The following is a 230686-nucleotide window of genomic DNA, read 5'->3' on the forward strand; positions in this document are numbered from 1 at the left end:
CACCGGCAGCGCCGCCTTGCGGCTGGCCGAAGTATAGGAGCCGAAAACGGTCGGCACGCGATCCTGGATAACGAGTTTCGACGCCTTCTCGTTGTATGTCTTCGGATCCGACGCGCCATCTTCGGCGATCGCCGCGATCTTCATGCCCTTGACGCCGCCCGCAGCGTTGATCTCGCTGATCGCCATCATGGTGGCGTCGTGCAGCGATTTCTCCACGATCGACAACCCGCCGGTCAGCGAGAACAGCACACCGACCTTGATCTCGCCCGCAGCATGAGCGCCCGTCGAAAACACCCAGGGGGATGTGATCAACGCGCCGCTCGCCAAAGCGCCGCTCTTCAGAAATTTACGTCTATCAACTGCCATTGCACACTCCCCGTTAGCTCCAGACACAGATCTCCGATCGCACCGAAGTACGCTGCTTCCATCAGACAATCGCCAAGACTCAAGCGGGCGTCGTCAACACGAAGGTGGCGACAACACCACGCGCCCCAAGAAACAAAAAAAAAGCCCGACGGACCCTCGCGGGTCCTTCGGGCTGCTCAGCCAGGGCCGAACCAGCATCATCGATGGTTCGGCAAAGTCGCGAAAGATTTTCTCTTCACGACGGTCGAAAGCTAATCACCTTTGGCGCGATATTGCAACAGCTCGTTTGCGTGAATGATCGCGGAGGCCATGTCGTCCATCGACAAGCGCTTCGACATCGCTTGTCGCCGGATGCTTTCATAAGCATCAGCCTCGCTCAATCCCTGGCCATCCATCAGGATTGCCTTGGCTTTCTGGATACGTTGAATGCCTGCGAGCTTGCGTTCGAGCTTGCGTACACGCTTGTCAGCTTCGCGACGCTCCAACCACAGGCTGCGCGCAATGGTGATGTTGGTCAACAAGCCGAACGGCCGGATCGGACGCTCGATGACTGCGACGGCGCCGAACTCGAGCACAAGTTGCAGCGTCGACGGATCCTCGTAGGACACGACGGCGATCAGGGTCGGCCGGCGATTGACATCGGATTTCAACAGGCGCTGCATCTCGGTCCGCATGTCGTGCTCGATCGCGAGCAGCACGATGTCGGCCCCTTCCTGCCAGCATTCCGGCACGGGCCATTGCATCTCCACCATGCAGCCGATGCGACGCAGATGCTCGACCAGCTTGGTCCGCTCCGAATCCGGAGGATGCACGACATGAACCCGCAGACCACGCAGATCGCGAAGAATTTGAATGGCCACGCCCGGTTCTCCGTCCGACTAGGCAACCACGGGGATCATGGACGAATTAGTTGCTGGTCATCGACGGACCAATCGTCGAGGCTCTGCACGACACAATAGGGATCCGGTTTCACGCGCACACCTGGATTCCACACGATCTGGAATCGGCCGTTTCGATCAAGCCGCGCGATCCGCGGCCAAAGATAGGTGTGGTTGTTTTCGGGATCGACACGCACCCTTCCCTGCGGCGCATCGAACTCGAAATCCCTGAGATTGCCAAGCACCTGTTCCGGATCGTCGGAGCCGCACTTTCCGACTGCACGCATCGCCAGATGCACCTGGAAATAGGACGCTTCGGCGCCGGCCGTCACGGGCGCATCGTCTCCGTATTTTTGCTTGAAGCTCGATACGAAACGCCGCGCAGCCGCCGAGGACAGAGTCTCGAAGAACGGTGCCGCGGTGATGTGTCCCTCGGCAGCCTCCGCGCCCATTTCGGCAACCTCCGCCTCATTGGTGGCGAGACTTGCTATCGGCATGCGTGCGGGGTCGAACCCTGCCGCCCGATAGGCACGGTAGAACGCCGCAGTGCCGGCTCCAACCACGGTGGAGAAGATCACCTCCGGCGAGGTCTTCTTGATCCGCGCGATGACCTTGTCGAAATCCCCCTGGCTGGCTTGCAGCGGCACATAGATCTCGTCGAGCACCTTGCCTTTGCTCTGCACGACGAAGTCCGCCATCAACCGGTTCGATTCATAGGGATAGACGTAATTGGAACCGACGAGCAGAAAGCGGTTGCCGTAAGTGGAAAGCAGGAAACGTGCAAGCTGGATCGAGTTCTGGTTGGGCGCCGCGCCGGTGTAGATACAATTGCGCGAATACTCGAACCCCTCGTATTGCGTCGGATAGAACAGCAGTCCGCGGTGGCCCTCGACGACCGGAAGGACAGCCTTGCGCGTGCTGGACATGTAGCAGCCGAACAGGATCCTGATGCGATCGAACTGGAACAGCCGCTCGGCAAAGGCGCGGAATTTCTTCGGATCTGAAGCGGGATCGTAGATCACGGGTTCGACCGGCCGGCCGAGGACTCCGCCATTGGCATTGATCTCTTCGATCGCGAGCAAGGTCGCATTCAGCTGCGTGCGCTCGATGGCCGACGTCACGCCGGTCTGCGAGAACAGTACGCCAACCCGCCAACTGCCCGAATGGTCTTTGGCTGACACTATCAAATCACGATCGTTAGCTGCATCCGTCAACGCCGCCCCTCTTCTCGCGGTGCCATGTCGCGCCTTTGCGACATCTCCCGTCTATGATGAATAATGGGGATGACGTCAACGGCCGGTTCAACGCCCGGAACGGCCTTGGGCACGACGCGTTTCGTTCGGATATCAAGTCCAGGGTGTTGTCTCGCTCCCAATCGAGGATGTCGGCTTCATAGATCTCGCTCAGGACCTCCGCCACCGCGCCTGGACGATTTTATCTTCCAGCGCAAGGATACCGAGAGGCCGCTGACCGCCGTCAGCCTTTGGGATGCAGTTCCGGCGAACCAGCAACGGCCGATAGCGACCGCCATGGACCGTGTCGCTAGATCGCGAAATCCGACCTGCTTTTCTGGATCGATCTGAACGCTTCCACCTTCGGTCATGTGTACTCGGTACTGCCTGACCCAGAGCGCCCCCTGCTCAACGAACGCATGCCTGATCCGGCTCGCCTGCCCTTGAATTTCAACAGCTCGTCGCGCTCGCCGCAGGCATCACTGCATGGCGCGCGATGGCGGCAGCGATCAGCCTGTAGACGTACAAGGTGATGCGGCCATAGAGGGCGCCTGCCCCGGGGCCCGAAGATGCGAAACGATAGGAGGTGCAAAGACCGCGAGCGATCTCGAACAACCCCATGAGTTCGTGCTGCGTCGTCGCCGAGTGGATGCCGAGCAGCTGCAGTAACAGAGCCGCAAGACCGCCGCTGCTCATGACGGCCTCGCCTCGGGGCGCGGCAGCGGCCGGAATTGAGCAAGATGCGCGCTCCGCCATTGATAAGGCGTATCGCCCACGAAGCGTTTGAACACCGTCGTGAAGTGAGCCTGGGTCTGAAACCCGACGGTCAAGGCGATATCGACGAGCGAGACGTCGGTCTGCCGTAGCAATTCCTGGGCGCGCTCGATCCGGCGCTTCAACAAATATTCGTGCGGCCTGAGGCCGACGGCCGCCCGGAACTGCGCGGCGAAATGCATCCGGCTCAGCCCGGCAACGACGGCCAGATTCTGCAAGGTGACCTTCGCGGCCAGATTGTCGTCGATATATTGCATGACGCGCTTGAGGCGCCATTTCTGCAACGACCGGACCGCCCGGCCAGCCTGGCCTTCATGGTCGCAGGCCGGCTCGGGCTGCTCTCGTCCGCCCGTTGTCCCGCCGCTGGCCTTGCGGGTCAGAATGGCCAGACGCAACGCATCGACAAGGATGGCGCAATCCGGATGTTGCATGGCTCTGGTGGCCGCGAGTGCATCCGAGAGACGCCGCATCACCGGATCGGTCGATCCCTCCGTCGCCGTCTCCCGATCCGACTCTGCCGATGCGCGCGCAAGACGTTTCGCGCAGACCATGAAGCTCGGCGCATTGTCGGCAGGGCCGCGCACGTCCAACGCAGGCGGCTGGATCGCCAGCGCAACGTCCAGATGAACGAGAGAGAGCGTCATGCCCTCCTCGCCGGACCGGCGTGTACGTCTAGACGGCCCCAGCCGCGCGCCGTCGATTGACGAAACGTCGATTGCGGCGGCGACATGATCCTTGGCGTTTTGCGGGTGTGACATCTGCAGCGACATCGTCGAACCTCCTTGTCCCAGTCCGCACCGGCAAAGCCTGATCGACTTGGCCGATTGCGATGGGGTCAGAGTAGTCCGGCGATCCGCGCGTTCCATTCTACGCGCGGGTGCATGGATAAGGTCTCGGGTTACCCGCGTCATACCTAGGTATGATCGCAGCGCATCTAGCCGGGCGAGAGCGCGAGCGGTACACCATCCGCGCCAGCGGACGCGGGTGCACGGCGCCCCCTGCGCGCCCTGCGGTAGTTTGACGCGCCGCGATTGGGGGGATCGCCGCAGAGCCTTGTTCCGCCGCCGGAAATCTACCCGCCGGACCCGGGGCCGGATACGACTTCCCACGGAGACTTCCAGGAGAGCACGAAAATAACCCGTCCGGATATTGTGGAGGCGCTGAAATCGCGGCATCAACACCGCTGCAATGAGACGATATACCGCTTGCGACGATGACGAATCTTGATCGGCCCACGGGTTCATCCATGAGCCGTGCCGGCTTGCGGTTCTCCTCCGCGGTCCTTGCCTTCGCGGTCTTCATGATCGACGTGCTGACGCCGCTCGAGGGCGCGGTCGCGGTCCTCTATGTCGTCGCTATCCTGCTTGCGGCGAGGACGAACCGGCGCAGCGACATCATCGTCGCCGCGACCGGCTGCGTCGTCCTGACCATCACCGCCTATCTGCTGTCGCACTATCTGGAGGCGATCACCTCGCCAGCCCTTCGCGCGCTGGTGAGCCTCGCCGCGATCGGGATCACGACCTTGCTGGTGCTGCAGAATCAGGCGGCGACGACGCGCCTTGCGGCGCAGGCACGCCTGCTCAATCTCTCGCATGATATGATCTTCGTCAGGGATCGCAGCGGCGTGATCACGTTCTGGAATAAGACCGCGGAGCAGACCTACGGCTGGGCGGCCGACGAGGCGCTCGGGCAACTCGCCGACAAGCTGCTGCGAACGAACTATCCCGGCCGGCGGGAAGCCATCGAGGCCGGCCTGCTCGATACCGGACGATGGGAAGGCAGGGTGGAGCAACGGACCAAGGCCGGCGCCGTGCTCACCGTCGATGCCCGATGGGCCCTCCAGCATGACCATCTCGGCACACCCGTCGGGGTGCTCGAAACCCATACCGACGTCACCGACCGCGTGGCGGCGCACAGCGCCCTGGTGCAGAGCGAGCAGCGATACCGGCGGATGTTCGATGCAAGCCGGATCGGCGTCGTCGAGGAGGACTGGAGCGGACTGCGGACGGCGCTGGATTCGCTACGGACCGAAGGGGTGGACCTTGGCGATCATCTGGCACGAAATCCCGATTTCGTCGCTCATGCCCGCGGCCTCGCCAGGATTATCGACGTTAATCCGGCCATGCAGGCGATGGCAGGGGCGAGCAGCTCTACCGCCTTCATCGAGAACGTGGACAAGCTGCTGGGCGAGAACGATCGCAGTTTCCTCGACGCGCTGGTCGCATTTGCCGAAGGACAACGGTTCCACGAAGGAGAAACCCAGCTCGTGCGTATCGACGGGGCCAAGGTGCCCGTGCTGTTCACGATCACGTTTCCGCCAGGATCGGACGGGGATCAAAGCGTGCTCGTCTTCGTGGTCGATATCACCGAGCGCAAGCAGGCTCAGGATGCGCTGCTCGCGGCGCAAGCCGAGCTGGCCCATGCCGCGCGCGTCGCGACCCTCGGCGAACTCAGCGCGTCCATTGCGCACGAGGTGAACCAGCCGCTGGCGGCGATCGTCACCAGCGGCGAAGCCGGCTTGCGGTGGCTGCGGCGGGACGTCCCCGATCTCAAGGAGGTGGCGACGACGATTGGCCATGTCGTCGCCCAGGGCCGCCGCGCCAGCGAGATCGTGACCCGCATCCGGACCTTCCTGAAGAAGGCTTCACCCCAGCAGGATTTGCTGCAGATCGGGGAGGTCATCGAGGAGGCGACGGCCCTCGTCGCGCGCGAGCTCGCGAAGGACGATGTCGTCCTCATCGTCGAGGCGAGGCACGGCCTGCCGCCGGTTCGCGGCGATCGGATCCAGCTGCAGCAGGTCCTGGTCAATCTTCTCGTCAATGCCGGCCAGGCCATGTCGGGCCAGTCCGGTTCCCGAACCATCACGCTGCGCGCCGGCATCGTGGATAGCGAGGCCCTCGCCATCACGGTCCAGGATAACGGCCCGGGAATTCATCCTGATGACCTGCCGCGCCTGTTCGATCCGTTCTTCACGACGAAGGAGGGTGGGATGGGCATGGGGCTTGCCATCTGCCGGACGACGGTGGAAGCTCACGGCGGCCGGTTGTCGGTGGCCAGCCCCACGGGTTCGGGAGCGACATTCCAACTGACATTGCCATATAGCCAAGTCCACTATTCGCCATGACACGACCAAACCAGGCTTCGCCGCCCGCGCACCCCTCCAGCGCGACTGTCATCATTGTCGACGACGATGCCGGCATCCGCGCCTCGCTCGACAGCCTGTTCCGATCCGTGGGCCTCGAGACGCGCCTGTTCGGCTCGCCGGCGGAACTGCTCGGCGGCTCGCTGCCCGACGGCCCAGGCTGCATCGTGCTCGACGTCCGCCTCCCCGGCGGGAGCGGGCTCGATCTCCAGAACCAGCTCGTCCGACAGGGCATCAGCCATCCGATCATCTTCATGACGGGCCATGGGGACATTCCGATGTCAGTGCGCGCCATGAAGGCCGGCGCTGTCGATTTCCTCTCCAAGCCGTTTCGCGATCAGGACATGCTCGATGCCGTGTCGGCCGCGCTCGAACGCGATGCGCAGCACCGCGCCGAAGCTGCAACCAAGGAGGACATCCGCGTCCAGTACGAGACCTTGACGGCGCGCGAGCGCGAGGTGATGAGCCATGTCACCGCCGGCTTGATGAACAAGCAGGTCGCCGCCCTGATCGGCCTCAGCGAGATCACGGTCAAGATCCACCGCGGGAACGTCATGCGCAAGATGGGGGTCCGGTCACTGGCCGATCTCGTCCGCAAGGCGGAGGCGCTCAGGGCATCCCAAACCCGCAAGACTACGGATCACACCTGAGTATAATTCCGGCGGCACCGCTCCCGGTGCATAAGGCGCCATCGGCCGCGCAAAGGGAGCTGCCCTCCTTGCGGAACACCGCGGTCAGGATTGTCTGCCAATGGCCAAAACCCCGGTGATCGCGATCGTGGATGACGACGAAGGCGTTCGCGCATCGCTTGCGAGCCTGGTGCGTTCGCTCGGCTACGATGCCGAGGCCTATGAGTCCGGCGTGGACTTTCTGCGGAAGGCACCGGAAGATGATCCGGCCTGCATGATCGCCGACGTCCAGATGCCAGTCATCACCGGCGATGAGCTTCAGGCACAGCTGATCGCTTCCGGCAGGCGCTTTCCCATCATCTTCATGACGGCATTTCCGAGCGAATCCGTGCGTCAGCGCGTGATGGCGGCGGGCGCGCATTGCTATCTCGGCAAGCCTTCCAGCGGCGACGAGATCATCCGTTGCCTTGAACAGGCGCTGGCAGGCCAGGCGCCGTAGCCCATACGCCCGTCTTGCGCGCGACGGCCTTCTCTTGCGGCCAATCAGACGTGCATTCCGGAAACCGGGTTGGTGGATCGGAAATATCCCCTTGGTTCAATTCAGCTTTTTCGCGGCATGCGGTCGGACTCTCCGCATTTGCAAAATCTAACACCGCTTAAGCATCCTTAACGAGCCTTGCGGTGATATCGCACCTATCGTTGGGCATCGATCATTTGCATTCCGCAGCCACCACGACGGCGACGGAATCCGGGACACGGGGACGAACGATGCTCACTGATATGCAAGCGGCCGGCGCCCGGTCGATCTATCAACCCAGCTGCCGCGAACCTGCCTCCCCGCAGGAGATTCGCGCCATTCCCCTCGAACGGAGGTGGCGTCAGCCCGGTCAACGGGCCGGCGCCGCGCCCGACGACATCACGATCTCGCGCTGGACCTGTACGCAAACCGGCATAAGGCACGAAGACGCGACGACGCCCGCGGACCAATACTTCGTTGCCATCGCCTTGAAGGCGACGCGCATCAAGCTGAGCAGAGGCCGTCACGCCATCTTCGACGGCGTCATGCCGGCGGGCACGCTGTATGTCGGCGCCCCGTCGAAGCAACTCAGTGCGCAGTTCTGCGCGCCTTGCGATTTCCTCCACTTCCACGTCTCGGCCAGCAGCTATTTTCCGCCTCTGCACCCTGGAGCGGGAGCTAGCTCGGCCGATGGTCTCAACGACCTCATCCTGCTCCGCGATCCCTTCGCCGAGCAGCTTGCGAAAGCGCTGACCCAACGCGGCCACTCGGCCGACCGGGAATTCGCGCACTGCATCGGCCAGACGCTGGCCATGCACCTTGCCCGGCGCGAGCTGCCGCACGCGCGCGTGAATGCCTTGCCGAAATGGCGGCTGCGGCGGGTCAAGGAATATATCGGCACGCACTTCGACCACTGCATCGGCCTGTACGAGCTTGCCAAGGTCGCAGGACTGTCCCGGATGCATTTCGCGGCCCAGTTTCGCGCCGCGACCGGATACCGGCCGCGCGAATATCTGCTGCATCAGCGCATCGAGCGTGCGAAATCGCTGCTGTCGAATTCCGAGACGGCCCTCGCCGAGGTGGCGCTGACCGTCGGCTTCTGCACGCAAGCGCATTTCTCTACGGTCTTCAAGCGGATCACCGGTGACACGCCCGCGCGGTGGCGCTGCGCCAACCGGAACGCATCAGTTGCGCTCAGGCTGTCGGATCCGGTTTCGACATCGAAAACCGTGACTCACGTGCTGCCTGCCGACTTCTCGTGAATCATGCGAAATGAGAAATAGCCGGGATACGTGAAATACTTCTGTTATGAGATCGGCGATGCTGTGCGTATTAGTGACTAAGACCCCCAAGTCACCGCTCGAGCCTCCCTCCTCCCTGGGCATACGAGCATTTCGGGGCCGTCCTCCCCAAAGGACGGCCCCCTTTTTCCGCCGGCGCAGCCTTAGCTAGGCGTTCAGATAACGCGCAAGCCAGGCGCGGACGCCCTGAAGACTCCTGAAATCATCCAACGCGCGCGCCGGAAGCGTGGGCGCGATTTCGGCCGCCATTCTGCTCAGCGCATGACCCGGACCGAGTTCGAGAAAGCCCGTCGCGCCCGCTTCGACGCAGGCTTGCAGGCAATCGGCCCATTGCACCGTGTGCGAGATCTGCGCCGCAAGCTTGTCGAGGCCGCTCTCGGCCGCGAGCACCGGAGCGGCATCAATGCCGCTCAGAATGCGCACACCGGCCCGCGGCGGGAATGTCACCGGCGTCTGGCGCAAGGCCTCACGAAAGACCGACGATGCTTCTGCTAGTCGCCTCGTATGGGAGGCGACCTCGACCGGCAGGACGCCTACCCTTGCGGCGTGCATCGCCCGCGCTTCGCTGGCAACTCCGTTCAGCGCCGCGCGACCACCCCCAATGACAAACCCATCGCCCGGATTGACGATGGCGATCGCTGCGCCATGGCGATCGCAGAGGCGATCGAGCTCCTCTCGCGAAAGACCGCGGACGAAGATCAACCCGTCGTCGGCGCTCGTGGCCGCATCCATGGCCTCGGCGCGGCGCGCCACCAGATCGAGCGTGGCGGTCGCATCGAACAAGCCGCCGACACCCCAGGCCGCGAGTTCGCCGACACTGTAACCGGCAATGATGACGCCCCGTGAAACGGCATCTGCGAGCGCGGCCACCGCCGCGAGCGGCTGCAAGGTGCAGAGAATCTGGCCAGCGCGATTGCGATGCAGAGCCTCAGCACCTTCGGCGTGGACGAATTCGCGCGGATCCCTGCCGAGCAATGCCGCCGCATGTCCAAACAGACGCGCGGCCTCAGGCGCATCGCCCGTCAGGTCGAACATGTTCGGGTGCTGACTGCCTTGCCCCGAACAGAGGATCGCCAGCGTCATGGTCACCGCCTAGTGAGGAAAGAGCGTTGCGATCGCAATCGCCAGGGTCGCGACACTGAATCCCGTGCTGGCGATGACCATTGATCCCACGGTCGCGGAATCCAATCGGTAGTTGACCGCAAACAGAATGCCGAAGAAACCCGACGGCAATGCCGCAAGCAGAATCGCCGTCTTGGCGGCATCAGGACCGAGATGAAAGCCATATGCGATTGCGATTGCGAACAAGGGACGCAGGATGTCCGCAGCTCCCGTCGCCGCAACAACCCGCCAATCGATCCGCAGCGACTGGGCCGACAGCACGAGACCGGTCAGGAACAGCGCAACGCCCGCAGCCGCATTCCCGATCAGGACGAGACAGGCATGGACAAGTGGATCGAGATTCACGTCGGACAACGAGAGCACGATCCCGAGCGCAGGCGCCCATACGACCGGCTTGGCGAACGCGCGCCCGATGGCCGTCGGGACCGGTGATGCCGGCGCATCGGTGCCACGGGCCTTGCTGGCGCTGATCTCGGCGATCACCAGGGTCAGCGTGCTGACGAGGACCGATCCGGTCGCCAGCGCGACCGCGACAGGGACGACCCCGGCCGGCCCCAGCACGGCCGACAGGATCGGCAGACCGACACCGGCAAGATTTGGGAACGCGACCGTCAGGGCCTGCACCGCGGCATCGGACCTTGTCACCGCAAAGAATGTGCGTTCGAACCAGTACCAGGCAATGTAGATGATCAGCATCGTCACGCCGAACACGAGGAAGACTGGAACCTGATCGGTGATCCGGTCGCGCGGAGCCGATGCGGTCGCCGCGAACAGCGAGGCCGGCAGGGCGAAATCCATCACCAGCGCGTTGAGGCCCTCCACGTGACCATTGTCGACGATGCGGGCCTTGCCTGCGACGAACCCGAGCAGCAGGACGAAGAAGACCGGCACCAGCGCCATCAATATGACGTTCGACGTCATGGGCTCAACGCCTCATGGGCGTCGACGAAGAGCGTCATCGCCAACAGATCGGCCGATCCACCCGGGCTGAGACGACGGGTGACGAAGCTCTCGTGGATCGTTTGCGCCCGCGCACGCCAGCCGGGCGCAGAAACGCCGCCGCAAGCGATGAAGCGCCGCGCCTCCTCATGGGCGAAGCGAAGGCCGTCGAGCCCGCCGCGATGCAGGAGGTTGGTGTCTTCAACCGATGCGATCAGCGCAAAGCACGCCTCGATCCGGGCGGCTTCCCTATCCTCCAGCGCGACAGACCTGGCTCTTCGCAGGGCCGGCAGACCGATCCGGTAGACGCTGGGAAAACCCGTCGCGGCCTCAATGCGCGCACCGCCGGCACGAAAGCGGCGGCGCGCGACGCTGCCATGGCTGTGCAGCAACACCGGACCATCGAGGATGCTATCGCTCCACAGACGTGCCACCGTATCGCCGAGCGAAAGCGCCGGATCGACTAAGCCGCCGGCTTTCGCGCCGGCCGCCGCGCACAGCAGGCCAAGCCCGAAGATCGCGCCGCGATGCGTGTTGACGCCTGCAGTCGCGGCGAACATCGCGCGTTCCGCCTCAAGGCCGATGATCCGCAGGCGCCCCATGCCGCAGCCGACCGCGCCCGCATCGGCGAGGCGTTGCAGATGAGGACTGATCGCCGCCGCACTTAGACGGAACGTGCCCGCATCCATGTCATCGTGACTGCCATTGTCGACGTGGCTCACCAGCCCCGGCTTCGGCCAGGTTTCGAGCTCCTTGACGAGGCAGTCGGCGGCGACGGCACCGATGGCGGACACATCGGGCACAATTAATGCACGGCGCAGGATGGGCCGTACCACGCCTCTAGCGCCCATGGTGATCATGATGCCATCGCCCCCGAAACAAATTGATCCCTGCCGAGCAGGACCACGCGCTCGACGCTCTTGACCAGGAGCTCGCTCGCGCCGCCATGAAACTCGCGCCAGTTGACCGCGGCGCCGTCCGCATTCATCAGTTCGCCATCGAGACGCATCGGCGCGTCAGCCTCGATCGCGGCGAGGTCGGCGACGAAGCGATCGATGTCGGTTTCGCGTCGAAACTCGAACAGGACATCGAGGTCGGAACGGGCGGTCACGTAGTCGAGCCCGGTCAGCGACTGCCAGGCCAGGCTGCCGAACACGCGCCCGTCCACCGCATGCCGAATCGCAAGCGCGCCGAGCCGGTCGAGCGTCGGCCACCAATTGCGCGGCGCGTAGGCTCGCACCTGCCGCAGCACTGGCGGCCTCGCGACGTAAGTGACATGCTCGATATCAACCAGAAGAGAGATCCGCTTCTTGCCGGCCGACGGTGGCAAGGGCAGCCCCAACGCGAGGCCGCTTTCCTCGCATGCCAAAGCGCGCCGCCTGACCGTCGGCCATCTCATTTTAGGCCAGCGTGCGAGAAGGCAATCGATCGCGAGATCCCCCCGCTCATCCAGCATCGCGCGCCAACCCGCCGGGCTGACGAAGACGAGGTCATGACGACCGGGTGGACGCTCACCGTGCTTGCAGAGCCAGGTCACGAACACGCTCCCCGATCTCGGCGGCCTTGAGCCGGCCACCACGTTCCTTGCCGAGCATATCCCGTAGGTCCTGCACGGCCGGCATGTCCGCCAGCAAAGCCTCCAGCTGATCCGCCAGTGGCGCGGCATAGTTCCATGTCATTTGAACCGCGCCCATCTGCGCGAGATTGGACAGGCCTGGGGCGAAAACCGGTGTCGAATTCGCCTTCTGCTCCAGCGCTTCCATCGACAGCTTGGTGACCTTCGCCATCGACGGCAGATCCATCACCGCGGGGTCCGCGCCCGGAAGTCCGACCAGCACGCGGGTTGCAAGGCCCGTCGCAAGCAGCGCACCGGCGGCCGAGTGACCGTAGATCAGGCCGATGGTCGGGCGGCCGTTCATGTCCGCATAGATCAGGACCTTCGCCAGGTGCGCAAGGAATTCGTTCAGCCCGAGCAGCTCGTCGCGCTTGCTCATGCGCTGGCTGTCGCTGTCGACCAGCACCAGGATCGGGCCGTCGTCCCGGTCGATCGACCCGAGCACATGGCCGGACAATCGGATCGCCTCGTCGACGCCCACCGCCGTCCGGTCCGCGACCCCGAGGACGAGCATGCATGTGCCGGATCGCCGCGTCGCGGAGCCGAGAAGGACTCCCTTGTCGTTCCTGACCTGATGTCCGTCGGGAAAGAGCGCAGTCAGGATGTTATCTGGCGTCACGGCTGGTCCTCCCGATCCTGTCGGCGAGCGCAATGAACTGATCGGTTGGCAGCTCCGGGATCGTTTCGGCATGCGCGATGCCTGATATCGTCCAGATTTCGACGGCATCCAGGCAGGCACCAAAGCGGCGCAGCCGGTCGGCAAGCCGCTCCTGCTCTGCCTTCAGACCGTCGAGGCCAAAGGGGCCAACCAGACCGATCAGCTCCAACGCGGCTTCGCGGAAATCCTGTACACTGTCGTCGGCAAAGAGGTCGGCCGCGCCGAGCAGGCGGCGGTGCTTGCCGCCCATCGTACGCCAGACCAAAGCGCGATCGCGGGAATCGAACTCCTCGACGCCGCGATTGGTCTCGATGACTTCGGGACCCGACACCGCGATGCGCCCGAACTCCGAAACCGCGAGCGCGGAGCAGCAGCCCGCGATCAAGCCGCCGCCGCCATAGCATCCGGATCTGCCGCCGACCAGGCCGATGACTTTCACGCCCGCGGCGCGCGCTTCCATCACAGCGCGCATGATCTCGGCAATGGCAAGCTCGCCGGCATTGGCTTCCTGCAGCCGCACGCCACCGGTGTCGAACAGGATCAGGACGGGGATCGTGCCGATCTCGCGCGCCGCGCGGAGCAGTCCCGTCAGCTTGGCGCCGTGCACCTCGCCGAAGGCGCCGCCCATGAAGCGGCCCTCCTGCGCAGCGACAAATGCCGGTGAGCCATCGAGGCGTCCGTGACCGACAATGATGCCGTCGTCGAACTGCTCGGGAAGATCGAATATCCTCAGGTGCGGGCTGACCTCACGCTGCTCCGGTCCAATGAACTCAATGAGGCTGCCGGCATCGAGCAGCAGTTCCAGCCGCGTGCGCGCCGACGCCTCGTAGAAGCTGGTGCTCCGCGCCCGTTCGGCCGGGGTCATATCCCTGAGCGGCGCGGTCATTGGCCGTGCTCCGCGATCAAACGCACCGCCTGCGCCAGCCGCAGCGAGACCGTATCGGGACGCGCGCCACCGTCGTTGATCGAAAATCTCAGCCCGCCGGGCGAATAGCGCTCGACGAAATCGCCGATCACCGCACGCCACACGTCACCGAAGCCGACCGCCGCGGTCTTGATCTCGAGGGCACATTCCGCATCCGGCAGGACGCGCTCCACCAGCACCTCCAGATTGCCCGAGGCGACCACGCCCACGATCGCGCTCTTCCTGGCGCCGCCGGCCGGCGCGCGAACATGATGTCGAAAGCTGAGATCTTCCATCGCCAATCCTCACCAGTTCCTGAATTTCGACGGCGGCGCGTAGAGCCCGCCCGACCAGCGCACGAGATCCTTGATCGAGCGCGCCGCCAGCAGGCTGCGATCCGCATCGAGCACATTGATGCCGAGATCCTCCGGGCGGCGGATCACCCCACGCTCGCGCAGTCTCTCGACCATGCCGTGGTCGCGCCGACGGCCGACCTCGGTGTAGCCCGCGACGCCGCGGATGGCCTGCTCGCGCTCCTGCGCGGTACGGCACAGCAGCAGGTTGGCGACGCCCTCCTCGGTGACGATGTGCGTGACGTCGTCGCCATAGATCATGATCGGCGCGAGCTCGAGGTTCAGCTTCTCAGCGAGCTCCATCGCATCGAGGTTCTCGACGAACAGCGGCACGTTCTTGTCCCCGAACGTCTCGCCGATCTGCACGACCAGCTTGCGACCGCGGCGCAGCAGTGCCGCACCATCAGGGTCGGCCTCCGCTCCGGCCTTCAGCCAGGGCACGCTGGGATGACGCCGCCCGCGGGCATCGGCCCCCATGTTCGGGGCGCCGCCGAAGCCGGCGATGCGGGACGTCGTGACGGTCGACGAATTCCCCTGCAGGTCGATCTGCAAGGTGGAGCCGATGAACATGTCGCAGGCATACAGACCTGCAGCCTGGCAGAAGGCGCGGTTGGAACGGAGCGAACCGTCAGGCCCGGTGAAATAGACGTCGGACCGGGCGCGGATGTAGTCATCCATGCCGACCTCCGACCCGAACGAGTGGATCTGCCGCACCCAGCCGGACTCGATCGCGGGAATGAGCGCGGGATGCGGATTCAGCGCGAAGTGAGTTGCGATCCTTCCCTTCAGCCCGAGCCGCTCGCCGAAGGTCGGCAGCAGAAGCTCGATGGCGGCCGTGCTGAAGCCGATGCCATGATTGAGCCGCTGCACGCCATAGGGCGCATAGATGCCCTTGATCGCGAGCATCGCGGTCAGGACCTGTCCTTCGGTGATCGCGGCGGGATCACGCGTGAACAGCGGCTCAACGAAGAAGGGCTGGTCGGCCTTGACGATGAAGTGAACACGGTCGGCCGGGATGTCGACCCGCGGCACCGTCTCCACGATCTCGTTGACCTGGGCGATCACGACGCCGTCCTTGAACGCGGTCGCCTCCACCACGGTCGGCGTGTCCTCGGTGTTGGGGCCGGTGTAGAGATTGCCTTCGCGGTCGGCGCTGACGGCGGCGACCAGCGCCACGTGCGGGGTGAGATCGATGAAGTAGCGGGCGAACAGTTCGAGATAGGTGTGGACTGCGCCGAGCTCGATCTTGCCGCCGAACAGCATGCGGGCGATGCGGGCCGATTGCGGCCCGGAATAGGCATAGTCGAGACGCTTGGCGACACCGCGGTCGAACAGGTCGAGATGCTCGGACAGAACGACGCCGGACTGAACCATGTGGAGATCATTGACCCTGGAGATATCGACCGCCAGCAACGCACGGCTGAGCAGATCCGCCTGCTTCTGGTTGTCACCCTCGAGGCAAACCCGGTCGCCCGGCCGGATCACGGCTTCCAGCAGGCGCGTGGCATCGCGGGCCTGCACGACTTTGCCATGGCCAAATCCGGCCCCAGCCGCGATGCGCTCATCGCGCGCGGCGCGGTTGTTCTGCCAACCCGTCATGATCTCCGCTCCCTGGCGGCCGGCCGGGTCTCGACATTGGTATCAACGAGACAAGGATGGATGCCGTCATAGGCGGTGTCGCCCGCAACGATCAGGTCGAGAGCCGGGACGCGTAGGCTGGATTGGGCCGTATCGGTCCGTCCCACGCCGATGACGCTCCAGTTCAGGACGCCGCTGCTATTCTCGATCGCATTCATGATATTCTCCGGGACGGGCAGTCGGACCGGCGGGAATGCTGTCGCTCCCGCCGGCCTTCCTTCTGCCGGCCGTGCGTCAGGACCGGCAAAGGGCTTCAGCGCGTGGCGAGCTGCTGGATGCTGCGCGCAGCGCGAGCGATGATGGCCGCCACTTCCTTCGGATGCGACTCGTAGACCGAGTGGCTGGCGCCCGGGATCACGGTGGTCTGGCTCTTGGCACGCTCGTAGTACCAGCGCTCGAGATCCGGATTGATGATCTGGTCGCCGCCGGCAACGATGCCCCAGCTCGGCTTGGTCTTCCACGCAGCCGCCGTCAGCGGCGTGCTGAACACCTGCGCCGCGGCAGGAACCTGGGAGCGCGCGACGAACTCGGCGCGCTCGCGCGGCAGATCCGGCGCGAACAGCTTCGGGAATTGCACCGGATCGAGATAGGTGAACTTGTCGGGCGTGACCTTGATGACGCCTTCGGTCTTGCCGAGCACGCTCGGCGTCTTCTTGCCCAGCGTCGATTCGTCCTCGCCGACGTCGGGCGCATGCGCGGCGACGTAGACGAGACCGGCGACGTTTGGGTGAACACCGGCCTCGGTGATGATCGAACCGCCATAGCTGTGACCGACGAGGAGCGTCGGGCCGTCCTGAAGATCGAGAATGCGCTTCGCCGCCGTGACGTCGGCGGCGAACGACGTCTCGGGCTCCTGCACCATCGTCACGCGGAAGCCTTCCTTGGTCAGGATCTCGTAGACGGGCTTCCAGCCCGACGCATCGACCCAGGCACCGTGCACCAGGACGATGTTCTTCAAGGGCTCTGCGCGTGCGGGAGCGGCGGTTGCGAACAGGGAGAGGGCGGTGGCGAAGGCGAAGCCAGCGATGAGGTGTTTCATGTCGGGATCACTCCGGGTTGGAATGACACGACACTAGTTTCGCCGCTCGCCTGCGTATTTCAGCAAGCAACTGTCATTGCCACTTCGCACGCCGGGCATCTTAAGCGGAGGACCGCGTCATGCACACTGAAATCCCTGACATGATCTCCCGCAAGCGTGAACGCCCGGCGTTCATACGTGGAAGACATTCGATGCGCGACCTGTCATTCACGACAACGCTTCTGACGTCGGTTGAAATCCAAGCATGGGATCAAACAATGACATCCATCGCAAAGTGCCGGATGGCCTTCTTCATCCTGTTGTGCGCGACAGTACCTGCGCATGCCGGAACCTGCGCGGATGACATCGCGCACACCCAGGTGCAGCTGGATCTTGCCATCGAGAAGGACGCGGACTCCCATGGTTGGAAGCCGGAGAGCCTCAGCGCGCTGCGCAGCCATCAGCCCACGCCCCGCTCGCTCGCAAAAGCCGAGGGCGACAACGGCATCGGCTTCATGGGCGCGCTCGATTCACTCGACCGCGCCCGCGCCGCCGATCGCAGCGGCGACATCGAGGCCTGCAGCCGGGAGATCGCACGCGCGCGGGCCGTCCTGAGATAGCAGATGCCGTTCAAGGGTCGAAGGCAAGGCGATGCGCGCAACGCGGTCGTGCAGCCGGGATCAGGACGTGCGTTCTGGAAATACCCGTCCGAGCGCAGCTCTCTAATGTCGATGCAATCAGGTGGAGCCTTCTCCATGCATAAACAGCACTCATCGAACAATGGGGCCAAACGCGGGTCGGGATCGCGCCGAACCTTTTTGATGAATCTCGGTGCGATGCTTGCGAGCGGCATGCTGTGGCTGGTCGCGGGCGGTGCCATCGCTCAGACGACAGTGCCTGGCATGCAACCACCTGCCGGTATGCTCGCGACGTCACCGCTCAACCCGCAATCCACGCGGCCCGTGGGCATTCCGCTGGGATCGACCGAGATCGCGACGCCCGGCATCTCTCCGATCAATCCCATGCAGAGCACTACGGGCTGCGTCGGATCGAGCAGTACCGCATCGACGGGAGCGTTGTTCGATGGCGGCGGGCTGTCCGGCGCCCAGTCGACCAATTGCCCGGGCGGCGCCGTAGTGGCCTCGCCCCTGCCCTCGACATCGACCGTTGGCCGCGTCGGAATTCCGCTGGGCTCCACCGAGATAGGCGGCGCTGGAATAAGTCCGTCCGTACCGGTGCCCGGACCCAACTCCACGGTCGGCACGGCTCCAATCGACGGCTCCGGCAATCCCTGAGATCAACAAGGACGACCTCCGTGAAACGGAACCTTATCATTGCACTCGTTGCTGTCGCCGGGCTCCTGATCGGCGGAGGCCTGTCGTTCTTCGGCAGCGACCGGAAACCCGCCGTGGCGGCTGCGCCGGTGGCAGCCGTCGTGCCAGTGGTCGCTGCCACCGTCACCGGCAAGGACGTCCCGATCTATCTCCGCGGTATCGGGACGGTGATCGCCTACAACACCGACGTCGTACGCAGCCAGATTCAAGGGCAGATCATCAAGATCGCTTTCACCGAGGGACAGACGGTGAAGACCGGGGACCTGCTCGCCCAGATCGATCCACGGCCCTACGAGGCCCAGATCGAGCAGCTGACGGCCAATCGCGACAGGGATCAGGCGCAGCTCGCCAATGCCGAGGCAAATCTGTCCCGCTACAATCAACTCGGCGACAAGGGCTATGCGACCCCGCAACTGATCGAAACGCAGTCCGCGCAGGTCGCGCAGCTCAAGGCCGCCGTGAAGGCGGACCAGGCCCAGATCGACGAGGCCAATGTCCAGCTCAGCTATACGCGCCTCACGTCGGCAATTCCCGGTATCACCGGCGTCCGCCAGATCGACGTCGGCAACGTGATTCACCCGACCGACCCGAACGGTCTCGTCGTCGTGACGCAGATCGAGCCGATTTCGCTGCTTTTCACCCTGCCGCAGACGGACCTGCCCGTTATCCAGCAGCACGCCGCAAAGGGCGAGCTGAAGGTCATCGCCTACAGCCAGGATAACAAGATGAAGCTCGACGAGGGCACGCTACTGCTGGTCAACAACGAGATCGCGGGAACAACCGGCACGGTCCAGCTCAAGGCGGTGTTTCCGAACCATGAGCACCGGCTGTGGCCGGGCCAGCTGGTGAACGCGCGCCTGCTGCTTGAGGTTCAGAAGAACGCGCTCACCGTCGCCGGATCGGCCATACAGCAGGGGCCGAACGGTAGCTACGTCTACGTCGTCTCTCCCGAACAGACCGCGGCGCTGCGCCCCGTTCACGTCGCGCAGATCAGCGACGGACAGGCCCTGATCGATCAGGGCCTGAAGCCGGGCGACGTCGTCGTGGTCGACGGTCAGTATCGGCTGACGGAAGGCAGCCGCGTTCGCGAACTGCACGGCAAGGCGGCGCAGGAAGCCGACCTGCAGAGCGCCGTGCAGGATGCGATCCCATGAACCTCTCCGCGCCCTTCATCTTGCGGCCGATCGCGACCGCCTTACTGATGACCGGCCTGCTGCTGTGCGGCCTTGCGGCCTATCCGCTGCTGCCGGTCGGCGCGCTGCCGAACGTCAATTACCCGACCATCCAGATCTCGGCGCAACTGCCCGGCGCCGATCCAGGCACTATCGCGTCGTCGCTCGCGACCCCGCTCGAGCAGCAGCTCAGCCAGATCCCCGGCATCACACAGCTCACCTCGTCCAGTGCGCTCGGCGTCGCCCAGCTCACCGTGCAATTCGAGCTGTCGCGCACGGTGGATAGCGCGGCGGTGGACGTGCTCGCCGCGATCAACGCCGCCAGCCCCTTCCTACCGCCGAATATCCCCTACCCGCCGACAATCAGGAAGGTGAACCCGGCCGAGACGCCGATCATGCTGATCGCGCTGACATCGGCCTCGCTGCCGCTGACAACGGTCGACGCCTATGCGGAAAACATCCTGCTGCCGAAAATTTCGCAGGTCCCCGGCGTCGGCCTCGTCGGCATCGGCGGCCAGCAGAAGCCCGCGATCCGCATCCGCGTCAATCCGCAGGCGCTTGCCGCCCGCAGCATCGGCCTCGAAGACGTCCGCAACGTCATCGCGGGCGCCAATGTCGATCTGCCGAAGGGCACGCTCAACAGCCCACGCGTGACCTATACGCTGAACACCAACGATCAGCTGCTGAAACCCTCGACCTACGAAGACCTCATCATCGCCTATCGCAACGGCTCGCCGGTGCGGATACGCGACATCGGCAACGCGATCGAGGGACCCGAGAACGATCTCCTGGCCGGCTGGTACGGCAAGGAGCCGGCCATCATCCTCGCCATCCAGCGCGTCCCCGGCGCCAACGTCATCGAGACGGTCGATCGCGTCAAGCAGCTGTTGCCGCAGCTCCAGGCTTCCGTTCCGCCGGCGATCAAGGTGACGATCGCCGCCGATCGCACAGCGACCATCCGCGCCGCTGTCTCCGACGTTCAATTCACACTGATGCTGACTGTCGCCCTGGTGGTGATGGTCATCTTCCTGTTCCTGCGGAATTTCTGGGCCACGATCATCCCGGCGATCACGGTCCCCCTGGCGCTGGTCGGCACCTTCGCGGTCCTCTATGTGCTCGGCTACAGCCTGGACAACCTCTCGCTGATGGCGCTCTCGATCGCGGTGGGTTTCGTGGTCGACGATGCCGTCGTCGTCATCGAGAATATCGTGCGCCATCTCGAACAGGGCATGACGCCGATGGAGGCCGCGCTCAAGGGCTCCGCCGAAATCGGCTTCACGATTGTCTCCATCACCCTGTCGCTGATCGCGGTCTTCATTCCGCTGTTCCTGATGGGCGGCTATGTCGGCAAGCTGTTCCAGGAATTCGCCGTCACGATCACGGCCTCGCTGCTGCTGTCGCTGGTCATCTCGCTCACCCTGACGCCGATGATGTGCGCCCGCCTCCTGAAGGACGATTCACGGAGGAAGCACGGCAAGCTCTACCTCGTCTTCGAGCGTGGCTTCGATGCCATGCTCGCGCTCTACGCGCGGGGCCTTCGCGTCGTTCTGCGCCATCGCTTCGCGACGCTGCTGGTGATGCTCTCGACCATCGCGCTGACCGGCTACCTCTACATGATCATCCCAAAGGGATTTTTCCCGCAGCAGGACACCGGTCAGATCGTCGGCATCACCGAGGCCGCCCAGGACATCTCCTTCCCGGCCATGTCCGAACGCCAGCAGGCGATCGTCGACATCCTGTCGAAGGACCCGGCGATCCAGTCGGTGGCGAGCTATATAGGTCCGGGAGGGCCGACGGCAACGCTGAACCAGGGGCGCATCTTCATCGTGCTGAAGCCGAAGCCGGAGCGCAAGGCGAGCGCCGACCAGATCATCGAACGGCTGGGGCCCAGGCTCGCCCACATCCAGGGCATCCGGCTCTACATGCAGGCCGCCCAGGACATCACCATAGGCGCCCGCCTGTCGAAGACCCAGTATCAGTACACGCTGACGGACGCCGATTCCAGCGAGCTCACCCACTGGTCGGCGATTTTCCTGGACAAGCTCCGCGCGCTCGACGTCATCAGCGACGTCGCAAGCGACCAGGCCAATGCCGGTCCGCGGCTGGAGGTCACCGTCAATCGCGAGGTCGCCTCGAGCTTCGGTATCCTGCCCACGACGATCGACAATGCGCTCGACGACGCCTTCGGCCAGCGCATCGTCTCCACCATCTTCACCTCACTGAACCAGTATCACGTCGTGATGGAGGTCGATCCGCGCTTCCAGTACGGGCCCGAAGCGCTCAAGGACATCTACCTGAATTCGGCCTCCGGCCAGCAAGTCCCGCTCAGCACGCTGGTTCACAGCGTGATCAAGCCTGCGCCGATCCTGATCAATCACCAGAGCCTATTTCCGTCCGTGACGATCTCGTTCAACCTGAAGCCCGGCGTCGCGCTGGGTGATGCGGTGACGGCGATCCAGAGGATCGAGAAGGAGACCGGCAAACCCGCCTCGCTGTCGACCTCGTTCCAGGGTAACGCCCAGGCTTTCCAGTCTTCCCTGCGAGGCACACCGCTGTTGATCGGGGCGGCGCTGATCGTGATCTACATCATCCTCGGCGTGCTCTACGAGAGCCTGATCCACCCCATCACGATCCTGTCGACGCTGCCTTCTGCGGGCATCGGCGCGCTATTGCTGCTGCTCGCGGTCCATATGGATCTCAGCGTCATCGCCATCATCGGCATCATCCTCCTGATCGGCATTGTGAAGAAGAATGGCATCATGCTGGTCGACTTCGCCCTCGAGGTGGAGCGCCAGCACGGGCTCGGCCCGGAAGAGGCAATCTACCAGGCCTGCACGTTGCGCTTCCGCCCGATCCTGATGACTACGATGGCGGCGCTATTCGGAGGCGTGCCGCTGATGATCGGCTCGGGTACCGGCGCGGAGCTGCGGCAGCCGCTCGGCTACACGATCGTCGGCGGCCTGATGCTGTCGCAGCTCCTGACGCTCTACACGACCCCCGTCGTCTATCTCTATCTCGACCGGCTCGGCGACTGGCTGACCGGGCGTAAGCCGCGGGCGGCCGCGGCATCCCTCCCATCCGCGACAAAGGCGGATACCGAACTGAGCCATGAATCCGCTTGAGCGACGCTTCGGGATCACGCAACCCGCCACTGAGATGGCCTCGCACAGCAGGCAGCCAGCCTGATCGTGGTTTCGTGCGTTTTGACAAGGCCCCTGCGAAAACGCAAAAGACCTCCCGTCGACGGCGCGGTACACAGTCCGTATGACGCTCGAACGCCTGGATGGCTCTAATCCCGTACAGCCCCAGCGATGGTGGCGCCGTTTGCTGCCGATCCAGACAATACAGGATCGGATTCTGCTCTGGGCTTGGGGTAGCCTTGTTTTGACCCTCCTGTCCTTCGCCTGTTCACTGCTTGGAGATAATTTCACGGCGATCGCTTTCGCCGCTTTTCTGGCCGCTTCGCTGACGCTCGTCGGCGCGATCATGGATATCACGGCCCTGAAGAAGGCCCATGCCGAGCTGGAACGGAGCGAGCTGCGCTACCGCCATCTGTTCAGCCGCATGCCGATCGCATTCCGGCAGCTCGACGCCAGCAAGCTGGTCGCGCTGTTTCGAAAACTGCGCGCCGAGGGGGTGAAGGATCTCGGCCCCTATTTCGACAGTCATCCCGAGTTTCTGCGAACCTGCATGGATGCGCTCTCGTTTCAGGAGGCCAATGAACGGGCCATCCAGATGTTCGGCGGAGGCGTCCAGAGCTATGTCGGACGTTCCATGGCCGAGAGCTGGAAAGAGCGGCCCGATACGTTCCGTCGAGCCATGGAATCCCGCTATCGCGGCGAGACGAATTTCGAAGAAGAGACCAAGATGGTCACGTGGGATGGCCGCGTCGTCGACGTTCTCTTCACGACGGCCCGCGTCGGCCCCATCAACGATCTCGAAATCAGCCTGGTCGGCACCATCGATATTTCACAGCGTGTTCGCGCGCAGCAGAAGCTCCAGCAAGTGCAGGCCGAGTTCGCACATGACGCGCGGGTCTCGATGCTCGGCGAGCTCACCGCCTCGATCGCCCACGAGATCAACCAGCCCCTTGCCGCGATCGCCACCAACGGCGCCGCGGGGCTGCGTTGGCTGAACAGGCCGACTCCCGACATCGTCGAAATTCGCAAAACCATCGAAAACATCGTCGTGGACACCCAGCGCGCCGCGAACATCGTGGCGCGCGTGCACCGCATGGCCTCCCGGAAAGCCCCCGAGCAGGAATTACTCTCGTTTGACGAGATCATTCGCGAAGCGCTTCTGTTCCTGCGGCACGAATTGGAATCTCGCAGCGTAACCATCCTGCACCGTCCCGATCCGGCCGTGCCGCAGGTGCTCGGTGACCGCACTCAACTGCAGCAGGTGATCGTCAATCTCGCCATCAACGCGGTGCAGGCGATGTCGCAAGCCGGACATGACGATCGCAGGATCGTCATCAGCACGGCCACGCAGGACGCTGCCACGTTGTGCTGCTCGGTGGAGGACAACGGTCCCGGCATCGCCGACGAACATGTCGGCCGGCTCTTCGAAAGCTTCTTCACGACCAAGGAGAGCGGCATGGGCATGGGGCTGCCCATCTGCCGGTCGATCATCGAAGCACATGGAGGCCGGATCGGCGCGGAGGCCAGCACCACCAATGGCGGCGCGCGTTTCTGGTTCACTATGCCGATTTCCGCAATGGCGGTCTCGCCGCGGTCCGATCCCCGTCCGGAGGCCTGACTGCAGCTTTTCGAAGTTAGGCCTGCGGCTTCAGGCCGGCCGAACGCACCAGGCGGATCGGTACCCCCTTGTATGACGGCGTGAAGCTGAGAGGGTCGCGGGCATAGAGTGGGACCAGCGGATTGGTTTCCGGATAGTACGCCGCACAGCAGCCGGTCGGGAAGGAATAGGCAACGACGCGGAAGTTGCGCACGATCCGCTCGGCGCCGTCGGTGGAGGCAGTTATGAGATCGACGCGATCGCCATCGGCCAAGCCCCGCTTCTTCAGCTCGTATTCGTTGAGAAACACCACGTCGCGCTGGCCGAACACGCCGCGGTACCGATCCGACATCGAGTAGAGCGTGGTGTTGTACTGGTCGTGGCTGCGTATGGTGGCGAGCCACAGAAAGTCACCATCGCTCTGCGGAGGGTCCTCGCCGCAACCCGGGAAGACCAGGAAGCTGGCCTTGCCCGACGGCGTCGCCCAGATGCGTTCGCGCGCCGTCGAGGTCAGATGAAAGCCGCCGGGCACGCGGATGCGGGCATTGTAGCCCTGGAAGATCGGGAACACCGCCTCGATCGCATCGCGAATGCGGTCGTAATCGGCAACGAAGCCGTCCCAGTCGACCACCGTACGCTCGCCCAGCGTCGCCTTGGCGACACCGGCGATGATCGCGACCTCGCTGAGGAGATGCTCCGACGCCGGCTTGTTGCGGCCGCCGGACGCATGCACCATCGACATCGAATCCTCCACCGTGACCGACTGCGGTCCTGTTTCCTGAACGTCGATCTCGGTGCGCCCGAGGCACGGCAGGATCAGGGCGGCGCGACCATGGATCAAATGGCTGCGGTTGAGCTTGGTCGAGACGTGGACGGTGAGATCGAGCCTGCCGAGCGCCGCCCGGGTCGCCTGCCAGTCCGGAATGGCAGCGGCGAAATTGCCGCCCATCGCGAAGAAGGCCTTCACCTCGCCGCGGATCATGGCTTCCAACGCGGTAACCACATTGTGCCCCGATGCGGCCGGCGGCTTGAAGCCGAAGCGCTGCTCCAGGCGCTCGAGGAAGTCTGCCTTGGGAATCTCCGTGATCCCCACGGTGCGATCGCCCTGCACGTTGGAATGGCCGCGAACCGGGCAGACGCCGGCGCCCTCGCGCCCGACATTGCCGCGCAACAGCGCGAGGTTGGCGATCTGCTGGACGTTGTTCGCGCCGCGCCGGTGCTGGGTGATGCCCATGCCATAAACGAGGATGGCGCGCTCCGCCTTCATATAGGCGCCAGCCGCATATTCCATGTCCTCGCGCGTCAGGCCGGACTGGCGCTCGATGTCGGGCCATTGCGTACGCTTGAGATCGTCGATCAGCGCTTCGACGCCAACGGTGTGACCGCGAATGAAATCCCAGTCGAGGATCTCCGGCTGCTCGGCGGCGCGGGTCGCCTCGTCCGCCTCGACCAGAATCTTCATAATCCCCTTGAGAACGGCGACGTCGCCGCCAACCCGCACCTGGAAGAGTTTCGAGCTGATGGTCGTCGCCGACAGCGTGATCATCTCGACCGGGCTCTGCGGCGCCTGGAAACGCTCCAGCGCCCGCTCGCGGAACGGGTTGAAGGAGATGATGGAGGCGCCGCGGCGCGCGGCATTGCGTAGGCTGGTCATCATCCGCGGGCTGTTGGTGCCGGGATTCTGGCCGAAGATGAAGATGCAATCGGCCTTGTCGAAATCCTCCAGCAGCACGGTGCCCTTGCCGACGCCGAGGGAGTGCGGCAAGCCGACGCTGGTCGCCTCGTGGCACATGTTCGAGCAGTCGGGGAAATTGTTGGTGCCGTATTCACGCACGAAGAGCTGATAGAGGAAAGCTGCCTCGTTCGAGGTCCGGCCGGACGTGTAGAACTCCGCCATGTTCGGATCCGGCAGGGCCTTGAGCTCGCGGCCAATCATATCGAACGCGTCGCTCCACTCCACCGGGAGATAGCGGTCGGATGCGGCATCGTAGGCCATCGGATGCGTGAGCCGACCGACCATTTCGAGATCATAGTCGCTCCAGCCCGTGAGCTCGGTAACGGTATGCTCGGCAAAGAATTCGGGCGTGCAGCGCTTCGAGGTCGCCTCCCAGGCGATCGCCTTGCCGCCATTCTCGCAGAATTCGAACGACGAGGTGTGCTTCGGATCAGGCCAGGCGCAGCCGGGACAATCGAAGCCCTCCGGCTGGTTCATCCGCCGGAGCGTCGCAGCCCCCTTCAGCGGCACCCGCTGCACCAGCAGCGCCTCGCTGAGCGCCTTGAGCGCCCCCCAACCGCCGGCGGGTTCACGGTAGGGACGGACCGATTTCGTGGTCATTTCGATGTCTCTCGTTCTGGCAATTCTGCGGCTAGCTAAGGATCGCGCAAGGGAAGCCGTCTTCCCGAAAGGAAGCCGAATTTCGCAATCGCACACGTTCGAACTCGGCCCGCCTGCCGCAGCAGCCAGTGCATTCCGGCAAAAACAGCGCCGATCCCGGAAGCTGAAACGGCGCCCGGAAACTAGGCTTGGCAGAAGAGCCCGTCGGAACGGAGGGCTTCCGACAATTTTCAGGAGCGAGCCAAGATGTTTTCAAGACGTGATCTGCTGGCCATGTCTGCTGCAGGCGCCGCCATGGTCGGCTCAGGTGCGCAGGCCGCAACCTTCGGCAATCCCGATGAGCCGCCGCAAGGCGCCATCAACGCCAAGAGTCCAGGAAGCCTGACCGACCCCGGTCCGCAGAATCCCGACCTGGCCAGGCAGTTCCCCTCCGCACAAACTCCGCCCGCGACCGATGTCGGCGGCCAGCCGATGGATTGGGCCTCGTTCAACAATGCGCCGCGACGCATCCAGAACGGGGGCTGGGCGCGTCAGGTCACGGTCGAGGATTTCGCCATCTCCAAGGAAATCTCCGGCGTCAACATGCGTTTGTCTGCCGGCGGCATCCGCGAGCTGCATTGGCACCAGGCCGCCGAATGGGCGATCATGACCTATGGCAGCTGCCGCATCACCGTCCTCGACACACAAGGGCGCCCCTATGTCGGCGACCTCAAGGCCGGCGATCTCTGGTACTTCCCGCCGGGCGCGCCGCATTCGCTCCAAGGCCTGGGGCCGGACGGCTGCGAGTTCGTGATCTGCTTTGACGACGGCCACGCCAATGAGTTCAACACGCTGCTGGTCACGGATTGGCTCGCCCATACGCCGCCCGAGGTGCTGGCGAAGAACTTCGGCGTACCGGCCGAGGCCTTCGCAAATATCCCGCTGCACAATCTCTGGATCTTCCAGGGGACGGTGCCCGGCGATCTCGCCGCCGATCGCGCCGCGATCTCCAAGCGTGCGGAGGCGCCGCCCTATCCCTTCATCCATTCGCTCGGGAGCTCGACCCCGGTGAAGGAAAGCTCCGCCGGCAGCATCCGCGTTGCCGACAGCAGCAATTTCAAGGTCGCCACCACCGTCGCTGCCGCGCTGGTGACGATGCCGCCAGGCGCGGTCCGGGAGATGCACTGGCACCCGAACGCGGACGAGTGGCAGTACTACATCAAGGGCAAGGCGCGGATGACGGTATTCGACACCGGCCCCAACGCGCTGACGACGGATTTCTCGGCCGGCGACATCGGCTATGTCCGGCGCAATTTGGGCCATTATGTCGAGAATATCGGCGACACCGAGCTACAGTTCGTCGGCGTGTTCCGCGCACCGCGCTACGAGGAGGTCTCACTGTCCAACTGGCTGGCGCACACACCGCCCAAGCTGGTCGCCCAGCACTTCAACATCGACGAGAAGCTGGTCGGACAATGGCCGGACAACAGCCCTGGCGTCATGCCCAGGTCCTGAACAAGGACAATATACGGTCCCGAATGAGAAAGGCGCCGAAACCGGCGCCTTTCCTTCTGCTTGCGACTCGAGCCCGTCGCAGTCAGGAGTGATTCGGCGCCGCAGTCGAATCACTGGTCGGTTTCCAACTGTGGCCGGAGCGGGCGGTGTCTTCGAGTTCGTCGACGCCGACGAGCATTCGCCGGGCGTCCTTCTCGGCGCGTCGCTTGGGAGCGTCCACCTCGGCATTTATCCCCATCACGGTGCTCAAGTCCTGGGCTCACCAACCGCGCGATGTCAGGGCGAGGAAACCTCCCGACATGCTCAGCAGAGAGGCAACCAGCAGCGATCGTTCCGGAGCGAAGACCTGGGCCCGCGGCCCCGACCAAAGCCTCCGGAGATTCGGCTTGCGTCGTCATGGCCAGAGATCCAAGGCGTCAGCAGCCGGTGCGCGACGCTGCCTCTTCAGGCAGCAGAACGCGGCGCGGATGCGTGAAGACACCATATCCGTCGTCGCGGGCGACAGCGAGCAGCGTGATACCCGCCTCGTCCGCGGTCTGGATGGCGAGCGCGGTCGGTGCTGAAACGGCGACGACGACCGGCGCGCCGATCATCGCCGCCTTTTGCACCATTTCCACGGAGACGCGACTGGTCAGCAGCACGGCGCCATCGCGGGCCGAGCTGCCCTCGCGGACGATGGCACCGGCGAGCTTATCGAGCGCGTTGTGCCGCCCGACATCCTCCCTGACCAGCGTGATGCCGCTACGGGGACGCCAGAACGCCGCCGCGTGAACGGACCGCGTCTGCTGATTCAACGTCTGGAGCGGCGACAAGGCTTGCATGGCGCCCAGCAGGTCCCGTGCCGGAAAGGCAATGCCGCGCCCCTCAACTCGCGACGGCGTGCGACGCGCCTGTTCCAGGCTTTCGATACCGCACAGCCCGCAGCCGATCGGGCCGCTGATTGCGCGGCGGCGGGCGGCCAGGGTTGCCGCGCGATCGCCATCGAGCCACATCCGCACTTCCATGCCGAACTTGTTGGAGATCAGCTCGATGCTCCTGATCTCGCTCGCGCTATCGATGATGGCCTCGGTGAGGCTGAAGCCGACACCGAAATCCTCGAGCTCAGCCGGCGTCCCCATCATCACGGCGTTGGTCGATCCGTTGTAGGTGAGCGCGATGGCGCTCTCCTCGGCGACCAATCGCGATGTCGACGTCGTGCGGCCGGCACGCCAGGCGATCTCACGATGCCGCGAGAATGTCGAGCCCGTTATCATGGCTCACACTGTCGCCGGCTCGGCCGAATGCCGGGAAGCCCGGCTTCTGAGCGCGAGCCCGAACGCAATGAAACCCCACCCCAGGAAGATCAGACCGACGACCAGCATCGCTCCGAGCGACGCCTTCGTGTTCGACATATCCATCATCATCGCCCGCCCCTTGTACGTATGACCGGCCCGCCGGTCATAGATGGGAGCAAGCGTACAGAGACCAGCCCAGGGTTATCTTTCGAGGATGCCGCGGCATTGTCTCATCCGCACGATGCGCCTTTCCGCGAAGAGTTCGTTCCGCCGGCGTCCCCTTGTTCCGACGCGACAGGAGCGCCATCGTCGCGAAGACGCCATCACGTCGCGCCAATGCGTGGAACAGCGCGGCGGTGGCAAGCTCGTCGGCAGTTCGGGCAATTTCGAAATCGTTCGTGCGATTTGAGAAACGCTCGCCGGGCGCGAAAGACTCGTCTTGCAGCTAACCCTATTGCGGGGCTGTTCACGCGAGGCCAGCGATCAATCGGGGCACGATGAACGTGTTGCGATAGCGGGCGCTTCTGCGAAAGCCGGAATGCGATTGGGTATCGAATGAGCAAAGTGATTATCGTCACAGGAGCTGCAAACAGCATCGGACGGAACACCTGCCGGAAGCTGGCCCAGGCCGGCCACAAAGTCTACGTTTCGATGCGGGAAGCGGATGCTCATGACGAGCACGGTGTTGGGGAGGCTGGAACTGAAGGCGACGTGGATCTCCGCAGTTTGGAGTTTGACGTTTCCTCGGAAGCTTCCGTGAGCGAGGCCATCGACACCATCGTTGCCGAGAACAACCGCCTCGATGTGGTCGTGCACAATGCCCGGCAGGTCGTCTACGGACCTGCGGAAGCTTTTACGCCGGAGCAGCTCGCCGAGCTCTACGATACCAACGTGCTGAACGCGCAACGGCTTAACCGATCCGCATTGCCACAATTGCGCAAGCAGGGTCAGGGCCTGCTGATATGGGTCTCGTCAAGCAGCGCGCGTGGCGGCTCGGTTCCTTTCCTGGGCGCGTATGCCTCCTCGAAGGCGGCGCTGGACGCGCTCGCACTCAGTTATGCCGGCGAGCTCGCGCGCTGGGGTATCGAGACGACCATCGTCGTCCCCAGCGCGCTCGGGCCCGGCCACTACATTCGCTCCGGCCGGCCGCAAGACACTGTTCGAGCCGAGGAATACGCCGACGGCCCAACCGCCGATTTGAGCGAAATCGCGCTCTCGGGACTCGCGCAGCTTGCGGCGCAGAATCGAACGTCGCAAGACGTTGCCAATGCAATAGCCGATGTCGTCGCCATGCCGTTCGGACAGCGGCCACTGCGGATCAATTTCGGTCCGGATCACGACGGCGCCGCAGCCGTCGGTGCCGTCGCCGAAAGCGTCCGCGCGGAACTGCTCCGCCGGATCGGACTGGTAGACATCCTTCAGCCCGCGCTCATCGGATAGGACGCTCTCTCCCCAGACGAAAGTGATAGGCCCACCCTTTACCCTGCAACCGCCGGATGTTACCTTTTTGCGGTCGCTACGTTCACGCGTCTTTGGTGTGCTTCCAAGTCATAGAACGTGACGCGACGTGCGCCGGGTTGATATCTCCCAAATGGCCCCCCGCTCGCAAAGCAACAACATGATCGCCGCTGCTGGCTGCTCCGCCGAAGACGAGGCCGTCCGCGAGATCTTCGCCTTCGGGCCGTTTCGGCTCGATTCCTCGCTGAGGCGAATCGAGAGAGACGGGACCACGCTGCAACTGTCGGGCCGCGCGTTCGACCTCCTGCTCGCGTTGGTCCGGCAGGCCGGCAACGTCGTCAGCAAGACGGATCTGATCGCCAAGACATGGCCGGGCGCTGACGTCGACGAAAGCAACCTGCGGGTCCATATCGCCGCACTCCGCAAGGCGCTCGGCGATGGCAACGATGGTGTCAGATATCTGAGCACTGTCTCCGGTCAAGGCTATTGCTTCGTTGCGGCGGTCTCGCGCCCGGAACAGAGGCAAGCTGCACCGGCCGGCCCGGCTTACGCCCACAATTTGCCTCCGCATTCCCGGCGAATGCTGGGGCGCGAGCAAGCCATTGACGACATCTCGGAACGACTGACAGCCCAACGCTTCGTCACGATCGTCGGCCCGGGCGGCATCGGCAAGACCACTGTCGCCGTGTCCGCAGGCTACACCCTGCTCGACGGCTTCGCCGGCCATGTCCAATTCGTCGGTCTCGGCGAGACTGGCAACGCAGCTTCGGTGCCCGCGATGGTCGCATCTTCGCTTGGGCTGCAGGTGCGATCGAATGACCCGACGAGCAGCCTCGCGACATTCCTGCGCGACAGGCGCATGCTGCTCATTCTGGATTGCTGCGAGCCCGTCATCGAAGCAGCTGCTGCCCTGGCCGGACGGCTCTACCACGCCGCGCCTCAGCTGCATATCCTGGCTACAAGCCGGGAATTGCTGCGAGTCGAAGGTGAGTTCATGTACCGTCTCCCGCCGCTGCCGAGCCCGCCGGAGAAGGCCGCTCTGACAGCCGCGGACGCTCTCGCCTATCCTTCCGTACGTCTATTCGTCGAGCGTGCCACCGCGGGAGGCGGCGAGTTCGCGCTGACGGATGCGAACGCCTCTGACGTCGGCAATCTCTGCCGCCGGCTCGACGGCATCCCGCTCGCCATCGAGCTCACCGCCGGTCACGCGAGCACATATGGCGCGCGAGCGATGACAAAACTCCTCGACCAGCACCTCAATCTGCTGTGGGAGGGCAGACGCACCGCATTACCCCGGCACCGCACGCTGCGCGCAACCATCGAATGGAGCTACAATCTACTGTCCGAACCGGAACGAGCGATTCTCGGCCAGCTTTCGGTGTTCGTCGGCAGCATGACCCTAAACGCCGCGCGGTCGATTGCAGCGGGCACGGTGGATGACGACGCGGTCCTGGCGATCATCGACAACCTCGTCGCCAAGTCGATGCTGGCACTCAACACCGGCTCGCAGCCGCCCCGCTACCGCCTTGCCGACTCGACCAGGGCCTACGCGCGAGAGAAGCTTGCCGCCAGTGGCGACGCCGACGCGATCTCGCGACGTCACGCCGGCTATTTTCTCGACCTCCTTGAAAAGGTCGGGGGCGAAGCGCAGCGGGGCCTTGCGGCTGTTATCGACGAGTATGGCAACGTCCGCGCCGCGCTGACGTGGTGCTTCTCGGATCAGGGCGACCGCGGAATCGGCGTGGCGCTCGCTGCAGCATCGATCCCGCTGTTCTTCAAGCTGTCGCTGCTGACGGAATGCGAGTTCTGGGTCACCCGCGCCATCGAAGCACTCGACGAGACCGATGCAAGCGTCAGGCAAGGCCTCGTCCTTCACACGGCGCTGGGAGCTGCCCGCATGCTCACGGGACAGCTGGATGAAGTGGGCGCAAATCACCTCAAACGAGCGCTCGAGCTGAGGGAAAGGATCGGCGACATCCCCGGGCAGATCCGTTTGATCGACCAGTTGCATTTGATGCAAATCTTCGTCGGCAAGTATGATGAAGCATTGGGCACCGCCAAGCACGGTGAGGCCGTCGCCCTTGCCGGCAACGACTCCCTTGCGGCGGCGCGCATGCGTGTGCTGCTCAGCATCTCCTGCCAATATCTCGGCAAATTCGCCGCCTCTCGCTCATACGTTGAGGCGGCATTGCTGCATCCGGGCCTGGATGCAGCGGTCCTTAGCGGCCTCACTTTCGAATATCCCAAACGCGCTCAAATCACCCTGGCACGCGTCCTCTGGCTTCAGGGGTATCCCGACCAGGCGGCGCAAATGGTACGGCGAGCCATCTCGGACGTCATCGCAGCGAACCATCCGATCATGTTCTGTCGAGCACTGCCTTGGGCATTCGGCGTCTTCTTCTGGAATGGCGACCTGGAGGATTGCGAAGACCATATCGACAGATTCATCGTGGAAGGACGAAGGCACAACCTCGCAATCCTCCAGATGGTCGGCGAGGCCATGAAGGGGATCACGTTGCTGGCCCGGAGCAGCGAGAACGGTGGCGGGATCGCTACGCTGAGAGTTGCTATCGAGAAACTGCAGAGCCGGTCTTTCGGTGCCGTAGCGGGGCTTCGCATGCCCCTCGCCGAGGCCCTGGCGGCGGAAGGTCACGGCGACGAAGCCCTGGACACCATCGATCAAGCGATTGCCCAAGCCCGCTGTTGCAGCTTCATGATGGACATGCCCGACATGTTGCGCACCAGAGCGAAGGCGCTGATGCGCAAGCGCCATCCGGATCTTCCCCAAGCGGAGGAGTGCCTCGTGCAGGCGCTCGATGTCGCCCGCGATCAGGGGGCGCTGGGCTACGAGCTTCGCGCGGCAATCGCGCTTGCGAAACTGCGGCAGCGAGCAGGTCGCCGCCAGGAGGCGCACGATATGCTCGCGCCCATCTATTCGCGATTTACCGAGGGCTTCCAGACGCGCAGCCTCACGATCGCAAGAGGCCTGCTTGCCGAGCTGAAGCCTGCGTACCCTTCCGGCCAAATGGCCGTCCCGGCCGTGCAATCGCGATAGAGCGGTGCAGCCTCGAGCGACGCGTGCGGGCAGCCGGTCCATGCTGAGCTTGCAATGAGACGTCGGCGCCGGCAGTTGCCATTGCGGCGCCATGGGTGAATTTGTGGAACGTTCCCGAGCACGGGGATGCGGCGCTCGTCGAGGCCGCACCGACATCCGATCGGTCCAATCGGGTGCCGCTCCCCGGGGCATCACCTACAATACCAGCTTCGCCATCAATGCACGCGCCTCGCGGAAATCCGCGGTCTCGAAACCTTCAGTGAACTTGCCGCACGCGGCGGCGATGATATGGCGCGCCTCGTCGGGATGCCCCTCGCTCATCCGCAATCGTGCGACGCTGATCGCTGCCCTCAGCTCCCAGAATAATGCGCCCTGGCTCCGCGCCACCTCGAACACCCTGTCGAAGGCCTGCGCGGCACCGGCCGGCGAGCGGTGCTCGCCGGGAAGCAGCAGCAACTCACCCTTGATGCGCCAGAGCTCGGCGACATACCACCCCTCGTCCCTCGCCTCGCAGCGAGCGAGCGCCTCCTCGACAGTCGCAAGCCCTTCCGACACCTCACCGGCCTCTCCCAGACATGCGGCGAGTTCGCCGAGGAGAAGCAGAAAGCGAGGCAGGAAGCGCGCTTCGCCCGCGAGCTCGAGCGCCTTGCGCAGAAGCGGCAGTCCAGTCGCGAGGTTACCTCGGCGCGAGATCAGCAAGCTCCTGAAGGCGCGCGCCCATACGTTCCAGAGACGAATCGGGTGGCGCTCGGTGTGTTCGAGCAGCATCGTACAATAGCGCTCAGCCGCGTCGAGATCGCCGGCAAGAAAGGTGATCGGGCAGGCACTCTGGCCGAGGACGCTGCAAAACGTGAGAGCGTGGCCGCTGCTCCGGCCCTCCTCCACGTTCTGGTCGACTACGCTCAAGGCCTGGTCTGCTAGACCGAGCAGCCACAGGATCCGTACCTGGAAATAGCGCGCCGAGACGCGCAGGTCGAAGCGGAAACGGATCACCTGCGGCCTTGCCGACAGGTCCGAAAGGCGAGACAGGGTTCGTCCGATATAATGATAGGCCAGCCGCTGGTCGCCGCGATAATGCAGCGTGGTCGCAAGAAGCCGGTCAGCCATCATGCGGTCGACGGGATTGCCGGAGTCGGCCACGACTTCTGCAAAGCGCTTCGCAAACTCCAGCGCCTTGCGGAATTCGCCGTTGTTGAACTGGTCGATGCAGAGGCCCCATAGCGCGCGCAACAGGTAATCCCTTTCACCGAGCTGCTCGGCAAGCTGAAGGGTCGCCGCCCAGGCGGGACCGGCCTCCCTGGCTCTTCCGACACCGTACATCAGCGACCAGCCGTGCGCGGCCGACAGCTGCATTCGCAGCCGCGGTGCGTTCGCAGCCGTCGGATCGAGGCGCGCCAGCGCAAGTTCGGCGCGCTCACGGCATTCGGCGAGGAGCGACAATTGCACCCAGAGCGGGACCGCAGCCGCCGTCAACGCCGCGCCGACCTGCGCGTCTCCATCGGGAGAGAAGGCCCAATCGAGGCTCGTTCGCACATTATCGATGTGGCGGCCATAGATCGCGAGCCACTCCGCCTGCGGCTTGACTTCGCTGTCGGCTTCGGCGCCGGCGAAGAATCCCGAATAGTACTTCGCCTGGCGGCGGGCGGCGTCGGAATACTCCCCGCCGGCACGCAGCTTCTCCAAAGCATAAGCACGCGTCGTGTCGAGCAGACGATAATGCGGACTTTCGCCGCGAATATCCGCGAGAACGAGCGACTTTGCCACCAGCCTCGCAAGCTGGCCGGTGACGTCGCCGCCTCCATTGCCGGCAACCGCGATCACGGCATCGAGCTGGAACTCGCCGGCGAATATGCCGAGCTGCCGGAGCAGCCACGCTTCGTCCTCCGGCAACAGGTCATAGCTCCAGTCGAACGTTGCCCGCAGCGTTTGCTGCCGCGGCAACGCCGTGCGCCGGCCAGTCGTCAGGAACTCGAACCTGTCATCGAGCAGCGCTGCGATCTTCGGCGGGCTGAGCATGACTGCGCGCGCTGCCGCAAACTCAATCGCGAGCGGAATGCCGTCGAGCCGCCGGCAGATGGCCGCGATGGCGCCGATATTCTGCTCGTCGGGTGCAAAGTTCGACCCCAGTGCCTTCGCCCGGCTCGTGAACAATTCGACGGCGCTGTATGCTGACGCGCCAGCGGGTTCGTGCCATGCTTCCGGCGGCACGCCCAGAGCGGGCACGCGATACACATGCTCGCCCTCGATGCGCAGCGCCTCCCGGCTCGTCGCAACAATGATCGTCCCTGCACAATGGCTGACTAGCTGCTCGGCCACATGTGCGACGGCATCGATCACATGCTCGCAATTGTCGAGAATGAGCAGCAATGGTCGGGAGCCGATCGCTCGCGCGATGGCTTCGGGCAAAATCTCCTCGCCCTCGAGCTTGCTGCCAAGCGCGCTGGCGATGGCCGAGCAGACGAGCCTGGGATCGGACAGCGAGGCCAATTCGACCAGCAGCCTGTCCGACTGGAAACCGGGCGGTGGCGTTCTGGCCGCTTCAAGCGCCAGGGCCGTCTTTCCGATGCCACCAGGGCCGATCAGACTCACAACGCGGTAAGCCGACAGCAGCCGCCACAGATGCGCGATCGCCGTGGTCCGGCCGATCAGATCGAATGACGCGCTGGGAATGTTGGCTGACGGCGTCAATTCGCTTACGGCGGGTTGCAGCGGGCTGTCCATATCGCGGACAGCCCACGCGCCTAGCAGACGATAACCGCGGCCAACGGTGGTTGAAAGCATGTCGCGGTCCGAACCAAGGGCCTTTCGGATCGCCGCGATATGGACGCGGAGCGCGCTCTCCTCGACAAACACGCCTCGCCAAATCCGCTTCGTCAGGTCGTTCTTGGTGACGAGCTGACCCTGTGCCTGAGCCAATTCCGCAAGAATCTCAAAGGCGCGTCCACCCAAAGGAACGAGCTCTCCGCCCCGGCGCAGTTCGCGTCTGGCCAGATCGATTTCCCATTCCACGCAGGTGTAGACGGGACGCTGGCCTGGTTCAGCCATCATGGGATAGCCCCAAGCGGTCTAGTCATCTTCTACCCAGCCTACCACCATCCTTGTCGACAGACACAGGTGACCGGACGGCGCAGCCGTCCGCCCCGTCTCGCGATGCGCGCGCTTCAGCAACCGCGGCAGATCGATCCTTCCAGCATCCTCTCGAGCCGCGCATCATCCTTGTCGATGGTCGGATCCGTACCGAGCAATGGGCCCTTCACCGCATGACCACCATGCTCCGATCCCGGCAGCGCGGTGCCCAGCGAGTTCGTTCCCGGCGCAGCGGCACTGATACCGAGCGGGCCGCCGCTCTCCATCGACATATGCGATTCTATACCGCCGCGCGCGGACGCAGCGCTCGAGAGCGTCACACAGGCGACGACGCAAACAGCGGAAAACAATCTCATTGCTCACACTCCACATGTTCAAACAACCTGCCTCCCACAAACGGGCGACTGAGGCGTTTGACCACGCACAACCGCGCGAGGATTCTGACAACGCGGACAGACTCTTCCCGCAGGAGTGATGCAGATCCGCCAGGACTTTCGGTCTGGCCGACCTACATCTCATCAGAACAATTTTCGGAAGCGCCACGAGCAGAGCAGCGATCACCGCCAGGCGGCTCTCCGCACAAGAGCAAAGCAATGGAGCAGCGCTATGAATGTATTCAAGATCCTGACTGGCGCGGCCTTGATCTTAACGGCGACCATTTCGTCCGCATCGGAAGCCTGGTCCTTCGCCGATCAGGAGCCCGCGGCCTTCGCATCGATATACCCCGATCGCGACGTGCTGAATGGCGGCGCGCTGACGCCCCCCGGGCGAATGGGTCTGGAGCGGCCCGGCGGCGCCGCGCCCGTATTCGCCGCAGGCAAGCGCACAACCGCTACGAGCGGTGATGACGAATACCTTCCGGACCGCCGTCACGAATTCGTGTATCGAACACCTGCGCTCCGGGTGCGAGCATTGACGATGGGCGAGGTGCCGGCGACTGAGCATTGACTCGCCGACGGCCACCCCTGTACGACACCCAAGCGCGTTTGCGCCTTCACAATTCCTGCCAAGCCTCAGTGATCTAAAGGGGACGGTTTCCCCGGATTTCGGCAGCAAAATTGATGCACGAACCCTCTATTTCATCACCGGTTGCTCGCACCTATTCTTTCGGACGTTGGCTGATCGATTGCCAACGGAGAGAGCTGAGATGCGACAACCTCGCCGTGCCGCTCGGCAGCCGCGCATTCGAGATTCTCGAGAAGCTGGTGGACTCGGCGGGTCTCCTGGTTACCAAAGACGATTTGATCCGAAGCGTCTGGTCCGGCCTCAGCGTCGAAGACAATACCCTCCAGGTTCATATCTCAGCCGTCCGCAAGGCGCTCGGCGAGGATCGAAATCTGCTCAAGACGATTTCGGGCCGCGGATATACCCTTGGCGGGACCTGGCGAAGCGGGCATCTGGATCACCCGGCAACCACACCTCTCACGATGTCTGCCGGTGCGCCCTTTTCCAGCAACCTGCCGAGCTTCCGCGCGCCTCTCATCGGACGCGAGGATTGTCTATGCGAACTGGTCGATGTGCTGTCCGCATACCGGGCCGTGACTCTCGTCGGCCCCGGCGGCATCGGAAAGACCAAGCTTGCCATCGAGCTCGCGCGCCGCGTCGCGTCCTGCTTTAACGATTCCGTGGCGCTGGTCGAGCTGGCGACCCTGCAAGACGCGGCGGGCACCGCCTCTGCGACTGCTCGTGCACTGAAGCTCGCCTCGAATAACAAGGACGTATCGCCCGCAAGCATTGCGCAAGCCATTGGGACGCGCCACCTGCTTCTCGTCATGGATAATTGCGAGCACGTGATCGAAGCCGCCGCACAAATCGCCGGCGCCGTGCTCCGCTACTGTCCAAACGTGACCCTTCTTGCGACCAGCCGCGAGGGCCTTCGCATCGACGGCGAGTATGTTGCGGCCATTCCGCCGCTGTCGGTCCCTGGTCCCGACACGCACGATCCTGATCTGCTGCTCCGAGAAAGCGCCGTGCAGCTGTTCGTCGCGCGAACGCAGGCGTTGCGCACGAGCTTCGTTGCAGGCGCAGACGAGCTTCAGAAGATCGCCGCCATCTGCCGCCGCCTCGACGGAATTCCGCTCGCGCTGGAATTTGCGGCAGCCCGGGCCGCTAATCTCGGGGTGGACATCGTGCTGCTTCGCCTCGGCAAGCGCTTCGAGCTTCTGAACGGCGGCCGCCGGGACCAGTTGCCGCGACACCAAACCCTGCGTGCGACACTGGACTGGAGCTACGATCTTCTGCCGCCGGCTGAGCAGAACCTGCTTTGCCGGCTCGCCGTGTTTCCCGCCGGCTTCACGCTTGATGCGGCGATCGCGGTGGACGATACCTTGTCGCGGTCGGACGTCATCGAAACCCTGTTCAACCTGGTCGGAAAATCGCTTGTGTCGCTCGATCCCTCCTTCGAGGGACGGTGGCGTCTGCTGGAGAGCACACGTGAATATGCGCTGGAGAAGCTGGCGGACGCAGGCCTCATCGAGCAGGCTTCGAGACGGCAGGCCGGCTTTCTCAGGCAGTTCATCGCGCCGCTCGGCGACAGCTCTCCCTCTCCCGACGACATTTCTCGTTTCGCCCAGGAGATCGGAAACGTTCATGCGGCGCTCGATTGGGCATTCTCGCCGGGTGGCGATACAGCCCTTGGCATCGAGCTGACGGCAGGCTTTGTTCCGGTTTGGATGCAGCTACTGTCCTTCGTGGAATGCTCGACGCGGATCGAGCGCGCGCTTGCGCGTTTCAGTCCTGAATTTACCCGTGTTCCAAAGCTCAAGGCGCAGCTCTATGTCGCGCTGGGATTCGCGCTCCTCAACACCGCGGGTTCGGCGGATCGCATGAAGGCGGCGCTGAGCATCGGTCTCGTGCTCGCCGAGGAGTTGTCCGATCTCGAGCTTCAGCTCAAGGCGATCTGGACGTTGTGGAGCTACAACCTCAATTCGGGCCAATACGCCGAAGCCAAGGAAGTCGGCGAACGCTACCTTGAGATCGCGCTGCGCGCCGGAAATCCCGCCACCGAGACGGTTGGCCGTCGCCTGATAGGCGCGGCCGCCCATTTCTTTGGCGCGCAGGAGGATGCACGGCGCGAACTGGCCCTGTCGCTGGACCATGCGGTTCATCGACTGGACGGCGGCGCGAACCAGATGTGGTTTCTGCTGAACCAAAGCGTCCTCGCCAAGGCGATGCTGGCGCGCGTGCTGCTGTTGCAGGGAAAGATCGGCCAGGCCAGGTCCCTTGCCGCCGAGTGTCTCCAGGAGGCCCAACGCGAGAAGGACAAGCTTGCGATCGCCTACGCACTTCGGAACGCTATCTGCCCGATCGCGCTGATGACTCATGATCTCGCCGCCGCCGATCAGGCGATATCCTCGCTTCTCGAGCTCATCACCCGCGAAGGAGTTGCTTTCTGGACCAGCTGGACGTCCTGCCTGAAAGGGCAATTGCTTGTTCTGCAAGGCAATCACGACGATGGAATTGAACTGCTTCGTTGCGGCCTGAAGGCGCGGACCGAGAATGGATGGCTCATGCGCAATCCTGAATTTCTCGGATCGCTCGCCGAAGGCCTGCTGGCAAGCGGCAAAGCTGAGCAGGCGCTGGCCGCGGTAGAGGAAGCCCTGACAGTATCGCGGCAAGGGTGGCAATTATGGTGCCTTGCCGATCTTTTGCGGATCAAGGCCGAGATTCTCCTAGTCAATGACCCATCCGATCTCTCGCGAGCCGAAGCGCTGTTCGCCGAGGGATTATCCGTGGCCCGAGACCAGCAATGCCGCTTCTACGAGCTGAAGGTTGCGGCAGCGTGGGCAGGAATCATGGCGAGATCGAACCGTCAGCAGACGGCAATTGATCTCCTGGGTCCGATCAGCGGCCTGTTCGACCAGGAGATCGATCTTCCCGCACTCGCCTTTGCCCGCGCTCTGGCTGAACTACCGGGCATCTCGACCCGCGACGGCAACGGCCCTGCGTCTTGCACCTGCCACTAGTGGTTCGATCTGCGTCCGACTTCAGCATGCGGGCGGCAGCACCGGCGACACGCCGGGCGTTGGTGCTGCGCCTGAAGCGTTCGCCGGCTGCACAGTCGCAGGCGAGGCGAGATTCATCGAGACGCCTTCCATGCAAGCCGAACTGTTCGGGGCTGGGCACAACCGCAGCGTTCGGGTCTATGCCCGTCCCACCGGCACCACTGGCTTCCGCCTGAATCGTACCAGGTGCGGGGCTTGTAGCCACTTGCGGGATCGACAATGGCACCGACGCAGCGCTCGTCACCTCTCCCCCCGGCGTCGAGTTGCATCCGACTGTCGTACCTGTTCCTGAGGGCGCAGCTGAGGAGATCGTACCGGTGGCGCTGCTGTTCTGCCTTATCACCAGCAGCAACGGCGCCCGGGGATGACCGGTGTTGAAGTGATCGGCCGCGACCCAGTCGAGCCTGGTGCCGAGATCGCTTTCCATCTGCCGCATCAGGTCGCGGATGAAGGGCTTCAGGTCGGAGACGTTCGCGCTGTCCTCCGGCGCCACGGGCAACCCGCAGACGGCAGGCGGAAAGAGCCGACACACAGAACCTTCAGAGGATTCCGTCGGTCAGAACGATCGCGCGCCTGATGATAATCGGGCGGGACTTGCTCACGAAAGCAGAGACCGTGACGGTCGCCGCGATCGAAGCTGGCGTGCCACCCTTGGTCGAGGCACGCGAGATCATTGCCGAATTCCATCTGATGATCCGGCACAAGACGGAAGCGGATCTCATGACGTGGATAGAGCGCGCCCGCGCTAGTCTCGTCGCCTCGTTCGCCAGTGGCGTCGCAAGGGACGAAGCAGCGGTCCGGGCAGCAATCACTTTGCCCTGGTCTAATGGCCAGACCGAAGGTCAGATCACGCGCCTCAAGCTCGTCAGACGTCAGATGTACGGCCGCGGCAAACTCGGTCTGCGTCAAGCGAGACCAATCGGCGCAGAATAATCGGAGCTGCACTAAGATTGCGTCAGAGCCAATATTGCAGGCCGAATGACAGTTTGTGTGTGTGAGGGCTCCTTCAATCGCCACGTCTCAATGCAAGTGGCCCCCTTATGGCGCCGCTCTTCAGTCCGCCCAGTCGTATGGGCCGATCTGATCAGTCCAAAAAAGCCTGGTCCACGCCTTCAATGGATTTCTTACGTCGCGCCACCGAGTTCTCCAACGTGCCTCGGTACAATGGGTTGGGAAACTGTCGATGATACAGCTCGGGTGCGAGAATGCGGGCGCGACAGATGAGATGATAACAGGAATATGATCGGTTTGACCTACCAGCAACCAGCCGTATCGGGCTGACGCAAGTATCGCGATCCGGGCGCAAGGTGCAGCAAGCTTGCTTGCCTTGGTGTTGAACCACTAACCGAAATAATGTCTTGCAATGCTCAATGAGCATGAAACCGCTCTGTAGCTAACCACGCAAGTTGCCAGCGCTGACAACGCAGTCGAAAAACGATTGGATCCGCCCCACTGTCATGACCCGGCAAAAGATGAGCGCATGAGATGAACGAGTTCGGACCGAAGGGGGAGGTCCCGCTCTCGGAACGACTCTCGGTGTCACCTGAAGAGGCAAGTGCCCTCACCGGGATCGGGCTGACTTCCATTCGCGAGGCGATCAGCGCCGGTAAACCTAGGGCCAAGAAGCACGGAAGGCGCACAATCATCTTGCCAAATGATTTGAGAGTGTGGCTCGAAACACTGCCTGACGCTCGGAAGCCGATTGCAGAAAGCCCCGCTTGGGCGGGGCTTTTATTTTGAGCTAACGGCCAATGGGACTGGTAAGAAATTGGCAAGCGAAGAAGCAAGCCACTGAAAAATAACAACAGACACCGTATGTTATCTGATCCCGTCACGGATCATGTATCCGGCACCGCGGATCGTGTGCAGCAGCGGGCGCTCGAAGCCCTTGTCGATCTTGGAGCGCAGCCGCGAGATGTGTACGTCGATGACGTTGGTCTGCGGATCGAAATGATAGTCCCAGACGTTCTCCAGCAGCATGGTCCGCGTCACCACCTGGCCGGCGTGCTTCATCAGGTATTCGAGCAAGCGAAATTCGCGCGGCTGCAGCGTCAGTTCGTCCTTGCCGCGGGCGACGCGATGCGAGAGCCGGTCGAGCTCGAGATCGCCGACGCGATAAAGCGTCTCCTCGGCGGGACCGCCGCGGCGGCGCGACAGCACTTCGACGCGGGCCAGAAGCTCGGCGAAGGAATAGGGCTTCGGCAGATAGTCGTCGCCGCCGGCGCGCAGACCCTTGATGCGGTCATCGACCTGCCCGAGCGCGGAGAGAATCAGCACCGGCGTCGTATTGCCCTTGTCGCGCAATGCGCCGATCAGCGACAGGCCGTCGCGCTTGGGCAGCATGCGGTCGACCACCAGTACGTCGTATTCGCCGTTCTCGGCCATGGCGAGGCCTTCCTCGCCGTCGGCGGCGTGGTCGGCGATGTGTCCGACTTCGCGAAACGCCTTGGCGAGGTAGTCGGCGGATTCGCGGTCGTCTTCGATGATGAGGAGGCGCATCGTGCGTTCGGCGGCGGTCAAGGAGGTCAACCTTCTCTAAACATGGCGCGAGCGGCAACCGCATGCAAGCCGAGCAGGAGAGGCTCGAAGCGGGAAAAAGGCGGGCGGTGAGGCTGGGGGGACCTCACCGCCCTAGGCCTTCCGACGGAGGGGGGCGTAATTCCACCGGAAGGTAGATGAGGGAAGCCAGCGTTGCGCTGCTTCCCCGAAGGGCACCGGCGGCGGGGGCGACTGATGCCGGCGGTACCCTTCATCTCGTAGGCCTCCTGAAGGCCTCAGCCCTTGGCGATGGGCACGGCGACGAAGCGCGACTGGCCGCCGCTCTTCACGCGCATCAGGACGCTGTTCTTGTTGTCGGTCCGCGCCGCATTGATGGCGTCGCGGACTTCGCCGGCGGTCGCCACGCTCTTGCCGCCGACCTCGAGGATCACGTCGCCTTCCTTGAAGCCGCGTTCGGCCGCGGCGCTCTTCGGATCGACCTCGGTGACCACGACGCCTTCCTTGCCGGCGCCGGCCACGGAATTGGCGGGCGCAACGGTCATGCCGAGCTTCGGCACGTCGGTGCCCTTGCTGGCGCCCTTGCCGCTGTCCTTGTCGGTATCGGCCTTGGCCTCGACCGTATTCGGCAACTGGCCGAGGGTGAGGTTGACGACCTTGTCCTGGCCCTTGTGCAGCACGTTGAGCTTCACAGTCGCGCCAGGGGCCATGCCGCCGATAGTGCGGGCGAGTTCGCGGGCGTCCTTGACGGGCTCGCCGTTGACCGCGGTGATCACGTCGCCGGACTCGATGCCGGCCTTCGCGGCCGGACCGCTCGCCTGCGGCTCCGCCACCAGCGCGCCTTCGGCCTTCTTCATGCCGAGGCTGTCGGCGATGTCGGAGGTGACGGGCTGGATCTGGACGCCGATCCAGCCGCGGCTGACCGAGCCCTTGTCCTTGAGCTGCGCAACCACGCTCTTGACGGTGTTGGCCGGGATCGAGAACGCGATGCCGACGCTGCCGCCGGAGGGCGAGTAGATCGCGGTGTTGACGCCCATCACCTCGCCGTTGGTGTCGAAGGCCGGACCGCCGGAATTACCCTTGTTCACGGGCGCGTCGATCTGGATGAAATCGTCATACGGGCCGTTGCCGATGTCGCGGCCGCTCGCCGAGACGATGCCCGCGGTCACGGTGCCGCCGAGACCGAAGGGATTGCCGACCGCGAGCACCCAGTCGCCGATCCGCGGCTTGCTGTCAGCGAGCTTGGCGAACGGGAAGCTTGTGCTGCCTTCGACCTTGATCAGCGCGAGGTCCGTGCGCTGGTCGGTGCCGATCACCTTAGCGGTGTAGGTCTTGCCGTCGTCGGTGGTGACCTCGACCTTGTCGGCGCCATCAACCACGTGGTTGTTGGTCACGGCATAGCCGTCAGCCGAGATGAAGAAGCCGGAGCCCTGCCCCTGCACGACGCGGCCACGACCGCCGCCCTTCAGGCCGGGGATGCCATCCGGACCGCCGAAGCGGCGGAAGAAACGCTCCATCGGCGAGCCCGGCTGGAACGGCGAGGAGGAATCGTCGCCGTCGTCATTGCTCGCGGTCTTCTCCTTCATGTTGACCTTCACCGAGATCACCGAAGGCTTCACGCGCTCGACCACGTCGGCGAAGCCGACCGGACGCTCGACCTTGCGGACCTCGTTGTTGACCTGCGCATGCGCCGGGCTGGAGAACAGGTCGGCCGGCGAGGTCGACGGGCTGAGGCCATAGACGGCCGCGCCGAGACCGGCGACGACCGAAGCCATCAGCGCGAGCTTGCGCGCGGAAAACACCGACCGGCGCGGCTGCCGGTAGGACGGGAGGTTCGAAAGGTCGATACGATCGTTCATGCGGAAATCTCCAGAGCCCTGAATTCCTGTTGGTGCCGGATGCCGGCACCTTGCGGACCTGAAGATGGGGACTCCCGCCTTACCGCGCGCTGGCGGCGGGGTTAAACTTTCGTAATGATGTGTCGAGGCGATGCGGCAGTTTAGCACAGGCCAAAAATCGTGGCCTTACAGGAACTTAATCGAGTTCCCCCGACAAGGCGGCAGGCGCGAGTTCTGGCCCTCAGCTCGCCCTGACACTGACGATGAACTCGTCGACTTCGCGCTTCAAGGTCTCGGCCTGCCGCGACAGATCGACGGCCGAATCCCTGGCTTCGGCCGCCATGCGGCCGGTCTCGGCCGAGGTGGAGGTGATCTGGACGATATGGTTGGAGACGTCGAGGGTTCCGCGCGCGGCATCCTGCGCGCTGCGCGTGATCTCCTGTGTGGCGTTGCGCTGCTGGGCGGTGTCGACCTCGATGCCCGACATGATGGACGAGATCTCCGACAGCGTCCGGGAAATGCCGTCGATCGCGCCGCGGGTCTCCGCGGTGATGCCCTGAATGCTGGCGACCTGCGAGGTGATCTCCTCCGTCGCCTTGCTGGTTTGATGCGCCAGGTTCTTCACTTCCGAGGCGACCACCGCAAACCCCTTGCCCGCTTCGCCGGCCCGTGCCGCCTCGATGGTGGCGTTGAGCGCCAGGAGATTGGTCTGCGATGCGATCGCCTGGACGAGCTGGACGACCTCGCCGATCTTTTCGGCGGCATCCGACAGCGTGTGAATGGTATCGCGGCTCTTCTCCGCCTGGCTTGCAGCGCCTTCGGCGCGCTGGGTCGCGTCCGTGACGCGGCGGCTGATCGTGCCGATCGAGTTCGTCATCGCCTCGGCGGACCCTGCAACCGTCTGGACGCTGGCGCTGGCCTGGCTCGCCGCGCTCGCGACCGCATTGGCCTTGGTGCTGGTGTCGTTGGCGGTCCGCGACAGCGTCTCCGCGTTGGTCTTCAGATGCACGGCCGATGACGCCACGCTGGCGACGACACTGGCGACGAGATCGTTGAAGCGCTTGATCCTGTTATCGAGGAATTTCGACCGCTCAGCCTGATGCTGCGCTTCATGCAGCTGCTGCTCGGAGAGGCGGCGCCGCTCGATGCCGTTGGTCTTGAACACCTCCAGCGCACCGGCGAGCAGGCCGATCTCGTTGGTGCGACCGAGCCCCGGAACTGGTGTCTCGAACTTCTGGTCGGCAACCTCGCGCATGGCATGCACGATGGCCGCGAGGGGATTGAGGATGCCGTTGCGCACGGCGAACCAGGTGGTGAAGCAGATCGCAAAGGCGACGACGGCGATCACGCCGCAGGCGACCAGGAAATAAGAAAACGCGGTCTGCGCCTGCTGGTAGATCTGCATTGCATGGTCGCGCGCCGGGCCGCTCAGCGCGGCGAAGTTCGAGGACAGGCTGGTGATCTCGTTGTTGAGATAGAGCACCGCGATGAAGCCGGTGCCGCCGCCGATGCCAAGCAGGAACAATAACGCAGCGACGACGGCGCCGACCAGGAAGCGGATCGTCAGATTGCTGTTCGCGAACATCGGGGGACTCAGGAGCTGGAATCAAATCTCGCAACAAGCTTCCAGACAAAGGTCAATTTAGCATGAACCACGCAGCCGTTGCCGCGCACTGCGTGGCACTACGTAGACGGCTTCAGGGCGATTTGGGTTCGTCCGACATCAAGGCCGCGAGCCGTGCCTTCTCGTCGGGCGTGAGCGGCGGCGCCGGTACGTCCACCCCACTTCGCGAGCGGCGGCGGATTTGCAGCCACAGCGCCAGGCCGCCACCGATCAGCAGCACCGGCCCGAGCAGCCACAGCAGCAGCGTCTGCCGCTCGAAGCGCGGCTTTAGCAGCACGAACTCGCCGTAGCGCGCCACCAGGAAATCGAGCACCTGCGAATTGCTGTCGCCGGCCGCGATGCGCTCGCGCACCAACAGCCTGAGATCGCGTGCCAGCGGCGCGTCGGAATCGTCGATCGACTGGTTCTGGCAGACCATGCAGCGAAGCTCGCGCGACAATTCGCGCGCGCGCGATTCCTTCACCGGATCCGGCATGATCTCGTCGGGCTGGACCGCGTGGGCTGCCGGCAAGGCCAGCAGCAGCAAGGCGACGAAGGCGGCCATCATCCGGCGCATCGGATCATTCCGCGGGCTGGAGGCGCTGCTTGGCCCGCGCCGGCTTCGGCGCGCCGACCCGCAGGCGGCGGTCGGAGAGCGAGAGCACGCCGCCGAACGCCATCAGCACCGGCCCCCACCAGATCAGGAGAACCAACGGCTTGTGATAGATGCGCACGGCGATGGCGCCTTCGGCGGTGGCGTCGCCGAGCGAGACGTAGAGCTGGCTCGCCCCGCGCGTCAGCAGCGCCGCTTCGGTGGTCGACGAGCCGCGCGTGGTGAAGCTGCGCTTGGACGGCGTCATCACCGTGACCGCCTCGCCATCGCGGCTGATCTTGAACTCTGCGATCATCTCGCGGTAGTTCGGGCCCTGGCGCTGAAACAGCCCGTCGAGCTTCAGATCGTAGCCGGCGACATGGGCAGTCTCGTTCGGTTTCATGGTCGCGATGTATTCGCTGTTCCAGGTGGTCTCGCAGACGATCCCGATCAGCGCAACGCCGAGGCCGGCATGCGCGAACGCGGTGCCCCAGGCCGAGCGCGGCAGGCCGCGCGCCCGGTGCAGCACCGTTGCGAACGGCAGGCGCACCAGGCCCGTCCGTTCGACCAGATCGGTGACCGCGCCGGCGATGACGAAGACGCCCAGCCCGATCGCGAGCGGCGCCAGCGCGCTGCCGCCCCGCACCCAGGCCCAGACGATGGCGACCACGACCAGCCCGGCAACGCCGGCCGCGAGCAGGCGCTGCATCACGCCGAGCAGGTCGCCGCGCTTCCACGCCAGCATCGGCCCGAACGGCACCGCGAGCAGCAGCAGCGCGAACAGCGGCGCGAAGCTCAGATTGTAGAAGGGTGCGCCGACCGACATCTTGAAATCGGCAAGCATCTCCATCGCGAGCGGATAGAGCGTGCCGAACAGCACCACCGCGCAGGCCACCGTGAGCAAAAGATTGTTCAGCACCAGCGCGCCCTCGCGCGAGATCGGTGCGAACAGGCCGCCCTGCTTCAGCGAGGTGGCGCGGCCCGCGAACAGCGACAGGCTGCCGCCGATGAACAGGCACAGGATCAAGAGGATGAACACGCCGCGGGTCGGATCGGTGGCGAAGGCGTGCACCGAGGTGATGACCCCCGAGCGCACCAGAAAGGTGCCTAGCAGCGACAGCGAGAAGGTCAGGATCGAGAGCAGAATGGTCCAGACCTTCAGCGCGTTGCGCTTCTCCATCACCAGCGCCGAATGCAGGAGCGCGGTGCCGGCGAGCCAGGGCATCAGCGACGCGTTCTCCACCGGATCCCAGAACCACCAGCCGCCCCAGCCGAGTTCGTAATAGGCCCAGTACGAGCCCATGGCGATGCCGAGGGTCAGGAAGATCCAGGCGACCAGCGTCCAGGGCCGCACCCAGCGCGCCCAGGCCGCATCGATCCGTCCCTCCATCAGCGACGCGATCGCGAAAGAGAACGAGATCGAAAAGCCGACATAGCCGAGATAGAGCATCGGCGGATGCACGGCGAGACCGATGTCCTGAAGCACGGGATTGAGATCGCGTCCCTCGATCGGCGGGCTGGCGATGCGCAGGAACGGGTTCGATGTCATCAGAATGAAGAGGTAGAACGCGCTGGCGACCCAGGCCTGCACAGCCAGCACATGCGCGCGCAGCGAGAGCGGCAGATTGTTGCCGAAGCTCGCGACCAAGCCGCCGAACAGCGCCAGGATCGACACCCACAGCAGCATCGAGCCTTCATGATTTCCCCACACGCCGGTAATCTTGTAGAGCAGCGGCTTCATCGAGTGGGAATTCTCGTAGACGTTGGCGACGGAGAAATCCGAGTTCACGTGCAGCATCACCAGCGCCGTGAACGAGGCGCCGACGAACAGCAGCTGAGCCAGTGCGCTCGAGCGCGCCACGTTCATCAGGGCGGCGTCGCCAAGGCGCGCACCGATCAGCGGCACGACGGACTGGATCAGTGCGAGGGCGAGCGCCAGCACCAGCGCGTAATGTCCTGATTCCGCGATCACCGCACCGCTCCTTGCGGATTGCCTTGCGCGGTCGTCGCCGCGGGCTTGGCGGCACCGGAGGCTTGGGTACCGTAATCGTCCTTCCAGTGCCCCTGCTTCTTCAGGGCATCGGCGACGTCCTTGGGCATGTAGGTCTCGTCGTGCTTGGCAAGGACGGTATCGGCCTTGAACACGCCGTTGGCATCGAGTGCGCCTTCCGCGACGACGCCCTGCCCTTCGCGAAACAGGTCGGGCAGAATGCCTTTGAAGGCGACCGGCAGCTTGGCGTTGCCGTCGGCGACCTCGAACGTCACCGCAAGATTGTCGCCGCGCTGGAGCGAGCCGGGCTGCACCAAGCCGCCGAGGCGAAACCGCTTGCCGGGCTCGACATGCTTCTCGGCGACCATGGTCGGGGTCGAGAAGAACACGATGGAGTCGCGAAGCGCGTTGAGCACCAGCGCGGCCGCGAGCGCGAGCACGGCGAGCGATCCGCCGATGATGGTCATACGTCGCTGCTTGCGCGTCATGGCGTATCCGTTCTCCGCATCTCTATCTCTTGTCCCGAAATGGTCATCCGCCGATCCCGAGAGTCCTCAGGCCTTCATTGAGCTGGCGCAGCCGCTCGGCGTTGCTGGCAACCGCCTGCCGGGCATCGGCCGAAGCGCCCATTGCCTTGTCCCGCTCGCCCATCACCAGATAGGCGCGTACCAGACGCAGCCAGCCCTCGACATCGTCGCCGTTCTGCTTCAGCCGCGTCGCCAGACGATCGACCATGCCGCGCACCATCGCGTTGCGATCGGTTTCGGCCATGTCCTTGGAGGCAGCAATCGTCTCATCGGACAGCGCCGGCAGCGTGCCGTCCCCACCGACCCGCGCCAGCGAGGACTGCACCAGGGCACGCCACGGCGCATCCGCAGGCGCTTTCGCAAGCAGCGCACGCCAGATATTGGCCGCGTCGTCCTTGCGGCCATCCTGCTCGGCGGCAAGGCCCAGAAAGTAATTCGCCTTGGGATCGTCGGCGTTCAAGGCGTGCGCGCGCTCGAATTCGGCCTTGGCTTCGGCGGTCACCACGCCGCCGGCGGCAGCCGAGATCGCTTCGCCGAGATCGGACCGGCGCTCCGCGCTTTCGCCATTGTAGGTGAGCGAGTTGCGATAGGCGCGCACCGCATCGTCGAAGCGGCCGAGCCGCTCCAGAACCGGCGCGAGCACGTTCCAGCCGCGCCCGTCCGTCGGATTCTTCTCCAGATGCTGCTCGACCTGCACGACGAGGTTCTCGAGCGACTGCGCCATGCCACCCCCGCGCTCCCGCTGCGCAAGGGGAAAGTCCTGCAGCCGGGGCGAGCCGAGCGGCATGTAGACGCCGGCCGCGATGAGCGGCAGTCCGGCAAGCGCCAGCACGGCCGCCGCACGGCGCCATTTGAGGTTCGACTTCGGCGCCGTTGCCGGCTCGCTGGCCGCCGCCGCGAGCAGCCTGCGGCTGATCTCGACGCGCGCAGCCTCGGCCTCCGGCGCCAAGATCAACCCCGCGGCGAGATCACGCTCGATCTCGGCCAGCTGGTCCTTGTAGACCGCGACCTCGCTGCCCTGAGCTTGCGCGCGGCTGGTGCGGCCAAGCGGCCAGAGCACGGCGAAAATCGCCGCGACCGTCATCAGCGCGAACACGAACCATAAGGTCATCTGGCAAGCTTCCGGCGGCGCCCGAACCGCGCCTGTAGGTGCGTTTACACCACGGCCGGAGGATGCGGCAATTGACAATTGTCAATCGGCGCTACCCGCAGGTCGTCCCGAAAAGGTGAAAATCCAACGGCTTAGCCGATCTCGAAGTCGACACTTTGCGCGGCCTGCTCGCCGTGCCCGTCGAAGGCCTTCAGGAAGTATGTTCCCGGCTTGATTGCATCCGGCAATCTGATGCGCAGCGCTCCGACCGGAACCCGAGATGCAACCCTCGTGGCGGTTTCAGGCAGCTGCCGATCGCTGGCCTTCTCGACCAGCACCACCTTGGCTCCAACCATCAGCCGTTGATACTTGGCAACGATGACGCGGTTCTCAATTTCAATCGAGCTGATGACCGGTTTCATACGCCTACAGATGGAATTTCCAGACTTGCACCGCGAAAGTACGGTGCGCCATCGGCGTCGTCAACTTCAAATTGTGATCAGGAAAAATGCGCGCCGATCAGCCTGCGCGCGACGATTTGCGCTCGCCCGTGAGTGCATTTTCGGCGGCGCGGCTCATCAATGAGGCGTAATCGTCGCCGAACAGCACCTGGCAGAAGCGGATCGCGGCCTGCACCTGCTGCTGCCGATAGGTGCGGACCTTGTGATCGGCGGCGCGCAGCGACTGCACCAGCTGCTCGGTCGACCGTTCCACATATTGCTGGAGATCGGAAAAGGTACGCAGCGTCACCTCGTTGATCGCAAGCTCGCTCGCATAGTTGCGGCACGTCGCGACGAAGTCGATCAGTGCCACCGTTTCCTCGACTTCGGTGCTGTCGATCCGCGCGCCCGGCGGAATGTCCTTTTCGGGGCGCTGGCGCAGGATGCGGCGGACGCGGCCGGGAACGCTGTCGATCTCGGACTGCAGCGCATTGGAGATGTCGGCCCGGATCGAGGTCAGTTGCTTGCCCCAGGCCGAATCGTTGCGCAGGTCGAGTTCGGTGCGCAGTCCGCGCACGCCGTCGTGCAGCGTCTTGAGGTTGCCGGCGACATTGTCGAAATGGCCGCGCTTGATGTCCATGCGCAGGACCGCGGCGACGCAGGACAGATCATGCAGGGCCATCGTGACGGCCATACCGTAGGGCGTTGCCGCGACGCGGATCTCGTCATCGGACGCCGCCATCTTGACCGCAAGGCGGATGATCTGCCAGGGCGCGGTCATCCGCTGCACGACGATCGACAAGGCGAACGGCAGCATCTGCGGCGTCTGAAGCGCCGGAATGTTGAGCGCCGACGTCACCGAGGCGATCTGGGAATCCCCGAAGGCCCGCAAGGTGCGCGGCAATTTCTCGTTCAACGTCGCAATGGCGTCCCGGACCTGGAGCACCGCACCGATCGAATAGAGATCCTCGATCACGTTGGGCGGTCCGATCCGGGCCAGCGCCCGCGACTTGTCGCCGCCGCCCGGCCCCGTCAGCTCGAAGATGGCGTCCGCGGCCACCGACTGAAGCTTCTGGGCCAGGGCTTCGACCTGCCCAGCGCTGTCCGCCGGCATGCGCGCCAGCGCCGCCTCGAATTCGTTCACCTTGTCCGGTGCGCCGTCACGGCCAAGCCACTGCCAGATCGGCTGCAGCGAGGAGCGGCGAATCTGGCCGGCCCGGACAGGAGTGCCCGCTTCGACGAGGAACGGTTCCAACACCTGGAATAGGAGCCGCGACAGATCGTCCGTGCGCGGCGGCAAAGCCTCGTCGGCCTCGCTCTTGCGGACGATCTTGCGCAGCTGCTCGAGCACGAGGGTGGCCACCGCCGTGTCCTGGCCGCGCTCCAGCGCACGCTCGAACTCCCGCATCAGCAGCGCCTGCGACTGCGGCGGGAGCTGCGCGAGATATTCCCTCAGCCGCTCGATCGATGTCTGGCTCATGCGCCCGGGTAATGCACGGTAAAATGGCGGACATGGGATGGGTCCGGCGCGATCATAGGGGGTCCCCACTTAAGAAGCCGTTTAGGAAGCTGCCTTGAATGCCTCCCATGCTTCGCTGGAGGAGCCTCGGCCGCGCCGGAAATTGTCGTCGAAACAAGGGATTATAGTCCGGGAAGAACCAGCTCGGCGCGCAGACCCCCAGTCGGGGCGCTGCCGAGCGAAAGGCTGCCGCCATAGAGGGCCGCGAGGTCGGTCACGATCGACAGCCCCAGTCCCGACCCGGGCTTGGACTCGTCGAGGCGTTGGCCGCGCCGGGCGACCTGGGCGCGCTCGGCTTCCGACAGGCCGCGGCCGTCGTCGTCGACGATGACCCGCAAACGCGGGCCGGCGCCGGCCCGCTGTGGCGGCTCGACGAGGGCATCAATGAGGACGCGGGAGGCCGCCCATTTGCAGGCGTTGTCGACGAGATTGCCGACCATCTCCTCAAGATCCTGCCGCTCGCCCCGGAACTTGGCGGATGGATCGGCCTTGGCCTCGACCACGATGCCGCGGTCGCGATGGATCTTCTCCATGGTCCGCCGCAGCCCCTCGATGGCAGGCGCCACCTCCGTCACGGTCGCGACCACCGAGACCCGTGCCGCGATGCGGGCGCGCTCCAGATGATGGGCGACCTGGTCGCGCATCACATCCGCCTGCTCCATCACCTTCTCCGCGAACGGATCGGCGGCATGCGCGCTGGCTTCGTTGACGATGACCGAAAGCGGCGTCTTGATCGCATGAGCGAGGTTGCCGACATGGGTGCGCGCCCGCTCGACGATCTCGCGATTGGCATCGATCAGCGCGTTGGTCTCGCGCGCCAGCGGCGCGATCTCGACCGGGAATTCACCCTCGAGCCGTTCGGCCCGCCCGGAGCGGATGTCGGCGATCGCGTCCGAGATGCGCTTGAGCGGTGCAAGGCCGAAGCGGACCTGGAACACGGTCGTCAGCAGCAGCACGATGCCGAGCGCAGTGAAGGTGCCGCCGAGATAGTAGTCGAAGCTGCGGGTCTCGTCGAAGATCTCGGCGTCGTCCCCGGCGACGCTGACCAGAAATTTGCCGTCGGCACCGAGATCGACCGGCCGTTCCACCATGCGCAGATTCTGCCCTTCCGGCCCGTCGACATAGGCGAGGCGGATGCCGGCGGCGGTGAGCTCGGCACCCTCGTCTTCCAGCTTCGGCAGCTTCTTGTCCCAGAGCGAGCGCGAGGACCGTACCTCCGGCTTTTCGGTGTCGGTGCGCGTGATCTGCCAGTACCAGCCGGACAGCGGCAGGTCGAACAGGGGCTCGCCAAGCGACTGGAACTGGCGGTCCGGCGGCTCGTCGGGCGTTGCGACCTCGGCGATGAGGGTGCGCAAATAGAGATTGAGCCGGCGGTCGAAGGCGCGCTCGGTGGCGTCCTTGTAGACCGACGACAGCACCACGCCTGTGATGGCCAGGATCACCACGAGCCAGGCGGTCGCCGACAGGAACAGTCGGTTCGCAAGCGAGCTAGCGGCCATCGGAATGATCCCGGGCGGCGCAGGATGACAGGTGGTCGGACGTCATGACCGGACCAAGGGCCCTGTTCGGCCTCCCGTCAAGCCAAGATACTTCAAAGGCCGGAACGCCTCAGGCGCCCGGGGCCGGCGGCGGGGTCAGGAGATAGCCGAGGCCACGGACGGTCTGGATGATGTCGACGTCGAGCTTCTTGCGGATGCGGCCGACGAAGACCTCGATGGTGTTGGAGTCGCGGTCGAAATCCTGGTCGTAGAGATGCTCGACCAGCTCGGTGCGCGAGACCACCCGCCCCGAATGATGCATCAAGTAGGCCAGAAGCCGATATTCGTGCGAGGTCATCTTGACGGGATTGCCCGACACGCTGACCCGGCCGGTTCGGGTATCGAGCGTCACCGGGCCGCATGTCAATTCGCTCTGGGCATGGCCGGTGGAGCGGCGCAGCAGGGCGCGGATGCGCGCCAGCACCTCCTCCAGGTGGAACGGCTTTGCGACGTAGTCGTCGGCACCGGCATCGAAGCCCTGCACCTTGTCGCTCCAACGGTCGCGTGCGGTGAGGATCAGGACCGGCATGGTGCGGCCGTTGCGGCGCCAGGCTTCCAGCACCGAGATGCCGTCCTTCTTCGGCAGGCCGATGTCGAGCACCACGGCGTCATACGGCTCGTTGTCCCCGAGATAGTGCCCCTCCTCCCCGTCGAAAGCCCGATCGACGACATAACCGGCGTCGGTCAGCGCCTTGGTGAGCTGGCGATTGAGATCGGGGTCGTCCTCAACAACGAGCAGGCGCACGCTTCTCTCCAAGGATAGGCTGCAAGAACAGGCGACATGAACACCGCCACAGATGAGCAATTCGGGCGTGAACTGAATATGAACGCAGGGAACCGGGCTACGTTACTTTTTGGTCATATACGACCTGGCGCGCGCAAATGCGACTGCGCCCACCATGGCGCCGGAGGAGCCGGCGGCATGGTGGGCGCAACGTGCCGCATCGCGCGGCGAGCCGGAAGGTGCCGGCGTGCTGATCCGGCCGTCAGGTCCGGAAGAACACGGACCAGACGACGGCGAGGATCAGGATCGCAAGCCCGGTCGAGATGGCGAGCAGCGCCGCCACCGAAGGCCCGGGCTCGCCCTGGCGCGCCTCGGTCGGAGTTTCGACGATCCGGTTCTGCTCTCGCGTGGGTGCCATGGTGACCTCAATTTGTGGCCGTCGCGTCGGATGGCCGTGACCTCCTCGGCGATGAATTGCCGGGGCAACGCGGCATCTCGGGCGATGTTCCGGTCCATGGGCCCGCCCGGCAAACACGGCGCAGGCGGCGATTAACGCCGTTACAAGATTCCGCGCCGGCGGTTGCTATGATTCGCAACTGGGCGATGGTATCCTCAGGGCTTGTCCTCTGTTGCGTCTGGAGTAGCCCATGGCCCCCCGCGCCAATTGGAAGGGTTTTCTGCGTCTGTCGCTCGTGACCTGCCCGGTCGCGCTCTATCCAGCCACTTCGGATACGGAGAAGGTTTCCTTCAACCAGATCAACCGCAAGACCGGCCACCGCATCAAGTATCTCAAGGTCGATGCCGAGACCGGCGACGAGGTGACCTCCGAGGACATCGTCAAGGGCTACAAGGTCGACACCGACACTTATATCGAGGTCACCAAGGACGAGCTGGACGACATCGCGCTCGATTCCACCCACACGATCGAGATCGACGAGTTCGTGCCCAAGGCCGACATCGACAACCGCTATCTGATCCGCCCCTACTACCTCGTGCCAGACGGCAAGGTCGGCCACGACGCCTATGCGGTGATCCGCGAGACCATCCGCAGCATGGACAAGGTCGCGATCGGCCGCGTGGTGCTGACCAACCGCGAGCACATTATCGCGCTGGAGCCGCTCGAGAACGGGCTGATGGGCACGCTGCTGCGCTATCCCTACGAGGTCCGCAGCGAAAAGGAATATTTCGACGACATCCAGGACGTGAAGCTGACGAGGGACATGCTCGACCTCGCCAAGCACATCGTCGAGAAGAAGTCCGGCGAGTTCGAGCCCGAGCTGTTCGAGGATCATTACGAGACCGCTCTGATCGATCTCATCAACAAGAAGCGCAGCGGCATGCCGATCACCGCCAAGGCCGCACCGAAGACCGGCGGCAATGTCATCAGCTTGATGGACGCGCTGAAGAAGAGCATCGCGAACGAGAAGGACGCGGCTCCCGCGGCGAAAGCCGTCAGGGACACGGCCAAGGAGACCGCCAAGGACACCAAGGCCAAGAAGCCGAAGAAGCGCGTCGAGGGCCAGCGCGAGATGCTGCTGCCGATATCAGGCAAGGGCGGCAAGGAAGCTGCGGCGAAGGCTGCGACCACGCCGAAGAAGGCCGCCGACAAGCCGGTGCGCGCGCCGGCGCGGGCAAAGAAGGTCGGCTAACAGCGCACCACGCCCCGCGATCACGCCGTGATGTCTCTCCTCGCCGATCGGCCGGCCTGACATGCCCTGGTCGACGACGTTCGACGACCCCGTCCGCCTGAGCAACAAGCGCAAGTTGTTCACGCTTCAAGAGGCCGCCGACTACATCATGGAGCTGCCCGAGGACGCCCAGCACGAGGCGCATTGGCAGACGGCGATCGAGACCTTGATCAATGCGGCCGAGACCGGCGGCGGCTGGGTGATGTTCGCCCGCATCGCGATGTTGCGGGCGCTGAATGCGGACGGCCGGCGCGGATGAGCGCGATCGAGACATCCTTGCCCATTCGTTGACGAACAGGCTCAACAATCGGTTAAGCGGCCAAGCCAATGGGGCAATGCACCGGGCTGTCGGTTTGACTTCATTTGAACGGATCGACGGAACCCTAATTTAATAAATGCCGTCGTACGAGGTAAGGTGCAATCGCCGTGTTTTGGCGCGCACGAAGATTTATTCGATCGATTTGCAAGTCCGATAACGACGCGACCATGCATCGGATCGGATGAACAGGAGTTGGCAATGCGTCTGCTTAAGTCCTTCCTTGCCGATGAGAATGGCGCAACCGCAATCGAGTACGGCCTGATCGCCGCAGGGATCGCTCTGGCAATCGTGACCATCGTCAACAGCACGGGCGCTGCGCTGCTCAACAACAAGTTCAACTCGGTCAGCACGGCGATGAAGTAACCGCCGGACAACGGCCTGCGCAGCGACTGCCCGCCGGACCGGCGGGCCATGATCTGGGTCAACAGTATCCGGACGGCGGCGTCTAAGCATGGAGGTCGAACTCCCTGCCGCCGGCCCGTCCAATGCATCCAGACCTTCCGCATTCCCAACTGAAGATCCGCCGCGTCCGCCTCGACACCGGCCGTGAGAACGTCGTCGTCGTCTCCAGGCGCTCCAAGGCGCTGCGCGCGGAGATCTTCCGCGGCTTCAGCCGCGTCGAGCTTCGTCAGGGCGGCAAGGTTCTACTGGCGACCCTGCTGATCACGGACGACGATTCGCTCGCGGCTCCCGACGAGATCGGCCTCTCCGAGCCTGCGTTCCGGCGCTTCGCCGAAGCGGTCGGAACGGAGGTCACGGTCAGGCCCGCCTCGCCTCCGGAGAGCCTGGAAGCGGTGCGTGCCAAGATCCGCGGACGAACTCTGAGTCAGGCCGAGATCGGCGCGATCATCAGCGACCTTGCCCATTATCGCTACTCCGACATGGAGATCGCCGCCTTCCTGATCGGATCGGCGAGCTTCATCACCAGCGACGAGCTGCTCGCCCTCACCGGGGCCATGGCGCAGGCCGGCACGCAATTGGTCTGGCCGACCCCGGTCGTCGTCGACAAGCATTGCATCGGCGGCATCCCCGGCAACCGCACCTCGATGGTGGTGGTGCCGATCGTCGCCGCGCATGGCCTGCCGATCCCGAAGACCTCCTCGCGCGCGATCACCTCGCCGGCGGGCACCGCCGACACGATGGAGGTGCTGGCGCGGGTGAATATCGCCGTCGAGGAGATGAAGGCGATCGTCTCCTCCTGCAACGGCTGCCTGATCTGGGGCGGGCACGTGAACCTGTCGCCGGCCGACGACGTGCTGATCTCGGTCGAGCGCCCGCTGAGCCTGGATACTCGCGAGCAGATGGTCGCCTCCATCATGTCCAAGAAGATCGCGGCAGGCTCGACCCATCTGTTGATCGACATTCCGGTCGGGCCGACCGCGAAGGTCACCGGCAGCGTCGAGGCCATGCGGCTGCGAAAGCTGTTCGAATTCGTCGGCGACCGCTTCGGCCGCACGGTCGAGGTGACCACGACCGACGGCAGCCAGCCGATCGGCAACGGCATCGGGCCGGTGCTGGAGGCCAACGACGTCATGGCGGTGCTGGGCAACGACAAGGGTGCGCCGCGCGATCTGCGCGAGAAGTCGCTCCGGCTCGCCGCCCATCTGCTGGAATACGATCCCAAGCTGCGCGGCGGGGCCGGCTATGCCCGGGCGCGCGAACTGCTGGAGAGCGGCGCGGCACTGAAGCAGATGCAGAAGATCATCGACGCACAGGGCCCCTCGACATGCAGCAACGAGCTCGGACCGCTCAGCTTCGACGTCGAGGCGAGGCATGATGGCATCGTGTCCGCAATCGACTGCCTGCGTCTGAACCGCCTCGCCCGCACCGCCGGCGCGCCGCTCGACAAGGGCGCCGGCATCCGCTTGTTCAAGAAGATCGGCGACCGCGTCGAGCAAGGCGAGCCACTCTATCGCGTCTACACGTTCGGCCGGTCGGAGCACGACCTGGCGGCCAGCGCGACTGGAGGCGACAACGGCTATGCGATCAACGGCAAGCCCCCCGGAGCATGACAGATGAGCATCACCGTTCGATTTTGCGGTGCCGCCCGCACCGTGACCGGCTCGAGCTATCTGTTCCAGACCGCAAGCGGCTGTTTCCTGGTCGATTGCGGATTGTTCCAGGGCCAGAAGACGCTGAAGGAGCTCAATTACCGCGCCTTTCCGTTTCGCCCCGCCGACATCGATGCAGTGCTGCTCACGCATGCTCACATCGACCATAGCGGTCTGTTGCCGAAACTTGTGCGCGCGGGATTCGAGGGGCCGATCCTGGCGACGCGCGGCACGATCGACCTCTGCTCCTACATGCTGCCCGATGCCGGCAACATCCAGGAATCGGAGGTCAAGCAGCTCAACCGCCGCAACGCCTCGCGCGGGCGCAAGGAGGTCGAGCCGATCTACACGCAGGCCGACGCGATCGCATCGCTGCAATCGTTCCGTGCCGTCGACTACGAACGCTGGACCGACGTGATCCCCGGCGTTCGCGCGCGCTACTGGAACGCCGGCCATTTGCTCGGCTCCGCCTCGATCGAGCTGGAAATCGCCGAGCAAGGCGCGGCGCGGTCGCTGCGCGTGCTCGTCTCCGGCGACGTCGGGCCGGAGGCCAAACTGCTCCAGCCCGATCCCGAGGCGCCGAGCGATTTCGACTACGTCATCTCGGAATCGACCTATGGCGACCGCGTGCGCCAGGCCACGACACCTGCGCTTCGCCGCAAGCACCTCGCGGCCGAGGTGCGCGATGCCGCGGCGGCCGGCGGCGCGCTGCTGCTGCCCGCCTTCGCGGTCGAGCGTACCCAGGAGCTGATCGTCGATCTCGTCGACCTGATGGAGCACCGCGAGATTCCGACGGCGCCGATCTTCCTCGATTCACCGCTCGCGATCCGCGCGACCGAAGTGTTCCGCCGCCATTCCGAGAGCCTCGATCCGTCGGTCGACGCCACGCGCCTGCTCAACTCGCCGCATCTGAAGTTCACCGAGACCGCGGACGAGAGCAAGGCGATCATGCGTCTGTCTGGATTTCACCTCATCATCGCCGCGAGCGGCATGTGCGATGCGGGCCGGATCCGCCATCATCTGAAGCGCTGGCTGTGGAACGAGCGCGCGACCGTGCTTCTGGCCGGCTTCCAGGCCAACGGCACGCTCGGCCGCTTCCTCCAGAACGGGGCCAAGGCCGTCCGCATCCAGGGCGACGAGATAAAGGTCGCTGCCCGCATCCGCATGATCGACGAATATTCGGGCCATGCCGACGGCGCCGGCATGGCCAGCTGGATCGCGGCGCGACGCCCCATCGCGCGCGGACTGTTCCTGGTCCACGGTGAGGAAGCGGCGGTTGCGGGCCTGGCGGAGCGCGTCGCCGGGCGGATCATTCCCGGGGCCAGGATCTACCAGCCGCTGCTGGACGACATCTACGAGCTCGCCGCACCCGAACCGCGCGTGCTCGACCCCGATCATCGCCGACGACTGTCGCCTGAGGCGGTGACTCGTCTCGACTGGCACAATGAGATGTCCGAGCTGATGCTCGACATCAACGATCGCGTGGCGGCCGCCGCCGACGACCGCGCCCGCGGCGTGATCATCCGAAAGCTGCGGCGGGCGCTGGAGGAGACGGCGTAGACGCTTTGACGGCCCTCTTAGTGCTGATATTCTCGGGCGGAACGGGCTCGACGAGCCATGCTGTCAATCGATCAGCCAGCGCTGCCGAGAGGATGCGGATGAGAAGTGTGGTGTTCCTGGCTCTCGGCCTCATGTTTGTCGGCGTCTGGTCCCACGATAGTGCTAGAGGCCAGACTTCGGTCGTGCCGCCGGTTTCGCTGGCTCCGCCCGATGCATCGCCGCAACGCCCGAGTGCCACCAAGCCCGCGCGGGTGACGACGAACAGAACTCCACCGATGGCGTCCGGCAGAGAGCCTTCCGTGATTGGCCGGCCTCACCCGAATCCGGCCGCCGACTACGACGGCTTCAGCGTCGGCACCGTCGATGACGTTGACACGCCGAGCCGCGTGATGCCGCCTGCGCGTTCGCGCGCAGCGAGGGACGCCAATTCCAATCCAGATGCAAATGGCCTCGATCAGGAAGATGGGGCGTTGAAGCGAAAGCTGATGATCTGCCAGAACTGCAAATAGGGATGCCGTTACTTCGAAGGTTCGCTGACGCCGTTCACCTGTTCCCAACTTCGACCGCTTCCAAGACCACTGCCGTCCGATCAGCCAGCTCGGGCACTTTGGCCAGGTAAGCCTGGTAATGCGGCGAGGCTCGGTGAGCTTCGACGGCCGCAACGTCGCGGTACAGTTCGTCGAGAACGTAGCGATCTTCGTTCGATACGTCGCGCCAGACATCCCGATGTAAGTTGCCAGGCTCAGCTCTGGAATGCGGTGCCATACCAACAAGCAATGCGCCGAGTTCAGCGGACTTGCCCGGGCGAGCAACCAGGATAGCGGTAATCTTGGCTGGCGATTGCGTCATTCGATAGCTCCCATGCGAGGGTAAGCGCGGCTTCAGATGCCGAGCCTACCCCTCTCGAATTCCGTACACTGCGAATCTTCAGATTTTCGCGCCACTGCTCCTATCCTTGAGGGCGGCCAGCAACTCTTTTCCGAGCGCTCCGGCCGACGCGGGGTTCTGCCCCGTGATGAGCCGGCCGTCGACCACGACGTGAGGCTGCCAATTGGCCGCGGACGAGTACTCGGCACCCTCTGCCCTCAGCGCATCCTCGAGCTCGTAAGGCACATCGTCGCGGGCGTAGTCGTACTCTTCCTTCCTCGAGAAGGACGTGAGCTTCTTGCCGCGCACGAACGGGACGCCATCGCCAAGGTCAACGCCAAGCAGTGCGCACGGCCCGTGACAAACAGCGGCGACGAGTTTGCCGGTGCTCCAGGCACGCACAACGGCACTCTGGACCGCTGCATTGCGCTGGATGTCCACCATGGGCCCAAGACCGCCGGGCACCAGGATGGCGTCGTAGTCGGCGGCGTCCACATCTGGCAATTTGCGACTGTGATTCAAGCGGCGAAAGGCTTTGCTCGCGAGGAAGTCCTTCTGAGCGGGATCTTTCTCGTCATACGCATCATAAGGCGTCCACCCGCCGGCCGGCGACGCGAACTCCACCGCGACCCCAGCCTTGTCGAGCACCTCGAAAGGATGGGCGACCTCAGCGAAGAAGAAGCCGGTCTTGCGACTATGCGGGCCGATCACGGCTGCGTTGGTGACAATGAAGAGGACATGTTGGGTCATGGTTTTCTCCGTTCGATAACGCTGTTGCATTCAGATAGCCGGAACACCACGAGTGGCCGACCGATATTGTTCGTTGTCGGGATCCCGGCTCTACGATTGGGATCGCCTTGGCGCGACGTAAGAGAACGCATTAGTTCGGACAGGGCTGCCCGGCTGCGCCCCACATCGCCATGTCCTTGACGTGATCCTCGAAGGTGCCCGGCGGCGTCGAGCGGCCGGCTCCAGGCGCCCAGCCGCGCGGAATGAAGCCGCTCAGCGAGGCATCGTGCCGTAAGTGTCCGACGAGACCGGCGGCGTCGCGGCCGCCATTGCGCTTGGGATCTTTCAGTTGCGCGCAGATCTCGGCCCCGCTCTTGCCGAACCAGATGAAAGCCACCGGGGCGAGCTGCCAGTCGATGCCGGCGCGCGGCGGCGACGGCGACGGCTCGTTCGCCTGGGTGGAGGTCATATGGCAGGTCGAGCAGGGGATCGCTTCCGCTCCGATGCGGCTCTCGCCGCCATGGATGTTCATGCCATGCGGACGGGGCTTGGTCTCGCCGGCCGGCGTCCAGATCGGGATGGCCTTGGCATCGACATGGCAGTTGGCACACCGTGGATGTGTCACGACGGCCTCGATCCGTTTCCACGCCTCCAACCCCTCGGCGCGGCTGACACTGCCGCGCGGCAGCACGTCCTTGGCGGCCTCATCCTTGGCCGCGACGATCCCGGTAAGGGCCGCGACGGCTGAGGCTGCCAAGACCAACGCGATCAGAGATCTCTGCATGGCCCCGTCTCACACGAAATCGATGAACTTGTTGAAAGGCATTTCGCGGATGCGCTTTCCGGTCGCCGCGAAGATCGCATTGGCGAGCGCAGGCGCTGCGGGAGGCACCGGCGGCTCTCCGAGGCCCCTCACCTTCGGATCGTTCTCGAGCCCGCGAACTTCGATGACCGGGCATTGGTAGATCCGCATCGCCTCATGGTGATTGTAATTGGTCTGCTGCGCTGCGCCTTTCGAGTAGGTGAGCTCGCAGTTCATGGCGTGGCCAAGCCCCCAGACGACGCCGCCCTGGACCTGGTTCTCGAAGTTGACGGGATCGATCACCTTGCCGACGTCGACCGCGACCCAGACCTTGTCGATCCTGATGCCCCGGTCCGTCGCCGTCACCTCGACGACCTCGGCAACCGGCGTCCCGAACGACTCCACGAAGGCGACGCCGCGGCCCCTGCCGTTACCGAGCGGTCCTTTCCAATTCGACATCTCGGCAAGCGTCTCCAGCAGCTTGCGATAATGCGGCACATTGCACATCGCGATGCGCGCCTTCATGGGATCGAGGCCGGCTGCGTGGATCAATTCGTCAATGAAGCTTTCGGTGAAGAAGCCGGCCGTGGACGCTCCCACGGACCGCCACGTGGTGCACGGCGACAGCCCTTGCGCCTCGTAGCTGGTGGCACGGAAATTGGGGATGTCGTAATAGACGTTCCACGTGCCGGCGGCCAATTGAGGATCGGGATCCTTCGAGGGTGCACCCATGCGCTCGAGCAGTCCTTTGAACGGCGCCGTCGATGCCAATTGCAGGTCGGTCGCAACGATCCTGCCGTTGGCGACGCTCCCCCTGTGGCGAGCGATCGCAATCTGCCTGGGAATATCCTGGAGAAAGTCTTCCTCGCGCGAGAAGACAAGCTTGATCGGCGTCCCGCGCATCTGGTTGGCGATCTCGGCGAGCACACGGACGTTCTCGAATTCAAGACGATGGCCGAAGCTTCCGCCGGTCCATTGATTGTGGAAGGTGACCTGCTCCGGCTTGAGGCCGATCGCATTCGCCGCGATGGCTTGCACCGCCTGCGGGCTCTGATGGCCAACCCAGATTTCCATGCCCTTGTCGGTGACGAGACCGATCCCGTTCAGCGGCTCGAGCGGCTGATGCGCCACGTAAGGAGCGCGATATTCGGCTTCGACCAGCTTGCCCCTCTTCAGGCCGGCTTCGACGTCGCCGACCGTCCGCCACTCCTTGCCGAGGAGTTCGGGCTTGAACGAGGATTCCAGCACCTTCCAATGGTCGGCCTGCTCGGCGGGATAGGCCGAGGGCGCCCACTCGCAAGCGATGGCGTCGACCGCCTTCATCGCGTACCAGCTGTTGGTGGCGATCACCGCAACGCCGTTCTTGATCTCGAGGATCTTCTTCACGCCCGGCATCGCGCGCGCCTTGCTGGCGTCGTAGGATTTCAGCGGCTGTCCCTTGCCGGGGTTCAGCTTGACGGAGGCGTAGAGCATGCCCTCCATCTTCAGATCGATGCCGAATTGCAGTTCGCCCATCACTTTGGCGCGCACGTCGAGGCGCGTCATCGGCTTGCCCAGCATGCGCCATGTCGAGGGATCGCGCGGCTGCGCATCGAGCACCGGCGGAATTCTTGCGGCCTCGGCCGCCAGCGAGACGTACGGAATTTTGCTTCCGTCAGGCAGGATCACGTGGCCGGATTGCGTGCGGATGTCGGCGACGGCGACGCCCGAACGTTTGGCCGCAGCTGCCTTCAACGTCTCACGCGCAACTGCCCCTGCCACGCGCAGCTTGTCATAGGTGTCCGGGATCGTGCTCGAGCCGCCCGTCATCTGCAGGCCGGATTTTCGAAGACTTTCCAGCGCCGCAGCGCGTGCCGCTTCGGCCTCAGGACTCTGGTCCGCGGCCAGGAACGGCGCCAGTTCCTCCTTGAATCCGGTGTTGAAGTAAGCGGGACTCGGTCCGGCGAAGCGGACTTCGAACTGGCCGGGGTCGAGGTCCATCTCCTCGGCGATCATGATCGGCTGCACCGAGCCGACGCCCTGGCCGATGTCAGCGTGTTGCGCGATCAGCGTGATCTTGTCGGGGCTGATCTCGACCCATGGATTGAAGGTCACCGAATTCGCGCCGAGGCCGGCGGCCAGCGGATTGCCCTCGGCGCTCGGCGCGGCCGCTTCGGCCCGACCATAGGCACCGAAGGCGATGCCACCAGCGACGGCGGCAGAGCCGAAAACGAAAGCCCGACGCGAAAGGGTCTGCATGTGGCCCATCTCACTTCTCCGCCATCTTGTTCGCCGCAGCGGCGTGGATGGCAGCGCGAATGCGCGGATAGGTGCCGCAGCGGCAGAGATTGCCGGACATCACCTGATTGATCTGCTCGTCGGTTGGCTTGGGGATCAATCTGAGAAGCGCGATCGCCTGCATGATCTGTCCGGTCTGGCAGTAACCGCATTGCGGCACCTGATGCTCGATCCAGGCCTGCAGGACCGGATTTTGATCCTTGTTGTGCAGTCCTTCGAGCGTGATGACCGATTTGCCCGCAACCTCGCCAATATGGGACTGGCAGGACCGCACCGCCTTGCCGTCGATATGAACGGTGCAAGCACCGCACTGCGCGACCCCGCAGCCGTATTTGGCGCTCGTGATGCCGAGCTCGTCACGCAGCACCCACAACAGCGGCATCTCGGGAACGACGTCCACCTGGCGCTTGGTCCCGTTCACCGTGAGCTCGATCATGTCGATACATCCTCTAGACTAGCTGGTCGCCGCAACAGCACTGCCCGATGCAAGTTGAGCCGTATTTCCGAATCCTGCTGCATCATGCGCAATCCCTGCGGAATGGCTTTCGGCCCAACCGGATTTCACCTCGGCCTGGCCGCAGCACAATTCGCGATACTGCCCCGGCGTGAGATTTGCGGCCTTGCGGAAAACGCGTGTGAAATTGGCCTGCGAGCCGAAGCCGAACTCCAGGGCAATCTCGACCAGCGAAAGATGGTCACGCGCGAGCTCCTGTCGCGCGGCGTGGACGCGGCGATCGGTGACGTAACGGTGCGGTGACAGTCCGGTCGCCTCGCGAAACAGCCGGGAAAAATGATAGGGGCTGAGGCAGGCCTGGGCCGCCAGATCCTCGAGCCTGACATCGCTGCCGAGAGACGCCTCGATATAGTCCAGCACGCGCTGGAGGCGCCGCGTGTCGAGCGCCGGCGACTTGTCGGGCGCGCGCCAACGGTCGATCGTGTAATTGCCCAGAAGATGCGCCGCAAGCGCGACCTGGATCCCCTCCACGAACAGCGCGTCGGTCGGCTGGTGCGGGCGATGGAGCAGATCCCGAAGCGGCGAGCAGATATGGAAGAGCACCTGGTCCGCCAGGCCGTGAGCGTAGGCGATCTCGACCTGTGCGGGATCGATGCCGAAATCCGCAAGTGCGCTGTGGTCCAGCAGCGCCGGCGGCAGATAGAGATGAAGACATTCCATCCGGTCGGAAAGCTCGAGATGGCTCTCCTGCGTCCCCACGGGCACGAGATAACTCATGCCCGGACGCGCGAGGCTTTTCTGGACTTCGCCGTTGCCAGCGCGGCACACCATGCCGCCGCCCGACAGCAGAATAATGAGCTCGGTGCAGATGGGAACGGGCGTTGCCTGACTGCCCGCCTCGAACTTGCGATGCTCGATGCTCAGCCCGGGCCAATCATTGGCCGCCGCGAGCTTCTCGCTGTTCTTGTACTTCTGATCTCCATGCGTCACGAGCGCCATCACGACCTCCGCTTCGTTGCGGCGAATCCCGGCCCCGTATCGCGCGAGCGATCATTCCATCCGGTGGTGAGTTGCAGCCCCGGTCACTGCCACGCCGATTGCGAATTACTCACAAGCCGCGCCAGCGAAGTCCAGAGGCGGCACGGTTAAAAGAGGTAAAAGCCAGCCAAGGCAAAGGCTTGGAGCCAGGCGTGTTCGGCTTCGAAAGCCGATCGTCGCACCTCAGCAAGATGCGTGCGTCATCGCGCAGGAATCGGAAATATCGCAATGCGGGCGTGCGCTAGTGAAGGGCGCATCAACGGCAATGTCGCCGTGTCGAGGACAGGAGCCTGATATGAAGTCGCTTACCTCCGCGCTTGCCGCGTTGTCGATCGCAACCGCCGTCCCCGCGGCCGCGGCCGATAGGAATGTTTCGATTGTTCTCGTGCACGGCGCCTTCGTCGATGGCTCGGGCTGGAAGGACACCTACAGCATCCTCTCGGAGGCGGGCTATGAAGTGCTCGTCGTCCAGCAACCGACCATCACGCTTCGAGACGATGTCGCGGAGACCGAGCGCGTGATCGCCAAGGCGCGGCATCCGGTCATTCTCGTCGGGCATTCCTATGGTGGAATGGTCATCACGGAAGCCGGCGACAATCCGAAGGTTCTCAGCCTGGTCTATCTCGCCGCCTTTGCTCCCGACGCAGGAGAGTCCGTCAGTACGCTGGCGGAAGCCCCAGTGCCCGCCGGCGAGCACAAAGCTCCGCTGGTCACCGAGGGCAATTATCTGCTCGTCGACCGCGCAAAATTCCCCACCTCTTTCGCGGCCGATGTCGATGCGGCCACGACCCGCTTCATGGGCGCCGCGCAGCTGCCGTGGGGACTGCAGGCGGTGCAGACCAAGGTCGATCGCGTGGCCTGGAAGACCAAGCCGACCTATTACATGGTGACGAGCGAGGATCACATGATCCCGCCGACGGCACAGCGCACCATGGCCAAGCGCTCGGGCGCGAAGGTGACGGAGATGAAGAGCAGCCACGCGGTGATGCTGTCGCATCCGCGCGAAGTCGCGGCGTTCATCAGAAGCGCAGATACGTCCGCGACCGACTGAGATCGGCTGCGCCGCACACCGACGGACTTTCCTGCCGCAGACAAGGACTCGCAACATGGCCCTCAAGGATATTCTGCCGGGAGAACTGGGGTTCGGCGCAGCGCCGCTCGGAAACATGTTCCGCGACATTCCCGAGCGGGAAGCGCTCGCGACAGTGAACGCAGCCTGGGAGGACGGCATCCGCTATTTCGACACCGCGCCGTTCTACGGCGCGGGGCTTGCCGAGATCCGCATCGGCGCCGCGCTCGCCGGCCGCAAGCGGAGCGACTACGTCCTCAGCACCAAGGTCGGCCGCCTGATCCTGGACGAGATCGAGGATGTGGATGCCCGCGACCTCGGCGAGAAAGGCGGCGTCTTCAGGCACGGACGCCCGAACCGGATCGTGAACGACTATTCCCGGGACGGAACGTTGCGCTCGATCGAGGACAGCCTGAAGCGGCTCGCCACCTCTCACATCGACGTCGTCTTCGTGCACGACGTTGCGCAGGATTTCTACGGCGACGAGTGGCTCTCGGTGTTCGAAAGCGCCCGCAAGGGCGCCTTCAAAGCGCTCGACCGGCTGCGTGACGAGGGTGTGATCAAGGCGTGGGGACTGGGTGTCAACCGGGTCGAGCCGATCGAGCTGCTGCTCGCGCTCGAAGAGCCGCGCCCCGACGGCTTCCTGCTCGCAGGCCGATACACGCTCCTCGACCATGCAAGGGCGCTGCAGCGGGTGATGCCCATGGTCGCGGAGCACGAGCTCGCGATCGTCGTCGGCGGCCCCTACAGTTCTGGCGCGCTCGTCGGCGGCCCGAACTTCGAATATGCGCCGGCGCCTCCCGAAATCCTCAAGAAGGTGGCGCGGATCAAGGCGATCGCGGACCGCTATCGGATCAGCATGAAAGCGGCCGGCCTGCAGTTCGCGCTCGCCAATCCCGTTGTCGCGGCCGTCATTCCCGGTGCGAGCCGCCCGGGCCGCATCGCCGAGGATCGCGCTGCGCTCGATGAAGCCATCCCCGCGGACTTCTGGCGCGAGCTCCGCTCCGAGGGGCTGGTCAGCCCCGCAGCTCCGCTTCCCGCCGCTGATTGACCAATCCACCGAACGACCAAGGAGAGCAACATGACAGATGCAGCCCACAACGCCCCCGACATTGGTCGCCGCGCCTTGCTTCAGACCGCCGGCGCCGCCGTCGTCACCGGCCTCGTCGCCGGCACGGCCATCGACGCACGGGCCGCGACACAGGATGTCGAGCGCGACGAGGCGCCGCTCGGCGCGCGGCTCCAGGGCGTCCAGCATTTCGGGCTGACGGTCCAGAACATGGAACGGGCGTACCAGTTCTACACGGAGGTGCTTGGCGGCACCGAGGTGTTCCGGCACGGCGACTTCCAGGGCGACGGGGTGCAGAACACGCTGCTGGCCGACCAGGAGATCGAGGCGAACGCACGCGGGGTCAATCCGCGAACCATCGGCGTGCCCGACTTGCGCAGCGGCTGGATGTCCGCTTCATCCAGTTCGACAACATGGTGCTGGAGCTGCTGCAGTATCGCGAGGCCGATCAGCCCATGGGCAGCGCGAAGAGCTTCGCCGAACCGCTGGAGCACATGAGCCCTGCTTTCCCGCGCATGATGCACATCTGCTTCTATGTTCGCGACGATGTCGACTTCAACAAGTTCGTTGCCGATCTCGAAGCGGAATCGGCGCGCCGCGGCATGACGCAGGTGAGAGCGAACCGCACCATCCGCGTCATGACGGAAGCGGATCGCAAGGCCGCGCCCCGCAACACCAACACGAACCGGGTGACCGCCGAACCTTCCAACGGCTGGGAGCTGATTTACTGCAAGGGACCGGAGGGCGAGCAGCTCGAATTCGTCAAGGCGCTCGGTCCGGTCAAGAAGCGCTTCAGTGAGGCCTTGGCAATACGGCAACAGAAGATCGTGCGCTAGACACTCGCGCGGCGGGGGCGGCTGTCGGCGCCCCAGCTGGTCACCCGGCGATCCAATCACATGTCGAGGACTTCACCATGCAAACTCTCGTCCGCAACTCGCTTGCCGCCCTGCTGATCGCCTCTACGGCGTCAGCGACGCTTCCGGCCGAGGCTCAGGAAGCGCCGCGCGTGCACTATCAGGAGATCCCGGAGGGTGCATATTCCGTGGTGGCCCAGGTGCGCGCCAAGCCTGGAAAAGAAGACATGCTGCGCGCCGCCACCTTGCCGCTGATCGACCTGGTCCGCGGCGATCCAAGAACCTGGTCTATTTCCTTCAGGAAGATCGCGCCAAGCCCGGCCACTTCATCTTTTACGAAGTGTTCGCCAGCCAAGCCGATTTCGACGCACACAATGCGATGCCTTATGTGAGGGATTGGTTCGCCAAGCTTCCGGAACTTGCCGACGGCGGCGTCGAAGTCATGCGCATGGCCATTCTCGGCAAGCCCAAAAAATAGCCGAACCGTCCCGCGCGAGCGCTTTGTCGCAATTGCCCTGCGGCAAATCGTACGAACTCGGAAGGGTTCTCTTCAAAAATATTGCAGTGCATGATAATACCGGTCGATCGGTACGATCGATTGGCAATGATCAATGCGGGCTGCCACGGAGACACGACATCGGGGCACAGGCCGGCGGGAGCTCACCTACTGCTTCGGCCCATTTCGACTGATACCCAGCCGCCAGTTGCTCCTTCTCAAAGGGCGCCCCGTCAAGCTCGGTGGACGCGCATTCGAACTTTTGCAGCTGCTGGTGCAGCGCTGCGGCGAGTTGGTCAGCAAGACCGAGCTGATGGCGGCCGCCTGGCCGGGCACCTTCCTCCACGACAGCAATCTCAAGGTCAACATGTGGAGCTTGCGGCGTTCGCTGGGAGATACCCAGATCGAGCCCGTATACATCGCGACCGTGGCGCGCCGCGGATACAAGTTCATCGCGCAGGTGCAGATCAGCATCGGCGAGGTCGAAGACGATCTTGCGCTCGCCGAACCGGTCCCCTCGTCCAGTCCGCCGTTGCTGCGCGGCATCGTTGGTCGTGAAGCGGAAATCGACGAGATCACGGGTCTGTTGACCGGCAACAGGCACGTGACTCTGGCTGGCGCGGGAGGAATCGGCAAGACGACGGTTGCCTTGGCTGTCGCCCAGTCATTTGCGCCACAGTGCCGCGACGGCGTGTGCTTCGTCGATCTCGCAACGATCTCCGACCCGACGCTGTTCGGCGCCGCACTGGTGACGGCATTGGGCATCAGGGGCAATCCGGACAACAGCCTGGCTGCGGCCATCGACTATCTGAGACCGCGGCAGATGCTGGTCATTCTGGACAATTGCGAGCACGTCCTGCCGGCCGCAACGATCTTCGCCGGCAAGTTCATGGCGGACGCATCGCCGTGCAGGCTGCTTGCGACCAGCCGCGAACCGCTCGGCACCGCCACCGAGCACGTCGTCCGGCTCGGCTCCCTGATCTCACCAAAACCCGGGCACGCCCTGGCCGCCGATCAAGCCGTCAAGTTTCCGGCAGTGCAATTGTTCGTCAGCCGCGCCGCCGAATGGGCGGACTACCAATTCGTCGACGATGATTGCGAGGCCATCGCCGCAATCTGCCACTCGCTCGACGGCCTCCCGCTGGCGATCGAATTGGCGGCAGCCCAGATCGGCAGGTTCAATCCTCGCCAATTGGTGGAGTTACTTGACCAGAATTTGGGTTTTCGGGCCCCCGCCGCCGATGGTGCGCCGCCGCGCCATGAAACGCTGATGGCGACGATCGACTGGAGCTTCAGGCTGCTGTCGCAGCGGGAAGCCAGACTGTTCGGCCTGCTCTCGGTGTTCAGCGAAGCGTTCGAGGTTGAGGACGCGGTCTTCGTCGCCGAGGCGGCAGGTCTCACGCCGGTCGACGTCGTCACCGGCCTCGGCAGTCTCGTTGCCAAATCGCTTTTGGGCGCGCAGGCACATGGCGCGAGCCTCCGCTATCGCCTGCTCGACAGCACATGCCGCTACGCGCGCGAGCGGCGCCGGGCCGATCCTGCCTGCGACCAGGCGCTGCGCCGTCATGCGCAACGTGTCCTCACCCTGTTCGAACAGTCCGAGGAGGAGTGGAAATGGCGCGAGCCGGCCGATTGGACACAGCGTTACCTAGGCCGCATCGCCGACTTGCGCGCCGCTCTTTCATGGGCCTTCGGCGAGCACGGCGATCCCGTGCTCGGAATCAGGCTCACGGTTGCGGCGATCACCTTGTGGTCGGAAACGTCGATCTTGTCGGAAGCGCAGGCGCGGTTGGCAACTGCGCTCGCATTGGCCAAGACCGTCCCCTGCGACGATCTGTCGAAGACAAAACTCGCCTGCGCCCTTGGGTGGAGCCTATTCTACGCCCGCAAAATGTCGAATGAGAACGAGATTGCCTGGCTCGATGCCATCTTCTTTGCAAGGCGGGCCGGCAACATCGAATATCAGCAGCGGGCGCTGGTCGGGTTCGGCTTCTACCTGTTGCAGATTGGCGAGGTTCCGCGCGCCACGACCTATCTCGAGGAAGCGACGGGGCTTGCCGACCGCGACCGCGACCTCACGGCAACGTCCGAAGCCGACCGCGCACTCGCCTGGGCGCGCGCTTTTGCCGGCGAGTTGAGCAAGAGCCGCCCGGTTCTCGATCGCCTCGCGGCAACTTATTCGCTGGCAGAGGGCCGTTCGCGCAAGGACGCAAACGAAGTCTACCGGTTCATCACCGTCCGCTTCAACCTGCCCTTCGTCGCTTGGATGCAAGGGCAAGTCGACTATGCAGCAAGACTGGCCAGCGACGCCGTCGATGCCGCGGACCGCAGCGGCCATTGGGTGTCGCAGTCGAACGCATTTGGGCTCGCCGCACTTCCCGTCGCGCTCGAGACCGGCAATCTGGACGGGCTTGCGAGCTACACCGAGCGATTGCGTCGCAACCTTGAACGCGAGCGCATCTCACGCTGGGTTCCGGTCGAGCGCTATTTCTCCGCCTGCCTTCGCGAGCTGCGGGGCGATCCACGCGCGGTCGAGGATATTCGGGCCGCGATCGACGAGCTGATAGAATGCCGGTTCCTGATGCGGATCGGCAGCTATCTCGCGGTCCTCGCCCGCGCCTATCTGAGGCAAGGGCGGATCGCGGAAGCGCGCCAAGCCATCACCCGGGCGATCGAGCATCAGGAACGCCAGGGCGAGCGCTGGTGCCGGCCGGAGCTCCAGAGGGTTGACGCCGCGATCCATCTCCACACCGGCGAGCCGCTGCGCGCCGAAAAACGGCTTCAGCAGGCGCTCGCCGAAGCACGCACCATAGGCGCGCTGACGTTCCAGTTGCGGATCGCGACCGATCTCGCGGCACACTGGATCGCGACCGGCCGCAGATCCAAGGCTGTCCGGCTGCTCTGCCCGATCTATAACGAGTTCACCGAGGGCTTCGCGACGCCGGATCTGCTTGCGGCCAAGCGCCTGCTGCAGCGCCTGCGGCCGACCGCGAGCGGCTGCGGCGACTATCACCGGATGGAGCCGATACACGCTCGCGACGCATAGCTGGCCTACCGCCGCGCTCGCCGCCCGCGCTTTACGCTTCCGGAAATTCCTGATCCTCTCTTCCCAACAAGCCGGATCAACCGGCCTTAGCCTGAGGAGAGAGACGCCATGAAGCTCGGCACCGCCATTGCGGAAATCATGAGGCGCGAGGGCATCGAGATCCTCTGCGGCTATCCGGTCAACCATCTGATCGAGCACGCGGCCAAGGCCGAGATCCGCCCCGTGATGGTGCGGCAGGAGCGCGTCGGCATCCACATGGCGGACGCGATCTCGCGGGTGACGTCGGGACGCAGCATCGGCGCCTTCTGCATGCAGCATGGACCCGGCGCCGAGAATGCGATGGGCGGCGTGGCGCAATGCTTTGGCGAATCCGTTCCCGTGTTGGTGCTGCCGATGGGCTATCAGCGCAGGCTGGCGCATATCGAGCCGAACTTCAATTCCAGCGAGGCGATGAAACCGTTCGCGAAATCGTCCGAGCCGATCATCCTCGCGACCGAAGTCGCCAACATCTTCCGCCGCGCCTTCACCAGGCTGAAGAACGGCCGCGGCGGGCCGGTGATCGTCGAGATCCCCTCGGACCTGTGGAACGAGGAAGTGCCGGAGCCGCTGAACTACACGCCGGTGCTGCGCACCCGCTATGGCGCCGACCCCGTTCACGTCAAGGAAGCCGCCAGCCTGCTGGTGAACGCAAAGCGGCCGGTGATCTATGCCGGCCAAGGCGTACACTATGCGCAGGCCTGGCCGCAGCTGAAACGGCTCGCCGAGCGACTGGCGATCCCCGTCACCACCAGCTTGGGCGGGAAATCATCGTTTCCGGAGACGCATCCGCTGTCGCTCGGCTCCGGCGGCCTCGCAGTGCCGCGCGCGGTGCCGAAGTTTCTGGCAGAGGCCGACGTCATTTTCGGCATCGGCTGCTCCTTCACCGAGACCAATTTCGGCATCGCGATGCCGAAGGGAAAGACCATCATTCATTCGACGCTCGATCCCAATCATCTCAACAAGGATGTGGAAGCGAAGATCGGCCTGGTCGGCGATGCCGGCCTCGTGCTCGACGCACTGCTGGAGGAGATCGGCAAGACCGTCACCGCGGATCGCGATGCATCCGCCGTCGCGGCCGAGATCGCAGCCTCGCACAAGGAATGGCTGGCGAAATGGATGCCTAAGCTGACCAGCAATGACGCGCCGCTCAGCCCCTACCGCGTGCTGTGGGATCTCCAGCACACCGTTGACATCGAGAATACGATCATCACCCACGATGCCGGCAGCCCGCGCGACCAGCTCTCGCCGTTCTGGAGATCGGTCGAGCCCCTCACCTATCTCGGCTGGGGCAAAACCACGCAGCTCGGCTACGGCCTCGGTCTTGCGATGGGCGCCAAGCTGGCAAAGCCCGACAAGCTCTGCATCAACGTCTGGGGCGATGCTGCGATCGGCTTCACCGGCATGGATTTCGAGACCGCGGTGCGCGAGCGCATCCCGATCATGTCGATCCTGCTCAACAATTTCTCGATGGCGATCGAGCTGAAGGTGATGCCGATCTCGACCGAAAAATATCGCTCGACCGACATTTCCGGCGACTACGCCGCGATGGCCCGCGCCTTCGGCGGCTACGGAGAGCGGGTGACGCGGCCGGAGGACATCGTGCCCGCGATCAGGCGCGGCATCGCGAAGACGAGGGAAGGCGTGCCGGTGCTGCTGGAGTTCATCACAGCCAAGGAGACCGAGGTGTCGCGGCCGGGCACATGATCGGGGCCGGTGCAGAGCATGACTGCGAGCGCTGGCTCCGGCCGCAGAAGTTGTGATAATCCGGCCCGGTGCCGCGCACGCCGCGGCATCAAGCTGGACCGGGAATGACGACCGTTTTGCAGGAAATCGAGGAACTCGAGCGCCGATTGCGGTCGGCCGCCGCCGAGATTGCGCAGCTGCGGGCCGAGCTTGCGACGGCTCGGGATCGCCAGAGCGCCAGCGCCGAGATCCTGCGTACCATCGCGGCCTCGCCGTCCGATGCGCGGCCGGTCTTTACGGCGGTCGCCGCCAGCGCAAAGCGCCTGCTCGGCGGCTTCTCCGCCACCGTGCTTCAGTTCATGGGCGACGAGCTTCACCTCGTGGCGTTCACGCCGACCAATCCGGAGGCGGACGCGGGGCTCAAGGCGTCGTTCCCACGCAAGATCGCGGACTTCCCGACTTTTGGCCTCGTGCGGGAGGGCCAGACGATCCAGTTTCCCGACAGCGAGGCGGCCGAGGTCCCTGAACTGAACCGGGAGCTGGCGCGACTGCGCGGCTTCCGCAGTGTGCTATTCATGCCGCTGATGAACCGGGGCGCGCCGGTCGGCATGATCAGCGTCACGCGCGCCGAGCCAGGATCATTCGCGCCCGACCTCGTCCAGCTGCTGCAGACCTTCGCCGACCAGGCCGTGATCGCGATCGAGAACGCGCGCCTGTTCAACGAGACGAAGGAGGCGCTGGAACGCCAGACCGCGACGGCCGATATCCTGAAGGTGATGGCGGCCTCCCCGTCCGACGTGCAGCCGGTATTCGAGGCCATCGCAACCAACGCCAACCGGCTGATCGGCGGCTTCTCCACCGCGGTGCTGCGTTATGTCGATGGCACCGCGCACCTTGCGGCATTCACGCCGACGGATCCCGCGGGCGATCGCGTGCTCCAGGCCTCGTTCCCGGTGCCGTTCGCGCAGTTTCCGCCCTACCAGCTGGTGGCCAATGGTACCGCGGCGCAATTGCCCGACACCGAGGTCGAGCCGGCCGCGCGCGACATCGCGCGGGCCCGCGGCTATCGCAGCATGCTGTTCGCGCCGCTGATGAGCGAAGGCGAAGCCATCGGCATCATCATCGCGACGCGCCGCGCGACCGGCAACTTCGCCGAGCATCATGTGCGCCTGCTGCAGACCTTCGCCGACCAGGCCGTGATCGCGATCAAGAATGTCAGCCTGTTCAACGCGACCAAGGAAGCACTGGAACGTCAGACTGCGACTGCCGACATTCTCAAGGTGATCGCGGCTTCACCGTCCGATGTCACGCCGGTGTTCCAGGCCATTTCCGACAGCGCCAAGGCGCTGATCGGAGCGCACTCCTCCACCGTCACCCGCGTCGTCGACGGGATGCTGCATCTGGCCGCCTTCACGACCGACAATGAGGCCGGCAATGCGGATCTGCTGAGCTCGTTTCCGGCGCCGCTGTCCTCGTCGGGCATTCACAGTCGGGTGGTGAGCAGCGGCGAGTATGCCTTCCGCAGCGACATGCAGAACGAGCCTGATCTTACCGAAGCCATGAAGGAGCTGGCGCGAACACGCGGTTACCGCAGCATCCTCGTGGTGCCGATGCTGCGCGATGGCCTTGCGCTTGGCACCATCGCCGTCACGCGGCGGGAGCCCGGTCATTTCCCGGACAAGGCCATCAACCTGCTCAAGACCTTTGCCGACCAGGCCGTGATCGCGGTCGAGAACACGCGCCTGTTCAACGAGGTTCAGGACCGCACCAGCGAGCTCGCCAAATCGCTCGATGATCTCCGCGCCGCGCAGGACCGCCTGATCCAGACCGAGAAGCTGGCGTCACTGGGCCAGCTCACGGCCGGCATCGCGCACGAGATCAAGAACCCGCTCAACTTCGTCAACAATTTCGCCTCGCTGTCTGCCGAGCTGACCGAGGAGCTGAACGAGGTGCTCGCGCCGGTCCCGCTCCCCGAGAATGTCCGCAGCGAGGTCGACGAGCTGACGGGGCTTCTGCAGGACAACCTCGGCAAGATCGTGCAGCACGGCCGCCGCGCCGATTCCATCGTCAAGAACATGCTGCTGCATTCGCGCGAAGGCGGCGGCGAGCATGGGCTGAGCGACATCAATGCATTGGTCGAGGAGAGCCTGAATCTCGCCTATCACGGCGCACGCGCCGAGAAGCCCGGATTCCACGTGACGCTGAAGCGCGCGCTCGATCCAGCGGCCGGACAGGCCGAAGTGTTTCCGCAGGAAATCACCCGCGTGCTCCTGAACCTGATCTCGAACGGCTTCCACGCGGTCATCAGGCGCAAGGCCGACGGTGCCGCCGGTTACGAGCCGACGGTGATCGCGGCGACGCGCGATCGCGGCGATAACGTCGAGATCGCGATCCGCGACAACGGCACCGGCATTGCCGACGATGTGAAGGAGAAGATGTTCAATCCGTTCTTCACCACCAAGCCAGCCGGCGAAGGCACCGGCCTCGGGCTGTCGATGACCCACGACATCGTCGTGAAGCAGCACGGCGGCAGGATCGACGTCGCGACCGAGCCGGGCAAGTTTACTGAATTCACGATCGTGCTGCCGCGCAAGAGTGGTCTGTCAGACAATAGCTGAGGTTGAATCGCGCGGTGGGTGCTTTCGGCAAACTGGCGTGGCTCATTCGGCGGCAATTGCTGTCGTTCTCCGGCGTCGGCCTCATGCTCGGTGCCCTGTTCTTCGCAGCCGCGCTGACGCCGACGCTGATCCCGCGGAGCTATCTCACGCAGGGCGCCATCGCCGGCGCCTGCTTCGGGATCGGCTATCTCGCCGGCAACGTCTGGCGCTGGCTGTGGCACTATCTGGAATTGCCCGAGCCGCCGGCGCGCCTGAGATCGACCGCAAACGCGCTGGTGGCGGCCGCCTGCCTGCTCGTCGTCATTGTTTTTCTGTGGCGGGCAGCCGGATGGCAGAACTCGATCCGCACCGTGATGAAGATGGCGCCAGTCGAGACCGCCCATCCGCTCAAGGTCTGCGCCATCGCCGTGATGACGTTCGTCGTGCTGCTGGTGCTGGCGCGGCTGTTCGCGCTTGCCGTGCGCCTCATCGCCGCGCGTGCGAGACGCGTCATTCCGCGGAGGATCGCGAACGTCATCGGCGTGCTCGCCGCGGGCCTGTTGTTCTGGTCGATCGCCAGCAATGTCCTGATCCGCACGGCGTTCAACGCGCTCGATTTGTCCTTTCGCGAAGTCGACGCCTTGCTTGAGCCCGAGCGGCCGCAGCCGACCGCGCCCGAACGAACGGGAAGTGCCGCCTCGCTGGTGAAGTGGACGCAGCTTGGACGCATGGGGCGCAGATTTATCGCCTCGGGGCCGACCGCAACTGAGATCAGCGCCGTTACAGGAAGACCCGCGCGGGAGCCCGTGCGGGTCTATGTCGGCCTTGGCGGCGCCGAGACGGCGCAAGCGCGCGCCAGGCTTGCGCTCGACGAGCTCAAGCGGCAGCACGGGTTTGATTGCGACACACTCATCGTCGTTACGCCGACCGGAACCGGCTGGATCGACCCTGCCGCGATGGACACCGTCGAATATCTCCACCATGGCGACGTCGCCAGTGTCGCGATGCAGTATTCCTATCTCAACAGTCCGCTGACGCTGCTGTTTCAGCCCGAATCCGGTGCAGAAGCGGCGCGCGCCCTGTTTTCGGAAATTTACGGCTACTGGACGACGCTGCCGAAGAACCGGCGGCCGAAGCTGTACCTGCACGGACTGAGCCTCGGCGCGATGAACTCGGAAAAATCCGCAGAGCTGTTTGAGATGATCGGCGATCCGATTGCGGGCGCACTTTTGAGCGGCGCGCCGTTCGAAAGTCGCATCTGGCGCTCGATCACGGCAAACCGCAATCCGGGCACGCCGGCCTGGCTGCCGGAATTCCGCGACGGCCGCTTCGTGCGCTTCATGAACCAGAATGGACCGACGGTGCCGGCAGATGCGCCCTGGGGTCCGATGCGCATCGTCTATCTGCAATATGCGAGCGACGCGATCACCTTCTTCGCCTATCGCGACGCCTATCGGGCCCCTGACTGGATGACGGCGCCGCGCGGGCCGGATGTGTCACCGGAGCTGCGATGGTATCCAGTCGTGACGATGCTGCAGCTCGCCCTCGACATGGCAGTCGCGACCAATACCCCGATGGGCTTTGGCCATGTCTACGCGCCCGAACATTACGTCGATGCCTGGGTCGCCGTCACCGATGTCCATGATTGGTCCGCCGACGCGCTGGCGCAGCTCAAGACCCATCTTGCAGCGGCGGCGCGAAAGGCCGCCGAGGGCAATGTCCCAAACGAGCCTTACGCCGATCGAGGCGGCTAGCCTACTCGGCCATCTCCACGGGCTGCTTGGCCGAGGGTCCGGCCAGCGGCCGCTCCTCCATCGCGATCAGGCACAGCGCAGCAATCGTCATCAGCGCGGTGGCGGCGCCGAACACGTAGCGGAAGGCGTGCCGCATGTCGTCGGCGGGGATCGCGACGGCGCCCGCGGCGTGATGCTCGCCGGCGAGCGGGATGTCGGTGCCGAGCGCGATGAGCAGGATCGCGGCGAAGGCTGCGACCGTGAACGAGGACATCAGCGAGCGGAAGAAGTTCATCGCGCCGGTGATGGTGCCGACTTGCGGACGCGCCACCGAATTCTGCAGCGAGACCACGCATACCGGAAAAGTCGTGCCGAGTCCCAGCGCGAACGCGGCCATCAGCAGCAGCAGACCCCAGAGCGGCAAGGTGGTGACCGTGAGGGCGAGACCGCACAACGCGGCCCATGACGTGCCGATGATGGCGACGCGCTTGTAGTGTTTTGCGCGAGCCATGGTGCGGCCGGCGACGGCCGCGCCGACGGTCGAGACCGCCGCGAGCGGGATCAGCGCAAGCCCCGCCTCGCTGGCGGTGAGATGATAGACCTGCTCGTAATAGAGCGGCAGCTGCACGGTGAGGCCGGTGATCGCCCCGAGGCCGCAGCCGCCCGCGGTCAGTGCGAACGGCGCCACCGATCCCGTCAGCAAGGGCAGCGGCAAGAACGGCTCGTCGGCCCGCCGGGCATGCCATACGAAGGTCACCGCGAGCGCAACGGCACCGCCCACCATCGCCAGCACGGTCGGCGACAGCCAGGGATAGCGCGTGCCGCCCCAGGTCAGCACCAGCATGAAGACCACGGCGGACGCCATCAGCAAGACGCCGCCGAGCCAGTCGACCTTGCGCTTGCGGTGGAACACCGGGATCTTCTTCATCTTCGGCAGCAGCAATGCGAGCGCTGCGGCCGCAAGCGGCAGGTTGATCCAGAAGATCATCGACCAGTGCAGATGCTCGGCGAACACGCCGCCGATGACCGGGCCGAGGATGCCGCCGACCATCCAGACGCTGGAGAAATAGGCCTGGTACTGCCCGCGCTCGCGCGGGCTCACCACGTCGGAGATCACGGTCTGCACCACCGGCATAATGCCGCCGCCGCCGAGGCCCTGAAGCCCGCGTGCCAGGATCAGCATCGGCATGTTCGGCGCGATCGCGCACAGCACCGAGCCCGCGACGAACAGGCTGAGCGAGATGATGATCATGACGCGGCGGCCGTAGATGTCGCTGAGCGTGCCGAACACCGGCGCGACCGCGGTCGAGGCGAGCAGATAGGCGGTGATCACCCAGGACAGATTGGAGACGTCCTGGAACTGGCGTCCGATGGTCGGCAGCGCCGTCGCCACGATGGTCTGGTCGAGCGCGGCCAGGAACATCGTCACCATCAGGCTGATGACGATGGTGCGGACCTCGTCGGAGCTCAGCGGTACCGGCGGGGCGATCGAGGGCGCGTCGTCGACGCTGATGACCTCGCTCGGCAGGCGGGACAGCTCTTCGGCAATATCGTCGGGCAAGGCCTGGATGTCGGCAGAATCGCTCTGCCGGTCGAACTTGTTCATCTCGATCGGGCGTCGTGACGCGGTGCAACACCGCGAAGGATTCGTTCTATGGAGCCTAATGTAGAGGGGAAATTTCTTCCCAGGCAGGCTCCGCCGCGCATGGGTGCATCCCGCCGACGCATCCTCGCGGCTCCGTGATCGACAGGCGAAGCGGCGCCGTATTGAGGTCCTGTTTGAAGCCTGAGCGCCCCTAAGCCCACTAAAGCTCGATGGGGTCCAGCAAATTGATCAGATGCGGTTTGCCGGGATCAACGATGATCACTTTCTTGCCGAACTTGGGATTGCTTTGGAACAGAGCGCCGAGGCTGTGCTTTTCCGGCGACCAATTTTCTCGAACCGGCTTCTTGGTCGCCGGGTTCTTCTTCTTGCGAGCCTTCTCCTTGGCCTGCTCCTTTTCCCAATCGGCTTGGCGCTCGATATCGATCTCGTCAATCGGGTAAGTTAGGTGGATCGTGTATTCGGCATCGACGCCCCGTGCTTCCAGCAGCATTTCCAGGGTCTCACGTTCCGGATTGCCGTGTTCGCCATCACCCGAGAAGACGTAGTGGTCGGCAGGCAGGCGCTCGAAAAAGACCTTCTCCAGATTGTTGGAGCTGCCGTGATGCGGAACCTTGAGAAGATTGACGGGGCGCGTCTTTCCGGGCGCCAGCAACCCGGCCAGCTCAAGTCCCTCCAAGACCTTGTCGCCACGCGCGTCGCCGGTCAGCAGCATGCTCTTGCCGCCCATTTCAGCCAGAACGACGATACTGGAGAGATTGGGCACCGACTTGTCGACGAATGCCGCCAGCATTGCTTCCGGGCTTTTCTTCCCCTGCTTTTGCTCCCTCAGCCATTTGTCATGGGCCTCCTGAAGGGCCAGCAATTCCGGCTGCATCGGTCCGGCCACGGTCATCTTGAGACCGCCATCCAACGTCACCGCTTCCGTATCCTTCGTCGCGAGGATCAGCTCGCCGTCGAATTTGTGGTTCAGTTTCCATTGCCGACGCGCCGGCGAGCGCCGTTGCAACACTTCGCGATCATCACGCAATTGACGGCCTTGCGAAATGCCGGCGAGAACATCCACCGTCTGATGCACCTCTTCCTCGTCGGATTCTTCGTCGGGCTCGATTGCGTCAAAATCCGGCCTGCGCGCAGTGCCTGCCTCGAATGACGCCGGCCCAAATCCGGACAACAATTCTTCAGGCGCAGTCGTAAGCAGATCGTCAAAGCTGTTGTGCCACAGGCTGGCGACCTTGAGACGGAGATCGGGACTGTTGCCCAGCTGATCCGCCGTTAGTTCGAGAATGCCCCTGATGTGATCGTCGTCGATGTGACTGATCATCACAACGTCTATCGGCAAGGGATCATTCGGCTCCAATTCGCGCGAACGGTGAATCTGCGCGATTCTCGGCGCCAGATGTGGCTTATAGACCTTGGCAGGTCCTCCATCGATCAGCATCAGATGCGGATCGTCAGCTGTTCCGAAATGAAGGATCAGGCAATCGCCCTTGCGGGCACGCAAGACGTCAAGGCTAAAATGCATCGCATTCCTCCTCAGATCGATTGAAGAGCCCGCAACACGTCGAGCATGCCGTGCCCCTGAAAGCTGCGCTCGCGGCCAAGATCCGTCGCGCTCTCGCACAGGATGCGTTTGACCCGACGCGGCTGCCCGATCAGCTCTTCGTATCGGGCGAGCAGCATCGCCGCGGCTCCACTGACCATAGGAGCCGCCATGCTGGTGCCCGATTCCGGAGCCCAATCATCATTCGGAACGGTCGATAGAATTCGCTCACCGGGCGCGACGAGATCCGGCTTCGCGCGGCCATCGCCGGTTGGACCGCGGCTCGAGAAGAAGCTGATTCCATATGTATGCGGCCAATTCCCGTGGGTCGATCCAACCGTGATGACGCCGTCGGCGTTTCCTGGATCAGTGATACTGAAAGCGGCGTAATTTTCGAACGGACCGTCCTTCGTTTCGAATTTCTGAAAGCCGCGATTGCCTGCTGCGGCCACGACGACCACTCCGCTTTCGACCAAACGTTCGCATTCGTTGCAAATCGGCGTCCGCCCACATGCAAAATTGCGCACGTTGTGCGGAATTGAGAGACTGAGATTCGCGCCGTGAATCGTGATGTAGTTGTGCCGCTCGTTGACGTAACGGATGTATTGCATGGCAGCGATAACGGCGAACTCGGTCTCCTCCAGGCTCGCACCCAGCACGCGGAAATCGTAGAGTCCGATGTCCGGGCACATGCCGCCAGCGTATTTGCCGTCCTTCTGGTCCGCTCCGATGATTCCGGCAACGTGGGTCCCGTGCGAACTGGGCAACTTTTCAGACTTGTCGTTTGGATCCGGCCTCTTGACCGTGATTAGCCTTTCGACGGTCGCCCAGTTGATGGGGCGCTCCTTCTCGAAGTCTTCGGCAATCTTCTCGAGGCTGACGTCCACCTCGGCTTCAGGAAGCCCGGACGCTCGGATCAGCTTCTCGCGGGTTTGAGCATCGACGTCACCCGTCTCACTGCTAACGATCTCGCGAATATTCGTGAAGTCGAAGATTTTCCTGACACGCGACGTCGGCTTCTCGCCGGACGTCATGAACGCGTCGTGATTGTTCTGAATACCGGAATCCAGAACTGCCCAAACGATATTCTTGCACTGGACGTTGAACAGCGACCTCGCAGCGTCGGCCTTGACCGCTGGCACCGACCGATCGAGCGCGGGAACAGCCGATCGGTTGAGCGATACCTGGAAAATACAAGCTGATCTCTCTTCCGCCGGCTCGCTCCTGGTATCGACGCCGTCGTTTTGCTGCCGAGCATTCTCGTCCGCTTTGACTACCTCATAAAGTGCGAACATGCCGGAGAGAATCTCGTCAGCATAGTCCCGGTATCGTTCCAATGCCTGCTCAAAGGTCAGTGGCTCCAGTGGTTCGTCCCAACCGACGGGACGTTCCAGCTTGCAAATCCAATAGATCAATCCGGCGAGCGCGATATACCTTTGGAGCGACGTGGCATTGTCCAATGTGCGTTCGCGCGGCGCGTTGGATCTCTTCGGCCCTTGCTGGAGCAGCTTTTTGATCGTCCCCTGATTATCGCCGGCATCTACGCCTTCGATCCTTTCGGCCACCTTCGGCTCGCGCCACCATTGTGTCCGCGGCACCAGGATGCGCAGCACCTGGTCGAAATAGAGTCGCGCACCGACCAGCCCCTGCAAATAGGCGACCTTGGCCTTTGTTGGAGGCCGGCCAGGCGGCGCAGATTCGACCGGCACCTTCAGCGCGCCTGCGATGGTACGGGCAACGCTCACCGCGGTCGCATTCTTGTGCGGCGTAATCAGAACGTCCTGGGCGATGCCCGGATCGAGAGCGTAAGCCGCCCAGACATCGCCGAGCAGCGGCGAGTCCTGCAGCACGCGCCTGTCGTCGCGGGGACCCAGGAGGATATGTTCGACCACTTCGGGCGGAATAGAGAACTGCTTGGGTCTTCCGTCGGCCGAGACCGGCCAAGTCGGCCCGCGGCTCTTGGGTGTGCCGCTTTGCGGTTTTGCACGCCGCTTACGCCCCTTGTCGTCCGCCATTGTCGTCTTCCTCAGACACCAGACTGCGGATAGGGAAAGGCAGGCGCGGGCCCGACCGCCGCGAGATGCTTGCGCAGGGCTGCATCACACACGGCGTAGCCCCAGTTGATCAGTCTTTCCTGCGTCGTCGCGTCCAACCGTTTCAGACGTGTCGGCACCTCCGCAAGTTGCAATGTACGCTCGAAAGGACACGGCAGAGCATCGGCCAGCCCGTAATTCGCGATGTCGGTGCGGATGCCCCAATAGGCGCCCTTGCGCGTTCCCGATTTGAAGGAGTCGATGACCTGGCGCTTGCGGAGCGAACGCACCTGATTGTCGATCAGATTGAGGACCCGGTAGGAATGCCGCGGCCAATCCGTCTCCGGCTCCTCCTCAGCCTCGATCTTGCCGCCGGCATCGCTGACCAGAACCGTCTGGTGGCGCTTCCATGCGGTCTCAAGGCCGAGATTGTCGTAGACGCCGCCATCGCTGAGAACGACGCGCGTTGTAAATGGAGGCCGCTGCAGGTCGAGCCCGGTACCGGGCACGAAATCGCTGTCCTTGAGGCGCAATTCGAAGGGAGAGAGGACCGGAGGAAAAGCGGAGGACGCCGCCACGGCTTGCGCCAGCAGAATTTCTGGCTTCTTCACCTCGCCGACGCGGTAGTCGCGCATATAGGGCTTCATGAAGCGCCAGAGCGCGCCTGACTGCACGTTCGTCGCATTGATCACGAAGCGCGGCTCGTCAGGCATATCCTGCAGAGTCTTGCCGTGAAACAGGTGATCGTCATACGCGTCGGCGATCCGGTCGCCGATGCTGCCTGGTAACAGCGCGCCCAGGATGACCGACTCGGCATCGATTGTGATGCCGGCGAAGGCGCGCAACGGCGCGACGAATTTCGGAATGAAATCGCTGTCGACGCTGTCGGGTGTGAAGCTGAGGCCCGGCCACGCCAGCGCCAACATGCCGGCAGTGATCGACCCGCCGGAAACGCTCGATATGCGCCTGACGTTCTTCAGCAGTCCTGCTTCATATAGGCGCCACAGGACGCCGACATGAAACACCATCGCGCGATATCCTCCGCCGGAAAGGCAGAGCGCAGTGGTTGGTTCCAGCGGCTTGTTCTCGTCGTCGGTCGGTATCGGGTGAACCGGATCGGTAATCATGGGGCCCCCAAAAATCCTAGGGTACCTTCAGCAATTCAAAACAACTTAAATATAGCCAAAGCAAAATCTACAACCAGCTTAGCACCTCAACCCCTGAATGTGAAGCGCATCTGCATGCGACCGCTGCGCACAGCTGTTCAAGGTCGTTTCTTCAGGCGGGCTCGCTTCGGCAAGGTCGCAGGCCATTGCACGATGTGGTCCTCGAGCTCCTCGTCCGGGATCTCCTCCTCGCTGCCCTCGACGCGGCCGCGCACGGAGACGCCGGCTTCGTGCACGGTGTTGGGGTCACCCGAAACCAGCGGATGCCACCAATAGAGGTCGCGCCCTTCGGCGACGAGCTTGTACCCGCAGCTCGGCGGCAGCCAGTTCAGGGTGCGGACATTGGCCGGGGTCAGGCGAACGCAGTCCGGAACTTTGTCGGAGCGATTCGGATAGTCCTTGCAGGCGCAGCTCGTCCCATCGAGCAGCTTGCAGCCGATATGGGTGAAGTAGATCTGCCCGGTGTCCTCGTCCTCGAGCTTGTTCAGGCAGCAGCGGCCGCAGCCGTCGCACAGGCTTTCCCACTCGCGCTCCGACATCTGTTCCAACGTCTTGGTTTTCCAGAAGAATCCTTCCTGGCCTTGAGATCGTTTGGGAGCTGCGGTCATGCGCCTCAACAACAGTTCGAAAGAGCTACGGCAACGCCATCTAGGGCGCGCGGCGGCAGGGTTGCAAGCGAGGCTCCTTTGAGGCCCGTAATGAACCGGGGTCAATTAGGCCTGTTGTTCAAAATAGCGAGCGTGGCCATTGGTTTATGAGCCCCGCTCGGCTAGAAGGAACAGCAAGTCCCTCGGATGCTGGCCGGGCGCCTTGGGTTTGCCGCAACATACCCGCAAGACGTCTCGATGCCGCCCCGGCCGGGTGCTTGAACGCTTTCGAAGCAAGCCGCAAGGGTTCTAGGTGCGCCAGATCATACCACCGCATTGGAAGCAGAGGATCCGGAATTTCTTCCTGGATCTCGATGCGCGCATCGACTCCTCGCTGTTCTCGTCGGCCAAGGGCATCCGCGAGCTCTACGAGCGCTACTCGACCTTCATGGACCGCTTCTATGTCGGGCGGTGGAAGCGCTGGGTGTTCATCGAGCCGCTGTCGGAGGCCGCAACCCTCGGGCTCGGCGGCCTCGTCGTGATGCTCGCCCTCGCCATTCCCGCCTTCCGCGAGACCGCGGACGAGGACTGGCTGAAGAAGTCCGATCTCGCGGTGAGCTTCCTCGACCGCTACGGCAACCCGATCGGCAGCCGCGGCATCAAGCACAACGACTCGATTCCGCTGGAAGACTTTCCGGACGTGCTGATCAAGGCGACGCTGGCGACCGAGGACCGCCGCTTCTACGAGCATTTCGGCATCGACATCGCCGGCACCGCGCGCGCGCTCGTCACCAACGCGCAAGCCGGCGGCGTGCGCCAGGGCGGCTCCTCGATCACCCAGCAGCTCGCCAAGAACCTGTTCCTGAGCAACGAGCGCACCATCGAGCGCAAGGTCAACGAGGCCTTCCTCGCGATCTGGCTGGAATGGCGCCTGACCAAGAACGAGATCCTCAAGCTCTATCTCGACCGCGCCTATATGGGCGGCGGCACCTTCGGCGTCGACGGCGCCGCGCATTTCTACTTCAACAAGTCCGCGCGCGACGTGACGCTGGCGGAAGCGGCGATGCTCGCCGGCCTGTTCAAGGCGCCGACCAAGTACGCCCCGCACATCAACCTGCCCGCCGCCCGCGCGCGCGCCAACGTCGTGCTGGACAACCTCGTCGACGCCGGGTTCATGACCGAAGGCCAGGTGTTCGGCGCCCGCCGCAACCCCGCCTTCGCGGTCGACCGCCGCGACGAGGCCTCGCCGAACTATTTTCTCGACTATGCCTTCGACGAGATGCGCAAGCTGGTCGACACCTTCCCGAAGTCCTACACCGAGCGCGTCTTCGTGGTCCGCACCGCCATCGACGCCAACTTGCAGAAGGCGGCGGAGGCCGCTGTCGAGAACCAGCTGCGCCAGTTCGGCCGCGACTATCACGCAACGCAGGCGGCGACCGTCGTCGCCGATCTCGACGGCGGCATCCGCGCCATGGTCGGTGGCCGCGACTATGGCGCCAGCCAATTCAACCGCGCCACCGACGCCTATCGCCAGCCCGGCTCCTCGTTCAAGCCTTACGTCTACACCGCGGCGCTGCTGAGCGGCTACACGCCGAACTCGGTCGTGGTCGACGGTCCGGTCTGCATCGGCAATTGGTGCCCGCAGAACTATGGCCATTCCTATTCCGGCTCGGTGACGCTGACGCAGGCGATCACCCGCTCGATCAACGTCGTGCCGGTGAAGCTGTCGATCGAGATCGGCCGGCGGGAACAGCCGAAGGCGCCGAACCCGGCCAAGATCGGCCGCGCCAAGATCGTCGAGGTCGCGCGCCGCTTCGGCCTCAAGGCCCCGCTGCCCGACACGCCGTCGCTGCCGATCGGCTCGGACGAAGTCACCGTGCTCGAGCACGCGGTCGCCTACGCGACCTTCCCCAACCGCGGCAGGGCGGTAACGCCGCATGCGGTGCTGGAGGTGCGCACCGGCGCCGGCGATCTGGTCTGGCGCTGGGACCGCGACGGGCCGAAGCCGCGGCAGGCGATCCCCGCCTCCGTCGCCGCCGACATGTCCGGCATGATGAGCCACGTCGTCAGCGAAGGCACCGCACGGCGCGCCGCGCTGGACGGCATTCCGACCGCGGGCAAGACCGGCACGACCAATGCCTATCGCGACGCCTGGTTCGTCGGCTTCACCGGCAATTTCACCTGCGCGGTGTGGTACGGCAACGACGATTACTCGCCGACCAACCGCATGACCGGCGGCTCGCTGCCGGCGCAGACCTGGCACGACATCATGCTCGTCGCGCATCAGGGCGTGGAGGTCCGGGAGATCCCCGGCATCGGCATGGGCCAGAAGCTGCCGCCGCAGCATGTGAGCAACGCGCAGGCCAACGCGGCGCCGAAGGTGCTGGAGACCAAGCCCGGTCCGCCGCCGGTGCTGACCAAGCGCGGCGCGGACATCCTGGTGCGGGTCGAGAAGCTGCTGGATGATGCGGCAAAGGCCTCGAACAAATCGACGGCGAATGACAGCAAGGCGGCAAGGCCGTCCTCGTCGACGAGCGCGCTCGCCTTCCCGCAGAACTATGCGGAAGACAGCGCCAACGTTTCCGCCCCGCGCAAGAACTGATCGAAAGCAAGTGCGGCTGATCCTGACCACATTGACGGCGCTTCTTCTCGCGACGGTCGTCGGCGTCGGCGCGACGTGGATGACCACGACGCGCGGCACCGAGATCGGCGCGCTGACCATCGGCCCCTGGACCGCACGGCCGCGCACCGGCACCGCCGACGTCGATCCCTATTCGCGCGCCACCATCGTCCGCAACGGCGAGCTGCCGATCGGCACCGGCGACGGGGTCGCCTTCACCGCCACTACCGACGACAGGAAGAAGGCGCTCGACGGCCGCTGCGACGTGGTCGTCTCCGGCGTGACGCCGCCGGCGCGGTTCTGGACGCTGACGCTCTACGACCGCAAGGGCCATCTCGTCGCCAATTCGCTTGCCCGCTACGGCTTCACCAGCCAGGAGATCGTGCGCGCCTCCGACGGCTCGTTCGAGATCCGGATCGCCTCGCGCTCGCGCGCCGGCAACTGGCTGCCGACCGGCGGCATCGAGCGCTACGCCTTGATGCTGCGTCTCTACGACACCCCGGTCGGCGTTGGAACGCGCACCCAGCGCGATGCGCCGATGCCGAGCATCACCACGGTGGGCTGCTCATGATCCGGCTCGTCTTCACCATCGTCGCCGGCGTGGTGCTTGGCCTCGTGGTCCATCTTGTCAGCGTGTTGGCGCTGCCGCGGATTGCCACGCAGGATGCCTATTCGCGGCTGACGCCGATGACGAAGGTGAACGCCGTCACCCAGCTTCCCCTCGCCGATCCCAACAATTCGCCGATGCCGTTCATGGATCCGGCCTTCGCGCTGGCGATCTGTCGTTATGATCTGTCTGGCGGGCCGATCAAGCTCACCGTGCCGGTGAGCCAGGCCTACACCTCGGTGTCGTTCTACACCCGCAACGAGATCGCCTATTACGCCATCAACGACCGCTCCGCGGGCCGCAAGGTGATCGAGCTCGATCTGATGACGGAAGCGCAGCATAGCGAGCTGCCGGAGGACGAAGAGGTCACCGCGGCCGACCGCCTCATCATCGATTCCCCGACCACGACCGGTCTGATCCTGATGAAGGCGCTCGCCCCCGAGCCCGGCCTGATGCAGCAGGCGCAAGCCTCGCTTCAGGCCGCGACCTGCGCCCCGCAAACCGAGCCGCCGGCCAAGGCCGAGGCGCCGCGCGGCCGGCGGTGAGCGCGGCCGCCAAACAAAAAGTGCGAAAACAACCCCATGCAAAGTAGCGGGGCGTTGAAATCATTACGCTCTTCCGCCGACCGCAACGATACCGCCGGGGACCCGTGCTTACCTTTGACTCGTCGGGCAAAACAGGGGCATACTGGCATCATCGAGAGTTCGTCACACCCGCACGGAGCCGTCCGTCGCGGGTGTTGTCTTTCGCGCATCTTTGCGTCGTGTCCATGCGAAACAATCCTGCCGCGTTCGGCTCCGGCGCAATCATCGGCACTCTGGGCGGCTTGATCGGTCTCGGTGGTGCAGAATTCCGGCTGCCCCTGCTCATCGGCTTGTTCGGATTTCGCGGCCTCGAGGCCGTGATTCTGAACAAGGCGACGAGCCTCATCGTGGTGGCGAGTGCACTGCCGTTTCGCGCGCGCGCCGTTCCGTTCGCGGAGATACATGTCCATTGGCCGATCATCCTGAACCTGCTGGCGGGCAGCCTCGTCGGCGCCTATGCCGGGGCATCCTGGGCGACGCGCCTGGAGTCCGGGACGCTCTACAAGATCATTGCGGCCCTGCTGCTCCTGATCGCCGGCATGCTTCTGTTCGCACACGACAACGATGCGGCAACCGCACCGACGCTGACAGGCGTGAGCCTGATCGTCGCGGGCATAGCAGCGGGCTTTGCGATCGGGATCGTGGCATCGTTGCTCGGCGTTGCCGGAGGGGAATTCCTGATCCCCACCCTGATCTTGTTGTTCGGCGCGGACGTGAAGCTCGCGGGCAGCCTCTCACTCGCAGTGAGCCTGCCGACCATGCTGGTGGGATTTGCGCGCTATAGTCGCGACCAGAGCTTTTCCGTGCTCCGCGCCAATTGGCAGTTCATGCTTGCGATGGCCATCGGATCCATCGCCGGCACATTCATAGGCGGTCTGCTTCTCGGCGTCGTCCCGAATTCGATTCTTCTGCCGGGATTGGCTGTGATCCTGGTCATTTCGGCAGTGAGAATCTGGCGGCATGAGTAGGCTTGTTCGAATCAATGCCGCGACCGGCGAGGCGCCCTCGATCGGTTCGCAGGTCGAGACGGATCGCTAATGGATGATCTGGCCGAGGAAATCCCTCGCCCGCTCCGTCCTCGGCGCGCGGAAGAAGGTTTCGGGGTCGGCTTCCTCGACGATGCAGCCGCGGTCCATGAACACCACCCTATCAGCGATCTCGCGGGCAAAGCCCATTTCGTGCGTGACGCAGACCATGGTCATGCCGTCTTTCGCGAGCTCCACCATGGTGTCGAGCACTTCCTTGACCATCTCCGGGTCGAGCGCGGAGGTCGGCTCGTCGAACAGCATGATCTTCGGCTGCATGCACAGCGCCCGTGCGATGGCGACGCGCTGTTGCTGGCCCCCGGAGAGCTGCCCCGGATATTTGTTCGCCTGGTCGTGGATGCGCACCTTGCTGAGCAGACCGATCGCACGCTCATGCGCCTCGGTGCGGGACAGGCCCCGCACCTTCATCGGCGCCAGCATGCAGTTCTCGACGACCGAGAGATGCGGAAACAGGTTGAAGCTCTGGAACACCATGCCAACCTCGCGACGAATGCCGTTGACGTCGGTCATGCGGTCCGACAGCTCGATGCCGTCGACGACGATGCGCCCCGCATCGTGCTTTTCGATGTGGTTGATGCAGCGGATCAGCGTCGACTTGCCCGAGCCGGAGGGGCCGCACAGCACGATCTTCTCGCCGACGGCAACCGTGAGATTGACGTCGTTCAGGGCCGTGAAATGGCCGAACCGCTTCACCAGATTTTCCACGGTGACGATGGACGCCCGATTCCTCGCAGCGAGCTCAAGCATTTTTCCTCTCCAAAGACTGGGATGACCGTGCGCAGCGCTAGCGGCGCAGTCCCGCGATCGCATATCGCTTGCGCAAGGAGGCCACGCATTGCGATGCCGCCGAGCTGATGGCGAGGTAGACCACCGCGATGACCAGATACATCTCGACCAGACGACCGTTGAGCTGCGCGAGCTTCGAGGCTGCGCCAAGCAGATCGGTCAGCGAGAGCACGTAGACCAGCGAGGTGTCCTGGAACAGGATGATGGTCTGGCTCAGGATGATCGGGCTCGCGACGCGGAGCACCTGCGGCAGGATCACGGAGCGATAGGTGTCGAAGGTGGACAATGCGAGCGCCTGGCAGGCCTCGAACTGTCCCCGGTTCACGGCGCGCAATCCGACGCGGATGATCTCCGAATAATAGGCGGCCTCGAACAGGCCGAAGGTGATGAACGCCGTCCAGGTGGCGCCGATCGGGATCGGCCGTCCGCTTCCGCCGAGATGACCGAGCACGATCGGCACCAGGAAGAAGAACCAGAACAGGACCAGGATCAGCGGGATCGAGCGCATCAGGGCGACATAGCCGCGCACGAGCTTGCCAAGCACGGGCACTTCGAAGTGCTGCACCAGGGCGAGACAAGTGCCGAGGACCAGGCCGACCACGAAAGCAACGGCGGTCAGCGCCAGCGAAAACAGCAGGCCCGACCAGAGGTAAGGCCACGCCTGAATGACAACGGAGAAATCGAGGTTGTTCACTTCACGACCTCCATCGCGTCAGGCAAGGAATCAATCGGTTCGATCGCGTGCGTCGCGCCCGGCCTGACTGCATCGTCCGCAGGGCCTGTGCCCGGAATGCGCACGGCCCTGTCGATCAGCGCCATCCCCTGATAGGCGATGAGCGCCAGCGCGAGGTAGACAAGCGTCGCGGCGCCGAAAGCGGTGAAGGTCTGGAATGTCGCTTCGCTGATCTGGCGGGCCTGCGCCGTTAGCTCCATCAGCCCGATGGTGAGCGCGACCGAGGTGTTCTTGTAGATGCCCATCACCTCGCTGGTCAGGCTCGGGATGATCAAGCGCAGCGCCTGCGGCACGACGATATAGCGATAGGTCGGATATCCGCCGAGCCCGAGCGCGCTTGCCGCTTCGACCTGACCTTTCGGCAGGGCCTCGATCCCGGCCCGCACCTGTTCGGCGATCCGGGCGGCGGTGTAGAGACCGAGGCACACCAGCGCCGGAAAGAACGATCCCCAGGGCGGCGGAATCTGCTTGATGGCATTCCCGAGCGAGGCGGGAAGAATCTCCGGCAGCACGAAGTACCAGAGAAACATCTGCACCAGCACGGGGATGTTGCGGAAGATCTCCACATAGAGGCGGGCAAGGGCCGCGACGGGCCGATTCTGCACAGTGCGGCCAATGCCGACGACGACCCCGACCGCGAAGGCAATCCACCAGCCGAAGAACGCCAGCGCGAGGGTCCAGCCGAGGCCCGACACGAGCCAGTCGATATAGCGCTGGCCGTCTGCGGTCTGTTCAAGAAGCACTGCAAACATGGCGAACCTCAGGGCTCGGTTTGCGGGACACTCTCCGCCGACGTCGCAATTAGTCCACCGCGTCGCTGGGACGCGCGATCCGTTCCGTGAGCTCGACCGTCAGCGGAAATGCCAGGTTCTCATTCTTGGGCGGAATTGGCCTGGTGAACCATTTGGCGTAGGTCTTTTCGAACTGGCCCGACGCCATCTGCTTCGACAGGACGTCGTCGACCAGCGCCTTGAAGCCGGTATCGCCCTTCGTGAACATCAGGCCATAATAGATCTTGGCGTAACCCTCGGGGAGAAAGATCAGCGCATCCGGCTTCGGAGCTGCGGCCTTGAGGCCGGCCAGCAGAATATCGTCCTCCATGAAGGCGGCCGCACGGCCGGTGTTCAGCATCAGGAAGGATTCGGCATGGTCCTTGGCCTGGACGATGTTGAAGCCGAGCTGCTCCTTCGCATTCACGCCTTGCGCGAATCCGACGGCATTGGAGCCCTGGGTCACGACGATGGTCTTGCCCTTGAGATCGGCGGCCGTCTTCAGGCCGCTGTCCGCCTTGACCAGCCAGCGCGGCTGGCTGACGAAGGTGGCGACGGAGAACGAGACCTGCTCCTGCCGCTTCCTGTCATTCGCCGTGCCGCCGCACTCGATATCGACGGTGCCGCTCTGGATCAGCGGAATGCGGTTGGACGAGTTCACCGGAACGTAATTGACCTTGAGATTAGGCAGGCCAGTCTCCGCCTTGATGCGCTCGACGATGGCCGCGCAGAGATCGAGCGAGAATCCGATCGGCTTCTGGTCGGGACCGAGATAGGAGAACGGGATCGAGGCCTCGCGGTGGCCGATGGTGATGGCGCCGTTTGACTTGATCCGGGCGAGCGTGGGGCTGTCGGCCGCAGCCGCGGCGCTGCCGAGGCCGCCAATGACCGCGAGTCCTGACAGGACGCTCAAGACACGTGCAAATTTCGTCATGTACGTCTCCTTGCTGGACAGCTAAAGCGTCGAGATTGCGATAAATCGTCATCGCGCTTCAGGTTGTTGTTTACGTATCCGGAAAACCGCTTCGCACTTTTCCGGATCATGCTTTAGGCGGCTCTCGATGATGGCTTGACGCCGCGCCGCTGGATGACCTCGATCAGGCGGTCGACGTCGGCAATCGTGTTGAACATCCCGAACGACACGCGAATGCCGTCCCGCTCCGGCGACACGCGGACGTTATTCTCCTCGAAATGGCCGAGCCATTCGGCCGCGGGCAGCGCAATGACGTAGATGTGCGGCGCGCGATGCTGCCGCGCGCGAGGGCCGACCAGGCGAACGCCCAGCACATCGAGCCGGGCGATGAGATGATCGCCGAGATCGAAACAATGGTTCTGGATGTTTTCGACGCCCAGCGCTTCGATCATGTCGAGCGAGGCATCGAGGGCATGGATCGCCGGAAGATTGAAATTGCCGAGCTCGAAGCGGCGCGCGCTCGGGGCCGGATCGAGCCTGTCAGGCCGGGCGATCAGATCGGCCGGGACTTCAGCGAGGCTCGCGGCCGCAAGATAGGCCGGCTCGAGCTCAGCCCTCGACTTGTCCCAATAAAGCAGGCCCAGCCCTTGTGGCACGAGCAGCCCCTTATGGCTGCCCGAACCGATGAAGGTCGCGCGCATCGCTTTCGCATCGATCGGCACGACGCCGATCGCCTGCATCACGTCGACGACGAAATGGAGCCCCTTCTCCGCGCAGAGGGCGCCGACGCTTTCGATGTCGAAACGATGGCCGGCATGGAATGTCACCTGCGAGATCGAGATCGCTCGCGTGCTCGCATCGATGTAGGGACGAAGGCTGTCGGCGTTCACGATCTCCGTCATCGGCACGAATGCGACGGTCACGCCCTTGCGCCGCAGATTGAGGAATGCGTAGGCGTTGTTCGGATGATCGCCGTGGATCATCAGGACCTTGTCGCCGGCGCGCAGCGGCAGCGCATTCGCGGCGATGTTCATGCTTTCCGAAGTGTTCTTGGTGAAGGCGATCTCGTCGGCCGATGCGCCGAGAAACCGCGCCAGCTTTTCGCGCGTCTGCTCGACGCGATCGAGCCAGAGGCTCTTCGGGCCGGCAGTCTCGAGACCTTCGCTCAGAAAACGATCGATCGCCGCCTTGACGGGACGTGCGAGCGGGGTCTGGAAGCCGGAGTCGAGATAGGTGATCCGCTCGGCAGCCGGAAACTCCTTCCGCACGGCATCGACGTCGTAAAGACCTGACATCCCGATCTCCTGAGCACGTCCGCGGTGGCTCGCACTGCACAAATCCTGTTCACCACCGGACAACGCCAACGATATGGGCACAGCACAGAAGCGGCCAGAAGGATTTTCATATTTCAGTAGTTTTTATTCCGAAAAATGATAATTCTATGAGATGGGTGGAGACTGGTGAAATGCAGCAGCCGAGTACCGACGGCCCACTGGACCGCGCGTTCGCGATCATTGGCTATGTCACCAGCCAGACCAGAGCAGCCTCGGTTGCGGAGATCGCCGCTGCGCTGTCCCTACCGCTGCCGACGGCCCATCGGCTCATCGGAAATCTGGAGCAGCGCGGGCTTGTTCAGAAAGCCGTGGGGACGAAGCGCTACGTGGTCGGCAATCAACTGGTCTTGCTGTCGGCCGGTGTCATCGGCGCAGCCTTCCGCACCGCGCGGCGGCACGCGGTGCTTCGCGCCGTCGCCACCGAAATCGGCGAGCAATGCGAGATTGGGGTCGTGCGGGACAATGTCGTTGCCTACGTCGACAGTGTCCGCGTTTCGCAACCGCAAGGCCTCCAGTTCAATCCCGGCGAAGCGGCCCCGCTCCACTGCACGTCGACTGGCAAGATCTATATGAGCCGACTGCCGGAGCGCATGCGCGAGAAGCTGTGCCGCGCGCTCACGCTGACGCGATACACCGAAACCACGATCGTCGATGTCGAGCGCCTCATGGAGGTGCTCGATGAGACCCGCAAGCGCGGCTGGGCCAAGACCAATGAAGAATATGTGCGAGGCGTGGTCGGCTGTGCCGTTCCCATCCTCTCACCGGATCGCGAGCTGATCGCGTGCCTGGGTGTGTCCGTTCCCGTGGCGCGGGTGAGCTTCACTGAGCTGGATCGGTTCATAGCTCCCCTGCAGAAGGCCGCTGGACTGCTATCGGAGACAATCCTCGGGGACAACTGGATGGCGTAAGCGACCCATCCTGATCGGTCTCGTTCGATCGAGTCCAATTCGATCTCGACATCAATGATTTGATCAAGCTTTCCGGCGTCGAGATCGATGGAGGCGAGCTCCCTTCGTCAGGAACCCGCCAACCATCTTGAAACGACGAGGCGGTTTCACATACATTGTCCGCGTGGGGACGATGCAGACTCCCCGTGAGACCCAGGTCCAAGCTCTGCGCAGCACGCACATACGTGGAGCTTGCGCATGGACACCGAACGTCACCCCTCCTCCCGCCAGACAATAGCCATCCTCTCCCGCGGCGACGCTGCCGCGCGGCGCGAGGCGAGGCCGCAGAACAGCCGCTTCGTCCGCGTCTTCGAGGCGCTCGCCGCCGCAGGCATCGACGCCTTCCCAGTGATCTACGACGAGAGCTTTGCGGGCGAGGTCCGCGACCAATTGCTCGCAGCCGACGGCGTGCTGGTCTGGGTCGATCCGATCCACCAGGGCAAGACCCGCGCCGAGCTCGACGCCCTGCTGCGCGACATTGCGGCGCAAGGGCCGTGGGTGAGCGCGCATCCGGACACCATTCTGAAGATGGGCGTCAAGGAGGTGCTCTACCGGACGCGTCATCTGGGCTGGGGCGCCGACACGCACCGCTATGACACCGCCACAAGCTTCCGCAGCCAGTTTCCGGCGCGCCTTCGTGCCAGCGGCCCGCGCGTGCTGAAACAGAACCGCGGCAATGGCGGCCAGGGGGTCTGGAAGGTCGAGGCCCTGCCCGATACCGAAGGCATGGTTCGCGTGCTGCATGCGCAGCGCGGCAGTATGCCTGAGGACATGCCGATCGATGCGTTGCTCGCTCGGTGCGAGCCCTATTTCGGCTGGGGCGGCTGCATCATCGACCAGGCGTTTCAGCCGCGCCTGCCCGACGGCATGATCCGCTGCTACATGAGCGGCGCCAAAGTCGCAGGCTTCGGCCACCAGAAGATCAAGGCCCTGATCCCGCCGCCGCCGGAGGGACCGGAGGCGCCTGAGGCCCAGCCCGGGCCGCGGATCATGCACGGGCCTGATGCTTCGCCATTCCAGGCGCTGCGAGGAGCGATGGAGGACGAATGGACGCCTCAGATGATGGCAACGCTCGGCATCGATGAGTCGTCATTGCCGGTGATCTGGGATGCGGACTTCCTGTACGGGCCGAAAGATGCGGCCGGCGCAGACACCTACGTGCTCTGCGAGATCAACGCGAGCTCGTGCTTTGCGATCCCTGAGGAGGCACCGGCGGCGATCGCCCGGACGGTGAAGCAACGGCTGCTGCGGATCGAGAGCACACGGGCGCGAACTTAGCGGCGCTCGTCGGGAATGGCAGCAGCTGTCAGGCGACAGTACGACGCAATCCCGACTTGGCTGCGTTGTTGAAGCCACCGGGCTCGAGAGCTATCGATCTGGAACGTCATCTTCGATCGGAGGAACGCATGAGCACCATCACCGGCGGCTGTCACTGTGGCGCAATCCGTTACGAGGTCGAAGGCGAGGCGATCGTCCACGCGCTTTGCCACTGCCGCGATTGCCGGCTTCACGCCGGCGCTCCGGTCGTCGGCTGGACGATGTACCCGGAGGGCGCGGTCAAGGTGACCAAGGGCGAACTCAAGGTCTACCGCTCCTCGGAACACGGGCGGCGGCACTTTTGCGGCGAGTGCGGAACCGGACTGTTCTACGTCAATGCCAGCATACTGCCAGGGATCATCGACATCCAGAGCGCGACCTACGACGATCCCGAGGCGGTGCCTGCCACGGTGCAGATCCAGGTCGCCGAGCGCCTGCGCTGGATGGAGCATGCGCACGAACTGCCGGCGTTCGAGCGCTATCCGCCCCAGCCGTAGTGGTGGCTACGCATTGCGCACCACCGTCAATCAATTTCCTGCGCGCCGATGAAGCGCATGAACGGCTTCTGGCCGTCGGCACCGAACAGCACGACCTCGTAACTTTGCGGCTTGCCGCCTTCCATCCCGGGCGATCCGACTGGCATGCCCGGCACGGCTATTCCCTTCGCGTTTGGACGCTCCGCGAGGAGGCGTCGCACGGCCGCAGCCGGCACGTGCCCCTCGACGACATAACCGGCGACCTCTGCCGTGTGACACGCGACCAGGTTCGAGGGGACGCCGAGACGCGCTCGGATCGGCTCGAGGTCGGGAGTCTCCTCCACCTGGGCGGTAAATCCTGCGTCCCGCAGATGCTGCACCCAGCCGGCGCAGCAGCCGCAGCTCGGATCCCGGTGCACCGTGAGCGTGGCTGCGTCGGGCGCCGCCGCGGCGGGCCTTGCAAAAGCTGCCGCGGCCATCAGCCCGACAAGGGACCGGCGGGTCATCAGATATGCGCGTTGCTTCATCTTCGGTTTCCTTTCGCTGTCACTCCGATGATCGTGCATCATGGCTCGCCTCATCCGGCCGGCTCCACGACGCGCAATCTGGCGCCGATCGGCTTTGGCGTCTCGGTCGATTGCACCTTGTCCTCGCGCTTGGGTGGCAGGCGGAAGCCCTTCACCAATCCGAAGATCGCCGGGATCACGATCAGCGTCAGCAGCGTCGACGATATCATGCCGCCAATCATCGGCACCGCGATTCGTTGCATGATCTCCGAACCGGTTCCGGTGCTCCACATGATCGGCAGCAGGCCCGCCATGATGGCAACGACCGTCATCATCTTGGGACGAACGCGCTCGACCGCGCCCACCATGATGGCCTCGTGGAGATCCTGCCGGGTGAGGCCCCTGCCCTCGGCGCTGCACGCCGCCTTGATCTCGGCCAGGGCATGCTCGAGGTAGATCAGCATCACGACGCCGGTCTCGGCGGCGACGCCGGCGAGCGCGATGAAGCCGACGGCGACGGCGACCGACATGTTGAAGCCGAGCCACCACATCATCCAGATGCCGCCGACCAGCGCGAAGGGGAGCGACAGCATCACGATCAAGGTTTCGGTCATGGCCCTGAAATTCAGGTACAGCAGCAGGAAGATGATCGTCAGCGTCACCGGCACCACGATCTTCAGGCGCGCCGCGGCGCGCTGGAGATATTCGTACTGACCGCTCCAGACCACGTAATATCCGGGCGGGAACTGGATGCTGTCAGTCACGGCGCGTTGCGCATCGGCGACGTAGCTGCCGATGTCGCGATCGCGGATGTCGACGTAGACATAGGTCGCGAGCTGCCCGTTCTCGGTCCGGATCGAGGTCGGCCCCCGCGCCGGCTCGACCTTCGCGACCTCGCCGAGCGGCACCGCGCCGCCTGCAGGCATCGGCACCAGGATATCGCTGGCGATCGCCTTGGGATTGTCGCGCAGGTCGCGCGGATAGCGCATGTTCACGGTGAACCGCTGCCGCCCCTCCACCGTTGTCGTGACGGTCTGGCCGCCGAGCGCCGCCGCGATGGTGTCCTGAACATCCTGGATCAGGATGCCATAGCGGGCCAGCGCCTCGCGATCCGGGACGATCTCGAGATAGTAGCCGCCGATGCCGCGCTCGGCATAGGCCGATGAGGTGCCCGGCACCGTCTTGATCACCCGTTCGACCTGCTTCGCCAGCCGGTCGATCTCGACGAGGTCGGTGCCCATCACCTTGACGCCGACGGGGGTGCGGATGCCGGTGGACAGCATGTCGATGCGCGCCTTGATCGGCATGGTCCAGGCGTTGGAGACGCCCGGAAACTGCAGCGCCTTGTCCATCTCCGCGATCAGGCTGTCGACCGTGACGCCGGGACGCCAAAGCTCCTTCGGCTTCAGGCTGACCACTGTCTCGAACATCTCGGTCGGCGCCGGATCGGTCGCGGTCGCCGCCCGCCCCGCCTTGCCGTAGACCGATTCGACCTCCGGGAACGACTTGATGATGCGGTCCTGCGTCTGCATCAGCTCGGCCGCCTTGGTCACGGAGATGCCGGGCAGCGTCGTCGGCATGTAGAGCAGCGTGCCCTCGTTCAGCGTCGGCATGAACTCGGTGCCGAGCTGCCGCGCCGGCCAGATCGTAACGGCGAGCACGACCAGCGAAGCCAGGATCACCGGCGTCTTGGCGCGCAGCACGCCCTTGATGACCGGGCGGTAGATAAAGATCAGGAAGCGGTTGATGACGTTTTTCCTCTCCGGCACGATCCTGCCCCGGACGAAGATCACCATCAGCGCCGGCACCAGCGTGACGGACAACAGGGCCGCGGCTGCCATCGCGAAGGTCTTCGTGAACGCCAGCGGGCTGAACAGCCGCCCCTCCTGCGATTCCAGCGTGAAGATCGGCATGAACGAGACAGTGATGATGAGCAGGCTGAAGAACAGCGCCGGGCCGACCTCGGATGCCGCGTCGATCAGGATCTGGACACGCGACTGACCGGGCTCGGCGCGCTCGAGGTGCTTGTGCGCGTTCTCGATCATGACGATCGCCGCATCCACCATGGCGCCGATCGCGATCGCGATGCCGCCGAGGCTCATGATGTTCGATCCCAGGCCCAGCAGCTTCATCGCGCCGAACGCCATCAGCACGCCGACCGGCAGCATCAGGATCGCGACCAGCGCACTGCGGACATGGAGCAGGAACACGATGCAGACGAGCGCGACGACGATGCTCTCCTCGAACAGCGTGTGCTTGAGCGTGTCGATCGCCGAATAGATCAGGCCCGAGCGGTCGTAGACCGGGACGATCTCGACCGACTTCGGCAGGCTGCTCGCGATCTCCTTGAAACGCTTCCTGACGTTTTCGATGACGTCGAGCGCGTTGACGCCGAAGCGCTGCAGCACGATGCCGCTTGCGACCTCGCCCTCGCCGTTCAGCTCCGCAATGCCGCGCCGCTCGTCGGGTCCGAGCTCGACATTGGCGACGTCCCGCAGCAGCACCGGCGTGCCGTTGCTGGTCTTCAGGACGATGTTGCCGAGATCGTTGATGCTCTTGATGTAGCCCTTGCCGCGAATGACGTATTCGAACTCCGACAGCTCGACCGTGCGGCCGCCGACGTCGGCATTGCTGGCACGGATCGCCTCCCGGATCTTCTGCATGCTGATGCCGCGGTCGCGCATGCGCTGCGGGTCGAGCACCACGTTGTATTGCTTGACGAAGCCGCCGATGCTGGCGACCTCGGCGACGCCTTCGGCCTTGGCGAGCGCGAATTTCAGATTCCAGTCCTGGATCGTGCGCGTGTCGGCGAGGTTCAGTTCTTTCGACATCACGGCGTATTGATAGACCCAGCCGACGCCGGTCGCATCGGGCCCGATGGTCGGGGTGACGCCGACGGGAAGCCGAGACGTGGCGCCGTTCAGGAACTCCATCACGCGCGAGCGCGCCCAATAGATGTCGGTGCCGTCCTCGAAGATCACGTAGACGAACGACACGCCGAAGAAGGAGAAGCCGCGCACCACCTTCGATTTCGGCACGGTCAGCATCGCCGTGGTCAGGGGATAGGTGACCTGGTCCTCGATCACCTGCGGCGCCTGGCCGGGATATTCGGTGTAGACGATGACCTGGGTGTCCGAGAGGTCGGGGATCGCGTCCAGCGGCAGATGAAGCAGCGCGTAGAAGCCGGCGGCCGCCGCAAAGCCGGTGCCGAACAGCACCAGCAGCAGGTTGCGCGCCGACCAGGCGATGATGCGGGCGATCATTTGTGCTCTCCCGTCGCATGGCCGCCGTCGGCGGCTTGAGGCGCAGCCTCGGCAAAGCCTTTGAGCGCGGCCTTCAAATTGCTTTCCGCATCGATCAGGAAGTTGGCGGATGTGACCACCGCTTCGCCTTCGGCAAGGCCGTCCCGCACCTCGATAAAGCCGCCGCCGCGCCGGCCGAGCTTCACCTCGCGCGGCTCGAAGCGCCCATCCCCCTTGTCGACGAGGACGGCCTGCCGCGTGCCGGTGTCGAGCACCGCGCTGTCCTGGATCGCCAGGACGGGCGCGCCATCCGCCGTATCGACGTCGGCATCGACATACATGTCCGGCAGCAGCAACGCTTCGGGATTGGCGAGCTCGATGCGGACGCGAACCGTCCGCGTTTCACGGTTCACCTGCGGATAGATCACCGCGATCTTGCCGGTGAAGCTTCGGCCCGGGAAGCTGCGCGCCCGCACCGCGACGGACTGCCCGACCGCGATGTTGCCGAGGTCGCGCTCGGCGACGTCGACCAGCGCCCAAACCAGCGAGGTGTCGGCGATGCGGAACAGCACGTCGCCGGGATTGGCGCGCATGCCTTCGATCGCGTTGCGCTCGAGCACGATCCCGTCGCGCGGCGCCGACCAATGGATGGTGACGGGCGCGACATGGGTTTTCTCCATCTCGGCGATCACCCGCTCGGGAACGTCGAGATTGATCAGCCGTTGCCGCGAGCCGCGGCCGTAGATCTCGACCCCGCCGACGGTCTTGGAGGTGATGGTCGCGAGATAGTCGGCCGCCGCGGAGGCGACCGCCGAGCTGTAGATCTCCATCAGCGGCTGGCCCGCCTTCACGCGGGAGCCGGTGGTGACGTCCGCGATCTTCTGCACGAAGCTCTCGGCGCGCATCGCGATCACCGAGACGCGGCGCTCGTCCAATTGGATCGTGCCGGGCGCCTTGACCAGGACCTGGACCGATCGCCGCGCCACCGGCTCGGACTTCACGCCGCTGCGCTGGATCTTGCCGGGCGACAGCTTCACCGTGCCGTCATCGGCGTCGTCGCCTTCGTAGACGGGGATATAGTTCATCCCCATCGGGTCCTTCTTCGGCACCGGCGAGGTGTCGGGCAAGCCCATGGGATTGCGGTAGTAGAGAATCTTGCGCGATGAAGCCGCCTGCGCTGGCATCGGCTCTGCCTGGGCGGCTTTGTCGTCATCGTAGACCGGCAGATAGTCCCGCCCGCGATCGTCCCTCTTTGGCCCGGCGGACCAAAGCGGCGCGCCGCTCGGATCGCGATAGTAGAGCGGAGTCCGGTCCGCTGTCGCCGCAGCCGGGGTCACCTCGGCATGGACCGACCAGCGCCCCTCGTTCGAGAACCAGTACGCGCCAAGGGCGAGGCCACTGCCGAGAGCGAGAGCCGTCAAGAGACGCAACGTCTTCATGGTTGTTTCGCGCGCTCGGAGCGCGCGTCCATCTGAATGGGAAAGAGAAGTTCGGGCGCCGTCCGGCGGCGCCCGAAAGCTCACTTGATCGCCTTGACGATGACCTTGCCGGTGACCGTCTCAGGCTCGCCTTGCACCTTCGCCGAGAGCGTCACCTGATAGCGGCCGGCCATCGGCAGGTCCGTCTTAAAGGCGTAGACGCCCGGCTCCTTGGAGGGCAGCGGCGCGACCGCCGATTCCATCTCGGCCATGCCGTCCGGAGCCATGTCGACGCGCGTCTTGAAGATGACGGCGTCGGGCACCGGCTTGCCGGTCTGCTTGCTGGTCAAGCGAACGGCGAGCGTGACGTCGTCGCCCTTCTTCATCTCAGGATTGACCGGCTCGAAGGCGTAGTCGCCGGCACCCGCCAGAGCGACTGAAGCGGCGAGCGAAAGGGTGGCGGCAACAGCCGCAGTGCTGAACTTGGAAAGCATTGTCCTGTCCTCATGAATTGATCTCGACCGCGACGCAGGAACGCGCACATCAGTCATCGCCTCGCGGGGCGTGCCCGCGCGCGTCTTTGGAGAGATCAGATTCGAGGAGGCCGGAAGGGAGGACTGCCGCCGCGGGAGTCGACGACCTGATCGGCAGGAATAGCGGTTTCCGCTGCCGCGACGGCAAGGAATTCGAAAGCCAGGGGACGAATGTCCGCCAGTGCGACGGTGCCGCCGACACAGCAGAAGCCCATCCCGCACTTGTAGCCGCTGTCGGAGCCCGTTCCCTTCATGTCGGGACAGCAATCGTCCATCGACATATCGCCGTCGCCGCCGACCTGCATGGCCGCCTGCATGTCACCCGACGACATCGCGAAGCCGGATGCGGACGCGCCAGCCGGCAGCATCGCCAGCGAGATGGCGATGGCGAGTGCCAGGATGGTCCGAACGATCCGCATCAAACGTGTTTTAACCTTTTGGATAGCTTTTGGAACCGCGGCGCTGCCTGAGTACCATAGTCTGCGGCCGAAAGCATTCTTTGATCAAGGTCAAGCATTCGTGACCGAGGCTCCGAGGCCTGTCAGGCCGCCCGCATCCTGCCTCGCCTATCGCGACCTCGATACCAGCTCGTCGGACCGAGCCGTCCGCGAACATAGCAGCGCGAGCGGGCCGAGTGCGATCCCGGCCGCGAGCACGATGAAGGCGAGCAGCCAGCCCTCTGCACGCTGGGGACCGCCAGCGGCATCGAGGGCAACCCCGGTTCCCCAGGCTCCGATCGCCGATAAGCCGAACCCGACGGTCGAATGCAGGGCGAGAGTCGCCCCGCGATGCTCCGAGACAGCCGCGGCCGACATCCCGGCTGTCAATGCACCGGAATCCGCCGGCACCGTCAGGCCATAGATCATCAGCAGCAGCGCCAGCACCCATGCCGGAGCCGTCGCATTCAGGCCGATGACGAGCGCAATGCAAGCCGAGGCGATCATCACCACGGTGATCGCCCGATGTCGCCCGAACTTCAGTGCGGCCTCGTTGCCGAGGATGCTGGCCGGCATGGAGATCACTGCGAAACAGAAGCTCATCAGGACCGGGCTCAGCCACGAGGGCGCGCCCTGATGCGTCACGACGTAGGTCCAGAAGCCGACCAGCCAGGTGCGAATGCCGTAGAGCTCGAAGCAGTGCGCGCCGTATCCGAAGATGTACCCGAGTGCCTCGCGGTTGGCGAAGACGGGCGCAAAGTTCAAAAGGCGTCCTGCCCTTGGAGCGGGACTGCGGCTCTCGATCAAAAGACATGCGACCACCATCGCGATGGGACCGATGCCGGTCACGTAGAACGCGGTCCGCCATCCCCAGCCGTCGGCGAGGACTTGCGCGATCAGGAACGACAGGCCGACGCCGACAGAGAAGCTGGACGTGTAGAGCGTGACCGCCCGCGAGGTGTCGCCGACGGGCAGCCGGTCCGTCAGTGCCTTGAGCCCTGGCATGTAAGCACCGGCAAAACCAAGGCCGGCGAGCGACCAGATGATGATCCCCGACCAGAAGCCTTGCGCGAAGATGCCAAACGCGACGGTCGCAAGTCCGCTGACGACAGAGCCGCCGAGGAGCACAAGCCGAGCGTCGATGCGATCGGTCAGTGTCGTGAGCACGGGCACCGCCAGCATGTAGCCAAACGCGTAGCCGCTCGCCATCATCCCGCCCTCGGCGGCCGACAACCCCCACGCCGGCATCAGATGCTGGGCCAGATTCGCGGATAACGTTACGTGCGGCAGCAGATTGCCGAGCTGGCCGATACACATCACCGCAATCAGCGGCCAGCCGCCCAAGCTACGAATGTTCTCCTCCCACCGGACAGGAACTCATGCCGCCTGATCCCCACGAAGCAGCAGAAGCGCGAGGAACGCAGAGACCGAGGCCAGCGCGCCGATCCAGAGCGCGCTGCTGCCGAGATGCTCCACCATCAGTCCCAGCGCAAGGGGCGCGAAAGCGCCCGTTGCCCTGGAAGGCAGCGAAATCATCCCGACACGCCTGCCGAACCCGACCGGCCCAAACAGCGCCAATGGCAGCGTACCGCGGGCAATGGTGATGATGCCGTTACCGGCGCCATACAGCACCGTGAAGACCGGTGCGAGCAAGGGGCCGCCCGCGACCAGCGCCAACACGCCGATCGGATTCATGAGCATGGCGAGCCTCGCCGACAGCAGCGGATGAAACCGGCCAAGCCATCCGGCTTCCAGAAGGCGGGCACCGACTTGCGCCGGTCCGACCAATGCTCCTGCCAGCAACGCCTGTGCTGGCGTGGCGCCGAACGCAACCAGCATGGTGGGCAGGATGGCCGAGACTCCGGAGCTGACAAAACTCGCGGCCGCAAACATGTACGCCAGCAGAATCATTGCGAAGGTTTCGCTCTGGCGGCCGGATTGCTGGCTCGCGCCCGTGTTCGGTCCGGCCTCCTGATGCAAGGGCGCGGCACGGGGCAGCGCTAGGTTGAGCGGCAAGGCAAGACCGATGTGGATCACCGCCCATAGCTGGCAGGCCGCGCGCCAGCCGTACTCCGTGGCGAGCCACGTCGTGAGCGGCCAGCCGAGTGTACTGGCGAAACCGGCGATCAAGGTGATGCCGGTGATCGTTCGTCGCGCATTGGCGCCGTAAATGCGCGCAAGCGTCGCGAAGGCGGCTTCATAGAGGCCCATGCCCATGCCGATCCCGAGCATTATCCAGGCTGCGATCAGCACCGCTACGCCATAGGCCATGGACAGCAGCAGCAAGCCCGCCGCGAAAACGAGGTTCGAGACGGCAAGCAGGCTGCGCCCACCGAACGTATCGATGGCATGCCCAACTCTCGGACCAAGCAGGCCGGAGATGACGAGCGCTCCCGACAGCGCGCCGAACACGTAAGTGGGCGCAAGACCGAGATCGCTCGCGATCGGCGCGGCGAGGATCGCAGGAAGATAGTAGCTCGACGCCCACGCGATGGTCCGCGCGCTGCCGAGCGCGATGACGACGTTGAGCGGGCCCGCAGTGCCTCGGCTCATGAGCAGCCGCACCCCGCACCGCCCGCCTTCTTCGCGGATTCATCGGCGGCACAGCAGGCCGAGGGTTCGGCCTTGGCCGGACCGCCGCAACATCCCGCTGAGCCAGCGGACTCTACGGCGGCGCGTGTACAGACGCCGGTCTCCGGCAGCACGAGCTCGACCCGTGCCGCGGCCTTCTTGTCGCCGGCGATGTCGGCGACAATCGAGCGGACCTGCTCGTATCCGGTCAACATCAGGAAGGTCGGCGCCCGGCCGTAGGATTTCATGCCGGCGAGATAGAAGCCCGGCTCATCATGCGCCAGCTCGCGCGCGCCGTGAGGCCGTACCGTTCCGCAGCTATGCTCGTTGGGATCGATGAGCGGCGCCAGCGCGAGGGGCGCCTCGATCGCCGGATCGAGCCGCAGCCGCAGCTCGGACAGGAACGAGAGATCGGGCCGGAAGCCGGTCGACACCACCAGCTCATCGGCAACCACACTCCGCGCAGCAGAGCCGGCGCCTGCCGAAATCCTGAGGCGGCCTTCGAGCTCCGAAATGTGCGTGACAGCGAAGCCTGTCTCGACCGCAATCTTTCCAGCAGTCACGAGCGCGGCGAAGGCTGAGCCCAGCTCGCCGCGCGCGGCAAGCTTGTCGTTGCGGCCGCCGCCAAAGGCCCTTGCCGGATCGTCGCCGCGCAACAGCCAGACGAGCCTGGTGCCGGGCGCCTCCTCGGCGAGTTGCGCGAGATCAATCAGCGTGCCCAGCGCGGAATGGCCGGCACCGAGCACGGCCACCGTTTTGCCCGCATATCTTTCGCGAGCGGAGCCGCGCACGGCCGGCATGCCATAGGCGATGCGGCCGGCGCATTCGCGTTCGCCGAACGCCGGCAGACCGTTGCTGCCGGCGGGATTGGGCGAGAACCACGTGCCGGAGATGTCGATGACGGCATCGGCGTTCAGCACCTCGTCGCCTTTGCCGTTCCGGTAGCGGATTTCGAACGGCGCTTGGCCCCGCCCCTTCGTCTTCGCCTTGTCGAAGCCGGCGCGGCTGATCGCCGTGACGCGGCTCGAAGTCCGGATCGTCTCGCGCAGCGGCGTTCGCGTCGCCAGCGGCGCGAGATAGCGCTCGATCAGTTCGCCGCCGGTCGGATAGGAGCCCGGGTCCGGCGAATTCCATCCCGTCGGCGCAAGCAGGCGCGCCGCGGCCTTGTCGATATTGTATTCCCAGGGCGAGAAGAGCTGGACGTGCTGCCATTGCCGCACCGCATGCCCCGCCTCGGGTCCAGCTTCGAGCACGACGGGGGACATGCCGCGTTCGAGCACATGGGCGGCGGCTGCGAGGCCGACCGGCCCCGCCCCGATGATCGCTACCGTCTTGTCCATTTTCGAACGCTCCATCCTTCTAGAATTATCGAATAATTGACCAAATGGATCAGGCTGCGCTCTGGGCATCGCTACACCCCGCTTCTTCCGCACAGCACTCCGCGGCCAGGAAATCGACCAGCCCGCGCATGGCGTCAAAATTGGCGCGGCAGATCAGGGTCGTCGATTCCCTGATCTGACTGACCAATCCGACCGAGACCAGTGTCTTGATGTGGTGCGACAACGTCGACGCCGGAATCTTCAGCTTGTCTTGCAAGCGGCCGACCGGCATGCCCGCGTGCCCGGCCCGGACCAGCGCCCGGTAAATCTGCAGGCGGGTCCGATTCCCCAGGGCTTCCAGGCGTGCTGCTGCGTCGTCGATCTTCATGAGCGACATCATGCGCCGGTGCAGCTCTGCCGTCAAACGATAATTCTAGAATATTGGAAATATGATCGCCACGCCGGGTTTCGGGTTGACAGGATGCCGGAAATTTCCATAAATCTGGATATATGGAAACTGAACAAGCCGTCCTGGCCCTCGCCGCGCTGTCCCAACCGACCCGTCTGGAGGCGTTCCGGACGCTGGTCAGGCACGAGCCTGAAGGTCTTGCGGCCGGCGACCTCGCGCGCCTCTTGGAAGTCCCGCAAAACACACTGTCGGCGCATCTGTCGATTCTGAGCCGCGCCCGCCTCGTGTCTTCCGAGCGGCACAGCCGCTCAATCGTCTACCGCGCCAATCTCGGCGAATTTCGCGACGTCGCGCTCTTCCTGCTGCGCGATTGCTGCGGCGGACGGCCGGAGGTTTGCGAGCCCGTCGTCGAGACCTTGCAATCGTGCTGCTCGCCAAAGCGAAAGGAGCGAAGCCGTGTCTGATCACAGGTTTAACGTCTTGTTCCTATGCACCGGCAACTCGGCACGATCGATCCTGGCTGAGTCGACCCTGCGCAAGGACGGCGGCGGCCGCTTTCAGTCCTTCTCCGCCGGCAGCGCCCCGAAAGGCGCGGTCCATCCGCTGGCGTTGCGCACGCTGGAACGGATGGGCTACCCCACGGACGGAATGCGCTCGAAGAGCTGGCTGGAGTTTGCGGCTGCGGATGCACCGGTGATGGATTTCGTCTTCACCGTCTGCGACAACGCAGCGGGCGAGTCCTGTCCGATCTGGCCGGGCCAGCCGATGACGGCACATTGGGGCATCGAGGATCCTGCCGCGGCAGAGGGTTCAGAACTGGAGAAACAGGCGGCATTCGTCACCGCGTTTCGTTATCTGAGAAACCGCATCGCTACATTCGTGAACCTCCCGCTGAGGAGCATCGACAAGCTTTCGCTCGGCACCAAGCTGCGCGAAATCGGCCGCTCCGAAGGTGCAACCGATTTGGCGCCGAAGGCCGGCTGATGGACAATTTCGATCTCCCGCGGCGCCTTGCGGCCGAAGCGCTCGGCACGGGCATTCTCGTCGCCACCGTGGTCGGCTCCGGCATCATGGCGGAAACGCTGACCAAGGACGTCGCACTTGCGCTGCTCTGCAACACCTTGCCGACCGGCGCCATCCTGGTCGTTCTCATCACGGTGCTCGGTCCGATCTCCGGCGCACATTTCAATCCCGCAGTGACACTCGTCTTCACAGGCCAGCGCGAGCTGCCGGGATACGAGGCTGCGTTGTACATTGTCGCGCAGATCGCCGGCGGCATCGCGGGAACGCTGGCGGCGCATCTGATGTTCGGCCTGCCGCTGCTCGACCTCTCGACGAAGGTCCGAACCGGAGGGCCGCAATGGTTCGCCGAAGCGGTCGCTGCGTTCGGGCTGGTCGCGACGATCCTGGCCGGCATCCGGTTTCAGCGGACGGCCATCCCCTGGCTGGTGGGCCTTTACATCACGGCCGCCTATTGGTTTACGGCTTCCACGTCGTTTGCCAACCCTGCGGTGGCCATCGCAAGGTCGCTGACGAACACGTTCGCCGGCATCCGCCCCCTCGACCTGCCCGGATTCATCCTCGCGGAACTCTGCGGCGCCTTCGCCGGCATGCTGCTGATGAACTGGTTGCTCGGCCGCTCACGCGCTTCCGCCAAGGTCGCAATCACGGAGACAGCTCGATGACCGTCACGATCTATCACAATCCGGCCTGCGGCACCTCGCGCAACACGCTGGCGATGATCCGGCAGAGCGGCGTCGAGCCTGATGTCATCGAATATCTCAAGACGCCGCCCTCCCGCGACGAGCTCAAGGAACTGATTGCGACCATGGGCATTCCGGTTCGCGCGCTGCTGCGCGAGAAGGGGACACCTTACAAGGAGCTCGGCCTGGACGATCCCAAATGGAGCGATGAGCAGCTCCTCGAGGTCATGATCGCCCACCCTATCCTCATCAACCGGCCGATCGTGGTGACGCCAAAGGGCACGCGCTTGTGCCGGCCGTCGGAAGCCGTGGTCGATCTCCTGGACAATCCGGTTGGCCGGTTCGTGAAGGAGGACGGCGAGGTGGTGGAAGCGCGATAGGCTGCAAGCCGCGCCACGAACGGTTCAGCTATCCCAGCAAGCCTTTCAGGCCCGCATAGATCGAGCCGATGCCGGTCGCGGCAACGCCGGCCAATGGCCCCGCAGTCTGCATGAGGTCCTGTATCAAGCGGGCGCGGCGGCGCAGTTGCTCCTCGCCGACATGCTGCCCCAGCAGACGCGCCACGTGGAAGGCGAACGCATTCGGCTTGCCGCCCTGGGTCAGCACGCGCGGCACGATCTGGAAGATCACGACGCTGAGAATGTTGCCCGAGACGAAGGCGAGCAGGATACTGGCGCCATATTCGAACACCTCCCGCCATTCGATCCATACCGTTGGAAGGATCGGAACATCATCGTGGAGCCCGGTGATCGTCAGCATTGCCAGGATGCTGACGCTTGCGGTCAGAAACGCGAGCAGGAGGGCCGCAAGAGCATACACCCTGTGCAGCGGATAGGCGATCAGTCCGAACAGGAGCGGCACGGCGATCGACGCGATCCGAAGCGGGATCGGCGACAGGTCGAAGGTGATGGTCACGAGCACATGCGCGATCACCAGCAGCAGAGCCGGGATCGCAACATAGAGCACCGCATGCGTGCCGTAGTAGCGCAGCGGATTGTTGTAGCGCTCGAGACGGACGTTGACGCGATCGAGATCCCGCCTGAGCTTGTCCAGCTCGGCAACGATCTCGTCGATCTCGAGAAGCATCGGCCGTACGGCGCGCAAGTCGCGCGAACAATGGTTGCACGCGATGGCTTCGTCTTTGATCCTCTCGGCGCAGAACGGACACTCCATCGCTAGCGCGACTTCCTTCGCCTCATGATGGCTTCGATCTCGTCTCTGGCCCGCCTCAGTTCATCGCGCAGCTCGTCGCGCTTGCGCAAGAGACCGTCGCGCTCGGCAATCAGCGTGGCGGGAGGCGCGATGTCGCGCCCGCACGACGCGCAGGCCAACGCACCCTCGGCAGTTTCCGACCGGCAATAAGGGCAGCTCACTTGGGCAAGACTCACTTGGTACGACTCACTTGGGCGCGACCTTCAGGGTGAAGACGGTCGTGCCCGGCCGGCCATCGCTGTCCTTGATGTCGACGCGCATGGTGTATTCGCCGGGAGGCAGCTCCGCTTCCTGCATGTTGATACCGTCAGCCTGCACGAAGGGCTTGACCCTTTGGGTCAGGTCGACATTCGGCGTGCGGAGGAAGATCACCTTGACGGAGTCCGGGTCGATCTTCGCTCCGCCATAGGACTGAAATTTCAACACCAGCCGCAGCGGCGAACTCGCCGCGCTGCCCGGCGAGACGAACTCGACCTTCGGACCACGCAGGATGCCGCGCTGCTCGACGGCAACGGCTCCCTTGGGAGGCGGCAGCTTGGCTTCCTCTTCCGTGATCAACTGCGCGGCATGCGATGGTGCCGATACCAGCAAAGCTGCAGCCACAAGCCCGAGCAAGATATTCCGTTTCATTCCCCTGCACCCCTTTCCCATGCCGTCAGCGCAAGCCGCCATCGCCGATGATCGTGTACGGCGCCCAGAACAACGGATGCGCATAGGCGAACTCGGTCTTGCCTTCGCTGTTGAGATAACCCGGACCGTCGACGAGGGCCATCGCCGCCTGGCGCAGCGCCTCGCTGCGAGACAGCTTGGGATCATCGGCCTGCCGCTTGAACAGGTCGGTCACCAATTGCCGCGCCGACTGCGAATGCACCGACCAGTTCGTCACCAGCAGCGCGCGCGTTCCGGCGTAGAAGAAGGCGCGCCCGAGCCCAGATGCGGCCTCTGCCCCGGCGCCGGCTCCGGCGCCGGTGTTGCAGGCCGACAGGATGACCCAGTCCGCGTCCAGCTTGAGGCCGAGAATCTCCTCCATGGTCAGGAGACCGTCGCCGCCCTCGCCCGTCACCGTTGGCGACGACAGAGCGAGTGCCGGCTGCGTCAGCCCGTTCAGCTCGCCCGGGACCAGCCCATGGGTGGCAAAGGCGAGGATCCTGAAGCCGGACAGATCCATCATCTTCACCGCGCTCTCGGTCGCACTTTTGCCGAGGAATAACACTTTCGACGGGTCTGCCTGCAGCGCCAATGCGATCGAGTGCAACTCGTCGGCGGTGTCGGGCAGACGGGGCAGCAGACCGAGCTCGGCGCTGTCGACGCCTTCGAGCTTGGGACTATTGCGCCGCTTCAGCGGACCGCCGCGCGTGATGTTGCCGCCGGCGTCGGCGACCTGAACCTTCTCTCCGACGCCTTCCGCCTCGGCCTGCTGCTCGCTGTTGAAATAGGGATCGCCAAAGGCCACGAGGTCGGCGCGGCCGGGCTTGCCCGGCGGCAATTGCCGCAGGGTGCGCAACGCCGCGGCGGAGGGCACCGTCGACACTGCATGGGTTCGCGCCAGCCAGGATACGTTGCGATAGCCGACGAAAAGCGGGTCCTCGTCGGCCGCCACCTCTGCCGGTGCCGTCGGCAACAAGGACAGCGGCAGAAGCCCGAGCGCGCCGTTGGTCACGACGATCAGGTTCTTGGCCGGCTTCCAGCCGCTCTCGACCGGCTTCAGCAGCAGCTCGTAGAGCTCGTAGCCGAGCTTGAGATCGAACGGCGGAATGTCCGAGATCATCGCCGCCTGCGGCTCGAGCGCCTCGCGCAGCTTGCGGATCTTGGTCTCGATATCGCCGATCCTGGCCTGGACGGCGGCGAATGCCACCGGCCCCGACTTCGGCACGGCCCAGACGAAACTGGCGTTCTGGCCGAAATAGAACGACAACATCGCCTCGTCGCCGGCCAGCGTCGCGCGGATTTCGGCGACGCTTGGCGGCTTGGGGGAGACGAGATCGGCGTAGACCGGGAATTTCTGCTTGATCTCCGAGCGGGCCTTGTCGCGCTGGCCGCGCAAGGCCGCGATCGACGCCTGTATTTGCGCAACGCCCTTCTCGTCGCGCTCCGCTGCGGGAAGCGCGAGCACGTTGTTGAGCGTGCCGAGCTGGGCGTTGACCTGCTTGGTGAGATCCTGCTCCTTGCGCACGAGATCGGCGAGCGCGGGATCCTTTGCCGCCGCACGCGCGCTCGAAGCTGCCAGCGCCTGCTGCACGGAGCGGCCGCGAATGGCGTCGGCGAGGCTGAACGTCTCTTCACCGACGTCCGTGCCGCGTCCTTCCGCCCTGCCCAGCAGCAGCAGATAACTTTCGACGATGGTCTGCAGACGCTGGCTGCGCGCGGCCACGACGGTCGTGTTCTCGTCATCGGCATTTTCGTTGGCGCTCGCCATCATGACCGGAATGGCGGCCTTGAACTCGCGAATCGCGTCTGCATCGCGGCGGGCGCGCATCAAGCCGACCGCCAAGGTGCCGCGCGCCGCGGCGGTATCGAAGTGATTCTCCCCGACCCGGGCGATCTGCTTCTTCACCAGCTGCTCTGCGGCGGCAATGCCCGCGTCCAATTGCCCGGAGCCATAAAGCGACAGGATCCGCGACGGATTGAGCTCGAAAATCGAGCGGCGCTGCGGATCCCAGCCGGCGACGGCCTTGTCTATCCGCGCAAACATCTCGCTCGCTTCGGCGTTCTTGCGCCGTAGCGACAGAATCCCGGCGAGTTGCGACAACAATTGCACCGTCGCGTGAGAGTCCTCCGGCACGCCCACGGTGTTGTTGATCTCGAGCGCAACGCGGCCGAGCTTCTCGGCCTCTTCGTAACGGCCCTGGTCGACCAGAATGGCCGCAAGGCCCATGACATAGCGCGGCGTCACCGGGTTGTACTTGCCGGTGTCCTTCAGGCGCGAGAGCAGCGCTCGGCGCGCATCCACCTCGGCCTCGGCAAGCCGGCCCTGTTTCGCCTTCATGCGCGCCTGGCTCAACACGGTGCCGTCGATCACCTGCAGCAGAATGGTCTCCGCCGGGGCGTTTTCGGAGGCCATGATGACCTTCGTGCTCGCGCGCTTGCGCAGCTCGGCGTTGCGATAGGCGGCCTCGGCGTCAGCGAATTGTCCGCGCGCCTCGAAGATCAAGGCGCGCGTGAGATCCAGCTCGCTCTCCCAGCTCTGGCCGAACTTCGAATAGACCGCTCGCCAATTGGGATGACCGCTGGTGCGGGCCTCCTGGATCGCGGTCTGGCTGCGTCGAAGATAGGCTTCGGCCTGGGAGAGATCGCCCATCTGGACCAGAACGGATGCAATCGTGCGGTTCGTCGCGTACTGCAATCCCTTCGCGCCCGGCATGCTGGCCGATTCGCGCAAGAGTCTTTGCAGGATCTCGATCGCCCGTTTGGGATCGCCGGCAAGGGAATGCTGCAAAGACTGCAGCTGCAACATCCGACCCAGCATGAAAGGGCTGACGGCGCCCCGCCCGACGTCCACGGCCTTGTCGGCGTCGGCCATCGCTTCGGCGAGCCGGCCGAGCTGGGAGCGCGCGTTGGCGCGATCGAAATACAGCTGCGCGAGGTCCTGACGGGATTCCTTGCCGGTGGGCACGGCATCGGCCTCCGACTTCAATTCCGCGATCATCTTCGCGTCGGGTTTATCGCCATCGAGGATCGCCGTGATGTCGGCGATGCTACGCGGCGGCGCAACGAAGTCCTTCGGCAGTGCGGTGCCGGGTTCAAGCTTCGGTGCCGCTTCCTTCGGCAGCTCGACGGCAACGTTGGCCCGGCCGTTGGCGGCGTTGAGCGCCGCCATCGTGCAGGCCCTGACCTGGGGCGATGCCTTGGCGCGGCAAGCTTCGAGATTGGCACCGCCGGAGCGCATACAGGCCTGCACGATCGGCTTGCCGACCGTCATCCGGCAATTCTCGAGCGCAGCCTCCCTGGTCAGTGCAGCCGCGGAGGCGGTCGATCCGAGCAGAATGGCAAGTGCCAACAGCTGGCGGCTCGGGGCGACGTTGAAACGGCTCAAGAAGGGAGGCGGGGCGACAAGGCGCATCGCTAAGGACCTTCGTAAAATGACTTGAAGAAAAACGAAATGATCCTACCCATCCGGCTCGGAAGGACAAGCGCAATCAGGGTTCCCGTATCAAGTCTCAACCGGAAGAAGGCCGTGCTGCCGTCATGGCCGTGCGGACTGCGCGAAGGCGCGGGTTGAGGATCTCATCGTGCCGGTCGGTCGCAGCAGGACTGCCGCGACCCAGCGGTCCTTCGCTCAGCCCTTCGAGACCACCGCGCGGCCGTAAGGCGGTTGCCCCTGAACCGGCGGATTGGCGGTCTGGGCGGCGAGCTCGCCGATCAGGCGGTCGGCATCGGCGGCCATGCCGTCGGGGGCCTGGATCACCAGGCGCTCCAGCGCCCAGCGATAGGACGAGATGCGCTGCTCCAGGCATTGCTGCACCCACTGGATGATCAGCGAGTTCTCTTGCATGCGCGCGACCGCGTCGTCCCTCTCCCTCGGCGACAGCGCGGAGACACGCGCCATGCTGGCATCGCGCTTCCTGTCGAGATCGATGACGCGGATCGCGGATGCGAAGAACGGCTCGAAGCGGGTGATGTCGTTGCGCACGTCCTCGATCAGCTGCGCATAGCGCGAGGAATGCGAGCGGTGCGGCTCGTCGATCAGCGTGCGCCCGTACATGGTGCGGTCGAACACGACCTTCTGCCGCCACGGCGAGGGCAGCGCCTTGTAGTCGCCGAACACGCTCTTCCATGCCGGACGCGACAGCGGCGGCTCGATCATGGGATAGGCGAGGTCGCGAAGCTGGCGCTCTTCGTCGGTGAGCTGGAATTGCGAGGGCCTCAGGCCGACGCTGGAGGTGACCTCCGCACCGAGCCAGCGATGCATGTCGTCGCTGCGCATGCTCTCGCGGGTGCGGCCGAAGTCGCCGCCGCTACACGCCGCGAGCGAGGCGCCCAGCAGCGTGAGCAGGACGGCCGATAGGACAGGCCGGATCTGGCGGATGACGTCCGGCATCGCATGAAGCCGGATGTCAGCGGCGGCGACGACGGCGCCCCGGCGCTGTGCCCTGCTCCGGTCCGCGATCGCCGCTGGTTTCGTCCGCCTCGCGCTCGATTCGAATCACGGGAAGGATCAGGACCGTTCCCATGTCCGCGCGCGGAGCGACATCCCCGGACGAGCCCACCCGGCGACCGGCCGGAAATTCGATGATGGTCCCCATGTCAGCTCTCTTCGATTGCCGCGCGACCGAACGCGCCCCAGCAACATGCATTCATTAAGATCAGCTCATGGTTAACGGGGTGTAAACGGGCGCCTTCGACCGTAGCCGCACGGACCGCGCCGCGCCGTCCCGTTGCGGCACGACAACGCCTCAAATTGCAGGGCCGGCTTCACGCCTCGTTTTCCTTAACGAGGCTTTAAACGAAGCTGCGCTAGGCTCGCCACCAAGTCTTTCCCGAGTTGCGTACGCCTCCATGACCAAGTCGCTGTTTCCCGGATTCGACGGGCTGATGACCCTGTCCCGTCGCGAAGGTGTCGATGTCCGTCCGACGCTGCTGCGCGTGCTGACCGACCTTTATGTCCAGACGAGCACCCACAGCGACGACGAGCAGCGGCAATTCGTCGAGCTCGCCACGCGGCTGATCGACCAGGTCGACGATGCGACGCGCGCGGCCGTCAAGGCCCGCCTCGCGGTCTATCCGCAGACGCCCGTCCCGATCCTGCAGAAGCTCGGCCTGGTCGCCACCCAGGAAGGCCGCAGGGTTCCGCTAGCCAGGGAGATCCCCGCCCCGCCGCGCGCGCCTGCTCCGGCGCGCGTGCCGACCGAGGCCGAGCAGCGCATGGCCGCCAACTTGGCGATGCAGCCGAAAGAGGCGGCCGAGATCCACGACATGTTCTTCCGCGCCGGCGCCTCCGAGCGCGCACTGATCCTGCACAATCTGGCGCAGACCCCGCTGAAAGCTGCCCCCCTCATTCCGACCGTGCGCGCCAAGCGCGCGATCCAGATCCTGGAGATGGCGGCGATCGCCGGCGATATCGAAAGCTTCACCTTCGAGCTCGGCGACAGCCTGATTCTGCCCTCGCGCGTCGCAGCCCAGATCGTCGACGATGCCGGCGGCGAGGCGCTTGCCGTTGCCGCGCGCGCGCTCGACATGCCGAGCCCGGTGTTCCAGCGCATTCTCTTGTTCTTCAAGCCCGAGATCGGAACGTCCGTGAACGCCGTGTACCGCCTGTCGCGGCTCTACGACCGCCTCGCCGAGCGATCGGCGCTGGTGATGCTGGCGGCCTGGCGCGGCTCCACGCTCGCGGTCACCCGCGCGAAGCACCAATCGGCGCTGCATGATGGCGAGCGCCAGCGCGCCCGCGCAGGCGCGAGCCAGACGCGGCCGGGCGTGCAGCCGGGGTCCAGTCCAACGGTACGGACGGGGACTGGCTCGTCGGATCGCTGATTTGCTTACGCCGTCTCAACAAGCGGCAACGGAGGCACGCAACGAACTCCAACCCGTCATTGCGAGCGCAGCGAAGCAATCTAGACTGCCTCCGCGGAAAGATTCTGGATTGCTTCGCGGAGCCTGTCATCGGGCCGCGCTTTGCGCGGACCCGGTGGCTCGCAATGACGATGGTGGCAACAGCTACGCCTTCGCCAACTCCAGGAAATGCCGCCCGGCGCGGTCCTCGGTCTCGACGATCCAGGCATCCGGATCGAAGCGGATTTCCTTGATCAGCCGCTCCTCGATCGTGTGATCCGGCAGAGGCTGCCGCGCGACCGGCACGAAGAAGCGATCGACCGGCCGGCCATCGTCATAGACGGTCTGCGGCGCCGGCGCATACAGCATCGCATTGCCGTCCAGCATCGACACCTTCACGAACACCGCGCCCGCCTCCTCGGCACCGCGGCGCCGCACGGCGCCGAACACACCCTCGGCCTGGCACCGGCGGAGGTAAGCCGCCACCCAAATGTTGGATTTCAAACGCATGAATCGCACGATAGGCCAGTGCCGCCATCAGCACCAGCCTTGCGCGCGAGCGTGACAATCATTCGACGGGGCGGCCGATCGCAGCGGCGAGCTCGCGCAGCAGACGGTCCGAGACCTGGCCGGTGACCTGCATCTTGTGCTCGCGCTCGAACTTCTGGATCGCGGCCTGGGTCTCGCCGCTCATGGTGCCCGTGATCTTCAGATTGCCGTAGCCGTATTCGGACAGCGCGCGCTGCACGCCGGCGATGCGGCGTGCGGCCGGGCTTTGCGCCGGGATCGGCGCCGGCGGACGCAGGGCTGCGGGCGGCGTCGAGGTCGTGGCCTTGACCAGATTGGTCATTGGATCGTTCGAGCGCGTCGAGGCGGTCGCCTCGACCGGCTTTTCGGGCGGCTTCTCGGCAGCACGCTCGACCGGCTTGGACTCGGCAGGCTTGGGCTCGACGCGGAACTCGGTCGCGCGCGGCTCGAGCGGCGAGGTATCGGCGCCGACGGGGCGCGGACGCGGCATGGGATTCGACAGCGGCACGGACGACGGCGCGGGAAGATTGATCACCGTGCCGAACATCGGCGCGGGGTGCCGGCCGGTCTGGAGGAACAGCGCATTGGCAACGATCGCGGCGATCGCGGCGACGGCGACGAGGCCGGCCAGCGTGTCCTTGGGGCTGTGCAGCAGCACGCGCATCACGACGTTGCGCTCGGTCTCGACATCGATGACCGCAGCTTTGGCGCCACGGCGGCGCGGAGCGGCTTCGTCCTTGGCAGACTTCTTAGGCACTTTTCTTCACCAGAGCGGGTTGGTCCTGAGACTGATCGTGAGCTTGGTCTTGAAGATCCTGGCGCAGCACGGGCGTCAGCGTCGCAATCTTGCGCTCGGCCGGCTTGGTTTGCGGCGGCGTGTAGACGAGCGGCAGCTTGACGGTGACCGCCGTGCCCTCGCCCAACCTGCTTTGTACCGTCAATTCGCCGAGATGCAACGCCACGAGACTCTTCACGATCGAAAGTCCAAGGCCGGTGCCCTCGTGACGGCGCTGATAGGTCGTGCCGGCCTGGAAGAACGGCGCGCCGATGCGCTTGAGATCGTCGGGCGCGATGCCGACGCCGGTGTCGCTGATGCGCAGCGTCAGCTGCGAACCGGACACCGCGGCCGATACGCAGACCTGACCGCCGCGCTCTGTGAACTTGATGGCGTTGGCGACGAGGTTGAGCACGATCTGCTTGAAGGCCCTGGGATCGCCGGTCATGACGGGCAGGTCCTGCGGCGCGTCGGTGATCAGGTCGATGCCGTTCTCCCGCGCCTTCAGCGCCAGCAGATTGCAGCAATGCAATAGCGAAGCGCGCGGCGCGAACGGCTCGGACGCGATCTCGAAATTGCCCGATTCCATCTTCGACATGTCCAGGATGCCGTTGACGACCGACAGCAGGTGCTGGCCGGAATCGTTGATCAGCTGGGCGTATTCCTTGCGCTGCGCAGCACCCAGCATCAAGGCCTGCTCCTGCGCGATCATCTCGGAGAAGCCGATGATGGCGTTGAGCGGCGTGCGCAGCTCGTGGCTCATGGTGGCAAGGAAGCGCGTCTTGGCGGCATCGGCCGCCTCGGCGGCGCTGCGCGCCTGGTCCACTGCCTGCTCGAAAAGCTTGCGGTCGGTGACGTCGCGCATCACCGCGACGACTTCGGCTTCGCACGTGACGTCACGCGCCCTGTCCTGATCGAGCGGACGGCACCGCATCTCGACCCAGATGAAATCGACCTGGCCGCGCTCGGCGACGGGCTCGCGCCGCAGCCTGAACTCGACGCTGCGCACCTCGCCGCGCGCCGCGTCGGACAGTGCCGTGAGATAGGCCGGCCGATCGGCGACATGGACACGGTCGAACAGGCCGTGGCCGAGCAGTTGCGCCACCTGCGCGCCGAGCATGGCCTCCACCGCCGGCGAGATGAATTGGACCGCACCGTTGCGCTGATGCCGCGAGATGACATCGCTCATGTTGCGCGCCAGCAGGCGGTAACGCTCCTCCTCGCGCGACAACAGCGCGACGCTGGTGCGCGCGAGCGATTCCGCGCCGAAGGCGAGGCCGGCGGCATAAAGAGTGGCAGACGCGACGCCGAAAGCCATCAGCACGCCGCGCTCGGCGGCGCTCGGCTCAACCACCGGCAACCAGCCGAGCTGGCTGACCAGGATCAGCATTCCGGCGCAGGACAGCGCGAGCAGCGAGGCGAACGCCGCGACGCGGCGCGAGGCCGACAGCGCAGCTTCGAGCGGAACCACGATCAGCCAGACCGCGGCGAAGGATTCGATGCCGCCCGTCGTGATCGCGACGGCCATGATGAGGCCGGCAAGCGCCAGGGACGACAGCACGTGCGCGCCCTCGTAACGGCCGGTGCGCGACAGGAACCAGGACAACATGATCGGCGCGATCAGCCAGGCAAAGGCCGCGACCTCGATCGCGCTCGGCGCGCCGCGCATGGCGAGATAGACCGGAAATGCGGCAAAGGCGGCGAGGCTGCCGAGCAGCCGCGGTGCCATGAAGGCGCGATGGCGTGCGCGCATCAGCGCATCGTAGCGCGCGGAGGGATGCAGCAGTGCATCGAGACAATCGCGGATGATACTCAAAACTGTCACGGGTCTCGCGCTTCGGCTCAATCGTCTCTTGGAAGACGCGCCGGAACGCCTCCTTGTCGTTGAGCCACCGTGTCAGAGCGACCTTAAACGAGTGCTAAGGCGGCACAGCGTGTGGCCGGACACCGCGTTATCGCAGAGCTTTTTAGACGATTTGGCGACGTCTTCGCTGCGAATGGTGAACGCAGGGTTTCACCTCGCTTCGCATGGTTTCGAATTGGTGGATGCGGGGTGCCCGGCGGAAACACGGGCGGTGGCGTCAATCGAAAATTTACCGGAACGTCGCTGCGGAAGAATTTTGCGCCAATTTTCCGCGAATTAAGCTCAAGGCAATCACTTGCGATTTATCGAGGATCGCTAGGTCCGACATCCGCGGGAGATCGCCGCGGGCGGAGCCTAACGGACAGGTCGATAAGATGCGCTTTCTGCTCCGCATCACATTCTGGCTCGGGCTGGTGCTGGTGCTCCTGCCGCGGGACAAGACGCCCGAATCGGACAAGCTGCCGCAGATCGGCGCCGCCGATGCGGTGCAGGCCGCGACCGCGGCCGTTTCCGACGTGACCCAGTTCTGCAAGCGCCAGCCGGCGGCCTGCGAGGTCGGTGGCCAGGCCGCAACCATCATCGGCCAGCGCGCCCAGGACGGCGCGAAGAAGCTCTATCAGATCATCAACGACAAGAAAGAGCAGATCACCAACGACAAGAACGACGGCGGCAGGAATGACGGCAGCAAGACCGACAGCAAGAAGGCGCCCGACCATACCGGCTCGATCGCGCTGGCCGGCGAAGGCGATCTTGCAGCGAGCGAGGCGCCACGCGATACCCTGACCCAGGACGACCTTGCGCTCGAATGGCGCGGACCGGGGCCGGCGAATTAGCGTCCAAGCCCTATCGATTTCAGGGCTTCGGGTCTCTATATTGGCGGTATGCGGGAACTGCGGGCCAATATGACGACGATCGACGAAATCAGGGACAATTTCGAGCTCCTGGACGAGTGGGACGACCGCTACCGGTACGTCATCGAGCTCGGCCGCACGCTGGAACCGATGCCGGAGGCGGAACATTCGGCCGAGAACAAGGTGCAGGGCTGCGTCAGCCAGGTCTGGCTGCAGAAGACGGTCGATCGCATCAATGGCGAGCCGGTTCTGAAATATCGCGGCGACAGCGACGCTCATATCGTGCGCGGGCTGGTCGCGATCGTTCTCGCGCTGTATTCGGGCCGCCCGCCGCGGGAGATCCTCGATACCGACGCGATCGCCGTCTTCAACGAGTTCGGCTTTCGCGACCATCTGACGCCGCAGCGCTCCAACGGCCTGCGCTCGATGGTCGAGCGCATCAAGACCGATGCGAGAGAGGCGCTCGCGGAAGCGACGTAAGATGCTCTCGTAGGGTGGGCAAAGCGGAGCGTGCCCACCTCCTGTGTCTAATCAACGAAAACTCGTGGGCACGGCACTTTGCGCCTTTGCCCACCCTACGAGATCTCTACGAGATCCCAGGCCTCACTACTTCCGCTTCCGCTGCTGCTGCCCCAGGCCCATCTGCTTGGCCAGTTGCGAGCGCGCCACCGCATAGTTCGGGGCGACCATGGGATAGTCGGCCGGCAAGCCCCACTTCTCGCGGTACTGCTCCGGCGTCATGTTGTACTGCGTGCGCAGATGGCGCTTCAGCGACTTGAAGCGCTTGCCGTCTTCGAGGCACACGAGATAATCGGGCGCGATCGACTTCTTGAGCGAGACGGCGGGCTTGGCCGGCTCCAGCGGCGCGGTCTCGGTGCGGCCTGACGAGACCCGCACCAAGGCGCCATGCACCTGACTGATCAGGTTCGGAATCTCGGCCGACGGCGTCGGATTGTTGCTGAGATAGGCCGACACGATGCTCGCGGTCAGCTCGATGAAATTCTTCGCCCCCGCATCCGACATGCGCCCCTCCCTTGTCCGCCTTGTGGCTTACAGGATTGACGACACCGAAGTATTCCCTGTCAAGAATACATTCGACTGAAACACGACAACTGAAGGCGATGCGCTGATTACTGCTGAAAGGCGCCGGTCTACTTGAGCGCGCGGCCGCTTCAACCGCGCTGGTCGAGATGGGCACGGAGCTCGTCGATCGATGCAAAGCGCATCATGCCCTCCGGCATCTGCGCCTCGATGGAGCCATCGGAATAGAGCGAATAGGCCATGCCGTCGACGACGCCGGACTTGAGCACCGTCACCGGCGGGGGCTCCACGGGCGGCGGCTCGGGCGCCGGCGCAGGAGCGGTCTCCGCGAAGGTCGACGGCGAGCGCGGCGGCGGACGGCGTTGGGCGGCCGGCGGCTCCGGCGGGCGCGCACGGTCCGGCTTCGGCCAGGCGACGTCGAAGCTCGCAGGGGGCGAAAGGTTCGGGGCCTCGCTGGGCTCCGCAGGCGGCGGGGCAGTTTCAGTGGATTTTGCCTCCGCGCGCTCGCGCTCCTTGCGCGAGGTCGAGGCGAACAGCAGGTTGCGCCGGCGCGACGCTTCCGGAGCGGGAGGCGGTGTCGGGGCTTCCGGCTCCTGCTGCGGTGCCTCGGCACGCGGCCGCTCGCGCGCTGCAGCTTCGCTCTGCCACGGCGGCGGACTTGCGGGCGGTGGTGACGGCGCCGGCTCCGCTCTCACCGCCGCAGCGGGCACTGGCTCGGGCGCGACTGCGCCAGGCACGGCGAGGCCCGGCAGCGCGGGCCTGACCCGAACCTCGGATGGCGCGGCCGCACCGGCCAACCGGCGCGCGATGCTCCTGAGCTCGAGCACCACCAGATGCAGGCCGACCAGTAACATTCCGGAGCAGACGCCAATGGTGCCGGAGACTATGAGAGTCCCACCGAGGCTGAATTCCCTGATCGTCATGCCGAAAATCACCGCGAGGAGACCCGCCAGCACGGCGCAAATCCCCACGATCAGCAATGCCAAATTCATCGAACTCACCCCCGGCCGCGCATCCACGCGCGAGAACCGCTACGCCACGATACCGTCATACGCTGTTCCACGCCAACGGCCAATTCTGGGCGGTGTTCCTAAAGGGAAGGAAATCAGGGACTTATTCACATTCCCTTCAGCCGGGGCTCGCTACTGCTAAAGCTGCTCGCAAAGTCATCTGAATGGGTGCCAACCGGAATTGCTGCGTCGCATCAGGAATTTAGCCATAATGCCCAATTACTTGGTAATGGAACTGCGCTATAGGGAGTCCGGGGTTGAGGCCCGCGCGCGCCGGCAGGGCCAAGAGGGGATTCCGGGGCACCGATAGCTATGACATCCATCACGACTTCGGCGATCGACACGCCTCAGCGGCGCTCGATCGAACGGACTTGCGACGATCTCGCCATGCTGGTGCTGGCCGCGGTCGCCGTCATTGCAGGCTTGACCTTCCGCGACTACGGGCTCGGCTGGGACGACTACACCCACGCCGAATATGCCGACCTGCTGCTGCGCATGTTCGGTTCCGGCTTCAAGGACACCGCGGCGCTCTCCTTCGCCAATCTCTACATGTATGGCGGCGGCTTCGACATGGTCGCGGCCCTGCTGCACAAGGTCATTCCGCTCGAGCTGTTCGAGACCCGCCGTCTGGTCGGCGCCATCGTCGGCGTAATCGGGCTTGCCGTGACATGGCGGCTCGGCCGCCGCATCGGCGGACCGCTCGCGGGTCTTGCGGCGCTGCTCCTGCTTGCGCTCTGCCCGACCTTTTACGGCCACATGTTCATGAACCCGAAGGATGCACCCTTCGCGGTCGCCATGGTCGTCCTGATGCTCGGCCTCGTCCGGCTCGCCGAGGAATATCCGCAGCCATCGCCGCGCACGATCCTGATCGTCGGCTTGGGGGCCGGCCTTTCACTCGGTTGCCGTATTCTCGGCGGACTCGCGCTGGTCTACGCCGTGGTCGGCTTCCTGCCGCTGTTGCTGGAGGAATTGCGCACCGAAGGTCCGCGCGAATCCGTTCGCCGCTTCGCCCATGTCGTCTATGTGTTGCTGCCAGGTCTCGTGCTCGGCTACCTCGTGATGGGCCTGATCTGGCCGTGGTCGATCATGGAGCCCGGCAATCCCTTGGCGGCGCTGACCTACTTCTCGCATTTCTTCGAGAAGCCGTGGAAGGAGATGTTCGACGGTGCGATCGTGTCGGTGCCCGACATGCCCTGGTCGTATCTGCCGACGCTGTTCGCCCTGCAGCTGCCCGAGGTGATGCTGGTGCTGATGGGCGCTGCGATCATCAGCACTTTCGCCATGCTGCCGCGGCGCGAGGTTCCGGCGCGCCGCAAGACCATCCTCCTGATGCTCACGCTGGCTGCCACCCTGCCGCTCGCGATCGCGATGGTGAAGCGCCCGGCGCTCTACAACGGCATCCGCCATTTCGTCTTCGTGATCCCGCCGATGGCGGTGCTCGGCGGCGTCGCCTTCGCCTGGACCATGGAGCGCCTGCGGGCCAATCACCGCACCTGGCAGCCGGTCGTGCTCGCCACCTTCTGCTTCGGCCTTGCGCTGTCGCTCGCCGAGATGATCCGGCTGCACCCCTATCAATACACGCATTTCAACCACATTGCCGGCACCGTGCGCGGCGCCGACGACCGCTTCATGCTGGACTATTGGGGCCTCGCCTTGAAGCAGGCCTCCGACGGATTGCGCGAGCAGCTCGTCGAGCGCCAGGAAGTGCCACCCAACAACCGCAAATGGAAGGTGGCGGTGTGCGGTCCGCAGCGCCCGGCCCAGGTGGCGCTCGGGCCCGACTTCACCATCGGCTGGGATTCCAACGCGGCCGATTTCGCCATGACGCTCGGCGAGTTCTACTGCAAGGGCCTCACCGCCCCGGTCATGGTCGAGATCAAGCGCGACGACGTGGTGTTCGCGCGCGTCTACGACATCCGCGGCCGCGGCATTTCCAGCCTGCTGTCGATCCCGGCGCCGTAATAATCTTCTCTCGACCGTGGCCAGGATGGAGCGCAAGCGAAATCCGGGATCGCTCGTGAGGACCCGCATTCCGCTCCGCTCCATGCGGGCTACGCTTGACAGCCACGCTCCTCGCGCCTTGCCGCAAGCCTCCTCCGCGACTACGCTCCCGTTCCGCAACAACGAGGTTCGGAGAGATCAGCCATGTCGCCAGCAGAAGCCCGCCTGAGGGAAGTCCCCTCCAACATGACCGAGGCGGAGTGGCAGCAACGGGTCAATCTCGCCGCGTGCTATCGCCTGGTCGCGCTCTACGGCTGGGACGATCTGGTCGACACCCACATCTCCGCGCGCGTGCCCGGCCCCGACCATCACTTCCTGATCAATCCCTACGGGCTGATGTTCGATGAAATCACGGCCTCCAGCCTCGTCAAGGTCGACCTGCACGGCAACCAGCTCTCCGAGAGCGAGTACAGCATCAACCCGGCGGGCTTCACCATCCATTCGGCCATCCACGAGGTGCGCGAGGACGCGATCTGCGTGCTGCATCTCCACACTCTCGACGGAACCGCGGTGTCGAGCAGCGCGGAAGGGCTCTTGCCCCTGAACCAGACCGCCCAGCTCGTCACCCACGACCTCGCCTATCACGACTATGAAGGCATCGCGCTCGACCACGAGGAGCGGCCACGGCTGCAGAAGGATCTCGGCGACCACAACCACATGCTCCTGCGCAATCACGGCACGCTGACGGTCGGCCGCTCGGTCGCCTCCGCGTTCGAGCGCATGTACCATCTCGAGCGCGCCTGCTCGATGCAGGTGCGCACGCGCGCGCTCGGCACGCCGGTCTATCCGGTCGACGATATCGCGATCGAGAAGAACACCGAGCTGCTCGCCAACCGCGACCGCGCCGAGCTGCGCGCAAACAACCTCGTGTGGCCGCCCTTGCTGCGCAAGCTCGACCGCGTCAATCCCGGCTACCGGTCTTGAGATATTCACGAAATTGAGCTAGTGTTTACGTCGAACTACCTCTGCACGTATCGGAATGAAACGCCGCCCAATTCCGGGCGGCGTTTTTGTTTGGGGCATTCGTCATTGCGAGCGCAGGCGCTCGCAATGACGGGGACGCTGCGCTTTGCCCACCCTACGCACTGCGTGCCTATTTCACCTCCGCCAGCGCGGCGAGGATCCTTGCCCAGGAGCGGATGCCCTTCTGGAAGCTCTGCAGGTCGTATTTCTCGTTCGGCGAGTGGATGTTGTCGTCGTCGAGGCCAAACCCCACCAGCAGCGAGTCGAGGCCGAGCGTGCGCTTGAAGTCGGCGACGATCGGGATCGAAGCGCCGGAGCCCATCAGCACGGTCTCCTTGCCCCATTCCTCCGCCAGCGCCTTGCTGGCGGCCGCGAGCGGCTTCATGGTCCAGTCGAGCGCGACCGCGGGCGCGGCGGAATGGTCGCCGAACTCGACCTTGCAGTCGGCGGGAATGCGCGCCGTCACGTAATCACGGAAGGCCTTGCGGATCTTTTGCGGGTCCTGGCCCTGAACCAGGCGGAACGAGACCTTGGCCGAAGCATGCGAGGGGATCACGGTCTTGGAGCCCTCGCCGATATAGCCGCCCCAGATGCCGTTGACGTCGCAGGTCGGGCGCGTCGAGGCCTGCTCGACCAGCAGCCTGCCCTTCTCGCCAGCCGGGAGCGACAGTCCGACCGGCTTGAGAAAGGTCTCTGGCGTGAAATCGAGCTTCTTCCACTGCTCCAGGATGTCGGGCGGCGTGTCCTTCACGCCGTCATAGAAGCCGGGGATGGTGATGCGGTTGTCGTCGTCGAACAGGCCACCCAGGATCTTCGTGAGCAGGCGGATCGGGTTCATCGCGGTGCCGCCGAACACGCCGGAATGCAGATCGCGATTGGCGGCGGTGATCTTGAGCTCTTCATAGAGCAGGCCGCGCAGCGAGGTCGTGATCGCCGGCGTGTTGCGGTCCCACATGCTGGTGTCGCACACCAGCACGTAGTCGGCCTTGAACTCGTCCTTGTTGGCCTCGATGAAAGGCACGAAGTTCTTCGAGCCGACCTCCTCCTCGCCCTCGATCAGGAAGGTGACGTCGACCGGCAGCGAGCCCGTCACCTTCTTCCAGGCGCGGCAAGCCTCGACGAACGTCATCACCTGCCCTTTGTCGTCCTCGGCGCCGCGCGCGACGATGATCTTGCGGCCGTCGGCATGATCGGTGACGACGGGCTCGAACGGCGGACGGTGCCAGAGATCGAGCGGGTCGACCGGCTGCACATCGTAATGGCCGTAGAACAGCACGTGCGGCCGCCCGCCCGCGCCGGTCTTGCCGACGACGGCGGGATGACCCGCGGTCGGCCTCACCTCGGTGGCGACACCGAGGCTGGCGATGTCCCTGGCGAGATGCTCGGCGGCAGCCTTGCAATCATCGGCGAAGGCGGGATCGGCCGAGATCGACTTGATCCGCAGCAACGAGAACAGGCGCTCCAGGCTGTTATCGAAATCCTTGTCGATGTGGTCGAGCACGGATTGGAGCTGCGCGTTGGCCATGATTGCTATCCTGATTGTTGAGGCTCAAGAGGTCCGGGTTTTAGCGCCGGTGTGGCCTCGGGGCTAGCCGCAAGCGGCGGATGCCGGATGTGCCAGGCGAGACACCCTGCGAGGATGGCGGTCGCAGCGAGGTTGTTGCCCCAAGCCTGGAAGGCGAGCGGAAACCACGGCAGCGACAGCAGCATGAGGAAGCCGGCCGCACCCAGGGCGAGCCAGGTTCCCAGGCGCACATGCGCTCGCTCGTCGAAGGCGGCCCGATGCATCAACACCGTCACCGGGAAGTACAGCCACATGAAATAGTATTGGCGGGCCAGAGGCGAGGCGACCGTCATGAGGCAGAACAAGATGCCGAGCTCCTCGGCATCCGAGCGCGCCGTCCGCCGCGCTTGCCGCGGCATGACCGCAACGAAGCCGAGCCCGAGCAGCGCCGACAGCGCAAGCACGATCCAGTTCGCCGTCCTGTAGTCGACCTCGATCAGATTCATGGTGCGCGGCGGCTTGCTGGGATCGTCCTGATTGTAGTTGATCGGCCGGACCAGGCGATGCGTGACGGCAATGAGGGACTGGTTGACCCACGACCAGTTCTGCTCGTCACGCTGGCCAAAGCCCTTTTCCGAGCTGGCCCCGACCATGCCCTGGTACCAGGTCGCCAGCTCGGCCGCGTTGCGCTCGAAGCCGCGGATCGGTGCCGGCACGACGTAGAGAAGAATGCCGGTGAAGACGATCGCGCTGACCAGGGCCGCCCATTTGCGCCGCCAGGCCAGATAGGGCAGCACGGCGATCGGGAACACCTTGATGGCGGCGGCGAGCGCGAACATGAAGCCTGCCAGCCACGATCGCTGATGCCGCAAGCTCCAGAAGCCGTAGAGCATCATCGCCAGAAGGAGGAGGTTCGGCTGGCCGAGGTCGAACATGTCGAACACGAAGGCCACGGTGACGACGACCGGCAGCGCCTCGAGCCAACGACCCGGCGCGCGGTCCGAGCCGGTCATGACCTGGGAGAACGCCGCGGTGTACCACCACGCCACGGCGTTCAAGATCGACAGGACGACATAGAGCGGGATCTTGCCGAACCAACTCGGGATCGCCAGCAGGATTGCCGGCAGCGGTGGATAGATGAAATCGAAATGCTCGACGGCCGTGGCAGGATACAGCGGCCCACCCTCCAGGACCTGCTGTCCGGCCCAGTACCAGAGCGAGTAGTCCTTGGTCTTGCCGCGGCCGAAAATCTCGGGGACGAGCACCTCGGCGGTCAGGAGGACGCAGCAGAGCAGAAAAAGCAGATCCAGCGGCGCACCCAGCGACGGGCGTCTGGGTGCGTCAGGCTTGGCTAACGGTGCGGGCGGGGTCACGGTGTGGTCCTGAGCGGCGACGACACAGGACCTAGCAGACCGGCGAAGGCTTGCAGAGCCCTTCACCTGAATTTGTGCGCCGTGGTAGCTCGGACGAGCAGATATCAGGGACAGTCAACGTTCTAGAGCTTCACCGGATACGACGACTGCCTCAAACCGGGCGCTCTGCCTAACGCCGTAGCAATCCGCCGAGCGCGCCGCGGACCAGCGTACGGCCGATCGAGCCGCCGAGCTGGCCGCCGAGCGACTTGCCGATATTGGCGGCCATTCCGCCGATCACCTGGTTGGTGACCGATCGCGTCACGTCGCGGGCAATGACCTGGCCGGTCGACAGACGACCTCGCTTGACGTTGGTGCCGAAGATGGTGCCGACGATCGAGCCGATCTGGCCGAGAACGCCGCCGCCGCCTTCGCCCACCGGGACGTCGGCCGTCGCCGCCGTGCCGGCGATGCGCTGCTGGATCATCTCGTAGGCGGACTCGGCATCGACCGCCGTGTCGTATTTGCCCTTCACGGGGCTCGCCGCCATGATCGCCTTGCGCTCCTCCGGCGTGATCACTCCGATGCGGGCCGACGGCGGCCGGATCATCACCCGCTCCACCATCGAAGGCGTGCCGTTGCCCTCGAGGAAGGACACCATCGCCTCGCCTTTGCCGAGCTCCGTGATCACCTTGGCGGTGTCGAGCTTCGGGTTGGGCCGGAAGGTCTGCGCCGCAGCGGCGACCGCCTTCTGGTCGCGCGGGGTGAAGGCACGCAATGCGTGCTGCACGCGGTTGCCCAATTGTCCGAGCACGCGGTCGGGCACGTCGACCGGGTTTTGCGTCACGAAGTAGACGCCGACGCCCTTGGAGCGGATCAGGCGGACCACCTGCTCGATCTTGTCCAGCAGCGCCTTGGGCGCGTCGTTGAACAATAGATGCGCCTCGTCGAAGAAGAACACGAGCTTCGGCTTGGGCAGATCGCCGGCTTCGGGCAGTTCCTCGAACAGCTCCGACAACATCCAGAGCAGGAACGTCGCGTACAGCCTGGGGCTCTGGAGCAGCTTGTCGGCGACCAGGATGTTGACCATGCCGCGACCGTCGCGGTCGGTCTTCATGAAGTCCTTCAGCGCCAGCGCCGGCTCGCCGAAGAATGTGGTGGCGCCCTGGTTCTCCAGCACCAGCAGCTGCCGCTGGATAGTGCCGACCGTTGCTTTGGTGACGTTGCCGAACCCCTGAGCAGCCTTGCGGATGACGGCGAGCGGATCCTCCTGCACGTCCGCAGACTTCTTTCCGCTCTCGGGCACGATGGCGTCGAGCAACGCCCGCAAGTCCTTCATGTCGATCAAGGTCAGGCCGTTGTCGTCGGCGACGCGGAAGGCGACGTTGAGCACGCCTTCCTGCACGTCGTTCAGATCGAGCATGCGCGCGAGCAGCAGCGGCCCCATTTCAGTGACGGTCGCCCGCACCGGGTGGCCCTGCTCGCCGAACACGTCCCAGAACACCGTCGAGAACTGATCGGGCTGGAATGTCAGCCCCATTTCGGTGGCGCGCTTGACGATGAAATCCTTCGGCTCGCCGATCTGGCTGATGCCGGAGAGGTCGCCCTTGATGTCGGCCGCGAAGACCGGAACACCGGCGCGCGCAAATCCTTCCGCCATCACTTGCAGCGACACGGTCTTGCCGGTTCCGGTTGCACCCGTGACGAGGCCGTGGCGATTGGCCAGCGCAAGCGTCAGCCAAGCCTGCTCGTCTCCCTTGCCGACGAAGATCTTGGCGTCGGTATCGCCGAGCTTGCTGTCCTGTGCGGTCATTATTCTCTCTGATCTCTTGCCGAGTTTCGCGTCTCGAAACCCGAATGCACCAATTCCGTAGTTTAACGCATCTCGTGCGCCGATTAAATCGGTTCAGCGGCTCCCGCGCATGCGACATTGTCGGACACGGACGGACGCGATCAGCCCAAAGTAGCATCGAGGCGTTTCGCATAGCGGCAATTTTTCGCCGATTCGTTCTAGGCTCTTGCACGGCGGCAACACTCTTCGCGCGTTCGAGGATGAATCGCGACGGGACCTGCGTTCATCGCTTGTATTTCACATCACACCGGCTCAAGATCATTTTCGAAAGCAATATTCCGGCATGCAAACCGGCTGAGGGGCGGGGTCTTATGGACGAGCTGATCGGACGGCTGGCGACAAACGCCAGCATAGATGGTGCTGTCGCTGAAAAGACCGTCGGCATTATCCTGGCCTTCCTTCGCAACGAGGGCCCTTCCGACAGTGTGCAGGCCCTGATCGACCAGATCCCCGGAGCGGAAGCTGCGATCGAAGCGTCCAGGAGCGGTGGCGGCCTGTCGCGGCTGATGGGCGGCGGCTTGATGGCCGTCGGCACCCGCCTGATGGGCCTGGGGCTCGGCATGTCCGAGATTCAGAACGTCGCCCGTGAACTTTTCCGCTACGGGCGAGACAAAATCGGAGCGGATCAGATGGGCAAGATCATCGCGGGGACGCCGGGCCTCAGCCAGTTCGCCTGAGCGACGCTTTTCATATCGAGTATCATGACATATCCGATCTCCGAGATTGAGGGCCTGCCGGCCTTTGCCGCCAACAAGTTGAAGGCGCAAGGAATCCGCACCACCGACGCGCTGCTCGAGGCGGCGTCCACCGTGAAGGGCCGCAAGGCGCTTTCGGCCAAGACCGGCATCAGCGAGCAGCAATTGCTGGAATGGGCCAACGTCTCCGACTACATGCGCATCCCCGGCATGGGCAGGGCCAAGGTCGGGCTCGTCCGCGCCGCCGGCGTCACCACCGTGCGCGAGCTCGCCTATCGAAATCCGGCGAGGTTGGCGCAGAGCATGCGCGAGGCCAACGAGAAGAAGAAGCTGGTCCGCGTCCTGCCTTCCGAGAAGTCGGTCGGCGACATCATCGCCAAGGCCAAGAAGCTGCCTCCGAAGATTACGTATTGATCGGGAGATTGGGCTGGCCCGATGGGGCACCGCTACTCCCAAATCGTCATTGCGAGCGCAGCGAAGCAATGACGGAGGGTGGACAAGAACATCGCATCCTCTCGGCCGTCTGCGCACATCGGAATGGCCGCGAATGGCCCCAATCCCGTCTTGACTCCCCCTGCCCGACAGCGCAATGCCACGCGCATGAACGCCTCGCCCTTCCCTTCCGTCCCGCCGGCCGGCTCGGCCGGGATCGACGTGCTGCGGACGCTCGCGGGCCGGCCGCTTCCTGCGGTGATGGGGGTGCTCAACATCACCCCGGATTCCTTCTCCGACGGCGGCGAATTCATCGCGCCGGCGCGAGCGCTGGAGCGGGCGCGGGCGATGATCGCCGCCGGCGTCGACATCATCGATATCGGCGCCGAATCCACCCGGCCCTATAAGGGCGCCCGGCCGGTCACGGCGGCGGAAGAACTCGCGCGGCTGAAGCCGGTGCTCTCGGACGTCGTGGCGCTCGGTGTGCCCGTCTCGATCGACAGCATGAAGGCGGAGGTGGTGGCCTTCGCGCTCGACCAGGGCGCGGCGATCGCCAACGACGTCTGGGGCCTGCAACGCGACCCCGCCATGGCGCCGTTGATCGCCGCCAGGGGCGTGCCCGTCATCGTCATGCACAATCGCGACAGCGTCGATCCCGCCATCGACATCGTCGCGGACATCAAGACATTCTTCCTGCGCTCGCTGGATCTTGCTGCAAAAGCCGGCATTGCGCGCGACAAGATCGTGCTCGATCCCGGGATCGGCTTCGGCAAGTCCGCCGAGCAGAGCATGACCGCGCTGGCGCGCTTGCGCGAGCTCGACATGTTCGGCCTGCCGATCCTGGTCGGCGCTTCGCGCAAACGCTTCATCGCCTCGGTGTCGCCGTCGGAGCCGTCGGAGCGGCTCGCCGGCTCGATTGCGGCGCATCTGATCGCCGCGCAACGCGGCGCCAAGATCATCCGAACCCATGACGTCGCCGAAACCCTGCAGGCCCTGCGGGTGGCGCAGGCCATCGAGAGCAAGCCATGACCGATACGATCTTCGTCACCGGCCTGTCGATCCATGCCCGCCACGGCGTGATGGACCACGAAACCGAGGTCGGCCAGCGTTTCGTCATCGATCTCGAGCTCTATACCGACCTGTCGGAGCCTGCGCGCAGCGACCGGCTCGCGGACACAGTGTCCTACGCCGATGTCGTGGCGACGACGACGGCTGCGTTCAAGAACACCAATTACAAGCTCCTGGAGCGCGCGGCCGGCGCGGTGGCCGATGCCATCCTGTCGCACTTCCCGCGTATCCGCGCCGTGAAGGTCACGGTGCACAAGCCGCACGCGCCGATCGCCGCGATCTTCGACGATGTCGGCATCGTGCTGACGCGCTCGCGGCATCCCTAGCATGGCGAGCGTGTTGATCGCACTCGGCGGCAATGTCGGCGATGTCCGCGCGACGTTCAAGAAGGCGATCGCGCATGTCTGCGGCATGGCACAGGCGGCGCTGATCGCGCGCTCGTCCGACTATGCGACCCCGCCCTGGGGCGACGAGGACCAGGAACCCTTCATCAATGCCTGTATCGAGATCGAGACCAGCCTCGATCCGCATGCGCTATTGTTCGTGCTGCAGAAAGTCGAGCAGAAATTCGGCCGCACGCGAACCAAGGAGCGGCGCTGGGGCCCGCGCACGCTCGATCTCGACATGATCGCCTATGACGATGTCTCCTTGCAAAAGCCCGACCTGACGCTGCCGCACCCGCGCCTGTTCGCGCGCGCCTTCGTGCTGGTGCCGCTGGCCGAAATCGCACCCGACCGCGTGATCTCGGGCATTCGTGTGCGTGATGGGCTCGCCAGCGTCTCGGCGCAAGGCATTGAGCGGCTTCCGGATACCGGTTAACCAAAAACAACCGTTTGCAGGAACGGTCCGCCATGGCAATTTCGCCTGCGAATAACAAGACGTTCGGGAGCCCCGCGCCGCATGACCTCCGTGACTGACGACCTGCCGCTGGCGGCGGATTTTCCCAAGGCCACGCCTGAGGACTGGCGCAAGCTGGTCGACGGCGTGCTGAAGGGCGCGCCGTTCGAAAAGCTGGTCGGCAAGACCTATGACGGCATCAAGATCGAACCGCTCTATCCGCGCGCGAAAGGCGTTGCGCCGCTGATGGGCCGGCCGCCGGCCGCGCCGTGGCAGGTCGTGCAAAGGATCGACCATCCCGATGCGGCGCTCGCCAATGCGCAGGCGCTGCAGGATCTGGAGAACGGCGCGACCGGGCTTGCGCTGGTGTTCGCCGGCGCCAATGGCGCGCGCGGTTTCGGCCTGGAACCGTCGGCCGAGGCGGTGGCAAAGATCCTGAAAGACATCCACCTCGACGCCGGCATCGGCGTCGAGCTCGAGGTCGGACCGCAATCGCGGATGGCCGCGATCCATGTCGCGGAATATGTGAAGAGCAACGGCCTCGATCCCGGCGCCTGCAACATCCGCTTCGGGCTCGATCCGCTCGCGGCGGGCGCGGTGTGGGGCCACAGCCCCTATACGTGGGATGAGATCGCCCCCGCCGTCACCGACGCGACCAAGGGCCTCGCCGGGCTCGGCTTCAAGGGGCCGTTCGCCTCCGCCGATGGCCGCGTGGTCCATGATGCAGGCGGCTCGGAGGTGCAGGAGCTCGCTTTCGTGCTCGCCTGCGGCGTCGCTTACCTGCGCGCGATCGAAGGCGCGGGCATTCCGCTGGAAGCCGCGCAGGACATGGTCTATGCGCGGCTCGCCGCCGATGCCGACCAATTCCTGACCATGGCCAAGTTCCGCGCCCTGCGGCTGCTATGGGCGCGCATCGAGACCGCTTGCGGGCTGACGCCGAAACCGCTGTTCATCGCGGCCGATACCGCCTGGCGCATGCTGACGCAACGCGACCCTTACGTGAACATGCTGCGCGCCACCATGGCGGCATTCGCCGCGGGACTGGCCGGTGCCAACGCCATCACCGTGCTGCCGCATACGCTGGCGCTCGGCCTGCCCGATCCGTTCGCGCGGCGCGTGGCGCGCAACACGCAGCTTCTGCTGCTGGAAGAAAGCAACCTCGCCAAGGTCAGCGATCCCGCGGCAGGCAGCGGCGGCATCGAGACGCTGACGGCGCAGCTGTGCGAAGCGGCCTGGGCGCTGTTCCAGGAGAGCGAGAAAGCCGGCGGTGCGTTCGCCGCGCTTCAGCAAAGTGTGTTCCAGAGCAAGATCGCTGCCACGCGCAAGGCGCACGAGGCCAATATCGCAAAGCGCCGCGACGTGCTGACTGGCGCCAGCGAGTTTCCGAATCTTCACGAGAGCGAAGCCAGTGTCCTGAAGGCAACGCCGATCGCGCTTCCGCCCTACGGCGAACAGAAATACAAATTCGCGGCGCTGCCGCCGATCCGACTGGCGGAACCGTTCGAGGCGCTGCGCGACAAGTCCGATGCAATGTTGAAGGCGCGGGGCGCACGACCAAAGCTGTTCCTGGCCAATCTCGGCACGCCCGCCGATTTCACGGCGCGCGCGACGTTCGCAAAGAGCTTCTTCGAGGCTGGCGGCATTGAGGCCACGGGCAGCGAGGGCTTTGCCGGTCCGGCCAAGCTGGCCGCGGCCTTCAAGGCCTCCGGCGCCGAGTTGGCCTGTCTGTGTTCCAGCGACAAGGTCTATGCGGAACACGCCGAAGCCGCGGCAAAGGCCCTGCAATCGGCCGGCGCGCGACATATCTATCTGGCAGGCCGCCCGGCTGAGGCCGAGGCGGTGCTGCGGGCCGCAGGCGTCACGGGCTTTGTCTTCGCCGGAGGCGACGCGCTTGCGACACTGCAGGACGCCTACCGACGGATGGAACAGCGATGACCGACACCAGCAAACCCGTTCTCACCGGCGGCTGCCAATGCGGCGCCGTGCGATTTGCGGTCATGACGGCGCCGACCAGGATTTCGATCTGCCACTGCCGGATGTGCCAGAAGGCGAGCGGCGCGCCGTTCGCCTCTTTGGCCGACATCAACAAGACCGATTTCGCCTGGACCAAGGGCAAGCCGTCGTTCTTCCGCTCCTCCTCGATCGCCGATCGCGGCTATTGCGCCGCCTGCGGCACGCCGCTGAGCTTCGGCCGCATCGACGGCGACCGGATCGAGATCATGACCGGCACCTTCGATCGCCCCGACCGGGTGGTGCCGACGCGGCAGTTCGGCATCGAATCCCGCCTCGGCTGGGTCGTCGGCATCGCCAATTTGCCGAGCCAGACCACGCAGCAGAATTACGGACCGGAGAAGATGGCGACGATCGTCAGCCATCAGCATCCGGATCATGATTGAGCGCTTATGAAATGGTTGAAGACATGAGCCGCATTCCGAATTTCGCCGACATTGCCTTTGAGCGGCCAACCGTCGCTGCTGCCGTCGGCAGCGCCGAGCCGTGGCTGACGCCTGAGGGCATTCTGGTGAAGCCCGCTTATGGCGAGGCTGATCTGGCCGGGCTCGATTTCCTCGAGACCTATCCGGGCATCGCGCCCTATTTGCGCGGCCCCTACCCGACCATGTATGTCAACCAGCCCTGGACGGTCAGGCAATATGCCGGCTTCTCCACGGCGGAGGATTCCAACGCGTTCTATCGCCGCAATCTCGCGGCGGGGCAAAAGGGCCTCTCGGTCGCGTTCGATCTTGCCACCCATCGCGGCTACGACTCGGATCATCCGCGCGTCGGCGGCGACGTCGGCATGGCCGGCGTTGCCATCGATTCCATCTACGACATGCGCACGCTGTTCGCGGGCATCCCGCTCGACCAGATGAGCGTGTCCATGACCATGAACGGCGCGGTGCTGCCGATCCTCGCGCTCTATGTCGCCGCTGCCGAGGAACAGGGCGTTCCGCCGGAGAAGCTGTCGGGCACCATTCAGAACGACATCTTAAAAGAGTTCATGGTGCGCAACACCTACATCTATCCGCCGGCGCCCTCGATGCGGATCATCTCGGACATCTTCGCCTACACCTCTCAAAAGATGCCGAAGTACAATTCGATCTCGATCTCCGGCTATCACATGCAGGAGGCCGGCGCGACGCAGGATCTCGAGCTCGCCTATACGCTCGCCGATGGCGTCGAATATTTGCGCGCCGGCCTTGCCGCAGGCCTCGACGTCGACCGCTTCGCGCCGCGCCTGTCGTTCTTCTGGGCGATCGGCATGAACTTCTTCATGGAGGTTGCCAAGCTGCGCGCGGCGCGCCTGCTCTGGGCGAAGCTGCTCAAGCCCTTCAACCCCAGGGACCCGCGCTCGCTGTCGCTGCGCACGCACAGCCAGACCTCGGGCTGGTCGCTGACTGCGCAGGACGTCTTCAACAACGTGATGCGCACCACGGTGGAAGCGATGGCCGCGACGCAAGGTCACACCCAATCGCTGCACACCAACGCGCTCGACGAAGCGCTGGCGCTGCCGACCGACTTCTCGGCGCGCATCGCCCGCAACACCCAGCTGTTCCTGCAGCAGGAGAGCGGCACCACCCGCATCATCGATCCCTGGGGCGGCTCGTATTATGTCGAGCGGCTCACGCGCGACCTCGCCGCCAAGGCCTGGGGCCATATCCAGGAGATCGAGGAACTCGGCGGCATGGCGAAGGCGATCGAAGCCGGCGTGCCGAAGCTGCGCATCGAGGAGGCCTCGGCGAAGACGCAAGCGCGAATCGATGCCGGCAAGCAGGCGGTGATCGGCGTCAACAAGTACAAGCCGACCGACGAGGACAGAATCGAGATCCTGAAGGTCGACAACACCAATGTGCGCCGGCTTCAGATCGACAAGCTCAAGCGGCTGAAAGCCGAGCGCAACCAGCAGGAGGTCGATGCCGCGCTCGCCGCGCTGACGCGCTCGGCCGGCGAAGGCAACGGCAATCTGCTCGCGCTCGCGATCGACGCGGCACGCGCCAAGGCGACCGTCGGCGAAATTTCTGACGCAATGGAGAAGGTGTTCGGCCGCCATCGCGCCGAAATCAAGTCCATCACCGGTGTCTACAAGCGGGAGGCGTCCAGCATGGGCACCCAGGTCGAGAAGGTTCAGGCGCTGATCGACGCCTTCGAGGAGGCCGAAGGCCGCCGCCCACGCATCCTGGTCGCCAAGATCGGCCAGGACGGCCACGACCGCGGCCAGAAGGTGATCGCGTCGGCGTTCGCCGATATCGGCTTCGACGTCGACATCGGGCCCCTGTTTGCCACCGCCGACGAAGCCGCGCGGCAGGCGGTCGAGAACGACGTGCACATTCTCGGCGTCTCCTCGCTGGCGGCCGCCCACCTCACCGCGGTACCCGAGTTGAAGGCCGCGCTGAAGAAGCAGGGCCGCGACGACATCATGATCATCGTCGGCGGCGTGGTGCCGCCGCAGGATTACGATGCGCTCTACGCCGCCGGCGCAGAGGCGATCTTCCCGCCCGGCACGGTGATCGCGGATGCCGCCGAGGAGCTGATCCGCAAGCTGAACGCCCGGCTGGGACATAGCGAGGCGGCGGAGTAGCTTCGCCGTCGAACTTCCGACAAGAAGGCTCTGCGTGACGTTTCTTGCGCCGATTTGGCTCGGCGCTCGTTCGCCTCTCCCGCTCGCTCGCGGGAGAGGGAGTGCCCGCGGCTGGCGCAATCACGCCTAATCGCATCATGCTTTAGCCGGATCGCGGACGGGTCCGGGCCAGTGTCCGTGCCAGGGAATCCGTCCAATCGGGAATCCAGGAGGCAAACAGGGCTTTCCAGCGCTCGGCGTCGGCAGGTTCAGTTTCGAGCGCAACCGACCATTCGATGAGGGTGCGGTCGCCTTCGACGATCGGACGCAGATGCATGTTGCCTTGGTAGCGCGCCGGCGCCGGACTCGGGCTGCCGTCGTCTTGCGGATAGGGTATCGCTTCGAGACCGGCGTAGGTCAGGCTGTGCTGCGAATCCGAGTGATCGACGAGGCGCTGGCGGATCCAGTTTCCGAGATAGCAGAAGCGCCTGATGGCGCCGACTTCATCGCCGCGCCTGTTGTCTTCGATCTCGCTCTCGCTTACCCCGTCGATATAAGCGGGGTAGTTGTTGAAATCGCGGATCAGCGACCAGACGTCATTGAGCGGGTGGTTCAGCACGGCGCTGTAATAGGCTTGGGTCATCGATGGCTTGCCTCTTTCGTTACGCGCAGAGGTTGGCTATCCGCGCGGACAAAACCCACCCGATTTCCGACTGCCCGTTCGAGGAGGCGTCTGCTTTCACACAACATGGCCTTCCGGTTGGTAGCGCTACCTTGCGGCGGCGACGCAAAGCCGACTAGAATGCCCGTGTTGACAAGAGCGCCCGGCATCACGGGCGCCGCTGGGAGGGATTCAATGTCCAAGATTTCACGCCGCACCTTTGCGGCTTCCACCGCCGCTATCGCGGCCTCCGCCGCTTTCGGCTTCAAACCCGCACTTGCGCAAGCCTATCCGGCCCGGCCGGTCACCGTGATCGTGCCCTGGGGCGCCGGCGGCGGCACCGATGCCACCGCGCGCATCGTCGCAGCGCTGCTGGAGAAGGATCTCGGCCAGCCCTTCAACGTGGTCAACCGCACCGGCGGCTCCGGCGTGGTCGGCCATAGCGCGATCGCGACCGCGCAGCCCGATGGCTACACCATCGGCATGCTTACTGTCGAAATCTCGATGATGCACTGGCAAGGCCTCACCGACCTCACGCCGAAGAGCTACACGCCGCTGGCGCTGATGAACGAGGATCCGCCCGGCATCCAGGTCTCCTCCTCCTCGCCCTACAAGACGGTCAAGGAGCTCGCCGACGCGATCAAGGCGGCGCCTCCCGGCAAGTTCAAGGCTTCCGGCACCGGCCAGGGCGGTATCTGGCATCTGGCGCTGGTCGGCTGGATGCAGGCGATGGGCCTGCCCGCCAACCAGGTCGCCTGGGTGCCATCGAATGGCGCGGCACCCGCAATGCAGGATCTCGCGGCCGGCGGTGTCGACCTCACCACCTGCTCGGTGCCGGAGGCGCGCGCCATCATCGAGGCCGGCAAGGCCAGGAGTCTTGCCATCATGGCGCCCGCGCGCAACCCGGTGTTCAAGGACGTGCCGACGCTGAAGGAGGCCATGGGCATCGACTACGCAACCGGCGCCTGGCGCGGCATTGCCGGGCCGAAAAATCTGCCGCCGGAGATCGCAACAAAGCTCACGGCGGCACTGAAGAAGGTCTACGATTCCGCCGAGTTCAAGGACTTCATGAGCAATCGCGGCTTCGGCACCGTGTGGGGCGATGCGGCCCATTTCGCGGGCTTCATGGACAAGGGCGACGCCCAGATGGGCGAGGCGATGAAGGCCGCGGGCCTGAGCAAGGCGTGATGTTTTCACCTCTCCCCGACTGCGGGGAGAGGTCGAATTCGAGCTTTGCTCGAATTCGGGTGAGGGGGAGTCTCCGCGAGTCCAGCTCTCACCGTTCGCGCGGAAAGTCCCCCCACCCCAACCCTCTCCCCGCAAGAACGGGGAGAGGGAGAAGAAAGCATACAGGACCCCTATGCGTCTTCCCGACTCCGTCACGGGATCGTTTCTCGTCGTGCTCGGCGCGGCTGCTGCCTATGGCGGCTACATCCTGCCGCCGGTGCCGGGGCAGCCGGTCGGCCCCAACGTGTTTCCGCTGGTGATCGGCTGCGGCCTTGCGCTGTGTGGGCTCGCGATCGTGTTCGGCATCGGCCGTTCCTTCGAGGAGGAGGAAGAGCTGGTCCCGTTCGAGGACGGCCAGACGGCGGCCCCGCCGCCGCAGAGCAAACTCTACGGCCTGCGCGCGCTGCTGCCGCCGGCGCTGCTGCTGTTCTACGTCTTCGCCGCCGACCGGCTCGGATTCATCATCACCGCGGCGACCATGGTCTACGTGACCTCGACCGCGCTCGGGGCGAGGTGGAAGCTGGCGCTGCCGCTGGCGATGCTCTCGCCGTTCGCCATTCATCTCATCTTCGGCAAGCTGCTCCGCGTGCCGCTGCCGGTTGGCCTGCTGCCGACGCCCTGGTGATTCATGCTGAAGACTCTGATTGATGCGTTCGCGCTGATCTCCACCTGGGAGGTCATCATCTCGATGTTTGCCGCCTCGGTGTACGGGCTGGTGATCGGCTCGCTGCCGGGCCTGTCGGCGACGATGGCGACCGCCCTGCTCGTCCCCGTCACCTTCTACTTGTCGCCGATCGCGGCGATCGCGACCATCGTCGCAGCGTCCTCGATGGCGATCTTTTCCGGCGACATTCCCGGCGCGCTGCTGCGTATCCCGGGTACGCCCGCCTCCGCGGCTTACGCGGATGAAGCCTACGCCATGACGCGCAAGGGCCAGGCCGAGCTGGCGTTAGGGGCCGGCGTCTGGTTCTCCGCCGTCGGCGGCATCGCCGGCGTGCTGTCGCTGATGATCCTGGCGCCGCCGCTCGCCGAGATCGCGCTGTCGTTCTCGACCTTCGAATATTTCTGGCTGGCGCTGCTAGGCCTGATGTGCGCCACCTTGGTGGCGCGTTCCTCGCCGGTGAAGGCGATCGCCGGCATGTTCATCGGCCTGCTCGTGGCCTGCATCGGCATCGAGAATCCCGGCGGCATCCCGCGCTTCACCTTTGGGCTTACAGATCTGTTCGGCGGCATCGAGCCGATCCCGGCGCTGGTCGGCGTGTTCGCGGCGGCACAGGTAATGCGCGCGATGCTGACGCCCGAGCCGCCGCCGCTGCCGCGGCGCAAATTCGGAAGCATCATGGCCGGCCAGTGGAAGCTGACCAAGCTCTATCGCTGGCAGATGACGCGCGGGAACATCGTCGGCATCATCATCGGCGTGCTGCCCGGCGCCGGCGCCGACATGGCCGCCTGGGTCTCCTATGCGATGTCGAAGCGCTTCTCCAAGGAGCCGGAAAAGTTCGGCACCGGCCACGTCGAGGGCCTGGTCGAGGCCGGCGCCAGCAACAATGCCAGCATCGCCTCCGGCTGGGTGCCTTCGCTGCTGTTCGGCATCCCCGGCGACACCATCGCCGCGATCGCGATCGGCGTGCTCTACATGAAAGGGCTCAATCCCGGCCCGACGCTGTTCACCGAGAAGGCGTCGAGCATGTATGCGATCTACCTGATGTTCATCATCGCCAATATCCTGATGATCCCTCTCGGAATCGCGATGATCCGCGTCGCCACCTACATCCTGCTGGCACCGCGCTCGGCGATCATGCCGATCATCATGCTGTGCTGCGCGGTCGGCTCGTTCGCGATCGGCAACAACATGTTCGGCGTCGTCACCGTCGCCGCCTTCGGCGTGATCGGCTATGTCATGGAGACGAACGGCTATCCCGTCGCGGCCATGGTGCTCGGCATCGTCATGGGAACAATGGTCGAGCAGGCCTTCGTCACATCATTGATCAAGTCGGACGGCAGCATCCTGCCGTTCTTCGAGCGGCCAGTCGCGGCCATCCTCGCCGCGATGGCGATCGGCGCGCTGCTCTGGCCGGTGATGGTGTGGGTGTGGCGGAAGGTGAAGCAGCCGCAAGCCGCGGCGGCAACGACCCGGTGATATCGGGCGGGCGGCTCTCGCCTGCCCCGCCTCGGCGTTGTAAAGCAGAGGCATGACTGAGAAGAAGGCCTCGCTCGACATCAAGACACTCGCCCGCGACGTCCGCTCCGGCAGTCGCGCGGCGCTCGCCCGGGCCATTACGCTGGTGGAGAGCCGGCGCAGCGATCACCAGGCGCTGGCGCGGGAGCTGGTGCAGATGCTGCTGCCCGACACCGGCAAGGCGTTTCGCGTCGGCATCACAGGCTCGCCCGGCGTCGGCAAATCCACCACGATCGATGCGCTGGGTACGTATCTGATCGAACAGGGCCACAAGGTCGCCGTGCTCGCGGTCGATCCATCCTCGGCGCGCAGCGGCGGCTCGATTCTCGGCGACAAGACACGGATGGCGCGGCTGTCAGCCTCGAACGACGCCTTCATCCGCCCCTCGCCGTCCTCGGGCACGCTCGGCGGCGTCGCGGCGAAGACACGCGAGGCGATGCTGCTGTGCGAGGCCGCCGGCTTCGGCGTCGTGCTGGTGGAAACCGTCGGCATCGGCCAGTCCGAGACCGCCGTCTGCGACATGACCGACTTCTTCCTCGCCCTCATGCTGCCGGGCGGCGGCGACGAGCTGCAGGGCATCAAGAAGGGCCTGGTCGAGCTCGCCGACATGATCGCGATCAACAAGGCCGATGGCGACAATTTGAAGCGCGCCAACATCACCGCGGCGGATTATCGCGGCGCGCTGCATATCTTGGCACCGCGGTCCGAGCATTGGCATCCGCCAGTCGAGACCTATTCGGCGCTGACCGGCGACGGCATCGCAAAGATCTGGCAGAAGGTTCTGGATCACCGCAAGGCGATGAACGCGTCCGGCGATTTCGCGGGGCGGCGGCGCGAGCAGCAGGTGAAGTGGATGTGGTCGATGCTGGAGCAGCGCATGCTGGCACGGCTGCGCAGCGAGGCCTCGGTGCGGACCAAGGTGCGCAAGATCGAGGCCGAGGTCGCCGATGGCCATCTCACGCCGGCGCTCGCCGCCGAACAGATTCTGGAGTGGCTGCAATGAGCGACAAGCTCCGCATTCTTCTCACCGGCTTCGGTCCGTTTCCCGGCGCGCCCTACAATCCGACCCAGCCGCTGGTGGCGCGGCTGGCGCAATTGCGCCGGCCCGCGCTCGACGATGTCGCGCTCTCGAGCCACATTTTTCCGGTCACCTATGCCGCGGTCGACCGGCAATTACCCGACGTGCTCGCTGCGCAAAAGCCCGACGCGCTGCTGATGTTCGGCCTCGCCGCACGCACGCCTTACCTGCGTATCGAGACGCGGGCGCGCAACGCCGTCACCATGCTCTGGCCCGACGCCGCCAACACCCGCTCGACCAAGCGCGGCATCGCCGGCCATGCCGACGCGATGATGTTCGGCCCGCACACCGCAAGGCTGCTGCGCGCCGCGCGCCTCACCGGCATCGACGCCCGTCCCTCGCGCGACGCCGGCGCCTATCTCTGCAACTACTTAAGCTGGCGCGCGATCGAGCGCGTGAAGGCGGGCGGACCCAGGCTTGCTGCGTTCATCCACATTCCCCTGCTCGCGCGCAGCGGCGGTGCGCGCCGGAAGGGCGCAGCCCGCATCACGCTGGAGGAACTGGTGGATGCGGGGGAAGCGATGCTGATGGAGATGGTGCAGTTGGCGCGCAAGGCGCGGAACACGCCGGCCTCGTAGGGTGGGCAAAGCGAAGCGTGCCCACGTCTTCTGTTACTGCCGTGGACAGGTGGTGGGCACGGCGCAAGCGCGCCTTTGCCCACCCTACGGCACCTCCGCTGCGGTAAAGATTTAACCCTACTGCCAACAATCTCCCGCGCGTTCACCTACCCTGCGCTACCTAGTCGGCGCGGACCCCCGCGTCCGCCGGAGGACGCGTCATGAACCTCAATCGCCGTCATCTCATCGGGGCTTCGACCGCAGGCATTGCCGGTGCGCTGGCCATGCCGGCCGACGCCGCGCGCGCCGCGCCGCTGACGTCGCTGCTCGGCCGCGATGCCACGCAATACGGTGTGCGGCCCGGCAGCAGCGAGGACCAGACCCGCGCGCTGCAGCGTGCCATCGAAGAGGCCGCGCGGGCGCAATTGCCGCTCGCCTTGCCACCCGGCGTGTACCGGACCGGTCTGTTGCGGCTGCCGAACGGCGCGCAGCTGATCGGCGTGCGCGGCGCGACCAAGCTCGTCTTCACCGGCGGCGCCTCGGCGATCCAGAGCGACGGCTCCGATGCTATCGGCATCACCGGCATCACCTTCGACGGCGGCGGCATCCCGCTGCCGACACGGCGCGGTCTGATCCACGTTCTCGGCGGGCGCGACGTGCGCATCAGCGAATGCGCTATCACGAGCTCGGGCGGCAGCGGCATCTGGCTCGAGCAGGTCGCGGGCGACATTTCCGGCAATATCTTCGCAGATATCGCGTTGACGGCGGTCGTGTCGTTCGACGCCAGGGGCCTCAGCGTTTGCCGCAACACGATTCTCGGCACCAACGACAACGGGATCGAGATCCTGCGCACCGCGATCGGCGATGACGGCACGCTGGTCGCCGACAACCGCATCGAGAACATCAAGGCCGGCCCCGGCGGCTCGGGCCAGTTCGGCAATGCCATCAACGCCTTTCGCGCCGGCAACGTGATCGTGCGCGGCAACCGCATCAGGAATTGCGACTATTCGGCGGTGCGCGGCAACTCGGCCTCGAACATCCACATCAGCGGCAACAGCGTCAGCGACGTGCGCGAGGTCGCGCTCTATTCCGAGTTCGCGTTCGAGGCCGCGGTGATCGCCAACAACATCGTGGACGGCGCGGCCGTCGGCGTCTCGGTCTGCAATTTCAACGAGGGCGGCCGCATCGCAGTGGTCCAGGGCAACATCATCCGCAACCTGATCCCGAAGCGGCCGATCGGGACCGCGCCCGACGATGATGCCGGCGTCGGCATCTACATCGAGGCGGATTCTTCGGTGACCGGCAACGTGATCGAGAACGCGCCGTCCTACGGCATCGTCGCCGGCTGGGGCAGATACCTGCGCGACGTCGCGATCACGGGCAACGTGATCCGCAAGGCGCTTGCCGGCGTCGGCGTCTCCGTCGTGCCGGGCGCCGGCACCGCGCTCGTCAACAACAACATGATCTCCGAGACGCCGCGCGGCGCCGTGGTCGGCCTCGATCACGCCCGCGCGGTGACGTCGGATCTATCCGCCGACGGCGCACAACGTTTTGCGCAGCTGGTGGTCGGCGGCAATGCGGTGCGGCGCTAGAGCATGATCCGGAAAAGTGTGAAGCGGTTTTCCGAAAAGATCATGCTCAAACAATAACCTAAAGCGCGATGACGATTCATCCCAACCGCATCGCGCTTTAGAACGCGTTCCGCAGCAGCGGGTACTTCGCTTCCAGGCCGTCGAGGCTGAAAGTGAATTCGACGACGCGCTCGGGGGCGGCGACGATTTCCTCGGCGGGCGGGGCGAACTGCGGCAGGAGCGCCGCCATCGCTGCGGGCGCGGTCTTCGGCGGCTTCGCAGCAGGCACGGGCGGCCTCACTTCCGGCGCGGCGAATGGCGCGGTGGCGGCCGGCTCCGCGAGCGGTGATCTCACGGCAGGCGCGGTGAAGGGTGCCTTCGCAGCGGGTGCCTTGAGCGGTGGCATCTCGGCAGGTGCGATGAACGACGGCCAAGCTACCGGCATGGCGAGCGGTGCGATCGGGGCTTCGGTAATCTCCGCGAGCACGTCGGGTTTCGGATCGAGCCTCACCGGCATGACGGTCTCGGGAGCGATGTGAACGGCCTTGGGCTGCATCGTTTGCGCCTGCTGCTCGCGCGGCGCCATGCGAGGCATCGTCGCCGGCGACCAACCGAATGCCGGCGTCACGCTCGCAGCCGCCTCGGCGACATCCGCGCCCGTCGCAAGGGCGCGCCAGGTCTGGACGGCGCGCTTGGCTTCCTGGATGTTTTCAAGGAAGGCGATCTCGGAATGATAGCGGCGCCAGCGGCCGGTCTCGAACATCTCGGAAAGATGTTGCAGGCGCTGCTCGGCGAGAGCGCACCAGCGCGCCGCGATTTGGCGGCTGCCGGCCGCGTCGCGAACGAACTCTTCGCGAACAAATTCTTGGCGATGTGTCATGAACCAGCCCGTCAGGAGAAAACACGGACGCGGGGGACGCAACGCACACGAATCAATTTAGACGCGACAAGAATATTTTGTGGAAAAGTTTTGACTTGTCCAGCAACGACGCGGCATTCGTCGTCAAACACCGTAGTCGTGCGGTGATTTTCCGTGTTTTCGAGTCAAGCTTCGCACAAGCATGACGGAGTTGCGGCGGGACGCGCTCGCGACGGCGACCGAGGTCACGGCGATCTTCAACTGCAAGCTGAACGGATGCGAAGCTTCGAAAAATCGGACCCCCAAAAGAAGAGACCCGTCCGGGGGGACAACCGGACGGGTCGAGCCATATGGGCGCTTGGGGTGGATGGGCGCTCGCGCCTGATATGACTGATGGGGAGGGATGACCGCTCCCACATCAGTTGGTCGTGGCTGCGGGCTGAACGTTCAAATGCGCGGTTTGATTTTTTAACCTTTGGCGTGAGCGTAAAGTTGTCGCAGCGACTAGCGCGCCGGCGGCCTATCTGCCTGAGAAACCGCGGATTTATCCTCCGCGCTCGACAGCGAGGTTTGCTCGATCGCGCGTGCGCCGGGCTCCTCGCGACGCTTCGGAGCATCTTCACGTTTTGTTGTACCGGGGGCAGCAGCGACCGGCGTCGCGCTGTCGGCGGGAACAGCCATGACGGCGGCAAACGCGTCGGCCTGGCCCTCTCCGAAGAGGTCGTCACGCCCGGGAGAGCCGAGGTCGCGTGCGGTCTTCACCAGCGTCATGCGCAGCGCTTCCGGCTTGAGTGCGTGGTTGCGCTCGAGCAGCAGCGCCGCGACGCCTGAGACATAGGCGGCCGAGAACGAGGTTCCCGACGTCACCTGGTATTTACCGTCGGGTGCCGGCAGGAAGATGTCGACGCCGGGGGCCGCGACGGCGATGTAGTTGCCGCGGTTGGAGGCGGAGAACAGCCTGTCCTGCCGATCGGTCGCGGTGACCGCAATCACGTTGGGGTTGGCCGCCGGATAGAGCGGCGGCGATTTCGCCCCGGCATTGCCGGCGGCCGCGATCAGCACGAGACCACGCGCGGCCGTCGCCGCGATCGCGCGCTCGATCACCGCGTCCTTCGGACCGGCAAAGCTCATATTGACGATCTGCGCGCCGTGCTCGGCGGCGTAATTCAGGGAACGCAGGATGATGTAGGACGAGCTCTCGGCACCGCCATTGGCACCGCCGAAGGCCCGGATGGCGATGATGCGGGCTTCGGGCGCGCTGCCCATCAGACGGGCATGAGCCGCGATCGCCCCGGCGATGCCGGTGCCATGGACGTGCGGCCCTTCGGCACTGCCGAGCGCGTCGAAATTGTCGGCGACGGAATTGGCGAGCTCGGGATGCCGGGCGTCGACGCCGGAATCGATCACGGCGATCGTGACGTTGGCCCCGTGCGCCAACGTATGCGCCTGCGGCAGGCGCAGCTTTGCCAGCGCGTATTGCGCAGGATCGCCCTCGGTGGCGGCCGACGATTTCTGGTCCTGGAGCACGTAGCGGAAGTTCGGCTGCAGCGAGCGCACGCTGCCGTCGGCCGCGAATTCGCGCCGGACGGTCTCGTAGGGCCGGCCGTCGGCGATGCGGAACAGGCCGAACGTGGCTCCGATCAGCGGGAAATTCTCGGAAGCGAGGCGGGTCAGGCCGTGGCGACGCGCCAGCTCGTCGGCCTCGGCCGGCGACAGCGCGCCGTCGATCTCGGCGACGAATTCGCCTGCGAAGCTGCGCGAGATCAGCGCCACCGGCGTGTTGTTCCCGCGCCCTTTGCCGGCGCTCTTCTTGCCGGATTTTCCGGTGCCCTCGCCGCCCGCGTTCGGCTGCGCCAGACACTCGCCGTCGCCACTGCGATAGGGCGCGGTGCAGGCCGGATAGAGGTTCGGCGAGTAACGTGCATAGGGCAGCACCGGCGTCGTCGGCCGGATGCGCGACGTCGTGGTATGGGGAATGGTCGCCATCGTCCGCGGACCGCGGCCAACGCTCACCGCGCGCGCAGCGATGTTAGGGCTGACCCGCGGGGTGATGTTTGGAGAGACGGTCGGCGTGCGCGAGGGAACGCTGATCGTCGGCGTGCGCATGATCGCCTGCGCCTGCGCAAGCTCCACGCCGAAACAGGAGGCGACCAGAAGCGCAACGCCGACGGATGAAGCGCGGACCCCAGTGCGCACCCTGCTCTCGGATTTGCCCATCATCGGCTCGGCGGCGCGCCTAGGGCGCCGCGACGGCGAGGTTGACGAACTTCTCGCGCTGCATCCTGCCGAGCAGCGAAGCGAGCTCGTCCTGGCTCATCGCCTTGTCGAACTGGAGGCGGAACATGCCGCCCTTGGCATCGCCGATGATCGAAGCCTGGTAGCTGTCGAGCAGCGCGGTGATGTCGGCGACGCGCGCCTCGGGGGTGAAGCGCACCAGCGCGCGCGACGGCGCGGCGGCGCTACCAAGCTCGCGCGTGATCGGTGCGCTGGTCGAGAGCGAAGCGGTCTGGAAGGTCGCCGGCTGGTTCTTCATCAGCACGGCGCCGATGATGCCGGCCTGCAGCACGAGCGCGACGGCACCGAGGCTCGCCGACCACGCCAGCGTGCGCGGCGACAGGCTCGCGAAGAAGGTCGAGATACGCGCCGACAGCGGCAGCGAGCCGCTCGCCCTCGCCGGCTCGGCATCGATCGCGGCGAACAGCTTCTGCATCGCGCGCGCCGACGGAGCGCCCAGGCTCTCGTTCAGATGAATGGTCTCTTCGTACTCGCCGCGGATCGCCGCATATTGCTTCGCCAGGTCCGGATCGCGCGCCAGCGCTTCCTCGACACGGCGCGCATCGCGCGCGTTCAGCGTGCCGGCAGCGTGCCAGGGCAGCAGCAGTTCAATTTCACTGGGCTCTTGCTCCAGCATCTTCTTGCTCAAAGCCATCATGGCCAGCCTCGCTCGACGCCGGCTGCCTTCAGCAGTTCGGCCAGTTTCTTGCGCGCATAGAACAAGCGCGTCTTCACAGTGTTCTCCGGTATCCCGACGATTTCGGCCACCTCTTCCACGGACTTCTCGTGGTAGTAGACGAGATCGACGATTTCCCGATGATCCGGCGAGAGGCCCGTCAGACACTCCCGCAACGCCTCACTGGTATCCTTCTTCTGCACCACCGTTTCCGGATCGTCGGATGTATCCTCGATCGCGTTGGCGGCGTCTTCGTCCAGCTCGAAATCCTTCCTGCGCCGGAGCGCAGACAGGGCCTTGAATCGGGTGATTGCCAGCAGCCAGGTGGAAACGGCAGATCGGCCCTCGAATTTGCCCGCTTGACGCCAGACGTCGAGAAACACCTCGCTGATGAGGTCTTCCGCCGCCTGCTCGTCCCGCACGAGCCTCAGCCCGAACCTGTAAACCCTGACATGGTGCCGCCCGTACAGCACCTGCATGGCGAGCCGGTCACCTTGAGCGATCCTGGCGATCAGGATCTCGTCTGAAGCCGCCTGTGCCGCGCTCAATGGCCGTCTCGCAAGGTTGGTCGGGTCGATGCGGTGGACGGTTCGATGTGGGGGGCAAAATTGTTCAACCTACCGCAGTCATACGGGGGCTTGTGTGAGCTACCCCACATACGGGCATTTTTCTTGTTCCACCCGTGGTGGTCAGCGTCGCTAGTCCGAATCGGTATCATAATACTGCGATATTCCCTGCGGAATGCCTGCCCGGACATAGGCAGCCCGGCCTCATCCGGCTCCATAGCAGCCCCGCACCACCTTTGTCGCGCAAAGCCTTGCTTCGGCTCGACCGCAGCGCACACGATGCGTGATCATCGGTAAAATTCTCACGCTCGATGATCGCCTTGTTCCCTGCTGCACGGTTCGGATTCGATTTCAAAGGATACCAAACCTAAAGGCTTGCCACGTAGGTTTTTACGCTGACATCCACCATTGGCGGGACCATGGGTACGGCCGCGACGTCCTTTCCGGAGAGGAATGCCGCAGAGGTCGCGGATCTCGTCCTCGCGCCCGAGACGACGGCTCCCGAGGTCAGGGCGCGCCGCGTCTGGCAGCGCCGCCAGATGTATATCGGCCAGGTCGCGAGCTACTCGCTGGGCGGCGCGGTCCTGCTGCTCTACGCCTATGACGGCGCGGTCTCCATGGCCGTTCCGACGCTGTTCTGGCTCGGCGGCCTTCTGATCATCGGGACTTTCACGGTGCTGTCGGAGGCCGGTTTCGGCGACCGTTTCGACGATCATTACCTCACCGTCTATCAGATCTCGGCGCATATGGCGCTGCAACTGGTGTTCCTGCTCGCGGTGCCCGCCGTCGGGGTCGCGTTCCTTGCCGTATTGTTTCTGATCTTCGCGTTCGGCACGCTGCGGATGACGTCGAGCCAGGCCATGCTCACCTGGGGTCTCGCCACCTGCGGGCTCACCGCGGTGTTCCTGGGATCGGACCTGCCGATCGGACTGCCGGTCGCGACCCGGCTGCAGCGGACCGCCTCGATGCTCTGCTTCGTGCTGGTGATCGGGCAGTGCGCCTTCCTCGGCCTGTTCGGCGCCACGTTACGCAAGATCCTGTACAAGCGCAGCATCGAATTGAAGGCCGCCTATAGACGCATCGAGGAACTGGCCGAGCTCGACGAGCTCACCGGCTCCTACAACCGCCGCTGCATCATGCGGCTTCTCGACACCGAGATCGAAAAGTCGCGGCTGGCATCCACGCCCTTCGCGATCGCGCTGATCGATCTCGACTGGTTCAAGCGCATCAACGACGCTTACGGCCATCCCATTGGCGATGAGGTGCTGCGCACCTTCGCGATCACGATCTTCGCCAACATCCGCCCGTCCGACAGCTTCGGCCGCTACGGCGGCGAGGAATTCCTCCTGCTGATGCCGGACACGTCGGGCGAAGCCGCGCAGCGCATGCTCGAGCGCTTGCGCAGCATCGTCGCCGATCTCGACTGGAGCGCATTTTCGCTCGGCATGCGCGTGACCATTTCTGCCGGCGTCGTGACGTTGCGCGAGGCCGATACTGCCGACACGTTTCTCGCGCGCGCCGACAACGCGCTCTATTCCGCCAAGGCGCAAGGGCGCAACCGAATTGCAACCAGCTGACCAATCCATTTTCTTCCGGCACGGCTGAAGCCGCCGCCGGAGCAAACGCTCCAGGACAGGGCAATGAGATCCCATTCCGCAAGACCATCCGATAGTCTGCTCGACGAATTGCAGGCTGCCCTCTCGCACGGCACCGTCGCACGCCGGGTGGAGACGCTGCGCCGCGTCACCGATCTCTTCGTGGGCAACGCGGTCGACTATTCCGACGACCATATCCGCGTGTTCGACGACGTGTTCCAGTGCCTGATCGAGCAGATCGAGACATCGGCCAAAGCGCTGCTCGCCGAACGGCTCGCGCCGATCGCTGCTGCGCCGCCTCAGATCATCCGCACGCTCGCGCTCGACGAGGTGATCGAGGTCTCCGGCCCCGTGCTGTCGAAGTCGGAGCGGCTGGATGAGGCAACATTGGTCGAGATCGCGCGCACCAGGGGCCAGGCGCATCTCAAGGCGATCTCGCTGCGGCGGACGCTGTCGGAAGCGCTGACCGACGTGCTGGTGGCGCGGGGCAACGAGGACGTGGTGCAGTCGACCGTCGGCAATCCGGGCGCGCGGCTCTCGGAGGAAAGTTTCGCCGACCTCGTCGTCCGTGCCGAGCGCGACGACGACCTCGCCGGCTGCATCGGCCTGCGGCCCGACCTGCCGCGCCATCACTATCTGAGGCTGGTCGCCAAGGCATCCTCGAGCGTGCGCAGGAAGCTCGCGGCTGCGCATCCCGAGCTCGCGGACGAGGTGTCGAGGGCCGTCGAGGAAGCGGCCCAACGGGTTCGCGCCGTCGCCAGGACGAAACAGACGGAGATGGCTCGCGCGCTGGTGAAGTCGCTGCACGAGGACGGCCGCCTCAACGAGCTCCAGGTCGCCACCTTCGCCGAGCAGGGCAAGTTCGACGAGACGAACGCGGCGCTGGCCGCACTCGCAGGGATCGCGGTCGAGACCGCCGAGACCATGATGATCGAGAGCCGCACCGAAGGCGTGATGATCCTCGCCAAGGCCGCGGGCATGCAATGGTCGAGCGTGCGCGCCATCATCGCCTTGCGCGAGAAGCTCTCCGGCGGGTCGCAGACCGACATGCTGAAGCTGCGCGACACCTATGAGGCGCTGCGCTCATCGACCGCGCAACAGGTGCTGCGCTTCCACCGCATGCAGTTGCACGCGACGCCGGAGGCGTGAAGCCGGCGCGCTAATACCGCAAGACCCTCGATCCGACCGCCGCGCCGATCGCCGTCACCAGCGCGGTCGCGAGCGTGTACCAGGTCGCGACGAACAGCGGGGAATCGTCGGTGCAGTGCGCGGCATAGAGGGTCGCCGCAAGTCCCGCCGACACCAGCCCTGCGAGCGCTCCGGCGAGCGCGGGACGAGACGGCGCGCCGTGGCGCAGGCCGAACAGCGCCCCCGCAAGCAGCGGCAGCGCCATTGCGGGGATCGCGACCATGCAGACCCTGGAGTTCTTACCCACCAGGCGCATCGCCATCGGCATCGCCGGCGCCATCATCGCCTCGCTGCCGATCGCCACGGCGAGCAGCCCGACGGGAAGCAGCAGCAGCCAGCCCCAGCCGCGCAGCAGGGCTTCGGGACGCGACAAATGAAGGCTGACGATGATGGCGGGGATTGCGAGCGACAACGTCACCGCGAACTTCATGTCGAAGAACGGGTTGCGCATGGCGCTCATGACGTCGGCGCGCACGCCGAAGAACGTCGCAAAGATCAGGATCGACAGCGGCGCAGCCACCAGCAGCGCCATGCTCAGCACCGCGCCGACGCGGGGCGCGCGGTGCGGATTGTCGGCGGCGAGCGAGCGAATGAGTTGATCGGTGTCCATGATCAATGGTCCCGCAATTTGGCGGTCAGCGCCGCAAGTCCGCGATGCAGCGCGACCCGGACCGCACCCTCGCTCATCGACAACCTTGCCGCCGTATCCTTGATCGAGGCGGCCTCGACCGCGATCGATTGCAGCACGTCGCGCTGACGCTGCGGCAGGGTTCCGAGCTGGGCGGCGACCTCGCCGGCCGAAGCGGTGTCCTGCGGCGCCTCGCCCGGCAGCGTCTCGGCGAAATCGTCGATGTTGACGAACACGCGCCTGCCGCGCCGCCGGAGCGCATCGATCAGCTTGTTGCGGCCGATCGCAAACAGCCAGGGCGCGAAGGGGGCTTCGCTGTCCCAGGTATGCCGCTTCAGATGTACCGCCAACAGAATCTCCTGCACGATATCCTCGGCCTGGTCGGGCGGCTGACCCGCCCGCGCCAGGCCACGCCTCGCGGCTGCCCGCAGCACCGGCGTGACCGCCTTCAACAGACGATGATACGCCGCATCATCGCCAGCCATGGCCGACCGCATCAGGCCGGTCCATTCGTCCTCACGTCCGCGCACCCGCGCCCCTCACCATGCAATTCGGCCGCTCTTTCAATTTGTTACGCGGGCACCAAAATTATCACGAGTTCGTGATCAAGATCCGAGCCGCGCGACCGATGCGGCCGCAAACATCTGCGACGGCTCTTAACACCGATCGGTGCGTCCTGCATCGGGCGGGCGCTGCGGGAGGGGGTCTGCCGCGTTTTTGCCCGGTGTAGCCCGAAGATTCCCATTTTTTGCCCCGCTGTCGTCACGCCCCGGGGTCTCTGTTCGCTGCCGGGACGGGCGGAATTGGGGAGATCGTCGACATGATGAAAACCAGCGCGCGCGCGACCCTGATCGTTTTGGCCGGGCTTGTCTTGCTGTCCGGGGGCCTCGCACAGGCGGCGCCGAACGCGGCCGCAGGCAACAAATCGGAGAGCGCCGACAAAGGGGCGGATACGGCCAAGCACCGGCGCCAAGACTCGCGCCGCACCGACAGCAGGAAGACGGGGCAGAAATCCGAGGACAAGGCCGACAAGAAGGACGCGGCGGCCAAGCCCGACGAGGCCAAGAACGACAAGACCGACAGCCAGGTCCCGGCCTCGAGCCAGCTGGCCCCGGAGGTCGCCAACGCCAATGCGCAGCTCGCCGCCGACACGCCGACTGCCGCGGCAGCCTCCGCGATGACGAACCGCGCCAACGACAACGTCCAGGCAGCCGCCGATAATACCAGCGCCGAGAACCCCGAAAGCCAGGTCGTCGCGCCCGATCAACTCAACGACATCGATCGGGCCTTGCAGGAGACCTCGCCGCCGCAGAAGGCGGTGATCGCCGCAACCGAGGCGCAGCCGCGGCCGGCGCCGGTGATGGCCAGCGCCCAGCAGAGCTCGGCCTGGGACCAGAGCTCCCTGATCGGCAAGATCTTCATCGGCGTCGGCACATTGCTGACCCTGGCCTCCGCCGCGCGCATGTTCATGGCCTGATGGCCGGTTCCGCCGGGACGCGACCCCGCGCGTCCCGCGTCCGGCCCCCTTGAAGGCATCCGCGCCAGCGGGCACATTGCCCGCTCAATCGAAAGCGTGGGTGGAGCATGAGCACGTTCGAACACATCATCGTCGAGAGCGTCGGCGCGGTCGGCATCGTCAAGCTGAACCGGCCGAAGATGCTCAACGCGCTCTCGTTCGGCGTCTTCCGCGAGATCGCCGCAGCGGTCGACGATCTCGAGGCCGATGACGCCATCGGCTGCATCGTCGTGACTGGCAACGAGAAGGCCTTTGCCGCCGGCGCCGACATCAAGGAGATGCAGCCCAAGGGCTTCATCGACATGTTCTCCGAGGATTTCGCCGCGATCGGCGGCGACCGCATCGCGCGCTGCCGCAAGCCGACCATCGCCGCGGTCGCCGGCTACGCGCTCGGCGGCGGCTGCGAGCTAGCGATGATGTGCGATTTCATCATCGCCGCCGAGACCGCGAGGTTCGGCCAGCCCGAGATCACGCTCGGCACCATTCCCGGCATCGGCGGTACCCAGCGGCTGACGCGCGCGATCGGCAAGTCCAAGGCCATGGACCTCTGCCTCACCGGCCGGATGATGGACGCCGCCGAAGCCGAGCGAAGCGGCCTGGTCAGCCGTATCGTACCCGCCGACAAGCTGATGGACGAGGTCATGGCGGCCGCCGAGAAGATCGCCGCGATGTCGCGCCCTGCGGCCGCGATGGCCAAGGAAGCGGTGAACCGCGCCTTCGAGACCACGCTCTCCGAAGGCATGAGCGTCGAACGCAACCTGTTCCATTCGACCTTCGCGCTCGAGGACCGCTCGGAGGGCATGGCGGCGTTCATCGAGAAGCGCAAGCCTGTGAACAAGAACCGGTAGCGCACGAGCCGGTCAGGCCAGCGTAAGGCTCTGGCGCTGTCCCGCGCACAGCCCTGTGACGCGCCTGCAACAAGCACGGAATACATGGGAGTTTTGCCCGCGGCAGTTTGCCTGCGGGACCTCGGCTGGCTAAACAGTTAAGAGGCCATCGTCGGCGGGGGCGGACAGCCGGGGTTAAGCGGGATTACATGATTGGGCGTACCGCCAGAGCTGGTCGCGGGGTGACGCGACGTCGATCGGGCGCGGGTCATGTGCTTGCGACATGGACCACGCTGGCGCTCTCTTGCGCCGTTCCCTCCGCGGCATGGGCCGAAGCCCTGCCGGACGCCTTGGCAAAAGCCTATCAGACCAATCCGCAGCTCAATGCCGAGCGTGCGCGCCAGCGCGCCACCGACGAGAACGTGCCGCAGGCGCTGGCCGGCTACCGGCCGCAGATCGTGGCGAGCCTCAGCGCCGGCCTGCAATCGGTGCGCAATCTGTTGCCTGACAACACCATCCAGACCGGCAATCTGAAGCCCTGGATCATCGGCGTCACCGTGAAGCAGAGCCTGTTCAACGGCTTCCGCACCGCCAACGGCGTGCGGGCCGCCGAGCTCCAGGTGCAGTCGGGCCGCGAAGCGCTCCGCAATGTCGGCCAGGGCGTGCTGCTCGATGCGGTCACCGCCTACACCAACGTTCTCGCCAACCAGTCGCTGGTCGAGGCGCAGCGCTCCAACGTCGCCTTCCTGCGCGAGACGCTCTCCGTCACCCAGCGCCGGCTCAATGCCGGCGACGTCACGCCGACCGACACCGCGCAGGCCGAGGCCCGCCTCAATCGTGGCCTTGCCGATCTCAACGCGGCCGAGGTCGCGCTTGCGGTCAGCCAGGCCACTTATGCGCAAGTCATCGGCAATGCGCCCTCGCAGCTCAGGCCTGCCGAGGCCGTCGACCGCTATCTGCCGAAGAGCCGCGAGGACGCCATGACGATGGCGATCCGCCAGCATCCGGCGGTGATGGCCGCCAGCTTCGACGTCGATGTCGCCTCCACCAACATCCGCATCGCCGAAGGCACGCTGCTGCCGAGCGCAACCATCCAGGGCAGCGCCAGCAAAAGCCGCAACAACGACCCGGCGCTCAGCACCCTCGCCGAGGACCAGGCTTCGATCGTCGCCAATGTCACCGCGCCGATCTACGACGGCGGCCAGGCCGCGGCGCAGACCCGGCAGGCCAAGGAGATCACGGCGCAGAGCCGCCTCGTGCTCGACCAGGTGCGCAATCAGGCGCGTACGGCGGCGGTCAGCGCCTGGGTTGCCAACGAAGGCGCCAAGATCACGGTCTCGGCCTCGGAGTCCGAGGTGAAGGCGGCCACCGTCGCGCTGCAGGGCGTGCAGCGCGAGGCCGCCGGCGGCCAGCGCACGACGGTGGACGTCTTGAACTCGCAGGCCGACCTGATCCAGGCCAAAGCCCGCTTGATCGGCGCGCAACGCGATCGCGTGATCGCCTCCTACACGCTGCTCAGCGCCATCGGCCATCTCGACGTCAAGACGCTGAACCTGAACACGCCGGATTATCTGCCCGAGGTGCACTACCACCAGGTCCGCGACGCCTGGCACGGCCTGCGCACGCCGTCGGGGCAGTAGCCTCAAATCTCTCTGGTGGATGCCGATGAAAAGCCGCCGCATCCATCTGATGGGAGCCTCGGGCTGCGGCGTGACCACGATCGGCCGCGCGCTCGCGGGCCAGCTTGCGCTGCCGCATCACGACAGCGACGACTATTTCTGGCTGCCCACCGTGCCGCCCTATCGGACGACCCGCCCGGCCGCCGACCGCCTGCGCCTGATGCACGAGATGTTCTTGCCGCGTCTCGACTGGGTGCTGAGCGGGTCCGTCACCGGCTGGGGCGAAGAGCTCGTTTCGTACTTCGACCTGGTCGTCTTCGTGACCGCGCCGCGCGAGATCCGGATGAGACGATTGCGCGCCCGCGAGGGCGCTCATTTCGGCGCTGATGCCATCGCGCCAGGCGGCTGGCGCCATGACGAGACCGAAGACTTCGTCGAATGGGCCTCCCATTACGAAGCCGGCGATCGCGAAGGCCGCAGTCTCGCCAAGCATGAGGCTTGGCTCGCTGGCTTGCCCTGCCCGGTCGTGCGCGTGGACGGCTCACGTCCGCTTGCGGACCTTGTCGAGCAGCTATGCAGCGAAGCGGAGCGGTTGCCCGGCTGATGTGATATTCTCCTACCCGCTCGCCAATAAGAAAAACAAACCGGGAGAGAAACCATGCTCAGCCGACGCAGCGTCCTGCTTGCCTCCCTTGCGGCCGGAGTAGCCATGACCAGCAAAGCCCATGCCCGCGCGGCGCAGCCTGCGACGCCGATCAATTTCGATATGCCGGCGCATGCCTGCGACTGCCACACCCACATTCATGGCGATGTCGAAAAGTTTCCGTTCTTCACGGGTCGCGTCTATACGCCGGAGCCGGCTTCGCCGGAAGAAATGGCGGCGCTGCACAAGGCGCTGCATATCGAGCGCGTGGTGATCGTGACGCCGAGCGTCTACGGCACCGACAATTCCTCCACGCTGTTCGGCATGAAGGCGCGCGGCGCGACCGCGCGCGGCGTCGCCGTGATCGACGACAAGACGCCGGAGAGCGCGCTCGATACGATGCACCAGGACGGCTTCCGCGGCATCCGCCTCAATCTGGCGACCGGCGGCGTCAACGACCCCAATGTCGGCCGGCCGCGCTTCACCGCCGCCGTCGAGCGCATGAAGGCGCGCGGCTGGCACGTGCAGCTCTACACCACGCTTGCCATGATCTCTGCGATCAAGGACCTCGTCGAGACGGCCCCGGTGCCGGTCGTGTTCGACCATTTCGGCGGCCTCGAGGCTTCGCTCGGCCTGGAGCAGCCGGGTTTCTCCGACCTCGTCGCGCTGGTGAAATCCGGCAAGGCCTATGTGAAGATCTCCGGCGCCTATCGCTCGTCGAAGCTGGCGCCCGACTATCAGGACATGGTGCCCTATGCCCGCGCGCTGATCGCGGCCAATGCGGACCGCATCGTCTGGGGCACCGACTGGCCGCATCCGGATTCGAGCCGCGTCGAGGGCCGCAAGCCCACCGACATCGCGCCGCTCTACCAGATCGACGACGGCCGCCTGCTCAACCAGCTGCCGGTGTGGGCGCCGGATGCCGAGATGCGCAAGAGGATCCTGGTCGACAATCCGGCGCGGCTCTACGGGTTCTGAGGCGCGCCAAGACCGGCAAGATGGAACGACGGTCACATCGATTATCGGCCGCGCAATGGAACCGTAGGCACGGCAGCGCGACGGACATCGGACTCACACGAAATTGTTTGTAGCGGCATTCGCTTTTCACCCGTCCGGATGAGGCGGCGACGCACGCGCACCGATACGCACGCACAGATTTCATCTGTTCGTACGGTCGCATGCCCTCGTCATTTTATCTTGCCGCTCTTGCCTCCGGCATAGGAATTGGTTTCACCGTCGCAGTTCCAATCGGCCCCATGGGCATGCTGTGCATTCAGCGTACGCTCACGTCAGGCATGGCCATGGGCCTGGCAACGGGCTTTGGTGCGGCAACCGTGCACCTCGCATATGGAACGGTTGCCGTACTGGGTCTTGGCTCGCTGGCACAGCCGTGGGTCGAAGCGAACGCGACCTACTTCGGGATCGTCTCGGCCGTCACGCTGCTGTGGTTCGCGATTCGGACCCATCGTTCGTCCATCGTCCTCCAGACGACGAATGAGACCGACAATACCCGCCTCGCGCATGCTTATCTCAGCGCCATCGCCCTCGGAGCGGCCAATCCGCTCACGCTCATCCTGTTCCTGGCGGCGCTGCACGCATTTGCGACGCCGTCTGCCGCCTCCCCCCTCGTCATTGGCGTGTTCGTCGGCTCGGCGCTCTGGTGGACGGCGCTGAGCACGATGGTCGCAACGGCGCGGTCGCGGCTGTCCCCCCGTATGCTGTCGCTGAGCAGCCGCCTTGCCAGCTTGATGCTGCTTGGGCTCGCCACCATGATGCTGATGCGGATCGCGCAGCGGTTGCTGGGCTAGCCAGGTTCAGCGCGCCCGGCGGGAGAAGAAGGAGATCAGCACCGGCAAGGTCACCAGGATCACGACCGGCGCCAGCATCATGCCGGTGACGACGACGACCGCGAGCGGCTTCTGCACCTGCGAGCCGATGCCTTCCGACAGCGCCGCCGGCAGGAGGCCGACGCCTGCGACGACGCAGGTCATCAGCACCGGCCGGAGCTGCAGCTCGCCGGTGCGCACCACCGCGCTCATGCGGTCCATGCCCTCTTCGATCAGCTGGTTGAACTGCGACAGGATGATGATGCCGTCCATCACCGCGATGCCGAACAGCGCGATGAAGCCGATCGCCGCGGAGACGCTGAACGCGGTGCCCGAGATCAAGAGGCCGAGCACGCCGCCGAAGATCGCCATCGGAATCACGCTCATCGCGAGCAACGTGTCGGTCATCGAGCCGAAATTGAACCAAAGCAGTACGCCGATCAGCACCAGCGAGATCGGCACCACGATCGAGAGCCGCCGGATCGCGTCCTGAAGATTGCCGAACTCGCCGACCCATTCCATGTGCGAGCCCGGCGGCAGCTGCACCTGCGCGGCGATCTTCTGCTGCGCCTCGCTGATCGCGCTGCCGAGATCGCGTTCGCGCACCGAGAACTTGATCGGCAGATAACGCTCCTGCTGCTCGCGATAGATGTAAGCCGCGCCGGAGACGAGGCTGATGGTCGCGACCTCGCTCAACGGAATCTGCGTGACGGTGCCGTTCGGCCCGGGCGCGCCGATCCGCAAATTCTGGATCGCCTCGGCGCTGCGGCGGTATTCCGGCGCGAGGCGGACGATGATCGGGAAGTGGCGGTCGCTTCCGGGCTCATAGAGGTCGCCGGCAGTGTCGCCGCCGATCGCGACCTTGATGGTGGCGTTGATGTCGCCCGGCGCAAGGCCGTAGCGCGCCGCCTTGGCACGGTCGATGTCGATCTGAACGGTCGGCTGGCCCAGCGAGGTGAACACCGCAAGGTCGGTGACGCCCTGTACGGTGGCGAGCACCGACTTGATCTTGTTGGCGGTGTCGGTCAGCGCCTGAAGGTCGCTGCCGAACAGCTTGATCGAGTTCTCGCCCTTCACGCCGGACACGGCTTCGGAGACGTTGTCCTGGAGATATTGCGAGAAGTTGAATTCGACGCCGGGGAAGCGATCGTCGAGCTGCTTGAGCAATTGCGCGGTCAGCTCTTCCTTGTCGCGGGTGCCGGGCCACTGGCTCACGGGCTTGAGCGGCGCGAAGAACTCGGCGTTGAAGAAGCCGGCGGCGTCGGTGCCGTCGTCCGGACGGCCGTGTTGCGACACGACGGATTCCACCTCGGGACGGGCGCGGATCACCTTGCGCATCTCGTTGACGTAGCCGTTGCCTTCCTGCAGCGAGATGGTCGGCGGCAGCGTGGCACGGATCCAGAGATTGCCCTCCTCCAGCTTCGGCAGGAATTCGAGGCCGAGCAGCCGGGCGAGCGCGACCGTCACCAACACCAGGCCGACCGCGGCGCCGAGGACGATGTTGCGGTTGGCGACCGCCCAATTCAGCACAGGCATGTAGAGCCGGTGCAGGATCAGCATCAACTTCGTCTCTGTCTCCTCGACATGAGCGGGCAGGATGATGGCGGACAGCGCGGGAGTCACGGTGAAGGTGGCAAGCAGGCCGCCGGCCAGCGCATAGGCATAGGTGCGTGCCATCGGCCCGAAGATGTTGCCCTCGACGCCTGACAGCGTGAACAGCGGCAGGAACGCCGCGATGATGATCGCCGCGGCGAAGAAGATCGATCGCGAGACGTCGGCCGCCGCGCTGAGGATGGCATGGCTCTTCATGCCGAACAGCGTCTCGGGCGACATATGCTCGGATTCCGACATCGGCGTCGTTTGCGTGAGGCGGCGGAAGATCGCCTCCACCATGATCACGGTGGCGTCGACAATGAGGCCGAAATCGATCGCGCCGACCGACAGAAGGTTGGCCGATTCCCCGCGCAGCACCAGGATGATGACGGCGAAGAACAGCGCGAACGGAATGGTGGCGCCGACGATCAGCGCGCTGCGGAGATCGCCGAGGAAGATCCACTGCAACAGCACGATCAGCAGAATGCCCACCACCATGTTGTGCAGCACGGTGTGGGTGGTAAGCTCGATCAGGTCGCCGCGGTCGTAGATGCGCTCGATGCGCACGCCAGGCGGCAGGACGCCGGAATTGTTGATCTGCTGGACCAGCTCGTGGACGCTCTTGATGGTCGGCGAGCTCTGCTCGCCGCGCCGCATCAGGACGATGCCCTGAACGATGTCGTCGGAATCGTCGAGGCCGGCAATGCCGAGACGTGGCTTCTGACCGACGGTGACGGTGGCGACGTCCTTCACCAGCACCGGATTGCCACCGGTCTGCGCCACCATGGTGTTGGCGAGATCGTCGATCGAGCGGATCAGGCCGACGCCGCGCACGACGGCGGATTGCTGGCCGATATTGACGGTGTTGCCGCCGACATTGACGTTGGAATTGCCGACCGCCTGGAGCAGTTGCGGCAGCGTCAGGCCGTTGGCGACCAGCTTGTTGAAGTCGACCTGGATCTCGTAGGTCTTGCTCCTGCCGCCCCAGCCGGTGACGTCGATTACGCCGGGCACCGCGCGGAAGCGGCGCTGCAGCATCCAGTCCTGGATGGTCTTGAGGTCGAGCACGCTGTAGTTCGGCGGACCGACGAGGCGATAGCGGAAGATCTCGCCGATCGGGCTGAGCGGGGAGATCTGCGGCTGCACGTTGCCCGGCAACGGCGCGAGCTGCGCCAGGCGATTCAGCACCTGCTGCAGCGCCTCGTCATAGGTGTAGGCGAAGGAGAACTGGATTTTGACGTCGGACAGACCGTAGAGCGAGATGGTGCGGATGGTCTTGATGTTCTTCAAGCCGGCAACCTGGGTCTCGATCGGGATCGTGATGTAGCGCTCGATCTCCTCCGCCGACAGGCCCGGGCTCTGCGTCACGATGTCGACCATCGGCGGGGTCGGGTCGGGATAGGCCTCGATGTTCAGCCGGTTGAACGCGATCAAGCCGCCGATCAGCACTGCGACGAACATGCCGACCATCAGGAAACGCCGGTTGACGGCAAGGGCGACGAGACGATCCATTCAGGTCTTCAATTTTCCTGGGTCGTCGATCAGCTGCCGGACGCCGCGCGGTCGATGAACAGACTGCCTTTGGTGACGATCTGCTCGCCGGGTTTCAGATTGCTGGTGACCTCGACGAGGTTGCCGTTGATGAGACCGATCTTGATCTGGCGCAGCTCGACCGACTTGTCCTCGCGCGCGACCCAGAGGCGGACCTTGTCGGCCTCGTAGATCAGTGCCTGCTTCGGCACCGCCGGTGCGGCGCGGTCGCCGGCCGAATAGATCGTGACGTTCGCGAACATTTCCGGCTTGAGCAGCCCGTCCTTGTTGTCGATCGTGGCGCGGACCTGCAGGCGGCGGGTGGCGGGGTCGATCGCGGCGGCAACGTAGTTGATCTTGGCGCTGAACGGACGGCCCGGCAGCGCCATCACGTTGACGGTGATGTCCTGCCCGATGCACACCGCGGCCGCATCGCTCTCGCGCACGAAGGCGGTGAGCCAGATCGTGGAGAGGTCGCCGACCACGAAGACCGGATCGCTGGCGCCGGAATTGACGTATTGGCCCGGGCCGATCTTGCGTTGCACGACCGTGCCGGAGATCGGCGAGTAGATCGTGATCTCCCGATCGATGACGCCTTTTTCCTGGAACGTCTTGACCGCCTCGTCGGTGAAGCCGAGGATGCGCAGCTTGTTACGCGCGGCTTCCAGCGCGGCCACCGAGGAGCGCATGTCGTTGCGCGCCTGCACCTGAGCCGCTTCCGCCTGCTGGTAATCCTTGAGCGGAATGGCATGGCCCTCGTAGAGGTCCTTGGCGCGCTTGAACTGGATGTCGGAAAGCTCGAGCGCCGACTTCGCCTTGTTCTGCGAGGTCATCGCCGCGATGAACTCGTTCTGGGCCTGCACGGTGTCGGCGGCCTCGATCGTAAACAGCGGTTGCCCTTGCTTCAGCGTCTCGCCCGGCTTGGCCAGCAGCTTGGTGACCCGGCCCGCATAGGGCGAGAACACCGGCGTCGAGCGGTCCTCGTCGACCGCGACCTTGCCCTCGGTGACATACTCGGCCCGGAAGCTCTTGGCCTTGACCGGCTCGATCGTCAGCGTCGCCCATTCGGACGGCGTCGGCGTGAAGGTCTGCGCATTTCTGCGCGATTGGCTGGAGATCTCGGAGTGCTTCTTTGCCTTCGGGCCCGAAGAGAACAAGCCGTACGCTCCGACACCGGCGCCGGCGAGAGCTAGTAAAACTACGGATGCGATCACCCGTTGTTTTGCAATCACGTGCAATCGCTTGGTAATCTCAACTGCCATGGGGCCCGTCGTGTCTGCGACGATCTCGGCAAATGATTGCCTCATCGTTCGCGCTAATAGTGCCGAATTGGGATTTCAAACAACCTAAAAAACGCGTCGGCCCTTTCCGTTTGCGTTGAAAATCCGCGACATGTCAGCTTCACGTCAGCTTCGGGCCGGCCATTGTGCCGGATGACTGCCGAGCAGCATCGCCGGACGGCCCCAACGCGCCGGCGTCTTCGAAAGACGTGCGGAATGCTGCACCGCCTTCAACGTGCCGAGGCCAGATTGCATGCATTCTATGAACGCAGCATGTACGGCCTCTCCCGTAACATCCGGGGTATTCAATCCGCCCTCGAACCGGCCGAGATTCCACAGCCAGAATGTCGGCGGGGCTCTGCATGGCTGCTTCTCTCCTCGCTCATTTGCTGTACTTTTCGCGACCGTGTCATGATCGCAGAAAGGATTGCAATGGCCGCCATCGATCCCCTCATCGCAGGTGCCGTGTTCATCGCGACGGCGGCCACCGACGCCGTCTATGTCATGTTCACTTCGGCCGTGATCGCGCGCAAGCGCATCCCGGCGGCGAACTGGAGCGCGGTCTGGTACCTGCTCTCCTCTTACGCCGTGATCAGCTACACCGAGAACGTCTTCTACGTTGCCTTTGCCGCAATCGGCTCCTGGGCCGGCGCCTATGCCTCGTTGACCTTCCTGCACCGCCCGCCTGGCGGCCCGCCGGTGGGAGCGGCGCCGGAGTGAAGTCTCTCGGCGTCATTGCGAGGAGCTCGCGACAAAATTGCGCAGCAATTTTGCGCTGATGCGACGAAGCAATCCAGGGGATGCATTTCTGGATTGCTTCGCGGAGCCTGTCATCGGGCCGCGCTTTGCGCGGACCCGGTGGCTCGCATTGACGACGTGGAGGCTTCTGGGCGCCTCGCGAAACAGCTACACTCGCGGCACCAACAAAAAGGAGCCAACAATGGATCTCGGTCTCAAAGGCAAGAACGCCGTCGTGCTCGGCGGCACGCGTGGCATCGGGCGGGCGATTGCGGCGACGCTGGCCGGCGAAGGTGCCAATGTCGCGGTGTGCGCGCGAAACGCCGATCAGGTTGCGGCCACCGTCGCGGAGTTGAAGGCGAGCGGCATCAACGCCACCGGCGGCCCGGTCGATGTCACCGACGGCGCGGCGCTGAAAAGCTGGATCGAGACGGCTGCGAAAGAGCTCGGCGGTATCGACTTGCTGTTCTCCAATGCCGGCGCAATGGCGCAAGGGCACGATCCCGCATCCTGGGAGCAGAATTTCCGGCTCGACCTGCTCGGCGCCGTGCACGCCTTCGACGCCGCCCGGCCGTTCCTCGAGACAAGCGGCGCCAGCAGTGGCGATGCAGCCTTCGTGATCATCTCGTCGATCGCCGCGGCGCAGGCGGACACGGCGAGCTCCTACGGCCCGATCAAGGCCGCGCTGATCCACATGGCCAAGGGACTGGCGCGGCAATACGCGAAGAAGAAGATCCGGGTGAATGTCGTATCGCCCGGCACCGTCTATTTCAAAGGCGGCGTCTGGGAGATGATCGAGAAGAACATGCCGGAGCGGTACCAGGACGCGATGAAGCGCAACCCGACCGGCCGCATGGCGACGCCGCAGGACATCGCGAGCGCGGCGGTGTTTCTGGCCAGCCCGGTGTCGGGATTCACGACGGGTTCGAATTTCGTCGTGGACGGCGCGATCTCGAACCGGGTGAATTTTTAGAGCTAAGGCTGAGTCGCGTGGCTCTCTCCTCCGTCATGGCCGGGCTTGACCCGGCCATCCACGCGCTACTGCACACTGGGAAAGACGTGGATGCCCGGGTCAAGCCCGGGCATGACGACTGAGAGTGTGGCGCGCCGTCATTGCAACACCGTCATTGCGAGCCAGCGGGTCCGCGCGTAGCGCGGCCCGATGACAGGCTCCGCGAAGCAGTCCAGAATCTTTCGCAGGAACAGTCTTTGATTGCTTCGTCGCTTAGATCCTCGCAGAGGCACGTCCGCTTGGTGCGCGCTTACGGTTCGGATACGCGCGAACGCCGCCTGCGAATAAGCCACATGGCAAACTGCACGAGCCAGCCCGGTGCGTCCAAATAGCGTAATGTATCAATCTGGCCTTGGTCTTCTCGGATCCGGAAGCTGGCGTCGGAAAGGTAGGTTTGGTCGCTTTCGCACCACTCCAGAGTACGCACAATTTCTTCCTGCATTAACCCGCTGTCAGGCAGCTTTGTGAGGAAGTTGAGCTCGCGCCGAAGGCACGCGGCCTCGATTCGATAGCGGCTCTTTTCTTCATAGAAGATTCCCCATCCCTCCAACCGCGCATGGGTCGCTTCATGAACAATGGTGGAGGCGATCCCTTCAAGCGTCATTGTCTCGTTGAGAACATAACGTTCATCGAGGGCGCAAGCGTTCAGTGACCGATCATAGTGCGCCCGGGCGTTGGGGAGCAGGTGCACCCATATTCGATCGAGATTGCGGGTGATACGGGAATAGTTGAGTGCGTCGTGGCGCTTGATGAGGTGGCAGGCCTGCTCCACGCGGCGCAACGCCGGGTAAGGCTTGCTTTCGGTTGTCCCGATCCAAAGCCCGTCGATCATGCAGCTCTTGGAGAACCAGAGGCCCAGTCTATCGATGCGAGAGGGTTTTCGATCCGGCTTTAAGGCGGTGACGAGGCCGCGCGGTCTTTGCGACGATCTCGGTTGCAAATATCGACTCCCGCCATATCCGAATCGGTACCACGAATGATTGGCGTTTCTCGCTTTCAGGTTGCTTAGAGGTTTATTTCAAATCGTATCGATAGAGCGGGATTGGCCGATTCCTGCAGCTTTTGATCAGCCTCAATGGAAATCTCGCGACGGCGGCAGGATGCGGACGTTGCGGGGGTGGCGGACTTTTTGCGCGGGCATGTCCGCGAGGGCGCGGGGGTCTTCATTCAGCGGCTCGACCACGGTGGCGCCTGCGGGCAGCGGATGCTTGCGGCCGAGCGCATCGTTGGCCAATCCGACCAGATCGTGCGAGCGGTCGACCATGCGCTGGGCGATGAGATGCGTCACCTTCTCCGGGCTGCTCTGGATGTAGCCTTCGACCAGGATGAGGCGCGCGCCCATCACTTCTTTCCGGTACTGTTCCATGATCTTGGGCCAGACCACGACATTGGCGATGCCGGTTTCGTCCTCCAGCGTCATGAACACGACGCCGCTGGCGCTGCCCGGCCGCTGCCGCACCAGGACCACGCCGGCGCAGCGGACGCGGCGCCGCTCGTTCTCATGGCTGATCTCCTTGCAGGCGACGATACGCTCGCGCGTAAACATCTCGCGCAGGAATTCCATCGGATGGCCCTTCAGCGACAGGCGGATGGTCTGGTAGTCCGCGACCACCTGCTCGGCGCGCGGCATCACCGGCAGCGGTTTTGCGCCTTCGTCCGGCTGCTCGCGCGCGGTCGCCGCCTCGAACAGCGGCAGCGGCACGTCGTCGGGCAGCCGCCGCACCTGCCACAGCGCTTCGCGGCGATCGAGCCCGAGCGAGCGGAACGCATCGGCATCCGCCAAGAGGATCAGCGCGCGCTTGGGCAGGCCGGTATCGCGGGCGAAATCCTCCAGCGAGGTGAAGGGGCGGCGATTGCGGGCGGCGACGATGCGGTCGGCCCAGTCGGGCACTCTCTCCACGTCGTCATTCCGGGGCGCGCCTCTTGGCGCGAGCTCTGGTGCGCAATTGCGCACCTTAGAATCCATACTCCCGATCGGGGTTATGGATTCCGGGCTCGACGCTGGCGCGTCGCCCCGGAATGACAGCTGGGAGCGCTTCAGGCGCTCCTCATCCTCGTCCAGCCAGTGGAATCCATCGATCTGGCGAAAGCCGAGGCGCACGGCGCAATACTGACCGCTCCCCTCCTCCAGCGTGTTCTGCGCAAAGCTGTAGGATACGTCGATGTCGCGCACCTCGACGCCGTTCTTGCGGGCGTCGCTGACGATCTGCGCCGGCGCATAAAAGCCCATCGGCTGCGAATTCAACAGACCGCAGCAGAAGGCGTCGGGATGGTAGTGCTTCAGCCACGACGAAATGTAGACCAGCTGTGCAAAGCTCGCGGCATGGCTCTCCGGAAAGCCGTAGGAGCCAAATCCCTTGATCTGGTCAAAGCAGCTTTTAGCGAAGTTGGGATCGTAGCCGCGCGCCACCATGTTGCCGATCAGCTTCTCCTCATATTGGCCGATGGTGCCGACATTGCGGAAGGTCGCCATCGAGCGGCGCAGGCCGTTGGCTTCCTCGGAGGTGAAATGTGCGGCCTCGATCGCAATACGCATTGCCTGCTCCTGGAACAGCGGGACACCAAGCGTTTTGTGCAGCACATTGTAAAGCTCGTCCTTGTCGCCATGCGCCGGTGACGGCGAGGGATAGCTCACCTTCTCGAGTCCGTTCCGCCGCCGCAAGTAGGGATGCACCATGTCGCCCTGGATCGGCCCGGGGCGCACGATCGCGACCTCGATGACGAGATCGTAGAAAGTCCGCGGCTTCAGCCGCGGCAGCATGTTCATCTGGGCGCGGCTTTCGACCTGGAACACGCCGAGCGACTCGCCGGCACACAGCATGTCGTAAACCCTGGGGTCGTCCTGCGGGACGCTCGCCAGCACAAAACGCTCGCCCTTGTGCTGGTCGATCAGATCGAAACATTTCCTGATGCAGGTCAGCATGCCCAGCGCCAGCACGTCGACCTTCATCATGCTAAGCGCATCGACGTCGTCCTTGTCCCATTCGATGAAGGTGCGGTCGTCCATCGCGGCATTGCCGATTGGCACATAGGTGTCGAGCCGGTCCTGGGTCAGCACATAGCCGCCGACATGCTGGGAGAGATGGCGCGGGAATTCGATCAGCTCGGTCGCAAGCTCGACCGCGAGGTTGATCATGGGATTGTTCGGATCGAGCCCGGCCTGCCGGACCTGCATGTCGTTGAGGCCTTTGCCCCAGCTGCCCCAGACGGTGTCGGCGAGCGCGGCGGTGACGTCCTCGGTCAGGCCGAGCGCCTTGCCGACGTCGCGGATAGCGCTGCGCGGGCGATAATGGATGACGGTGGCGATGATCGCGGCGCGGTGGCGGCCATAGCGGCGATAGACATATTGCATCACCTCCTCACGGCGCGAATGCTCGAAATCGACGTCGATATCGGGCGGCTCCAGCCGTTCCTTGGAGATGAAGCGCTCGAACAGCAGATCGACCTTGGTCGGATCGACCGAGGTGATGCCGAGCACGTAGCACACGGCCGAATTCGCCGCCGAGCCGCGCCCTTGGCACAAAATGTTCTGGCTGCGCGCGTAGTGGACGATGTCGTGCACGGTGAGGAAATAATGCGCGTATTTCAGCTCCGCGATCAGCGCGAGCTCCTTGTTGAGAGTCGCGCGCAGCTTGTCGCCGATCTTGCCGCCGAAATATTTGTCGACGCCCGCCCAGGTCAGATCCTCCAGATGCCCTTGCGCGGTCTTGCCCGGCGGCACCGGCTCGTCGGGATATTGGTACTTGAGCTGGTCGAGCGAGAACTCGATTGCGTCCGCAAAGCGCATGGTCTGCGCGATCGCTTCGGGAAAATCCCGGAACAGCCGCGCCATTTCGCGTGGCGTCTTCAGGAAGCGCTCGGCATTGGCTTCGAGCTTCCGCCCAATCGCCTCGATCGTGGTCTTTTCCCGGATGCAGGTCAGCACGTCCTGAAGCGGACGGCGGCCGGGATCGTGATACAGCACCTCGTTGGTCGCGAGCAGCGGCACCTTGGCCTTTGCCGCGAGATCATCGAGCCGCGAGAGACGACGCCTGTCGTCGCCGCGATAGAGCAGGCTCGCCGCCAGCCACACGCCCTCGGCACGGCTCGCCTTCAGCTTTGCGAGGACATCCAGCGCCCGCGCCGGCCCGAAACGATGCGGCAGCGTCAACACCAGGAGCTGGCCTTCCGAGAATTCCAGGAGATCGGCGAGGGTGAGACGGCACTCGCCCTTCTCGATCCGCGTGATGTCGTCGCCGCGCTTGCCCCGGGTCAGGAGCTGGCACAGCCGGCCATAGGCCGCGCGATCGCGCGGATAGACCAGGATGTCGGGCGTGCCGTCGATGAAGACGATGCGCGCACCGATCAGCAGCTTAGGCTTGTGCAGCACCTTGTCATTGTCGAGCTCCTTGTAGGCCCGCACCACACCCGCGAGCGTGTTGTGATCGGCAATGCCGATCACCGGAATTCCTAAAGCGCTCGCCTGATGCACATAGGCCCGCGGATCCGAGCCGCCGCGCAGGAAAGAGAAATTGGTGGTGATGCCGATCTCGGCATAAGCGGGGCTGTTCATGCGAAAAGACCATGCACATACCAGCCGGGAGACGCCGGCTTGCCGTCACCGTCGAACACCTCGCCTTCATAGAGACCGTCGCGAAAGATCCAGAAGCGCAGGCCCTCGGCATCCTCGATGCGGAAATAATCCCGCGTCAGCTGCTTGCCGTCCTGCCGCCACCATTCCATCGCGATGCGCTCGGGCCCCTCCACCCGCACCACCGCGTGCAGCGCGCGGCGCCAGGTGAATTGATGCGGCGGGCCATCGGGCACGGTCGCGAATGGCACCTTGATCGGCTCCGGCTTGTCGAACAGCCGCAAGGGACGCAGCGGCGGCTCGCTCGCGACGCGCGCCGGCCATTCGGCCTGCATGGCAGCAGCGAGATGATGCTGCGCCGATGCGGCCAGCACCGCGCTTTCGGGGATATGGGTATCCTGCGGCAGGTGCACGACGACACGCTTGCCGCCGATGCGCGCGGCGATGCGGTCGATCAGCGCGGCGAGCTCGTCATTGTCGTGGACATGGGCATCGAGATCGCGCTGCTCCTGCACCACGATTTCGGTGCGGCTCGCCGACAATCGCACCATGTCGAAACCGAAGCCGGGATCGAGGGGATCAGCGAGTGCATCGAGCCGCTCGCGGAACAAGCGGTCGATTACGGCGCTTCTGGTCACCGGACGTCCGGTCTCGACCGTGATCGCGCGCACCACGCCATCGGTGCGGAAGAATGCCGCTTCCAGCCGCCGCGCGCCTTTGCCCTGCTTCTCCATGGACGCGATCAACGTGTCGGCGAGCCGCGACAGCGTCATCGCGATCATGGTGTCGGTCGCGATCGGCTCGGCAAAGCGTTTTTCCACGATGTAGTCGGGCAGCGGTTTGCGCGGGCTGATCGGCGCATCGCCCTGCCCCAGCGCATGGGCGAGCAGCGTGGAGAACCGGGCGCCGAACCGCGCCGTGATCTCGGAGGCGCTGCGCGATGCGACGTCGCCGATGGTCTTCAGCCCGGCGCGGCGCAGGCCGGTGGTGATGGCCTCGCCTGCACCGAGCGCGGAGACCGGAGACGACCTGATCGCCTCCGCCTCGCCGCCATCGGCCACGATGGTGCCCGTGGCCTGCCGCGTCAGCGTGCGGGCGCAGACCGAGGTGCCGGCGATCGCCGCGCTGACGGCAAAGCCTTGCCGGCCGAGCGCGCGGACCAGCGTCCGCAACAATGTGGCCTCGCCGCCGAACAGATGCGCACAGCCGGTGATGTCCAGGAACAGCCCGTGCGGGGGATCGAGCGCCACCAGCGGCGTGAAGCGGTCGCACCAATCGGCGATGTCGCTGAGCGTCTTCGCATCGGCCACAATATCGGCGTCGAACACACGCAAGTCCGGGCACATCGCCCGCGCATTGGCCAGAGGTTGGCCGATATACAGGCCGAGGCGCTCGGCGGCCTCGTCCAGCGCATGGATCACCAGCGCATTGTTGTCCTTGATGACGACAATGCTCGGCTCAGGATTGGTTTTACCCAGCCCGGCGCTGCCAACGAACCGCTGGATCCTGTCGATGGGCAGGTGCGGCAGCCACAGGCTGAGGATACGTCGAGGGTTCACTGAACTGGCACTCATCACAATTCCATTCCATGATCCATCGGCCGCATGGGCCATGACGATTGCGCAAGAGTTCGGCATTGAACACCGGCGCGCCCCAGGCACTCCACACCGAGCCCGGCGGCGAATGCGCCGCACGCAGCATCCACCTGGTCTCGGCGGTCGAAGGCAGCGGTTGCGCCGCCATCCGCAGCAAGAGGCCGGTGACGCCCGAGCCTTGCGCGGCCAGCGTCAGCTTGCGGCTCGCCACGAGATCGAACTGCCTGACATCGCCCCAGAGCTCGAGCACGACGGCGCCGAGCGCATCGCAGGCGAGCGCGTCGGCCGAGGTGCGCAGCGCGCTCTCGACATCGGCGGCGCGCACCATCACCACACGGCGCGGATCGAGGCCGAGCTCGGATAGCCCGCTCATCGACAGCGCGCCGGTTTCGAGCTCCGAAAAATCCTGCCGCACCCACAATAGCGGCCGGCGTGCGCTCACGCGTCCCGCAAGGCCCATGACAAAGCCCGTCGCGGCCGCGCCCTGACGCCCTTCGCAAAACACCTCGTGGATCGCCGCGCGCGCGAGCCCGCCCTTCAGCGCAGCGTCGGCCGCGCCATGGCCGAGCGCGATGCGATCGCGCGGATGCACGACTTCCGCCGTCTCGATGCGCTCGATCTGGCTACGCAAGGTCGCAAGCGCGCTCATACGTGCGCCGCTCATGCTCGCCGCTCCTCAGAGGTGATTGCCGATGGCTCTCAAAAAGAGAACCAGCGGCTGGCTCATTTGTTCATGATATGTTCTAATATAAAGCTAACGGCGCCGGCAGAGTCAATCGAATTGGCGCATCCAAAGATTCATGAGCGGAATCAAAGAGATTCAAACATGGACGTACAACGCAAGCTGGAGATTCTGGCGGACGCCGCCAAATACGACGCATCCTGTGCCTCCAGCGGCACCGAGAAGCGGGATTCCAGCGACGGCAAGGGCATGGGCTCGACCGCGCCGGGCATGGGCATCTGCCATTCCTACGCGCCGGACGGACGCTGCATCTCGCTGCTCAAGGTGCTGCTGACCAACGCCTGCAATTACGATTGCCTTTATTGCGTCAACCGCGCCTCCTCGAACGTCCCACGCGCCCGCTTCACCATCGACGAATTGGTCAAGCTCACGCTCGACTTCTACCGGCGCAACTACATCGAGGGCCTGTTTCTCTCCTCCGGCATCATCCGCAACCCTGACTACACGATGGAGCAAGTGGTGAGCGTCGCGCGAAAACTGCGCGAGGAGCATCACTTCCGCGGCTACATCCACCTGAAGACCATTCCCGAGGCCGACGACGCGCTGATCGCCGAGGCCGGCAAATATGCCGACCGCCTTTCGATCAACATCGAGATGCCTGAGGAGGCGAGCCTGCAGCAATTCGCGCCGGAGAAGGACGTGCGCGCGATCCGCCGCACCATGGGCCGGCTGCGGCTGAAGCTGGACGAGGCCGAGGAGAGCCGCAGCGCCAAGACGAAGGCCAGGCCGCAGCGCTTCGCCCCCGCCGGACAAAGCACGCAGATGATCGTCGGCGCAGATAGCGCCTCCGATCACACCATTCTCCACACCAGCGCCAATCTCTACGGCGCCTACCGGCTGCGGCGCGTCTATTACTCCGCCTTCAGCCCGATCCCCGACGCGAGCCACGCTTTGCCTCTGATACAGCCGCCGCTGCTGCGCGAGCACCGGCTCTACCAGGCCGACTGGCTGATGCGGTTCTACGGCTTCGACGTTGGCGAGATCGTCGACGACAGCGCGATGCTGCCGCTCGACATTGATCCCAAGCTGGCCTGGGCGCTGCGCCACCGCGACCGCTTCCCGCTCGACGTCAACCGCGCCAGCCGCGAGGAGCTGCTGCGCGTGCCGGGCTTCGGCACCAGGACGGTCGAACGCATCCTCGCGACGCGGCGCACCACCACGATCCGCCTCGCCGATCTCGCGCGGCTGCATGTGCCCCGCAACAAGGCGCTGCCGTTCATCGTCCTCAGCGATCACCGTCCCTCACCGCATCGTCTCGATGCGGCCGGACTGATCGAACGGTTCAAGCCGAAGGCAACGCAACTGGGATTTGGCTTCTGATGCAGTACATCATGCTCGACACTGAAACCGATTTCGACGGCTGGCGCAAAGCCGCGCGCAGCCTCGTGCTCCATCACGTGCCGCCGGGCGACGTCACCTGGACTGTGCGAGGCGGCGAAGCGGACTTGTTCGCACCGTCCTCGCCGTCTCCGATCTTCGAGGTGAACGACGGTACCTTCAACGTACCAGGCAAATTCGTCGAGCTCGCCAAGGCGGCGATCCTGCATCGCGATGGCGAACGCTTTGCGATCCTGTATCGCCTGCTGTTCCGGCTGAAGGAGAGTCACGATCTCATCGAGGTCGCGACCGACGCCGATGTCGCGCTTGTCACGGCCATGGCGAAAGCGGTCTATCGCGACGAGCACAAGATGCATGCCTTCGTGCGCTTCCGCGAGATCGGCCGGGAACGCCAGGCGCACTACGTCGCCTGGTTCGAGCCGGAGCATCACGTCGTCGAGCTCGCCGCGCCGTTCTTCGCCAAGCGCTTTGCCGACATGCCCTGGTCGATCCTGACGCCGGACCTCTGCGCGCATTGGGACGGCCATGCGCTCTCGTTCACGCCGGGCGTCAGCAAGAGCGAGGCGCCGGGCGAAGACCGGCTGGAGGAAACCTGGCGGCGCTACTATGCCAGCATCTTCAATCCGGCCCGGCTCAACGTGAAGGCGATGCAGGCCGAGATGCCGAAGAAATATTGGAGGAACCTGCCCGAGGCTTCGATCATTAAGCCCTTGATCGAGGACGCCGAACGCATGACCGGCGCCATGATCGCCAATGCCGCAACCGATCCGCACAAGCCTCAGAAGCGGCCGGAGGCTCCGATGAAACGCAAGCCAGCTGCCGATGATCTCGAAACGCTCCGCGAGGAGGCCGCGCATTGCCGCGCCTGCCATCTCTACAAGGACGCGACACAGACCGTGTTCGGCGAAGGGCCGAAGAATGCCAACATCATGCTGGTCGGCGAGCAGCCCGGCGACAAGGAAGACCTCGCCGGCCATCCCTTCGTCGGCCCGGCCGGGCAAATGCTCGATCGCGCGCTGGAGGAGGCCGGCGTCGACCGCAAGAAGGTCTATGTCACCAACGCGGTGAAGCACTTCAAATTCGTGCCGCGCGGAAAGATCCGCCTGCACCAGAAGCCGATCACACCTGAGATCCGGGCGTGCCGGCAATGGTACGAGCGGGAAGTTTCGGTAATCCAGCCCGATCTCATCGTGGCGATGGGCGCCACCGCCGCGCAAAGCGTGTTCGGCAAGATCACTCCGATCGGGAAGAACCGCGGCCGGCTGATCGAGCTTCCCGAAGGCCGCAAGGCGCTGGTGACCGTGCACCCGTCCTATCTGCTGCGACTGCCTGATCCCGAAGCCAAGGTTCTGGAATATCGGCGCTTCGTCGAAGATCTGAAGATCGCCGCCGGCCTGCAGAAGAAAGCCGCACGGGCTGCGTGACTACAGCGGGAAATGGCTTCACGCCGTTGTTGACGATCCGATCTCTCAAATAGACAAGGGCCCGTGGAATGCACGGGCCCTTTCATCTGTGCTTCGGACCCGGTCCTACGACGCCGCGAGCTGCTCCTCGACCAGCTTCACCCAATAGGACGTGCCGTAGACGATCGCCTCGTCGTTGAAATTGTAGGCGGGGTGATGCAGGCCGGCGCTGTCGCCGTTGCCGCAGAAGATGAAGGCGCCGGGCCGCGCTTCCAGCATGTAGGCGAAATCCTCGCCGCCCATCAGCGGCGCCATCTCGTGGACATGGGCCTCGCCGGCGACCTGCGTGGCGATGCGCCGTGCCACTTCGGTCTCCGCCGCATGATTGTTCACGACCGGATAATTGCGCTTGTAGTGCAGGTCGATCTTGGCGCCGGTGATCTGCGCCACGCCCGCCACGACCTCATGCACGCGCTTCTCGACCAGCTTGCGCACCTCAGGCGACAGCGTGCGGATGGTGCCTCTCAGGGTCGCGGTCTGCGGAATGACGTTGCGGGCGTTGCCGGCGTGGAATTCGCAGATCGATACGACTGCGGATTCCAGGGGATCGACGCTGCGGGAGACGATCGACTGCAGGGCCGTGATCACCTGCGCCCCGACCAGAACGGAATCGACGCATTTGTGCGGACGCGCGGCATGGCCGCCAACGCCCTCGATCATGATGTCGACCTCGTCGGTCGCCGCCATGATGGGGCCCGGCCTGATCGCGAACGAGCCGACCGGGATGCCCGGGCCGTTGTGCATGCCATAGACCTGCTCGATGCCGAACCGCTCCATCAGGCCGTCCTTGACCATGGCCGCGCCGCCGGCGCCACCCTCCTCGGCCGGCTGGAAGATCACCACGGCATCGCCGGCGAAATTGCGCGTCTCGGCGAGATAGCGGGCCGCCCCGAGCAGCATCGCGGTGTGGCCGTCATGGCCGCAGGCGTGCATCTTGCCGGGAATCTTGGAGGCGTAAGGCAGATTAGTCTGCTCCTCGACCGGCAGCGCATCCATGTCGGCACGCATGCCGATCACCTTGAGCCCCTCGCCGGTGGGCTTGTTGCCCTTGATTACGCCGACGACGCCGGTCTGGCCGAGACCGGTCACGACTTCGTCGCAGCCGAACTCCCGCAACCGGTCCGCAACGAATGCTGCGGTGCGGTGGACATCGTACAGCAGCTCGGGGTGCTGATGGATGTCCCGCCGCCAGGCCTGGATATCGGGTTGAAGGTCGGCGACGCGGTTCACGATGGGCATGGAAGGTCTCGAGCTGTTGGAAATGCAAGGTCTGTCTACCATGCAAGCGTCGGTCCACCCAACCGCCGGCAATCGGGGTCTAGCCCTGTTCACCCGGCATGGCCGGGCTTGTCCCGGTCGGCTGCGTCTGCCTATTTACGGAAAGCAAAGAAACCATCCGGGTAGAAGCAGAATGCCGAGGCGACTTGAAGGTGAGTTTGACTACATTGTCGTCGGAGCCGGCACCGCGGGCTGCATCGTCGCCAACCGGCTGTCGGCTGTCCCAGGCAACCGCGTTCTCATCCTTGAAGCTGGTGGCGACGACAACTGGATCTGGTTCCACATTCCGGTCGGCTATCTCTTCGCCATCGGCAATCCGCGTTCGGACTGGATGTTCAAGACCGAGGCCGAGCCCGGCCTGAACGGCCGCTCGCTGGCCTATCCGCGCGGCAAGGTGATCGGCGGCTGCTCGGCGATCAACGCCATGATCTCGATGCGCGGACAGGCTGCCGACTACGATCATTGGCGCCAGCTTGGCCTGACCGGCTGGGGCTATGACGACGTGCTGCCGTTGTTCAAGCGCCTCGAGGACCACTTCCTCGGCGCCAGCGAGCATCACGGCGCCGGGGGCGGCTGGCGCATCGAGGCGCCGCGGCTGTCATGGGCCATTCTCGACGCGGTCGGTGACGCCGCCGAGGAGATGGGCATCAAGCGCATCCCGGATTTCAACACCGGCGACAACGAAGGCACCAGCTATTTCCACGTCAACCAGAAGCGCGGCCGGCGCTGGTCCTCGGCGCGCGGCTTCCTCAAGCCGGCCTTGAGGCGCCCCAATCTGCGGCTCGAGAAGCACGTGCTGGTCGACCGCCTCATCATCGAGCAGGGTCGCGCCGTCGGCGTGCGCTTCATCCAGAACGGCGAGATCATCGAGGCGCGCGCAAAGCGCGAGGTGGTGCTCTCGGCAGGCTCCATCGGCTCGGTGCAGGTGCTGCATCGCTCCGGCATTGGACCGGCCGACTGGCTGTCGCCGCTCGGCATCGACATCGTCATGGACAAGCCCGGCGTCGGGCGCAATCTGCAGGATCACCTGCAGCAGCGCGCGATCTACAAGGTCGAGGGCGTGCGCACGCTGAACGAGACCTATTACAATCTGTTGCGCCGCGGCCTGATGGGGCTCGACTACGCTTTCCGCCGCCGCGGCCCGCTGACCATGGCGCCGTCGCAGCTCGGCATCTTCACGCGCTCCGATGCGACGCGCGCCCGCGCCAACATCCAATTCCACGTGCAGCCGCTCTCGCTCGACAAGTTCGGCGATCCCCTGCACCGTTTCCCTGCGATCACGGTGAGCGCGTGCAATCTGCAGCCGACCTCGCGCGGCACCGTGCGGTTGCGCGCGACAACGCCTGACGAGAAGCCGATCATCGCGCCAAATTACCTGTCGACCGACGACGACCGCCAGGTCGCCGCCGACGCCATTCGCACCACGCGGCGCCTGATGCAGCAGAAAGCGCTGGCCAAATATCGCCCCAGCGAATATCTGCCCGGCCCTTCCGTCGGCGACGACGATGCCTCCCTCGCGAAAGCCGCCGGCGACATCGGCACCACCATCTTCCATCCCGTCGGCACCGCGAAGATGGGCACGGCGAACGATCCAATGGCAGTGGTGGACGAGCGGTTGCGATTCTACGGCCTCGACGGCCTGCGCATCGTCGATGCCTCGATCATGCCGACGATCACCTCGGGCAACACCAACACGCCGACCGCGATGATCGCGGAGAAGGGTGCGACCATGATCCTGGAGGATGCGAAGTAGCATCTTGCCACCATGATCGACCCGCACCGCTTCTCGATCGGCCCGGCTGAGGCAAACATCGCCATCCTGCAATGGGGCGAGAGCGGCAAGCCGCCTGCCCTGCTCGCACACGGCACCGGCTTCGTCGCCGCCGTCTGGGATGAGGTCGCGCGCGAGCTTGCCTCGACCTATACCGTCTATGCACTCGACCGACGCGGTCATGGCGCAAGCCACAAACCGGGCGCCTATCACTTCCTTGATTACGCTGACGACATCTGCCGGGTGGTCGATACGCTCGATCTCCGCGACATCTATGGAATCGGTCACAGCGCGGGTGCGACCGATCTCCTTCTCGCTGCGAAACTCCTGCCTGGTCGTTTCGCACGCCTGTTCGTGATGGAGCCGACCATCATGGACCCGCGCGCGTCGCGCTCCGGAGGATTGAGCGAAGAATCGCTTGCCCGCGTGCAGGGCACGCTGCGCCGACGCGCCGAGTTCGACAGTCCCGACGTAGTGTTCGAACGTTACCGCGCAGCACCGGCGTTTGCGGATTGGACCGAAACCTCGCTACGGGCGTATGTGCGCCACGGCTTCGCGCTCCTGGATGACGGCCGTATCCGGCTCTGCTGCACACCCAAAATCGAAGCCGCGATCTTGCTTCCCATCTACGAGGCGATGGAGCAGGTTTACATTGGCGATGCCCGCGGCAATCCGTTTGCCTCGCTCACCAGGCTAGACTGTCCGGTGCGCGTCACTACAGCGGCGAAGTCGGGTCCAATCTACAAGGAGATGGCGCGACGCGCTGTGTCGCTGATTCCGGGCGTGACCACGTGGGTTTTCGAGAATGCCGGCCACTGCGTCGCGCAGGAAATGCCGGAGCACGTGGTGGAAGCCGTGCTCGAGTTTGGCAAATAAGTTTCGGCCGCGGACCGAGGCGGCTTGAGCGATCGTCTCTAGGCCGATCGCCGCACCGCGTTGTCCACCAGCGTCTTGCCGAGCGACCAGATCGCACCGGGGACCTTATGGCTGCCGGCGATCACGTCGTCGAACGCCTTCTCGATCCAGCTGCAATCTTCCTCGGTGATGGTGAGCGGCGGCAGCAGCTTGATGGTGTGGCTGCCGTGGCCGGCGACTTGCGTCAGGATCTTGTGATCCTTGAACAGCGGCACGGTGATGAGCTGGCAGAACAAGCCCTTGTTGGCGGTCTCCAGCACATTCCAGGAGGCCCGCAGGCGCAGCGACTTCGGCGGGCCGAACTCGATGCCGATCATCAGGCCCTTGCCGCGGACTTCCTTGAGCAGCTCGTAGCCCGGCACCATGCGCGTCAGCGCGAGGCGCAGCTCGGCGCCGCGCTTGGCGGCCGCATCGATCAGCTTCTCCGATTCCATGACGTCGAGCGTGGCAATGCCCGCGGCCATCGCGAGGTCGTTCTTGGAGAAGGTGGAGCCATGCACCACCGCGCGGTCCATCTGGTTGAAGATCTTGTCGAAGATGCTCTTGCGGGTCAGCACGGCGCCGACCGGCACGTGGCCGCCCGAAAGAGACTTCGACAGCAGCACCATGTCGGGCTCGACGTTCCAGTGCTCGACCGCGAGGAAGCGGCCGGTGCGGCCCATGCCGGTCTGGATCTCGTCGGCGACGAACAGTGTGCCGTATTTCTTGCAGAGCGCGGCCGCGCCGGGCAGGAACTCGTCGGTGGGCATGTTGACGCCCTTGCCCTGGATCGGCTCGACCACGAAGGCGGCGACCTCGCGCGAGGCCAGCGCCTTTTCCAGCGCGGCCAGGTCGTTGAACGGGATCGGCGTGCAGCCCGGCAGCAGCGGCTCGAAGCCGGTGCGGAAATTGGCATCGCCGGTCAGCGACAGCGCGCCGTAGGTCAGCCCGTGATAGCCGTGCGCGCAATAGACAATGCCGGGACGCCCCGTCGCGCCGCGCGCGAACTTGATCGCGGCTTCGACGCATTCGGCGCCGGAATTGGCGAAGAACGCCTTGTCGAGATAGGGAACGTATTTCAGGAGGCGCTCGGCCAGCACACCTGCGAGCGTCGAGACGTCGAATTGGACGAGGTTGGGCAGGTCGGCATCGAGCACGCTCTTGAGCGCCTCGCGCATGACCGGATGATTGCGCCCGATCGCAAACACGCCGAAGCCGGACAACAGGTCGAGATAGCGCGCGCCCTCGCGGTCGTAGAGATACTGCCCATGCCCCTTCTGAAAGCCGACATCGTAGCCGATGGTCTTGAGAACCCGGACGAACTGCTCGTTCAGATACCGGTTATGCAGGGTGCTGCGCTGGGCCTGACGGTCCGCGAATAGCTGAGACATGTCTGGATTTGGGCTGTGCATCCGCTACATACTTCGGTTGAGGGCCGTCTCGTCAACTGAAAACGGACCGTTACTGAAAACGGTCTGTGCGGCCTTTTGCCCTTTTTCGGACCATCTTCGCAAGCACAGCTTTAGACCATGTTGCACTGCCAAGGAACACACATGCGTTTGGCCCTTTACACCGGACTAATACTGGCTGGCGGTTACGCCGGCCTGACGCCCGCGCTCGCCGCGGATCCGACCGGCGACTGGCGGGTCGCCGACGGCGTTGCCAACATTCGCGTCGCCCAATGCTATGGCAGCATGTGGGGCGCGGTTTCCTGGGAAAAGCAGCCCGGCGGACGCGACGAGAACAATCCGGACGTCTCGAAAAAGAACAGGCCGACGCTCGGCATGGCAACCCTGATCGACATGAAGAAGAAGCCCGGCGTCGATCAGTGGGAAGGGCAGGTCTACAACGCCAAGGACGGCCAGCTCTACAGCGCGACCATCACGCCGGCCGGTCCCGACCAGCTCGAGATCAAGGGCTGCGTCATGGGCTTCCTCTGCGGCGGCGAAACCTGGACCCGGGTCGGCCCGCCGATCCCTTCGAGCCCTGCCAACGCCATGGCCAAGGGCGCAGCGAAATCCAGCGGCACTGCGCCGAAGCCCCAAGGGGGGCAAGCGGGGCAAGGGGCCCAAGCAGCCCAGGCCGGGAGCGGCACCATCACGCCTGCGCCCGCAGCTCCCAAGGCCGCCGGCGCAGCCAAGCCCGGTCAGAAGGGCGCCGCCGACCCGGTCGGCGACATCTGCCTACTCGCTGAGATTGCGGGGTTTGCCCATTAGGGCCGGCTGGAACAGCAGCACGGCGGCGAGCGTCGTCACCAGCGACAGTGCCAGCAGCTTGCCCATGCTGGACGTGCCGGGATGGCTCGACAGCCACAGGCTGCCGAACGCGGTCGCGGTCGTCAGCGCGCTGAAAAAGATCGCGCGCGTCAGGCTGGTCTGGAGCAGGTTCGTCCTGCCCGAGCGCCAGGCCACGACATAATAGATCTTGAAGGCGACGCCGACGCCGAGCAGCAGCGGAAGCGCGACGATGTTGGCGAAGTTGAGCGGCAGGCCGATCAACACGCAGATCTCGAGCGTCACCGCGCCGGCAACCAGCAGCGGCACCAGTGTCATCAGCACGTCGACGAAGCGGCGAAGCGTGATCCACAGCAGGAGCCCGATCACCAGCAGCGCATAGATGCCGGCGTGGATGAACGCCTTCACCACGGTGTCGCCGGATTTCAGGATCGAGACCGGCCCGCCGATCGCAGTCGGCTCGGCCTGGAGCACCGCCGCCGCGAATCTGCGCAGCGTATCGTTGTCGTTGGGATCACCCTTGGGCAGCGCCTCGACCCGAATGATGCCGTCCTTGCTCTTCCAGGCGCTGACGAGATCGGGCGGCAGCGAGCTCAGGGTGACGGGACCTGCCTGCATCGCGTTCCTGAGCTGGTCGAACACGATCTTCAGTGGCGCGACGAACACGTCCTGCGCGTTGTTGCGCGTGGCCTCGTCGCCGTTGGCGAGCCTCTCGAGCGCGTCGGCAAGACGGCGCGAGGCAACAGCGCCCGGGCCCTTCGCGTCGCCCGCGGTCCGGCGCAGATTGTCGACCGAAGATTTCAGCGATTCGACATTCTCCTGGTCCGTCGGCGCCGCGTCGATCTGATCGGGGTTGAGCGCCGGATTCAGCACCTTGGCGCCCTGCGCGATGAGCTTCAGCTTCGGCGGCTGGTCCTGCGGCACGAAGCTGTCGAGCGACATCACCCTGAGCACCTCGGGCACCTTCTCCAGCTTCGCCTCGACCTGCTTTGCCTGTTCCTCGGACGTGGTCATCACGTTGATGGCATTGGCGCCAGTATTGGGGTCCTTGCGCAGATCGAGGAAGGTGGCGATCGACTCGGCGTGCGGATTGCGCAGGTTCATCGGGTTGAAGTCGAACTTCATGAAGTAGAGCAGCGGCAGGCCGCCGAGCGCGAGCAGCAGCGTGCCGCCGACGATCAGCACCCGATGCTTTTCCAGGAAGTGATCGAGCGGCGCCAGGAAGGCGTAGCCGACCGGCTCCGGCTCGCCGGGCGGGTTCAGAAGCTTGAGCAGCGCCGGCAGAACGGTGATCGACGAGATGAACGCCACCAGCATGCCGACGCCGGCGATCTGGCCGAGCTCTGCGATGCCCTTGTAGTCGGTCGGCATGAAGCAGAGGAAGCCCGCGGCCGTCGCCATCGCCGCCAGCGACAGCGGCACCGCCGAGCGCTTGGCTGCCAGCACCAGCGCGCCCGCGAGATCGTTGTGCTTGTAGCGCTCCGAGCGGTAGCGGACGCTGTACTGGATGCCGAAATCGACCCCTAAGCCGACAAACAGCACCGCGAACGCAATCGACAGCAGGTTGAACGATCCGACCATCATCAGGCCGGCCGCTGTCGTGAGCGCCAGACCGACGAACAGATTGACGAACACCGCGAAGATGATCTTCGACGAATGCAGCGCGAGCCACAGGATGACCAGCACGACGAGAATGGTGCCGACGGCGTTGACGACCGCCCCCTCCTGAACGGTCGCGTATTCCTCGTTGGCTATCGGCACAGGGCCGGTCAGCCGCACCCGCGCCTGGTATTTGCCGGCAAAATCCAGATCCGCCGCCGCTTTCCGGATTGCGTCGGTCGCATCCTTGCCGGGCTCCAGCGCGTTGTAGTCGAGAATCGGCTTGAACTCGATGAAGGTGCGCTTGTCGGAATCCTTGAGCGGCTCGTCGCTGACGAGCTCGCGCCAGGAGAAGCTGGCGTTGCCCTTGTTGAGCACGGTCTCGACCGTCTGCGCGATCAGGTTGAAGGGCCGCTCGGTGTTTTCGAGCTTGACCTGGCCGCGCTTGACGCCGGCAAGACCCGTCTCCAGCGCCCCGGTCAGGCCGCGGATCGAGGGATCGCCGGCCATGATCTCGATCAGCGGCGCGGCGGCTTCGAACTGGCCGGTGATCTTGCCGACCTCCTCGGTCGGCAGGAACAACAGGCCGTTCCGCTCGAAGAACGCGCCGCTGCCGAGCTGCTGCATCGAGTGGAAGTTGGTCCTGTCGTCCTTCAGCCTGGCATAGAGCGCGTCTGCCGCGGCGCTCGTCATTTCCGGCGTCCTGGCCTCGACCACAGCGAGGATCATTTCGTTCTGATCGAACGCCTTGTCGAATTGCTGGTCACGCTGCCGCCAGTCCAGATTCTGGGCAATCAGCGAGTTGATATCGGTGTTGATGGCGAAGTGGCGAGCGGCGTAATAGCCCGCGGCCACCGAGAGCAGCAGCCCGAGAACGACAACGAGGGAGGCAAACCGGGTGCAGGCCCTGACGATGGCAACGACGACGCTTTGCAGCACTTCTTTTCTTTCTGCGGTTAACAGCTTGCCGGAAACGCCCGCTGTTTATCGGAGTTCCCGGCCGAAACCTATTGCTGTTTTGGGTGGTTCTCGCCGCCAGAAGGTTCGAGGTAAACGGCGGGAGACCGTGGCAAAATCATGCGGGGCGGCCGGTATAGCCAGGGAGTTGAGGCGGGAACGTGACGAAGGACTATGCAGGAATGTCGCGCACGCAGGCACCACAATCCCTACTAAAATACCTCATAGACGCCCCCTCAGCGGTTCCACCTTCCCCTATCGCCGATTTTTTGACACAAAGTATTGCGCCTCCATGCGCCGGAGCCGTCCACAGGGTGGGTGGCTACCGCAGGTGCGAACCAATGGTGCGGATATTGCAACTCATTGGTCAGTATCGGAGTGCCGCTTGGGGACTGCAAAGAGCGGATTGGTGCAACTTGCGTGATGGGCGTCCAATGGAAGTTTATCTGGCGCAACCGCGCGGCTTCTGCGCGGGGGTGGTGCGAGCAATCGAGATCGTGGAGCGGGCGCTGGAGAAGTACGGCCCGCCCGTCTACGTGCGCCATGAGATCGTGCACAACAAATACGTCGTCGAGAGCCTGAAGGCCAAAGGCGCCATCTTCGTCGAGGAACTCTCCGAGGTACCGCCAAAGGCGGTGACGGTGTTCAGCGCCCATGGCGTCGCCCGCAGCGTCGAGGAAGAGGCCGCCGCGCGGGACCTTCCGGTGCTCAATGCCACCTGCCCGCTGGTCACGAAAGTTCACAATCAGGGGAAGCGCTACATCGGCAAGGGCCGCACCCTGATCCTGATCGGCCATGCCGGCCATCCCGAGGTCGAGGGCACGATGGGCCAGGTCCCGGGGCCGGTGCAGCTTGTCCAGAGCGTTGAAGAGGTTAAGGCACTGACCCTGCCGGCGGATACGCCAGTGGCCTACATCACCCAGACCACCCTGTCGGTCGACGACACCAAGGACATCATCGCGGCCCTTCAGGCCCGCTTTACAGACATTCAAGGTCCGGATATCCGGGATATCTGCTATGCGACACAGAACCGCCAATCTGCGGTAAGGGACTTGAGCAAGCTGGTCGACGTGATCTTGGTGGTGGGCGCTGCCAACAGCTCGAACTCGAACCGGCTCCGCGAAATCGGCACTGAGGCCGGCGTCGCGAGTTATTTGATTGCCGACGGCAGCGAGCTCAATCCGGAGTGGTTGAAGGATGCCAGGACCGTCGGCGTCACGGCCGGCGCTTCGGCGCCCGAGGTACTCGTGGATGACGTGATCGAAGCGATGCGGCGGATCGGACCGGTGAAGGTCTCGGTGTTGCCGGGCCGCGAGGAAAACATCGAATTCCGGCTTCCGGCCCAACTGGCCGCGAGCTGACCCACCCGAATTGAAAAGCCCAGAAAGAAACCTGTAATGGCTATCCCGTTCTTCAAGGAAATGCGTATCGGCGGCTATTTGCTCAAGCAGAAACTGCTTGGCCGCAAGCGCTATCCGCTCGTGCTGATGCTGGAGCCGCTGTTCCGCTGCAACCTCGCCTGCGTCGGCTGCGGCAAGATCGATTATCCCGATGCGATCCTCAACCGCCGCATGACGGCGCAGGAGTGCTGGGACGCGGCCGACGAGTGCGGCGCGCCGATGGTCGCCATTCCCGGCGGCGAGCCGCTGATCCACAAGGAGATCGGCGAGATCGTGCGCGGCCTCGTTGAGCGCAAGAAGTTCGTCTCGCTCTGCACCAACGCGCTGCTGCTGGAGAAGAAGCTCGATCTGTTCGAGCCCTCGCCCTATCTGTTCTTCTCGGTGCATCTCGATGGCCTGCGCGACCACCACGACAAGGCGGTCTCGCAGAAGGGCGTGTTCGACCGCGCCGTGTCGGCGATCAAGGCGGCCAAGGCGCGCGGCTTCACCGTCAACGTCAACGCCACCATCTTCGATGGGCACCCGGCCGAGGAGATCGCCAAATTCCTCGACCTCACCACCGAGCTCGGTGTCGGCGTCTCGATGTCCCCGGGCTACGCCTATGAGCGCGCGCCGGACCAGGAGCACTTCCTCAACCGCACCAAGACCAAGAAGCTGTTCCGCGACGTCTTTGCGATGGGCAAGGGCAAGAAGTGGAATTTCATGCATTCCGGCCTGTTCCTGGACTTCCTCGCCGGCAACCAGGAATACGAATGCACCCCGTGGGGCATGCCCGCGCGCAACATCTTCGGCTGGCAGAAGCCCTGCTACCTGCTCGGTGAAGGCTACGCGAAGACCTTCAAGGAGCTGATGGAGACCACCGACTGGGATTCCTACGGCACCGGCAAGTACGAGAAGTGTGCCGACTGCATGGCCCATTGCGGCTACGAGCCCACGGCTGCGACCGCAGCGCTCAACAACCCGCTGAAGGCGATGTGGGTGGCGCTGCGCGGCGTGCGGACGAGCGGCCCGATGGCGCCGGAGATCGACCTCTCCAAGCAGCGCCCGGCGCAGTACATCTTCTCCGAGCAGGTCCAGAAGAAGCTTTCGGAGATCCGCAAGGACGAAGCTGCGGCTGCCCAGGCGAAAGCAGCGCAGAAGGCGTCGACGGCGGCGTAAAGCGCAGAGCCCGCAGCCCGGATGGAGCGCAAGCGAAGTCCGGGATGGTCTCTCCGAGGCCCCGGATTACGCTTCGCTCCATCCGGGCTACGAACGTCGAAACAAAAGGCCCGGACGCCAATGGCGACCGGGCCGTTTCTTTATTCTCAGATCGAAGCCCCCGCTCACGCCGCCTTCGACACCAGTTCCTCGCTCTCGACGAACTCCGTTCCGATCAAATAATCCCGGCAGCCGCGCAAGCTCCGCAGCGCGCGGTTGAAGTCGATGCCGGTCGAGACCAGGGCATGCAGCGTTGCCGGATTGCGCACGATGCCGCGCAGCACGGCTCCGAGGTCGATCTGGCCGTTCGGCTTGATCGCGGCGCGGGCAAGCGCCGGCAGCGCGCGGTGGGCGGGGTCGCTGATGACGCGGACCGCGGCGAAGGGCAGCCCGGCCTCGGCGGCGTAGGCCGCGGCGATGTGGCTTTCCATGTCGACCGCGGCGGCCCCCGTCTCGGAGTGCAGGGCCGCCTTGCAGGCGCGCTTCGTGACCACTTCCTCGGCACCGGCGAGGCTGCCGCGCACCACGCGGCGGCGGCCGGAGGTCAGGCGCTCGATCAGCTCGTCGCCAAGCGACAGGCCGGCGGCCCAGCGGGTGTCGCCGGAGAGCACCTCGGTCGCCAGCACGACGTCGCCGGAGCGCAAGCTCGGGTCGAGCCCGCCGGCCACGCCGAACGAGATCACGCCGCGAATCGTCTCAGGATCCACCACCGTCAGAAGCGCCCGCAACTGGGTCGGGCTGCTGGATGAACAGATGACCGCCATTCCGGGCCCCGCCGCGATGCGGGCCTCCTGAACCAATCCGGTCACGATCAGTATCGGCCGCGGGTCGATGGCCTGACCCGCGGTAATATAGTCCCCCGTCCCCAAAGTCACATTCCGACCCCTACCACCCTGCTGTTGGTGTTCCGCAAGTTCCGATACCGCGCCAACGCCCACAGCGGAAAGAACTTTGGGTAACCATGATAACGTAGATAGAACACGCGGGGGAAGCCTGTGGCGGTGTACCGCTGCTCGTCCCACAGTCCTTTTTTGTCTTGTGTTGCAATCAGGTACTCCACCCCGCGGGCGACGGCCGGGTGATCAACCTCGCCTGCCGCCATCAGGGCAAGCAAGGCCCATGCCGTTTGCGAGGCGGTCGAGGGGGCGGCCTCCCAGCCCTTGTAGTCGAGCCGGTAGCTGACGGCGTCCTCGCCCCAGCCGCCGTCGTCGTTCTGGATGGAGGTCAGCCAGGCCGCCGCCTTGCGGATCATGGGGTCCTTGTGGTCGACGCCGGCCATGTTGAGGGCGCACAGCACTGACCAGGTTCCATAGATGAAGTTCATACCCCAGCGGCCGTACCAGGACCCTTCCGGGTGCTGGGTCTTCCGCAAATAGGCGACCCCGGCGGCCACCTGCTTGCTGGTCTTGGCGGTCTCACCGAGCTGGGCCAGCATCGAGATGCATCGCGCCGTGACGTCCTCAGTCGGCGGATCGAGTAGCGCGCCATGGTCCGAGAACGGGATGTTGTTGAGGTAATATTCGAGGTTGTTGACGTCGAAGGCGGCCCAGCCACCGTCGTCGCTCTGCATGCCCTCGATCCACTCCCGGCCGCGGGCGATCGCGTCGTCATAGCCGGCCGCACCGTGCTCCCGACGCATGCGGTCCATCGACATCACCACGACGGCGGTGTCGTCGAGATCGGGGTAATGGGCATTGTTGTATTGGAAGGCCCAGCCGCCCGGGCGCACGTCGGGCCGCTTCACCGCCCAGTCGCCCTTCACCTCGAGCTCCTGTCTCGGGATCAGCCAGTCGAGGCCCTGCTTGGCGGCCGGCACCGCCTTGTCACCGCCGGCCTCCAGCAGCGCATGCGCGGTGAGCGTCGTGTCCCACACCGGAGAGACGCAGGGCTGGCAATAGGCTTCGTCGTCCCTGATGACGAGCAACTTGTCGATGCCCCGGCGCGTGATCGCGCGTGGCGGGAAGTTCTCGTCCTTGCCGAGGGCGTCGTACATCATGACGATGTTGGCCATGGGCGGGTAGATCGCGCCCATGCCGTCCTCGCCGTTGAGCCGTTCCTCGGTGAAGGCGAGCGCAGCGTCGATCGCGCGCTTGCGCAGACTCTTCGGAAACAGCGGCTCGATCACGCGCAGGATCGCATCGAGCGAACGAAACAACAGAAACCAGGCCATGCTCTGGTGCGGCGCCTTGGCGGTCATGCCGATCGAGCGCGGGTCCTGCAGGAACAATTCGTCGATGCCGACGCCTTTCGGATTCCTTGCGCGCGGCTTCAGCGCGGCGATCACCATCAGCGGCACCATCGTCGTGCGCGCCCAATAGGAGATCTTGTTGAGGTGGAACGGCGACCAGAACGGCAGCAGCACGATCTCGATCGGCAGCACCGGCACCGCGCGCCAGGTCACGACACCGAAGGTTGCGAGAAGGAAGCGGGTGAAGACGTTGCTGTTGATCGCGCCGCCGCGGGCATGGATTGCCTCGCGCGCCCGCACCATATGCGGCGCGTCGATGGAGTCGCCGATCATCTTCAGCGCGAAGTACGCCTTCACGCTGGCGCTCATGTCGAACTCGCCGTCATGCACCAGCGGCCAGCCGCCATGGGCGCCCTGGATGCGGCGCAGATAGTTGCCGATCTTGGCTTCGAGCACGGTGTCGACGGGCTCGGCGAGATAGTGGCGCAGCAGAACGTACTCGGCCGGAATTGTGCAATCGGCCTCGAGCTCGAACACCCAATGGCCGTCGGATTGCTGGAAGCCGAGGATGCCCTGGGTGGCCGACGCAATGCTCGATTCCAAAGCTTCGCGGCTGGTCGCGGTCACGGAATCCATGTCGCTCGATTGCTCCGATAGTCGATTGAAAGTTGACCGGGACATTTGCCCGCCAGGCCGCCTTTCAGGATCCTTTGGCGGCCAGAACCAGATCGGCGGCGCGGTCACCCGACCGGACCGATCCCTCGATGGTTGCTGGCAATCCCGTAGCAGTCCAGTCGCCGGCGAGGAACAGGTTTTTCAGCGCAGTGACCGGCCCGGGACGCAGGGCGTTCTGGGCCGGCGTCGCCGCAAATGTGGCGCGGCGCTCGCGCACGATCTGCCAAGGAGGCAGCTCACCGGATACACCTCCCGCCTGGCAGACCTCGTTCCAGATCGTCTGCGCCAGTTCCTCGCGCGGCATGTCGACCAGGCGGTCGCCATTGCTGATGGTCACCGAGAGCCGGTTCGGGAACGCGAACAGCCATTCCACCACGCCGCCGATCACGCCGAGGATGGGCGCCGAGCCCGGCGGCGGCTCAAAGCGGAAATGCGCGTTCACAATGGCGCGGAATTCGGTCGGCGTCTTCAGCCCCGGCAGCAGGTTAGCTGCCGCGCGCGGCGGCACCGCCATCACGACGACATCGCCCGCGCCGAGCTGGATCAAATCCTCGCCGCCGAAATTCAGCGCGGTCACCTTGCCGTCCGTGCTGACGAACGAGCGCAGCTCATGGCCGAGCTGAACGGTGTGGCCACGCTCCTGCAGAAACTTCACGGCGGGCTCGATCAGAACCGCGCTGAGTCCGTCGCGCGCAATCAGCGGACGGCAGGCCTGCCCGCCCGCAAGCAGCGTCTCGCGCACGATCGCGCCGGCGAGCCCGGCCGAGCCCTCGGGCGGATCGACGTTGAGAGCGGCCAGCAGCAGCGGCTGCACCAGGCGCTGATAGAGGATGCCTTCGGTCGGAATCGACTTGCCGACCAGCGTCTCCTCCGACGCCCAGATCAGAGGCGCCAGCTTGAGATAATCGGAAAGGCCGGTGTCGGGCACGCGGCGGCTTTCGTCGAGCACCCAGGTCGGCCACCGGCCGTCGCCGAGATCGATCTCCCAGCGCTGCCCGGTCTTGATATCGACGAACGGAAATTGCGCCCGCTCGGGGCCGACCAGGCCCGCCTCGGTGCCGATCGCACGCGCATAGGCGCGCGCATGGCTGTTGCCCGACAGCAGCAGATGATTGCCGTTGTCGATGGTGAGATTGGTGGCGCCGTCGAAATAGGACCGGCAGCGGCCGCCGGCCTGGTGCGTCGCCTCGTGCACGGCGACCTTGAAGCCGGCATTGGCGAGCCGCACGGCGGCGGAGAGGCCGGAAATTCCAGCGCCGATGATGTGAGCTGTGTTTTGCATCAGATGAAAGCGTAACGGAGCAGGATCAGGATGCGCGTGATCTTCGACACACGCACCGGCTCGCGCGGCGCGGTGAAGCCGCGCGCGATCAGGAGGTCCAGAATGGAATGGTAGTATTTCGACATGATCCGCGGCGCGCGCACGGCGCGGCGCCTGTTGCGGTTCATGATCTCGTCCGACTTCTCGAAATGCACCTTGGCGCGCTGCGCCAGCGGCATGCAGACCTTCGGCAGCGCGCGCTCGGCGATCACTCGGTTCGGATCATCAGAGGTGATGCCGGCATGCAGAAGCGCCTCGCGCGGCAGATAGAGCCGGCCAAGGCCGGCGTCCTCGTCGATGTCGCGCAGGATGTTGGTGAGCTGCAGCGCGCGGCCGAGATGGTGCGCGAGCAGGATGCCGTCTTCCTCGGGCATGCCGAACACGCGCACCGACAGCCGTCCCACGGCGCTGGCGACACGGTCGCAATACAGATCCAGCGTCGCCATGTCGGGCGCACGGATGTCCTGCGGCACGTCCATCTCCATGCCGTCGACGATGGCGAGGAAATCCTCGCGCTTGAGCCCGAAGGTCTTCACCGAGGCGACGTAGTCCTTCAGCCGCGGCGGCGGATGGCCCTGATAGAGCGCGTCGATGTCGTTGCGCCATTCCTGAAGTGCTGCGAGCCGCTGGTCGCGCGGGCCGTCGGAATCGGCGATGTCGTCGACCTGGCGGCAGAAGCTGTAGATCTGAAACATCGCTTCGCGCTGATCACGCGGCAGGATGCGCATCGCGGCATAGAACGAGCTGCCGGATGCGGTCGAGCCGTAATTGGCGCCGGGCGTGGTCGCCTCAAGCGTCATGGGCAGTCCCCGGTCTGGAAATGGCCTTGCGACGGATCGCACGGCGGCCGACTTCGCCGATGATCCCGGCGAGGCTGAAGGCGAGCAGCTCGAATTTGTTCAGATGCACGCGCTCCCGCAACGGATCGCGTACCTTGAGCAGGCGCACGATGCGGTCGGCATAGGCCTGGATGACGGAGACATCGACGCCGAGACGGAAATCCCGGATCTCGGCTGCGAGCGACCTGCCCTCCTCGAGCAGCGCCTCGTTGCGTGCGGCGAGCGACTGCAGGCAAGCCAGCATCGCCGGCGGCGACTGCGCGAGGCCGAGCTGCTCGACGGAGGCGCCGTGTGCTGCCAGCGCATCGCGCGGCAGATAGACGCGGTTGAGCTCGCGATAATCCTTGCCGCAATCCTGCAGGTGATTGTTGATCTGAAGGCCCGCGCAGAGCGCGTCCGAGGCGGCCCATGTCGAGGTGCTCTCGCCGTGAACGTCGAGCATGAAGCGGCCGACCGGCATCGCCGAGTAGCGGCAATAGTGGATGACCTCGTCCCAGGTCTCGTAGCGCAGCTTGGTCACGTCCATGCGGAAGGCGATCAGCACGTCGAGCGCATGACGCGGCGCCATACCGCGCTCGGCCAGCGCGCGGCGCAAGCTGACAGCCTCAGGCTGGGTGTCACCCTTGCCGAGCAGTTCCGCCTCGAGCAGATCGAGATAAGCGAGCTTCTGGTCGGCGGGTAGCGTCGCGTGGTCGGCGATGTCGTCGGCTGTGCGGACGAAATTGTAATAGGCCAGGATCAGGGCGCGATGACGCGGATGAATGATCCAGGACGCGACGGGAAAATTCTCGTCGCGGTCACCCTTGCCGGATCGCAATTCGCTCGCAGAGGTCATCGAGGGCTGGTTTACAATCGTTTGGACAGGAAGGGCTTTTCGCTCGGGCGGGCTCACGCCGGCGACGCCGCCGCGGCCCCCATATAGGGGAATACGGCCGCAAAACCAATCCTGTCCGTCGATGGCTGCCCCTTCGGATTAGGCTCGGAAAAGCGGCCGAGGGCCGCCTTTCTAGGCCAATGGCCGAGTTTATTGATTGTGGTTCTTCAGCACCTGGTCGCAGGCCTGCGAGATCTTGGCCCGGTTCTCCTTGAGGCAGGCCAGGATGGTGAAATCGCCCTGGTCGATGACGGGGCGGCAGAACTTCTGCACATCGCGGGTGCAGGCCTTCTGCTCGGCCTCCGTGCCACGCCCTTGTTGGGCGAACGCCGCCGTCGAAAGGGAGGCCGACAGCAGGGTGAGAGCGACGAGAAGATTGCGCATTGTATTCCTTCATTCTGACGGCAGAATCGCACCGATCCCGGACTGCGCAGGGCGGATGGCCGGAACGGATTGGTTCTGATGGCAAGTCGCCGCTTGTAGCGGCCTCAGAGAAGGCACAAGCACTGGCAAATGCGGCCAAATTGGCGCCGCCTCCGCCGAATCAGGTCTTCCCCGCGCCTTCATTGACAGATGTAAGGGATTGATACTACATCATAATTCGGGAGCATTGCGTTTTAATGCAGACCTGTTGCCGCGCTGCATCTCTTCGCCCGTCCTCGGCTGCGGGAAACGTGACGAAACGCAGCAAATCGCGGCCCTGGAAGCACCGCGGGGTCGCGTGAACCGCCGTCTCTGGCCGCCAGGCGTTGAACCTGCGACTTGCTCGGAGCACTAAACTTTCGATGTGGCGAGACGTTCTCGATCGAAGCGAACGTCGTTCCAAAACGGGATATTCGAGATGACATTCTTTGGGCGATCTGGACTGGCAATCAAGGCGGCCGGCATCGGGGCGGCGCTGCTCTTCTCGGCATCGGCAAGCCACGCTCAGTCGTCCGGACCGTTTGCCGGTTTCGACGGCGCGTGGACCGGAACCGGCACGGTGTCGCTGTCCGACGGCTCCACCGAGCGCATTCGCTGCAAGGCGGACTATAAGGTCGCCGGCAGCGGCCTCAACCTGAAGCAGGCGCTGAGCTGCGCCTCCGACAGCTACAAGTTCAACCTCACCAGCGACGTGACCAGCCAGGGCGACCGCATCTCCGGCAACTGGAGCGAGTCCAGCCGCAACATCTTCGGCAATCTCCAGGGCACCGCCGGCGGCGGCCAGATCGAGGTCTTCGTCGAGGCCAACGGCTTTGCCGCCAACCTGTCGCTGCGCACCAACGGCACCAAGCAGACGGTGCAGATCTCGTCCAAGGGCGAGATCCGCGGCGTCAACATCACGATGACGAAGGGCTGAAGGCCTTTCGCACGCAATGAGGAACATGCCCCCGGTTCTCGCGAGCCGGGGGCTTTTTGCTGACACGAACTGACCGGCTGGATTTGCTGAGATGGACCCGATCCGCAGACATCTGCTGAAGGCCGCCGGGCTCTTCGTGGCCAGCCGCGCCTTCGCCAGCAATCAGCAGGGAGCGAACATGCAGCCTTCGTCCGTGAAGCCGCGTCACGTGCTCTGCTTCCTCGGCAAGAATGAAAGCCTGCTGCATCCGCCGAAGGCGGTGGCGAAGACGATCGCCGATTTCGGCTTCGAGATCGACCGCACCTATTCGCAAGCCAAACCCGATCCGCATATGGAGCGCTCTTTCGGTGTGTGCTGGGACCGCGTCTTTCCGAAAGCGTGGTCCGAGGCGGACGAAATGGCCGTACTCAATCACAAAGCGGTTCTCTACGTGCTGAGCCCGCCGATGGAGCAGCACAAGACGGTCGCCTATTCAGCTGCCGCCTTGCGAATTGTCGAGGAGATGATCGAGGCCGGCGCCACAGCCGTGAAAGGAGAAAGCGCGGGCGTTGCCCACGGACTCACGCGATGGCGGCAACTGGCCCGCGAGTGCAAGGCCGCCGCAAACACGAACCAGGGCCTTACCGTCACGCCAGCGATGGGCCGATCCTGCCGCCTCGCCTTCGCCAAGCGTCCGCTTGCCGGCGACACCTACAACGAAAGCGTCGGCTTCCACCTCGTCGGACTGCCGGATATCTATGTCGCGCGATCGCGCGGCAGCGACCGGAACGCAGCGAAGCTGATGGACGAGATCGCGGACGCAATGGCCGAGCGCGGCATCGAGGCAACGCTGCGCGACCGCAAGCTCGCGCTGTCGCGGGAGCAGGACTACGCCGAGGGCGACTTCAAGTTCAATCCCTACGGGATCGTTCGCGTCGAAGCGTGAGCCGAACCGCGCCGGATCAGTCCTTTCGCGCGATGCATTCGCAGCGGCATCGGAAATAGACCGCGTCCGGATCGCGTTCCCAGGCCTCCCAGCCGGCAAGCGCGGCCCGGATCTCATCGTCTGTCGCGAGCCGCCTGGCCACGAGTTGCGGTCCGAGGTCCAGCAGGCTCCGCCGCGCATCGGCAACGGCCGCGCTGCGGCTCTGCGCATCGGCACTGTGGTTGACGTAGCTCGCACCGGCCCAGACCGGCGCGAAGCCGTGGGCTCGGAGGATGGAGCCCTGACGGCGCCCGAAGCGAAGCGCCTCCGGATCGTCGTGCTGGTACCAGCGTTGCCAGAGATCGAGCGCGAGCCGCACGCCGTCGATTTCAGGATGAAGAACGTTGCCGCCGACGTCGGCATCGCGCGTTGCGACGAGGCCGCGCGGCTTCAGCACGCGGCGCGCTTCGGCCAGCGTTCGCGCCAATATCTCCCGGCTCTGATGGTAGAGCACCGCGTGAAAGAACACGGCATCGAACGTTCCATCGTCGAACGGCAGCGCCGTCATGTCGGCTTCGACAAAGGCCAGCTTGGTCGAGCCCGCCGCCGGCACGAGCCGATTGGCGGCGGTAATGGCCGTCGGCTCGATATCGAGGCCGACGGCCTTTTCGACGTGGTCCGCCAGCGCTGCCGTAATGGTGCCGGGTCCGCAGCCGGCGTCGAGCAGGGTCATACCCGATGTCAGGAACGGGACGAAAAAAGCAGCTGAATCACCGCCTCGCTTCTGTTGAAACGCCACGATGGAGCCGTCGTGCTGCATGATTCGTCCCCGACCGGAACTCCGGCGCAGTCATTCAGACTGCGCCGATTCCATGTCCGGTGGATGAAGCCACTCAGATCGCCGGCTTGTCCGCGCCATGCAGCTTGGCGTGCAGATTGATCAGCCACATCGCCGTCGGCCGGAGGATGAAGAGGTCGGCGACGAGCGCCATCACCATCGAGAAGGCGCTGAGCCAGCCGAACAGCCGCAGCGACGGCAGGTCGGAGAACACGGTGACGACGAGGCCGCAGGCCAGCACCACCGTGGTCAGGATCAGCGCCGGTCCCACCAGCACGGTCGCCCGCTCCACCGCCAGCGCCGAGCCGACGCCCGGCTTGTTCTCCAGCCGCAGGCGGTTGAGGAAGTGGATGGTGGCGGAGAGGCCAAGTCCGAACGAGACGGTCAGCGCGACGACGCTGGCGAATTGCAGGCCCTCGCCCATCGCCCACAGCACCGTGCCCGACATCACCACCGGAAAGATGCCCGGCAGGATGCAGGCGAGCGTCACCACCCAGGAGCGGAAGGCGAGGCCGATGAAGATCGCCACCAGCGCAAATTCGATCGTGAGGCCGTGGTTCAGCTTCTCGATCATGTTGGCCGAGTTGCGCGCAGCGATGGCGGCAAGGCCGGTCACGGCGATCTCGTAGCCGGGGTGCTTCTTGCGGACGGCGTCGAGCTCCGAATCGAGCTTGTCGACGATCGGCAGGAGCTGGCTGGAATCCTTGTCCGGCACGCGGCCGGCCACAACGACGGCGGTCTGATCGGCGTCGATGAAGCGGCGCACCAGATGCTCGGGGATGACGCTGACATATTCCTTCAGCGTCGCGACGTCGGCACTGCCGGCCTTTTCCGCCAGCCAGCGGCGCAGCGTCTCCAGCGACCAGACGTTGCCGACCCCGGCGGACTTCTCGACGGTCGCATGGACCTCGGCGATGGTCTGGAGCGTCTGAGGTGAATAGAGCGTTTCACCCTTGGGGAACACGATCAGCACGTTGACGGGATTGGCGCCGGTGAGCTTGGCATCGAGCCGATCGCTGGCAGCGACCGCCTGGCGCTTGTCCGGCACCTGGTCGGCGAGCCGGTAGCGCGGCTCCAAATTGGCGTAGATAACGCCGAGGCCGCCGACAAACAGCACGGCGAGCAGGCTGAACAGGCCGGGCCGGCCGACCATGCGCACCGCGATCCAGTAGCAGAAATTGCGCAGCGCCTGGACGCCGGCATCCGCACCCTGGAACTTGACCGCGAAGACCTTCTCGTTGCGCACGAACAGCACGCCGAAGACAGGCACCAGCGACAGCACCGCGACGAGCGCGATGATGGTGGCGGCGAGCCCCGCCTCGCCGAACTTGCGGATCAGGTCTGAGTCGGAGAATTGCAGCGCGATGAAGGAGATGCCGGCGGTGCCGTGCGTCAGCACGCAGGCCGGTCCCACCACCAGCACCGCGTTCTTGAACGCGGTGAACTTGTCCTGCCCCGCGATCAGCCGGTCGCGCGCCGCGAAGGTCAGCTGCATCGAGTCCGAGAAGCTGATGACCATGATGAGCGGCGTCATCACGTTCAGGAACATGTTGAGGTTGAAATTGGCCCAGCCGAGCGCGCCGAGCGCCAGCAGAATCGCGATCATCGGCGGGAATGCCGCCGCGATCATGAACGAGATCTTGCGGAAGAAGATGATGGCGATGATGCAGCCGGCGAGGATGCCGAGGATGTTGTAGGTCAGCCCGTCGCGCTCGACCGCGTTGCGGATCTCGAGCTGCATCACCGGGACGCCGGAGAGCTGCACGTTGAGGCCGGTGTCCCCGAGCGTCTCCTTCATCAGCGCACGGATGTCGGCGACGGTCTTGGTCAGCTTGTTGGAAGCGACCACCTCCGGATCGAGCGAGAGCACGATCAGCGCCAGCGTGCCGTCCTCAGACAGCAGCTTGCCGCGGATGATCTCGTTGTTCTTGACGGTCTCGATGAACCTGTCATAGGCCGCCCCCTCCGGCAGCTCGGCCGGGAACAGCGCCGCCGGCAGCTTGCCCGGGGCCGGCGCCTGGCGCGCCGAGAACAGCGAGACCAGCCCGCGCGTGCCTTCGACCAGCTGCAGGTCGGTGACGAAGTCGCGCAGCTTCTCGAGGTTGCTGCGTTCCAGGAGGGTCTTGCCCTCGACCACGACGAGTACGTCGAACTCCTCGGCCGGGAACTTCTTGGTCACCTCTTCATATTGTTTGAATTCGCGGGTGTCGGAGCGGAACAGCTGCGACAGCGAATCGTCGATCTTGATTCGGTAGATCCCGAACACCGCGCCGACGATCAACGCGAGCAGGACGATGCAGGAGACGATCGGGGCCCGGACGGCGATCAGCCCGAGACGCTCCAGCCCGAAGGCGATGGAGGACGTAGATCCCTGCTCGACCTTGTCGACATGAACCTCACTCTCGCTGTGCTTTTCGAGCATGCCTTGTCCAGTTCCTAAATCGGCTCGGCCTGTGAGCTTATCGCGCCGCGCGAACGGCTTGAAAACGCCATACCAATGGGAGGCTTGCCCTTTGAAAATGCGCGGAAAATCGCCGGCAGCGGTTTAGCAGGTCAACAGGTCTTTTCGCAAGCAGGCCAAGCCCGGCCGAATCGATCGAAAAGCGGCGATCCGGGCCTGGAATGACCGTCATCCCGGCGAGGATGTGCCAATCTGGCGCGGCGCGCGGTCCGCACTCTCGTCCTTCAGCGCGACGCCGGTGATCTCCCGGGCCAGCCCCTCGCGGACCAGCCAGGCGATCTTGAACGCCGCCTCCTCGTGGCTCAACCCGGCTTGGTGGATGTTGGAGACGCAATTGCGCTCGGCATCGGTGCGGCCGGGCCTCGGCGCAAAGGTCAGATAGGCGCCGAGGCTGTCGGGCGCGGACAGTCCGGGCCGCTCGCCGATCAGCATCACGACCATGCGCGCACCGAGAATGGCGCCGATCTCGTCGCCGAGCGCGACGCGCGCGCCCGATGCGACGACGACATGGCGAACCACGACAGCATCCCCCTCCGCAAGCGATTGCAACAGGCGCCTTACCACGATCGCCGCATGGCTATGGACCGCCGCCGCGGACAGGCCGTCTCCGATCACGACCGCGAGCTGGCACGGCGCCGAGACGCTTCGTGCCAGACGTTGCGCCGAGTCTTGCTCGAGCTGTCGTCCCAGATCCGGCCGCCGCAGATAGTCGCCGCGATCGACCGCCCGGCTCCGCACCTCGGTCACCGCAACACCGAGTGCGTCGAGATCGGCGATCAGGCGCGGCGTATCGAAGGCTGCATGCACCGCATCGCGCGCGCGGGCATGGTCCAGCGTGAAATCGAGCAACGCTTTCGTCGGCAGGCTCGCGCCGCTGCGTCCCAGCGCGACGCGCGCGGGCGTGAACGACCGCAGATCGAGGGTCGGACGGCGCGGCAGGGCCGGGTCAGACATGCGGCATCATTCGGCGGGCACGGCGGCCTCGCGCAGCCGGATCGAATAGTTCGAGGCGTTCTGCTTGCCGCTGGAGGCCGCGCGCGCAAAGGTGATGAGATGGTGCGCGATCAGCGTGCAGCCGATCAGACCTTCGATGTCGCCGCGCTTGATGCGGCCCAGCGCGAACTTCCAGAACACGCGCCTGTAGTCGCCGAGCACGCCGACCTTCCAGAAGATGTTGCGCAGCATGACGAGGCCGCGCCGGATATTCCGCCAGGTTTTCATCTCGTCCGGCACCGGCACCTTGAGCCGGTTCACATAGACGTGGTCGCATTGGTGCTGATAGCGCGCGTAGACCTTGTCGGGCGCGTAAGCGACTGCCATGGCGTGCTTCCAGGACGCGACGACCTCGTCATAGGGCAGCAGGAAGTCGACGTTGGAATCGCGGCCATCGTCCTCGACCAGCCGCCCCTCGCGCTCAAGCCGGTCCCATAGCGGCGTCTTCGGCAGCGCCTGCAGCAGATTGATGGTGAGCAGCGGAATCCGGGACTCCTCGACGAAGGCGAGCAGCGCCTCCGAGGTGTTCGGCTTGTCGGTGTCGAGCCCCATGATGATGCCCGAGACCACCTCCATGCCGTAGGAGTTAATGGTGCGCACGCCCTCCAGGATCGGGACCATCATGTTGTGGTCCTTCTGCATCGCCTTCAACGCGTCGGGATCCGGCGTCTCGATGCCGCAGAAGATGGTGATGAAATAGGCCTCGCGCATCTTCTCGAGGATCTCGGGGCGTTTGGCGATGTTGAGCGTGGCCTCGCAGGCGAGCCGCACCACGTAGCCGGTCCGCTTCTGCCACTCGATCAGGTGCGGCAGCAGGTCCATGGCCGCCTTGCGGTTGCCGATGAAATTGTCGTCGACGAAATAGACCGTGTCGGTCATGCCGCATTCGCGCAGGCGGTCGAGCTCGGCGATGATCTGCTGCGGCGTCTTGATGCGCGGATTGCGGCCGTAAAGGCCGGGGATGTCGCAGAACTCGCACTGGTAGGGACAGCCGCTGGAATATTGGATGCTGCCGAGGAAGTACTTCTTCACGTCGGCGAGCTCGTAGGCCGGGATCGGAAACTCCGTCATCGGCACGCGGTCCTTGGTCGCGAGAACGACCTGCTGTTCGGGCCGCGAGGTGTCGCGCGAGAGGATCTCGATCAGCTGGTTGGTGGCGTCGCCGAGCTCGCCGACATGCAGATAATCGAAGGACGGGTAATAGTCGGGACAAGCGCTGACGGAAGGCCCGCCGAGCGCGACCGGCAGATCGAACTCATGGGCGCGGCGGCAGATGTCGTTCATCTGCTGGCGCTGGATGTGCATGCCGCTGACGAAGACCGCTTCCGCCCATTCGAACTCCTCCCTCGTCGTGCGGCGCAGGTTCTCGTCGACGAATTTCACCTGCCATTCTTTCGGAAGATAGGCGGAGATCAGCAGCAGCCCTTGCGGCGGCATGAAGGCGCGGACGCCATCGGTCAGGGGATAGGAATGCTCGAACGTGCCGAAGGACGAGGTGTAGCGCGGAAACACGCAGAGAATCCGCCGGGACGTTCCGTTACTTTCAGCTCGCATCAAAGCTCCCCCGCCACACTCAACCGATGGTGCGGAAATTGCCAGCCCGAACATAGCGTAATGCTGTCGCCGGAATTTCTCAATATTGTGGCGCAAGCATAATTCCGGGAGGCGCCGATGGTTTCCCAACCGAGTTGACCTTCCGCCTCATGCGATCAGCCGCGCGGCAAAATCGGGCAGCAGGCCTGCATCGCCGGCAATCCGGAAATCGGCACCAGCAATGCCCGAGCGCGCCAGCCAGTCGTCGAATTCCGGCGCGCGGCGCAGCGCGAAGACGTCCCTGACATAGAGCGCGTCGTGAAAAGACGTCGACTGGTAGTTCAGCATGACGTCGTCGGCACCGGGAACACCCATGATGAAGGTGACGCCGGCGGCGGCGAGCAGCGTCAGGAGATTGTCCATGTCGTCCTGATCCGCCTCGGCGTGGTTAGTGTAGCAGATGTCGACCCCGAGCGGCAGGCCGAGCAGCTTGCCACAGAAATGATCCTCCAGCCCGGCGCGGATGATTTCCTTGCCGTCATAGAGATATTCGGGGCCGATGAAGCCGACCACACTGTTGACGAGTAGCGGGGCAAAGGCGCGGGCGACCGCATGGGCGCGCGCCTCGCAGGTCTGCTGGTCGACGCCGTGATGGGCGCCCGCCGACAGCGCCGAGCCCTGGCCGGTCTCGAAATACATCAGGTTCCGCCCGACCGTGCCGCGCGACTGCGACAACCCGGCCTCCTGCGCCTCCTTCAGCAGCGCGAGGTCGACGCCGAAGCTGCGATTGGCGGCCTCGGTGCCCGCGACCGACTGGAAGACGAGGTCGACCGGCACGCCCCGCCCGATCAGCGACAGCGTCGTCGTGACATGGGTCAGGACGCAGCCTTGCGTCGGGATTTGCAGCCGCGCGATGATCTCGTCGAGCAGCCGGAGCAATTGCGCGATGACGGCCGGATCGTCGCTCGCGGGATTGATGCCGATGCAGGCATCGCCCGCCCCCAGCAGGATGCCGTCGAGGATCGAGGCGGTGATGCCCCTGGCGTCGTCGAACGGGTGGTTCGGCTGCAGGCGCGTGCTCATCCGCCCCTTCAGGCCGATGGTGTTGCGAAAGGCGGTGGTGACCTCGCATTTCCGTGCCGCCAGGATCAGATCCTGGTTGCGCATCAGCTTCGATACCGCAGCCGCCATCTCCGGCGTGATACCGGGCGCCAGCTTGCGCAGGATCTCCGGCGTTGCGGCGTCCGACAGCAGCCAGTCGCGGAAGGCGCCGACCGTCAGCGATGCCACCGGCGCGAACACCTTGGCGTCATGGCTGTCGATGACGAGGCGGGTGACCTCGTCGGCCTCGTAGGGAACGACGGCTTCCTGCAGGAACTGGCCGAGCGGCACATCGGCGAGCGCCATCCGCGCGGCGATCATCTGCTCGGAGCTGGCAGCGGCAATGCCGGCCAACCGGTCGCCGGAGCGCGGGGGTGTGGCCTTGGCGAGCAGGTCGCGCAGGTCAGGGAAGCTGTAGGTCGTGGCGTCGATGCTGTGGCGGTAGACCAAGGGTCTCTCCGGGGTTGCTCGGCCAACGGCCGACTCCAGGACTATCCCAAAGGACTATCCTGAAACTAAACCTTCGGATCAAGACGCTGAAATGACTTGCCTTTCCTTTGACCAAGGACGGAGGCGGCCAGGAGCTGCGTTAACGAGGCGTCCATCTTCGTTCTGCATAGTTTTGCAACAATTTTACCCAACCCCGCTCACCGGCCGCTCCAGGCCAATCCGGGCTCCTTGAACACCATGACATCCGACCGATCTGGGAATGCCGCCAAGCCGGCAGGCCGCTTCACGCTTGCCAGCAAGCTCTATGCGATCTTCGCGCTGTTCGCGCTGCTCACGGCAGCGATCGCGATCTTGTCCGACTACAACAGCCGCCGCAGCGCGGACCTCGCAGTCGCGATCGAGACGGCCAATGCCGCCGCGCTGAACGTCGAGCGGGTCAACTCCCTCGTCTATGCGGTGGTGATGGAATCGCGCGGCATCTACATGTCGACCGAGCCGGCCGTGGTGAAGAAATACGGCGACGGCCTGCTCAAGTTCAACGCCCAGATCCTCGACGTCGTGAAGCGTTGGGAGACCATCGTCAAGGCCGACGATGCCGAGCAGTTCGCGACCTTCAAGAAGCGCATCGAGCAGTTCGTCGAATTCCGCAAGGAGCTGGTGCGGCGCGGCGTCGAGATCAACGCGGCAGCGGGCCGCGAATGGGGCGACAACGACGCCAACCGCAGCGTCCGCTCGGCGCTGAACAAGGACCTCGAGGCGCTGTCCAAGGTCTATGCCGAGCGCGGCAGGCTGATCGCGCAGCAGACCGAGACCGCCCGCACATTGTCGTTCATCCTCACCTGCCTCGGCGGCCTGGCGCTGGCCCTCGTCGTCGCTGGCATCGTCATCATTGCCCGCTCGATCGCCCGGCCGCGCGCCGCGATCACCGCCACCATCAAGCAGGTCGCCGACGGCGCCGACGATGTCGTGGTGCCGCACTCCGGCCGCGCCGACGAGATCGGCGCGTTGGCCCGCGCCATCCAGGTGTTCCAGGAATCGATGGGGCGCAACCGCAACCTCGCCTCGCAAGTGTCGCAAGACGCCGCCGCGCGCGAGGAGCGCGCCCGTCACGTCGAGCGGTCCGTCGAGCAATTTCGCGAGGCGATCGGCGCAATCATGCGCGGCCTCAGCGACAACGCCTCGGTCATGCGCGAGACGGCACAGACCATCACGCGAGTCACAGCGGATGCGAGCAGCCGCGCCGGCACCGCGGCGAATGCCACCGAGCAGGCCTCGCACAACGTCACCGCGGTGGCGGGCGCGGCCGAAGAGCTTTCGGCCTCGGTGGTGGAGATCGGCCGCCAGGTGCGGCAGAGCGCCGGCGCGGTCGAGCAGACCGGCCAGCGCACCGAGAAGTCGATCTCCGAGATCGAGAGCCTCGCTGCAGCCACGCAACGCATCGACGGCGTGCTCAACCTGATCCAGGCGATCGCCGAGCAGACCAACCTGCTCGCGCTGAACGCCACCATCGAGGCGGCGCGCGCCGGCGATGCCGGCCGCGGCTTTGCCGTCGTCGCCCACGAGGTGAAGGCGCTCGCGGGCCAGACCGCCAAGGCCACGGCCGAGATCAGCGAGAACGTCGCGATGATCCAGGCCTCGACGCGGAACGCCGTCGACGCCGTGCGCGAGATCGGCGGGGCAGTGCGCGAGATCAACGAGGTCACATCCGCGATTGCCGGCGCCGTCAGTCAGCAGGACCAGGCCACGCGTGAGATCTCCTCCAACGCGCAAAGCGCCGCCCAAGGCAACGAGACGCTGGTGGCGAACATCACCTCGCTGCGCGATGCCATCGGAGAGACCGACACGGCGGCGGCCTCCGTGCTGGCGGCGGCGAGCAGCGTGACCGAGACCGCGCAGACGCTGTCGCGCGAGGTGGAGACGTTCTTCCAGAACCTGCGCGCGGGGTCGGCGGACGGGCGGATCGCCAGGGCGGGGTGACGGCTTGCGCGCCGCTTGCGAGGACGACGGCGGGTCTTCCAGACAAAATCCTGAAAACAACCCCATGCACGGTAGACGGGGACAGGCTTTTCAATAGCTTGGCTATAAGCATCAAGCTTCGCCCTTATTCGAAGCCAATTTTGACTCGTCGGGCAAAACACTGGCATGATGTGATGATGCCAACGGCGCGCGACGGCCGTCCCCTCATTGCACCTTCACTGCGGCTTCACGCGCGACGCGGCAGAACAGGTTGACGGTCGGACTGACATGGCGGTGCTTCAGACGCACCAGACCGACCGGCCGGCGCGTCGTCGGCATGCGCACGCGAAGCGGAGCCAATGTCGGGTGTGGCGCCGGATAGCGAAGCGTGGCCCGGGGCAGGATCGCCAGGAAGGGGCCGGCCGCGAGCAGATTGATCTGCATCGCATATGAGCCGCACGTCACCGTCGCAGCAGGCACATCCAGTCCTTCGAAGCGAAAGGCCTCCTCGATGAAGGGACGCAGGAACGACGTTGCGGGCGTGCCGAGCAACCATTTCTCGTTCATCAGGCTGCGGAGCGTGAGATGTCTGCGACGCACCAGCGGATTGTGCTTCCCGGCGATCACGGCGAGTTCGTCCTCGAACAACGCCTCGCCGACCAGGTCCTGGTAGCGGTCGAAATCTGCCGCCATTCGCGTCACTGCAATGTCGATCTCGCGGTGACGCAGTTTTTCGTGCAAGGCCAGCGTATCGCCCGCGCTGACGACGAACCTGATCCTTCCATACACGTCCGAGATGTTCTGGATGATCGTCGCCGTCAGCGCCGTCATCGGCTCCGTCGTGCCGATGCGAACCTCGCCCTGGGTCGGGTCGGCCAGGAACGCCAGCTCGCCGAGTCCCTGCGTGAGCTCGTCGGTGACGGCAGTGGTCCGGCGGCGCAGCGCCTGGCCGAATCGCGTCAACTCGACCCCGGTCGAGGTGCGGTCGAACAGGGGCACGCCGAGCAGGTGCTCCATGTCGGCAACGACGCGGGATACGGCCGGCTGTGACATGCCGAGCCGCGGGGCGGCCTTCGCCATGCTCCCCGCCTCGGCCACGGCGTCCACAACGTGGAGATTGCGGAGCTTCAGGCGCCGCAGGCGCAGATCTTCCATGCCCCACCTCTATCCGGTTTTCTGATATCCATATCCGATCTTCGAGCTTCCCGGTATACCCGGAAGCCCCGATGGTTGAGGCCTCATCGAACAGGAGGTCCAAATGCGGTTCGCCCGAATTGCCCTCGCGGTCGCCGGTTTCACCATGCTGACACTGGCGCCTCCTCTCGCAGCGCAGACGCGCACCGCGCCTTTGCGCATCATCTACCCGTTTCCCGGTGGAGGTTCGGGCGACACGCTGACCCGGCTGATTGCCGAGCGGTTGGGCGTGGCGCTGGAACGCCCGGTGATCGTCGAACCGCGTGCGGGAGCTGCCGGCCGCCTCGGCGTCCAGGCCGTCAAGACGGCCGAGCCGGACGGCAACACGTTGCTTGCCACCCCGATCGCACCGATGGTGGTGTATCAGAACGTCTATCCCGCCCTCGACTACGACCCCGTCAAGGATTTCGCGCCGGTCTCGCAGGTCGCCACGTTCGAATTCGGCCTCTGCATCGATCCGAAGATTCCCGCCGCCAACCTGTCCGAGTTGGTCGCCTGGCTGAAGGCGAACCCGGACACGGCCAATTTCGGCACGCCCGGCGCGGGCACGCTTCCCCATTTCTTCGGGTTGATGTTCGCCAAGGCCGCCGGCGTGCCGCTGCAGCATATCGCCTACAAGGGCGGCGTGCTCGCTCTGACCGACCTGATGGGAAGCCAAATTCCCATCGTCATGCTCTCCACCAACGAACTCGCGGAATTGCACAAGGCCGGCCGGATACGCGTGCTGGCGACCTCCGGCGTGCAGCGATCGACGTTCCTGCCCGACATTCCGACCTTCAGGGAAAGCGGATACGAGATCGAAGGCGGCGGCTGGTGGGGCTTCTTCGCGCCGGCCGGCACTCCGGCCGCGGCGGTGTCGAGGCTGAGCGGCGCGATCGCCAAGATCGTCCAGGACGATGAGGTCAAGGCGCGCATTGCGCAAATCGGATTGAATCCGACCGGTACCTCGCCCGAGGATTTTGCCCGCATCCAGCGGGAGGACATCGAACGCTGGGCCGCTCCGATCAAGTCATCCGGCTTCAAGGCGGAGCAGTGAGGCCGACATGGACACAGAATTTAGGGTGACGCTGCTGGGCAGCGGCATGCCGGCACCGGACCCGCTGAGATTTGGACCTGCGACCCTGATCGAAGCTGGTCCACAGAAGATCATGGTCGATGCCGGCCGCGGCGCGACGATGCGCCTGTTCCAGCTCGGAATCCCGATCGGCAGCATCGACCTGCTGCTGCTCACTCATTTCCACTCCGACCACGTGGTCGGCCTGCCCGATCTCTGGTTGACGGGGTGGCTCGGCGGCAAATTCGGCCGGCGAACCCGGCCGATGCGCGTCCTCGGCCCTCGAGGCACCCTCCATCTGGCGCATCATCTCGAACAAGCATTCAGTGCCGATATCGCGATCCGCATGGCCGATGAACACCTTCCGGCCGCGGGCGCACGCATCGACGCCGGCGAGTTCGAAGGTAGCGGCGTCATCCACGACAGAGACGGCCTGCGCGTGACCTGCTTCGAGGTCAATCACGGCGACAAGATCAAGCCCGCTTTCGGCTATCGTTTCGACTATGGCGGCAAATCCGTCGTTCTTTCCGGCGATACCCGCTACTGCGAGAACCTGATCGCTCACGCGGTCGGCGTCGATCTCCTAATCCATGAGGTCGCCATGGCGAGGCCCGCTTCGATGGGGGTCGAACGGATCCGCCGGGTGATCGGACATCACTCGACGCCGGCGGACGCGGCGCGGGTCTTCGCCAAGTGCACGCCCGGACTTGCCGTCTACAATCACCTCGTGCTGATCGACGATGGGGAGAGCGGGCCACCAACGGTCCACGAGCTTATGGACGCAACCCGGCAGGGCTACGATGGCGCCGTCGTCGTCGGTGAGGACCTCATGGCTTTCTGCCCGTGAGCTTCGGCAGCCGTGCTGGCCGCCCTAATTGTTTACGCATGATCTTTCCGAAAAACCGCTTCGCACTTTCTCGATCATGCTTTAGCCCATCACCCCGCCGCGCCTGATCAGCTCCTTTCCGACGGCCGCGAGATGCACCTGGTCCGGCCCGTCGCCGATGCGGATGAAGCGGGCGTAGACGTAGGCACGCGCGAGGAACGTGTCCTGCGAGACGCCGGCGGCGCCGTGGATCTGGATGGCGCGGTCGATGACGCGAGCCGCCATGCTGGGGACCACGATCTTGGCGGCGGCGATCAGGTCGCGCGCGGCCTTGTTTCCCTCGCGGTCCATCTTGTCGGCGGCCTGCAAGGTGAGCAGGCGCGCCTGCGCGATCTCGCAGAAGGAGTGCGCGATGTCCTCACGCACCGAGCCCTGCTCTGCGAGCGGCTTACCGAAGGCTGTGCGCGAGACCGCGCGCTGGCACATCAGTTCGAGCGCACGCTGGGCGCAGCCGATCAGGCGCATGCAATGGTGGATGCGGCCGGGGCCGAGCCGGCCCTGCGCGATCTCGAAGCCGCGGCCTTCGCCGAGCAGGATGTTCTCCGCGGGCACGCGGACGTTGTCGTAGACGATCTCGGGATGGCCCACCGGCGCATCGTCATAGCCGTAGGTGAGCATGTCGCGGACGATGCGCACCCCACGCGTATTCTTCGGCACCAGGATCATGGATTGCTGACGATGGCGATCGGGATGGTCGGGCGCGGTCTTGCCCATCACGATCAGGATCTCGCAATCCTCGTTCATCGCACCGGAGGTGAACCATTTGCGGCCGTTGATGACGTAGTCGTCGCCGTCGCGCTTGATCTCGCACTGGATGTTGGTGGCGTCGCTGGAGGCGACCTGCGGCTCCGTCATCGAGAAGCCGGAGCGGATGCGCCCCTCCAGGAGCGGCTTCAGCCAGCGCTCCTGCTGCGCCTTGGTGCCGTAGTTTGCGAGCACCTCCATGTTGCCGACATCGGGCGCGGAGCAGTTGAAAACCTCGGGCGCCCAGAGGATGCGGCCCATGATCTCCTTCACCGGCGCGTATTCGAGATTGGTCAGGCCCGGCCCATGCTCGCCGGACAGGAACAGATTCCAGAGCCCCTGCTCGCGCGCCAGCCGCTTCAGATCCTGAAGGATTTGCGGAGTCTTGTAGCGTGAAGCTTCCGGCTTGACCTGCTCGTAGTAGAGATCCTCGACCGGCTCAACATGGATGCGCATGAACTGACGGACGCGGTCCTGCAGTTCGAGCGAACGGGCGGAGTGGTGGAAGTCCATATTGATCTCCTGGCGCCGGATGAGGGGTTCGCTCCGCGAACACAACAGATTGCTTCGTGGAGAGAGCCCCCCGCAATTGAGGGGCCTTTCCGTGTAGCCATCCTTCGAGACGCCCGCTTTAGGCGGGCTCCTCAGGATGAGGACGGAGTGCGCGGCGGCAGTTTCAACGGGCACTGACGCGCTGATTAGCCTCATCCTGAGGAGGCGCGTCAGCGCCGTCTCGAAGGACGAGGCGTGCGCACCGACCGCCGCCACAAATCACGCGATGGCCTACTCCACAAGGGGGTGGACCTTCTCCGCGGCAGCCCCTCACGTCCCCTTCAGCAGCTCGCTCGCGATAACCCAGTCGTTGCCGTCGAACTGGAGCATGTAGCCGTCCTTGATCGGGCGGAAATCCTGCGGCGTGGTGTTGAGGGTGATGCCGGGCATCAGGAGCGACAGCGGCACGTTCTTCAGATTCGCGGCCTGCGCCATGATGTTCTCGCGCGTCAGATTGTCCTTGCACTGCTTCAGCAGCGCCACCAGCGCCTCGGCGACGGTGTAGCCGTAGAGGCCGGCGACGTTGTTGATGTCGGCATTGGGCAGGCGCTTCTTCATGAAGTCGATATAGGCCGTCATCGCCGGATCATCCTTCGGCGCCTCGACGAACGGCTTGAGCGCGCCGAGCGACAGCACACCCTTGCCGGCCTCCAGGCCAGCGGGCGCCATCACGGTGGCCTTGTTGGCGCAGCCGGAGGCCAGAAAGCGCGTCGGCTGCCAGCCGACCTCGTGCGCCTTGCGGATCGCCTGCGCGCAGGCGCGCGGCGTCACCGAATAGATCATGAAGACGTCGGCCTTGGTATTGGCGAGCGTCAGGACCTGGGAATCGACGGTGGGGTCAGCGACCTCGAAGCTCGAGGCCATCGCGATCGCCTTGTCGGCGTCCGCACCGAGCGCCTCCTTGACGCCGCGAAGATATTCCTTGCCGGCGTCGTCGTTCTGGTAGAGCACCGCAAAGCGCGCATTCGGGTTCCTGGCGCGGGCATAGGCGACGTCGATCGCGGCCTCGCTGGTGTAGTTCGGCGCCCAGGGCAGCGCGATCGACCAGGGCATGTTGGCGGGATCGTTCCACTTCGAGGCCGAGCTGATCAGGAAGATCTGCGGCACCTTGTTGCTGTTGAGATATTTCGCGATGGCCGAGCTCGGCGCCGTGCCCATGGTGGCGAAGATGAAGGCGACGCCGTCGCCTTCGACGAGGCGCCGCGCGGCTTCCATGGTCTTGGGCGGCGAGAAGGCATCGTCGAGCGAGATCAGGTTGAGCTTGCGGCCATTGACGCCGCCCTTCTCGTTGATCTCGTCGAAATAGGCGGAGATCACCCGTCCTGTGATGCTGAGCGGCGAAGCCGGGCCGCTATAGGGCATGGTGTTGCCGATCTTGATCTCGGTGTCGCTGACCCCGGGACCGTAGGATTTTTGCGCGGAGACAGGAGCGGACACGCAGGCGGCAGCCAAAGCTGCGGCCAGGGCCAAGGCGGCTTTCATGGTTTCTCCCCGAAATGATCATCGCCGCGCGAACAGGTCACGCGACGTGCTGCTTGTCGTCAGCACCTCAGCTCAGCGGAGTTACGCGAGAGGGTCTTGCGTCGAGCTGCTGATGACCTCGCGCTAGCCGCGCCGCTTCAGGGCGAAGCCCAGGCTGATCCAGCCGGCGCCGGCCATGATCAGGTCGATACCGAGGAACAGGCCGAGGATGTAGACGCTGTTCACCGGCCAGCGCGCCACGATCAACAGGCCGAGCAGCAGCGTGATGACGCCCGAGAGCGCGACCCACACCCACGGACTCTCGCGCTTCATGCTGAAGGCGAGAAACAGCCGCACCGCCCCCGAGACGATCAGCGAGGCGCCCAGAAACAACGTCAGCAGGACTGCCGCGAGCAGCGGGTTCGCGAAGGTCAGGAAACCGGCGACGACATAGAGCGCGCCGAGCAAGGCCCAGATCAGAAACCTGCCCCAGCTCTTCAGCTGGAATGCGCCGACGATCTCCATCACACCGGCGACGATCATCATGGCGCCGACCACGATCACGCTCGCCACCGTCGCCATCACCATGCTGCCGAGCGCAACGAAGCCGGCGATCAGATAGACGACGCCGAGTGCGACGATCCAGCCCCATTTGGCATGCAGCGAGGCGATGCCGGAGCCGAGGCTCGGATGGGTGTCGGAAGCGCTTGTCATGGCGGCCACTCCTGTTGCAAAGCCCGGAGGCGCAATTCAGGATAGCACGAGCCGGACCGGGACAACAGCCAGCGGAGCACTGCTCATCGGCAGCAACATTGACGCAAATCAAGATCGAATGCCGCGAAACGCGTCCGCCAAGTCCCGCAATGATCAGGCGCGTTCCGCCGCCTTGCGCAGGTCGATCACGGCCTTTGCCCATTCGGCCGGCCGCTCTTGCGGCAAATTGTGACCGGCATCGGTGAAGACGCGCCGCTCGAAAAATGCCTCGAACTTGCGCGCGTGGTGGGCGGTGCCGGAATTGACGCCGTCGCTATCGCCGTCGACCGCGATCGTCGGGACACGGATCGGCGGCTGCGCGGCGAGCTTTGACTCGATCCCCGCGTAGGCGGGATCGCCTGCCACCAGCGCGTAGCGATGGCGGTAGGAATGGATCACGACGTCGACGAAGTCAGGATTGTCGAAGGACACGGCGCTTGTCTCGAACGTTGCGTCGTCGAAGGCCCATTTCGGCGACCACATCGTCCAGAGCTGACGGGCAACGCCGCGGCGGTTGCGCTCCAGCGCGCGGCGGCCGCGCTCGTTGTGGAAGAGATATTGATACCAGAACGCCGCCTCCTCCGGCGGCGAGGCCGGCTCCATGGCGAGGGCGATGTTCTGGATGTTGTAGGAATTGCCGGAGACGAGACCGATCACGCGCTCCGGATGGAGCGCCGAGACCACGCAAGCGGCGCGCCCGCCCCAATCATAGCCGCCGACGATTGCGCGCTTGATCCCAAGCGCATCCATGAAGGCCAAGAGATCGGCACCTAACGCCGCCTGCTCGCCGGAACGCAGCGTCTCGGGGAAGCGGAACCGTGTCGGCCCGTAGCCGCGCAGCCAGGGCACCAGCACGCGGGCGCCGGCCTCGGCGAGGATCGGCGCGGTCTCGGCATAGGCATTCACGTCATAGGGAAAGCCATGCCCCATGATGCAGGGCCAACCGTCCGGCGCCCCGTATTCGCGATAAGCGATGTCGAGGACGTCAGTGGTGACGGATTTTTGTTGCATGCATGTCGCAGCCTACTTCTGCGGACCGGACAGCGAGATGTCGCGCTCGGCGCGGAACACGTTGCTGTAGAGATTGGCGATCCATTGCCGGCCGATCTCGGTCTTGTTGAGGTAGCCGATCTCGGTCTGGATGTGCGGAGCAACGCTGTTCCAATAGAATTGCGGGTAGCGGTTCACGATGTCGGCGGGCGAGTCGTAGCCGAGCTGGCGGTTGATGCCGACCTCCTCGAACTCGTAATAGAGTGCGTTGGCCTTGCGCAGATAGTTGGGATCGCCGAGCTGGCCGATGAAGTCGGCCGCACGCAGGATCGAGGCTTCGGTATCGTATTCCTGCCCCGGCTGGGCGGGAAACCGCGTGCCTTCGATCGCGCGGGCGACGCGTTCCGGGTCAAGCCCCGGAATATGCCTCAGTCGCCGCATCACGTACAATTTCGAGCGATCGACGTGATGCATCATCAGGCTTGCGTCCGATGCGCCCCGCGGCAGGGACACCTTGGTGCCGGCCTCGTCGACCAGGAAGCCGTCCTCGTCATCCTCCTCGAACAGGCCGCGCACATAGCCGATATCGTGAGCGAGGCAGGCAATCAGGACGTGGACATAATCCTCTGCCGCCAGGTGCGTGTGGAGATACCGGCCGCTGAGAATCGAATGCCCAGCCAGCGTCACCAGCATCGTGTGCTCGATATTGTGATAGAGCGCATCGCTGTTGCCGATGCATTCCATCGTCGTGCGGGTGGCGCTCTCGATGATGTTGGCCGGCGTCTCACCGAACCTGCGGCGCATGAACGAGCCCAGCACCTTCTCCAGGGATTCGGCCGCCAGTCTGGGTAAGGTCATCATGGATGCAGCCCCGTCCGCCGCTGGTATCCCATGCCGTCTCCCGACGTCTCATTCTTGTCTCGACTTGCCGGGGAGCATAGCCCATCTTGGGCCGGGTCACCAAACTCCGGGGCGAAAATTCCCGGTCATCTTGCCGGCCCCGCTGCGCAACATCACGGTTGCCGGCACAGTTCGGCACAACCATAGGCTGGCCGGAAGGCGCGGGAGCGGCGCCGTTTCTCGGACCGCTCAGGGCGCGGCCAGGATATCGGCGCCGTCGGCCGGGCGCGAAAGGCTTCGGGCCAGATAGAACAGCTCGACCAGCTTGCCGCGCTTGCCGGCCAGGGAAAAGATGTATTCGGGCGACTCCGCCTCGATTTCCGCGATCGCCACCTTCGCGATGCGATCGATGCGGCTCGAGCCATGCTCCCAGACGAAGCCGACGCCAAGCCGGTTGGCGACCGCCTCGAGCATCCCCTCGCGTGTATTGACGATGATCGTCGGATTGGCGCGCAGGTTGAGGGCGCGAAACGCCCGGTCCACGGCGCGCTGCGTCGCGGAATCCCGGGTCCGGAACACCAGCGGATATTGCATGAGGCCGGCGATGGACACGCGCGACTGGCGGCTGAGGTCGTGAACGGGATGGCAGATCGCAACGACGCGCTGCTGCACGCAGGGCTCGCGCCGGAAGCGGTTGTCCTGCGGCACCTCCGGCAATACGGCGACGTCGACGCGCTGGTCGACCACCGCGGCCATGATCGCCGACCAGCTGCCGATCTCGATGTTGATCTGGATCTTCGGATAGAGATTGCGGAACGCCGCGATCAACGCCATTCCGGGCATGGCGTTGCCGAGCCCGATGCGGAGCTCACCCCCCGTGAGCTCGTCGCGCTGCTGCAGGATGGCGAGCGCATCCGCCTCGACCGCCTGCATGCGGCTCGTTGCGGCATAGAGCCGCCGACACAGCGACGTTGCGATCAGGGTCTGGCCGTGCCGGTCGAACAGCGCCACCCCGAACTCGGCCTCCAGATCCCGCACCAGCTGCGCAACGGCCGGCTGCGACACCCCGAGCCGCCTTGCCGCAGCGGCAAAGCTGCCTGTCTCGAACACCGCATTGACCGCCCGGACGCGCGACGACGTCAACGCCACGACAACAACCCCAAGATGATATTCCCCGTCGGACGGGGCGAAAGCAAAACCTGGGATGACCATAAGGAAGGCCATTGACCGTTATGTGAATGTCAGACGCGCTTCCTACTCCTCATGCGCCGCAAACGGACCAGCAGGGGATCAACGCGCATGGCGCAAATCGAACTTTCCGCAATCCGCAAGTCCTTTGACGGCACCGACGTCCTGAAAGGCATCGATTTCCGCATCGCCGACGGCGAGTTCATCTCGCTGGTCGGCCCGTCCGGCTGCGGCAAGTCGACCCTGCTTCGCATCATTGCCGGGCTCGAGCCGCAAAATTCCGGCGAGGTCCACATCGACGGCCGGCCGGTGGACGGCATTCGCCCGAGCGCACGTAACCTGGCGATGGTCTTCCAATCCTATGCGCTTTATCCGCATCTGAGCGCCTTCGACAACATCGCGGTGCCGCTGCGGATGCGGCGCCTCTCCGCGATCGAGCGACTGCCGCTGCTGGGTGCGCTGCTGCCGGGCCGGCGCGCCAAGGAACGGCACATTCGCGCCGACATCGAAGGCATCGCCGAGCAGCTCGACATCACCCCATTGCTGCGGCGCAAGCCCGGACAATTGTCCGGCGGACAGCGGCAACGCGTCGCGGTCGGACGCGCCATGGTGCGCGAGCCGCTGGCCTTCCTGTTCGACGAACCGCTCTCCAATCTCGACGCCAAGCTGCGCGTCCACATGCGCGCAGAGCTCGCCGAGCTGCATCGCCGCCTCAAGGCGACGTTCGTCTACGTCACGCACGATCAGGCCGAGGCGATGACGATGTCGAGCCGGATCGCCGTCATGATGGGCGGTGAGCTGATCCAGGCCGGCACGCCGGCCGAGATCTACAACGAGCCCGGCGACATCCGCGTTGCCGAATTCATCGGCAGCCCCAAGATCAACGTCCTCCCCGGCCGGATCCGAAAGGACGGCGGCGTCGATGTGCTGGGGACCACGCTGAAGCTCACATGCAATGCGGCGGCCGGCGATTGCCGCATCGCCGTCCGTCCGGAGCGGATCGAGCTCGGCACCGGGCCGTTCTCCGGAACCGTCGTCCATCTGGAGAATCTCGGCGCCGAGGCCTTCGTGCATCTCGCGGTCGAAGGCACCGGGTCGCGCCTGATCGCGCGGCTCGCCGACGTCAGGCATTTGCCGGCGATGGCAAGCTCCGTCGCCTTCGGCTTCGCATCGGACGCGGTGCGGATGTTCGATCCGGCCGGGAAGCGGATCGAGCTCAGAGTGGAGCAGGCCGAGCGCGTCCGTGAGCCCGCCCATGTCTGACGGCTCCATGACCATCGGCGCGGCCGTCGCTCCCACGGGCACGACGAGGCGCACGCTCCCGGCCCATGGCAGCAGGCGGACCCATGCCGCCTACGCGCTGGTGACGCCGGCCGCCGCGCTCATGCTGGTCATGCTGCTCGGTCCGCTCGCCGGCGTGATCGCCCTCTCCTTCACCGACTATCAGCTCGGCGCGCCGCAATTCGCCTGGATCGGCCTCGCCAACTACCAGGACCTGTTCGCCGACAAGGTGTTCTGGACCGCGCTACGCAACACGCTGGCCTACGTCGTGATCGTGGTGCCCGGCGCCGTGATCGCCGGCCTTGCGATCGCGCTTTTGATCCAGAGCGGCACCAGCCTGCGCAGCCTCTACCGGACGATCTATTTCCTGCCAGTCATGGCGACCCTGATCGCGATGGCGGTGGTGTGGGAGTTCATGCTGCACCCGCAATTCGGCCTGGTGAACGGGATGCTGCGCGGCGCGGGGCTGCCGGCTTTCGCCTGGCTGCAGGACCGCAGCACCGCGCTCTATGCGCTGTGCGCGATCGGCATCTGGCAGGCGGTCGGCTTCAACATGGTGCTGTTCCTCGCCGGCCTCGTCTCCATTCCCAAGCAGCTCTACGAGGCGGCGGAAATCGACGGCGCCTCGAGCGGCTGGGCGCGCTTCCGCCTGGTGACCTGGCCGATGCTGGGGCCGGTCACGACCTTCGTCGTCGTGATCTCGGGCATCCGCTCGTTCCAGGTGTTCGACACCGTGCACGTCTTGACCAAGGGCGGCCCGTCGAAATCCACCGAGGTCCTGATCCACAGCATGTACACCGAAGGGTTCGAATTCTTCCGCTCGGGCTACGCCGCGGCGATCACCGTCGTCTTCCTGGTCTTCGTTCTGCTGCTCACGCTGATCAAATCAAGGCTCGCCGATCGCGGGGTGCACTACACATGAGCAACGCGCATCCCATCCCATTCCGGGCGATCCTCCGCCACGTGCTGCTGATCGCGGGCGCCGCGCTCATGCTGGCCCCCTTCATCTGGATGATCTCGACCGCGTCCAAGCCGCAGACCGAGATCTTTTCCAGCGAGCTGCACCTGATCCCCCACCAGTTTGCGCTGATGGAGAACCTGCGCGAGGCCTTCGCCAAGGCCAATCTGCTGCGCTTCCTGCTCAACGGAATCATCGTCACGGTCTCGATCTTCGTGCTGCAAGTGATGGTGGCGCTGCCGGCGGCCTACGCGCTCGCAAAACTTCGCTTCCTCGGCCGCGAGACGCTGTTCGCGCTGGTGCTGTTCGGGATCCTGATCCCGCCGCAGGCGACCGCGATCCCCGTCTTCCTGCTGCTGCACAAGATCGGCCTGCTCGACAGTTATGCCGCGCTCGTGCTGCCCTTCACGATCTCGGTGTTCGGCATCTTCCTGATGCGCCAGTTCTTCAAGACGGTGCCCGACGATCTCGTCGACGCCGCGCGCATGGACGGCATCTCCGAATTCGGCATCGTCTGGCGGGTGATGCTGCCAGCCGCGATCCCGGCCGTGACCGCCTTCGGCATCTTCTCCGTGGTCGCGCATTGGAACGACTATTTCTGGCCGCTGATCGTGCTCAACAGCGAGCACTTGCGCACGCCGCCGCTCGCGGTCGCCCATTTCCGCAACAGCGAGGCCGGCACCAGCTACGGCCCGCTGATGGCGGCGGCGATGGTGATCATCGCGCCGCTCGTCATCGCTTTCCTCTTTGCCCAGCGCCGTTTCATCGAGGGCATCACCCTGACCGGGATCAAGTAGCCACGTCACCTCAAACAAGGAGTCTATCATGCTGAAGACCATCATCGCCGCGGCGGCTCTGTCGCTTGCGGCCGGATCTGCGCTCGCGCAGACAAAGACCGAGATCGTGATGCAATATCCCTATCCGGAGCTGTTCACCGAGACGCACAAGCGCATCGCCGAGGAATTCGCCAAGGTGCGCCCGGAGATCAAGGTCACGATGCGGGCGCCTTACGAATCCTACGAGGACGGCACCCAGAAGGTGCTGCGCGAGGCCGTGACCAATCAGATGCCTGACGTCTCGTTCCAGGGCCTGAATCGCATCCGCGTCCTGGTCGACAAGAACATCCCGGCCGAGCTCGACGGCTACATCGCCGCGGAGAAGGATTTCGACAAGCAGGGCTTCCACCAGGCGATGTTCGACATCGGCACCGCCAGCGGCAAGGTCTACGCCCTGCCCTTCGCGATCTCGCTGCCGATCGTCTACGTCAACCTCGACCTGGTCAAGCAGGCCGGCGGCGACGTGAACAATCTGCCGAAGACATGGGACGAGCTGATCGCGCTCGCCAAGAAGATCAAGGCGCTCGGCAACGACACCAACGGCGTCACCTATGCCTGGGACATCACCGGCAACTGGCTGTGGCAGGCGCCGGTGTTCTCCCGCGGCGGCACCATGCTCAATGCCGACGAGACCAAGGTCGCGTTCGACGGCGCCGAAGGCAGGTTCGCGATCACCACGATCGCGCGGCTCGTCAACGAGGCCGGCATGCCCAATCTGGACCAGCCGTCGATGCGCGCCGCGTTCGCGGCCGGCAAGACCGGCTTCCACGTCACCTCGACCTCGGACCTCAACAAGGTCACGCAGATGACCGGCGGCAAGTTCGCGCTGAAGACGATTCCGTTCCCGGACGTCGCCTCGCCGAAGGGCAGGCTGCCGGCCGGCGGCAACGTCGTGCTGATCCTCGCCAAGGACAAGGCCAAGCGCGACGCCGCCTGGGAAGTGGTGAAGTTCTGGACCGGCCCCAAGGGCGCCGCGATCATGGCGGAGACCACCGGCTACATGCCGCCGAACAAGGTCGCCAACGAGGTCTATCTGAAGGACTTCTACGTCAAGAACCCCAACAACTACACCGCGGTCAGCCAGCTCGCGCTGCTCACCAAATGGTACGCCTTCCCCGGCGACAACGGCCTCAAGATCACCGACGTGATCAAGGATCATCTCAACTCGATCATTTCGGGCGCGCGCGCCAAGGAGCCGGAAGCCGTCCTCGCCGACATGACCGTGGACGTGCAGAAACTGCTGCCGAAGACCACCGGCGCGGCGCGCTGAGCGTCCTCACGCCCGCGGCACGGGACGCGATCGGCGCCCCGTGCCGTACCAATGACCGGAGATGGCGATGAAGCTGCTGCATCTGAGCGACATTCACCTGACGATGCCCGGCGCGACCATCGGCGGCCGCGACCCGCGCGCCAATTTCGAACGGGCGCTCGCGCATGCCCTGAAGGATCACCATGACGCCGAACTGATGGTGATCACCGGCGACCTCTCGGATTGGGGCGACCTCGCCGACTATCAATGGCTCAAGCAGCGCCTCGACGAATATCCGCTGCCGGTGCGGCTGTGCATCGGCAACCACGACCGACGCGCCGCGTTCCTGAGCGTGTTCCCCGACCTCGCCGATGACAACGGCTTCGTCCAGGGCATCCACGACACCGCCGCCGGCCGCTGCCTGTTCCTCGACACCGCCCATCCGGAAACGCACGCCGGCCGCTATTGTGACCATCGCCTCGGCTGGCTCGAGGCACGGTTGTCCGAGCATGACGGGCCGTTCCTGCTCTTCATGCACCATAATCCGATGCCGGTGCATCTCGTCCCGTTCGACCAGATCGGCCTGCTCGACGAAGCTCCATTCCGGCAACTCATCAAGCGCCATCGCGCCAAGATCCGCCACGTCTTCTTCGGGCATTGCCACCTGCCGCTCGCCGGCTCGATTGCCGGCGTGCCGGTCTCGTCGCTGCGCGGCACCAACCATGCGAGCTATCCACTCTTTTCGGAGACGAAGCTGCTGAGCGCGTCCGACCTGCCGCAATCCTACGGCGTCGCATTTTTCGGGGAGGATTACGTGACCGTGCACATGGTGGAATACGGTTACGACGGTCCGATCCGCACCCAAGGATCGCCCGACTACAAGGCCTGGGATCGCGAGACCATGGTGCGTTGACGCAAGGGTGGGTCTTTTCCAGTATCGCTACGGCGATTTGTACCATGCGTTGCTTTCAGCCACCGGCCAGAGGGCTGGTTGACAATCCTTTGCAAATAAAACTAGGGTGACTGCGACGGTTCTCCTTCGGGAGATCAATAGGGAATGCGGTGCGGGGATCTCCCAAAGCCGTGGCTGCCCCCGCAACTGTAAGCGGTGAGCCTTCGCCAAATTGCCACTGAGCCTGCGGGTTTGGGAAGGCGGCGACAGGCAACGACCCGCAAGCCAGGAGACCTGCCGTCAGTCGTGGTCACACGCGAGCACATTGGGCGGGGTGTCCTGGTGAGTGTTGAGCTGCCTTTTTCTTGAGGCGGCGGCCAAGCTGCGTTCGCGGTGACGTGCCACGTTATCGCGAGTCCTGTTGATGACCTCCCAAACGATTTTCGCGCCACGGCATCGCCGTGTGTTGTTCCTTTCAGTTGCATTCTCCTGCCTCGTGTTGTCGACCGATGGCTGGGCACAGTCCGAAAGGCTAGGCCAAACACTCGACCCAGTGGTGGTGCAATCGCCGGCAAAGCCGCCGAACGCTCGGAGCACCCGACGCAGCGATCCCGCGCGATCCGCGCGCCTCCGTCAGCAACCAACCATATCTGCCGACGCGCGCGCTCCGGCGGTTAGCCCGGCTGGTCCCGCGTTCGCCGCGCCGACGCTCAACCTGACCGGTGCAAGCACGGCCGGCAGCCGCCTCGGGCTTACGCGGCTGCAGACGCCGGCCAGTGTGGAGGTGATTTCAGCCGAGACCATCGCCGAACGCGGCCAGGAGAATATCCTGGACGCGGTGACGCAGAACGCCGTCGGCTTCACCGCGAGCCCGGCACCGGGCAACGGCGGGGTCTCGTTCAATACCCGCGGCTTCACGGGCCTTGGTTCCGTGATGACGCTCTATGACGGCACCCAGTTCTATATCGGCGCCGGCACGGTGACCTTTCCGTTCGACACCTGGTCGACCGAGCGTATCGAAGTGCTGCGCGGCCCGGCATCGGTGATGTACGGCGCGGGTGCCGTCGGCGGCGCCATCAACATTGTTTCGAAACTGCCGTCCTGGATCCCTCGCAACCAAGCCGAAATCTCGCTGGACACCAACATGACACGGCGAATTGCGGTCGACAGCGGCGGTCCGATCAGCAAGGACGTCGCCTATCGCATCACCGCCACCGGCAACATGTCGGATGGATGGGTCGATCGTGACAACACCTCGAACGTCGCGCTTCATGCCGTGGTCCAGGTCAAACAGAACGAAGACGTCACCTGGACACTGTCCACGGATTACGGCGATCGCAACCCGTCGCGCTACTTCGGCACGCCGCTGATCAACGGCAGGTTCCAAGAGTCGCTACGCTTCAAGAACTACAATGTCAGCGACAGCCACATCCGCTACCAGGACAGCTGGAATCAAGTGAAGACCGACTGGCAGGTCGCCGATGGAATTTCGATCCACAACACGCTCTACTACTTGAACTCCAAGCGGCACTGGAAGAACGTCGAAAGCTACGCCTACAATCCTGCTACCGGCCTCATCAACCGAACCAGCTATATCGAGATCTTTCACGATCAGCAGCAGGTCGGCAACCGCATGGACGCGAAATTTCGCGGGCATGTCCTTGGGATGGCCAACGAGTTCCTGGCGGGCTTCGACGTCAATAGCATCAATTTCACCCACACCAACAATTCACCTTATGGCGGCTCGTCGTCCGTCAACCCGTACAGCTTCGATCCAGGCGTGTTCAACAGCCCGAACCCCACCATTCCCGGTTACGGCAGCGTGACCAACCAGTACGCGGTCTTTGCCGAAAACAGGCTTTCGGTCACCGAGCAGCTATCCTTCATTGCCGGCATCCGCCAGGACGAACCGACGATCACGCGCACCGACTATGTCACGCCCGCCAACAGCTTCGAGAAATCATTCTCCTCGACGACCTGGCGCGCCGGCGCGGTCTATACACCTGTCAAGGACCTTGCCTTCTATGGCCAGTATGCCACGGCGGTCGATCCGGTCGGAGGGCTGATCTCACTGTCGTCCGCCAACAAGAATTTCGACCTCGCCACCGGCAGACAGATCGAGATCGGCGTGAAGCAATCGTTCTGGGGGGGCCGGGGCGAATGGACCTTGGCAGGCTACGAGATCGTGAAGAACAACCTGCTGGCCCGCGATCCCAACATTCCCTCGCTGACGGTCCAGGTCGGCCAGCAATCATCGCGCGGCGTCGAAGCGTTAGTTGGCTTTCTGCTCGACTATGGCTGGCGTATCGATGCCAACACCGCGTTCCTGCGCGCGAGGTATGACGACTTCGTGCAGTCGGTCGGCGGCGTCGCCGTGAATTTTGCCGGCAATGTCCCGGTCAACGTCCCGCAGACCGTCTCCAATATCTGGGCGACTTGGGCCTTTGCGCCGAACTGGTCGGTCAATGCCGGCGTGCAGATCGTCGGCAAGACCTACGCGGACAATGCCAACACGATGACGCGCCCAGCCTACAACGTCGTCAATGCCGGCGTGCAGTGGAAGCCCGATCTCAACACCACCGTGTCGTTTCGCGTCTACAATCTGTTCGATGAGGTCTACACCACGTCGGGCGGCACGACCCAGTGGCTGCTCGGCATGCCGCGCACGGCGCGAGTCGCAGTCAACGTGAAGTTCTGACCGTGTCACGCGCCGTGAAACGCACACTCCGGCGGTGGCTGTATATCGGTCACCGCTGGGTCGGCATCGTCACCTGCCTGTTCTTCGCCATGTGGTTCATCTCTGGCGTGGTGATGATGTACGTCGCGTTTCCAGGCCTTTCCGAAAAGGAGAGGCTGGCAGCGCTCCCTGATATTCAGTGGGAGAAAGTGGCGCTGTCGCCGGATGAGGCAATGAAGGCGGCGGGCGCGACGCGCTATCCGCGCGATCTCCGGCTGTCGATGCTGGCCGACGAACCCGTGTATCGGATCACCGGCTGGGACGGCAAGCGGCAGGCGATCTCCGCAGCCGACGGCCGCGTCATCACGGGTGTTTCCGAACAGCAGGCGCTCGCGGTCGCGCAACATCATCCCGCAAGCAGGTCGCCGCGTCTCGAAGAAATTGTTGACCGCGACCAATGGAGCGTAACGGCCCGTTACGATCCGCTGCGACCGTTCTACCTCATCGGGGTCGGCGACGATGCCGGCACCAAGCTCTATGTCTCGTCGCGCTCCGGCGAGATAGCGCTCGACACCAACCACACCGAGCGCGTCTGGAACTGGCTCGGCTCGATCCCGCACTGGATCTATCCGACCGTGTTGCGCAAGGACGGGCCGCTGTGGCGGCTGGTCGTTCTTTGGATCTCCGGCATCTGCCTCATCGTTGGCGTCACCGGCATCTGGATCGGAATCCTGCGCGTACGGCTGAAGCGGCGCTATTCGAGCGGCAGGATCACGCCGTACCGCGGCTGGATGGCTTGGCACCACGTCACCGGCCTGATCGCGGGCGCCTTCGTGCTGACCTGGATGTTCTCCGGTTGGCTTTCACTCAATCCCGGCGATTTTTTTGCAGGCCGCAACACCGCGCGGGAAACGCTGCAACGCTACGCGGGCCATGAAGAGCCGACCATTGCGACCAGGCTGCCGACGCCGCAATCCGCCGTGGTCGAAGCCCGCTTCGTCTGGCTCGATGGCGGCCCGATGATGCTCGCCGCATCGCGTGACGGCACGCAGAGACCGCTGGATGTGACGTCGGGTCGAATTGCGACACTTCCGCAGGATCGGCTTTGGACGGCCGCAGCGAAATTGCTGCCGCAAGCGCGCCTCGCGGAACGGCTCGTGCTCGACGACTACGATTCCTATTGGTATGCGCATCATCACGACCGCGAGTTGCCGGTGCTGCGCGCGGTGTTTGATGATGACGCGAAAACATGGTTTCACATCAACCCCGTCACTGGCGACATCATTGGTCGCGCGGACAGCAGCCGTCGCACCTATCGCTGGCTGTTCAACGCGCTGCACAGTTTCGATTTCCGCCTGCTGCTGATGTATCGCCCGGCCTGGGACATCGTGGTGTGGCTGCTCTCGATCCTTGGCACCATCGTCTCGGTGAGCGGTGTCGTCGTCGGCTGGCGCTATCTGCGCCGTTGAAGCGAATTTGGCTGTTGACAACGTCCCCGTGGGTCACAAGTTGCGATCACATTCCAGATGCAGCCTTCCGCCTCGCATCGGCAATCCAACGCCTATGATCACCTGCCCCTACTCCACCTGCAGCACGTCGACGGAAACGCCGAGCTTCTGCTTGGACGACCCGACGATGATGCCGTCGACCGGCGAGACGTCGGAAAAATCGCGCCCCATTGCCAGCACGATGTGATCGTTGCCGATCAGGAGATCGTTGGTCGGATCGAGATCGACCCAGCCAAGCTCTGCCCCGCACCAGAGCGACACCCAGGCATGGGTGGCGTCGGCACCTTGCAGCCGCGGCTGGCCCGGCGGCGGAATGGTGCGTAAGTAGCCGCTGACATAGGCCGCCGGCAGGCCGAGCCCGCGCAAGCCAGCAATCATGACATGGGCGAAGTCCTGGCAGACGCCGTGACGCTTGTCGAAGACTTCGTCGAGCGGCGTCGAGATCACGGTCGCCTTCGGATCGTAGCGGAATTCGCCGCGGATGCGTCGCATCAGGTCGACGGCGCCGGTGAGGATGCCCGCGCCGGGCGGAAAGCTCATCCCCGCATAGGCGCTGACCGGGCGCAGCACCGGCACCAGGGGGCTGGCAAAGACATAACCGACCGGCGAGGACGGCCCGAGGCTGGTGGCTTCGAAGGCGATGTCGCGGACGCTCTCCCAGGGCGGGCTGACCGCATCGCGCGCCGGCGGCCGGCGCGACACCGAGACGCGCGAGCGCGAGTCGATGCGCAGATTGCGATGCGCGGCTTCGATCACCACGCTCTCGGTCAGCGTGCCGAAGAAGTCGCGCCGCACATTGCGCTCGGCCGGTCGTGGATGGATCTCGACCTCGTGCGAGATCAGCTCCTGGCCGCCGCCGCTTGCGGGCTCCAGTCGCAGCGTGCAGCGGGCGAAGCTGACGGGATTCTCGTACTCGTAGGTGGTGACGTGACGGATGTCGTAGATCACGCCAGCCCCGTCAGCTTTTCCGGCCGGCTGGCATTGGGACCGTGCGGGAAGTAGTGCAGCCCGATCGCCTCGCCTAGGCTGAGCAGATCCTGCTCCAGGGCGAACAGCGTCTTGACCTCGAGCTTCTCAGCCTCGGCGGTCGCGAGCATCGCCTGCATCGCGACCGCCAGACGCTGCGGCTTCTCGATCAGGCCGTGCTCCTTCAGGCTCGGCAACGCGGCAATATGCTCGTTCAGCGTCGTCACCTGAAACGCCACCGAACGCGGATTGTAGCCGTCGAGCACCGCGAGGTCGCGCACCGGGGCCAGGATCGGCGCCAGCAGATAGCGCGAGCGGTAGGTGATCTGGCAATCCACCAGCGTCAGCAGGATGTCGAGATCCTCGTCGCCGGCCTCGTCATAGGCGAACTGGCGGGTGAAGCGCGTGGTGTTGATGGCGCGCTCGATGCGGCGGCCGATGTCGAGGAAGCGCCAGCCGGCGGCGCGGTTCATATTCTCCTGCGCGAGCCCTGCAAAGCTCGCCAGCTCCTGCAAGGTCAGCTCAGCGGCGCTCAGCACGCTGTCGTCGTCCTCTACCTCGATGGCGAGGCGCTCGGCCATCTCGGTGATCACCTGCCAGGCATCTGGCGACAGCCGCTCGCGCAAGGAGGTCGCCGTGCGCAAGGCCGCGCGCACCAGCGACAGCGCCGAGCCGAAACGCTCCGCGCTCTGCAGCGCTTCGGCGACGATGCGCCCCGCGGCCGTACGCGAGGATTGCGAGACCGCGCCCCAGGCTACCAGCAGGCGCTGGATGCGTTCGGCCGATTGCGCCGAGGCCGCGGTGCCCTTGTTAGGCCCGCTCGGCGAGCCCAAGGCGCGCACCAGCCGCAGCGTCGCCTCGGCGCGTTCGAGATAGCGGCCGAGCCAGAACAGATTGTCGGCGGCGCGGCTCGGCAACACGCCGGCGATGCGGCGGATGCGTACCTTGTCCGTCGCCGGCAACAGCGTCGCGGTCGCGACCTGCTTGTCGGAGACGATCCAGACGTCGGCGGCGCGCGCGCCGTCGCCCATCGACACCGCGCGCGCGTCCGGCTGCTCGGCGATCCGGCAGAAGCCGCCGGGCATGATGGCCCAGCCGTCCGGGGTTGCGGCCGCGAACACGCGCAGCACGAAGGGACGCGGCGTGAGCTGCCCCTGCTCCCACACCGGCATGGTCGAGAGCCGCACCACCTCCTGGCCGACATAGTCCATGCCGCGCGCGGTGATGGCGTCGACCAGGCGCTGGCGGTCGGCGGCGTCCAGCTCGCTCGCGAGCACCGGACCGTTGCTGTCGAAACCGGGAACGCCGCGGCGATAGGCGCCTTCGATCGCGACCTCGTCGAGCCGCGCCAGCACCTCGTCGCGCGCCGCGCGCTGGCCGCACCACCAGGTCGCGATATGCGGCATCTTCAGCTCTTCGCCGAGCAGGCGGCGGCTCAGCGCCGGCAGGAAGCCGAGCAGCGCCCGCGCCTCCAGCACGCCCGAGCCCGGCATGTTGGCGACGACCACGCCGTCCTTGCGCAGCACGTCGATCAGGCCGGGCACACCGAGCCGGGAGGAGGCATCGAGCTCGAGCGGATCGAGCGAGTTGGAATCGACCCGGCGCAACAGCACATCCAGCCGCTTCAGACCGGCGACGGTGCGGATGTGGACGCGGCCGTCACTGACCGCGAGGTCGTCGCCCTCGACCAGCAGGAAGCCGAGATAGCGCGCCAGCGTCGCATGCTCGAAATAGGTCTCGCTGAAGCTGCCGGGGGTGAGCACGCCGATCCTGGGCTCGTCGCGATCGGCGCGCGCGCGCAAGCTGTCGCGGAACGCCTCGAAGAACGGCGCGACGCGCGGCACGTTCATCGACTTGTAGAGATCGGAGAAGGCGCGCGACAGCACCAGGCGATTCTCCAGCGCGTAGCCCGCACCCGATGGCGCCTGGGTGCGGTCGCCGAGCACCCACCAGCGGCCGTCGGGCCCGCGGCCGACATCGGCGGCATAGATCGAGAGATAGCGTCCGCCGGGCGGCGGCACGCCGCAGACGGGACGGAGATATTCGGGACTGCCGGCGATCGCGGCGGCCGGCAGCGCGCCTTCGGCCACGAGGCGCCCCTCGCCATAGATGTCGCGCAGCACGCGCTCGAGCAGCTCGGCGCGCTGGGTGATGCCGGCACAGAGCTGCTGCCAGTCGGCTTCATCGATCAGAAGCGGCAGGTGGCTGATCGACCACGGCCGGTCGGCGCTGTCCCCCGGCGCGCGGTAGGTGACGCCGGCCTCGCGCAAGTGACGGTCGGCCATGCCGAAGCGGCGCTCGATCTCGTCGGGCGCCAGCGCGCCGAAGGCGTCGAAGAAGCGGCTCCAGACCGCGCGCGGGGCACCGTCTGGCCCTAAGAACTCGTCGGGGATTCCGGGCAGCCGGCTATAGTCGCGAACCCATTGCGCGAGGCGGCGCTGGCCGGCTTCCCTGCCCCCCTTGTCGTTCTGTTCGGCTGCGCCCTCGGCCATGCGCCTCTCCCTGCCCCACCATCATACTCATTGCAGGAGCGGGGTCCGCAAGTCGAGGGTCAGCGGAAACTCATTTGTGCGTTCCTCGGGCGGCGGCTGCATCGGACCCGGGGTGTGACCGTGGTCCTGGAAGCGCGCCAGCCGCCGGGCCTCGGCCTCGTAGGTGTTGACCGGCTTGGTGTCGTAGTTGCGCCCGCCGGGATGGGCGACGTGGTAGACGCAGCCGCCGAGCGAGCGGCCGTTCCAGGTATCGATCAGGTCAAAGGTCAAGGGCGCGTGGACGGGGATGGTCGGGTGCAGGCCGGAGGCCGGCTGCCAGGCCTTGAAGCGGACGCCGGCCACGGCCTCAGCCGAGCGGCCGGTCGGGGTCATCGGCAGGCGGCGGCCGTTGCAGGTGACGACGTGGCGGCCCTCGACGAAGCCTTCGGCCTTGACCTGGAGCCGCTCGACCGAGCTATCGACATAGCGCACGGTGCCGCCGGCCGAGCCCTCCTCGCCCAGCACGTGCCAGGGCTCCAGCGCCTGCCGCAGCTCCAGCGTCACGCCGCCATGATGGATGCGGCCGAAAGCGGGGAAGCGGAATTCGAGCTGGGCCAGATACCATTCCGGCTCGAACGGATAGCCCGATTGCTTGAGCTCGCCGAGCACGTCGAGAAAATCCTCCCAGATGAAATGCGGCAGCATGAAGCGGTCGTGCAGCGCGGTGCCCCAGCGCACGAACTTGCCGTTCAGCGGCTCGCGCCAGAACTTTGCGATCAGGGCGCGGATCAGGAGCTGCTGCGCCAGCGACATGCGTGGATCCGGCGGCATTTCGAGCGCGCGGAATTCGACGAGGCCGAGCCGGCCCGTGGGGCCTTCCGGTGAATAGAGCTTGTCGATGCAGATCTCGGCACGGTGGGTGTTGCCGGTGATGTCGACCAATAGATGCCGGAACAGCCGATCCACCAGCCACAACGGCGTCTGCGTGCCCGGCGGTGGTACGTGCGAGAGCGCGATCTCGAGCTCGTAGATGCTGTCGTGCCGGGCTTCGTCGATGCGCGGCGCCTGGCTGGTCGGACCGATGAAAAGGCCGGAGAAGAAATAGGACAGTGACGGATGGCGCTGCCAGTACAGCACGAGGCTCTTCAAGAGATCGGGCCGGCGCAGGAACGGGGAATCCTGCGGCGAGGAACCACCGACCACGACGTGATTGCCACCGCCGGTGCCGGTATGGCGGCCGTCGACCAGGAAACGGTTGGCGCCGAGCCGCACCTTGGCCGCATCCTCGTAGAGACCGGTGGTGATCTCGACCGCATCGCGCCAGCTCTTCGCAGGCTGGATGTTGATCTCGATGACGCCAGGGTCGGGCGTCACCTTGATCACCTCGATGCGCGGGTCGAACGGCGGCGGGTAGCCCTCGACATGGACCTGTAGCTGCATCTCCTCGGCGGTGGCTTCCAGCGCAGCAACCAGCTCGAGATAGTCCTCGATGCGCTCGACCGGCGGCATGAAGGCGCAGAGCACGCCGTCGCGGACTTCGACCGACATCGCGGTGCGAACCGGGACGGAGGTGTTGAGATGCTCGGGCGCGGCCCGCGGCGGGGATTCCGGCCGCGCGGCGAGCGTGAACACCGGCAGCCTGCCCCGCGCCTCCATCGGGTCCTGCTCGACGATGTAGGGATATTGGTTGGGCGGGACGTAGCCGAGCGAGCCGATTGGCAGGCGCAAACCGAGAGGCGAATCGCCCGGCATCAGGAACAGATGATTGCGCCGGAGTTGCCATCGCTCGCTGCGCCAACGCGGCGGCGCGTTCCAGCGCTGCACCGGCAGCACGAAGCCGCGCGGTGTGTTGAGGCCCTCGTCGAACACGCGCGCCATCCGCGCGCGGGCTTCCGGATCGGATAGTTTGGAATCGGAGGGATCGACGTTGACGGGAAGCTCGGCCTCCTTCTGGAGCCAGTACGCGGTGTCCTCATAAGCCGGCATGATGTAGCCGGCATCGAGGCCGAGCCGGGCCGCGGTGCCTTCCATGAAGGT

General features: G+C 64.9%; 199 protein-coding genes, 2 pseudogenes and 1 riboswitch (2 of these 202 only partly in view). Of the genes and pseudogenes, 91 read left to right on the plus strand and 110 right to left on the minus strand.

What is annotated here, in order from left to right:
• From P0R31_RS06760 to P0R31_RS06785, 5 genes are all read right to left on the minus strand, one after another.
• Positions 1-366, minus strand: the 5' portion of a protein-coding gene (locus P0R31_RS06760; RefSeq protein WP_275513386.1) for an ABC transporter substrate-binding protein. Its footprint begins 891 nt before the window's first position; the window shows 366 of its 1257 coding nt (coding positions 1-366); it begins with the start codon at positions 364-366; its stop codon lies beyond the left edge, outside the window.
• A gap of 251 nt (positions 367-617) precedes the next feature.
• Positions 618-1226 carry an ANTAR domain-containing response regulator gene (locus P0R31_RS06765; protein WP_131870214.1) on the minus strand — a complete coding sequence of 203 codons (609 nt, stop codon included), beginning with the start codon at positions 1224-1226 and terminating at the stop codon, positions 618-620.
• A 35-nt stretch (positions 1227-1261) separates the two neighbouring features.
• Positions 1262-2431, minus strand: coding sequence for a transporter substrate-binding domain-containing protein (locus P0R31_RS06770; RefSeq protein WP_430516805.1), 1170 nt, complete (start codon positions 2429-2431; stop codon positions 1262-1264).
• Positions 2432-2926: 495 nt separating this feature from the next.
• The gene (locus P0R31_RS06780; protein WP_275513388.1) at positions 2927-3172 is read right to left on the minus strand and encodes a hypothetical protein; all 246 of its coding nucleotides are present in this window, start codon (positions 3170-3172) and stop codon (positions 2927-2929) included.
• Positions 3169-4116 carry an AraC family transcriptional regulator gene (locus P0R31_RS06785; protein ID WP_343299302.1) on the minus strand — a complete coding sequence of 316 codons (948 nt, stop codon included), beginning with the start codon at positions 4114-4116 and terminating at the stop codon, positions 3169-3171. Before P0R31_RS06785 ends, P0R31_RS06780 begins: the two co-directional genes overlap by 4 nt.
• 380 nt (positions 4117-4496) lie before the next feature.
• On the opposite strand from P0R31_RS06785, the gene P0R31_RS06790 reads away from it, so the two are divergent.
• The 4 genes from P0R31_RS06790 (at position 4497) to P0R31_RS06805 (ending at position 8800) form a co-directional block, all read left to right on the plus strand.
• Positions 4497-6374, plus strand: a complete 1878-nt coding sequence (locus tag P0R31_RS06790; RefSeq protein ID WP_275513389.1) for a PAS domain-containing sensor histidine kinase — start codon at positions 4497-4499, stop codon at positions 6372-6374.
• The gene (locus tag P0R31_RS06795; protein ID WP_275513390.1) at positions 6371-7042 is read left to right on the plus strand and encodes a response regulator transcription factor; all 672 of its coding nucleotides are present in this window, start codon (positions 6371-6373) and stop codon (positions 7040-7042) included. Before P0R31_RS06790 ends, P0R31_RS06795 begins: the two co-directional genes overlap by 4 nt.
• Before the next feature lie 100 nt (positions 7043-7142).
• Positions 7143-7520 (plus strand): response regulator transcription factor, encoded by a 378-nt coding sequence (locus P0R31_RS06800; protein ID WP_275513391.1) that lies wholly within the window; start codon positions 7143-7145, stop codon positions 7518-7520.
• 269 nt (positions 7521-7789) lie between these two features.
• On the plus strand, positions 7790-8800 hold the full coding sequence (locus P0R31_RS06805) for an AraC family transcriptional regulator (protein ID WP_275513392.1): 1011 nt from the start codon (positions 7790-7792) through the stop codon (positions 8798-8800).
• 186 nt (positions 8801-8986) lie between these two features.
• Here the strand turns inward: P0R31_RS06805 and P0R31_RS06810 are convergent, their stop codons facing one another.
• From P0R31_RS06810 to P0R31_RS06855, 10 genes are all read right to left on the minus strand, one after another.
• Positions 8987-9922, minus strand: a complete 936-nt coding sequence (locus tag P0R31_RS06810; RefSeq protein WP_275513393.1) for an acyltransferase domain-containing protein — start codon at positions 9920-9922, stop codon at positions 8987-8989.
• A 9-nt stretch (positions 9923-9931) separates the two neighbouring features.
• Entirely contained in the window at positions 9932-10882 is a 951-nt protein-coding gene (locus tag P0R31_RS06815) for an AEC family transporter (protein WP_275513394.1), read from the minus strand.
• A complete protein-coding gene (gene mdcB / locus P0R31_RS06820; protein ID WP_275513395.1) occupies positions 10879-11760 on the minus strand; it encodes a triphosphoribosyl-dephospho-CoA synthase MdcB in 882 nt (293 codons plus the stop codon). Before mdcB ends, P0R31_RS06815 begins: the two co-directional genes overlap by 4 nt.
• Complete coding sequence (gene mdcG / locus P0R31_RS06825) at positions 11757-12437, minus strand: malonate decarboxylase holo-[acyl-carrier-protein] synthase (protein ID WP_275513396.1); 681 nt, start codon at positions 12435-12437, stop codon at positions 11757-11759. The genes mdcB and mdcG overlap by 4 nt, the downstream gene beginning before the upstream one ends.
• On the minus strand, positions 12412-13134 hold the full coding sequence (gene mdcE, locus P0R31_RS06830) for a biotin-independent malonate decarboxylase subunit gamma (RefSeq protein WP_275513397.1): 723 nt from the start codon (positions 13132-13134) through the stop codon (positions 12412-12414). The genes mdcG and mdcE overlap by 26 nt, the downstream gene beginning before the upstream one ends.
• Positions 13121-14059, minus strand: a complete 939-nt coding sequence (locus tag P0R31_RS06835) for a biotin-independent malonate decarboxylase subunit beta (protein WP_275513398.1) — start codon at positions 14057-14059, stop codon at positions 13121-13123. Before P0R31_RS06835 ends, mdcE begins: the two co-directional genes overlap by 14 nt.
• A complete protein-coding gene (mdcC, locus tag P0R31_RS06840; protein WP_275513399.1) occupies positions 14056-14373 on the minus strand; it encodes a malonate decarboxylase acyl carrier protein in 318 nt (105 codons plus the stop codon). Before mdcC ends, P0R31_RS06835 begins: the two co-directional genes overlap by 4 nt.
• Before the next feature lie 9 nt (positions 14374-14382).
• The gene (gene mdcA, locus P0R31_RS06845) at positions 14383-16029 is read right to left on the minus strand and encodes a malonate decarboxylase subunit alpha (RefSeq protein ID WP_275513400.1); all 1647 of its coding nucleotides are present in this window, start codon (positions 16027-16029) and stop codon (positions 14383-14385) included.
• Positions 16026-16226 carry a hypothetical protein gene (locus P0R31_RS06850; protein ID WP_275513401.1) on the minus strand — a complete coding sequence of 67 codons (201 nt, stop codon included), beginning with the start codon at positions 16224-16226 and terminating at the stop codon, positions 16026-16028. Before P0R31_RS06850 ends, mdcA begins: the two co-directional genes overlap by 4 nt.
• Before the next feature lie 95 nt (positions 16227-16321).
• On the minus strand, positions 16322-17107 hold the full coding sequence (locus P0R31_RS06855) for an alpha/beta hydrolase (protein WP_275513402.1): 786 nt from the start codon (positions 17105-17107) through the stop codon (positions 16322-16324).
• A gap of 140 nt (positions 17108-17247) precedes the next feature.
• Here P0R31_RS06855 and P0R31_RS06860 point away from each other — a divergent pair, with 140 nt between their 5' ends.
• From P0R31_RS06860 to P0R31_RS06875, 4 genes are all read left to right on the plus strand, one after another.
• A complete protein-coding gene (locus P0R31_RS06860) occupies positions 17248-17706 on the plus strand; it encodes a hypothetical protein (RefSeq protein ID WP_275513403.1) in 459 nt (152 codons plus the stop codon).
• 201 nt (positions 17707-17907) lie between these two features.
• Positions 17908-18381, plus strand: coding sequence for a hypothetical protein (locus tag P0R31_RS06865; protein ID WP_275513404.1), 474 nt, complete (start codon positions 17908-17910; stop codon positions 18379-18381).
• A 20-nt stretch (positions 18382-18401) separates the two neighbouring features.
• Positions 18402-19574: an efflux RND transporter periplasmic adaptor subunit gene (locus tag P0R31_RS06870; RefSeq protein WP_275513405.1), complete on the plus strand. Its 1173-nt coding sequence runs from the start codon at positions 18402-18404 to the stop codon at positions 19572-19574.
• Positions 19571-22714, plus strand: a complete 3144-nt coding sequence (locus tag P0R31_RS06875; RefSeq protein WP_275513406.1) for an efflux RND transporter permease subunit — start codon at positions 19571-19573, stop codon at positions 22712-22714. The genes P0R31_RS06870 and P0R31_RS06875 overlap by 4 nt, the downstream gene beginning before the upstream one ends.
• Positions 22715-23000: 286 nt before the next feature.
• Here the strand turns inward: P0R31_RS06875 and P0R31_RS06880 are convergent, their stop codons facing one another.
• A complete protein-coding gene (locus tag P0R31_RS06880) occupies positions 23001-23261 on the minus strand; it encodes a hypothetical protein (protein ID WP_275513619.1) in 261 nt (86 codons plus the stop codon).
• A gap of 21 nt (positions 23262-23282) precedes the next feature.
• Here P0R31_RS06880 and P0R31_RS06885 point away from each other — a divergent pair, with 21 nt between their 5' ends.
• The gene (locus P0R31_RS06885; protein WP_275513613.1) at positions 23283-24350 is read left to right on the plus strand and encodes a PAS domain-containing sensor histidine kinase; all 1068 of its coding nucleotides are present in this window, start codon (positions 23283-23285) and stop codon (positions 24348-24350) included.
• 16 nt (positions 24351-24366) lie between these two features.
• Here P0R31_RS06885 and P0R31_RS06890 read toward each other — a convergent pair whose 3' ends face one another.
• Positions 24367-26664, minus strand: coding sequence for an FdhF/YdeP family oxidoreductase (locus P0R31_RS06890; RefSeq protein ID WP_275513407.1), 2298 nt, complete (start codon positions 26662-26664; stop codon positions 24367-24369).
• Positions 26665-26910: 246 nt separating this feature from the next.
• Between P0R31_RS06890 and P0R31_RS06895 the strand changes: the two genes are divergently transcribed.
• Complete coding sequence (locus P0R31_RS06895) at positions 26911-28158, plus strand: oxalate decarboxylase family bicupin (protein ID WP_275513408.1); 1248 nt, start codon at positions 26911-26913, stop codon at positions 28156-28158.
• Positions 28159-28240: 82 nt separating this feature from the next.
• On the opposite strand, the gene P0R31_RS06900 is transcribed toward P0R31_RS06895, so the two are convergent.
• Positions 28241-28408: a hypothetical protein gene (locus P0R31_RS06900; protein ID WP_275513409.1), complete on the minus strand. Its 168-nt coding sequence runs from the start codon at positions 28406-28408 to the stop codon at positions 28241-28243.
• Positions 28409-28574: 166 nt separating this feature from the next.
• Positions 28575-29411 (minus strand): formate dehydrogenase accessory sulfurtransferase FdhD, encoded by an 837-nt coding sequence (fdhD, locus tag P0R31_RS06905; RefSeq protein WP_275513410.1) that lies wholly within the window; start codon positions 29409-29411, stop codon positions 28575-28577.
• Here fdhD and P0R31_RS06910 point away from each other — a divergent pair.
• From P0R31_RS06910 to P0R31_RS06920, 3 genes are all read left to right on the plus strand, one after another.
• Complete coding sequence (locus P0R31_RS06910) at positions 29314-29583, plus strand: hypothetical protein (RefSeq protein WP_275513620.1); 270 nt, start codon at positions 29314-29316, stop codon at positions 29581-29583. The two genes, fdhD and P0R31_RS06910, sit on opposite strands and share 98 nt — an antisense overlap.
• A gap of 404 nt (positions 29584-29987) precedes the next feature.
• Complete coding sequence (locus P0R31_RS06915) at positions 29988-30872, plus strand: SDR family NAD(P)-dependent oxidoreductase (RefSeq protein WP_275513411.1); 885 nt, start codon at positions 29988-29990, stop codon at positions 30870-30872.
• Positions 30873-31050: 178 nt separating this feature from the next.
• Positions 31051-33945: an ATP-binding protein gene (locus P0R31_RS06920; protein WP_275513412.1), complete on the plus strand. Its 2895-nt coding sequence runs from the start codon at positions 31051-31053 to the stop codon at positions 33943-33945.
• A gap of 195 nt (positions 33946-34140) precedes the next feature.
• On the opposite strand, the gene P0R31_RS06925 is transcribed toward P0R31_RS06920, so the two are convergent.
• Both P0R31_RS06925 and P0R31_RS06930 read right to left on the minus strand, forming a co-directional pair.
• Complete coding sequence (locus tag P0R31_RS06925; protein WP_275513413.1) at positions 34141-36993, minus strand: ATP-binding protein; 2853 nt, start codon at positions 36991-36993, stop codon at positions 34141-34143.
• Positions 36994-37106: 113 nt separating this feature from the next.
• The gene (locus P0R31_RS06930) at positions 37107-37388 is read right to left on the minus strand and encodes a hypothetical protein (RefSeq protein WP_275513414.1); all 282 of its coding nucleotides are present in this window, start codon (positions 37386-37388) and stop codon (positions 37107-37109) included.
• A 250-nt stretch (positions 37389-37638) separates the two neighbouring features.
• On the opposite strand from P0R31_RS06930, the gene P0R31_RS06935 reads away from it, so the two are divergent.
• From P0R31_RS06935 to P0R31_RS41035, 4 genes and pseudogenes are all read left to right on the plus strand, one after another.
• On the plus strand, positions 37639-37980 hold the full coding sequence (locus tag P0R31_RS06935) for a hypothetical protein (protein WP_275513415.1): 342 nt from the start codon (positions 37639-37641) through the stop codon (positions 37978-37980).
• Between the two features lie 215 nt (positions 37981-38195).
• A complete protein-coding gene (locus tag P0R31_RS06940) occupies positions 38196-40997 on the plus strand; it encodes an ATP-binding protein (RefSeq protein ID WP_275513416.1) in 2802 nt (933 codons plus the stop codon).
• 534 nt (positions 40998-41531) lie between these two features.
• A pseudogene (locus tag P0R31_RS06945) lies at positions 41532-41969 on the plus strand (transposase); the annotation flags it as partial.
• Positions 41970-42521: 552 nt separating this feature from the next.
• Positions 42522-42776 (plus strand): helix-turn-helix domain-containing protein, encoded by a 255-nt coding sequence (locus P0R31_RS41035; protein ID WP_430516806.1) that lies wholly within the window; start codon positions 42522-42524, stop codon positions 42774-42776.
• Positions 42777-42854: 78 nt separating this feature from the next.
• Here the strand turns inward: P0R31_RS41035 and P0R31_RS06950 are convergent, their stop codons facing one another.
• The 12 genes from P0R31_RS06950 to P0R31_RS07005 form a co-directional block, all read right to left on the minus strand.
• On the minus strand, positions 42855-43535 hold the full coding sequence (locus P0R31_RS06950; protein WP_036035209.1) for a response regulator transcription factor: 681 nt from the start codon (positions 43533-43535) through the stop codon (positions 42855-42857).
• A 275-nt stretch (positions 43536-43810) separates the two neighbouring features.
• Entirely contained in the window at positions 43811-45391 is a 1581-nt protein-coding gene (locus P0R31_RS06955; protein WP_275513417.1) for a Do family serine endopeptidase, read from the minus strand.
• A gap of 220 nt (positions 45392-45611) precedes the next feature.
• Entirely contained in the window at positions 45612-46955 is a 1344-nt protein-coding gene (locus P0R31_RS06960) for a methyl-accepting chemotaxis protein (RefSeq protein WP_275513418.1), read from the minus strand.
• 112 nt (positions 46956-47067) lie between these two features.
• Positions 47068-47550, minus strand: a complete 483-nt coding sequence (locus P0R31_RS06965) for a cytochrome c-type biogenesis protein (protein WP_275513419.1) — start codon at positions 47548-47550, stop codon at positions 47068-47070.
• Positions 47551-47554: 4 nt separating this feature from the next.
• Positions 47555-49537: a heme lyase CcmF/NrfE family subunit gene (locus tag P0R31_RS06970; protein WP_275513420.1), complete on the minus strand. Its 1983-nt coding sequence runs from the start codon at positions 49535-49537 to the stop codon at positions 47555-47557.
• Positions 49534-50043 (minus strand): cytochrome c maturation protein CcmE, encoded by a 510-nt coding sequence (gene ccmE / locus P0R31_RS06975; RefSeq protein ID WP_275513421.1) that lies wholly within the window; start codon positions 50041-50043, stop codon positions 49534-49536. Before ccmE ends, P0R31_RS06970 begins: the two co-directional genes overlap by 4 nt.
• A 43-nt stretch (positions 50044-50086) precedes the next feature.
• Positions 50087-51193, minus strand: coding sequence for a c-type cytochrome biogenesis protein CcmI (gene ccmI / locus P0R31_RS06980; protein ID WP_275513422.1), 1107 nt, complete (start codon positions 51191-51193; stop codon positions 50087-50089).
• 131 nt (positions 51194-51324) lie between these two features.
• A complete protein-coding gene (locus P0R31_RS06985) occupies positions 51325-51594 on the minus strand; it encodes a hypothetical protein (protein WP_057027207.1) in 270 nt (89 codons plus the stop codon).
• A 97-nt stretch (positions 51595-51691) separates the two neighbouring features.
• Positions 51692-53092 carry a hypothetical protein gene (locus P0R31_RS06990; protein ID WP_275513423.1) on the minus strand — a complete coding sequence of 467 codons (1401 nt, stop codon included), beginning with the start codon at positions 53090-53092 and terminating at the stop codon, positions 51692-51694.
• A gap of 161 nt (positions 53093-53253) precedes the next feature.
• Complete coding sequence (locus P0R31_RS06995; RefSeq protein ID WP_275513424.1) at positions 53254-54630, minus strand: sensor histidine kinase; 1377 nt, start codon at positions 54628-54630, stop codon at positions 53254-53256.
• Between the two features lie 109 nt (positions 54631-54739).
• Positions 54740-55414 carry a response regulator transcription factor gene (locus P0R31_RS07000; RefSeq protein WP_036035233.1) on the minus strand — a complete coding sequence of 225 codons (675 nt, stop codon included), beginning with the start codon at positions 55412-55414 and terminating at the stop codon, positions 54740-54742.
• Positions 55415-55655: 241 nt separating this feature from the next.
• The gene (locus P0R31_RS07005) at positions 55656-55811 is read right to left on the minus strand and encodes a hypothetical protein (RefSeq protein WP_275513425.1); all 156 of its coding nucleotides are present in this window, start codon (positions 55809-55811) and stop codon (positions 55656-55658) included.
• A gap of 229 nt (positions 55812-56040) precedes the next feature.
• On the opposite strand from P0R31_RS07005, the gene P0R31_RS07010 reads away from it, so the two are divergent.
• The 6 genes from P0R31_RS07010 (at position 56041) to P0R31_RS07035 (ending at position 61520) form a co-directional block, all read left to right on the plus strand.
• Positions 56041-57042 (plus strand): Ku protein, encoded by a 1002-nt coding sequence (locus P0R31_RS07010; protein ID WP_275513426.1) that lies wholly within the window; start codon positions 56041-56043, stop codon positions 57040-57042.
• A 61-nt stretch (positions 57043-57103) separates the two neighbouring features.
• Positions 57104-57340 (plus strand): hypothetical protein, encoded by a 237-nt coding sequence (locus P0R31_RS07015; RefSeq protein ID WP_275513427.1) that lies wholly within the window; start codon positions 57104-57106, stop codon positions 57338-57340.
• Between the two features lie 258 nt (positions 57341-57598).
• Positions 57599-57763, plus strand: coding sequence for a Flp family type IVb pilin (locus P0R31_RS07020; RefSeq protein WP_275513428.1), 165 nt, complete (start codon positions 57599-57601; stop codon positions 57761-57763).
• 122 nt (positions 57764-57885) lie between these two features.
• Positions 57886-59412, plus strand: coding sequence for a thymidine phosphorylase family protein (locus P0R31_RS07025; RefSeq protein WP_275513429.1), 1527 nt, complete (start codon positions 57886-57888; stop codon positions 59410-59412).
• Positions 59413-59415: 3 nt separating this feature from the next.
• Positions 59416-61011, plus strand: a complete 1596-nt coding sequence (locus P0R31_RS07030; RefSeq protein WP_275513430.1) for an MBL fold metallo-hydrolase — start codon at positions 59416-59418, stop codon at positions 61009-61011.
• A 98-nt stretch (positions 61012-61109) separates the two neighbouring features.
• The gene (locus P0R31_RS07035) at positions 61110-61520 is read left to right on the plus strand and encodes a hypothetical protein (protein ID WP_275513614.1); all 411 of its coding nucleotides are present in this window, start codon (positions 61110-61112) and stop codon (positions 61518-61520) included.
• Between the two features lie 34 nt (positions 61521-61554).
• Here the strand turns inward: P0R31_RS07035 and P0R31_RS07040 are convergent, their stop codons facing one another.
• The 6 genes from P0R31_RS07040 to P0R31_RS07065 form a co-directional block, all read right to left on the minus strand.
• Positions 61555-61860 carry a putative quinol monooxygenase gene (locus P0R31_RS07040; RefSeq protein ID WP_275513431.1) on the minus strand — a complete coding sequence of 102 codons (306 nt, stop codon included), beginning with the start codon at positions 61858-61860 and terminating at the stop codon, positions 61555-61557.
• Between the two features lie 78 nt (positions 61861-61938).
• Entirely contained in the window at positions 61939-62628 is a 690-nt protein-coding gene (locus tag P0R31_RS07045; protein ID WP_275513432.1) for a type 1 glutamine amidotransferase domain-containing protein, read from the minus strand.
• Between the two features lie 130 nt (positions 62629-62758).
• Positions 62759-63391, minus strand: coding sequence for a hypothetical protein (locus tag P0R31_RS07050; protein ID WP_275513433.1), 633 nt, complete (start codon positions 63389-63391; stop codon positions 62759-62761).
• Between the two features lie 9 nt (positions 63392-63400).
• Positions 63401-65647 carry a xanthine dehydrogenase family protein molybdopterin-binding subunit gene (locus tag P0R31_RS07055; protein WP_275513434.1) on the minus strand — a complete coding sequence of 749 codons (2247 nt, stop codon included), beginning with the start codon at positions 65645-65647 and terminating at the stop codon, positions 63401-63403.
• A gap of 10 nt (positions 65648-65657) precedes the next feature.
• Positions 65658-66122 carry a (2Fe-2S)-binding protein gene (locus P0R31_RS07060; RefSeq protein WP_275513435.1) on the minus strand — a complete coding sequence of 155 codons (465 nt, stop codon included), beginning with the start codon at positions 66120-66122 and terminating at the stop codon, positions 65658-65660.
• Positions 66123-66140: 18 nt separating this feature from the next.
• Complete coding sequence (locus tag P0R31_RS07065) at positions 66141-67139, minus strand: helix-turn-helix transcriptional regulator (RefSeq protein ID WP_275513436.1); 999 nt, start codon at positions 67137-67139, stop codon at positions 66141-66143.
• A gap of 334 nt (positions 67140-67473) precedes the next feature.
• Between P0R31_RS07065 and P0R31_RS07070 the strand changes: the two genes are divergently transcribed.
• The 9 genes from P0R31_RS07070 (at position 67474) to P0R31_RS07110 (ending at position 79785) form a co-directional block, all read left to right on the plus strand.
• Positions 67474-68229 carry an alpha/beta fold hydrolase gene (locus tag P0R31_RS07070; RefSeq protein WP_275513437.1) on the plus strand — a complete coding sequence of 252 codons (756 nt, stop codon included), beginning with the start codon at positions 67474-67476 and terminating at the stop codon, positions 68227-68229.
• A gap of 55 nt (positions 68230-68284) precedes the next feature.
• Positions 68285-69298, plus strand: a complete 1014-nt coding sequence (locus P0R31_RS07075; RefSeq protein WP_275513438.1) for an aldo/keto reductase — start codon at positions 68285-68287, stop codon at positions 69296-69298.
• Between the two features lie 30 nt (positions 69299-69328).
• Positions 69329-69814, plus strand: a complete 486-nt coding sequence (locus tag P0R31_RS07080) for a VOC family protein (protein WP_275513439.1) — start codon at positions 69329-69331, stop codon at positions 69812-69814.
• Complete coding sequence (locus tag P0R31_RS07085) at positions 69811-70152, plus strand: hypothetical protein (protein ID WP_275513440.1); 342 nt, start codon at positions 69811-69813, stop codon at positions 70150-70152. The genes P0R31_RS07080 and P0R31_RS07085 overlap by 4 nt, the downstream gene beginning before the upstream one ends.
• Positions 70112-70648, plus strand: coding sequence for a putative quinol monooxygenase (locus P0R31_RS41040; RefSeq protein WP_430516807.1), 537 nt, complete (start codon positions 70112-70114; stop codon positions 70646-70648). The genes P0R31_RS07085 and P0R31_RS41040 overlap by 41 nt, the downstream gene beginning before the upstream one ends.
• Before the next feature lie 226 nt (positions 70649-70874).
• Positions 70875-73712, plus strand: coding sequence for an ATP-binding protein (locus tag P0R31_RS07095; RefSeq protein ID WP_275513442.1), 2838 nt, complete (start codon positions 70875-70877; stop codon positions 73710-73712).
• Positions 73713-73820: 108 nt separating this feature from the next.
• Complete coding sequence (locus P0R31_RS07100) at positions 73821-75455, plus strand: thiamine pyrophosphate-requiring protein (RefSeq protein WP_275513443.1); 1635 nt, start codon at positions 73821-73823, stop codon at positions 75453-75455.
• Between the two features lie 104 nt (positions 75456-75559).
• Positions 75560-78052 (plus strand): GAF domain-containing sensor histidine kinase, encoded by a 2493-nt coding sequence (locus tag P0R31_RS07105; RefSeq protein WP_275513444.1) that lies wholly within the window; start codon positions 75560-75562, stop codon positions 78050-78052.
• A gap of 83 nt (positions 78053-78135) precedes the next feature.
• Entirely contained in the window at positions 78136-79785 is a 1650-nt protein-coding gene (locus tag P0R31_RS07110; RefSeq protein WP_275513615.1) for an alpha/beta hydrolase, read from the plus strand.
• A gap of 1 nt (position 79786) precedes the next feature.
• Here P0R31_RS07110 and P0R31_RS07115 read toward each other — a convergent pair whose 3' ends face one another.
• The 5 genes from P0R31_RS07115 to P0R31_RS07135 form a co-directional block, all read right to left on the minus strand.
• Positions 79787-81370 carry an MDR family MFS transporter gene (locus P0R31_RS07115; protein WP_157282463.1) on the minus strand — a complete coding sequence of 528 codons (1584 nt, stop codon included), beginning with the start codon at positions 81368-81370 and terminating at the stop codon, positions 79787-79789.
• Between the two features lie 199 nt (positions 81371-81569).
• The gene (locus tag P0R31_RS07120; protein ID WP_275513445.1) at positions 81570-82892 is read right to left on the minus strand and encodes a hypothetical protein; all 1323 of its coding nucleotides are present in this window, start codon (positions 82890-82892) and stop codon (positions 81570-81572) included.
• Positions 82893-82903: 11 nt separating this feature from the next.
• Positions 82904-84925, minus strand: coding sequence for a S8 family peptidase (locus P0R31_RS07125; protein WP_275513446.1), 2022 nt, complete (start codon positions 84923-84925; stop codon positions 82904-82906).
• A gap of 11 nt (positions 84926-84936) precedes the next feature.
• Entirely contained in the window at positions 84937-86070 is a 1134-nt protein-coding gene (locus tag P0R31_RS07130) for a patatin-like phospholipase family protein (protein ID WP_343299303.1), read from the minus strand.
• A gap of 137 nt (positions 86071-86207) precedes the next feature.
• Positions 86208-86717, minus strand: coding sequence for a YcgN family cysteine cluster protein (locus P0R31_RS07135; RefSeq protein ID WP_275513447.1), 510 nt, complete (start codon positions 86715-86717; stop codon positions 86208-86210).
• Positions 86718-87009: 292 nt separating this feature from the next.
• Here P0R31_RS07135 and P0R31_RS07140 point away from each other — a divergent pair, with 292 nt between their 5' ends.
• The 4 genes from P0R31_RS07140 (at position 87010) to P0R31_RS07155 (ending at position 91475) form a co-directional block, all read left to right on the plus strand.
• A complete protein-coding gene (locus tag P0R31_RS07140; RefSeq protein ID WP_275513448.1) occupies positions 87010-89298 on the plus strand; it encodes a transglycosylase domain-containing protein in 2289 nt (762 codons plus the stop codon).
• 10 nt (positions 89299-89308) lie between these two features.
• Entirely contained in the window at positions 89309-89887 is a 579-nt protein-coding gene (locus P0R31_RS07145; protein WP_275513449.1) for a DUF1214 domain-containing protein, read from the plus strand.
• Positions 89884-90468, plus strand: a complete 585-nt coding sequence (locus P0R31_RS07150; RefSeq protein WP_275513450.1) for a DUF1254 domain-containing protein — start codon at positions 89884-89886, stop codon at positions 90466-90468. Before P0R31_RS07145 ends, P0R31_RS07150 begins: the two co-directional genes overlap by 4 nt.
• 224 nt (positions 90469-90692) lie before the next feature.
• On the plus strand, positions 90693-91475 hold the full coding sequence (locus tag P0R31_RS07155) for a sulfite exporter TauE/SafE family protein (protein WP_275513451.1): 783 nt from the start codon (positions 90693-90695) through the stop codon (positions 91473-91475).
• A gap of 66 nt (positions 91476-91541) precedes the next feature.
• On the opposite strand, the gene P0R31_RS07160 is transcribed toward P0R31_RS07155, so the two are convergent.
• From P0R31_RS07160 to P0R31_RS07180, 5 genes are all read right to left on the minus strand, one after another.
• Positions 91542-92300 (minus strand): amino acid ABC transporter ATP-binding protein, encoded by a 759-nt coding sequence (locus tag P0R31_RS07160; protein WP_275513452.1) that lies wholly within the window; start codon positions 92298-92300, stop codon positions 91542-91544.
• A gap of 37 nt (positions 92301-92337) precedes the next feature.
• Positions 92338-93033 (minus strand): amino acid ABC transporter permease, encoded by a 696-nt coding sequence (locus P0R31_RS07165; RefSeq protein WP_275513453.1) that lies wholly within the window; start codon positions 93031-93033, stop codon positions 92338-92340.
• Positions 93030-93824: an amino acid ABC transporter permease gene (locus P0R31_RS07170; RefSeq protein WP_275513454.1), complete on the minus strand. Its 795-nt coding sequence runs from the start codon at positions 93822-93824 to the stop codon at positions 93030-93032. Before P0R31_RS07170 ends, P0R31_RS07165 begins: the two co-directional genes overlap by 4 nt.
• 49 nt (positions 93825-93873) lie before the next feature.
• Positions 93874-94776 carry an amino acid ABC transporter substrate-binding protein gene (locus P0R31_RS07175; RefSeq protein ID WP_275513455.1) on the minus strand — a complete coding sequence of 301 codons (903 nt, stop codon included), beginning with the start codon at positions 94774-94776 and terminating at the stop codon, positions 93874-93876.
• Between the two features lie 113 nt (positions 94777-94889).
• Positions 94890-96050, minus strand: coding sequence for an aminotransferase class V-fold PLP-dependent enzyme (locus tag P0R31_RS07180; protein ID WP_275513456.1), 1161 nt, complete (start codon positions 96048-96050; stop codon positions 94890-94892).
• Between the two features lie 170 nt (positions 96051-96220).
• On the opposite strand from P0R31_RS07180, the gene P0R31_RS07185 reads away from it, so the two are divergent.
• The 3 genes from P0R31_RS07185 to P0R31_RS07195 all read left to right on the plus strand — a co-directional run bounded on the left by P0R31_RS07185 (position 96221) and on the right by P0R31_RS07195 (position 98850).
• The gene (locus P0R31_RS07185; RefSeq protein ID WP_275513457.1) at positions 96221-96997 is read left to right on the plus strand and encodes an IclR family transcriptional regulator; all 777 of its coding nucleotides are present in this window, start codon (positions 96221-96223) and stop codon (positions 96995-96997) included.
• 237 nt (positions 96998-97234) lie between these two features.
• Entirely contained in the window at positions 97235-98314 is a 1080-nt protein-coding gene (locus P0R31_RS07190; protein WP_275513458.1) for a Cj0069 family protein, read from the plus strand.
• Between the two features lie 128 nt (positions 98315-98442).
• The gene (locus P0R31_RS07195; RefSeq protein ID WP_275513459.1) at positions 98443-98850 is read left to right on the plus strand and encodes a GFA family protein; all 408 of its coding nucleotides are present in this window, start codon (positions 98443-98445) and stop codon (positions 98848-98850) included.
• Positions 98851-98876: 26 nt separating this feature from the next.
• Here P0R31_RS07195 and P0R31_RS07200 read toward each other — a convergent pair whose 3' ends face one another.
• From P0R31_RS07200 to P0R31_RS07240, 9 genes are all read right to left on the minus strand, one after another.
• Complete coding sequence (locus P0R31_RS07200) at positions 98877-99356, minus strand: DUF411 domain-containing protein (protein WP_275513460.1); 480 nt, start codon at positions 99354-99356, stop codon at positions 98877-98879.
• A gap of 50 nt (positions 99357-99406) precedes the next feature.
• Positions 99407-102598, minus strand: coding sequence for an efflux RND transporter permease subunit (locus tag P0R31_RS07205; RefSeq protein ID WP_275513461.1), 3192 nt, complete (start codon positions 102596-102598; stop codon positions 99407-99409).
• Positions 102595-104016, minus strand: a complete 1422-nt coding sequence (locus tag P0R31_RS07210) for an efflux RND transporter periplasmic adaptor subunit (protein WP_275513462.1) — start codon at positions 104014-104016, stop codon at positions 102595-102597. Before P0R31_RS07210 ends, P0R31_RS07205 begins: the two co-directional genes overlap by 4 nt.
• Before the next feature lie 80 nt (positions 104017-104096).
• On the minus strand, positions 104097-104489 hold the full coding sequence (locus P0R31_RS07215) for a FixH family protein (protein WP_275513463.1): 393 nt from the start codon (positions 104487-104489) through the stop codon (positions 104097-104099).
• Between the two features lie 95 nt (positions 104490-104584).
• Positions 104585-104947, minus strand: coding sequence for a hypothetical protein (locus P0R31_RS07220; RefSeq protein ID WP_275513464.1), 363 nt, complete (start codon positions 104945-104947; stop codon positions 104585-104587).
• A gap of 147 nt (positions 104948-105094) precedes the next feature.
• Positions 105095-106282: an MFS transporter gene (locus tag P0R31_RS07225; protein ID WP_275513617.1), complete on the minus strand. Its 1188-nt coding sequence runs from the start codon at positions 106280-106282 to the stop codon at positions 105095-105097.
• A gap of 60 nt (positions 106283-106342) precedes the next feature.
• Positions 106343-107518 carry an MFS transporter gene (locus P0R31_RS07230; protein WP_275513465.1) on the minus strand — a complete coding sequence of 392 codons (1176 nt, stop codon included), beginning with the start codon at positions 107516-107518 and terminating at the stop codon, positions 106343-106345.
• Positions 107515-108876, minus strand: a complete 1362-nt coding sequence (locus P0R31_RS07235) for an NAD(P)-binding domain-containing protein (RefSeq protein WP_275513466.1) — start codon at positions 108874-108876, stop codon at positions 107515-107517. Before P0R31_RS07235 ends, P0R31_RS07230 begins: the two co-directional genes overlap by 4 nt.
• 49 nt (positions 108877-108925) lie before the next feature.
• Positions 108926-109243 carry an ArsR/SmtB family transcription factor gene (locus P0R31_RS07240; RefSeq protein ID WP_275513467.1) on the minus strand — a complete coding sequence of 106 codons (318 nt, stop codon included), beginning with the start codon at positions 109241-109243 and terminating at the stop codon, positions 108926-108928.
• Between the two features lie 122 nt (positions 109244-109365).
• Here P0R31_RS07240 and P0R31_RS07245 point away from each other — a divergent pair, with 122 nt between their 5' ends.
• From P0R31_RS07245 to arsC, 4 genes are read left to right on the plus strand one after another with little or no spacing between them, the layout of a single operon-like run.
• On the plus strand, positions 109366-109728 hold the full coding sequence (locus P0R31_RS07245) for an ArsR/SmtB family transcription factor (RefSeq protein ID WP_275513468.1): 363 nt from the start codon (positions 109366-109368) through the stop codon (positions 109726-109728).
• A complete protein-coding gene (locus P0R31_RS07250; RefSeq protein WP_275513469.1) occupies positions 109721-110248 on the plus strand; it encodes an arsenate reductase ArsC in 528 nt (175 codons plus the stop codon). The genes P0R31_RS07245 and P0R31_RS07250 overlap by 8 nt, the downstream gene beginning before the upstream one ends.
• The gene (locus P0R31_RS07255) at positions 110248-110949 is read left to right on the plus strand and encodes an aquaporin family protein (RefSeq protein WP_275513470.1); all 702 of its coding nucleotides are present in this window, start codon (positions 110248-110250) and stop codon (positions 110947-110949) included. Before P0R31_RS07250 ends, P0R31_RS07255 begins: the two co-directional genes overlap by 1 nt.
• The gene (gene arsC, locus P0R31_RS07260) at positions 110946-111347 is read left to right on the plus strand and encodes an arsenate reductase (glutaredoxin) (RefSeq protein WP_275513471.1); all 402 of its coding nucleotides are present in this window, start codon (positions 110946-110948) and stop codon (positions 111345-111347) included. The genes P0R31_RS07255 and arsC overlap by 4 nt, the downstream gene beginning before the upstream one ends.
• 28 nt (positions 111348-111375) lie before the next feature.
• Here the strand turns inward: arsC and P0R31_RS07265 are convergent, their stop codons facing one another.
• The 6 genes from P0R31_RS07265 to P0R31_RS07290 all read right to left on the minus strand — a co-directional run bounded on the left by P0R31_RS07265 (position 111376) and on the right by P0R31_RS07290 (position 117422).
• On the minus strand, positions 111376-112140 hold the full coding sequence (locus P0R31_RS07265; protein ID WP_430516808.1) for a hypothetical protein: 765 nt from the start codon (positions 112138-112140) through the stop codon (positions 111376-111378).
• 2 nt (positions 112141-112142) lie between these two features.
• The gene (locus P0R31_RS07270; RefSeq protein WP_275513473.1) at positions 112143-112298 is read right to left on the minus strand and encodes a hypothetical protein; all 156 of its coding nucleotides are present in this window, start codon (positions 112296-112298) and stop codon (positions 112143-112145) included.
• Between the two features lie 67 nt (positions 112299-112365).
• Positions 112366-112809, minus strand: a complete 444-nt coding sequence (locus P0R31_RS07275) for a hypothetical protein (RefSeq protein WP_275513474.1) — start codon at positions 112807-112809, stop codon at positions 112366-112368.
• A 25-nt stretch (positions 112810-112834) separates the two neighbouring features.
• Positions 112835-116239: a CHAT domain-containing protein gene (locus tag P0R31_RS07280; RefSeq protein ID WP_430516809.1), complete on the minus strand. Its 3405-nt coding sequence runs from the start codon at positions 116237-116239 to the stop codon at positions 112835-112837.
• A gap of 216 nt (positions 116240-116455) precedes the next feature.
• On the minus strand, positions 116456-117217 hold the full coding sequence (locus P0R31_RS07285; RefSeq protein ID WP_275513476.1) for a hypothetical protein: 762 nt from the start codon (positions 117215-117217) through the stop codon (positions 116456-116458).
• Positions 117218-117233: 16 nt separating this feature from the next.
• The gene (locus P0R31_RS07290) at positions 117234-117422 is read right to left on the minus strand and encodes a hypothetical protein (protein WP_036005903.1); all 189 of its coding nucleotides are present in this window, start codon (positions 117420-117422) and stop codon (positions 117234-117236) included.
• 253 nt (positions 117423-117675) lie between these two features.
• On the opposite strand from P0R31_RS07290, the gene P0R31_RS07295 reads away from it, so the two are divergent.
• Positions 117676-118650: a DUF2336 domain-containing protein gene (locus P0R31_RS07295; RefSeq protein ID WP_275513477.1), complete on the plus strand. Its 975-nt coding sequence runs from the start codon at positions 117676-117678 to the stop codon at positions 118648-118650.
• A 183-nt stretch (positions 118651-118833) separates the two neighbouring features.
• Here the strand turns inward: P0R31_RS07295 and P0R31_RS07300 are convergent, their stop codons facing one another.
• From P0R31_RS07300 to P0R31_RS07310, 3 genes are read right to left on the minus strand one after another with little or no spacing between them, the layout of a single operon-like run.
• Positions 118834-119178 (minus strand): DUF1491 family protein, encoded by a 345-nt coding sequence (locus tag P0R31_RS07300; protein ID WP_275513478.1) that lies wholly within the window; start codon positions 119176-119178, stop codon positions 118834-118836.
• A gap of 58 nt (positions 119179-119236) precedes the next feature.
• Positions 119237-119953, minus strand: a complete 717-nt coding sequence (locus P0R31_RS07305; protein ID WP_275513479.1) for a peptidoglycan-binding domain-containing protein — start codon at positions 119951-119953, stop codon at positions 119237-119239.
• The gene (locus P0R31_RS07310; RefSeq protein ID WP_275513480.1) at positions 119946-121796 is read right to left on the minus strand and encodes a PAS domain-containing sensor histidine kinase; all 1851 of its coding nucleotides are present in this window, start codon (positions 121794-121796) and stop codon (positions 119946-119948) included. The genes P0R31_RS07305 and P0R31_RS07310 overlap by 8 nt, the downstream gene beginning before the upstream one ends.
• Positions 121797-122209: 413 nt before the next feature.
• Between P0R31_RS07310 and P0R31_RS07315 the strand changes: the two genes are divergently transcribed.
• On the plus strand, positions 122210-122668 hold the full coding sequence (locus P0R31_RS07315) for a DUF5330 domain-containing protein (protein ID WP_036042942.1): 459 nt from the start codon (positions 122210-122212) through the stop codon (positions 122666-122668).
• 69 nt (positions 122669-122737) lie between these two features.
• Entirely contained in the window at positions 122738-123166 is a 429-nt protein-coding gene (locus P0R31_RS07320; RefSeq protein ID WP_275513481.1) for a SufE family protein, read from the plus strand.
• 126 nt (positions 123167-123292) lie between these two features.
• Here P0R31_RS07320 and P0R31_RS07325 read toward each other — a convergent pair whose 3' ends face one another.
• Positions 123293-123709 carry a MucR family transcriptional regulator gene (locus P0R31_RS07325; RefSeq protein WP_275513482.1) on the minus strand — a complete coding sequence of 139 codons (417 nt, stop codon included), beginning with the start codon at positions 123707-123709 and terminating at the stop codon, positions 123293-123295.
• Positions 123710-123858: 149 nt separating this feature from the next.
• Positions 123859-124719: a DUF308 domain-containing protein gene (locus P0R31_RS07330; protein ID WP_275513483.1), complete on the minus strand. Its 861-nt coding sequence runs from the start codon at positions 124717-124719 to the stop codon at positions 123859-123861.
• Positions 124720-125049: 330 nt separating this feature from the next.
• Between P0R31_RS07330 and P0R31_RS07335 the strand changes: the two genes are divergently transcribed.
• Positions 125050-126699 (plus strand): glycosyltransferase family 39 protein, encoded by a 1650-nt coding sequence (locus tag P0R31_RS07335; RefSeq protein WP_275513484.1) that lies wholly within the window; start codon positions 125050-125052, stop codon positions 126697-126699.
• A 183-nt stretch (positions 126700-126882) separates the two neighbouring features.
• Positions 126883-127662 carry a class II aldolase/adducin family protein gene (locus tag P0R31_RS07340; protein ID WP_275513485.1) on the plus strand — a complete coding sequence of 260 codons (780 nt, stop codon included), beginning with the start codon at positions 126883-126885 and terminating at the stop codon, positions 127660-127662.
• Between the two features lie 169 nt (positions 127663-127831).
• Here the strand turns inward: P0R31_RS07340 and P0R31_RS07345 are convergent, their stop codons facing one another.
• From P0R31_RS07345 to P0R31_RS07355, 3 genes are all read right to left on the minus strand, one after another.
• The gene (locus P0R31_RS07345; RefSeq protein ID WP_275513486.1) at positions 127832-129226 is read right to left on the minus strand and encodes a M20/M25/M40 family metallo-hydrolase; all 1395 of its coding nucleotides are present in this window, start codon (positions 129224-129226) and stop codon (positions 127832-127834) included.
• A 5-nt stretch (positions 129227-129231) separates the two neighbouring features.
• Positions 129232-130578 carry a glycosyltransferase family 87 protein gene (locus P0R31_RS07350; protein WP_275513487.1) on the minus strand — a complete coding sequence of 449 codons (1347 nt, stop codon included), beginning with the start codon at positions 130576-130578 and terminating at the stop codon, positions 129232-129234.
• 169 nt (positions 130579-130747) lie between these two features.
• Entirely contained in the window at positions 130748-132370 is a 1623-nt protein-coding gene (locus P0R31_RS07355; protein ID WP_275513488.1) for a helicase HerA-like domain-containing protein, read from the minus strand.
• 350 nt (positions 132371-132720) lie between these two features.
• On the opposite strand from P0R31_RS07355, the gene P0R31_RS07360 reads away from it, so the two are divergent.
• The 8 genes from P0R31_RS07360 to scpA all read left to right on the plus strand — a co-directional run bounded on the left by P0R31_RS07360 (position 132721) and on the right by scpA (position 140017).
• Entirely contained in the window at positions 132721-133086 is a 366-nt protein-coding gene (locus P0R31_RS07360; RefSeq protein ID WP_128262632.1) for a DUF2267 domain-containing protein, read from the plus strand.
• Positions 133087-133110: 24 nt separating this feature from the next.
• Positions 133111-133518 (plus strand): DUF4332 domain-containing protein, encoded by a 408-nt coding sequence (locus P0R31_RS07365; RefSeq protein WP_036005985.1) that lies wholly within the window; start codon positions 133111-133113, stop codon positions 133516-133518.
• Positions 133519-133704: 186 nt separating this feature from the next.
• Positions 133705-134565 carry a dihydropteroate synthase gene (gene folP / locus P0R31_RS07370; protein WP_275513489.1) on the plus strand — a complete coding sequence of 287 codons (861 nt, stop codon included), beginning with the start codon at positions 133705-133707 and terminating at the stop codon, positions 134563-134565.
• Positions 134562-134930, plus strand: coding sequence for a dihydroneopterin aldolase (gene folB, locus P0R31_RS07375; protein ID WP_036005989.1), 369 nt, complete (start codon positions 134562-134564; stop codon positions 134928-134930). Before folP ends, folB begins: the two co-directional genes overlap by 4 nt.
• 1 nt (position 134931) lies before the next feature.
• The gene (gene folK, locus P0R31_RS07380; protein ID WP_275513490.1) at positions 134932-135423 is read left to right on the plus strand and encodes a 2-amino-4-hydroxy-6-hydroxymethyldihydropteridine diphosphokinase; all 492 of its coding nucleotides are present in this window, start codon (positions 134932-134934) and stop codon (positions 135421-135423) included.
• Positions 135424-135504: 81 nt separating this feature from the next.
• Positions 135505-137376 carry a methylmalonyl-CoA mutase family protein gene (locus P0R31_RS07385; protein ID WP_275513491.1) on the plus strand — a complete coding sequence of 624 codons (1872 nt, stop codon included), beginning with the start codon at positions 135505-135507 and terminating at the stop codon, positions 137374-137376.
• Positions 137373-137837 carry a GFA family protein gene (locus tag P0R31_RS07390; RefSeq protein WP_057027174.1) on the plus strand — a complete coding sequence of 155 codons (465 nt, stop codon included), beginning with the start codon at positions 137373-137375 and terminating at the stop codon, positions 137835-137837. The genes P0R31_RS07385 and P0R31_RS07390 overlap by 4 nt, the downstream gene beginning before the upstream one ends.
• A gap of 23 nt (positions 137838-137860) precedes the next feature.
• Positions 137861-140017: a methylmalonyl-CoA mutase gene (gene scpA / locus P0R31_RS07395; RefSeq protein ID WP_275513492.1), complete on the plus strand. Its 2157-nt coding sequence runs from the start codon at positions 137861-137863 to the stop codon at positions 140015-140017.
• Positions 140018-140159: 142 nt separating this feature from the next.
• On the opposite strand, the gene P0R31_RS07400 is transcribed toward scpA, so the two are convergent.
• Positions 140160-140639 carry an SRPBCC family protein gene (locus P0R31_RS07400; protein ID WP_275513493.1) on the minus strand — a complete coding sequence of 160 codons (480 nt, stop codon included), beginning with the start codon at positions 140637-140639 and terminating at the stop codon, positions 140160-140162.
• A 213-nt stretch (positions 140640-140852) separates the two neighbouring features.
• On the opposite strand from P0R31_RS07400, the gene P0R31_RS07405 reads away from it, so the two are divergent.
• The 6 genes from P0R31_RS07405 to P0R31_RS07430 all read left to right on the plus strand — a co-directional run bounded on the left by P0R31_RS07405 (position 140853) and on the right by P0R31_RS07430 (position 147290).
• Entirely contained in the window at positions 140853-141845 is a 993-nt protein-coding gene (locus tag P0R31_RS07405) for a tripartite tricarboxylate transporter substrate binding protein (protein WP_128262639.1), read from the plus strand.
• A gap of 172 nt (positions 141846-142017) precedes the next feature.
• Complete coding sequence (locus tag P0R31_RS07410) at positions 142018-142509, plus strand: tripartite tricarboxylate transporter TctB family protein (RefSeq protein WP_275513494.1); 492 nt, start codon at positions 142018-142020, stop codon at positions 142507-142509.
• Between the two features lie 3 nt (positions 142510-142512).
• Entirely contained in the window at positions 142513-144024 is a 1512-nt protein-coding gene (locus P0R31_RS07415) for a tripartite tricarboxylate transporter permease (protein ID WP_275513495.1), read from the plus strand.
• 52 nt (positions 144025-144076) lie between these two features.
• A complete protein-coding gene (meaB, locus tag P0R31_RS07420; RefSeq protein WP_275513496.1) occupies positions 144077-145066 on the plus strand; it encodes a methylmalonyl Co-A mutase-associated GTPase MeaB in 990 nt (329 codons plus the stop codon).
• On the plus strand, positions 145063-145719 hold the full coding sequence (locus P0R31_RS07425; protein ID WP_157281447.1) for a pyroglutamyl-peptidase I: 657 nt from the start codon (positions 145063-145065) through the stop codon (positions 145717-145719). Before meaB ends, P0R31_RS07425 begins: the two co-directional genes overlap by 4 nt.
• A gap of 200 nt (positions 145720-145919) precedes the next feature.
• The gene (locus P0R31_RS07430; RefSeq protein WP_275513497.1) at positions 145920-147290 is read left to right on the plus strand and encodes a TIGR03808 family TAT-translocated repetitive protein; all 1371 of its coding nucleotides are present in this window, start codon (positions 145920-145922) and stop codon (positions 147288-147290) included.
• Between the two features lie 97 nt (positions 147291-147387).
• On the opposite strand, the gene P0R31_RS07435 is transcribed toward P0R31_RS07430, so the two are convergent.
• The 4 genes from P0R31_RS07435 to P0R31_RS07450 form a co-directional block, all read right to left on the minus strand.
• The gene (locus tag P0R31_RS07435) at positions 147388-148149 is read right to left on the minus strand and encodes a TIGR03809 family protein (RefSeq protein WP_275513498.1); all 762 of its coding nucleotides are present in this window, start codon (positions 148147-148149) and stop codon (positions 147388-147390) included.
• A 483-nt stretch (positions 148150-148632) separates the two neighbouring features.
• Complete coding sequence (locus P0R31_RS07440; protein WP_275513499.1) at positions 148633-150348, minus strand: S8 family serine peptidase; 1716 nt, start codon at positions 150346-150348, stop codon at positions 148633-148635.
• 16 nt (positions 150349-150364) lie between these two features.
• Positions 150365-151060, minus strand: a complete 696-nt coding sequence (locus P0R31_RS07445; RefSeq protein ID WP_275513500.1) for a hypothetical protein — start codon at positions 151058-151060, stop codon at positions 150365-150367.
• Positions 151057-151626, minus strand: coding sequence for a sigma-70 family RNA polymerase sigma factor (locus P0R31_RS07450; RefSeq protein WP_275513501.1), 570 nt, complete (start codon positions 151624-151626; stop codon positions 151057-151059). The genes P0R31_RS07445 and P0R31_RS07450 overlap by 4 nt, the downstream gene beginning before the upstream one ends.
• Positions 151627-152063: 437 nt before the next feature.
• On the opposite strand from P0R31_RS07450, the gene P0R31_RS07455 reads away from it, so the two are divergent.
• Positions 152064-153221 carry a GGDEF domain-containing protein gene (locus tag P0R31_RS07455; protein ID WP_275513502.1) on the plus strand — a complete coding sequence of 386 codons (1158 nt, stop codon included), beginning with the start codon at positions 152064-152066 and terminating at the stop codon, positions 153219-153221.
• Positions 153222-153284: 63 nt separating this feature from the next.
• The gene (locus P0R31_RS07460; RefSeq protein WP_275513503.1) at positions 153285-154388 is read left to right on the plus strand and encodes a DUF2336 domain-containing protein; all 1104 of its coding nucleotides are present in this window, start codon (positions 153285-153287) and stop codon (positions 154386-154388) included.
• 10 nt (positions 154389-154398) lie between these two features.
• Here P0R31_RS07460 and P0R31_RS07465 read toward each other — a convergent pair whose 3' ends face one another.
• The gene (locus P0R31_RS07465) at positions 154399-155037 is read right to left on the minus strand and encodes a DUF1109 domain-containing protein (protein WP_275513504.1); all 639 of its coding nucleotides are present in this window, start codon (positions 155035-155037) and stop codon (positions 154399-154401) included.
• Positions 155038-155039: 2 nt separating this feature from the next.
• Positions 155040-155585: a sigma-70 family RNA polymerase sigma factor gene (locus P0R31_RS07470; RefSeq protein ID WP_036042899.1), complete on the minus strand. Its 546-nt coding sequence runs from the start codon at positions 155583-155585 to the stop codon at positions 155040-155042.
• A gap of 290 nt (positions 155586-155875) precedes the next feature.
• Here P0R31_RS07470 and P0R31_RS07475 point away from each other — a divergent pair, with 290 nt between their 5' ends.
• The 6 genes from P0R31_RS07475 to P0R31_RS07500 all read left to right on the plus strand — a co-directional run bounded on the left by P0R31_RS07475 (position 155876) and on the right by P0R31_RS07500 (position 161468).
• Positions 155876-156532 carry a hypothetical protein gene (locus P0R31_RS07475; protein ID WP_275513505.1) on the plus strand — a complete coding sequence of 219 codons (657 nt, stop codon included), beginning with the start codon at positions 155876-155878 and terminating at the stop codon, positions 156530-156532.
• A gap of 107 nt (positions 156533-156639) precedes the next feature.
• Entirely contained in the window at positions 156640-157419 is a 780-nt protein-coding gene (locus P0R31_RS07480; RefSeq protein ID WP_275513506.1) for an enoyl-CoA hydratase, read from the plus strand.
• 188 nt (positions 157420-157607) lie between these two features.
• Positions 157608-159038, plus strand: coding sequence for a TolC family outer membrane protein (locus P0R31_RS07485; RefSeq protein WP_275513507.1), 1431 nt, complete (start codon positions 157608-157610; stop codon positions 159036-159038).
• 25 nt (positions 159039-159063) lie between these two features.
• Positions 159064-159621 (plus strand): hypothetical protein, encoded by a 558-nt coding sequence (locus tag P0R31_RS07490; protein WP_275513508.1) that lies wholly within the window; start codon positions 159064-159066, stop codon positions 159619-159621.
• Positions 159622-159675: 54 nt separating this feature from the next.
• The gene (locus P0R31_RS07495; protein ID WP_275513509.1) at positions 159676-160638 is read left to right on the plus strand and encodes an amidohydrolase family protein; all 963 of its coding nucleotides are present in this window, start codon (positions 159676-159678) and stop codon (positions 160636-160638) included.
• A 200-nt stretch (positions 160639-160838) separates the two neighbouring features.
• Positions 160839-161468: a LysE family translocator gene (locus P0R31_RS07500; protein ID WP_275513510.1), complete on the plus strand. Its 630-nt coding sequence runs from the start codon at positions 160839-160841 to the stop codon at positions 161466-161468.
• 6 nt (positions 161469-161474) lie between these two features.
• Here the strand turns inward: P0R31_RS07500 and P0R31_RS07505 are convergent, their stop codons facing one another.
• From P0R31_RS07505 to P0R31_RS07515, 3 genes and pseudogenes are all read right to left on the minus strand, one after another.
• Positions 161475-164591: an efflux RND transporter permease subunit gene (locus P0R31_RS07505; protein ID WP_275513511.1), complete on the minus strand. Its 3117-nt coding sequence runs from the start codon at positions 164589-164591 to the stop codon at positions 161475-161477.
• A 29-nt stretch (positions 164592-164620) separates the two neighbouring features.
• Entirely contained in the window at positions 164621-165871 is a 1251-nt protein-coding gene (locus tag P0R31_RS07510; protein ID WP_275513512.1) for an efflux RND transporter periplasmic adaptor subunit, read from the minus strand.
• A 144-nt stretch (positions 165872-166015) separates the two neighbouring features.
• Positions 166016-166231 (minus strand): annotated as a pseudogene (locus P0R31_RS07515) (CoA transferase); the annotation flags it as partial.
• A gap of 90 nt (positions 166232-166321) precedes the next feature.
• Here P0R31_RS07515 and P0R31_RS07520 point away from each other — a divergent pair.
• Together P0R31_RS07520 and P0R31_RS07525 are read left to right on the plus strand one after the other, a co-directional pair.
• On the plus strand, positions 166322-166609 hold the full coding sequence (locus P0R31_RS07520; protein ID WP_036006055.1) for a hypothetical protein: 288 nt from the start codon (positions 166322-166324) through the stop codon (positions 166607-166609).
• Positions 166610-166829: 220 nt separating this feature from the next.
• A complete protein-coding gene (locus tag P0R31_RS07525) occupies positions 166830-167600 on the plus strand; it encodes an SDR family NAD(P)-dependent oxidoreductase (RefSeq protein WP_275513513.1) in 771 nt (256 codons plus the stop codon).
• Positions 167601-167889: 289 nt separating this feature from the next.
• Here the strand turns inward: P0R31_RS07525 and P0R31_RS07530 are convergent, their stop codons facing one another.
• The 4 genes from P0R31_RS07530 to P0R31_RS07545 all read right to left on the minus strand — a co-directional run bounded on the left by P0R31_RS07530 (position 167890) and on the right by P0R31_RS07545 (position 174468).
• The gene (locus P0R31_RS07530; RefSeq protein ID WP_275513514.1) at positions 167890-168471 is read right to left on the minus strand and encodes a hypothetical protein; all 582 of its coding nucleotides are present in this window, start codon (positions 168469-168471) and stop codon (positions 167890-167892) included.
• Positions 168472-168711: 240 nt separating this feature from the next.
• The gene (locus tag P0R31_RS07535; RefSeq protein ID WP_275513515.1) at positions 168712-172191 is read right to left on the minus strand and encodes an error-prone DNA polymerase; all 3480 of its coding nucleotides are present in this window, start codon (positions 172189-172191) and stop codon (positions 168712-168714) included.
• A complete protein-coding gene (locus tag P0R31_RS07540) occupies positions 172188-173783 on the minus strand; it encodes a Y-family DNA polymerase (RefSeq protein WP_275513516.1) in 1596 nt (531 codons plus the stop codon). Before P0R31_RS07540 ends, P0R31_RS07535 begins: the two co-directional genes overlap by 4 nt.
• Entirely contained in the window at positions 173680-174468 is a 789-nt protein-coding gene (locus tag P0R31_RS07545) for an ImuA family protein (protein WP_275513517.1), read from the minus strand. Before P0R31_RS07545 ends, P0R31_RS07540 begins: the two co-directional genes overlap by 104 nt.
• A gap of 162 nt (positions 174469-174630) precedes the next feature.
• On the opposite strand from P0R31_RS07545, the gene P0R31_RS07550 reads away from it, so the two are divergent.
• Together P0R31_RS07550 and P0R31_RS07555 are read left to right on the plus strand one after the other, a co-directional pair.
• Entirely contained in the window at positions 174631-175866 is a 1236-nt protein-coding gene (locus P0R31_RS07550) for a putative DNA modification/repair radical SAM protein (protein WP_275513518.1), read from the plus strand.
• Positions 175866-177308 carry a UdgX family uracil-DNA binding protein gene (locus P0R31_RS07555; RefSeq protein WP_275513519.1) on the plus strand — a complete coding sequence of 481 codons (1443 nt, stop codon included), beginning with the start codon at positions 175866-175868 and terminating at the stop codon, positions 177306-177308. The genes P0R31_RS07550 and P0R31_RS07555 overlap by 1 nt, the downstream gene beginning before the upstream one ends.
• 105 nt (positions 177309-177413) lie before the next feature.
• On the opposite strand, the gene P0R31_RS07560 is transcribed toward P0R31_RS07555, so the two are convergent.
• Positions 177414-178586, minus strand: a complete 1173-nt coding sequence (locus P0R31_RS07560) for a M20 aminoacylase family protein (protein ID WP_275509056.1) — start codon at positions 178584-178586, stop codon at positions 177414-177416.
• Between the two features lie 172 nt (positions 178587-178758).
• Between P0R31_RS07560 and P0R31_RS07565 the strand changes: the two genes are divergently transcribed.
• Both P0R31_RS07565 and P0R31_RS07570 read left to right on the plus strand, forming a co-directional pair.
• Positions 178759-180378, plus strand: coding sequence for a GMC family oxidoreductase (locus P0R31_RS07565; protein ID WP_225113507.1), 1620 nt, complete (start codon positions 178759-178761; stop codon positions 180376-180378).
• Between the two features lie 12 nt (positions 180379-180390).
• Entirely contained in the window at positions 180391-181272 is an 882-nt protein-coding gene (locus P0R31_RS07570) for an alpha/beta fold hydrolase (RefSeq protein ID WP_275513520.1), read from the plus strand.
• A gap of 38 nt (positions 181273-181310) precedes the next feature.
• On the opposite strand, the gene hpnO is transcribed toward P0R31_RS07570, so the two are convergent.
• Complete coding sequence (gene hpnO / locus P0R31_RS07575) at positions 181311-182702, minus strand: aminobacteriohopanetriol synthase HpnO (protein WP_275513521.1); 1392 nt, start codon at positions 182700-182702, stop codon at positions 181311-181313.
• Positions 182703-182843: 141 nt separating this feature from the next.
• Between hpnO and P0R31_RS07580 the strand changes: the two genes are divergently transcribed.
• The gene (locus P0R31_RS07580; protein ID WP_275513522.1) at positions 182844-183506 is read left to right on the plus strand and encodes a DUF2147 domain-containing protein; all 663 of its coding nucleotides are present in this window, start codon (positions 182844-182846) and stop codon (positions 183504-183506) included.
• On the opposite strand, the gene P0R31_RS07585 is transcribed toward P0R31_RS07580, so the two are convergent.
• Complete coding sequence (locus tag P0R31_RS07585; protein ID WP_275513523.1) at positions 183474-186062, minus strand: MMPL family transporter; 2589 nt, start codon at positions 186060-186062, stop codon at positions 183474-183476. The genes P0R31_RS07580 and P0R31_RS07585 overlap by 33 nt on opposite strands.
• A gap of 452 nt (positions 186063-186514) precedes the next feature.
• Here P0R31_RS07585 and ispH point away from each other — a divergent pair, with 452 nt between their 5' ends.
• Entirely contained in the window at positions 186515-187441 is a 927-nt protein-coding gene (gene ispH, locus P0R31_RS07590) for a 4-hydroxy-3-methylbut-2-enyl diphosphate reductase (RefSeq protein WP_157281381.1), read from the plus strand.
• A 36-nt stretch (positions 187442-187477) separates the two neighbouring features.
• The gene (gene hpnH, locus P0R31_RS07595; protein WP_128262668.1) at positions 187478-188638 is read left to right on the plus strand and encodes an adenosyl-hopene transferase HpnH; all 1161 of its coding nucleotides are present in this window, start codon (positions 187478-187480) and stop codon (positions 188636-188638) included.
• 164 nt (positions 188639-188802) lie between these two features.
• Here hpnH and P0R31_RS07600 read toward each other — a convergent pair whose 3' ends face one another.
• From P0R31_RS07600 to P0R31_RS07625, 6 genes are all read right to left on the minus strand, one after another.
• Entirely contained in the window at positions 188803-189552 is a 750-nt protein-coding gene (locus P0R31_RS07600; RefSeq protein ID WP_275513524.1) for a phosphorylase, read from the minus strand.
• Positions 189549-191501 (minus strand): squalene--hopene cyclase, encoded by a 1953-nt coding sequence (gene shc / locus P0R31_RS07605; protein WP_275513525.1) that lies wholly within the window; start codon positions 191499-191501, stop codon positions 189549-189551. Before shc ends, P0R31_RS07600 begins: the two co-directional genes overlap by 4 nt.
• Before the next feature lie 64 nt (positions 191502-191565).
• Positions 191566-192822 (minus strand): hydroxysqualene dehydroxylase HpnE, encoded by a 1257-nt coding sequence (gene hpnE / locus P0R31_RS07610; protein ID WP_275513526.1) that lies wholly within the window; start codon positions 192820-192822, stop codon positions 191566-191568.
• Positions 192822-193661: a presqualene diphosphate synthase HpnD gene (gene hpnD / locus P0R31_RS07615; protein ID WP_275513527.1), complete on the minus strand. Its 840-nt coding sequence runs from the start codon at positions 193659-193661 to the stop codon at positions 192822-192824. The genes hpnE and hpnD overlap by 1 nt, the downstream gene beginning before the upstream one ends.
• The gene (hpnC, locus tag P0R31_RS07620) at positions 193651-194535 is read right to left on the minus strand and encodes a squalene synthase HpnC (RefSeq protein ID WP_275513528.1); all 885 of its coding nucleotides are present in this window, start codon (positions 194533-194535) and stop codon (positions 193651-193653) included. The genes hpnD and hpnC overlap by 11 nt, the downstream gene beginning before the upstream one ends.
• A gap of 189 nt (positions 194536-194724) precedes the next feature.
• Positions 194725-194958 (minus strand): hypothetical protein, encoded by a 234-nt coding sequence (locus P0R31_RS07625; RefSeq protein ID WP_197946307.1) that lies wholly within the window; start codon positions 194956-194958, stop codon positions 194725-194727.
• A gap of 457 nt (positions 194959-195415) precedes the next feature.
• On the opposite strand from P0R31_RS07625, the gene P0R31_RS07630 reads away from it, so the two are divergent.
• Both P0R31_RS07630 and P0R31_RS07635 read left to right on the plus strand, forming a co-directional pair.
• Positions 195416-195913 carry a hypothetical protein gene (locus P0R31_RS07630; RefSeq protein ID WP_157281367.1) on the plus strand — a complete coding sequence of 166 codons (498 nt, stop codon included), beginning with the start codon at positions 195416-195418 and terminating at the stop codon, positions 195911-195913.
• 91 nt (positions 195914-196004) lie between these two features.
• Positions 196005-196838 (plus strand): hypothetical protein, encoded by an 834-nt coding sequence (locus P0R31_RS07635; protein ID WP_275513529.1) that lies wholly within the window; start codon positions 196005-196007, stop codon positions 196836-196838.
• A 16-nt stretch (positions 196839-196854) separates the two neighbouring features.
• Here P0R31_RS07635 and P0R31_RS07640 read toward each other — a convergent pair whose 3' ends face one another.
• The 5 genes from P0R31_RS07640 to P0R31_RS07660 form a co-directional block, all read right to left on the minus strand.
• Positions 196855-197637: a class I SAM-dependent methyltransferase gene (locus tag P0R31_RS07640; protein WP_275513530.1), complete on the minus strand. Its 783-nt coding sequence runs from the start codon at positions 197635-197637 to the stop codon at positions 196855-196857.
• Between the two features lie 73 nt (positions 197638-197710).
• Entirely contained in the window at positions 197711-200077 is a 2367-nt protein-coding gene (locus tag P0R31_RS07645) for an efflux RND transporter permease subunit (RefSeq protein WP_275513531.1), read from the minus strand.
• A 207-nt stretch (positions 200078-200284) separates the two neighbouring features.
• Entirely contained in the window at positions 200285-201070 is a 786-nt protein-coding gene (gene eutC / locus P0R31_RS07650) for an ethanolamine ammonia-lyase subunit EutC (RefSeq protein WP_275513532.1), read from the minus strand.
• Between the two features lie 6 nt (positions 201071-201076).
• On the minus strand, positions 201077-202663 hold the full coding sequence (locus P0R31_RS07655; protein ID WP_275513533.1) for a B12-binding domain-containing radical SAM protein: 1587 nt from the start codon (positions 202661-202663) through the stop codon (positions 201077-201079).
• A 147-nt stretch (positions 202664-202810) separates the two neighbouring features.
• The gene (locus P0R31_RS07660; RefSeq protein WP_275513534.1) at positions 202811-204193 is read right to left on the minus strand and encodes an ethanolamine ammonia-lyase subunit EutB; all 1383 of its coding nucleotides are present in this window, start codon (positions 204191-204193) and stop codon (positions 202811-202813) included.
• 237 nt (positions 204194-204430) lie between these two features.
• On the opposite strand from P0R31_RS07660, the gene P0R31_RS07665 reads away from it, so the two are divergent.
• Positions 204431-206170: a methyl-accepting chemotaxis protein gene (locus P0R31_RS07665; protein ID WP_275513535.1), complete on the plus strand. Its 1740-nt coding sequence runs from the start codon at positions 204431-204433 to the stop codon at positions 206168-206170.
• Between the two features lie 204 nt (positions 206171-206374).
• On the opposite strand, the gene P0R31_RS07670 is transcribed toward P0R31_RS07665, so the two are convergent.
• Positions 206375-207304: a LysR family transcriptional regulator gene (locus P0R31_RS07670; RefSeq protein WP_275513536.1), complete on the minus strand. Its 930-nt coding sequence runs from the start codon at positions 207302-207304 to the stop codon at positions 206375-206377.
• A gap of 103 nt (positions 207305-207407) precedes the next feature.
• Between P0R31_RS07670 and P0R31_RS07675 the strand changes: the two genes are divergently transcribed.
• On the plus strand, positions 207408-208379 hold the full coding sequence (locus tag P0R31_RS07675; protein WP_275513537.1) for a Bug family tripartite tricarboxylate transporter substrate binding protein: 972 nt from the start codon (positions 207408-207410) through the stop codon (positions 208377-208379).
• 7 nt (positions 208380-208386) lie between these two features.
• Positions 208387-209244, plus strand: a complete 858-nt coding sequence (locus P0R31_RS07680) for an MBL fold metallo-hydrolase (protein ID WP_275513538.1) — start codon at positions 208387-208389, stop codon at positions 209242-209244.
• An 81-nt stretch (positions 209245-209325) separates the two neighbouring features.
• On the opposite strand, the gene P0R31_RS07685 is transcribed toward P0R31_RS07680, so the two are convergent.
• The 6 genes from P0R31_RS07685 to P0R31_RS07710 all read right to left on the minus strand — a co-directional run bounded on the left by P0R31_RS07685 (position 209326) and on the right by P0R31_RS07710 (position 215772).
• Positions 209326-210540 carry an acyl-CoA dehydrogenase family protein gene (locus tag P0R31_RS07685; RefSeq protein ID WP_275513539.1) on the minus strand — a complete coding sequence of 405 codons (1215 nt, stop codon included), beginning with the start codon at positions 210538-210540 and terminating at the stop codon, positions 209326-209328.
• Between the two features lie 309 nt (positions 210541-210849).
• On the minus strand, positions 210850-212061 hold the full coding sequence (locus tag P0R31_RS07690; RefSeq protein ID WP_275513540.1) for an ABC transporter substrate-binding protein: 1212 nt from the start codon (positions 212059-212061) through the stop codon (positions 210850-210852).
• A 123-nt stretch (positions 212062-212184) separates the two neighbouring features.
• Positions 212185-212754, minus strand: coding sequence for an HdeD family acid-resistance protein (locus tag P0R31_RS07695; protein WP_275513541.1), 570 nt, complete (start codon positions 212752-212754; stop codon positions 212185-212187).
• A 153-nt stretch (positions 212755-212907) separates the two neighbouring features.
• Positions 212908-213804, minus strand: a complete 897-nt coding sequence (locus P0R31_RS07700) for an alpha/beta fold hydrolase (RefSeq protein WP_275513542.1) — start codon at positions 213802-213804, stop codon at positions 212908-212910.
• A 12-nt stretch (positions 213805-213816) separates the two neighbouring features.
• Entirely contained in the window at positions 213817-214644 is an 828-nt protein-coding gene (locus P0R31_RS07705) for an HD domain-containing protein (RefSeq protein ID WP_275513543.1), read from the minus strand.
• 228 nt (positions 214645-214872) lie between these two features.
• Positions 214873-215772 (minus strand): LysR family transcriptional regulator, encoded by a 900-nt coding sequence (locus tag P0R31_RS07710; RefSeq protein ID WP_275513544.1) that lies wholly within the window; start codon positions 215770-215772, stop codon positions 214873-214875.
• A 150-nt stretch (positions 215773-215922) separates the two neighbouring features.
• Here P0R31_RS07710 and P0R31_RS07715 point away from each other — a divergent pair, with 150 nt between their 5' ends.
• From P0R31_RS07715 to P0R31_RS07745, 7 genes are all read left to right on the plus strand, one after another.
• The gene (locus tag P0R31_RS07715; protein WP_275513545.1) at positions 215923-217074 is read left to right on the plus strand and encodes an ABC transporter ATP-binding protein; all 1152 of its coding nucleotides are present in this window, start codon (positions 215923-215925) and stop codon (positions 217072-217074) included.
• Positions 217067-218014, plus strand: a complete 948-nt coding sequence (locus P0R31_RS07720) for a sugar ABC transporter permease (protein ID WP_275513546.1) — start codon at positions 217067-217069, stop codon at positions 218012-218014. Before P0R31_RS07715 ends, P0R31_RS07720 begins: the two co-directional genes overlap by 8 nt.
• A complete protein-coding gene (locus P0R31_RS07725; protein ID WP_275513547.1) occupies positions 218011-218847 on the plus strand; it encodes a carbohydrate ABC transporter permease in 837 nt (278 codons plus the stop codon). The genes P0R31_RS07720 and P0R31_RS07725 overlap by 4 nt, the downstream gene beginning before the upstream one ends.
• Positions 218848-218875: 28 nt before the next feature.
• Positions 218876-220156, plus strand: a complete 1281-nt coding sequence (locus P0R31_RS07730; protein ID WP_275513548.1) for an ABC transporter substrate-binding protein — start codon at positions 218876-218878, stop codon at positions 220154-220156.
• Positions 220157-220223: 67 nt separating this feature from the next.
• Entirely contained in the window at positions 220224-221048 is an 825-nt protein-coding gene (locus P0R31_RS07735; RefSeq protein ID WP_275513549.1) for a phosphodiesterase, read from the plus strand.
• A gap of 99 nt (positions 221049-221147) precedes the next feature.
• A riboswitch (cobalamin riboswitch) is annotated at positions 221148-221343 on the plus strand.
• 462 nt (positions 221344-221805) lie between these two features.
• Positions 221806-223725, plus strand: a complete 1920-nt coding sequence (locus tag P0R31_RS07740) for a TonB-dependent receptor (RefSeq protein ID WP_430516810.1) — start codon at positions 221806-221808, stop codon at positions 223723-223725.
• 14 nt (positions 223726-223739) lie between these two features.
• Positions 223740-225173, plus strand: coding sequence for a PepSY domain-containing protein (locus P0R31_RS07745; protein ID WP_430516811.1), 1434 nt, complete (start codon positions 223740-223742; stop codon positions 225171-225173).
• A 108-nt stretch (positions 225174-225281) separates the two neighbouring features.
• On the opposite strand, the gene P0R31_RS07750 is transcribed toward P0R31_RS07745, so the two are convergent.
• The 3 genes in view from P0R31_RS07750 to P0R31_RS07760 are tightly spaced (at most 27 nt apart) and all read right to left on the minus strand, a layout consistent with a single transcriptional unit that may run on beyond the window.
• Entirely contained in the window at positions 225282-226160 is an 879-nt protein-coding gene (locus P0R31_RS07750; protein ID WP_275513552.1) for a transglutaminase family protein, read from the minus strand.
• Positions 226157-228670, minus strand: coding sequence for a circularly permuted type 2 ATP-grasp protein (locus P0R31_RS07755; RefSeq protein WP_275513553.1), 2514 nt, complete (start codon positions 228668-228670; stop codon positions 226157-226159). Before P0R31_RS07755 ends, P0R31_RS07750 begins: the two co-directional genes overlap by 4 nt.
• A gap of 27 nt (positions 228671-228697) precedes the next feature.
• A protein-coding gene (locus P0R31_RS07760; protein WP_275513554.1) for a DUF2126 domain-containing protein crosses the window boundary here: on the minus strand, positions 228698-230686 show its 3' portion. Its footprint extends 1281 nt past the window's final position; only the last 1989 of its 3270 coding nucleotides appear in the window; its start codon lies off the right edge, out of view — the gene reads right to left on this strand; the stop codon is at positions 228698-228700.

This window comes from Bradyrhizobium yuanmingense, assembly GCF_029167105.1.
GTDB lineage: Bacteria > Pseudomonadota > Alphaproteobacteria > Rhizobiales > Xanthobacteraceae > Bradyrhizobium > Bradyrhizobium yuanmingense_A.

Coding starts and splice junctions, on each gene's coding strand:
- P0R31_RS06895 (WP_275513408.1), top strand. CDS start 26,911: ATGTTTTCAAGACGTGATCTGCTGGCCATGTCTGCTGCAGGCGCCGCC.
- mdcA (WP_275513400.1), bottom strand. CDS start 16,029: ATGACGGGTTGGCAGAACAACCGCGCCGCGCGCGATGAGCGCATCGCG.
- folK (WP_275513490.1), top strand. CDS start 134,932: ATGGCGAGCGTGTTGATCGCACTCGGCGGCAATGTCGGCGATGTCCGC.
- P0R31_RS07075 (WP_275513438.1), top strand. CDS start 68,285: ATGGCCCTCAAGGATATTCTGCCGGGAGAACTGGGGTTCGGCGCAGCG.
- P0R31_RS07530 (WP_275513514.1), bottom strand. CDS start 168,471: ATGATCGACGGGCTTTGGATCGGGACAACCGAAAGCAAGCCTTACCCG.
- P0R31_RS07275 (WP_275513474.1), bottom strand. CDS start 112,809: ATGAAACGGAATATCTTGCTCGGGCTTGTGGCTGCAGCTTTGCTGGTA.
- P0R31_RS07670 (WP_275513536.1), bottom strand. CDS start 207,304: ATGGAAGATCTGCGCCTGCGGCGCCTGAAGCTCCGCAATCTCCACGTT.
- P0R31_RS06950 (WP_036035209.1), bottom strand. CDS start 43,535: ATGCGCCTCCTCATCATCGAAGACGACCGCGAATCCGCCGACTACCTC.
- P0R31_RS07565 (WP_225113507.1), top strand. CDS start 178,759: ATGCCGAGGCGACTTGAAGGTGAGTTTGACTACATTGTCGTCGGAGCC.
- P0R31_RS07540 (WP_275513516.1), bottom strand. CDS start 173,783: ATGAGTGCCAGTTCAGTGAACCCTCGACGTATCCTCAGCCTGTGGCTG.
- P0R31_RS07025 (WP_275513429.1), top strand. CDS start 57,886: ATGCATCCAGACCTTCCGCATTCCCAACTGAAGATCCGCCGCGTCCGC.
- P0R31_RS07110 (WP_275513615.1), top strand. CDS start 78,136: ATGCTCGGTGCCCTGTTCTTCGCAGCCGCGCTGACGCCGACGCTGATC.
- P0R31_RS07430 (WP_275513497.1), top strand. CDS start 145,920: ATGAACCTCAATCGCCGTCATCTCATCGGGGCTTCGACCGCAGGCATT.
- P0R31_RS06785 (WP_343299302.1), bottom strand. CDS start 4,116: ATGGAACGCGCGGATCGCCGGACTACTCTGACCCCATCGCAATCGGCC.
- P0R31_RS07400 (WP_275513493.1), bottom strand. CDS start 140,639: ATGACCCAAGCCTATTACAGCGCCGTGCTGAACCACCCGCTCAATGAC.
- P0R31_RS07030 (WP_275513430.1), top strand. CDS start 59,416: ATGAGCATCACCGTTCGATTTTGCGGTGCCGCCCGCACCGTGACCGGC.
- P0R31_RS07125 (WP_275513446.1), bottom strand. CDS start 84,925: ATGGCGGACGACAAGGGGCGTAAGCGGCGTGCAAAACCGCAAAGCGGC.
- P0R31_RS07225 (WP_275513617.1), bottom strand. CDS start 106,282: ATGTGTATCGGCCAGCTCGGCAATCTGCTGCCGCACGTAACGTTATCC.
- arsC (WP_275513471.1), top strand. CDS start 110,946: ATGACCGTCACGATCTATCACAATCCGGCCTGCGGCACCTCGCGCAAC.
- P0R31_RS06810 (WP_275513393.1), bottom strand. CDS start 9,922: ATGACGCTGGCGATCCTCTGTTCGGGGCAAGGCAGTCAGCACCCGAAC.
- P0R31_RS06920 (WP_275513412.1), top strand. CDS start 31,051: ATGATCGCCGCTGCTGGCTGCTCCGCCGAAGACGAGGCCGTCCGCGAG.
- P0R31_RS07240 (WP_275513467.1), bottom strand. CDS start 109,243: ATGAAGATCGACGACGCAGCAGCACGCCTGGAAGCCCTGGGGAATCGG.
- P0R31_RS07505 (WP_275513511.1), bottom strand. CDS start 164,591: ATGGATCGTCTCGTCGCCCTTGCCGTCAACCGGCGTTTCCTGATGGTC.
- P0R31_RS07535 (WP_275513515.1), bottom strand. CDS start 172,191: ATGAACAGCCCCGCTTATGCCGAGATCGGCATCACCACCAATTTCTCT.
- fdhD (WP_275513410.1), bottom strand. CDS start 29,411: ATGATAACGGGCTCGACATTCTCGCGGCATCGTGAGATCGCCTGGCGT.
- P0R31_RS06875 (WP_275513406.1), top strand. CDS start 19,571: ATGAACCTCTCCGCGCCCTTCATCTTGCGGCCGATCGCGACCGCCTTA.
- P0R31_RS07520 (WP_036006055.1), top strand. CDS start 166,322: ATGGCCGCCATCGATCCCCTCATCGCAGGTGCCGTGTTCATCGCGACG.
- P0R31_RS07055 (WP_275513434.1), bottom strand. CDS start 65,647: ATGCAGACCCTTTCGCGTCGGGCTTTCGTTTTCGGCTCTGCCGCCGTC.
- P0R31_RS07705 (WP_275513543.1), bottom strand. CDS start 214,644: ATGATGACCTTACCCAGACTGGCGGCCGAATCCCTGGAGAAGGTGCTG.
- P0R31_RS07390 (WP_057027174.1), top strand. CDS start 137,373: ATGACCGACACCAGCAAACCCGTTCTCACCGGCGGCTGCCAATGCGGC.
- P0R31_RS07130 (WP_343299303.1), bottom strand. CDS start 86,070: ATGATTACCGATCCGGTTCACCCGATACCGACCGACGACGAGAACAAG.
- mdcC (WP_275513399.1), bottom strand. CDS start 14,373: ATGGAAGATCTCAGCTTTCGACATCATGTTCGCGCGCCGGCCGGCGGC.
- P0R31_RS07120 (WP_275513445.1), bottom strand. CDS start 82,892: ATGCATTTTAGCCTTGACGTCTTGCGTGCCCGCAAGGGCGATTGCCTG.
- P0R31_RS06960 (WP_275513418.1), bottom strand. CDS start 46,955: ATGTTCGCGAACAGCAATCTGACGATCCGCTTCCTGGTCGGCGCCGTC.
- P0R31_RS07355 (WP_275513488.1), bottom strand. CDS start 132,370: ATGACCGCACAGGACAGCAAGCTCGGCGATACCGACGCCAAGATCTTC.
- P0R31_RS07425 (WP_157281447.1), top strand. CDS start 145,063: ATGAGCGACAAGCTCCGCATTCTTCTCACCGGCTTCGGTCCGTTTCCC.
- P0R31_RS41035 (WP_430516806.1), top strand. CDS start 42,522: ATGAACGAGTTCGGACCGAAGGGGGAGGTCCCGCTCTCGGAACGACTC.
- P0R31_RS07290 (WP_036005903.1), bottom strand. CDS start 117,422: ATGGGGACCATCATCGAATTTCCGGCCGGTCGCCGGGTGGGCTCGTCC.
- P0R31_RS07050 (WP_275513433.1), bottom strand. CDS start 63,391: ATGCAGAGATCTCTGATCGCGTTGGTCTTGGCAGCCTCAGCCGTCGCG.
- P0R31_RS06915 (WP_275513411.1), top strand. CDS start 29,988: ATGAGCAAAGTGATTATCGTCACAGGAGCTGCAAACAGCATCGGACGG.
- P0R31_RS07200 (WP_275513460.1), bottom strand. CDS start 99,356: ATGAAGCAACGCGCATATCTGATGACCCGCCGGTCCCTTGTCGGGCTG.
- P0R31_RS07105 (WP_275513444.1), top strand. CDS start 75,560: ATGACGACCGTTTTGCAGGAAATCGAGGAACTCGAGCGCCGATTGCGG.
- P0R31_RS07700 (WP_275513542.1), bottom strand. CDS start 213,804: ATGCAACAAAAATCCGTCACCACTGACGTCCTCGACATCGCTTATCGC.
- P0R31_RS07730 (WP_275513548.1), top strand. CDS start 218,876: ATGCTGAAGACCATCATCGCCGCGGCGGCTCTGTCGCTTGCGGCCGGA.
- P0R31_RS06935 (WP_275513415.1), top strand. CDS start 37,639: ATGAATGTATTCAAGATCCTGACTGGCGCGGCCTTGATCTTAACGGCG.
- P0R31_RS07070 (WP_275513437.1), top strand. CDS start 67,474: ATGAAGTCGCTTACCTCCGCGCTTGCCGCGTTGTCGATCGCAACCGCC.
- P0R31_RS07455 (WP_275513502.1), top strand. CDS start 152,064: ATGGGTACGGCCGCGACGTCCTTTCCGGAGAGGAATGCCGCAGAGGTC.
- P0R31_RS07205 (WP_275513461.1), bottom strand. CDS start 102,598: ATGATCGCCCGCATCATCGCCTGGTCGGCGCGCAACCTGCTGCTGGTG.
- P0R31_RS06855 (WP_275513402.1), bottom strand. CDS start 17,107: ATGAAACACCTCATCGCTGGCTTCGCCTTCGCCACCGCCCTCTCCCTG.
- P0R31_RS07405 (WP_128262639.1), top strand. CDS start 140,853: ATGTCCAAGATTTCACGCCGCACCTTTGCGGCTTCCACCGCCGCTATC.
- hpnC (WP_275513528.1), bottom strand. CDS start 194,535: ATGACCTCTGCGAGCGAATTGCGATCCGGCAAGGGTGACCGCGACGAG.
- P0R31_RS07185 (WP_275513457.1), top strand. CDS start 96,221: ATGCAGCAGCCGAGTACCGACGGCCCACTGGACCGCGCGTTCGCGATC.
- P0R31_RS07220 (WP_275513464.1), bottom strand. CDS start 104,947: ATGCGGATCGTTCGGACCATCCTGGCACTCGCCATCGCCATCTCGCTG.
- P0R31_RS07415 (WP_275513495.1), top strand. CDS start 142,513: ATGCTGAAGACTCTGATTGATGCGTTCGCGCTGATCTCCACCTGGGAG.
- P0R31_RS07215 (WP_275513463.1), bottom strand. CDS start 104,489: ATGCTTTCCAAGTTCAGCACTGCGGCTGTTGCCGCCACCCTTTCGCTC.
- P0R31_RS07665 (WP_275513535.1), top strand. CDS start 204,431: ATGACATCCGACCGATCTGGGAATGCCGCCAAGCCGGCAGGCCGCTTC.
- P0R31_RS07135 (WP_275513447.1), bottom strand. CDS start 86,717: ATGACCGCAGCTCCCAAACGATCTCAAGGCCAGGAAGGATTCTTCTGG.
- P0R31_RS06890 (WP_275513407.1), bottom strand. CDS start 26,664: ATGACCACGAAATCGGTCCGTCCCTACCGTGAACCCGCCGGCGGTTGG.
- mdcB (WP_275513395.1), bottom strand. CDS start 11,760: ATGATCACCATGGGCGCTAGAGGCGTGGTACGGCCCATCCTGCGCCGT.
- eutC (WP_275513532.1), bottom strand. CDS start 201,070: ATGTCTGACCCGGCCCTGCCGCGCCGTCCGACCCTCGATCTGCGGTCG.
- P0R31_RS07365 (WP_036005985.1), top strand. CDS start 133,111: ATGACATATCCGATCTCCGAGATTGAGGGCCTGCCGGCCTTTGCCGCC.
- P0R31_RS07345 (WP_275513486.1), bottom strand. CDS start 129,226: ATGGCCAACGCGCAGCTCCAATCCGTGCTCGACCACATCGACAAGGAT.
- P0R31_RS07045 (WP_275513432.1), bottom strand. CDS start 62,628: ATGACCCAACATGTCCTCTTCATTGTCACCAACGCAGCCGTGATCGGC.
- P0R31_RS07335 (WP_275513484.1), top strand. CDS start 125,050: ATGACATCCATCACGACTTCGGCGATCGACACGCCTCAGCGGCGCTCG.
- P0R31_RS07655 (WP_275513533.1), bottom strand. CDS start 202,663: ATGCGAGCTGAAAGTAACGGAACGTCCCGGCGGATTCTCTGCGTGTTT.
- P0R31_RS07570 (WP_275513520.1), top strand. CDS start 180,391: ATGATCGACCCGCACCGCTTCTCGATCGGCCCGGCTGAGGCAAACATC.
- ccmE (WP_275513421.1), bottom strand. CDS start 50,043: ATGACGCGCAAGCAGCGACGTATGACCATCATCGGCGGATCGCTCGCC.
- P0R31_RS07190 (WP_275513458.1), top strand. CDS start 97,235: ATGGACACCGAACGTCACCCCTCCTCCCGCCAGACAATAGCCATCCTC.
- P0R31_RS07360 (WP_128262632.1), top strand. CDS start 132,721: ATGGACGAGCTGATCGGACGGCTGGCGACAAACGCCAGCATAGATGGT.
- P0R31_RS07155 (WP_275513451.1), top strand. CDS start 90,693: ATGCGAAACAATCCTGCCGCGTTCGGCTCCGGCGCAATCATCGGCACT.
- P0R31_RS07035 (WP_275513614.1), top strand. CDS start 61,110: ATGAGAAGTGTGGTGTTCCTGGCTCTCGGCCTCATGTTTGTCGGCGTC.
- P0R31_RS07385 (WP_275513491.1), top strand. CDS start 135,505: ATGACCTCCGTGACTGACGACCTGCCGCTGGCGGCGGATTTTCCCAAG.
- P0R31_RS07245 (WP_275513468.1), top strand. CDS start 109,366: ATGGAAACTGAACAAGCCGTCCTGGCCCTCGCCGCGCTGTCCCAACCG.
- P0R31_RS07285 (WP_275513476.1), bottom strand. CDS start 117,217: ATGCCGGACGTCATCCGCCAGATCCGGCCTGTCCTATCGGCCGTCCTG.
- P0R31_RS06925 (WP_275513413.1), bottom strand. CDS start 36,993: ATGATGGCTGAACCAGGCCAGCGTCCCGTCTACACCTGCGTGGAATGG.
- P0R31_RS07300 (WP_275513478.1), bottom strand. CDS start 119,178: ATGCGTTTGAAATCCAACATTTGGGTGGCGGCTTACCTCCGCCGGTGC.
- P0R31_RS07500 (WP_275513510.1), top strand. CDS start 160,839: ATGCCCTCGTCATTTTATCTTGCCGCTCTTGCCTCCGGCATAGGAATT.
- P0R31_RS07280 (WP_430516809.1), bottom strand. CDS start 116,239: ATGCGCCTTGTCGCCCCGCCTCCCTTCTTGAGCCGTTTCAACGTCGCC.
- P0R31_RS06880 (WP_275513619.1), bottom strand. CDS start 23,261: ATGACTGTCGAAATAGGGGCCGAGATCCTTCACCCCCTCGGCGCGCAG.
- hpnO (WP_275513521.1), bottom strand. CDS start 182,702: ATGCACAGCCCAAATCCAGACATGTCTCAGCTATTCGCGGACCGTCAG.
- P0R31_RS07445 (WP_275513500.1), bottom strand. CDS start 151,060: ATGATGGCTTTGAGCAAGAAGATGCTGGAGCAAGAGCCCAGTGAAATT.
- P0R31_RS06985 (WP_057027207.1), bottom strand. CDS start 51,594: ATGAAACCGGTCATCAGCTCGATTGAAATTGAGAACCGCGTCATCGTT.
- ispH (WP_157281381.1), top strand. CDS start 186,515: ATGGAAGTTTATCTGGCGCAACCGCGCGGCTTCTGCGCGGGGGTGGTG.
- P0R31_RS07005 (WP_275513425.1), bottom strand. CDS start 55,811: ATGGCACCCACGCGAGAGCAGAACCGGATCGTCGAAACTCCGACCGAG.
- P0R31_RS06790 (WP_275513389.1), top strand. CDS start 4,497: ATGAGCCGTGCCGGCTTGCGGTTCTCCTCCGCGGTCCTTGCCTTCGCG.
- P0R31_RS07680 (WP_275513538.1), top strand. CDS start 208,387: ATGGACACAGAATTTAGGGTGACGCTGCTGGGCAGCGGCATGCCGGCA.
- meaB (WP_275513496.1), top strand. CDS start 144,077: ATGACTGAGAAGAAGGCCTCGCTCGACATCAAGACACTCGCCCGCGAC.
- hpnH (WP_128262668.1), top strand. CDS start 187,478: ATGGCTATCCCGTTCTTCAAGGAAATGCGTATCGGCGGCTATTTGCTC.
- P0R31_RS07625 (WP_197946307.1), bottom strand. CDS start 194,958: ATGCGCAATCTTCTCGTCGCTCTCACCCTGCTGTCGGCCTCCCTTTCG.
- P0R31_RS07015 (WP_275513427.1), top strand. CDS start 57,104: ATGCCCTGGTCGACGACGTTCGACGACCCCGTCCGCCTGAGCAACAAG.
- P0R31_RS06805 (WP_275513392.1), top strand. CDS start 7,790: ATGCTCACTGATATGCAAGCGGCCGGCGCCCGGTCGATCTATCAACCC.
- P0R31_RS07100 (WP_275513443.1), top strand. CDS start 73,821: ATGAAGCTCGGCACCGCCATTGCGGAAATCATGAGGCGCGAGGGCATC.
- P0R31_RS07150 (WP_275513450.1), top strand. CDS start 89,884: ATGATCCGGCTCGTCTTCACCATCGTCGCCGGCGTGGTGCTTGGCCTC.
- P0R31_RS07560 (WP_275509056.1), bottom strand. CDS start 178,586: ATGCCCATCGTGAACCGCGTCGCCGACCTTCAACCCGATATCCAGGCC.
- P0R31_RS07495 (WP_275513509.1), top strand. CDS start 159,676: ATGCTCAGCCGACGCAGCGTCCTGCTTGCCTCCCTTGCGGCCGGAGTA.
- P0R31_RS07675 (WP_275513537.1), top strand. CDS start 207,408: ATGCGGTTCGCCCGAATTGCCCTCGCGGTCGCCGGTTTCACCATGCTG.
- P0R31_RS06860 (WP_275513403.1), top strand. CDS start 17,248: ATGATCTCCCGCAAGCGTGAACGCCCGGCGTTCATACGTGGAAGACAT.
- P0R31_RS06930 (WP_275513414.1), bottom strand. CDS start 37,388: ATGAGATTGTTTTCCGCTGTTTGCGTCGTCGCCTGTGTGACGCTCTCG.
- P0R31_RS06885 (WP_275513613.1), top strand. CDS start 23,283: ATGGATGCGCTCTCGTTTCAGGAGGCCAATGAACGGGCCATCCAGATG.
- P0R31_RS07010 (WP_275513426.1), top strand. CDS start 56,041: ATGGCCCCCCGCGCCAATTGGAAGGGTTTTCTGCGTCTGTCGCTCGTG.
- P0R31_RS07175 (WP_275513455.1), bottom strand. CDS start 94,776: ATGACGAAATTTGCACGTGTCTTGAGCGTCCTGTCAGGACTCGCGGTC.
- shc (WP_275513525.1), bottom strand. CDS start 191,501: ATGGATTCCGTGACCGCGACCAGCCGCGAAGCTTTGGAATCGAGCATT.
- P0R31_RS07170 (WP_275513454.1), bottom strand. CDS start 93,824: ATGTTTGCAGTGCTTCTTGAACAGACCGCAGACGGCCAGCGCTATATC.
- hpnE (WP_275513526.1), bottom strand. CDS start 192,822: ATGCAAAACACAGCTCACATCATCGGCGCTGGAATTTCCGGCCTCTCC.
- P0R31_RS07640 (WP_275513530.1), bottom strand. CDS start 197,637: ATGCAGCACGACGGCTCCATCGTGGCGTTTCAACAGAAGCGAGGCGGT.
- P0R31_RS07690 (WP_275513540.1), bottom strand. CDS start 212,061: ATGAAAGCCGCCTTGGCCCTGGCCGCAGCTTTGGCTGCCGCCTGCGTG.
- P0R31_RS07330 (WP_275513483.1), bottom strand. CDS start 124,719: ATGAATTTGGCATTGCTGATCGTGGGGATTTGCGCCGTGCTGGCGGGT.
- P0R31_RS07340 (WP_275513485.1), top strand. CDS start 126,883: ATGTCGCCAGCAGAAGCCCGCCTGAGGGAAGTCCCCTCCAACATGACC.
- P0R31_RS07475 (WP_275513505.1), top strand. CDS start 155,876: ATGATGAAAACCAGCGCGCGCGCGACCCTGATCGTTTTGGCCGGGCTT.
- P0R31_RS07265 (WP_430516808.1), bottom strand. CDS start 112,140: ATGGAGTGTCCGTTCTGCGCCGAGAGGATCAAAGACGAAGCCATCGCG.
- P0R31_RS07635 (WP_275513529.1), top strand. CDS start 196,005: ATGGACCCGATCCGCAGACATCTGCTGAAGGCCGCCGGGCTCTTCGTG.
- P0R31_RS07210 (WP_275513462.1), bottom strand. CDS start 104,016: ATGAAGACGTTGCGTCTCTTGACGGCTCTCGCTCTCGGCAGTGGCCTC.
- P0R31_RS07525 (WP_275513513.1), top strand. CDS start 166,830: ATGGATCTCGGTCTCAAAGGCAAGAACGCCGTCGTGCTCGGCGGCACG.
- P0R31_RS07695 (WP_275513541.1), bottom strand. CDS start 212,754: ATGACAAGCGCTTCCGACACCCATCCGAGCCTCGGCTCCGGCATCGCC.
- P0R31_RS07315 (WP_036042942.1), top strand. CDS start 122,210: ATGCGCTTTCTGCTCCGCATCACATTCTGGCTCGGGCTGGTGCTGGTG.
- folP (WP_275513489.1), top strand. CDS start 133,705: ATGAACGCCTCGCCCTTCCCTTCCGTCCCGCCGGCCGGCTCGGCCGGG.
- P0R31_RS06865 (WP_275513404.1), top strand. CDS start 17,908: ATGAATCTCGGTGCGATGCTTGCGAGCGGCATGCTGTGGCTGGTCGCG.
- P0R31_RS07325 (WP_275513482.1), bottom strand. CDS start 123,709: ATGTCGGATGCGGGGGCGAAGAATTTCATCGAGCTGACCGCGAGCATC.
- P0R31_RS06990 (WP_275513423.1), bottom strand. CDS start 53,092: ATGAGCCAGACATCGATCGAGCGGCTGAGGGAATATCTCGCGCAGCTC.
- P0R31_RS07235 (WP_275513466.1), bottom strand. CDS start 108,876: ATGGACAAGACGGTAGCGATCATCGGGGCGGGGCCGGTCGGCCTCGCA.
- P0R31_RS07020 (WP_275513428.1), top strand. CDS start 57,599: ATGCGTCTGCTTAAGTCCTTCCTTGCCGATGAGAATGGCGCAACCGCA.
- P0R31_RS07685 (WP_275513539.1), bottom strand. CDS start 210,540: ATGGACTTCCACCACTCCGCCCGTTCGCTCGAACTGCAGGACCGCGTC.
- P0R31_RS07645 (WP_275513531.1), bottom strand. CDS start 200,077: ATGCTCGAAAAGCACAGCGAGAGTGAGGTTCATGTCGACAAGGTCGAG.
- folB (WP_036005989.1), top strand. CDS start 134,562: ATGACCGATACGATCTTCGTCACCGGCCTGTCGATCCATGCCCGCCAC.
- P0R31_RS07510 (WP_275513512.1), bottom strand. CDS start 165,871: ATGGCAGTTGAGATTACCAAGCGATTGCACGTGATTGCAAAACAACGG.
- P0R31_RS07160 (WP_275513452.1), bottom strand. CDS start 92,300: ATGCTTGAGCTCGCTGCGAGGAATCGGGCGTCCATCGTCACCGTGGAA.
- P0R31_RS07630 (WP_157281367.1), top strand. CDS start 195,416: ATGACATTCTTTGGGCGATCTGGACTGGCAATCAAGGCGGCCGGCATC.
- P0R31_RS06795 (WP_275513390.1), top strand. CDS start 6,371: ATGACACGACCAAACCAGGCTTCGCCGCCCGCGCACCCCTCCAGCGCG.
- P0R31_RS07295 (WP_275513477.1), top strand. CDS start 117,676: ATGACCAAGTCGCTGTTTCCCGGATTCGACGGGCTGATGACCCTGTCC.
- P0R31_RS07115 (WP_157282463.1), bottom strand. CDS start 81,370: ATGAACAAGTTCGACCGGCAGAGCGATTCTGCCGACATCCAGGCCTTG.
- P0R31_RS06780 (WP_275513388.1), bottom strand. CDS start 3,172: ATGAGCAGCGGCGGTCTTGCGGCTCTGTTACTGCAGCTGCTCGGCATC.
- P0R31_RS07555 (WP_275513519.1), top strand. CDS start 175,866: ATGCAGTACATCATGCTCGACACTGAAACCGATTTCGACGGCTGGCGC.
- P0R31_RS06850 (WP_275513401.1), bottom strand. CDS start 16,226: ATGAATGCGATCGAGAATAGCAGCGGCGTCCTGAACTGGAGCGTCATC.
- P0R31_RS07490 (WP_275513508.1), top strand. CDS start 159,064: ATGAAAAGCCGCCGCATCCATCTGATGGGAGCCTCGGGCTGCGGCGTG.
- P0R31_RS07735 (WP_275513549.1), top strand. CDS start 220,224: ATGAAGCTGCTGCATCTGAGCGACATTCACCTGACGATGCCCGGCGCG.
- P0R31_RS06995 (WP_275513424.1), bottom strand. CDS start 54,630: ATGGCCGCTAGCTCGCTTGCGAACCGACTGTTCCTGTCGGCGACCGCC.
- P0R31_RS07080 (WP_275513439.1), top strand. CDS start 69,329: ATGACAGATGCAGCCCACAACGCCCCCGACATTGGTCGCCGCGCCTTG.
- P0R31_RS07180 (WP_275513456.1), bottom strand. CDS start 96,050: ATGTCAGGTCTTTACGACGTCGATGCCGTGCGGAAGGAGTTTCCGGCT.
- P0R31_RS07725 (WP_275513547.1), top strand. CDS start 218,011: ATGAGCAACGCGCATCCCATCCCATTCCGGGCGATCCTCCGCCACGTG.
- P0R31_RS07465 (WP_275513504.1), bottom strand. CDS start 155,037: ATGGACACCGATCAACTCATTCGCTCGCTCGCCGCCGACAATCCGCAC.
- P0R31_RS07065 (WP_275513436.1), bottom strand. CDS start 67,139: ATGGCGCTCGTGACGCATGGAGATCAGAAGTACAAGAACAGCGAGAAG.
- P0R31_RS07480 (WP_275513506.1), top strand. CDS start 156,640: ATGAGCACGTTCGAACACATCATCGTCGAGAGCGTCGGCGCGGTCGGC.
- P0R31_RS07715 (WP_275513545.1), top strand. CDS start 215,923: ATGGCGCAAATCGAACTTTCCGCAATCCGCAAGTCCTTTGACGGCACC.
- P0R31_RS07040 (WP_275513431.1), bottom strand. CDS start 61,860: ATGACGCAATCGCCAGCCAAGATTACCGCTATCCTGGTTGCTCGCCCG.
- P0R31_RS07320 (WP_275513481.1), top strand. CDS start 122,738: ATGACGACGATCGACGAAATCAGGGACAATTTCGAGCTCCTGGACGAG.
- P0R31_RS07580 (WP_275513522.1), top strand. CDS start 182,844: ATGCGTTTGGCCCTTTACACCGGACTAATACTGGCTGGCGGTTACGCC.
- P0R31_RS07060 (WP_275513435.1), bottom strand. CDS start 66,122: ATGATCGAGCTCACGGTGAACGGGACCAAGCGCCAGGTGGACGTCGTT.
- P0R31_RS07230 (WP_275513465.1), bottom strand. CDS start 107,518: ATGAGCCGAGGCACTGCGGGCCCGCTCAACGTCGTCATCGCGCTCGGC.
- P0R31_RS07440 (WP_275513499.1), bottom strand. CDS start 150,348: ATGATGGGCAAATCCGAGAGCAGGGTGCGCACTGGGGTCCGCGCTTCA.
- P0R31_RS07460 (WP_275513503.1), top strand. CDS start 153,285: ATGAGATCCCATTCCGCAAGACCATCCGATAGTCTGCTCGACGAATTG.
- P0R31_RS06910 (WP_275513620.1), top strand. CDS start 29,314: ATGGCGCTCTCCTCGGCGACCAATCGCGATGTCGACGTCGTGCGGCCG.
- ccmI (WP_275513422.1), bottom strand. CDS start 51,193: ATGACCTTATGGTTCGTGTTCGCGCTGATGACGGTCGCGGCGATTTTC.
- P0R31_RS06965 (WP_275513419.1), bottom strand. CDS start 47,550: ATGCGCCGGATGATGGCCGCCTTCGTCGCCTTGCTGCTGCTGGCCTTG.
- P0R31_RS07545 (WP_275513517.1), bottom strand. CDS start 174,468: ATGAGCGGCGCACGTATGAGCGCGCTTGCGACCTTGCGTAGCCAGATC.
- P0R31_RS06835 (WP_275513398.1), bottom strand. CDS start 14,059: ATGACCGCGCCGCTCAGGGATATGACCCCGGCCGAACGGGCGCGGAGC.
- hpnD (WP_275513527.1), bottom strand. CDS start 193,661: ATGACGCTTGAGGCGACCACGCCCGGCGCCAATTACGGCTCGACCGCA.
- P0R31_RS06955 (WP_275513417.1), bottom strand. CDS start 45,391: ATGAACGATCGTATCGACCTTTCGAACCTCCCGTCCTACCGGCAGCCG.
- P0R31_RS07195 (WP_275513459.1), top strand. CDS start 98,443: ATGAGCACCATCACCGGCGGCTGTCACTGTGGCGCAATCCGTTACGAG.
- P0R31_RS07720 (WP_275513546.1), top strand. CDS start 217,067: ATGTCTGACGGCTCCATGACCATCGGCGCGGCCGTCGCTCCCACGGGC.
- P0R31_RS06800 (WP_275513391.1), top strand. CDS start 7,143: ATGGCCAAAACCCCGGTGATCGCGATCGTGGATGACGACGAAGGCGTT.
- P0R31_RS07435 (WP_275513498.1), bottom strand. CDS start 148,149: ATGACACATCGCCAAGAATTTGTTCGCGAAGAGTTCGTTCGCGACGCG.
- P0R31_RS07410 (WP_275513494.1), top strand. CDS start 142,018: ATGCGTCTTCCCGACTCCGTCACGGGATCGTTTCTCGTCGTGCTCGGC.
- P0R31_RS07485 (WP_275513507.1), top strand. CDS start 157,608: ATGATTGGGCGTACCGCCAGAGCTGGTCGCGGGGTGACGCGACGTCGA.
- P0R31_RS07255 (WP_275513470.1), top strand. CDS start 110,248: ATGGACAATTTCGATCTCCCGCGGCGCCTTGCGGCCGAAGCGCTCGGC.
- P0R31_RS06815 (WP_275513394.1), bottom strand. CDS start 10,882: ATGACGTCGAACGTCATATTGATGGCGCTGGTGCCGGTCTTCTTCGTC.
- scpA (WP_275513492.1), top strand. CDS start 137,861: ATGAGCCGCATTCCGAATTTCGCCGACATTGCCTTTGAGCGGCCAACC.
- P0R31_RS07755 (WP_275513553.1), bottom strand. CDS start 228,670: ATGGCCGAGGGCGCAGCCGAACAGAACGACAAGGGGGGCAGGGAAGCC.
- P0R31_RS07085 (WP_275513440.1), top strand. CDS start 69,811: ATGAGCCCTGCTTTCCCGCGCATGATGCACATCTGCTTCTATGTTCGC.
- P0R31_RS07550 (WP_275513518.1), top strand. CDS start 174,631: ATGGACGTACAACGCAAGCTGGAGATTCTGGCGGACGCCGCCAAATAC.